At 68.5% G+C, this 227718-nt stretch carries 218 protein-coding genes, 2 tRNA genes and 1 riboswitch (2 of these 221 running past the window's edge); of the genes, 123 read left to right on the top strand and 97 right to left on the bottom strand.

Annotation, left to right across the window (positions count from 1 at the left end):
* Nucleotides 1-295: the end of an ATP-dependent helicase HrpB gene (hrpB, locus tag EV647_RS19745; protein ID WP_134004957.1), read on the top strand. It extends 2222 nt beyond the left edge of the window; 295 of the gene's 2517 nt are visible here — the last part of the coding sequence; its start codon lies beyond the left edge, outside the window; its stop codon occupies nt 293-295.
* A gap of 59 nt (nt 296-354) precedes the next feature.
* On the opposite strand, the gene EV647_RS19740 is transcribed toward hrpB, so the two are convergent.
* Nucleotides 355-1185, bottom strand: a complete 831-nt coding sequence (locus EV647_RS19740) for an AraC family transcriptional regulator (RefSeq protein ID WP_134004956.1) — start codon at nt 1183-1185, stop codon at nt 355-357.
* 65 nt (nt 1186-1250) lie between these two features.
* Here EV647_RS19740 and EV647_RS19735 point away from each other — a divergent pair, with 65 nt between their 5' ends.
* Together EV647_RS19735 and EV647_RS19730 are read left to right on the top strand one after the other, a co-directional pair.
* Nucleotides 1251-2033 carry a phytanoyl-CoA dioxygenase family protein gene (locus EV647_RS19735; protein WP_134004954.1) on the top strand — a complete coding sequence of 261 codons (783 nt, stop codon included), beginning with the start codon at nt 1251-1253 and terminating at the stop codon, nt 2031-2033.
* A gap of 927 nt (nt 2034-2960) precedes the next feature.
* Nucleotides 2961-4901, top strand: coding sequence for a sialidase family protein (locus EV647_RS19730; protein WP_134004952.1), 1941 nt, complete (start codon nt 2961-2963; stop codon nt 4899-4901).
* A gap of 488 nt (nt 4902-5389) precedes the next feature.
* Here EV647_RS19730 and EV647_RS19725 read toward each other — a convergent pair whose 3' ends face one another.
* Both EV647_RS19725 and EV647_RS19720 read right to left on the bottom strand, forming a co-directional pair.
* Nucleotides 5390-6340, bottom strand: coding sequence for a hypothetical protein (locus tag EV647_RS19725; RefSeq protein WP_134004950.1), 951 nt, complete (start codon nt 6338-6340; stop codon nt 5390-5392).
* A 370-nt stretch (nt 6341-6710) separates the two neighbouring features.
* Nucleotides 6711-7358: a hypothetical protein gene (locus EV647_RS19720; RefSeq protein WP_134004948.1), complete on the bottom strand. Its 648-nt coding sequence runs from the start codon at nt 7356-7358 to the stop codon at nt 6711-6713.
* Between the two features lie 830 nt (nt 7359-8188).
* On the opposite strand from EV647_RS19720, the gene EV647_RS19715 reads away from it, so the two are divergent.
* Nucleotides 8189-8899: a TIGR02391 family protein gene (locus EV647_RS19715; RefSeq protein ID WP_166680382.1), complete on the top strand. Its 711-nt coding sequence runs from the start codon at nt 8189-8191 to the stop codon at nt 8897-8899.
* Nucleotides 8900-9171: 272 nt separating this feature from the next.
* Here EV647_RS19715 and EV647_RS19710 read toward each other — a convergent pair whose 3' ends face one another.
* From EV647_RS19710 to EV647_RS19690, 5 genes are read right to left on the bottom strand one after another with little or no spacing between them, the layout of a single operon-like run.
* Nucleotides 9172-10308 (bottom strand): methyltransferase domain-containing protein, encoded by a 1137-nt coding sequence (locus tag EV647_RS19710; RefSeq protein WP_134004944.1) that lies wholly within the window; start codon nt 10306-10308, stop codon nt 9172-9174.
* 4 nt (nt 10309-10312) lie between these two features.
* The gene (gene tgmB / locus EV647_RS19705; protein ID WP_134004942.1) at nt 10313-11260 is read right to left on the bottom strand and encodes an ATP-grasp ribosomal peptide maturase; all 948 of its coding nucleotides are present in this window, start codon (nt 11258-11260) and stop codon (nt 10313-10315) included.
* Nucleotides 11261-11262: 2 nt separating this feature from the next.
* Nucleotides 11263-11493 carry a putative ATP-grasp-modified RiPP gene (gene tgmA, locus EV647_RS19700; RefSeq protein WP_134004940.1) on the bottom strand — a complete coding sequence of 77 codons (231 nt, stop codon included), beginning with the start codon at nt 11491-11493 and terminating at the stop codon, nt 11263-11265.
* Nucleotides 11490-11747 (bottom strand): hypothetical protein, encoded by a 258-nt coding sequence (locus EV647_RS19695; protein WP_134004938.1) that lies wholly within the window; start codon nt 11745-11747, stop codon nt 11490-11492. Before EV647_RS19695 ends, tgmA begins: the two co-directional genes overlap by 4 nt.
* A gap of 16 nt (nt 11748-11763) precedes the next feature.
* Complete coding sequence (locus tag EV647_RS19690; RefSeq protein ID WP_202870784.1) at nt 11764-12036, bottom strand: hypothetical protein; 273 nt, start codon at nt 12034-12036, stop codon at nt 11764-11766.
* 149 nt (nt 12037-12185) lie between these two features.
* On the opposite strand from EV647_RS19690, the gene EV647_RS19685 reads away from it, so the two are divergent.
* The 3 genes from EV647_RS19685 to EV647_RS19675 all read left to right on the top strand — a co-directional run bounded on the left by EV647_RS19685 (nt 12186) and on the right by EV647_RS19675 (nt 16050).
* Entirely contained in the window at nt 12186-13436 is a 1251-nt protein-coding gene (locus EV647_RS19685; protein WP_202870785.1) for a hypothetical protein, read from the top strand.
* Complete coding sequence (locus EV647_RS19680) at nt 13433-13990, top strand: N-acetyltransferase (protein WP_134004936.1); 558 nt, start codon at nt 13433-13435, stop codon at nt 13988-13990. The genes EV647_RS19685 and EV647_RS19680 overlap by 4 nt, the downstream gene beginning before the upstream one ends.
* Nucleotides 13991-14283: 293 nt before the next feature.
* The gene (locus EV647_RS19675; protein ID WP_134004934.1) at nt 14284-16050 is read left to right on the top strand and encodes a recombinase family protein; all 1767 of its coding nucleotides are present in this window, start codon (nt 14284-14286) and stop codon (nt 16048-16050) included.
* Here EV647_RS19675 and EV647_RS19670 read toward each other — a convergent pair.
* A tRNA-Leu gene (locus EV647_RS19670) sits at nt 16032-16117 on the bottom strand. The genes EV647_RS19675 and EV647_RS19670 overlap by 19 nt on opposite strands.
* A 115-nt stretch (nt 16118-16232) precedes the next feature.
* On the opposite strand from EV647_RS19670, the gene EV647_RS19665 reads away from it, so the two are divergent.
* On the top strand, nt 16233-16721 hold the full coding sequence (locus tag EV647_RS19665) for a VOC family protein (RefSeq protein ID WP_134004932.1): 489 nt from the start codon (nt 16233-16235) through the stop codon (nt 16719-16721).
* On the opposite strand, the gene EV647_RS19660 is transcribed toward EV647_RS19665, so the two are convergent.
* From EV647_RS19660 to EV647_RS19650, 3 genes are read right to left on the bottom strand one after another with little or no spacing between them, the layout of a single operon-like run.
* Nucleotides 16707-17384 (bottom strand): endonuclease V, encoded by a 678-nt coding sequence (locus EV647_RS19660; RefSeq protein ID WP_134004930.1) that lies wholly within the window; start codon nt 17382-17384, stop codon nt 16707-16709. The two genes, EV647_RS19665 and EV647_RS19660, sit on opposite strands and share 15 nt — an antisense overlap.
* Entirely contained in the window at nt 17381-18058 is a 678-nt protein-coding gene (locus EV647_RS19655; RefSeq protein WP_134004928.1) for a dienelactone hydrolase family protein, read from the bottom strand. The genes EV647_RS19660 and EV647_RS19655 overlap by 4 nt, the downstream gene beginning before the upstream one ends.
* Entirely contained in the window at nt 18048-18302 is a 255-nt protein-coding gene (locus EV647_RS19650) for a hypothetical protein (protein WP_134004926.1), read from the bottom strand. Before EV647_RS19650 ends, EV647_RS19655 begins: the two co-directional genes overlap by 11 nt.
* 78 nt (nt 18303-18380) lie before the next feature.
* Here EV647_RS19650 and EV647_RS19645 point away from each other — a divergent pair, with 78 nt between their 5' ends.
* The 5 genes from EV647_RS19645 to EV647_RS19625 all read left to right on the top strand — a co-directional run bounded on the left by EV647_RS19645 (nt 18381) and on the right by EV647_RS19625 (nt 22303).
* Nucleotides 18381-19058, top strand: coding sequence for a hypothetical protein (locus tag EV647_RS19645; protein WP_134004924.1), 678 nt, complete (start codon nt 18381-18383; stop codon nt 19056-19058).
* 9 nt (nt 19059-19067) lie between these two features.
* Nucleotides 19068-19598, top strand: coding sequence for a DUF6529 family protein (locus tag EV647_RS19640; RefSeq protein WP_134004922.1), 531 nt, complete (start codon nt 19068-19070; stop codon nt 19596-19598).
* Between the two features lie 11 nt (nt 19599-19609).
* Entirely contained in the window at nt 19610-20011 is a 402-nt protein-coding gene (locus tag EV647_RS19635; RefSeq protein WP_238177297.1) for a Rieske (2Fe-2S) protein, read from the top strand.
* Between the two features lie 37 nt (nt 20012-20048).
* Complete coding sequence (locus EV647_RS19630) at nt 20049-20909, top strand: hypothetical protein (RefSeq protein ID WP_134004918.1); 861 nt, start codon at nt 20049-20051, stop codon at nt 20907-20909.
* Between the two features lie 65 nt (nt 20910-20974).
* Complete coding sequence (locus tag EV647_RS19625; RefSeq protein WP_134004916.1) at nt 20975-22303, top strand: M20/M25/M40 family metallo-hydrolase; 1329 nt, start codon at nt 20975-20977, stop codon at nt 22301-22303.
* 15 nt (nt 22304-22318) lie between these two features.
* Here EV647_RS19625 and EV647_RS19620 read toward each other — a convergent pair whose 3' ends face one another.
* The 3 genes from EV647_RS19620 to EV647_RS19610 all read right to left on the bottom strand — a co-directional run bounded on the left by EV647_RS19620 (nt 22319) and on the right by EV647_RS19610 (nt 26072).
* Entirely contained in the window at nt 22319-22594 is a 276-nt protein-coding gene (locus tag EV647_RS19620; RefSeq protein ID WP_238175011.1) for a DUF1876 domain-containing protein, read from the bottom strand.
* Nucleotides 22595-22697: 103 nt separating this feature from the next.
* Nucleotides 22698-25139: a glycosyl hydrolase gene (locus EV647_RS19615; RefSeq protein ID WP_134004914.1), complete on the bottom strand. Its 2442-nt coding sequence runs from the start codon at nt 25137-25139 to the stop codon at nt 22698-22700.
* 72 nt (nt 25140-25211) lie between these two features.
* A complete protein-coding gene (locus EV647_RS19610) occupies nt 25212-26072 on the bottom strand; it encodes a LysR family transcriptional regulator (RefSeq protein ID WP_134004912.1) in 861 nt (286 codons plus the stop codon).
* A gap of 73 nt (nt 26073-26145) precedes the next feature.
* Between EV647_RS19610 and EV647_RS19605 the strand changes: the two genes are divergently transcribed.
* Together EV647_RS19605 and EV647_RS19600 are read left to right on the top strand one after the other, a co-directional pair.
* Nucleotides 26146-27345, top strand: a complete 1200-nt coding sequence (locus EV647_RS19605) for an MFS transporter (RefSeq protein ID WP_134004909.1) — start codon at nt 26146-26148, stop codon at nt 27343-27345.
* On the top strand, nt 27311-28045 hold the full coding sequence (locus EV647_RS19600) for an N-acetyltransferase (RefSeq protein ID WP_134004907.1): 735 nt from the start codon (nt 27311-27313) through the stop codon (nt 28043-28045). The genes EV647_RS19605 and EV647_RS19600 overlap by 35 nt, the downstream gene beginning before the upstream one ends.
* A 7-nt stretch (nt 28046-28052) precedes the next feature.
* Here the strand turns inward: EV647_RS19600 and EV647_RS19595 are convergent, their stop codons facing one another.
* From EV647_RS19595 to EV647_RS19575, 5 genes are all read right to left on the bottom strand, one after another.
* Nucleotides 28053-28871, bottom strand: a complete 819-nt coding sequence (locus EV647_RS19595; protein ID WP_134004905.1) for an ABC transporter permease — start codon at nt 28869-28871, stop codon at nt 28053-28055.
* Entirely contained in the window at nt 28831-29646 is an 816-nt protein-coding gene (locus EV647_RS19590) for an ABC transporter ATP-binding protein (protein WP_134004903.1), read from the bottom strand. The genes EV647_RS19595 and EV647_RS19590 overlap by 41 nt, the downstream gene beginning before the upstream one ends.
* Nucleotides 29643-30110, bottom strand: a complete 468-nt coding sequence (locus tag EV647_RS19585) for a MarR family winged helix-turn-helix transcriptional regulator (protein WP_134004901.1) — start codon at nt 30108-30110, stop codon at nt 29643-29645. The genes EV647_RS19590 and EV647_RS19585 overlap by 4 nt, the downstream gene beginning before the upstream one ends.
* A gap of 82 nt (nt 30111-30192) precedes the next feature.
* Entirely contained in the window at nt 30193-30378 is a 186-nt protein-coding gene (locus tag EV647_RS19580) for a DUF5703 family protein (protein WP_130385444.1), read from the bottom strand.
* Nucleotides 30379-30397: 19 nt separating this feature from the next.
* Nucleotides 30398-31339, bottom strand: a complete 942-nt coding sequence (locus EV647_RS19575) for an aldo/keto reductase (RefSeq protein ID WP_133791412.1) — start codon at nt 31337-31339, stop codon at nt 30398-30400.
* Nucleotides 31340-31390: 51 nt separating this feature from the next.
* Between EV647_RS19575 and EV647_RS19570 the strand changes: the two genes are divergently transcribed.
* Both EV647_RS19570 and EV647_RS19565 read left to right on the top strand, forming a co-directional pair.
* Complete coding sequence (locus EV647_RS19570) at nt 31391-32443, top strand: LLM class F420-dependent oxidoreductase (RefSeq protein ID WP_134004899.1); 1053 nt, start codon at nt 31391-31393, stop codon at nt 32441-32443.
* A complete protein-coding gene (locus EV647_RS19565; RefSeq protein WP_134004897.1) occupies nt 32443-33270 on the top strand; it encodes an undecaprenyl-diphosphate phosphatase in 828 nt (275 codons plus the stop codon). Before EV647_RS19570 ends, EV647_RS19565 begins: the two co-directional genes overlap by 1 nt.
* Nucleotides 33271-33431: 161 nt before the next feature.
* Here the strand turns inward: EV647_RS19565 and corA are convergent, their stop codons facing one another.
* A complete protein-coding gene (gene corA / locus EV647_RS19560; protein WP_238175012.1) occupies nt 33432-34403 on the bottom strand; it encodes a magnesium/cobalt transporter CorA in 972 nt (323 codons plus the stop codon).
* Nucleotides 34404-34452: 49 nt separating this feature from the next.
* On the opposite strand from corA, the gene EV647_RS19555 reads away from it, so the two are divergent.
* The 3 genes from EV647_RS19555 to EV647_RS19545 are packed head-to-tail and all read left to right on the top strand — an operon-like array spanning nt 34453 to nt 36528.
* Nucleotides 34453-35148, top strand: coding sequence for a histidine phosphatase family protein (locus EV647_RS19555; RefSeq protein ID WP_134004893.1), 696 nt, complete (start codon nt 34453-34455; stop codon nt 35146-35148).
* Nucleotides 35149-35161: 13 nt separating this feature from the next.
* Entirely contained in the window at nt 35162-35737 is a 576-nt protein-coding gene (locus EV647_RS19550) for a DUF3090 domain-containing protein (RefSeq protein ID WP_134004891.1), read from the top strand.
* The gene (locus tag EV647_RS19545) at nt 35734-36528 is read left to right on the top strand and encodes an SCO1664 family protein (protein ID WP_134004889.1); all 795 of its coding nucleotides are present in this window, start codon (nt 35734-35736) and stop codon (nt 36526-36528) included. Before EV647_RS19550 ends, EV647_RS19545 begins: the two co-directional genes overlap by 4 nt.
* Here the strand turns inward: EV647_RS19545 and EV647_RS19540 are convergent.
* The gene (locus EV647_RS19540) at nt 36525-37223 is read right to left on the bottom strand and encodes a DUF6882 domain-containing protein (protein WP_134004887.1); all 699 of its coding nucleotides are present in this window, start codon (nt 37221-37223) and stop codon (nt 36525-36527) included. The genes EV647_RS19545 and EV647_RS19540 overlap by 4 nt on opposite strands.
* A gap of 102 nt (nt 37224-37325) precedes the next feature.
* Between EV647_RS19540 and mshC the strand changes: the two genes are divergently transcribed.
* Nucleotides 37326-38546 (top strand): cysteine--1-D-myo-inosityl 2-amino-2-deoxy-alpha-D-glucopyranoside ligase, encoded by a 1221-nt coding sequence (gene mshC, locus EV647_RS19535; protein ID WP_134004885.1) that lies wholly within the window; start codon nt 37326-37328, stop codon nt 38544-38546.
* A 63-nt stretch (nt 38547-38609) separates the two neighbouring features.
* On the opposite strand, the gene EV647_RS19530 is transcribed toward mshC, so the two are convergent.
* The 3 genes from EV647_RS19530 to EV647_RS19520 all read right to left on the bottom strand — a co-directional run bounded on the left by EV647_RS19530 (nt 38610) and on the right by EV647_RS19520 (nt 41220).
* Complete coding sequence (locus EV647_RS19530; RefSeq protein ID WP_134004883.1) at nt 38610-39503, bottom strand: hypothetical protein; 894 nt, start codon at nt 39501-39503, stop codon at nt 38610-38612.
* Nucleotides 39504-39513: 10 nt separating this feature from the next.
* The gene (locus EV647_RS19525; protein ID WP_134004881.1) at nt 39514-40281 is read right to left on the bottom strand and encodes a L,D-transpeptidase; all 768 of its coding nucleotides are present in this window, start codon (nt 40279-40281) and stop codon (nt 39514-39516) included.
* A 99-nt stretch (nt 40282-40380) separates the two neighbouring features.
* Entirely contained in the window at nt 40381-41220 is an 840-nt protein-coding gene (locus tag EV647_RS19520; RefSeq protein WP_134004879.1) for a polysaccharide deacetylase family protein, read from the bottom strand.
* Between the two features lie 53 nt (nt 41221-41273).
* Here EV647_RS19520 and EV647_RS19515 point away from each other — a divergent pair, with 53 nt between their 5' ends.
* Entirely contained in the window at nt 41274-41636 is a 363-nt protein-coding gene (locus EV647_RS19515) for a MerR family transcriptional regulator (RefSeq protein ID WP_134004877.1), read from the top strand.
* Here EV647_RS19515 and EV647_RS19510 read toward each other — a convergent pair.
* Nucleotides 41633-42481, bottom strand: a complete 849-nt coding sequence (locus EV647_RS19510) for a PAC2 family protein (RefSeq protein WP_134004875.1) — start codon at nt 42479-42481, stop codon at nt 41633-41635. The two genes, EV647_RS19515 and EV647_RS19510, sit on opposite strands and share 4 nt — an antisense overlap.
* A 254-nt stretch (nt 42482-42735) precedes the next feature.
* Here EV647_RS19510 and EV647_RS19505 point away from each other — a divergent pair, with 254 nt between their 5' ends.
* From EV647_RS19505 to EV647_RS19475, 7 genes are all read left to right on the top strand, one after another.
* A complete protein-coding gene (locus EV647_RS19505) occupies nt 42736-43389 on the top strand; it encodes an HAD family phosphatase (RefSeq protein ID WP_238177296.1) in 654 nt (217 codons plus the stop codon).
* Nucleotides 43390-43462: 73 nt separating this feature from the next.
* Nucleotides 43463-45031 carry an ABC transporter substrate-binding protein gene (locus tag EV647_RS19500; protein WP_134004873.1) on the top strand — a complete coding sequence of 523 codons (1569 nt, stop codon included), beginning with the start codon at nt 43463-43465 and terminating at the stop codon, nt 45029-45031.
* A gap of 227 nt (nt 45032-45258) precedes the next feature.
* A complete protein-coding gene (locus EV647_RS19495; protein ID WP_134004871.1) occupies nt 45259-46251 on the top strand; it encodes an ABC transporter permease in 993 nt (330 codons plus the stop codon).
* A 57-nt stretch (nt 46252-46308) separates the two neighbouring features.
* Entirely contained in the window at nt 46309-48087 is a 1779-nt protein-coding gene (locus EV647_RS19490; RefSeq protein ID WP_133789166.1) for an ABC transporter substrate-binding protein, read from the top strand.
* Between the two features lie 104 nt (nt 48088-48191).
* The gene (locus tag EV647_RS19485; protein WP_134004870.1) at nt 48192-49205 is read left to right on the top strand and encodes an ABC transporter permease; all 1014 of its coding nucleotides are present in this window, start codon (nt 48192-48194) and stop codon (nt 49203-49205) included.
* A complete protein-coding gene (locus EV647_RS19480) occupies nt 49202-50275 on the top strand; it encodes an ABC transporter ATP-binding protein (RefSeq protein ID WP_134004868.1) in 1074 nt (357 codons plus the stop codon). Before EV647_RS19485 ends, EV647_RS19480 begins: the two co-directional genes overlap by 4 nt.
* A 17-nt stretch (nt 50276-50292) precedes the next feature.
* Complete coding sequence (locus tag EV647_RS19475) at nt 50293-51351, top strand: ABC transporter ATP-binding protein (RefSeq protein WP_134004866.1); 1059 nt, start codon at nt 50293-50295, stop codon at nt 51349-51351.
* Here the strand turns inward: EV647_RS19475 and EV647_RS19470 are convergent.
* The 5 genes from EV647_RS19470 to EV647_RS19450 form a co-directional block, all read right to left on the bottom strand.
* A complete protein-coding gene (locus tag EV647_RS19470) occupies nt 51345-52514 on the bottom strand; it encodes a hypothetical protein (protein WP_134004864.1) in 1170 nt (389 codons plus the stop codon). The two genes, EV647_RS19475 and EV647_RS19470, sit on opposite strands and share 7 nt — an antisense overlap.
* Nucleotides 52511-53017 (bottom strand): SigE family RNA polymerase sigma factor, encoded by a 507-nt coding sequence (locus EV647_RS19465; RefSeq protein WP_134004862.1) that lies wholly within the window; start codon nt 53015-53017, stop codon nt 52511-52513. The genes EV647_RS19470 and EV647_RS19465 overlap by 4 nt, the downstream gene beginning before the upstream one ends.
* A gap of 19 nt (nt 53018-53036) precedes the next feature.
* On the bottom strand, nt 53037-53840 hold the full coding sequence (locus EV647_RS42085) for an SGNH/GDSL hydrolase family protein (RefSeq protein ID WP_166680381.1): 804 nt from the start codon (nt 53838-53840) through the stop codon (nt 53037-53039).
* Nucleotides 53837-55123 carry an alpha/beta hydrolase family protein gene (locus EV647_RS19455; RefSeq protein ID WP_134004858.1) on the bottom strand — a complete coding sequence of 429 codons (1287 nt, stop codon included), beginning with the start codon at nt 55121-55123 and terminating at the stop codon, nt 53837-53839. Before EV647_RS19455 ends, EV647_RS42085 begins: the two co-directional genes overlap by 4 nt.
* 92 nt (nt 55124-55215) lie before the next feature.
* Nucleotides 55216-58671 (bottom strand): NACHT domain-containing NTPase, encoded by a 3456-nt coding sequence (locus tag EV647_RS19450; RefSeq protein WP_134004856.1) that lies wholly within the window; start codon nt 58669-58671, stop codon nt 55216-55218.
* Nucleotides 58672-58780: 109 nt separating this feature from the next.
* Between EV647_RS19450 and EV647_RS19445 the strand changes: the two genes are divergently transcribed.
* The 5 genes from EV647_RS19445 to EV647_RS19425 all read left to right on the top strand — a co-directional run bounded on the left by EV647_RS19445 (nt 58781) and on the right by EV647_RS19425 (nt 64437).
* Nucleotides 58781-59392 (top strand): VOC family protein, encoded by a 612-nt coding sequence (locus EV647_RS19445; RefSeq protein ID WP_134004854.1) that lies wholly within the window; start codon nt 58781-58783, stop codon nt 59390-59392.
* A 134-nt stretch (nt 59393-59526) separates the two neighbouring features.
* Entirely contained in the window at nt 59527-60363 is an 837-nt protein-coding gene (locus EV647_RS19440) for an MIP/aquaporin family protein (RefSeq protein ID WP_134004852.1), read from the top strand.
* Between the two features lie 48 nt (nt 60364-60411).
* Entirely contained in the window at nt 60412-61929 is a 1518-nt protein-coding gene (gene glpK, locus EV647_RS19435) for a glycerol kinase GlpK (protein ID WP_134004850.1), read from the top strand.
* Nucleotides 61930-61966: 37 nt separating this feature from the next.
* Nucleotides 61967-63679: a glycerol-3-phosphate dehydrogenase/oxidase gene (locus EV647_RS19430; protein ID WP_134004848.1), complete on the top strand. Its 1713-nt coding sequence runs from the start codon at nt 61967-61969 to the stop codon at nt 63677-63679.
* A gap of 80 nt (nt 63680-63759) precedes the next feature.
* Entirely contained in the window at nt 63760-64437 is a 678-nt protein-coding gene (locus EV647_RS19425; RefSeq protein WP_134004846.1) for a hypothetical protein, read from the top strand.
* Between the two features lie 7 nt (nt 64438-64444).
* On the opposite strand, the gene glpK (EV647_RS19420) is transcribed toward EV647_RS19425, so the two are convergent.
* The 5 genes from glpK (EV647_RS19420) to EV647_RS19400 all read right to left on the bottom strand — a co-directional run bounded on the left by glpK (EV647_RS19420) (nt 64445) and on the right by EV647_RS19400 (nt 71034).
* Nucleotides 64445-65962 carry a glycerol kinase GlpK gene (gene glpK, locus EV647_RS19420; RefSeq protein WP_134004844.1) on the bottom strand — a complete coding sequence of 506 codons (1518 nt, stop codon included), beginning with the start codon at nt 65960-65962 and terminating at the stop codon, nt 64445-64447.
* Nucleotides 65963-65971: 9 nt separating this feature from the next.
* The gene (locus EV647_RS19415) at nt 65972-66724 is read right to left on the bottom strand and encodes an IclR family transcriptional regulator (protein WP_134004842.1); all 753 of its coding nucleotides are present in this window, start codon (nt 66722-66724) and stop codon (nt 65972-65974) included.
* Nucleotides 66725-66809: 85 nt separating this feature from the next.
* Nucleotides 66810-69332 (bottom strand): ABC transporter permease, encoded by a 2523-nt coding sequence (locus EV647_RS19410; RefSeq protein ID WP_134004840.1) that lies wholly within the window; start codon nt 69330-69332, stop codon nt 66810-66812.
* The gene (locus EV647_RS19405; RefSeq protein WP_134004838.1) at nt 69332-70096 is read right to left on the bottom strand and encodes an ABC transporter ATP-binding protein; all 765 of its coding nucleotides are present in this window, start codon (nt 70094-70096) and stop codon (nt 69332-69334) included. Before EV647_RS19405 ends, EV647_RS19410 begins: the two co-directional genes overlap by 1 nt.
* A 50-nt stretch (nt 70097-70146) precedes the next feature.
* Nucleotides 70147-71034, bottom strand: a complete 888-nt coding sequence (locus tag EV647_RS19400) for a PD-(D/E)XK nuclease family protein (RefSeq protein WP_134004836.1) — start codon at nt 71032-71034, stop codon at nt 70147-70149.
* A 129-nt stretch (nt 71035-71163) separates the two neighbouring features.
* On the opposite strand from EV647_RS19400, the gene EV647_RS19395 reads away from it, so the two are divergent.
* From EV647_RS19395 to EV647_RS19375, 5 genes are all read left to right on the top strand, one after another.
* A complete protein-coding gene (locus tag EV647_RS19395; protein WP_134004834.1) occupies nt 71164-72009 on the top strand; it encodes an intradiol ring-cleavage dioxygenase in 846 nt (281 codons plus the stop codon).
* 35 nt (nt 72010-72044) lie between these two features.
* Nucleotides 72045-73199: a M50 family metallopeptidase gene (locus EV647_RS19390; RefSeq protein ID WP_238175015.1), complete on the top strand. Its 1155-nt coding sequence runs from the start codon at nt 72045-72047 to the stop codon at nt 73197-73199.
* Nucleotides 73200-73250: 51 nt separating this feature from the next.
* The gene (locus EV647_RS19385; RefSeq protein ID WP_134004832.1) at nt 73251-74213 is read left to right on the top strand and encodes a tRNA (adenine-N1)-methyltransferase; all 963 of its coding nucleotides are present in this window, start codon (nt 73251-73253) and stop codon (nt 74211-74213) included.
* Nucleotides 74214-74313: 100 nt separating this feature from the next.
* Entirely contained in the window at nt 74314-76059 is a 1746-nt protein-coding gene (arc, locus tag EV647_RS19380) for a proteasome ATPase (protein ID WP_131296988.1), read from the top strand.
* A gap of 145 nt (nt 76060-76204) precedes the next feature.
* A complete protein-coding gene (locus tag EV647_RS19375; protein WP_134004830.1) occupies nt 76205-76543 on the top strand; it encodes a hypothetical protein in 339 nt (112 codons plus the stop codon).
* On the opposite strand, the gene EV647_RS19370 is transcribed toward EV647_RS19375, so the two are convergent.
* The 4 genes from EV647_RS19370 to EV647_RS19355 form a co-directional block, all read right to left on the bottom strand.
* On the bottom strand, nt 76540-77415 hold the full coding sequence (locus EV647_RS19370; RefSeq protein ID WP_134004828.1) for a hypothetical protein: 876 nt from the start codon (nt 77413-77415) through the stop codon (nt 76540-76542). The genes EV647_RS19375 and EV647_RS19370 overlap by 4 nt on opposite strands.
* Nucleotides 77412-78032, bottom strand: a complete 621-nt coding sequence (locus EV647_RS19365) for an RNA polymerase sigma factor (protein WP_238177295.1) — start codon at nt 78030-78032, stop codon at nt 77412-77414. The genes EV647_RS19370 and EV647_RS19365 overlap by 4 nt, the downstream gene beginning before the upstream one ends.
* Before the next feature lie 72 nt (nt 78033-78104).
* A complete protein-coding gene (locus EV647_RS19360; protein ID WP_134004824.1) occupies nt 78105-78845 on the bottom strand; it encodes a phosphotransferase in 741 nt (246 codons plus the stop codon).
* Nucleotides 78842-79327 (bottom strand): NUDIX hydrolase, encoded by a 486-nt coding sequence (locus EV647_RS19355; RefSeq protein ID WP_238175308.1) that lies wholly within the window; start codon nt 79325-79327, stop codon nt 78842-78844. The genes EV647_RS19360 and EV647_RS19355 overlap by 4 nt, the downstream gene beginning before the upstream one ends.
* Nucleotides 79328-79409: 82 nt before the next feature.
* On the opposite strand from EV647_RS19355, the gene dop reads away from it, so the two are divergent.
* The 13 genes from dop to EV647_RS19290 all read left to right on the top strand — a co-directional run bounded on the left by dop (nt 79410) and on the right by EV647_RS19290 (nt 89438).
* Nucleotides 79410-80930: a depupylase/deamidase Dop gene (gene dop / locus EV647_RS19350; RefSeq protein ID WP_134004820.1), complete on the top strand. Its 1521-nt coding sequence runs from the start codon at nt 79410-79412 to the stop codon at nt 80928-80930.
* 55 nt (nt 80931-80985) lie between these two features.
* A complete protein-coding gene (locus EV647_RS19345; protein ID WP_130448384.1) occupies nt 80986-81195 on the top strand; it encodes a ubiquitin-like protein Pup in 210 nt (69 codons plus the stop codon).
* Between the two features lie 8 nt (nt 81196-81203).
* Nucleotides 81204-82046, top strand: coding sequence for a proteasome subunit beta (gene prcB, locus EV647_RS19340; RefSeq protein WP_130385486.1), 843 nt, complete (start codon nt 81204-81206; stop codon nt 82044-82046).
* A 49-nt stretch (nt 82047-82095) separates the two neighbouring features.
* A complete protein-coding gene (gene prcA, locus EV647_RS19335) occupies nt 82096-82944 on the top strand; it encodes a proteasome subunit alpha (protein ID WP_134004818.1) in 849 nt (282 codons plus the stop codon).
* On the top strand, nt 82941-83555 hold the full coding sequence (locus EV647_RS19330; RefSeq protein WP_134004816.1) for an NUDIX hydrolase: 615 nt from the start codon (nt 82941-82943) through the stop codon (nt 83553-83555). Before prcA ends, EV647_RS19330 begins: the two co-directional genes overlap by 4 nt.
* Before the next feature lie 27 nt (nt 83556-83582).
* Nucleotides 83583-84002: a nitroreductase family deazaflavin-dependent oxidoreductase gene (locus EV647_RS19325; protein WP_134004814.1), complete on the top strand. Its 420-nt coding sequence runs from the start codon at nt 83583-83585 to the stop codon at nt 84000-84002.
* Nucleotides 84003-84047: 45 nt separating this feature from the next.
* Nucleotides 84048-84132, top strand: a riboswitch (ZMP/ZTP riboswitch).
* Between the two features lie 20 nt (nt 84133-84152).
* On the top strand, nt 84153-85013 hold the full coding sequence (locus EV647_RS19320; RefSeq protein WP_134004812.1) for a bifunctional 5,10-methylenetetrahydrofolate dehydrogenase/5,10-methenyltetrahydrofolate cyclohydrolase: 861 nt from the start codon (nt 84153-84155) through the stop codon (nt 85011-85013).
* A 30-nt stretch (nt 85014-85043) separates the two neighbouring features.
* Nucleotides 85044-85412: a chorismate mutase gene (aroH, locus tag EV647_RS19315; RefSeq protein WP_130385491.1), complete on the top strand. Its 369-nt coding sequence runs from the start codon at nt 85044-85046 to the stop codon at nt 85410-85412.
* Between the two features lie 7 nt (nt 85413-85419).
* Nucleotides 85420-86484 (top strand): prephenate dehydrogenase, encoded by a 1065-nt coding sequence (locus EV647_RS19310; RefSeq protein WP_134004810.1) that lies wholly within the window; start codon nt 85420-85422, stop codon nt 86482-86484.
* A 31-nt stretch (nt 86485-86515) separates the two neighbouring features.
* Nucleotides 86516-87208 carry a (d)CMP kinase gene (gene cmk / locus EV647_RS19305; protein WP_134004808.1) on the top strand — a complete coding sequence of 231 codons (693 nt, stop codon included), beginning with the start codon at nt 86516-86518 and terminating at the stop codon, nt 87206-87208.
* The gene (locus EV647_RS19300; protein WP_238177294.1) at nt 87205-87927 is read left to right on the top strand and encodes a 1-acyl-sn-glycerol-3-phosphate acyltransferase; all 723 of its coding nucleotides are present in this window, start codon (nt 87205-87207) and stop codon (nt 87925-87927) included. The genes cmk and EV647_RS19300 overlap by 4 nt, the downstream gene beginning before the upstream one ends.
* On the top strand, nt 87927-89294 hold the full coding sequence (gene der, locus EV647_RS19295; RefSeq protein ID WP_133789133.1) for a ribosome biogenesis GTPase Der: 1368 nt from the start codon (nt 87927-87929) through the stop codon (nt 89292-89294). The genes EV647_RS19300 and der overlap by 1 nt, the downstream gene beginning before the upstream one ends.
* Nucleotides 89295-89364: 70 nt before the next feature.
* Nucleotides 89365-89438 (top strand) — tRNA-Pro (locus tag EV647_RS19290).
* A gap of 39 nt (nt 89439-89477) precedes the next feature.
* Here EV647_RS19290 and EV647_RS19285 read toward each other — a convergent pair.
* Complete coding sequence (locus tag EV647_RS19285) at nt 89478-91652, bottom strand: MMPL family transporter (protein WP_134004806.1); 2175 nt, start codon at nt 91650-91652, stop codon at nt 89478-89480.
* Between the two features lie 81 nt (nt 91653-91733).
* Nucleotides 91734-92282, bottom strand: a complete 549-nt coding sequence (locus EV647_RS19280; protein ID WP_134004804.1) for a TetR/AcrR family transcriptional regulator — start codon at nt 92280-92282, stop codon at nt 91734-91736.
* A gap of 111 nt (nt 92283-92393) precedes the next feature.
* Here EV647_RS19280 and EV647_RS19275 point away from each other — a divergent pair, with 111 nt between their 5' ends.
* On the top strand, nt 92394-93347 hold the full coding sequence (locus EV647_RS19275; RefSeq protein ID WP_134004802.1) for a S1C family serine protease: 954 nt from the start codon (nt 92394-92396) through the stop codon (nt 93345-93347).
* Here EV647_RS19275 and EV647_RS19270 read toward each other — a convergent pair.
* The gene (locus EV647_RS19270; RefSeq protein WP_134004800.1) at nt 93337-93870 is read right to left on the bottom strand and encodes a GNAT family N-acetyltransferase; all 534 of its coding nucleotides are present in this window, start codon (nt 93868-93870) and stop codon (nt 93337-93339) included. The two genes, EV647_RS19275 and EV647_RS19270, sit on opposite strands and share 11 nt — an antisense overlap.
* 23 nt (nt 93871-93893) lie before the next feature.
* Between EV647_RS19270 and EV647_RS19265 the strand changes: the two genes are divergently transcribed.
* A complete protein-coding gene (locus EV647_RS19265; RefSeq protein WP_238177293.1) occupies nt 93894-94592 on the top strand; it encodes a tetratricopeptide repeat protein in 699 nt (232 codons plus the stop codon).
* 133 nt (nt 94593-94725) lie between these two features.
* Here EV647_RS19265 and EV647_RS19260 read toward each other — a convergent pair whose 3' ends face one another.
* Nucleotides 94726-95385, bottom strand: coding sequence for an MBL fold metallo-hydrolase (locus EV647_RS19260; RefSeq protein ID WP_134004798.1), 660 nt, complete (start codon nt 95383-95385; stop codon nt 94726-94728).
* A gap of 215 nt (nt 95386-95600) precedes the next feature.
* Between EV647_RS19260 and uvrA the strand changes: the two genes are divergently transcribed.
* On the top strand, nt 95601-98645 hold the full coding sequence (uvrA, locus tag EV647_RS19255) for an excinuclease ABC subunit UvrA (RefSeq protein ID WP_134004796.1): 3045 nt from the start codon (nt 95601-95603) through the stop codon (nt 98643-98645).
* 8 nt (nt 98646-98653) lie between these two features.
* Here uvrA and EV647_RS19250 read toward each other — a convergent pair whose 3' ends face one another.
* On the bottom strand, nt 98654-99550 hold the full coding sequence (locus EV647_RS19250) for a hypothetical protein (RefSeq protein ID WP_134004794.1): 897 nt from the start codon (nt 99548-99550) through the stop codon (nt 98654-98656).
* 36 nt (nt 99551-99586) lie between these two features.
* On the opposite strand from EV647_RS19250, the gene EV647_RS19245 reads away from it, so the two are divergent.
* Both EV647_RS19245 and EV647_RS19240 read left to right on the top strand, forming a co-directional pair.
* Nucleotides 99587-100630, top strand: coding sequence for a hypothetical protein (locus EV647_RS19245; RefSeq protein WP_134004792.1), 1044 nt, complete (start codon nt 99587-99589; stop codon nt 100628-100630).
* Between the two features lie 126 nt (nt 100631-100756).
* A complete protein-coding gene (locus tag EV647_RS19240; RefSeq protein ID WP_134004790.1) occupies nt 100757-101338 on the top strand; it encodes a Rieske (2Fe-2S) protein in 582 nt (193 codons plus the stop codon).
* Between the two features lie 114 nt (nt 101339-101452).
* Here the strand turns inward: EV647_RS19240 and EV647_RS19235 are convergent, their stop codons facing one another.
* Nucleotides 101453-102634: a S8 family peptidase gene (locus EV647_RS19235; RefSeq protein ID WP_238177292.1), complete on the bottom strand. Its 1182-nt coding sequence runs from the start codon at nt 102632-102634 to the stop codon at nt 101453-101455.
* A gap of 194 nt (nt 102635-102828) precedes the next feature.
* Complete coding sequence (locus tag EV647_RS19230) at nt 102829-103284, bottom strand: DUF6194 family protein (RefSeq protein WP_134004786.1); 456 nt, start codon at nt 103282-103284, stop codon at nt 102829-102831.
* A gap of 82 nt (nt 103285-103366) precedes the next feature.
* Here EV647_RS19230 and uvrC point away from each other — a divergent pair, with 82 nt between their 5' ends.
* From uvrC to yvcK, 3 genes are read left to right on the top strand one after another with little or no spacing between them, the layout of a single operon-like run.
* Nucleotides 103367-105397 (top strand): excinuclease ABC subunit UvrC, encoded by a 2031-nt coding sequence (gene uvrC, locus EV647_RS19225; RefSeq protein WP_134004784.1) that lies wholly within the window; start codon nt 103367-103369, stop codon nt 105395-105397.
* Nucleotides 105397-106263, top strand: a complete 867-nt coding sequence (gene rapZ / locus EV647_RS19220; RefSeq protein ID WP_130385510.1) for an RNase adapter RapZ — start codon at nt 105397-105399, stop codon at nt 106261-106263. Before uvrC ends, rapZ begins: the two co-directional genes overlap by 1 nt.
* Complete coding sequence (gene yvcK / locus EV647_RS19215; protein ID WP_134004782.1) at nt 106260-107207, top strand: uridine diphosphate-N-acetylglucosamine-binding protein YvcK; 948 nt, start codon at nt 106260-106262, stop codon at nt 107205-107207. Before rapZ ends, yvcK begins: the two co-directional genes overlap by 4 nt.
* Here the strand turns inward: yvcK and EV647_RS19210 are convergent.
* Entirely contained in the window at nt 107204-108607 is a 1404-nt protein-coding gene (locus EV647_RS19210) for a hypothetical protein (protein ID WP_134004780.1), read from the bottom strand. The two genes, yvcK and EV647_RS19210, sit on opposite strands and share 4 nt — an antisense overlap.
* Nucleotides 108604-109110 (bottom strand): SigE family RNA polymerase sigma factor, encoded by a 507-nt coding sequence (locus EV647_RS19205; RefSeq protein ID WP_134004778.1) that lies wholly within the window; start codon nt 109108-109110, stop codon nt 108604-108606. The genes EV647_RS19210 and EV647_RS19205 overlap by 4 nt, the downstream gene beginning before the upstream one ends.
* Before the next feature lie 119 nt (nt 109111-109229).
* On the opposite strand from EV647_RS19205, the gene whiA reads away from it, so the two are divergent.
* The 8 genes from whiA (at nt 109230) to EV647_RS19165 (ending at nt 117034) form a co-directional block, all read left to right on the top strand.
* A complete protein-coding gene (gene whiA, locus EV647_RS19200; RefSeq protein WP_130448357.1) occupies nt 109230-110213 on the top strand; it encodes a DNA-binding protein WhiA in 984 nt (327 codons plus the stop codon).
* 311 nt (nt 110214-110524) lie between these two features.
* Nucleotides 110525-112051 carry a M4 family metallopeptidase gene (locus EV647_RS19195; protein WP_134004776.1) on the top strand — a complete coding sequence of 509 codons (1527 nt, stop codon included), beginning with the start codon at nt 110525-110527 and terminating at the stop codon, nt 112049-112051.
* 205 nt (nt 112052-112256) lie between these two features.
* Nucleotides 112257-113264 carry a type I glyceraldehyde-3-phosphate dehydrogenase gene (gene gap / locus EV647_RS19190; protein ID WP_134004774.1) on the top strand — a complete coding sequence of 336 codons (1008 nt, stop codon included), beginning with the start codon at nt 112257-112259 and terminating at the stop codon, nt 113262-113264.
* 80 nt (nt 113265-113344) lie between these two features.
* Nucleotides 113345-114538, top strand: a complete 1194-nt coding sequence (gene pgk / locus EV647_RS19185) for a phosphoglycerate kinase (RefSeq protein WP_134004772.1) — start codon at nt 113345-113347, stop codon at nt 114536-114538.
* Nucleotide 114539: 1 nt separating this feature from the next.
* Nucleotides 114540-115355, top strand: a complete 816-nt coding sequence (gene tpiA, locus EV647_RS19180) for a triose-phosphate isomerase (RefSeq protein ID WP_134004770.1) — start codon at nt 114540-114542, stop codon at nt 115353-115355.
* A complete protein-coding gene (gene secG / locus EV647_RS19175) occupies nt 115352-115585 on the top strand; it encodes a preprotein translocase subunit SecG (RefSeq protein ID WP_130385521.1) in 234 nt (77 codons plus the stop codon). The genes tpiA and secG overlap by 4 nt, the downstream gene beginning before the upstream one ends.
* 15 nt (nt 115586-115600) lie before the next feature.
* Nucleotides 115601-115960: an RNA polymerase-binding protein RbpA gene (locus tag EV647_RS19170; protein ID WP_130385522.1), complete on the top strand. Its 360-nt coding sequence runs from the start codon at nt 115601-115603 to the stop codon at nt 115958-115960.
* A gap of 93 nt (nt 115961-116053) precedes the next feature.
* Nucleotides 116054-117034: an SMP-30/gluconolactonase/LRE family protein gene (locus tag EV647_RS19165; protein ID WP_134004768.1), complete on the top strand. Its 981-nt coding sequence runs from the start codon at nt 116054-116056 to the stop codon at nt 117032-117034.
* On the opposite strand, the gene EV647_RS19160 is transcribed toward EV647_RS19165, so the two are convergent.
* Nucleotides 117031-118794 (bottom strand): BCCT family transporter, encoded by a 1764-nt coding sequence (locus EV647_RS19160; RefSeq protein ID WP_134004766.1) that lies wholly within the window; start codon nt 118792-118794, stop codon nt 117031-117033. The genes EV647_RS19165 and EV647_RS19160 overlap by 4 nt on opposite strands.
* Nucleotides 118795-118922: 128 nt before the next feature.
* On the opposite strand from EV647_RS19160, the gene EV647_RS19155 reads away from it, so the two are divergent.
* Nucleotides 118923-119777, top strand: coding sequence for an LLM class flavin-dependent oxidoreductase (locus tag EV647_RS19155; RefSeq protein ID WP_134004764.1), 855 nt, complete (start codon nt 118923-118925; stop codon nt 119775-119777).
* A 72-nt stretch (nt 119778-119849) separates the two neighbouring features.
* Here the strand turns inward: EV647_RS19155 and EV647_RS19150 are convergent, their stop codons facing one another.
* On the bottom strand, nt 119850-120059 hold the full coding sequence (locus EV647_RS19150; protein WP_130385526.1) for a cold-shock protein: 210 nt from the start codon (nt 120057-120059) through the stop codon (nt 119850-119852).
* A 347-nt stretch (nt 120060-120406) separates the two neighbouring features.
* On the opposite strand from EV647_RS19150, the gene EV647_RS19145 reads away from it, so the two are divergent.
* Nucleotides 120407-120760: a protealysin inhibitor emfourin gene (locus tag EV647_RS19145; RefSeq protein ID WP_238177291.1), complete on the top strand. Its 354-nt coding sequence runs from the start codon at nt 120407-120409 to the stop codon at nt 120758-120760.
* Here EV647_RS19145 and EV647_RS19140 read toward each other — a convergent pair.
* The 3 genes from EV647_RS19140 to EV647_RS19130 are packed head-to-tail and all read right to left on the bottom strand — an operon-like array spanning nt 120757 to nt 124189.
* Nucleotides 120757-122211: a beta-N-acetylhexosaminidase gene (locus tag EV647_RS19140; RefSeq protein ID WP_134004762.1), complete on the bottom strand. Its 1455-nt coding sequence runs from the start codon at nt 122209-122211 to the stop codon at nt 120757-120759. The two genes, EV647_RS19145 and EV647_RS19140, sit on opposite strands and share 4 nt — an antisense overlap.
* Before the next feature lie 42 nt (nt 122212-122253).
* Nucleotides 122254-123012, bottom strand: coding sequence for a fructosamine kinase family protein (locus tag EV647_RS19135; RefSeq protein ID WP_134004760.1), 759 nt, complete (start codon nt 123010-123012; stop codon nt 122254-122256).
* Entirely contained in the window at nt 122981-124189 is a 1209-nt protein-coding gene (locus EV647_RS19130; RefSeq protein ID WP_134004758.1) for an MFS transporter, read from the bottom strand. The genes EV647_RS19135 and EV647_RS19130 overlap by 32 nt, the downstream gene beginning before the upstream one ends.
* A 48-nt stretch (nt 124190-124237) precedes the next feature.
* Here EV647_RS19130 and EV647_RS19125 point away from each other — a divergent pair, with 48 nt between their 5' ends.
* Nucleotides 124238-124918: a CGNR zinc finger domain-containing protein gene (locus EV647_RS19125; protein ID WP_134004756.1), complete on the top strand. Its 681-nt coding sequence runs from the start codon at nt 124238-124240 to the stop codon at nt 124916-124918.
* Between the two features lie 174 nt (nt 124919-125092).
* A complete protein-coding gene (locus EV647_RS19120; RefSeq protein ID WP_133789105.1) occupies nt 125093-125509 on the top strand; it encodes a VOC family protein in 417 nt (138 codons plus the stop codon).
* Between the two features lie 46 nt (nt 125510-125555).
* Here EV647_RS19120 and EV647_RS19115 read toward each other — a convergent pair whose 3' ends face one another.
* On the bottom strand, nt 125556-126290 hold the full coding sequence (locus EV647_RS19115; protein WP_134004755.1) for a phytanoyl-CoA dioxygenase family protein: 735 nt from the start codon (nt 126288-126290) through the stop codon (nt 125556-125558).
* A 70-nt stretch (nt 126291-126360) separates the two neighbouring features.
* Between EV647_RS19115 and EV647_RS19110 the strand changes: the two genes are divergently transcribed.
* Genes EV647_RS19110 through EV647_RS19100 form a run of 3 tightly spaced genes read left to right on the top strand, consistent with a single transcriptional unit; the run spans nt 126361 to nt 128678 of the window.
* Nucleotides 126361-127179 (top strand): AraC family transcriptional regulator, encoded by an 819-nt coding sequence (locus EV647_RS19110; RefSeq protein ID WP_134004753.1) that lies wholly within the window; start codon nt 126361-126363, stop codon nt 127177-127179.
* Nucleotides 127180-127224: 45 nt separating this feature from the next.
* Entirely contained in the window at nt 127225-128067 is an 843-nt protein-coding gene (locus EV647_RS19105; protein ID WP_134004751.1) for an oxidoreductase, read from the top strand.
* On the top strand, nt 128067-128678 hold the full coding sequence (locus EV647_RS19100; RefSeq protein WP_133789101.1) for a TetR/AcrR family transcriptional regulator: 612 nt from the start codon (nt 128067-128069) through the stop codon (nt 128676-128678). The genes EV647_RS19105 and EV647_RS19100 overlap by 1 nt, the downstream gene beginning before the upstream one ends.
* On the opposite strand, the gene EV647_RS42080 is transcribed toward EV647_RS19100, so the two are convergent.
* Complete coding sequence (locus tag EV647_RS42080; RefSeq protein ID WP_166680380.1) at nt 128656-129486, bottom strand: DinB family protein; 831 nt, start codon at nt 129484-129486, stop codon at nt 128656-128658. The two genes, EV647_RS19100 and EV647_RS42080, sit on opposite strands and share 23 nt — an antisense overlap.
* 62 nt (nt 129487-129548) lie before the next feature.
* Here EV647_RS42080 and EV647_RS19090 point away from each other — a divergent pair, with 62 nt between their 5' ends.
* On the top strand, nt 129549-130490 hold the full coding sequence (locus tag EV647_RS19090; protein WP_134004749.1) for a YafY family protein: 942 nt from the start codon (nt 129549-129551) through the stop codon (nt 130488-130490).
* Here EV647_RS19090 and hrpA read toward each other — a convergent pair.
* Both hrpA and EV647_RS19080 read right to left on the bottom strand, forming a co-directional pair.
* Complete coding sequence (hrpA, locus tag EV647_RS19085) at nt 130487-134539, bottom strand: ATP-dependent RNA helicase HrpA (protein WP_134004747.1); 4053 nt, start codon at nt 134537-134539, stop codon at nt 130487-130489. The genes EV647_RS19090 and hrpA overlap by 4 nt on opposite strands.
* Before the next feature lie 45 nt (nt 134540-134584).
* Nucleotides 134585-134989: a universal stress protein gene (locus tag EV647_RS19080; protein WP_131338258.1), complete on the bottom strand. Its 405-nt coding sequence runs from the start codon at nt 134987-134989 to the stop codon at nt 134585-134587.
* Between the two features lie 155 nt (nt 134990-135144).
* Between EV647_RS19080 and EV647_RS19075 the strand changes: the two genes are divergently transcribed.
* Entirely contained in the window at nt 135145-135927 is a 783-nt protein-coding gene (locus tag EV647_RS19075; RefSeq protein ID WP_134004745.1) for an LLM class flavin-dependent oxidoreductase, read from the top strand.
* Here the strand turns inward: EV647_RS19075 and EV647_RS19070 are convergent.
* The 3 genes from EV647_RS19070 to EV647_RS19060 are packed head-to-tail and all read right to left on the bottom strand — an operon-like array spanning nt 135914 to nt 139350.
* A complete protein-coding gene (locus EV647_RS19070; RefSeq protein WP_238177290.1) occupies nt 135914-137578 on the bottom strand; it encodes an AMP-binding protein in 1665 nt (554 codons plus the stop codon). The two genes, EV647_RS19075 and EV647_RS19070, sit on opposite strands and share 14 nt — an antisense overlap.
* Nucleotides 137575-138453, bottom strand: a complete 879-nt coding sequence (locus tag EV647_RS19065) for an SDR family NAD(P)-dependent oxidoreductase (protein ID WP_134004743.1) — start codon at nt 138451-138453, stop codon at nt 137575-137577. Before EV647_RS19065 ends, EV647_RS19070 begins: the two co-directional genes overlap by 4 nt.
* 45 nt (nt 138454-138498) lie before the next feature.
* Nucleotides 138499-139350 carry a helix-turn-helix domain-containing protein gene (locus EV647_RS19060; RefSeq protein WP_134004741.1) on the bottom strand — a complete coding sequence of 284 codons (852 nt, stop codon included), beginning with the start codon at nt 139348-139350 and terminating at the stop codon, nt 138499-138501.
* A gap of 181 nt (nt 139351-139531) precedes the next feature.
* Between EV647_RS19060 and EV647_RS19055 the strand changes: the two genes are divergently transcribed.
* Complete coding sequence (locus EV647_RS19055) at nt 139532-140308, top strand: SDR family oxidoreductase (protein WP_134004739.1); 777 nt, start codon at nt 139532-139534, stop codon at nt 140306-140308.
* On the opposite strand, the gene EV647_RS19050 is transcribed toward EV647_RS19055, so the two are convergent.
* A complete protein-coding gene (locus EV647_RS19050; protein WP_134004737.1) occupies nt 140283-141086 on the bottom strand; it encodes an alpha/beta fold hydrolase in 804 nt (267 codons plus the stop codon). The two genes, EV647_RS19055 and EV647_RS19050, sit on opposite strands and share 26 nt — an antisense overlap.
* A gap of 44 nt (nt 141087-141130) precedes the next feature.
* On the opposite strand from EV647_RS19050, the gene EV647_RS19045 reads away from it, so the two are divergent.
* Nucleotides 141131-142261 (top strand): Xaa-Pro peptidase family protein, encoded by a 1131-nt coding sequence (locus EV647_RS19045; protein ID WP_134004735.1) that lies wholly within the window; start codon nt 141131-141133, stop codon nt 142259-142261.
* On the opposite strand, the gene EV647_RS19040 is transcribed toward EV647_RS19045, so the two are convergent.
* Nucleotides 142258-143238 (bottom strand): GlxA family transcriptional regulator, encoded by a 981-nt coding sequence (locus EV647_RS19040; protein ID WP_134004732.1) that lies wholly within the window; start codon nt 143236-143238, stop codon nt 142258-142260. The genes EV647_RS19045 and EV647_RS19040 overlap by 4 nt on opposite strands.
* Before the next feature lie 71 nt (nt 143239-143309).
* Between EV647_RS19040 and EV647_RS19035 the strand changes: the two genes are divergently transcribed.
* From EV647_RS19035 to EV647_RS19025, 3 genes are all read left to right on the top strand, one after another.
* The gene (locus tag EV647_RS19035; RefSeq protein ID WP_238177289.1) at nt 143310-144584 is read left to right on the top strand and encodes an MFS transporter; all 1275 of its coding nucleotides are present in this window, start codon (nt 143310-143312) and stop codon (nt 144582-144584) included.
* A gap of 46 nt (nt 144585-144630) precedes the next feature.
* Complete coding sequence (soxR, locus tag EV647_RS19030) at nt 144631-145110, top strand: redox-sensitive transcriptional activator SoxR (protein WP_134004730.1); 480 nt, start codon at nt 144631-144633, stop codon at nt 145108-145110.
* Nucleotides 145111-145248: 138 nt separating this feature from the next.
* Nucleotides 145249-147375: an ATP-dependent DNA helicase RecQ gene (locus tag EV647_RS19025; protein WP_134004728.1), complete on the top strand. Its 2127-nt coding sequence runs from the start codon at nt 145249-145251 to the stop codon at nt 147373-147375.
* Here EV647_RS19025 and EV647_RS19020 read toward each other — a convergent pair.
* Nucleotides 147372-148166 carry a metalloregulator ArsR/SmtB family transcription factor gene (locus EV647_RS19020; protein WP_134004726.1) on the bottom strand — a complete coding sequence of 265 codons (795 nt, stop codon included), beginning with the start codon at nt 148164-148166 and terminating at the stop codon, nt 147372-147374. The genes EV647_RS19025 and EV647_RS19020 overlap by 4 nt on opposite strands.
* A 120-nt stretch (nt 148167-148286) precedes the next feature.
* Here EV647_RS19020 and EV647_RS19015 point away from each other — a divergent pair, with 120 nt between their 5' ends.
* Genes EV647_RS19015 through EV647_RS19005 form a run of 3 tightly spaced genes read left to right on the top strand, consistent with a single transcriptional unit; the run spans nt 148287 to nt 150582 of the window.
* On the top strand, nt 148287-149078 hold the full coding sequence (locus EV647_RS19015; RefSeq protein ID WP_134004724.1) for a GNAT family N-acetyltransferase: 792 nt from the start codon (nt 148287-148289) through the stop codon (nt 149076-149078).
* 22 nt (nt 149079-149100) lie between these two features.
* Nucleotides 149101-149844: an SDR family oxidoreductase gene (locus EV647_RS19010; protein ID WP_134004722.1), complete on the top strand. Its 744-nt coding sequence runs from the start codon at nt 149101-149103 to the stop codon at nt 149842-149844.
* 3 nt (nt 149845-149847) lie between these two features.
* Nucleotides 149848-150582, top strand: coding sequence for a MerR family transcriptional regulator (locus tag EV647_RS19005; RefSeq protein WP_134004721.1), 735 nt, complete (start codon nt 149848-149850; stop codon nt 150580-150582).
* On the opposite strand, the gene EV647_RS19000 is transcribed toward EV647_RS19005, so the two are convergent.
* On the bottom strand, nt 150533-152101 hold the full coding sequence (locus EV647_RS19000; RefSeq protein WP_238175021.1) for an adenylate/guanylate cyclase domain-containing protein: 1569 nt from the start codon (nt 152099-152101) through the stop codon (nt 150533-150535). The genes EV647_RS19005 and EV647_RS19000 overlap by 50 nt on opposite strands.
* Nucleotides 152102-152229: 128 nt before the next feature.
* On the opposite strand from EV647_RS19000, the gene EV647_RS18995 reads away from it, so the two are divergent.
* Nucleotides 152230-153996, top strand: coding sequence for a M1 family metallopeptidase (locus EV647_RS18995; RefSeq protein WP_134004719.1), 1767 nt, complete (start codon nt 152230-152232; stop codon nt 153994-153996).
* Between the two features lie 54 nt (nt 153997-154050).
* Nucleotides 154051-154572, top strand: coding sequence for a TrmH family RNA methyltransferase (locus tag EV647_RS18990; protein WP_134004717.1), 522 nt, complete (start codon nt 154051-154053; stop codon nt 154570-154572).
* On the opposite strand, the gene EV647_RS18985 is transcribed toward EV647_RS18990, so the two are convergent.
* Entirely contained in the window at nt 154567-155427 is an 861-nt protein-coding gene (locus EV647_RS18985) for a GNAT family N-acetyltransferase (protein WP_134004715.1), read from the bottom strand. The genes EV647_RS18990 and EV647_RS18985 overlap by 6 nt on opposite strands.
* Nucleotides 155428-155526: 99 nt before the next feature.
* Here EV647_RS18985 and EV647_RS18980 point away from each other — a divergent pair, with 99 nt between their 5' ends.
* Nucleotides 155527-156213 carry a GntR family transcriptional regulator gene (locus EV647_RS18980; protein ID WP_166679748.1) on the top strand — a complete coding sequence of 229 codons (687 nt, stop codon included), beginning with the start codon at nt 155527-155529 and terminating at the stop codon, nt 156211-156213.
* 1 nt (nt 156214) lies between these two features.
* On the opposite strand, the gene EV647_RS18975 is transcribed toward EV647_RS18980, so the two are convergent.
* The 7 genes from EV647_RS18975 to EV647_RS18945 form a co-directional block, all read right to left on the bottom strand.
* Nucleotides 156215-157972, bottom strand: coding sequence for a gamma-glutamyltransferase family protein (locus EV647_RS18975; protein WP_134004711.1), 1758 nt, complete (start codon nt 157970-157972; stop codon nt 156215-156217).
* Nucleotides 157969-158952: an ABC transporter ATP-binding protein gene (locus EV647_RS18970; protein WP_134004709.1), complete on the bottom strand. Its 984-nt coding sequence runs from the start codon at nt 158950-158952 to the stop codon at nt 157969-157971. Before EV647_RS18970 ends, EV647_RS18975 begins: the two co-directional genes overlap by 4 nt.
* Nucleotides 158952-159929 carry an ABC transporter ATP-binding protein gene (locus EV647_RS18965; RefSeq protein WP_134004707.1) on the bottom strand — a complete coding sequence of 326 codons (978 nt, stop codon included), beginning with the start codon at nt 159927-159929 and terminating at the stop codon, nt 158952-158954. Before EV647_RS18965 ends, EV647_RS18970 begins: the two co-directional genes overlap by 1 nt.
* Nucleotides 159926-160813, bottom strand: coding sequence for an ABC transporter permease (locus tag EV647_RS18960; protein WP_133789073.1), 888 nt, complete (start codon nt 160811-160813; stop codon nt 159926-159928). The genes EV647_RS18965 and EV647_RS18960 overlap by 4 nt, the downstream gene beginning before the upstream one ends.
* On the bottom strand, nt 160813-161766 hold the full coding sequence (locus EV647_RS18955; protein WP_134004705.1) for an ABC transporter permease: 954 nt from the start codon (nt 161764-161766) through the stop codon (nt 160813-160815). The genes EV647_RS18960 and EV647_RS18955 overlap by 1 nt, the downstream gene beginning before the upstream one ends.
* Nucleotides 161763-163448: an ABC transporter substrate-binding protein gene (locus EV647_RS18950; RefSeq protein WP_134004703.1), complete on the bottom strand. Its 1686-nt coding sequence runs from the start codon at nt 163446-163448 to the stop codon at nt 161763-161765. Before EV647_RS18950 ends, EV647_RS18955 begins: the two co-directional genes overlap by 4 nt.
* A 176-nt stretch (nt 163449-163624) precedes the next feature.
* Entirely contained in the window at nt 163625-164125 is a 501-nt protein-coding gene (locus EV647_RS18945; protein ID WP_134004701.1) for a GNAT family N-acetyltransferase, read from the bottom strand.
* Nucleotides 164126-164307: 182 nt separating this feature from the next.
* Here EV647_RS18945 and EV647_RS18940 point away from each other — a divergent pair, with 182 nt between their 5' ends.
* A complete protein-coding gene (locus EV647_RS18940; RefSeq protein ID WP_134004699.1) occupies nt 164308-164973 on the top strand; it encodes a DUF4232 domain-containing protein in 666 nt (221 codons plus the stop codon).
* A gap of 3 nt (nt 164974-164976) precedes the next feature.
* Here the strand turns inward: EV647_RS18940 and EV647_RS18935 are convergent, their stop codons facing one another.
* From EV647_RS18935 to EV647_RS18925, 3 genes are all read right to left on the bottom strand, one after another.
* On the bottom strand, nt 164977-166137 hold the full coding sequence (locus EV647_RS18935; protein WP_134004697.1) for an SWIM zinc finger family protein: 1161 nt from the start codon (nt 166135-166137) through the stop codon (nt 164977-164979).
* Nucleotides 166134-168863: a DEAD/DEAH box helicase gene (locus EV647_RS18930; RefSeq protein ID WP_238177288.1), complete on the bottom strand. Its 2730-nt coding sequence runs from the start codon at nt 168861-168863 to the stop codon at nt 166134-166136. Before EV647_RS18930 ends, EV647_RS18935 begins: the two co-directional genes overlap by 4 nt.
* A 115-nt stretch (nt 168864-168978) precedes the next feature.
* Nucleotides 168979-170859: an ABC transporter ATP-binding protein gene (locus EV647_RS18925; protein WP_202870930.1), complete on the bottom strand. Its 1881-nt coding sequence runs from the start codon at nt 170857-170859 to the stop codon at nt 168979-168981.
* A gap of 155 nt (nt 170860-171014) precedes the next feature.
* Between EV647_RS18925 and EV647_RS18920 the strand changes: the two genes are divergently transcribed.
* The 6 genes from EV647_RS18920 to EV647_RS18895 all read left to right on the top strand — a co-directional run bounded on the left by EV647_RS18920 (nt 171015) and on the right by EV647_RS18895 (nt 178624).
* A complete protein-coding gene (locus EV647_RS18920) occupies nt 171015-171785 on the top strand; it encodes a TetR/AcrR family transcriptional regulator (RefSeq protein ID WP_134004692.1) in 771 nt (256 codons plus the stop codon).
* A 42-nt stretch (nt 171786-171827) separates the two neighbouring features.
* Nucleotides 171828-172499, top strand: coding sequence for a TetR/AcrR family transcriptional regulator (locus tag EV647_RS18915; RefSeq protein WP_238175023.1), 672 nt, complete (start codon nt 171828-171830; stop codon nt 172497-172499).
* Complete coding sequence (locus tag EV647_RS18910; protein WP_134004690.1) at nt 172499-174232, top strand: ABC transporter ATP-binding protein; 1734 nt, start codon at nt 172499-172501, stop codon at nt 174230-174232. The genes EV647_RS18915 and EV647_RS18910 overlap by 1 nt, the downstream gene beginning before the upstream one ends.
* Entirely contained in the window at nt 174229-176283 is a 2055-nt protein-coding gene (locus EV647_RS18905; protein ID WP_134004688.1) for an ABC transporter ATP-binding protein, read from the top strand. The genes EV647_RS18910 and EV647_RS18905 overlap by 4 nt, the downstream gene beginning before the upstream one ends.
* A gap of 93 nt (nt 176284-176376) precedes the next feature.
* The gene (locus tag EV647_RS18900) at nt 176377-177702 is read left to right on the top strand and encodes an ABC transporter permease (RefSeq protein WP_134004686.1); all 1326 of its coding nucleotides are present in this window, start codon (nt 176377-176379) and stop codon (nt 177700-177702) included.
* Nucleotides 177671-178624, top strand: a complete 954-nt coding sequence (locus EV647_RS18895) for a nucleoside hydrolase (RefSeq protein WP_166680379.1) — start codon at nt 177671-177673, stop codon at nt 178622-178624. Before EV647_RS18900 ends, EV647_RS18895 begins: the two co-directional genes overlap by 32 nt.
* A 48-nt stretch (nt 178625-178672) precedes the next feature.
* On the opposite strand, the gene EV647_RS18890 is transcribed toward EV647_RS18895, so the two are convergent.
* Nucleotides 178673-179299 (bottom strand): hypothetical protein, encoded by a 627-nt coding sequence (locus tag EV647_RS18890; RefSeq protein WP_134004682.1) that lies wholly within the window; start codon nt 179297-179299, stop codon nt 178673-178675.
* 151 nt (nt 179300-179450) lie between these two features.
* Between EV647_RS18890 and EV647_RS18885 the strand changes: the two genes are divergently transcribed.
* Together EV647_RS18885 and EV647_RS18880 are read left to right on the top strand one after the other, a co-directional pair.
* Nucleotides 179451-181505, top strand: coding sequence for a sensor histidine kinase (locus EV647_RS18885; RefSeq protein WP_134004680.1), 2055 nt, complete (start codon nt 179451-179453; stop codon nt 181503-181505).
* Nucleotides 181498-182148 carry a response regulator transcription factor gene (locus tag EV647_RS18880; RefSeq protein ID WP_134004679.1) on the top strand — a complete coding sequence of 217 codons (651 nt, stop codon included), beginning with the start codon at nt 181498-181500 and terminating at the stop codon, nt 182146-182148. The genes EV647_RS18885 and EV647_RS18880 overlap by 8 nt, the downstream gene beginning before the upstream one ends.
* Before the next feature lie 4 nt (nt 182149-182152).
* Here the strand turns inward: EV647_RS18880 and EV647_RS18875 are convergent, their stop codons facing one another.
* A complete protein-coding gene (locus tag EV647_RS18875) occupies nt 182153-182764 on the bottom strand; it encodes an ABATE domain-containing protein (protein ID WP_134004677.1) in 612 nt (203 codons plus the stop codon).
* Nucleotides 182765-182848: 84 nt separating this feature from the next.
* Between EV647_RS18875 and EV647_RS18870 the strand changes: the two genes are divergently transcribed.
* A complete protein-coding gene (locus tag EV647_RS18870; RefSeq protein ID WP_134004675.1) occupies nt 182849-183997 on the top strand; it encodes an MFS transporter in 1149 nt (382 codons plus the stop codon).
* On the opposite strand, the gene EV647_RS18865 is transcribed toward EV647_RS18870, so the two are convergent.
* Both EV647_RS18865 and EV647_RS18860 read right to left on the bottom strand, forming a co-directional pair.
* Complete coding sequence (locus tag EV647_RS18865; protein ID WP_134004674.1) at nt 183959-185149, bottom strand: M20 family metallopeptidase; 1191 nt, start codon at nt 185147-185149, stop codon at nt 183959-183961. The two genes, EV647_RS18870 and EV647_RS18865, sit on opposite strands and share 39 nt — an antisense overlap.
* A gap of 11 nt (nt 185150-185160) precedes the next feature.
* Nucleotides 185161-186081, bottom strand: a complete 921-nt coding sequence (locus EV647_RS18860; RefSeq protein WP_134005927.1) for a 5'-3' exonuclease — start codon at nt 186079-186081, stop codon at nt 185161-185163.
* Between the two features lie 103 nt (nt 186082-186184).
* Here EV647_RS18860 and EV647_RS18855 point away from each other — a divergent pair, with 103 nt between their 5' ends.
* Nucleotides 186185-186625 (top strand): Lrp/AsnC family transcriptional regulator, encoded by a 441-nt coding sequence (locus EV647_RS18855; RefSeq protein ID WP_134004672.1) that lies wholly within the window; start codon nt 186185-186187, stop codon nt 186623-186625.
* Nucleotides 186622-187284: an HAD family hydrolase gene (locus tag EV647_RS18850; RefSeq protein WP_134004670.1), complete on the top strand. Its 663-nt coding sequence runs from the start codon at nt 186622-186624 to the stop codon at nt 187282-187284. Before EV647_RS18855 ends, EV647_RS18850 begins: the two co-directional genes overlap by 4 nt.
* On the opposite strand, the gene EV647_RS18845 is transcribed toward EV647_RS18850, so the two are convergent.
* Both EV647_RS18845 and EV647_RS18840 read right to left on the bottom strand, forming a co-directional pair.
* Nucleotides 187278-188933, bottom strand: a complete 1656-nt coding sequence (locus tag EV647_RS18845; RefSeq protein WP_134004668.1) for a hypothetical protein — start codon at nt 188931-188933, stop codon at nt 187278-187280. The genes EV647_RS18850 and EV647_RS18845 overlap by 7 nt on opposite strands.
* Before the next feature lie 584 nt (nt 188934-189517).
* Entirely contained in the window at nt 189518-190981 is a 1464-nt protein-coding gene (locus EV647_RS18840; RefSeq protein ID WP_134004665.1) for a KamA family radical SAM protein, read from the bottom strand.
* 144 nt (nt 190982-191125) lie between these two features.
* Here EV647_RS18840 and EV647_RS18835 point away from each other — a divergent pair, with 144 nt between their 5' ends.
* The 7 genes from EV647_RS18835 to EV647_RS18805 all read left to right on the top strand — a co-directional run bounded on the left by EV647_RS18835 (nt 191126) and on the right by EV647_RS18805 (nt 199145).
* Entirely contained in the window at nt 191126-192169 is a 1044-nt protein-coding gene (locus tag EV647_RS18835) for an L-erythro-3,5-diaminohexanoate dehydrogenase (protein ID WP_134004663.1), read from the top strand.
* Between the two features lie 3 nt (nt 192170-192172).
* Nucleotides 192173-193759, top strand: coding sequence for an amidohydrolase (locus EV647_RS18830; protein ID WP_134004661.1), 1587 nt, complete (start codon nt 192173-192175; stop codon nt 193757-193759).
* On the top strand, nt 193756-195315 hold the full coding sequence (locus EV647_RS18825) for a lysine 5,6-aminomutase subunit alpha (protein ID WP_134004659.1): 1560 nt from the start codon (nt 193756-193758) through the stop codon (nt 195313-195315). Before EV647_RS18830 ends, EV647_RS18825 begins: the two co-directional genes overlap by 4 nt.
* On the top strand, nt 195312-196064 hold the full coding sequence (locus EV647_RS18820; protein WP_134004657.1) for an OAM dimerization domain-containing protein: 753 nt from the start codon (nt 195312-195314) through the stop codon (nt 196062-196064). Before EV647_RS18825 ends, EV647_RS18820 begins: the two co-directional genes overlap by 4 nt.
* A gap of 2 nt (nt 196065-196066) precedes the next feature.
* Nucleotides 196067-196456, top strand: coding sequence for a hotdog domain-containing protein (locus EV647_RS18815; RefSeq protein ID WP_134004655.1), 390 nt, complete (start codon nt 196067-196069; stop codon nt 196454-196456).
* Nucleotides 196457-196960: 504 nt separating this feature from the next.
* On the top strand, nt 196961-198592 hold the full coding sequence (gene lnt, locus EV647_RS18810; protein WP_238177287.1) for an apolipoprotein N-acyltransferase: 1632 nt from the start codon (nt 196961-196963) through the stop codon (nt 198590-198592).
* Between the two features lie 73 nt (nt 198593-198665).
* A complete protein-coding gene (locus EV647_RS18805; protein ID WP_134004653.1) occupies nt 198666-199145 on the top strand; it encodes an FxsA family protein in 480 nt (159 codons plus the stop codon).
* A 3-nt stretch (nt 199146-199148) separates the two neighbouring features.
* On the opposite strand, the gene EV647_RS18800 is transcribed toward EV647_RS18805, so the two are convergent.
* Nucleotides 199149-199997 (bottom strand): LysR family transcriptional regulator, encoded by an 849-nt coding sequence (locus EV647_RS18800; RefSeq protein ID WP_134004651.1) that lies wholly within the window; start codon nt 199995-199997, stop codon nt 199149-199151.
* Between the two features lie 82 nt (nt 199998-200079).
* On the opposite strand from EV647_RS18800, the gene EV647_RS18795 reads away from it, so the two are divergent.
* The 5 genes from EV647_RS18795 (at nt 200080) to EV647_RS18775 (ending at nt 203332) form a co-directional block, all read left to right on the top strand.
* Nucleotides 200080-200973, top strand: coding sequence for an MBL fold metallo-hydrolase (locus EV647_RS18795; protein WP_134004649.1), 894 nt, complete (start codon nt 200080-200082; stop codon nt 200971-200973).
* 77 nt (nt 200974-201050) lie between these two features.
* Nucleotides 201051-201464, top strand: a complete 414-nt coding sequence (locus EV647_RS18790; protein WP_134004647.1) for a hypothetical protein — start codon at nt 201051-201053, stop codon at nt 201462-201464.
* On the top strand, nt 201461-202690 hold the full coding sequence (locus EV647_RS18785; protein ID WP_134004645.1) for an NRAMP family divalent metal transporter: 1230 nt from the start codon (nt 201461-201463) through the stop codon (nt 202688-202690). The genes EV647_RS18790 and EV647_RS18785 overlap by 4 nt, the downstream gene beginning before the upstream one ends.
* 2 nt (nt 202691-202692) lie before the next feature.
* On the top strand, nt 202693-203004 hold the full coding sequence (locus EV647_RS18780) for a hypothetical protein (protein WP_134004643.1): 312 nt from the start codon (nt 202693-202695) through the stop codon (nt 203002-203004).
* The gene (locus tag EV647_RS18775; protein WP_134004641.1) at nt 202991-203332 is read left to right on the top strand and encodes a PRC-barrel domain containing protein; all 342 of its coding nucleotides are present in this window, start codon (nt 202991-202993) and stop codon (nt 203330-203332) included. Before EV647_RS18780 ends, EV647_RS18775 begins: the two co-directional genes overlap by 14 nt.
* A gap of 4 nt (nt 203333-203336) precedes the next feature.
* Here the strand turns inward: EV647_RS18775 and EV647_RS18770 are convergent, their stop codons facing one another.
* The 3 genes from EV647_RS18770 to EV647_RS18760 form a co-directional block, all read right to left on the bottom strand.
* On the bottom strand, nt 203337-204503 hold the full coding sequence (locus EV647_RS18770) for a GDSL-type esterase/lipase family protein (protein ID WP_134004639.1): 1167 nt from the start codon (nt 204501-204503) through the stop codon (nt 203337-203339).
* A 1-nt stretch (nt 204504) separates the two neighbouring features.
* Nucleotides 204505-205077 (bottom strand): TetR/AcrR family transcriptional regulator, encoded by a 573-nt coding sequence (locus EV647_RS18765; RefSeq protein WP_134004637.1) that lies wholly within the window; start codon nt 205075-205077, stop codon nt 204505-204507.
* 101 nt (nt 205078-205178) lie between these two features.
* Nucleotides 205179-205550: an RNA polymerase-binding protein RbpA gene (locus tag EV647_RS18760; protein ID WP_130385606.1), complete on the bottom strand. Its 372-nt coding sequence runs from the start codon at nt 205548-205550 to the stop codon at nt 205179-205181.
* A gap of 256 nt (nt 205551-205806) precedes the next feature.
* Here EV647_RS18760 and EV647_RS18755 point away from each other — a divergent pair, with 256 nt between their 5' ends.
* The 4 genes from EV647_RS18755 to EV647_RS18740 are packed head-to-tail and all read left to right on the top strand — an operon-like array spanning nt 205807 to nt 209653.
* Entirely contained in the window at nt 205807-207177 is a 1371-nt protein-coding gene (locus EV647_RS18755) for an efflux RND transporter periplasmic adaptor subunit (protein WP_134004635.1), read from the top strand.
* Nucleotides 207167-207859 carry an ABC transporter ATP-binding protein gene (locus EV647_RS18750; RefSeq protein ID WP_134004632.1) on the top strand — a complete coding sequence of 231 codons (693 nt, stop codon included), beginning with the start codon at nt 207167-207169 and terminating at the stop codon, nt 207857-207859. Before EV647_RS18755 ends, EV647_RS18750 begins: the two co-directional genes overlap by 11 nt.
* Complete coding sequence (locus EV647_RS18745) at nt 207859-209088, top strand: ABC transporter permease (protein ID WP_134004631.1); 1230 nt, start codon at nt 207859-207861, stop codon at nt 209086-209088. The genes EV647_RS18750 and EV647_RS18745 overlap by 1 nt, the downstream gene beginning before the upstream one ends.
* Before the next feature lie 13 nt (nt 209089-209101).
* Nucleotides 209102-209653, top strand: a complete 552-nt coding sequence (locus EV647_RS18740) for a hypothetical protein (RefSeq protein WP_134004629.1) — start codon at nt 209102-209104, stop codon at nt 209651-209653.
* A 98-nt stretch (nt 209654-209751) separates the two neighbouring features.
* On the opposite strand, the gene EV647_RS18735 is transcribed toward EV647_RS18740, so the two are convergent.
* Nucleotides 209752-210171 (bottom strand): VOC family protein, encoded by a 420-nt coding sequence (locus EV647_RS18735; RefSeq protein WP_134004627.1) that lies wholly within the window; start codon nt 210169-210171, stop codon nt 209752-209754.
* A gap of 12 nt (nt 210172-210183) precedes the next feature.
* Nucleotides 210184-211023, bottom strand: a complete 840-nt coding sequence (locus tag EV647_RS18730; protein WP_202876229.1) for a class I SAM-dependent methyltransferase — start codon at nt 211021-211023, stop codon at nt 210184-210186.
* A gap of 49 nt (nt 211024-211072) precedes the next feature.
* Here EV647_RS18730 and EV647_RS18725 point away from each other — a divergent pair, with 49 nt between their 5' ends.
* The 3 genes from EV647_RS18725 (at nt 211073) to EV647_RS18715 (ending at nt 214051) form a co-directional block, all read left to right on the top strand.
* Nucleotides 211073-211651: a TetR/AcrR family transcriptional regulator gene (locus EV647_RS18725; RefSeq protein ID WP_134004625.1), complete on the top strand. Its 579-nt coding sequence runs from the start codon at nt 211073-211075 to the stop codon at nt 211649-211651.
* Between the two features lie 119 nt (nt 211652-211770).
* Complete coding sequence (locus tag EV647_RS18720) at nt 211771-212622, top strand: AraC family transcriptional regulator (RefSeq protein ID WP_134004623.1); 852 nt, start codon at nt 211771-211773, stop codon at nt 212620-212622.
* A 10-nt stretch (nt 212623-212632) separates the two neighbouring features.
* Entirely contained in the window at nt 212633-214051 is a 1419-nt protein-coding gene (locus EV647_RS18715; RefSeq protein WP_134004621.1) for a polysaccharide lyase 6 family protein, read from the top strand.
* Here the strand turns inward: EV647_RS18715 and EV647_RS18710 are convergent.
* Nucleotides 214048-215421: an MFS transporter gene (locus EV647_RS18710; protein ID WP_134004618.1), complete on the bottom strand. Its 1374-nt coding sequence runs from the start codon at nt 215419-215421 to the stop codon at nt 214048-214050. The genes EV647_RS18715 and EV647_RS18710 overlap by 4 nt on opposite strands.
* A gap of 54 nt (nt 215422-215475) precedes the next feature.
* Complete coding sequence (locus EV647_RS18705) at nt 215476-216228, bottom strand: glycerophosphodiester phosphodiesterase (RefSeq protein WP_202876228.1); 753 nt, start codon at nt 216226-216228, stop codon at nt 215476-215478.
* 25 nt (nt 216229-216253) lie between these two features.
* Between EV647_RS18705 and EV647_RS18700 the strand changes: the two genes are divergently transcribed.
* Complete coding sequence (locus EV647_RS18700) at nt 216254-217387, top strand: aminotransferase class V-fold PLP-dependent enzyme (protein ID WP_238177286.1); 1134 nt, start codon at nt 216254-216256, stop codon at nt 217385-217387.
* Nucleotides 217384-218013: a class I SAM-dependent methyltransferase gene (locus tag EV647_RS18695; protein ID WP_134004613.1), complete on the top strand. Its 630-nt coding sequence runs from the start codon at nt 217384-217386 to the stop codon at nt 218011-218013. The genes EV647_RS18700 and EV647_RS18695 overlap by 4 nt, the downstream gene beginning before the upstream one ends.
* Here the strand turns inward: EV647_RS18695 and EV647_RS18690 are convergent.
* Genes EV647_RS18690 through EV647_RS18675 form a run of 4 tightly spaced genes read right to left on the bottom strand, consistent with a single transcriptional unit; the run spans nt 218003 to nt 223963 of the window.
* Nucleotides 218003-218854, bottom strand: a complete 852-nt coding sequence (locus tag EV647_RS18690; RefSeq protein ID WP_134004610.1) for a carbohydrate ABC transporter permease — start codon at nt 218852-218854, stop codon at nt 218003-218005. The genes EV647_RS18695 and EV647_RS18690 overlap by 11 nt on opposite strands.
* Complete coding sequence (locus EV647_RS18685; RefSeq protein WP_134004608.1) at nt 218851-219777, bottom strand: carbohydrate ABC transporter permease; 927 nt, start codon at nt 219775-219777, stop codon at nt 218851-218853. Before EV647_RS18685 ends, EV647_RS18690 begins: the two co-directional genes overlap by 4 nt.
* A gap of 4 nt (nt 219778-219781) precedes the next feature.
* Nucleotides 219782-221113 (bottom strand): ABC transporter substrate-binding protein, encoded by a 1332-nt coding sequence (locus tag EV647_RS18680; protein WP_134004606.1) that lies wholly within the window; start codon nt 221111-221113, stop codon nt 219782-219784.
* 60 nt (nt 221114-221173) lie between these two features.
* Entirely contained in the window at nt 221174-223963 is a 2790-nt protein-coding gene (locus EV647_RS18675; protein ID WP_134004602.1) for an alpha-L-rhamnosidase, read from the bottom strand.
* A gap of 198 nt (nt 223964-224161) precedes the next feature.
* Between EV647_RS18675 and EV647_RS18670 the strand changes: the two genes are divergently transcribed.
* Nucleotides 224162-225070, top strand: a complete 909-nt coding sequence (locus tag EV647_RS18670) for an AraC family transcriptional regulator (protein ID WP_134004599.1) — start codon at nt 224162-224164, stop codon at nt 225068-225070.
* On the opposite strand, the gene EV647_RS18665 is transcribed toward EV647_RS18670, so the two are convergent.
* Nucleotides 224996-225727, bottom strand: a complete 732-nt coding sequence (locus EV647_RS18665) for a TetR/AcrR family transcriptional regulator (protein WP_134004597.1) — start codon at nt 225725-225727, stop codon at nt 224996-224998. The two genes, EV647_RS18670 and EV647_RS18665, sit on opposite strands and share 75 nt — an antisense overlap.
* Nucleotides 225728-225801: 74 nt before the next feature.
* Between EV647_RS18665 and EV647_RS18660 the strand changes: the two genes are divergently transcribed.
* On the top strand, nt 225802-226995 hold the full coding sequence (locus EV647_RS18660) for an FAD-dependent monooxygenase (protein WP_238177285.1): 1194 nt from the start codon (nt 225802-225804) through the stop codon (nt 226993-226995).
* Here EV647_RS18660 and EV647_RS18655 read toward each other — a convergent pair.
* Entirely contained in the window at nt 226963-227421 is a 459-nt protein-coding gene (locus EV647_RS18655; protein ID WP_134004594.1) for a PGPGW domain-containing protein, read from the bottom strand. The two genes, EV647_RS18660 and EV647_RS18655, sit on opposite strands and share 33 nt — an antisense overlap.
* 20 nt (nt 227422-227441) lie before the next feature.
* On the bottom strand, nt 227442-227718 hold the 3' portion of the coding sequence (locus tag EV647_RS18650) for a peptidoglycan DD-metalloendopeptidase family protein (protein WP_134004591.1). It continues 1859 nt past the right edge of the window; the window shows 277 of its 2136 coding nt (coding positions 1860-2136); its start codon lies beyond the right edge, outside the window; the stop codon is at nt 227442-227444.

The raw sequence follows: 227718 nt of genomic DNA, 5'->3' as shown, positions 1-227718 counted from the left end.
GTCCGAGGTCCGACTCGCGTACGACGGTGCCGAGCCACCGGTGCTCGCGGTGAAGCTGCAGGAGGTATTCGGCTGGACTGCCACCCCGGTCGTCGCGGACGGTCGTGTCCCAGTCGTTCTGCACCTCTTGTCGCCCGCACGGCGGACGGTCGCGATCACGAGCGATCTCGCCTCTTTCTGGAAGCAGGGCTATCCCCAGGTCCGAGCCGACCTGCGAGCCCGCTACCCCCGCCATCCCTGGCCGGAAGACCCACTTACCGCCATCCCCACCAAGCGACCAAAACCCCGCCAATGAACCGAGCTGAGGCCGTCCCTTGGCAGTCAGCCGTAGGGACCCTGATGAGCACGAGGCGCCTACCCACGTCGGTACGCCGTTGGGGTGGTTCGGGTCAGCCGCTTGAACGCGGTAGCGAAGTACTGCGTGCTGGCGAAGCCGAGGGAGTGCGCGATCTCGGTGACCGGCAGATCGGTTTCGCCGAGCAAGGTGCGGGCGTGCTCGATCTTGCTGCGGAGTATGAACTCGCCCGGCGGCAAACCGAGCTCCTGGCGGAACTGTGCGTGCAGGCGGGCCGGTGACAGGCCGACGGCGCGGCTGAGCATCGGCACGGTGATCGTCTCGCCGAGATGTTGTGCAACGTACTGCTTACTCCGCTCTACCACCGCCGACACCGGCCGCGCCTGGTCGGCGGCGCTCGCCGTCACTGTCCGGACCAGGAACTGCGCGAGGGACATCGCCGCCTGGAGTCGGGCGAGCTCGCTCGCCTGGCCGCTGAGCTGCGCGATCGCGTCGTCCAACAGGAACCCCGCCTCGGGGTGTGCCCGGAACTGCCGGGTCGGGATGCCAAGTAGCGCCTGGGTCAGCTGTCGTCGGCGGGTGCTGTCCAAGTAGAGCAGCGGCGAGTCACGGACGCGGACGATCAGCCAGTACAGCACGCCCTTGTCCTCGGGCTCGCCGGCACTGTCGTGCTGCTCGTCCGGGAGCGTGACAAACTGGTCGCCGCCGTTGAGCTGATAGACCCGGTCGCCCAGCCGGTAGCGCTGCCGTCCCCGGGCGAGGAAGCAGACCTCGACGCAGCCGGGGTGGGAGTGCGCGCCGAGTACGTCGTGCGCATACGAGTACCGATAGCGGCCGAGGGTGACGACTCCGGGCAGGCGGGGATCCTGCAGCTCCAGTCGGTCGGCCATGTTCGATCTTGTCTCGCGTTCGATTCCGGACGCAAGCAGTCGGAGCCGGCCCTAGCGTCGTGGTCATGCTGACAACAGACGATGTGGTCCGGTACCACGACCAGGGTTTCCTCGCGCTCGAGTCTTTCATCTCCGCCGAGGAGGTCGAGCGGATGCGTACGATCTATGACCGTCTCTTCGCCGAGCGCGCCGGACGTTCGGCCGGCGATCAGTTCGACCTGGCCGGTGCGGACGACGAGGAGAGCGAGGCCAACCTCCCGCAGATCCTCAACCCGTCGCAGTACGCGCCGGAGCTCCTGCGCAGCGAGACTCTCGATCGCGCGAAGGAGGTGCTGGCCGAGCTGCTCGGTCCGGAGGCGACGTTCGGAGGCGACCATGCGATCAACAAGCCGCCCCGGAACGGGGTCGAGACGCCCTGGCACCAGGACGAGGCGTACTGGAACCCGGCGGTCAGCTACCACGCGCTGAGCATCTGGATTCCGTTGCAGGAGGCAACGGTTGACAACGGCTGCATGCATTTCGTCCCCGGCTCGCACCGCGGCGAGGTGGTCCCGCACCGGCCGATCGGCGGCGACCCACGGGTGCACGGCCTCGAAGTGGAGCCCGGATCGGTCGATGTCTCCACCGCCGTGGCGTGCCCGATCCCGGCCGGCGGGGCGACGATCCACGCCAGCCGCACCCTGCACTACACGTCACCGAACCGGTCGGCCGACCACCGGCGGGCGTACATCATCAGCGGCGGCACCCCGGAGGAGCAGGCCGCCACGCCACGCGACTTCCCCTGGCAGGCCGCCCGACACACCGCACGCGAAGAACGAGCCAACACCGCCCGCCCCACAGACACCTGACCGCCAGCGGCCCCGCACCGGGCATCATGTGCCTCGACGAGTGTGGTTCGCATCCGTGTCCGAGGCCGGACACGCAACTTAGCCACACGCCTTGAACTCGATGCCTCGAACGGCGGGCCGACCCCATGAGCGCACACTGAGCCGAGGTCGGCTGCTGAGTCAGCATGGCGACCTGCCAGTTTCAACGAGTCATCGTGACAACGGGGACATGATTTGAATCACGCGGTCCGCGGCCTGACACACTCCGACCCGTGCGGTTCTGGAAAAGGTGTTCTCAATCCAGCTCGATAGGCTGGCCGGGGGATGGCGAGCCCGGAGCGACCCTGGATGTGACCATCCCGCTGAGTGATTGGACGCGATCCGGGTAGCTCAGTAAGCGTGTGGCCCATTCGCCGTGTCAACGCGGGGCTCGTCCTCGTCCGACATGACCCAGTCAGCCCGAGCACCAGGTGGATTGCCTCCATGTCTCCATCTAGTCACGTTCTGCATGATGTGGTCGCCGAGGGCGTCGAGGGTCCGTCGCCGGGGCATGGACGGCTTGACCGCGGGGTGAATCCTTCGCGTTCGTACATCGACAGTGTGCCGACGTACCCGACACCGCCTGAAGTGGCGGCGGTATCCGTTCGCTACGACGAAGCAACTCCTCGCTGGGACCGTACTGGCACCATCCGACCGGCTCGATCCCGTCGTACACCAGCACGCCGTGCGTGTGACGTTGGTTGAGCAGTTCCTTCTTCCGCGCACGACTCCAGGACGCCAGCTCGGCCCGCTTCCTCGAACACAACGACTGAGCGCGAAGTGCCGCTAATTCACAGTGGGTGGGGTCTGGCTGTTGACGGACAGGTCGAGCGGGATGACGATCCGAAGTGGGACGCGCCCCCGTCGAGGTGAGCAGCGTCGCTTGCCCGGGTGCGTTGGGGAGGAACCATGCGGGCCAGATCCCTCGTGGCCGGTGTCGCCACACTGCTCGTCGTACCGATGATCGCCGTGCAGGCCGCCGAAGGACGCGACCGGCCGTTCTCGACCGCCAGGATGGTCGTTCGGCCTGTCGTCGACCCGGTGACCAGCGGGAGCACGACCGGAGGTGGCGGCCAGTTCAGCAAGGTCCAGATCGAGCGCTACCGCTGTGCGGTCGCCGCCGGTTCCGCTTACGGGACTCCGGCCGGGTCGATGGACATCTCCTGCAACGATGTCCAGCCGTACCGCCAGGACTTCAACCCGGACAACGAGCTTGCGATCGTGGTCAACCCGAAGGTGCCGACGCATCTGCTGGCCGGATCGAACGACTACTTCTATCGGTTCAACAACTCCACCGGCGCACGCCAGGCGTTGGTGCCGACCGGGTTCTTCACGTCGGTCAACGGCGGGGCGAGCTGGGTCGACGGCCAGATCCCGATGCGGACCGGCAACGGCGCCGGTGACCCGTCGCCGGCCTTCAACGCGCGGCTGTCCGGGAACACGGCGCAAACCGGCTGGGCGATGATGGCCCAGCTCGAGAACGTCGGTGGCCTCGGCGGCCCGTTCGTTGCCCAGGGCGATGTGTCGGTGAGCTACTCGCGCAACGGCGGTATCACCTGGAGCGAGCCGGTCACGGTAATGAAGGGCAAGGGCGCCTCGATCGGGCCGGCGAACCAGGCGACCTTCTTCGACAAGGAATGGCTGACCGTCGACAACAACCCGGCCTCGCCGTTCTACGGCCGCGCGTACGTCGTCGCGGCGCGCTTCCTGAACGCCTTGCAGGGCGCGTACGCCGAATCGCCGGTCTACTTCGCCTACTCCGACAACGGCGGGCAGACCTGGTCCACACCGAAGGAGATCTCAGGCTCCAACCCGCTGTGCACGTTCCAGAACGCCGGGCCGGCCGGCGAGTGCGACGAGAACGGGTTCCCGATTCCCGATGTGGCGCCGAACGGCGACCTGATCGTCCACTTCCAGAACGGCAACATCCAGGCGGGCTGGGAGACTCCCGGCGAGTACGAATCGACCCTGCTCGCGGTGAAGTCCACCAACGGCGGAGCCACCTTCGGGGTTCCGGTGGTGATCGCCAATCTGGAAGACGGTGCGGCCGACACGCCCTGGAGCGTCATCGGACGGCAGACCGTGACCGGGCACCAGATCCGGTGGCAATCGCCGGGCACGATCGTCGCCGACCCGAACAACCCGGCGCATTGGGTCGTGGTCTACAACGACAACTTCGCCGGTACGCACGACGCGGCGCCGGCCAGTTGCCTTGACGCGATCCCTGGTACGGCGCCGGACTACAATCCGTGCAACGCCGTGACCAACACCAATATCTACATGGCAGAAAGCTGGAACGGCGGTGCCTCGTGGACGCCACGGATCACCGTGGACGCCGCCGCCGGCGACCAGTGGTTCCCGTGGGCGGACTTCCGGTCGGACGGCTCACTGGCGATCGCGTACGACTCCAACGAGAACATCGCCGACCCGGCCGGTGATCGTGACGACACCTTCAACCACGTGCTGCTGACGATCGCGCCACGGACACCGGCGGGAGGTGCGGTATCCGCCCTCACGCGCGAAGCACTCGTCCCCAACGGCACCGGCCGCAGCCCTGCGGAGCAGATCGACATCTCCGTCACGCATTGGGCGGGTCAGTACGTCCCGCAAAGCCAATGGCCGCGCATTTGCGGACCCGACGGCTACACCGACCCACCGATCACCAACGCGGAAGGCAAGGACTGCAACGTCTTCCACGGTGACTACACCGGACTGGCGGTCGGATCCGACAACCGCATCAACGTCGTCTGGACCGGCCTGAACCGTCTGGTCGTATCCCCACAGGTCGACCCATACACGGGCGGTCTTCACAACGGCTACGCCCAGGACGCGATGTTCGCCCGCCGCTGACCCTCGATCCGCCGGCGCGTGACGAGTTTCCCGAACTCGTCACACGCCGGCGCCGGAGCCCGGCGTACCGCTCAATGCCGGGTCAGGGCGAAGAGCTCACCAACCAGAGCCTGTCTGACAGTGGCAACGGGATCAGTTGAGTGGCTTCCAGCCGGGCCATGGGCGCGGTCCACGCAGGCTATGAATACAGGCCACTCGTAGATCGGCTTCCGGGCGGCTCCTGATTCGCACGCTGAGCCGCTTGTGTACCCGATCGCCTCCGCCCAAGCCGATTCATGCGCACGGCAACTCACCGTTTTACCCACCGGATTGGCTGATTCGAGTCCCCTCACCGGCTTTGGAAGATTAGTGGTCGGGCGTCTTCCAGGGCCGTGGCCGGCGTCTTCCTGAAGGAGTGTGCCTCACCCGCCGCGGGTCCCTGGACCTTCATCAAGCCGTGCCCCCGCCTGGCAGTGCCGGGCGGGGGGCAGGGGTGTACTGCGGTTGGTTCAGTCGCCGAGGCGTTGTGGGCCGTAGGCGCCGGTGAGCAGGAAGTTGACGTTTGCGCCGAAGGTTGTCTTGAAGCTGCCGAAGCTTCGGATGGGGGTGGTGGGGCCGGTGGTGCGGCCGACGGCGTACACGGTGGCGAGGTTGGTGTCGTGGTCGAAGGCGGTCAGCAGGGTGCTGGTGGCGCCGCAGCGCTGCGCGATCAGCTCGTCGTAGCCGCCGAACCCGCCGGCGCGGACCTGGGTCACGATCGGCTTCATCGGCGCGGTCACCGGGATCCGTACCGTGTACATCTGGCCGCCCCGAGTGGTGACGAGCAGCGTGTCGTACGCCGCGGTCTCGGCGATCAGCGTCATCGCCCGGACCGAGCTGAAGCCCGGCGCCGAGCCGTACGCCTTGGGTGCGCTCGACACCTTGTAGCGGTAGATCGACCCGTTGGCGTGCAGGCCGTAGAGGAAGTAGTGCTGGTTGGCGCCGTACACGTAGTTGGAGTCGGTGATCTGACTGAAACCGCTCCAGCCGGTGCCCATCTTGGTCGCGTGGACGGTCGGCGTGGTCGCGGTGCCGGTGTAGATCGTGGTCGCGGCGTACAGGTTCGCGCCCTGCAGGATCATGCCGTAGTAGGCGTCGGTGGACCGGTCGGATTCTTCGTACCAGGTGGAGCTGGCCCGGACGCCGAACAGCTTGTACTGGCTCAGGTTGGCCACCGTGGGTGGCTTGGTGGCCGTGATGTGGTAGCCGCCGGCGGTGCCGGTGGCGTTGACGGCACCGACCGCGACGCCGCAGGCCGTGGTGGCGGCCTGGGCGGCGGTGGTCGGAAGGGTGGCGGCGGCCTTGCCGGCGGCGCGGAACGATTCCGGCCCCGGCGTGGTCGCATCCGCGGTCAGGGGGACCGCCGCTGCCGCGGCCAGGCTCAGACCGGCCATCGTCAGCGCAACACGTCGCTTACTCAACACAGAAGTTCCCTCTCGTTATGCACAACCCCCACGGACATGTCGCCCGTACGCAGGTTCAGATGTCCGAGCCGGGTGGTTTGGTTGAGTGCGAATTTCGATTTCTTTGAGCATTTCCTGAGAGAATTCTCAGGAATAGGGGATTGCTGAGAATTTTCTCAGTAACGCTTTTGTTGACAGCTGCCAAGGTCAGCGCTACCGCGAGCACGGCGCGGCTAGGCGCGTGCGGGCCGTGCCTCTCGTTCCGAGGGCAATGATTCAGTCGTCCAGTACTCACCATCGACCTGGAAGGCGTCGAGCTTGGTCGACGCAACCTCGACTGGTTGGCTGTGCAAGGAATCAGCCTCAAACCACGCTCCGCCGTTCTGCGCTATCTGGCTGTCGGCAGGCCCGCCGTGCGGATCTCTGGCGGGGCGCGTCGGATGATGGCGCCATAGACGACTGCGGCCGCGACGGCGAGGACGAGTCCGGCGTCGACCGACGCGGACCATGCCATACCGGTGCCCGCATCGGTTCCGGCCGCCTCGAAGTACAGGGTGCCGATGACGGCTACACCGGCGGCGCTGGCGAACTGTTGCGTTGTCGTCAACGCGCCGGCCGCGGCGCCGACGTGAGCAGCGGGTACGTCGAGCAGGGCGGCTCCGACGAGCGATGGGAGCACGAGGCCGTTGCCGAGGCTGATCAGCGCGCTGATGGTGACGATTGCCGCGATCGACGAGCCGTGACCTGCGACAGCCGCGAGGATCACGAGACCGGCTGCGGTGAGCAGGCTTCCGCCGACGAGCACGCCGGCCCCGTGCCTGGCGACGAGTCGGGGTGCGAGCAGAGCGCTCGCCGAGAACGCCAGGGATGGATCCCGGTGCACATCAGGTGTGATGTGGCGTTCGCTTCGGCAACCATCGCCCTGGTAGACGACAATGTCCGGAAGCTGTTTGCGGGACTGGGGCCGGGTTCGGACGACCCACATCGACACGAGTTCAGCCCCCAGCTGGATCTCCCGGCCACGCCAGCCGGACACCCTGTCACCAGGGGGCTGTGGGTCTTTCAATCGGAACCGATCGAGGGCGAAACGGTCCGGTTTGTCTGCTCTGTGACCGGCACGGCCGGCATGCCACCTTGGCAGTATGTGATCCCGTTTCAGTTCCCAATCACGCCCCACGTCTGGGGCACGCGGGCCGACTGACAGATTGCCACCCCTGACCGACGTCGGCCTGTTTGCCGCTGGTGGCCGGTGTGGAGGGTGTTCGGGAAACGGTCGTTCGCTGAACGCCAGCCTTGCCGCGATCGTGGTGCGGGCCGTGGCGCGAAGTGGCGTCGACTCCTGCGGGAGATGTTGTCATGGTGTGAAGCGAACGAAAGCAAAGTTGCTGGTAGAGGCCAGGTGCGGCGGTGTCGTTCCTCCTGGCAGTGAGAAGATCGCCGTCCCGCTCGTGGGGAGCCCCGACCCCTGGGCCGGGACTGTGAGAGAGAGTCATCCCCTGACTCGGAGGAAGAAGTACTCGATGGAACCAGTGGTCCTGGCGGCGCTGATATCCAGCCCTGTCGCTCTGACGGTGGCCGTCATCGGAGTCATCGCTGCCGGACTCGCTCAAACGAGGGCAACCAAGGCGGCGCATGCCAGGTCCCATCACGCAGCGCCTGGCCTCCCGACTCCTCTGCTTAGTGCGAAGCGAACTGTTCGACAGCCGTTATCAACGGAAGCCGGTCGGCGCTCGCCACCTGCGGGGTGGGCCGTCTAGGTCGAGAGGGATGGCCGCGGGGAACGGCCGGAGTTGGTCTTGCGAGTTGAGCTACTTACGGCGCCGGGCTGAACGAGGTGCGGTCGCGGGGTTGCCCTACGATCGGTCGATGGCCTTCCAAACCGTTGTGCCGATTGAGGACATCCGGAATCTTCCGTTGCCTGAGCTTGCTCTGCGCCTGTTGAAGGTGCTGGCGAACAGCAGCGCGCAGATCAATCCCAACAACACGCTGCGCGGGATGCAGCAAGCGGTCGGTGGGGGGCAAGACGGCGCTCAACTCATGGCGCGAATCGCCGACGCCTGGGCCTGGCTGCAAGCCCACGCCTTGGTTGGCCCGCACGCCATGAACACCCTGTCGGAATGGCAGCAGGTGACCGAGCTGGGCCGCGAGATCGCCGACGACCCGAGCGCCGTCACGAAGGTCTGGGCGGCCGATCGCCTTGCGGGGAACCTCGATCCCCTCCTCTCATCAGCCCGCGCCAACTTCGGTCTGGGTGACTACGAGACCGCCTCCTTCGCAGCGATGAAGGCCGTGGAGGTCGAAGTACGGCGAGTAGCTGGGCTGTCGAACGATCTCATCGGCGTCGCGCTGATGCGGAAGGCCTTCAGCCCAAAGGACGGTGTCTTGCGGGACCCGGGCGCGGAACCGGGCGAGCAACAGGCCACCGCCGATCTGTTCGCCGGCGCAATCGGCGCCTTTAAGAATCCCGCCAGCCACAGGACTGTCCAGTTCGATGATCCGGTTGAGGCGGCCGAGGCAGTTCAATTGGCCGATCTCCTTCTGCGGATGGTGCATCGCGCGGAACAGCGGCTCGCGTAGCCGGCCCGGCCTCGGCAAGGCCAACGTGTTCGCAGCGTCGAGCACAGAAGGGGCTGGGTCCGTCTGCACCGGACGGGCTGCGGGGCTAGTCGGTGATCTGACAATCAGCCATCGTCTTCGCGATGACCTGCGAGGTGACATCGGCGAGAGCGTCTCGGCCCAGGCCGGCTATTGCCTCCGCACCGCTGCAAGCCTTGCGCTCTTCACCTCGTCCCACTCGTTGTCAGCGGCGTCGTTCAAGGCGGCAAGGCACCGGTCGGCGGCGGAGATGGTCAGAGGTCGAGTGTCCAGTTGCTGTCGGGGCTGGTGAGGGTGTTCCGGTCGGTGTCGAGCTCGACGGTCATGGTGTGGAGAGGGAAGTGGCCGGCGGCCGCCCATTTGGCTTGGACGCGCTCTAGGTCGTCCCACAGGCGCCGTGGGCCGCTTTGGTGGACGGTTTTGTCTTCGCTGTCGGCGCGGGCCCAGGATCCGTCGGCTGCTAGGAGCCACAGGAGTTGGCTGCCGTCCTCGCGGGTTGCCGAGCGGTTCTCGATGTCGGGGCTGTCGAGCTCGTACAGGCAGCGCAGTTCCCAGTCGTCCCAGAGATCGGGCAGAGGGCCGCTCAGTTGGCGGGTCTCTGTGCCTGGCTGGTCGCGGGCGTCGTCGTACACATGGTCGAGGCGAGCTGGGTAGTCGGTGTCGCGGCGGGTGCGCATGAAGGTGGCCGGGTCTGGTTGGACGCGGCCGCGGACTACTCCGTCTGGGTGTTTCTTGGCGTTGATGAGGAGTGAGGTGCCGGTGATGGTGGTGACGATCTTTCCGCCAGGTCGGAGTGCGTCTAGCCATGCGGGCGGGATGGGACGGACGGAGACGGTTGCGATGATGCGGTCGTAGTTGGCGTCGGGCAGGGAGCCGGTGGCGTCGGCGATCTCGAGGTGCGGTGTTCGGCCGAAGGCGGCGAGGCGTTCGCGGGCGGCGTCGACGAGGTAGGGGTCTACGTCGATGCTGGTCACCTGCTTGTCGCCGAGGCGACGGGCGAGGAGGGCGGCGGAGTAGCCGGAGCCGGTGCCGACGTCGAGCACCCGGTCCTGTTCGCCGGGGCTGAGCAGGTGCAGCATGCGCACGATCAACCCGGGCAGTGTCGAGGACGACGTCGGGAGACCCGTTGGACGGTCGGATAGGTCTGCCCTGTCGGCGTGGAGTGCGCCCACACGGGTCACCAGCGTCTCGTCGGCGTAGATCTCTGCCCATGGTTGGTCCGGGTGCGGCGTGCGGAGTCCCCAGGCGAATGGGTAGCTGTCGGGGATCGGCTCCCACCACCTCGGCACCAGTTGGTGCCGAGGTGTGGAGCTGACCGAGTCGTGCCACTCCGGTGCCGCTGCTGTGATCTCGTCGGCGAGCTTGCGAGCGGCGTCGGTCCAGTCTGTCACGGAGTCAATCGTCCTTTCCTTGGAGGGCGTCGGCCATTGATTCGATCATCGGTACGCCGGCCTTGACCGCGAGCCAGTGCCATTGACCGTTCGGGTTCACTTCGAAGAACACCCATCGGCCGTCAGGGGTCACGGCGAAATCCAGCGCTCCGAAGTACAGACCCAGTTCGTCCATGAGCAGCCGGACACCCTTCTCCACTTGCACCGGAAGCTCGATCGGACCGTAGGTGAGGGACGAATAGTCCGTTCGCCAGTCCAGTCTGGCAGCCGCACTTCCGGCATGGATCGCGACCGGGAACATCCGCTGCCCAATCACAGTCAGCCGTACTTCGCACTGCTTAGGAACTCGTTCCTGAAACAGATGCGCAGTGCCGGTGAGGCTCGCGTCGATCTCATCGGCGCGCAGCACCGTGGTCGGCAGGTACCGATGACGACGTTCCGCCGTGAGCACACCGCCGCTGAGGCCCTTGTAGATGACCTCGTCGGCGCCGATGAAGTCACGAGCATGATCGGGATCCGATGTGATGACTGTCCGCGGTACGTCGAGTCCTGCGCGGGCTGCCACAGCAAGCTGAACCGGCTTGTAGTTCGCGGCCGAGTCCTTGGCCGGGTGATTGATCCATCTCACTGGCAGTGACCCCAGTACGCCGAGTACTCCGACGCGCGCCTCAGGCACCGCGAATGCCCGCGCTTCGTCCGGCCAGGCGCTCGGCACGCTGAACTCGGCTGGCCGTCGCCACCACACGGCACTAACCGCTCCGAGGTCGACTGACCGCTCACCTGTCAGGTGCCCCTCCCAGCCATTCACCCCGAGGGTCCCAGCTACGCGCGAAGACTGCGGGAAGTCGGAGGTGTCGTACCGGACGACTGATGCGTTCCGCCGGGTCAGCTCGTCGATGACGGCGTCTGCCGTCAGGTCATCGCGACCGGTCAGCACCAGGATGGTGCCCATGGTCAGTAGTTGTCGGTCGAAGTGTCCGATCCGGGGCGCTGGCCGTCGGGGATCGGTGTCTCGGTGTTCGTTTCCGGCAGGGCCGCGGCGATCGCGTGGTACGGGTTCCCGGTCGCAGACACATTCAACTGGAGGTTGGCGCTGTAGGTCATCGGCAGTTCCATCGGCGTCATGTCCGGCCCGGAAGCCAGGTGACGGACGCCGAAGGGAACCGCGGTCATCGCGTTGCTCATGGTCGTTCTCCAATGTCGGTGAGGCTTTGGAACGGCCGGCCCAGGACGGACTCGCTATCTCGTCCCGCGCCGGCCGGCTTCTGGCCTGCCGTGTCGGTGATTCGCTGACACCGCAGGTGTCGGCCCGGTAGGCCGTGGATCCGAAGGTTGATGACGTGCGCGTATTGCTCTGCGAGTGCAGTCGGGGCGATGTGCTCCTCGATCAAGTAGTCGCCCAGCCACAACTGCACGCGCCAGAGTTCCTGCTCGGCCATCGAAGTGAACGGTCGCTCAGACCGGGCGGTCGGAGTCGAGCCACCGGACGACAGTGGAACCGTTGTGGCCGTGTACCGCGAGGAGAGCGTCGAGGCCGTAGTCCCAGACGACTGTGGTGGCCCACTCTCCGCGCCACCGCAGCGCCACGGTGCCGTCTGACCACTCGACGCCCTCTGCAACATCGCCGGTGCCGCTGACGCCGGTCACGTCGACGGCCCGACGTAGTACGAACCGGCGTGGGCACGCGATGCTTCTGGCCGAGCGGTCGAGCTGTGCATCGACGTCCATTCGAATTCCCTTCGAGGTCCTTGGTGTCCATCGAAGGCCCATCGACTGCGGAACGTAAGGAAATCGTCGCTACCTGTTGATCGACCTGAACCGGAAATTTCCGGGCAGAACGCTGTCGGGCCGTGACTCGCCGTACATATCGTTGGGCTGTGGAGGGCAACCAGGTCCTGAAGGCGCGCATGGCCGAGATCGGCTTGACCCAGGTCGAGTTGGCCGAAGCGGTCAACGCCGATCTGCGGCGCGCCGGCTACGGAGGCACCGTCAGCGATCGAACGGTGCGGAACTGGCTGACCGGGAAGACTCGCTGGCCACATCACCGCCAGCGCGACGCGCTCTCCGCAGTCTTCAGCTGTCCCATCACCGATCTCGGATTCGTCACGCCCGCCGAGCCGGCGGATGTTCCGCGGCGTCGGTTCATCGGCACGTCCGCGGTGACCGTTATGGCTGCCGCCGGAGCATCGACGCAGCGCGGCACCCGGTCTCGGGTTGGTGCTGCTGACGTCGAGCGGCTGTTGTCCAAGTTCGCATTGATCGTCGCGAGCGATCATCAGTACGGCGGAAAGCTCACCATCGAGACGCAGGCGTCGGCGCTCGCCGGCGAGGCTCTCGCTCTGCAGGCGCGGGGGACCGCGAGTCAGCGCATTCGCAGCGCGCTCTACGGATGCGCCGCGTCGTTCACGTCGAGTGCCATGTGGGCCGCCATCGACGGTCGCCGGTTCGATACCGCGCAACGACATTTCGATCGCGCAGCTGGCCTGGCCACCATGTCAGGCGACCCGGCGATCCAGTTCAGGATCTGGTCCCACGCCGGCAGCCTGTACCGCCATATGGCCAGGCCGGTTGATGCGCTGGCTGCCAATGACGTGGCGCGTCGGCTGCCGATTGCGAGGCGAGATCCGATGTTCGCTTCCCTTGGCCATGCCAGGCATGCTGCGATCCTTGGCCAGACTGGAGATCACCGCGCCGTACGCCAAGCCGTTGCCCATGCCGAAGACGCCCTGGCCAGATCTGAACCCGGCGACGAACGGCCGCTCTGGCTGGACGCCTTCTATGACCAGGCAGAACTCGAGACTCTCGCGCTTGCCGGCTACCTGGCGCTCGGCGACTACGAGGTGGCTGAGGGCCATGCCCATCGAAGTCTCGCGCTTCTGCGGCCCGGCATGCGGCGTACCCGATCGATCACCACCGCGCGACTGGCCAAGGCACAGCTCGGGCAAGGCGATCTGGAGGAAGCGGTTGCCACCGCGATGTCGATCCCGATTGAACCGACCGGTCTGCATCCACGGATCAACTCGATGCTTCAGGATTTCGGCAGCGCACTGCGGATCGTTGCACCGTCCAGCCACCCGGCAACCGCCTGGGACCATTACGCACACGACTCATTGAGGAAGCTTCTGTGACCCCTGACGGTATTGCGCTGCGCCACTCCACCGTGATCGACGACGTGTGGAGCACGATGATCGAGGTGTATGCGGACGTGCGCGCAGATCAGCTTCATCTGCCGAACTACTCGGTCGAGCGATTCGGGGAACAGCTCGCGCGGCACGCGTCGGATCCTGGATGGGAGGTTGTCATCGGGTACGACGCGGAGGAGCCGGTCGGGTTTGCGTACGCGAACAGTCTCACACCCGACGATCGCTGGTGGCGCCGGATGACCACGCCGCTGCCCGACGGCTGCACAGAAACTCCGACCGCGGCGGTGAAAGAGATCATGCTGCGGAAGCCGTGGCGGGGTCGGGGGATCGCTCTGCTGATCCATGACGAGTTGCTCCTCAATCGTCCCGAGGCGCAGGTGTCGTTGCTGGTCAACGCCTTGAACGGCGATGGGAAAGTCAAGGCGCTGTACGAATCCTGGGGCTACGAGCAGATCAGCACACAGCAACCGTCCGTCGACGGCCCGATCCTGACCGCCATGCTCCGGCCAACGCGCCCAGGATCGCGGTCGGCCACTTGAGTCGAGACGTCCGGCGAAGCCGTAGGCGTTGGGCAGCGTCGCGAATCGTTGCTTAATCGATCGGCTGTGCGGCGTATTCGCTCGCGGAACTCTGCGTGGCTGATGCGTTGAGTAGGCATGGAGAAGCCAGATGCAGACCGCGTGAGCGAGGATCTGCAGATTCAGCTGAGGATGCCGGGCAGGCTGCCGGCGCTGTATCCGCAGGCCGCTCGGGTGCTGCGGCGGATTGTTGTACGACTGGCGCGGGCAAGGCGCGGCACCGACGATGTGTCTCGGCCGGGGGAGAGGGCGTCATGAGCGGCGACAGCGTAGATCCGTGGGCGACCCTGGATGATCTGCTGGGCACCGAGGCACTGCCCGACCACCCGACGGGCACCGGCATTGGGCGGCTGGCGTTCTACGGAAGGTGCTCGACCGAGGACAACCAGGATCCGAAGACGTCCAAGGCCTGGCAACTGGGGGAGGCGGCCCGGTTCGTCGAGCCGCTTGGTGGCGTGGTCGTGGAGGAGTTCTTCGACATCGGGCAGTCGCGTTCGTTGCCGTGGGAACGACGAGACGAGGCCAGTCGCGCGTTGCAGGCCTTGAAGAATCCCAATCGCGGGTGGGATGGACTGGTTGTCGGTGAAGCGACTCGGTGTTGGTTCGGCAACCAGTTCAGCCTGACGTGGCCGAAGTTCGACCGGTACGGCGTATCTCTCTGGATCCCGAGCCTCGGTGGACGGTTCGACGCCGAGAACACGGTGCACGACATGGCGATGACGATCACGGGCGGCCTGTCGAAGTCAGAACGTCAGCACGTGCAACGTCGCGTTCGAGCCGCGATGGCAGCTCAGGTGCTGATCGACGGCAAGCATCAGGGCGGGCGTGCGCCGTACGGCTATCAAGTTGTCGACGCAGGTCCGCACCCGAATCCGCGGAAGGCGCAGGAGGGCTACCGGCTACGAGTCCTCGCCGTCGACGAGGTCGCGGCTCCGGTCGTCGAACGGATCTTCGCGCTGTACCTCGAGGGAGTGGGGCACAAGGGCATCGCCCAGTTGCTGAATGCCGAGCACATCCCTTGCCCGGCAGCCCACACTCCTCATCAGAACCGGCATCGTGCAGGCGACGGCTGGCAGGGCTCGACGGTCAGAGCGATCCTGTGCAATCCGAGGTATACCGGCTATGCGATCTACGGCAGGTGGCAGAAGGTCGAGGAACTGCTCGACCCGGATGATGTCGCGGCGGGCCACGTTGTCAGGTACAGGCGTTCGCCGTCCTCGAAGATCGTTCGATCACGCGAGCCTGCCCATCCGGCGATCGTGTCGGTCGAGGCCTTCACGCGAGTGCAGTTCGAGATGTCCGCGCGGGCCGGGGCAAGCATGTCCGAGCGGGCGCAAGCAACAAGGACCCGCGTCGCGTCGTCGCACACCTACGTGCTGCGTAGACGGATCCAGTGCACGATCTGCGGGCGACGGATGGAGGGCTCGCACCGATCACACGCGACGTTCTACCGCTGCCGGGCCCGAAGCCTCGCTCCCGGGTCACCCGCGCTGCAGGATCATCCGCCGAACGTCTATCTGCGTGAGGACCATCTGACCGGCAAGATCAACGCGTGGATCGCGCGGTTGTTCGACCCGGCCCATGTCGACAGCACTGTCGAGGCGCTGGCCGACGCCGACGAACTGGCCGACAGGATTGAGACCCAAGCGAAATCATTCCGGCGCCGTATCGCGGCCGCGGAGTCGACGATGGAGCGCCTGCGGCGGGCGATCGAGGTGGGCTGGGATCCGGAGACACTCACCGAGCAATACAACGCGGCAGCGGCCGACAAGCGAGCTGCGGAATCTGGACTGAAGGCTGTCGATCCATTGCCCCAACTGACTGCAAACGACATCCGGGCCCTGGTGACGCAGCTCGGCGACATGGCCAAGGCGCTGGATCACGCGGACCACAAGGATCTGGCCGAGCTGTACGAAGCTTTGGGCCTGGCGATCGCCTACGACCACCGACTGCAGGTAGCGGAAGTGTCGATAACTCCCGCCCTGCGTGGGGTTAAGAAGTGTGTCCGAGGGGGGACTTGAACCCCCACGCCCCGCGAAGGGCACTAGCACCTCAAGCTAGCGCGTCTGCCTATTCCGCCACCCGGACGAGTGGTCTGACCGCCTCAGCGGTGCTGACCGGAGAACAGTAGCAAACTCCAGGGGTGGAATTCACATCGGGCGGACCGGGGTGTCTGATGGGGCTGGACGAAGGGTGGGTGGAGATGACGGAGATCGATCTCTCGGCCGTTGAAGCGGAGCGTGAGCGGCTGCGTACGGCGTACTTGAAGGGTGGAGTCGCGTCGTCGGCGCGTGGCCTTCATCACACTGCGTTACTGTGCGCGGACGTCGAACGGACGGTGGGGTTCTACCAGGAGGTGCTGGGATTCCCGCTGACCGAGATGGTCGGGAACCGGGACTACGAGGGGTCGACGCACTTCTTCTTCGACATCGGGAACGGGAACCTGCTGGCGTTCTTCGACTTCCCGGGGCTGGACCTCGGGCCGTACGCCGAGGTGCTCGGCGGACTGCACCACCTGGCGATCTCAGTGGAGCCCGGGCAGTGGGAGCGGCTGAAGGCGAGCCTGACCGAGCACGGTGTCGAGTTCCAGGAAGAGAGCGGTACGTCGATCTACTTCCGCGACCCTGACGGTGCCCGGATCGAACTGATCTCCGACCCGCTCGGCGAGATGTACGGCCTAAAGGTTCTCTGATTCCCGAGCGCGCCGGGCGAGTCGGCGAGCCTCCCGGAGAGGCTCGGGCGTCCGGTGTCCTGCGAGGGACGCGGACACGATCCGGATCGCCGTCGGCAGGTCGGTTCGCCAACCGGGATGTATCACGAGCGGCCGGGTGCCCTTCCGCGTCCGGAGCCAGGTCGCGACCTGGTCGGTGCCGATCGACAACGGCGAGGTCGCGCCACGCTCGTCGGCCGGCCAATCGCCGGAGGCGGTGAGCGGGCGGTGTGTCACGCCGACCGTTGGAAGGTCGAGGACGGCGCCGAGCTGTAGTGCCAGCCCGGCCTGCCGTGGGTGATCGCGGCCCGTCGCGTCGACGAGCAGGACGTCGGGCCTGGGGTGGAGCCGTCGTACGACGTTGTCCCACAGCGGACCCAGCCGAAGGGCCAGCAGTCCGGGGAGATAGGGACCCGACGCGTGATCGGTCACCAGCTCCATCGCGACGACCTGACGGCCGTCGAGGACGACGGCGCTGGTCCACGCCCGGTCGGTGGCCGAGCCTGGGCCGACCAGGCCGCGTGGGAAGCAGGTCCAGACTCCGCCGATCAGAAAGCGCTCCGGGGGAGCCCAGAGCTCGGGTTGCGTGCGGACGAGTTCCTGCTGCCGCGCGATCAGTTCGGCAGGTTCGGTCGGCCAGGTCATAGGTGTGCGCGGAACCACTCGCGGGCCAGCTCGGCGACGCGCTCGAGGGTGCCCGGTTCGGTGAAGAGATGGGTGGCTCCGGCAACGATCTCGAGCCGGTTGACACAACGCAATCGCTGCTGGGACTCACGGTTGAGCCTCAGTACGTCGGCGTCGAGCTCGCCGACAACCAGCAGTGTCGGCGCCGTGACGTCCGCGAGCTGCGGGCCGGCCAGGTCAACCCGCCCGCCCCGCGACACGACGGCGCGCACCTCACTCGCGCGGCCAGTCGCACTGTCACCCACGCCGTCACCCACACCGTCACCCACACCGCCGCCCGCGGACCACACCGCGGCGGCTCCGCCGGTGCTGGCACCGAAGTATCCGACCGGAAGATCGCCGAGGCCGGGGCGCCGTCGGGCCCATCCGTGAGCCGCCGTCAATCGTTCGGCCAGTAGCGGGATGTCGAAGACGTTCCGGCGATCCCGGGCCTCGTCCGGGCTCAGGAGGTCGAACAGAAGGGTTCCGAGTCCGGCCCGGTCGAGGACCTGAGCGACGTACTTGTTGCGAGGACTGTGCCGGCTGCTGTCGCTCCCATGCGCGAAGATGACCAGACCCGTGGCCGGCGACGGCACAGCCAGTTCCCCGGGCAGTTGTACGCCGCGGGCGTCGACGACGACCTGCTCAACCTTCATGGCCGGTGGGCCGGGATCCGTCGGCCGACGGCTCGCTCGCCGGGTGTTCGACGAGGGCGATCACGCGGGCGGAGAGGAAGCGGGCGGTGCGGATCGGCGTACCGGACCGAGTCACCTCGACGACCTCGGTGACGTTGCGGCTGGTGGAGATCTCGACGCGGCGGCCCGCCTTCGTGGCCATGATCTCGTACGACGAGACGCCGTTGCCCGTGTCGACGACGATCTCGACCCGATCGCCCTTCATGAATCCAACGTACCCGGATCCCGCCGGACCCGTTGACCGGACGCGCGCCGGACGGGATGCTCGACCCGGGGGGACGAGATGGGGCGGCGCAGTCCATTGGTGACGCTCGCGGCAACGGCCGTGGGCCTCGTCGTCCTGCTCGCGGTCAACAGCACGGTCACCGGCAACACCGACCTCACCCAGACCGGTGGCGCAACCCCGACACCGACCGCGACAACCACGACTCCTGCGGCCACGCCATCGACCACCCCATCGACCCCGTCGACGACCCCGCCGCAGACCGCGACACCGCCCACCCAACCGACAGCCGTCTACGTGGGCAGGACGACGGGGCGCGAGGCCACGGTCGCCATCGCCGTGAAGAACGGCCGGGCCGTCGCCTACGTGTGCGACGGCCGTCGCCTCGAGGCCTGGCTGACCGGACCGTTCCGTGACAACCAGGTCGTCCTGCGATCGCGCACAGGCGAGCGCCTCGTTGCCGCCATCGGCGCGAAGAGTGCCACCGGCTCTCTGACGCTCCACGGCCGCACGCTGCGGTTCGCGATCAGCGTGGCCGGTCCACCCGCCGGGCTGTACAGATCGGCGAGCAAGAGCAGGACGATCGGATGGATCGTGCTGCCGGACGGCAGTCAGGTGGGAGTCGACAACGATGGCACGCCGGCCCCGGCACCGCGGCTCGACCCGGAGCGCGGCGTCGCAAGTGTCGGCGGCGTACGCGTGACGGCACAGCCGATCACCGGCGACGAGACATTCTGAGGAGCGGATGTGACGACGACGCCGGTGCACCACTTCAGCAGGGTCGGGATCCCACTCGCGGCCGGTGCCGCCGCTGCGGTCGCACTCGGCGTCTACGGCCGCCTCCACGATCCCACCGGCGTCGCGATCAACATCGCGGGCTTCTCCAGTTTCCAGGCGGTGAAGACCTGGCTGGCAACTCTCGCTCTCGTACTCGGCGTGCTGCAGGTCGTCTCAGCAATCGCCCTGTACAGAGGCCGCGCCTGGCTGGCTCCGGTGCACCGTTGGTCAGGCCGCGCCGCCGTTGCGGTCACCCTCCCGGTCGTCGCGCATTGCCTGTACGCGTTGGGATTCCAGTACGGCGAACCACGCGTACTGATCCACTCGCTGCTCGGCTGCTTCTTCTACGGCGCCTTCGTCGTCAAGATGCTGACCCTCACCCGCAGGGACGCGCCGTCATGGCTGCTGCCCGTCGTCGGCGGGGCAGTATTCACCGGCCTGATCGGGCTGTGGCTCACCTCGGCGCTGTGGTTCTTCACCACGTTCGGCGTCATCCGTTGAAAGGACCCGATGTGGACGCACCCAGCCGCCGTACCCTCCTGACCGGAGCCGCCGCCGGGCTGGCGACTGTGGCCGGCTGCGCGAAGTACGGCGAGCCGAAGGCCACGCCGCCGCCCGCGCCTGCCGATACCGTGCTCGGCACGACCGAGGACATCCCGGTCGGCGGCGGGAAGATCTTCGCGCCGCAGCAGGTCGTGGTCACGCAGCCGGTCCAGGGCACGTTCAAGGCGTTCAGCTCGATCTGCACCCACCAGAGCTGCCCGGTCGCCAGCGTTGCCAGCGGCACGATCAACTGCGACTGCCACGGCAGCAAGTACTCGATCAAGGACGGTTCAGTCGTCAACGGACCGGCGCCGCGCCCGCTTCCGCCGAAGCAGATCAAGATCTCCGGTGACGCGATCACGCTGACCTGAAGGGCGGCGAGACGTGTAATAGGTACTGGGAGGCTTGATGGAGGACGGTCCCGGCGCCAAGCGACCGCGCAGGCGACCCGCGGCGGTCATCATCGCTGCCCTGGTCGTCACGCTGGTGTCCGCTGTGCTCGGCGCCATCGCGGTCGGCCGACTCGACGGCGGTCCCCGGTCCGGGCCCGGGCAGAACGCCGTACCCCTGGCACCTGCCACGAGGCTGCCTTCGACGACGGCGGGTACGCCGGACACCGTGAGCCCGTCTGCACCGGCGGCGACCCCGGCGCCGCCGCCGACGACCGAGTTCAGGTTTCAGCCTCTCTGGCCGTTCCGGTCGGTCGCGGAGGCCGCGGCCTGGCAACGGTCGTATCGCGGGAGTGGCGGACAGCCGTGGCATCTCGACGCCGAGGAGACGGCGCTCAACTTCACGCGAGGCTTCCTCGGGTTCACCGAGATCGACCGGGTGGTGTCGCGGTCTGCCCGTGGTGACGACGCCTACATCGGCGTCGGCTACCAGGCCGAGGGCCGCCCGAGCGTCGCAGCCGTCATCCATTTGGTGAAGATCGGACGCGGAACGGACGCACCGTGGGAGGTGGTCGGCACAGCGGATACTTCGCTCACAGTAGAGCGGCCGCGGTACGCCGCCCGCGTCACGTCACCGATCACTGTCGGTGGGCGGATCACCGGCGTGGACGAGTCGATCCGGATTCAGGTACGGCAGCCGTCGTCGGAGGAGCCGATCGGCACCTACTGCTGCCGGCCCGGCGGCGGTGAGAAGCAGTCGTGGTCCGCACAAGTGACCTTCCGCGGGGCGGTGGATCCGGCCCTGACCGTCGTGGCCTCGACAGGCGGGCATGTGAGGGAGATCGAGCAGTTCGCGATCACAGGTGTACGCCGGGGCTGACCGCCGGCCCGTGGTTCGCCGTACCGGGATCTGACTGTGGCCGGGCCGTGGGAGAGGATAGACCTATGAGTGCACCGGAGACCGCTGATCGTTCGTACACGCCCGATGCCGAAGTGGTGGAGCTCTGCAGTGAGCTGATCCGGATCGACACCACGAACTACGGGAACGGCAAGAGCAACGGGGAGCGGGTTGCGGCCGAGTACGTCGCGGCGAAGCTGGACGAGGTCGGGATCGAGTCGACGATCTACGAGTCGGAGCCGGGGCGGGCGACGCTGGTCGCGCACTGGGACGGCGAGGACCAGAGTGCGGACCCGCTGCTCGTGCACGGGCACCTGGACGTCGTGCCGGCCGATCCGAAGGACTGGAAGGTCGACCCGTTCGCAGGGGAGATCTTCGACGGGTGCGTGTGGGGTCGCGGCGCGGTCGACATGAAGGACTTCGACGCGATGGTGCTGTCGGTCGTGCGGGCGCGGCAGCGCGCCGGCGTGAAGCCGCGGCGTCCGGTCCGGCTGGTGTTCACCGCCGACGAGGAGGCCGGCGGCGTGTACGGCGCCCAGTGGCTGATCAACAACCACCCGGACACCGTTGCCGACTGCACCGAAGGCATCGGCGAGGTCGGCGGGTTCTCGATCACCGTCAAGGACGACCTGCGGCTGTACCTGATCGAGACGGCCGAGAAGGGCATGAACTGGATGCGGCTCAGGGCCCGCGGTACGGCGGGACACGGGTCGATGGTCAACACCGACAACGCCGTGACCAACCTGGTCGAGGCGGTGACGCGGATCGGTTCGCACGAGTGGCCGCTGCGCGTCACGCCGACCGTCCGCGAGTTCCTGAAGACGCTCGAGGACGTGCTCGAGGTCGAGCTCGACCCGGAGGACATGACGACGACGCTGGCGAAGCTGGGCAGCTTCAGCCGGATGTTCGGCGCCACGATCCGCAACACCGCGAACCCGACGATGCTGAACGCCGGCTACAAGGTGAACGTGATCCCCGGCGACGCCGAGGCGCACATCGACGGGCGGTTCCTGCCCGGGTACGAGGACGAGTTCTACGCGACCATCGACGAGCTGCTCGGCGACAAGGTGCAGCGCGAGACCGTCGTCACGGACATCGCGCTGGAGACCGAGTTCAGCGGTGGTCTGGTCGAAGCGATGAAGGCGTGCGTGCAGGCCGAGGACCCGCAGAGCCGGTTCGCGCCGCTGCTGATGTCGGGCGGCACCGACGCCAAGTCCTGGAGCCGGCTGGGCGTGCGGTGCTTCGGCTTCGTACCGCTGCAGCTGCCGCCGGACCTGGACTTCATGGGCATGTTCCACGGCATCGACGAGCGGGTGCCGACCTCGGCCCTCGAGTTCGGGTCGCGGGTCCTGGATCGTTTCCTCGATCAGGCCTGACGCCGGCCGGCCGATTCACCCCTCCAGATGAGTCGGCCGGTGGGTCACCTGTTCGATGTCCTCGGCCGCCTCCAGCACAAGCCGGTGCGAGAGTTCGGACAGCGCCCGCGCCGTAGCCAGCTCGTCGCCGATCTGCGGGACCTCACGGTCGTTCGGATGGCGGTACGCCGTACCTCGCGCCGAGAGCTGCTCGCCCGCATGGGTCCGCAGCCGGGCCTCCGCCCGGGTCGTCCGCTCGTCCTCCTCCTCGTCGATCACGATGTCGACCGTCCATTGCCGCATCGTTGACATCCCACTCACCTTCGTCCACTGAGTTCCTACTCCGAGCGTCGTACGCCGGCGCGCGAAGTGCTAGTGCCGGAATCGGATCGGTGAAAATCGACTGGCTGCTCGATCAGGGCTGGCGGATGATCCTCGGCACGGTAAGCAGGCCGGAGTTGAGGTAGTCGGCAGCGTGTTCGATGTGCTGGAGGTCGAACCGCCGCCCGTAGCGCGCGGTCACGTCTGCAGCCGCTTCGAGCAAGTGGTGATCGACGGAGAGCGCGTTCGCAGCGGTGTTGTGTACGACGATCCGCAGCTCGTTCACGCCCGGTCGCGCGGCGGCTGTGAGGTCGACCTGGTACGGCGGTGCCCAGAGCGAACCGCAGTGGGTGTCGTTGAGCCAGATATCGGCGGCGACACCAACGGGCGGGGTGATGAGCACGCGGTAGGAGTTGCTCGGGAGGTAGGGCTCGCTGTCGGGTGCGACCGGTTCCCCCGGGCCGAAGTCCAACAGCAAGCAGTCGGTGGTGTCGGGGAGTTCGATCTCGGTGCGGTACGTCGCGGAGCCGGAGTACGTCGTCAGCGCCGGGTCGTCCTCCCAGCGGTGCGGCAACGTGATCGGGCGACTGTCATTGCCAAAGGCAACCGACCAGCCGGTCTGAAGCGCGTGGACCTGTTGGGCCGGAGCGGGGGCATCAGCTGCGGGCGTGGTGGTCGGGATCAGGACCGCTGACTCGTAGGGGTGGAGGGTGATGGTCCGGGTGACTGCAATGTCGTCAGAGAGCGCCCTCCAGCGTTCCAGCGGCTGGTCGAAAGTGAGGGTGCGACTCTCCGGTCCGGTGTTGGCGACGAAGTAGAAGTCGCCGTCGTCGAGGCGCCGATGGACCACACCTACGTCCTGCTGGGGAGTGAGCGGCGGGCGCGGAAGGTGGTCGGCGAGGGTGCTGACGTCGGTGATCACCTTTCCACCGGCCGCGACGACAGCATCCAGCCAACGCTGGGTTTCCGGTGGCGTGGTCGTTCCTTCGGGTACGACGACCAGCTCTGCGTCAGCGGGATCGAGTACCTCGAGCGCGTCGTCGTCGATCAGGTCGAAGTCCAGTCCGGCTTCCCGGATCATGCGGGGAGCGCTCTCTGGGATCAGCCGTCGGGCGACGCGGTAGAGATTGAGCGGCTCGGCGTGCCCCGTGCGTACGGCGGCGTACGCGTCGGATGCCGGGATGTAGATCTTCACCTGCCGGACAGGCGTTCCCTGCTGGAGCAGCCAGGAGAGACGGTGGAGGGAACGGAAGAGAGCGGTTGCCGACGGCCACCAAGGGTTCCGGTCGTCGAGTGCTCCCGCGGCGTAGAAGATCCACCCGAGCCCGGGCCCATCGGTCGGAGAGTAGGGCCAGCCGTGGCCTATGAGCTGGTTGACGCCGGAGAGGAAGTGTTCGTGAGCCTCGCCCTGGAGATCCAGAGGCGTCGCGCGGAACGAGGGGGAGTGGACCCACGTCCACACCTCGGCGGACACGACCGAGCGGCCGTACAGGTTCGCGGCCGACGACGCCCAGCGGGTCTCGGGGATCCGCGTCCACCCCCAGCCTTCGCCTTCGAACAGGTCGGCGTGCCGATAGCTGCTCATCGTCGCCGGCGGCTCACCGTAGCTCTGGATCCGGAACGGTACGCCGTATCCGGCCGCCCACTGCTGGAACACCTTCAGGAAGTTGTCCTCGTACAGCTCCGACAGCGTCCGCCCGAAGTCGATCCGCAGTTGCCGCGAGCCCTCGGTGTCCACGAGCAGTTCGAAGAGCCGCGGCCGCAGCTCGTACCCGCGCCGTTTCACGAACTCGTCGAAGATCCCCGGCGTCCAGTCCCCGCCGTACACCTCGAGGCTGTCGCAGAACACGGACCCGAGGAGCTCCGGCGTGGCCGCGAGCAGCAAGGGTTCGGCGACCTGCCTGATGTGTACCTGAGCGGCGGCTGCCGAGTAATGGTCGAGCGTCAGTCCCTCGGCTCCCACGGCGGTCCGTTTCACCTGCTGCCCGGTCACGCGGGACGTCGCGATCAGTACCTCGCGCGGCTGACCGCCGGCCGGTACGTGGATGATCCCGTCGCTCGCCGGCACCTCGACGTACGACGACGGCGCCCCGGCCGGCCCGTCGCCGACGTACGCCGCGACGAACTCGTCACCGTGCCAGCCGGCCACGATCGGTACGTCGTACGCCGCGGCACCGATCTCGCGGCGGTCCCAGTGCAACTGCCGTGCCGCATACTCGGGCCCGACGGGCGCACCGCCGTACGACCACCCGCTTCCGAGTGTCACGTCGAACCGCAACCCGAGCCGTCGCGCCGTCCGCGCCGCGTGCCCGACCAGTTCGAGGAACTCGGGCGACCCGAACGGCGCCGTCACCGGTCCCATCGGATAGACGAACGCGACCTCGGCGCCGCCGAGCCCGGCGGCGGCCATGGCTTCCAGCTCGCGGTCGATTTCGTCTCGCTCGATGGATGGCCCGAACCACCACCAGCGCATCATCGGCCGGCCCTCGGGCGGCGGGTTCCGGAACTGTCGTCGTAGGTCGTCGACGGTCGCCATGCTCTTCACCCCACAGCGACCGGCGACCCGCGGTCAACGGCGATGACCAGTACCGGACAGATCGTCCTGAGATTACGAGAGGTTGAGGGTGGCGCGGAGGTGCGGGAGGTGGGTGATCAGAGGCTTGGGCGGGGTGGGGGTGGTGACCACGGAGAGGGTGAGGCGGTAGTGGAAGGGGGCGGGAGCGAGGTGTTCGCCGGGGCGGAGTTCGGTGGCCAGGGCGCTGCGGGGGACCAGGGCCAGGTGGGACCGGCGGCGGGCCATGGCGACGGTCGTGCTCAGGGTGACGCCGCGGCGCGGGACGGCGCCTTGGGCGGCCAGGCGGGAGTGGATCTCCTCCGAGCCGCGGTCGTACGTGGAAAACGCGATCTGGCGGTCTTTCAGCGGTCGGCGGCCGCGGCCGGGTGGGCGGGCGCCGGGTGGTACGAACAGGACGAGTTCGTCCCGGCCGACGCGCCGTGCTGCGGTGCCGCGGGGGAGCGTCATCTGGTCCGCGATGGCGATGAACGCGGCGTCCATGGTGCCCTCGGCGACGCGTTCCACCAGGAAGTGACCGTGGTCGACCTGCTGCTGGATCTCCAGGTCGGGAAGGTCGGCGTCGAGGACCGGGAACAGGATCGGCGCGAGGCTGGCGAACGTGCCGATCACGAGGCGCTGCGTGACGGCGGCCGCGCGCGTGGCGTCGTACACCTCCTCGAGGTGGCCGAGGATGTGGTCGGCGCGGCGGCTGAGTTCGGCGCCGGCCGCGGTGGGGCGGGCGCCTCGGGTGTCGCGCTCGAACAGTTGGGTGCCGCAGAGGCGTTCGAGCCGGGCGAGGCGTTGGGACGCCGAGGGCTGGGAGATGCGGAGCTCGCGGGCCGCGGTGCCGACGGCACCGGTCCGGGCGACGGCTTGGACCAGTCGCAGGTCCTCGACCGAGGGTAATGAGGCCATAGGCTGAGCCTATGGCAAGCGGGCAAGCCGTGCCGGCTACCTGCGGCCGCGGGAAACACCAAGAATTCAAGGTGTGAAGGCGAGATCCGAGGCGTTGGCGTTGCTGGCGGGAGGCGGTACGGCGGACTTCGCGTTCCGGATCTCCCAGGTCGCGCTGCCCCTGGTGATCCTCCGGGAAACGGGATCGGTGGCGGCGACCGGACTCGTTGCGGGTGCAGCAGGGGTGCCCGTGCTCTTGTCGCCGTGGTGGGCGCGCAGGGCTCGGCAGTGGGTGGACTCGGGGCCGCGGCTCGCCGTCGTCGCGCTGGTGTCCGCGATCGCGTTGGCGTCAGTGCCGGCGGCGGCCGGGTTGGGAATCTTGTCTCCGGAGCTCCTGATCATGAGCGGGTTGCTGCTCGGCTGCGGCGACGCGCTGTCGAACCCGGGACGATCGGCACTGCTCGCCGACACCGGCGACCGATGGGGTGCCGGTCGGGCGGTGCAGTTGCTGACCTGGCAAGACGGACTACGACGCGTGGGGATGCTCATCGGTCCGTCTGTCGGTGCTTTGGCGGTGTCGACCGGGTTGACGAGTGGGTTGCTGTGGGTCGAGGCCGCGACTGTTGCCGGCGCCGGGTTGCTTGCGTGCAGTGTGCGGGCCGAGCGTGCCCCCGAAGGAGTGGTGACGCCGTCGATCCGGGGGAGCCTGCGTGGACGGCCCGAGGTCGCGTACGGCTGGGTCGTCCGGGGAACGGGGTGCGTTACCTGGTTCGCGTTCACGTTGGGGTTGTCGGTGCTGGGGGAGGAGCGCGGGCAGCCGGGGATCTACCTGGCGGCGGGAATGACCGGGTACGGCGTCGGGTCGCTCGTCGGGACTGCCGTGTCGTTGGCAGTGGTACGGCGTACCCGGCCAGTGGTGACCGCCTCGATGGCGTGGGCCTGGAGCGGGTTGTGCTGGGTCGGAATGGGCGTCTGGACGACACCGCCCGTGGTCGCCGTGATGGGTGCGCTCTCGGGGGTGACCGTGGTCATCGGGATCGCCGCGATCTCCGTTCTCATCACCCGGTCGTCGGCGGGAGCCGAGCGACGCGCGTTGCTCTCCGGGCAGAGCGTCGTCGTGAACGCCGGGAGTGCGGCCGGGATGCTCGTCGGAGGACCGATCATCGGGGCGGTCGGAGCCGAGCTCGCGCTGATCGGGGCGGGACTCGTCACCGCGGCTGTCGCCATGCTGGTCCTGGTCCGGTGTCAGACTGCGACTCATGCCAGAGATCACGACCTTGGCCGAGCGGCCTGAGTACCTGGAGCGGATGTACGAGTTCGCCGACGCGTGGCCGGCGTTCATGCACAACGACCCGATCGGCAACGCGTTCATGAGTCAGGTCCCCGTGCACTTCCCTGACCAGTGCGTGGTCGCGACCGAGCACGGCGACCTGGTCGCGCACGGCCGGAGCATCCCGTTCGTGTTCCCGGACGAGAACCGCACCGAGCTTCCGGCCGGCGGCTGGGATCGCGTGCTGCACTGGGGTTTCCAGGACCTCCGCAACGACCGTACGCCGAACGTCTCGAGCGCCCTGGAGATCCTCATCCGGCCGTCGCATCTCGGCCGCGGCCTCTCCCACGCCATGCTCGCCGCAATGCGCCAGGCCGTGAAGGCGAAAGGCCACACCGCCCTCTACGCCCCGGTCCGTCCGAACGGCAAGACCGACGCACACCAGCCGATGACGGAGTACGTCGAGCAACTCCGGCCCGACGGTCTGCCGCAGGACCCGTGGCTGCGCGTCCACGTGAAGGCCGGCGCCACGATCGTCCAGGTCGCCCCACGCTCGATGGTGATCGCGGGCAGCCTCGAAGAGTGGCGCAGCTGGACCGGCCTCCCGTTCGACACCACCGGCGACGTCGTCGTACCCAAGGCTCTCGTCCCCGTCCACGTAGACGTCAAGCACAACCACGCGGTCTACGTAGAACCCAACGTCTGGGTCCGCCACGACCTCTGAACGCGCTCTACCGCGCGAGACGCCCCATGAGAGCGGCAGCCGCGCAGATGCCGGCGACGGCGGCGACGACGAGTACGGCGAAGTCGAGGAGGTAGTTGGTGGGTTGGCCGATCAGGAGACCGCGGAGTGCGCTCACCTCGTAGGTCAGGGGATTGGCATGGCTCAGCACCTTCAGCCAGCCCGGCATGATCGCGATCGGGTACAGCGCGCTCGACGCGAAGAACAGTGGCATCGTGATCGCCTGGCCGATGCCCATCAGGCGGTCGCGGCGCAGGACCAGGCCGGCGATCGTCATCGAGAGGCAGGAGAAGAACGCCGCGCCGAGGACCACGACCGCGAGAACGGCGAGCAACTTCAGCGGATTCCACGTGAGACTGACGCCGAGCAGAGCGGCGACGACGAGGACGACGATCACCTGGGTGATCGTGCGGACGCCGGCCGCGAACGCCTTCCCGGCGACGATGGCCGAACGCGGTGACGGAGTGACCAGGAGCTTCGTGAGAATGCCCGCGTCGCGTTCCCAGATGATCTGGATCCCGTAGAAGATCGCGACGAACAACGCCGACTGCGCGATGATCCCGGGCGCGAGATAGTCCAGGTAGGGGACGTCGCCGGTCGGGATCGCGTGGATCCGGCTGAACGTCTGACCGAAGATCACCAGCCACAGCACCGGCTGGATCGCTCGCGTGATCAGCTCGGTCCGGTCGTGCCGGAGCTTCTGCAGCTCGATGAGGCAGAACGTTCCGATCCGGGAGAACAGCCGGAGCACGGCTCGCGGCCGCGAATCAACCCATGCGCTGGGCGGTGCGGCGGGTGCCACGGACATCGCGCAGACCTCCCTTCGCCTGACCTTCGAGGCTCTCGCCGGTGTGGTGCCGGAACACGTCCTCGAGGCTGGCGTCCGGACCGAGCTCGGCCTTCAACTCGTTCGGCGTACCGACGGCGCGGAGCAGGCCCAGGTGCATCAAGGCAACCCGGTCGCAGAGGATGTCGGCCTCCTCCATGTAGTGCGTGGTCAGCAGCACGGTCATCCCGTACCGCTCCTGCATCTCCTGCACCCGCGCCCACACCGAGTCCCGCGCCACCGGGTCGAGCCCGACCGTCGGCTCGTCCAGCACGAGCAGCGCGGGCCGGTTGACCAGCGCCTGTGCGAGTTCGAGCCGCCGCACCATGCCGCCGGAGTACGTCGACGCGAGCCGGTCGGCCGCATCGGTGAGGTCGACGATCTCCAGGACCTCGGCCACCCGCGCGGCCCGTTCACGCCGCGGTACGTCGAACAGCCGTGCGAACCAGGAAACGTTCTCTCGTCCGGAGAGCGCTCCCTCGATGGACAGCTGTTGCGGGACGTACCCGAGCAGGCGCCGTACGGACATCGCCTTGGCGCGGACGTCGAGGCCGAAGACGCGGACCGTGCCGGTCTGGGGTGGATACAGCGTGTTCAGCACGCGCAATGTCGTCGTCTTGCCGGCGCCGTTGGGACCGAGGAGGCCGAAGCACTCGCCGGGGGAGACAGTCAGGTCAAGGTCATCGACTGCAACGTGGTCGCCGAACCGATGACTCAGCCCGGTGACCTCAACCGCGGGCGGGGATTCTGCACTCATGCGCGAACCTTTCGTTGCTGGTCTTCCAAGGGGTGCAGGCGTTCGGCCAGTACGGCGAGAACGGGCAGCGCCGATCGCAACGCCTCACGGTCGTCCGTCGTCAGATCGTCGAGCGTCCGGGTGACCAGCGCCGTACGCCGATCGCGCCAGGCCTCGACCTGTTCGCGGGCCGGCTCCGTGAGCGTCAACCGGGCGACCCTGCGATCGGACTCGTCGGGAGTGCGCTGCAGCAGCCCGCGCTCGGTGAGCTGGCCGACCAGGGTCGACACCGTGTTCGCGACCAGGCCGAGTTCAGCGGCGGCCTCGGCGACAGAGATGCCCGGATTGCGACGGACGGTCCGGACGAGCTCGGCCTGGGAGTCGGTGAGTGCGGACAGCGGGAACGGCCGCCCGACGGATCGGCGCAGGTGCCGCCGCACCAGTCCGATGGCCGCCAGCAGCTCCTCGGCAAGAACCTCGGTCACACGCTCGAGAATACCTCTGTTGCAGAGATATTGCGCCGGTAGAAAGGCCCAGAACTTCTGGGCCGCTGACGTCAGGCCAGGATCAGAGCGTCCGCATCACGCGGATGATGCGGCGGCGCAACCACACGCGGCGTGAGCCGTCGGGATAGCGACGCAGACGGGCCAGCTCCCACCCGCCGTACTCCGCGTGCTCGGTGAGCAGCTTGCGCACCGCACCGCGGGACTCCGTCCTGGACACCTCGAACTGCTGCAGCTCGTACTCGGCCATCCACACCTCCAACTACACCTCAGGAAACATCCTCCAGTGCCGCGGCGATGGCGGGCGGCAATGTGAGCTCCTCCACACCCAGCACAGACTTCAGTTGCAGTGCCGTCCGGGCCCCGACGATGGCCGCCGACACTCCCGGCCGGTCCCGCACCCAGGTCAGTGCGACCTCGAGCGGGGTCCAGCCGAGCCCGTCGGCGGCTCGTGCGACCGCTTCCACGATGCCCGAAGCCCGCGCGTCGAGGTAGGGGTCGACGAATCTCGACAGATGTTGAGACGCCGCCCGGGAGTCCGCGGGGATGCCCGTGCGGTACTTCCCGGTCAACACACCGCGGCCGAGCGGCGACCATGCGAGGACCCCGATGCCGAGGCCGGCGGCCGCGCGGATCGCGTCCAGTTCGGCGTCCCGGGCAAGCAGCGAGTACTCGACCTGGTTGGACACCGGGACCGCGCGGCCCGGCCAGGCCTGCTGCCAGGTGACGGCGCGAGCCGCCTTCCAGCCGGCATAGTTCGAGATGCCGACGTACCGCACCTTGCCGGAGCTGACGGCGTGGTCGAGCGCCGAGAGAGTCTCCTCCAGCGGCACGTCGTCGGACCAGGTGTGCAGCTGCCAGAGGTCGATGTGGTCGACGTTCATCCGGCGCAGCGAGCCCTCGAGATCGCGCAGCAGCGCGCCGCGGGAGGTGTCGGTGATCCGCTCGCCGCGGCGGACGCTGAACCCGGCCTTGGTCGCGATGACCAGGTCGTCGCGGTCCACCACGTCGCCGATCAGCGACCCGATCAGCTGCTCGCTGTCGCCGTCGCCGTACGCCGCGGCGGTGTCGATGAGCGTGCCGCCGGCGGACACGAACGCGGCGAGCTGCTCGCGGGCCTCGTGCTCGTCGGTGTCCCGGCCCCACGACATGGTGCCCAGCCCGAGTCGGCTCACCGCCAGTCCACTGTGACCGAGATAGCGCTGCTGCATGGACCGAGCCTATTGCGGGCCACCGACAACGGCTCGCTAGGCTCGCCAGTCATGCGACTCGGACTCAACATCGGCTTCGTCTACGGCGGCGACGACCATCTGGACCACCTGAGGCTGGTGAAGGAGGCCGAGGCGCTCGGTTTCTCGGTCACCTGGGCCGCGGAGGCGTACGGCTCCGACGCGGCGACGCTGCTCAGCTGGATCGCCGCCCAGACCACCACCATCGACGTCGGCGCGGCGGTCTTCCAGATCCCGGCCCGGACGCCGGCGATGACGGCGATGACGGCGGCCACCCTGGACCGGCTGTCGAACGGCCGGTTCCGGCTCGGTCTCGGCGTGTCCGGGCCACAGGTCTCGGAGGGGTGGCACGGCGTGCGGTTCTCTCAGCCTCTGCTCAGGACCCGTGAGTACGTTGACATCGTGAACGCGGCCCTGCGGCGCGAGACGGTGGCGTACGAGGGCAAGTACTTCACCCTGCCGCTGCCCGACGGGCCGGGCAAGGCGCTGAAACTGACCGTGCGGCCGATCCGCGACCACGTGCCGGTGTACCTGGCCGCGGTCGGCCCGAAGAACCTCGAGCTGGCCGGTGAGATCGCCGACGGCTGGCTCGGGATCCTCAACGACCCAGGCTTCCTTGGAGAGCAGTTGAACCACATCAAGACGGGCCGTGCCGTCCGTCAGCAGGACCTCGACGGTTTCGACGTCGTCGTCACCACCCCGCTGATGACCGGTGACGACATCCAGGCGGCGGCCGACCCGGTCCGTGGGTACGCCGCCTTGTACATCGGCGGCATGGGCAGCCGGGAGAAGAACTTCTACAACGCGCTCGCGGTCCGGATGGGCTACGCCGAGGAGGCGAAGGAGATCCAGGACCTGTACCTGGACAAGAAGCACCGCGAGGCGATGGCCGCCGTACCGTTCGGGTTCCTGGACTCGATCTCGCTGCTCGGTGACAAGGCGCGGATGGCGGACAAGCTGACGGCGTACGCCGAGGCCGGGGCGACGACGGTCGCGCTGACGCCGTTCGCGTCGACCGTCGAGCAGCGGATCGCCGACCTGCGGACCGCCGCCGAGGCTCTGGAGCTGTCCGGAGTCGGCAACTGATGACGATCTGGGACTCCATCATCCTCGGCATCGTCGAGGGCCTCACCGAATTCCTGCCGGTCTCCAGCACCGGGCACCTGACGATCGTGTCGAAGATGCTCGGGCTCAAGATCGACGACCCGTCGATCACCGGGTTCACCGCGGTGATCCAGATCGGGGCGATCGCGGCGGTGGTGCTGTACTTCTGGAAGGACATCCGGCGGATCGCGATCGCCTGGGTCCGCGGGCTCGCGAAACCGGAGTACCGCGGCGAGTTCGACCACCGGATGGGCTGGTACGTGATCGTCGGCTCGCTGCCGATCGTGATCGTCGGCTTCCTGGCGCGGGACCTGATCTCCGGGCCGCTGCGCAGCCTGTGGTGGGTGGCCGGTGCGCTGATCGGGTGGTCGTTCTTCATGGTCGCCGCCGAGCGGCTGGGCTCGAAGGCGCGCCCGCTCACCCGCATCACGCTCGTCGACGCGATCGTGATGGGCGTGGTGCAGTGCCTCGCGCTGATCCCCGGCGTGTCCCGGTCCGGTGCGACGATCTCGGCCGGCCTGTTCCGCGGGCTCGACCGGGTCGCCGCCACCCGGATCGCGTTCCTGCTGGGCATTCCGGCCCTGGTCGGGGCGGGCATCTACGAGTTGAAGGACGCGCTCAACGGCGACGTCGGCGTCGTACCGCTGCTCGTCGGCACGGTGGTCAGCTTCGTGGTCGCGTACGCGTCGGTCGCCTGGCTGCTGCGCTTCGTCGCCAAGCACTCCACCGAGGTCTTCGCCTTCTACCGCGTCCTGCTCGGCATCGTCCTCGTCATCCTGCTGGCAACGAGCACGATCACCGCGACCTAGGCCCTGTCTGGCAATCCAGCGCCTACTGCGGGGCACTCGGCACGGCACCTCGCCGCACGGGTGCAAAGGCCACGATGCTCCGCATCGAGACCTTCGCCCCCGCACGCCGATGCACCGCACCGAGCACCTCCTCGCTACGGCGCTGGATCACCAGACAGGACCTAGAGCCAGCCGACCTTGCGGAAGAACCGGTACATGGTGACGCAGACCAGTGCCATCAGCAGCAGAACGGCGTAGTACCCGAAGTGCCAGCGGAGCTCCGGCATGTTGTCGAAGTTCATGCCGTAGATGCCGGCCAGCATGGTCGGTACGGCGGCGATCGCGACCCAGGCGGAGATCTTGCGCATGTCGTCGTTCTGCTGGACCGAGACGCGGGCGAGGTGCGCGTTCAGGGCCGACGTGAGCAGGGTGTCGATCGCCTCGGCCTGGTCGGACACCCGGCTGAGGTGGTCGGCGACGTCGCGGAAGAACGGGCTCGCCTTCGGGCCGATCCCGGCCATCCCGTGCGCGAACTGCTCCATCGGCTCCCGCAGCGGATCGATCGCGCGGCGCATCTCCAGCACCTCGCGCTTCAGCCGGTAGATCCGCTCCGCGTCGCTGGTCCGCTCGGGGGAGAACACCGACGACTCGATCTCGTCGACGTCGATCTCGACCTGCTCCGCGACCCGCTCGTAGTCGTCCACGATCGCGTCCGAGATCGCCCAGAGCACGGCCGACGGGCCGTGCCCGAGCATCGAGGCGCGGGCCTCGAGTTCGTGCCGGGTGGTGGCGAGTCCGCCGCCTTCCCCGTGCCGCACGGTCACGACGTACCGCGGTCCGACGAAGGCCGTCACCTGACCCGTCTCGACGGCGTCGCCCTCGTCGACGTACCAGAGTGTCCGCAGTACGACGAGGAGCGTGTCGCCGAACCGTTCCACCTTGGGTCGCTGGTGGAGCTGCAGCGCGTCCTCGATAGCCAGATCATGCAGACCGAACAGGTCCTGCACCCGCTCCATCTCGGCATCCGACGGCTCGTGCAGACCGATCCAGCCGAAGCTGTCGGCGCGCTCGTCGATGGCCTGGGCAACCGTCTCGGGATCCTTGGGCAGGTCCTGCCGCTCCCCGGCGGCGTACACCCCGCAGTCCACGATCACCACCCCATCATGACACCGCGACTTGCGGGGACGAGATAACGTGCACTGCATGCCCACCGTGATTCTGGTTCGCCACGGTCGTAGTTCCGCGAACACGTCCGGCACGCTGGCGGGTCGTACGCCGGGCGTGAAGCTGGACGACACCGGCGTACAGCAGGCCGCGGCGGTCGCGGAGCGGCTCGCCGAGCTGCCGCTGGCCGCGATCGTCACCTCACCGCTCGAACGCTGCAAGCAGACCGCCGCCGCGATCGCCAAGCAGCACGACGGGTTGCGTCCGGCAACGGATCGCCGGCTGACGGAGTGCGGGTACGGCGACTGGACCGGGCAGAAGATCGCCACGCTGGCGAAGGACCCGCTGTGGTCCGTCGTACAGCAGCACCCGTCGGCCGTCACGTTCCCGAACGGCGAGTCGATGCGGGCGATGCAGCAGCGCGGTGTCGACGCCGTCCGGGCGCACGACGCGCTCCTCGCGAAGAGCCACGGGCCGGACGCGATCTGGGTCGCGGTCTCGCACGGCGACGTGATCAAGGCGATCGTCGCGGACGCGCTCGGTCAGCACCTGGACACGTTCCAGCGGATCGTCGTGGACACCGCGTCGACGACGATCATCACCTACACCGCGACCCGCCCGTTCCTGGTCCGGCTGAACGACTCCGGCAGCGAACTGGCGTCGCTGATCCCTAAGCCGTCAGCGAAAGGCAAGCCCAAGAAGCAGTCCTCGGACGCGGTCGTCGGCGGACGTTAGTAGGGTCATAGGTATGGCGCGAGTTGTGCATTCCTTCGACGACCCCGAGCGGTTCGTCGCCGGCACCGTGGGGGAACCCGGTGCGAGGACGTTCTTCCTCCAGGCCCGGGCCGGGCACCGGCTGACGTCGGTGGCGTGCGAGAAGGAACAGGTGATGGCGCTCGCGGAGCGGCTCGACGTGATGCTGGACGAGGTCGCGCGGCGCTTCGACCGCGAGCCGGTCACGCAGACCGCGAGTGACGACACCGCACCGCTGGAGCAGCCGATCGAGGAGGAGTTCCGGGCCGGCACCATGACGCTGGCGTGGGAGGCCGACGCCGAGCGGGTGGTGATCGAGGTGTTCGCGGTCGTCACCGGCGAGCAGGCCGACCTGGAGGAGACCGACCCGGTCACCGCCGCGATGGAGTCCGACGACGCCGAGGTGTTCATCGTCCGGATCACCGAGGAGCAGGCCCGTGCGTTCGCCCGGCGGGCAGTCGCGCTGGTCGCGTCCGGACGCCCGAGCTGCCCGTTCTGCGGCCGGCCGATCGACGCCGACGGCCACATCTGCCCGCGGGCGAACGGCTACCGCAGGCACCTGCCGGAATGACGGTCAACCCCGAGCTCCTCGCTCTAGGGGAGTTGTCGCTGCACGGTCGCCTGGTCGCCGCGTCGAACGGTACGTACCAGGGCTCGGTCAGCCTGGACGGCGAGACCGCCACCGTCGTCTACAAGCCGATCGAGGGGGAGCGGCCGCTGTGGGACTTCCCCGACGGCACGCTCGCCCAGCGCGAGTTCGCGGCGTACGTCGTGTCCGAGGCTCTCGGCTGGTCGGTCGTACCGCCGACGCTGCTGCGCGACGGGCCGCTCGGCGAAGGCATGGTCCAGTTGTGGATCGACGAGGCCGAACTCGGACCGGGGGAGACCGAGTTGGTCGACATCGTGCCGCAGGGCCGCGTGCCTGACGGGTGGGTCGGTGTCCTGGACGCGCTCGACGGCCGCCACAACCCGGTCACGCTCGTGCACGCCGACAACGACGCGTTGCGGCGGATGGCCGTGTTCGACGCCGTGGTCAACAACGCCGACCGCAAGGGCGGCCACGTGCTGAACCCGGGCGACGGCCGGGTGTACGGCGTGGACCACGGCGTCACGTTCAACGCCGACGACAAGCTCCGTACGGTCCTGTGGGGCTGGGCCGGTGAACCCATCCCGCCCGGCCTGCTGGACGACGTACGGCGGCTTGCGGATCAACTGGCTGGTGGCCTCGGGCAACAACTGTGCGAGCTCGTCACGGCCGTCGAGCTGACCGCGACCCGGGAACGCTGCTCGACCCTGCTGAAGACCGGCACCTTCCCGTACCCGAGCGACGACTGGCCCGCGATTCCCTGGCCGGCGTTCTAGGCTTTCGGCTGCACGCCGACGTTGCCGACCCGGCCGAGTTCGTCGAAGTCGACGACGATCGTGCTGCCGTTCGGCGCCGTACCGCGGATCGAGTCCTGGCCCTCGTCGTACTGCAGGCCGAAATAGTGGAAGTAGCCGCGGACGACCTGCCGGTGATCCGCGGGGAACACGCTGATCGCGGTCATCAGCAGGCGCGGCGTGGCGATCGCGTCGAACCCGGCCTGCGGCAGTTGCTCGTCGGCGACGTGCAGGTACACGTGCCCGCGGCCCTCGTTGATCGCGGTCGACCAGACGCCACGGCCGCCGAGGACGGAGCCGGCGGTGATCGCGAGCGTGATCGCCGCCTGGGCCGGCTGCTCGAAGCCGCTCAGATCCGGGCTCTCGGTGGTGAACTCGCCGATCCCGTGCCGCTCGCCGAACTCACGGATCGCGAGCGTCGGGGCGACCGCGGGCGCGTCCGGCCCGAAGCCCGGGTTCGCCCAGCCCCACAGCCAGGTCCGGTCGAGTTCGGAGAAGCTGCCGAGCAGCGAGATCCCGTGGAGTACGCCGCGCTCACCGCCGAGCGTCCGCGCGTCGAGGTCGGCCTGCAGCGAGTCCGGTCCGACAACCTCGTTGAACAGGTCCTGTTGCTGAATCGCGGCCGCCGCGATCCAGGCGCCGTACGACTGGAGCTCGGGGCTGAAGTCTGTACTCATCGCTCGCGAGGCTATCCGCCGGCGGGGTGCACGCCGAGCTCCGGACCAAAGAGTGGAACCGTGTCGCGTCATTGAAAATCGGACTGGCATAAGCTCCGACACATGCAGGCGTGGACTCAACCAGACATCCCGGTCGTACCCGGGCCCGCCCGGCGGCTACGCCTCTACGACACCGCCTCGCGCGGCCTGGTCGAGGTGCCGCCGACCGACGGCGGGACTGCCCGCATGTACGTCTGCGGCATCACGCCGTACGACGCCACCCACATGGGCCATGCCGCGACGTACGTCACGTTCGACCTCATCAACCGCCTCTGGCGCGACGCCGGGTACGACGTCTCGTACACCCAGAACATCACCGACGTCGACGACCCGCTGCTGGAGCGCGCGGCCGAGACAGGCGTCGAGTGGACCGACCTCGCGGCGCGGGAGATCCAGCTGTTCCGCGACGACATGACCGCCCTGCGGGTGATTCCGCCGCAGCACTACATCGGCGTGGTCGAGTCGATCGACCTGGTCGCGAGCGCGGTCGAGGACCTGCGCCGCGCCGGCGCGGTCTACTCCGTCGACGGTGACCTGTACTTCGCCGTGAAGGCCGACCCGGCGTTCGGCGGCGTGTCGAACTACGACCGCGACACGATGCGCGAGCTGTTCGCGGAGCGCGGTGGCGACCCGGACCGCGAGGGCAAACAGGACCCGCTGGACAGCCTCCTGTGGCGGCACGAGCGGCCGGGGGAGCCGGCCTGGGACTCGGCCCTCGGGCGCGGCCGGCCGGGGTGGCACGTCGAGTGCTCGGCGATCGCGCTGAAGTACCTCGGGATGTCGTTCGACGTCCAGGGCGGCGGGTCGGACCTGATCTTCCCGCACCACGAGATGTCCGCGAGCGGTGCGCAGGTCGCAACGGGTCAGCACCCGTTCGCGCGCGCCTACGTGCATCAGGCGATGGTCGGTCTCGACGGCGAGAAGATGTCGAAGTCCAAGGGCAACCTGGTGCTGGTCTCGAAGGAGCGGCTCGCGGGCGCTGACCCGATGGCGATCCGGCTCGCACTCCTCACGCACCACTACCGGACGGACTGGTTCTGGATGCCGTCCGACCTCACCGACGCGCAGGCGCGCCTCGACGTATGGCGGGGTGCGGTCGGACGCGGCTCCGGGCCGGACGGAGCGGCTGCGGTGGACGCCGTACGGGCGGCACTGACCAACGACCTGGACAGCGCGGGTGCACTGGCTGCCGTGGACGCGTGGGCCGAGGCCGAAGGTGACGACCACGCGGCCCCCGCGCTGATTGCCCAGGCCTGCGATGCACTGCTCGGCGTGAAGCTCTGACAAGACTTGGGGAGGGTTTTGTGCCCGATTCGGCACAAAAACCTCCCCAGCTTCGTGCTTCGATCAGCCGGTGACCGGGTGGTGGGTCTTGACCGGGGTCGGGACCGGCGCGGCCGGCGGGGTGTTGACCTGGGCGGGCGCCTCGTGCGGCGGCTGCGGTTGCGGCTTGGGCTTCGGCTTCGCGGCCGGCTTGGCACAGGTCGCCGACGCCAGGTTGATGACCTCGGCCCCGCCGCCCAGGTTGATGCTCAGGCCGGTGATGGTGAACGCACCGTCCGAGTGCTTGCCCTGACTGTTGACCGTGATGCTCGCCAGCGGGTTGGACGGCAAGGACGCGCTCTGCTTCGTGCTCGGCAGCTTGACGGTCTGGCCGAGGAGCGTCAGCGAGCCGATGTCGACGCCGCCGTTGTCCCCGGAGCACCAGACGTTCAGCGAGTCGATGCCGAGCAGCGACTTCGGCGGGTTCAGCAGCAGGTTGCACAGGTCCGGCAGGTTCTTCACCGGCAGGTCCTTGGTGCTCAGCTTCGGCAACGGCAGACCGAGGTCGGGCAGCGCGATGTCCGGGAGCGGCAGGTTGTCCGCGCCGGTCTTCGGCAGCGCGGAGCACTGCTGCTTCAGCTCCGGCGGGATCGTCACCTGGCTCAGGATGTCGGGACCGACCACGACGTCGAACAGCTCGACGGAGGCCGAGTCGTTGCCCGCGGTCGCCGTACCGGCCCGGACCGAGATCAGCGGGTTCTTCGGGAGCTCGAGCGCGGACGTCGTCTGCCGCTTGCCGTCCAGCGATTCGGCGTACGGCGTCTTCGGGATCGGCACCTGCCCTTCGGCGCTCACGGCGTACGCCGAGGACGGGCGGGCCGCCGCGTTACCGACGGGGGCGCTCGCGACCAGGCTGAACGTCACGACCCCCGCCACGGCCGCAGCCGTCAGCACGGTCGGAGTCAACTGTCGTCGCATCGGATTCTCCTTATTTGCTGTCGATCAGGACGAGCGTCCCGAGCGGAACCTTCTGCAGGTGGGCGAGGGCGGTCTTCGGCACCCGGACGCAGCCCGCGCTGATCGCGGCGCCGAACACGTGCGGATTCGGCCAGCCGTGGATCGCGACCGTACCAGGTCCGCCACCGAACGTGTCCAAGGTCGGACTGTGCGCACCCAACGGCAGCACGATCGGCGACGCCGAGCGCTTGTGGTCGATGATCGAGCCGAGCAGGAACGTCCGCCCCGGCGGCGTCGGCGTCTTCGTCGCGCCGACCCCGGCCTTCCAGGTGCCGAGACTCTTGTTGTTCTCGAAGAGCTCGAGCGTCCGCGAACTGGTGTGCACGCGGATCAGGTACGACGAGGTGGCCCGGTCGAGCCCTTCGTCCTGGAGCCAGCCGGTGGACCGGTTGGGCTTGGAGGGGAGCAGGACCCGGACCCAGCCGTCGGTCTGCTCCACGACCGGCAGCCAGGTCGGCCCGAACTGGGTCGGGCCGATCTTGCCGAACGCGTCCGCGTCCGGGGAGCTGTAGAGCGCGGCCTCCGCGCGCGGGTGGACGACGAGCCCGGTGGTCCCGGCGAACGGCTCGGCGTCGAGCGGCGCGGTGGTGATCGTCGTCGCGGTCGTCGAGGCGGTCAGCGTGGTGAGGTCGACGGTCTCGTGCTTCTTGTTGCCGAGGATCCCGACCGCGGCGACCACGCCGAGCAGCACGAGCACGGCCAGCGCAGGAACCGAGCTACCGCCTCGCTCGTCGCGCATCCGATTGCTCCCCGTGGTCCCGGTGACGGCACGCCGTCACCCCCCAGTAGTCCGGACGAATATAAACCCACTGGTAACAACGCGCCACACCTCGCGGGGTTACGACGCCGCGTAGTGCTCCGCGATGGCGTCGCTGGTGGTCATCCAGACGTCCGGTTGCGCGCTGATGTACTCGAGGGCCAGGTCCAGGTACTTCGCGCGGAACGCCTGCCCGATGACGAACGGGTGCAGCGCGAGCGCCATCACCCGTCCGGTGTGGGCCGACTCGTCACGCAGTACGTCGTACTGGTCCTTCACCATCTGCAGGAAGTCCGGGCCGGTGAGGCCGCGGAGGAAGATGCCCAGGTCGTTGAGCTCGACGGTGTACGGGACGCTCAGCATGCCTGGGACGTCGAGGCGGTACGGCTGGTCGTCGTTGGTCCAGTCGAGGACGTAGCGGTAGCCGAGCTCCGACAGCAGCTGCGGTGTGTTGTGGGTCTCGGTGAGGGCGGGACCCATCCAGCCCTTCGGACGCTTGCCGGTGGCGGTCTCGATGGTGTCGGTGATCTCGGTGAGGATGCGTCGTTCGTCGTCGGGCTCGTAGCCGGTGTGCAGGGTGGAGTTGGTCGAGCCGTGCGCGAGCCAGGACCAGTCCCGTTCGACGCCGGCCTTGATGATCTGCGGGTTGTGCTCGGCAACGTCCGAGTTGAGCAGCACGCTCGCGCGGACGTCGTACCGGTCGAGGATGTCGATGGTGCGCCAGATGCCGACGCGGGCGCCGTACTCGCGCCAGCCGTGGTTCAACGGGTCGGGCTTGAGGTCGAGCGGCCAGATGCTGGTGGACGGCTGGTCGGGCAGGAAGTGCTCGATGTTGAGGCCGACGTAGAAGGCGACGCGCTTGCCGTCGGGCCAGGTCAGGCGCGGTCGTTCGGGAAGCGGGCTGTAGTCGTAGAGCGTCATGATTGGACGGTAAAGTCTGACATCAGTGTCAGGTTCAAGTCCGGAGGTCTGTCGTGCGGATCGGGGAGTTGGCACGTCGCACCGGCGTGAGCGAGCGGTCGTTGCGGTACTACGAGGCGCAGGGGCTGCTCGTGTCCGAGCGGACCGCGGGTGGGCAGCGTGAGTACGCCGAGCGTGCCGTCGACCGGGTGATCCTGATCCAGGAGTTGTTCGCGGCCGGGCTGCACAGCAAGAAGATCGCGCAGCTGCTGCCGTGCATGCGGGACCCGGACGGCGGCCCGAACGAGCGGGCCACGCCGGAGCTGGTCGTCGAACTGACCGCCGAGCGGGACCGCATCGACCAGATGATCGCCGACCTGGCCACGTCCCGGGCCGTCCTCGACGAGGTCATCGCCGCCGCGGCCCGCGAGCTCTAGTCGCCAGGGTGGTTCTTGTTGCGGCGTTTGAGGTAGCGCTCGAACTCGGCGGCGATCGCCTCGCCGGTGGCCTCCGGGAGGTCGGCGGTGTCGCGCTGCTCCTCCAGCGATTGCACATACTCCGCGACCTCGGGGTCCTCCTCGCTGAGCTCGTCCGCGCCGCGCTGCCAGGCGCGTGCGAGCTCCGGGAGGTCGCCTTCGGGGATCGCGAGGTCGAGGAGCGCCTCGATCTTGCTGAGCAAGGCCAGTGACGCCTTCGGGCACGGCGTACCCGCGATGTAGTGCGGGATCGCGGACCAGATCGACACGGCCGGTACACCGAGGGTGGTGCACAGGTCGGCGAAGACGCCGGTGATGCCGGTGGGACCTTCGTACGTCGACGGCTCCAGGCTCCACGCCGCGGTGAGTTCCTCGTCGGACGAGGTCGCGGAGACCGGGATCGGACGGGTGTGCGGGGAGTCCGCGAGCAGGGCGCCGAGGACGACGACGAGCTGTGCGTTCGACTCGTCGACGATCTCCAGCAGCTCCCGGGAGAACGCCCGCCAGCGCATGTTCGGCTCGACGCCGCGGATCAGCAGCACGTCGCGGCCGGTGTCGTCCGGGCGGGCCAGGTAGATCCGGGTGGTCGGCCAGGTCAGGTGCCGTCCGCCGTCCTCGTCGAGGCCGACCCGGGGACGGTTCACCTGGTAGTCGTAGTAGTCCTCGGGGTCGATCGCCGTGACGAGCTCGGCCTCCCACTCGTCGATCAGGTGGTCGACCGCTCCGGTGGCCGCCTCGGCCGCGTCGTTCCAGCCCTCGAACGCGGCGATCACGACCGGGTCCCTCAGGTTCGCGAGGTCTACCACTCGCAGGCCCCCTGTCGTCTCTGTAGCCAATCCGGTGCGGTCACCGGAAACCGGACTGCCCAGCCTACGTGCTCCGCCGTGTGCGCGTGCCTGGTTTCACCCCAGGCGGAACGTGTCGCCGCACCCGCCGCACCCTGTCCCAACCCCACCGGGGAGAATGAGCACCGAGACTTTGAGAACCCACCAACCATTTTCCGAGCGCGCAAGTGGTTGGTGGGTTCTCAAAGTGAGGTGATGAGGTAGAGGAGCTGTAGTTGCCGGCCCTGCAAGCGGTGCTGTGGGACATGGACGGGACGTTGGTCGACTCCGAGAAGGTCTGGGCGGAGGTGCAGCTCGAGCTGCTGGCCGAACTCGGCGCGACCTGGACGGTCGAGGACTGCATGACCTTGATCGGGAGCGACCTGCGTGACGCCGTACAGGTCTGGATGGCGCGGATCCCGGAAGGCGTGATCACCGCCGAGGAGCTGGCCGACCGGATGTTCTCGGCGGTGGTGGAGGCGCTCCGCAAGGAGGTGACCTTCCAGCCGGGTGCGCTCGAGCTGCTCCAGGCGCTGCGCAAGGAAGACATCCCGTGCGCGCTGGTGTCGGCGTCGTACCGGGTGATGATCGACGCGGTGCTCGAACACCTGCCGCCGGACCCGTTCGCAGTGGTCGTGGCCGGTGACGAGGTGACGCTGGGCAAGCCGAACCCGGAGCCGTACCTGACCGGTGCGGCCAGGCTCGGGGTAGACCCGGCGAACTGCGTCGTGATCGAGGACTCGATGACCGGCACCCAGGCCGGGTCGGCGGCCGGCATGTACGTCGTCGCCGTGCCGCAGTGGGTGTCGATCCCGGACGCGCCGCGACGGCTCGTGGTGAAGTCGCTGGAGCCGCTCACCCCGGAGTCCCTGCGCTCGCTGCTCCGTTGAGGAAGTACCGTCACTTGGTGCCCTCGGGGGCGTTGTCTTGTGGTGGGGTCGCGGGCTGGGGAAAGGTGAGACGGTGAGTGAGTGGGTGCGCCGGGTGTCGGCGGCCGTGGCGGTAGGCGCGCTGGGCGTGTCCCTGGCGGCCTGCGGTGAGCCGGACGACAACGCCCCGCACCCGGGGGACCCGACGCCGAAGCTGATGCTGCTGCGGCTCGCGACCACGGACACGATCTCGACGCTCGACCCGGCCGGGCCCTCCGACGTCGGCTCGCGGACCGTCCAGGCGAACCTCTACCAAACGCTGCTGACGATCCTGCCGGACAAGCCGACCCCGGTGCCGGACGCCGCGGACTGCCAGTTCGACTCGCCGACGACGTACACGTGCAGCCTGAAGGAGCACCTGACGTTCCCGAACGGTCACGAGCTGACCTCTTCGGACGTGAAGTTCAGCTTCGACCGGCTGGTCCGGCTCAGGACGCCCGGGGGAGCGGCGGCGCTGTTCTCCTCGGTGAAGTCGGTGAGTACGCCGGACGAGCTGACCGCGGTGTTCAACCTGACCAACCCGGACGCGCGCCTGCCGTACCTGCTGACCACGACCGCCGCCTCGATCGTCGACGAGGAGTCGTACCCGGCGAACAAGCTGCTCGACACGAAGGCGATCGGCAGCGGGCCGTACCAGCTGGCGGGATACAAACCGGGGACCGAGGTCACGCTGACGAAGTTCCCCGGGTACCACGGTCCGCGGGCGGCGCAGAACGACGGCGTGACGATCAGCCTGATGAAGGACTCGAACGCGCTCTACCAGGCGGTCACGACCGGCAAGGCGGACCTCGCGTTCCACGGGTTCGGCCCGAGTCTGCTGGACAAGCTGCGCAAGTCCGATCAGGTCCAGGTCGTCGAGACGGGCTCCGCGGAGATCCGGCTGTTCACGTTCCAAATGAAGTCGTTGCTGGCCCGCAATCCGGCCGTACGGCGTGCGGTGGCACAGCTGATCGACCGCCCGGCGATCGCGAAGAAGGCGTACGGCGACCACGTGTCGCCGCTGTACTCGGTGGTGCCGCCCGGCTACGGCGGACAGGCTGACGCGTTCAAGACGGAGTACAAGCAGCCGAGCAAGACGGCGGCCGCGGCGATCCTCAAGGAGGCGAACATCGCCGTACCCGTGCCGCTGACGGTCGGGTGGACGCCCTCGCAGTACGGCGTCGGCGCGAAGGCCGAGGTGCTGGAGCTGAAGCGGCAGTTGGAGGCGTCCGGCTTGTTCCGGGTGACGCTGCGGGGTGCGGAGTGGCCGCAGTACCAGGAGCTGACGAAGACTGCGACGTACGACCTGTACCAGGCCGGCTGGACTCCGTCGTACCCGGATGCGGACGACTACCTGACCCCGTTCGTGGCGATCGACGGCGAGTTCGTGAACGGCTACCGGTCGGCGGCGGCGACGAAGTTGCTGCAGCAGGAACGGACCGAGCAGAACGGTCTGAAACGCGACGACCTGATCGGACAGCTACAGGGAGTGATCGCGCGGGAGGCGCCGGTGATCCCGAGCTGGCAGGGACGCGTCGCGGTGGTCGCCGGCAAGGATCTGGAGAACCTCAAGACGGCTCTCGATCCGCTCTCGTTCCTGTATCTGTCCGGCCTTCGAAAGTGACACAAAGATGCCATGGCAGTAACGGTTCGCAAGGTGCTGACGACCGTGGGTGCGACGCCGTGGTTTACTGCGGAAAGTCCACGATACGGGACGATTTCCTGACGATCACGATCGGGCAACGCAGCACTTTCCGCGTTTGACTCCGGGCTGTAATGGCGGCAGGTTAAGGCGGCAGCCATTCCGGATTTCGTTCCGGTTCATCCGAACCAGGCAGGGGAACTCATCGCGTGAGCACGCCACTCGAGGTCGAGCCGGGATCATCCTCAGCGCAGCCCGAGGCGATCCTCGAAGGCGTCGGCAAGATCGAGGGCCGGTCGCTGTGGCAGATCTCGTGGATTCGGCTGAAGCGCGACAAGGTCGCGATCGCCGGCGGCGCCTTCGTCCTGCTGCTGATCCTGGTCGGCATCTTCGCGCCGGTGGTCTGCAAACTGGTCGGTGTCACCCCGAACGATTTCCACCAGGATCTGGTGGACCCGTCGCTGCAGACCCCGATCGGCAAGCTCGGCGGCGTCAGCTGGGACCACCCGTTCGGTATCGAGCCGGTGAACGGCCGGGACATCTTCGCCCGGATCGTGTACGGCGCCCGCATCTCACTGCTGATCGCGTTCCTGGCGACGCTGCTGTCGGTCGTGATCGGTGTCGCGATGGGGATCGTCGCCGGGTACTTCGGCGGCTGGGTGGACACGCTGATCAGCCGCTTGATGGACATCTTCCTGGCGTTCCCGCTGGTGCTGTTCGCGCTGGCGATGGTCGGTGCGATCCCGGACCAGATCTTCGGGCTGAAAGGCAACACCCTGCGGGTCGCGCTGATCGTGTTCATCATCGGCTTCTTCAGCTGGCCGTACATCGGCCGGATCATCCGCGGCCAGACACTGTCGCTGCGGGAGCGGGAGTTCGTCGACGCGGCCCGGAGTCTCGGTGCGCGCCGCCCGTACATCCTGTTCACCGAACTGCTGCCGAACCTGATCGCGCCGATCCTGGTGTACGCGACCTTGCTGATCCCGACCAACGTCCTGTTCGAGGCCGGCCTGTCCTACCTGGGCTTCGGTGTCCGCCCGCCCACGTCGAGCTGGGGCGACATGCTGTCCGGCGCGGCGAACTGGTACCAGGTCGACCCGATGTACATGATTCCGCCCGGTTTGGCGATCTTCGTCACCGTGCTTGCGTTCAACCTGTTCGGTGACGGATTGCGCGACGCGCTCGACCCGCGATCCCGGTAGGCGTTTCGCATCAACCAGGGAGCCTGGCTCTCAACGATTAAAGGGGTGCAACAAGAGATGAGATGGAATCGCATCACGACGGTAACAGCCGTCAGTGCGGCCGTCGCCTTGAGCCTGGTGGCCTGCGGGGGACCGAAGGCTTCCTCCGGAGGGTCGGGTGGCGGCAGCAGCGCGGCGACGCCCGAGTTCGACGCGGCCAACAACAAGATCTTCAATCCGAGCGACAAAAAGGGCGGCACGCTCCGGATGGCGATCACGGAGAAGTGGGACTCCACCGACCCCGGTGACACCTACTACGGCCTGTCCTGGAACCTCGTGCGGAACTACGTCCGGCCGCTGATGACCTTCAAGTCGGCACCGGGCAAGGAAGGCGCAAAGGTCGTGCCGGACCTCGCCGAGAAGCCGGGCGAGCCGAGCGACGACGCCAAGACCTGGACGTATCACCTCCGCAAGGGCGTCAAGTACGAGGACGGCACCGAGGTCAAGGCCAAGGACGTCATGTACGGCGTCGCCCGGTCCCTGGACAAGACCACACTGCCGAACGGGCCGACGTACTTCAACGACTTCCTGCTGGACGTCCCGAAGGACTACAGCGTCGCCAAGGACCCGCAGATGAAGCAGTTGTCCAAGGCGATGACGACGCCGGACGACTACACCATCGTCTTCCACCTGAACAAGACGTTCGCCGGCTTCGACTACTTCGCGCAGCTGCCGTCGACGGCGGGGGTCCCGCAGGCGAAGGACACCGGCACGAAGTACCAGCTGCACCCGATCTCGAGCGGCCCGTACAAGTTCGAGAGCAACGACGCGAACAAGGGCTTCACGCTGGTCCGCAACGACCAGTACGACCCGGCGACCGACCCGGACTCGGGCCGCAAGGCGCTGCCGGACAAGATCACCGTCGCCTACAACGTGAACGGCGCCGACATCGACAACCGGCTGCAGGCCGGTGACCTCGACGTCGACATCGCCGGAACCGGCGTGCTGGCCGAGACCCAGGCCAAGGTCCTCGCCGACCCGAAGCTGAAGGCGCACACCGACAACGTGCTGTCCACGCGCCTGAACTTCACTGTGTTCAACAGCCAGGTCAAGCCGCTGGACAACGTCGACTGCCGCAAGGCGATCCTGTACGCCGCCGACCACGAGGGCTACCAGCGTGCGTACGGCGGTCCGATCGGTGGCGACATCGCGACGAACCTGATGCCGCCGACGGTCGTGGGCGCGCAGAAGTTCGACGACTACGGCTTCGAGCAGGACAAGAACGGCAATCCGGCGAAGGCCAAGGAAGCGCTGACGAAGTGCGGTATGCCGAACGGCTTCAGCACCAACATCGCCTACCGTGCGGACCGGCCGAAGGAGAAGGCCGTCGCCGAGTCGCTGCAGCAGTCGCTGGCCAAGGTCGGCATCAAGCTGACGCCGAAGGGCTTCCCGACCGGTGACTACACCAAGCTGTACGCCGGCAAGCCGGACTACGCGAAGGCCAACGGCCTGGGCATGATCGTCTACAGCTGGGGTGCGGACTGGCCGGACGGTTTCGGCTTCCTCAGCCAGATCGTCGACAGCCGGGTCATCCGGGCCGCGGGTGGTAACACCAACCTGGGGATCCGGATCCCGGAGGTCGACCAGCTGATCGACAAGGCGCTGGCGACCACCGACGACGCCGCCCGCAACCAGATCTGGGTGGACGTCGACAAGAAGGTCATGGAGCAGGCCGGCGTGCTGCCGGGTATCTGGGCCAAGGGTCTGCTGTACCGCCCGGACACGCTCGCGAACGTGTTCAGCAACGACGGTCAGAACATGTACGACTACGCGAGCATCGGACTCGCACAGAAGTAGTAGTCGGCAGTCAGTTGCCCTGACCAACAATCACCAGTAGAGGTAGGTGAAGGCTGAGGGTGGCCGGTGATCAGCGATGATCACCGGCCACCACGCCGAGCACGGTGTTCGCATATCTAGTTCGCCGGGTGATCGGAGCAGTACTCCTGCTCCTCATCGTCACGGCCGTCACGTTCGCGATCTTCTTCCTCGTCCCGAGACTCGGTGGTGCCACCGCCGACGACCTGGCCGGGCGCTACGTCGGCAAGAGCGCGGGGCAGGAGCAGATCCACAACACGGCGGTCCGGCTCGGCTTCACCGACCCTCTCTACGTGCAGTACGGCCGATTCGTGAAAGGCCTCGTGGTCGGCCAGGACTACAACTACGGCACCGGCATCGAACGCTGCCCGGCACCGTGTTTCGGCTACTCGTTCCTGACCCAGCAGCCGGTCTGGCCGGACCTGGTGGCGCGAATACCGGTGACCGCGTCGCTCGCCGGCGGTGCGGCCTTCATCTGGCTCATCACCGGCGTCGGCACCGGCATCGTCTCGGCACTGAGACGTGGGTCGGTGCTGGACCGATCACTCATGTCGGTGGCGCTGGCGGGTGTGTCGCTGCCGATCTTCTTCACCGGTCTGCTGTCACTGTCGATCTTCAGTTACGGCCTCGGCTGGACCCAGCAGGGCGGCATCAACCCGCTCGACGAGACGAACCCGTTGTGGTGGGCGTACGACCTGATCCTCCCGTGGGTCACGCTGGCCTTCCTGTACGCCGCGGCGTACGCGCGACTCACCCGCGCCGGCATGCTCGAGACGATGAACGAGGACTACGTCCGGACCGCCCGCGCCAAGGGCCTCACCGAGCGGACCGTGATCCTGCGGCACGGGCTGCGGTCGGCGCTGACGCCGATCCTGACGATCTTCGGCCTCGACCTCGGTCTGCTGATGGGCGGCGCGATCCTCACCGAGACCACGTTCTCGCTGCCCGGCATCGGTCAGTACGCCGTGATCGCGCTGCGGGCCAACGACCTGCCGAAGGTGCTCGGAGTGACCCTGGTCGCCGCGTTCTTCATCGTGCTGGCGAACCTTGTCGTTGACCTCCTGTACGCCGTCGTCGACCCGAGGGTGCGAATCTCGTGAGTGAGCCGATCGAAGAAGTCCAGGACGCCCCGGTGCAGCGGGTGGAGCGCGGCGAGGCGTTCCTCGATGTTCGCAACCTGCAGGTGCACTTCCCGACCGACGACGGTGTGGTGAAGTCCGTCGACGGCGTGTCGTTCAAACTCGAGCGTGGCAAGACCCTCGGAATCGTGGGCGAGTCGGGCTCGGGCAAGAGCGTGACGAGTCTGTCGATCATGGGTCTGCACCCACCGGGGGTGGCCAAGGTCAGCGGCCAGATCTTCCTCGACGGCCAGGATCTGGTGTCGTCGAGCCGTGAAGAGGTGCGGCTGCTCCGCGGCAAGCGGATGGCGATGATCTTCCAGGACCCGCTGTCCGCGATGCACCCGTTCTACACCGTCGGGCGGCAGATCATCGAGGCCTACCAGGTGCACAACGAGGTGAGCAAGCAGGTCGCGCGCAAGCATGCGATCGAGATGCTCGACCGGGTCGGCATCCCGCAGCCCGACCGGCGCGTGGACGCGTACCCGCACCAGTTCTCCGGCGGCATGCGGCAGCGCGCGATGATCGCGATGGCGCTGTCCTGCGACCCGGACCTGCTGATCGCCGACGAGCCGACCACGGCCCTCGACGTCACCGTGCAGGCGCAGATCCTGGACCTGATCCGGGACCTCCAGCGCGAGTTCAACTCCGCGGTCATCATCATCACCCACGACCTCGGTGTGGTTGCCGAGCTGGCCGACGACATCCAGGTGATGTACGCCGGCCGCGCAGCCGAGTACGGCACCGCGGAGGACATCTTCGACCGCCCGCAGCACCCGTACACCTGGGGTCTGCTCGGCTCGATGCCGAGGATCGACCGGGAGCGCTCCGAGCGGCTGATCCCGATCAAGGGCACACCGCCGAGCCTGATCAACGTACCGAGCGGCTGCGCGTTCAACCCGCGCTGCAACTACGCGCACCTGAACGACGGGCTCAGCCAGACCGAGCGGCCCGAGCTGCTCGACACCGGTAACGGCCACCTGGTCGCCTGCCATCTCTCCCCGCAGAACCGCCGGCAGGCGTGGGAGACCGACATCAAGCCGAAGCTGTGAACGGGACCGGAAATGGGATGCGGACTGTGACTACTGCTGACACCGAATCGACTCCCGTCGTTCCCAAGATCGGCGAGGAGATCCTGTCGGTCGACGGCCTCGTCAAGCACTTCCCGATTCGCAAGGGCGTCCTGCAGCGCCAGGTCGGCGCGGTGCAGGCGGTCGACGGCCTGACGTTCAACGTGACCCGCGGCGAGACCCTGTCGCTGGTGGGGGAGTCCGGCTGCGGCAAGACCACGACCGGGCGGTTGCTGACCCGGCTGCTCGCGCCCACCTCGGGCAAGATCGTGTTCGAGGGGCGGGACATCAGTCACCTCGGCGAGGGGCGGATGCGTCCGCTGCGTCGCGACGTACAGATGATCTTCCAGGACCCGTACGGTTCGCTGAACCCGCGGCACACGGTCGGCAAGATCGTCGGCGCGCCGTTCCGGCTGCAGCACGTGAAGACCGAGCACGGCGTGAAGCGGGCCGTGCAGGAGCTGCTCGAGCTGGTCGGTCTGAGCCCGGAGCACTACAACAGGTATCCGCACGAGTTCTCCGGCGGTCAGCGGCAGCGCATCGGGATCGCGCGCACGCTGGCGCTGCGGCCGAAGCTGATCGTCGCCGACGAGCCGGTGTCGGCGCTGGACGTGTCGATCCAGGCCCAGGTCGTGAACCTGCTGGAGGACCTGCAGGAAGAGTTCGACCTGACGTACGTGATGATCGCGCACGACCTGTCCGTCGTACGGCACGTGTCGGACCGGGTCGCGGTCATGTACCTCGGCAAGATCGTCGAGCTGGCAGACCGCGTCGACCTGTACGAGAAGCCGATGCACCCGTACACGGTGGCGCTGCTGTCCGCCGTCCCGGTGCCGGACACCAAGCGGAAGGGCAAGCAGGAGCGGATCCGGCTGCAGGGCGACGTCCCCAGCCCGATCAACCCGCCGCCTGCCTGCCGTTTCCACACCCGCTGCTGGAAGGCGCAGGAGATCTGCAAGACCCAGGAGCCCCCGCTGATCGAACTGAAGCCCGGCCACCAGACCGCCTGCCACTTCCCGGAGAACGTGGAGGCACCCGCCGCCAAGGCCGATCAGTAGAGGTCGATGATCGGATTGCCGGTCGGCAACGCGAACGGCGCGATCCGGGGCGGCGTCGTACTGAAGGTCAGCCTGGAGAAGTTCGGTACGGCGACCTTCACGGCGCCGGTCGCGGCGGTGACGACGAGCAGATCCGTCTCCGCCGCCTTCGAGAACCGGCGCTTGCCCGCGGCAACGAACCTCTCGTCGTCGAGCCACTGGCCGAAGAACAGGCTGTCGTAGGCGTACGGCAGGCCGACCTGCCGCGCGGTTGCCACGTCGTACAGCGCGGGGCTCGCCCAGCCCGGCTCGATGCCCAGCAGCGCGTCTTCGGGCTCGGTCATCAGGTACTTTGCGGTCGGCGAGAGGAACGCCCTCTGGCCGGAGAACCTTGCCGGGGCGGTCGCCGACACGGTCTCCGCGATCGCCAGGCTCACGGCGGGTGGACGCTGCTCGAGCGGTTGCTGGAACACGATCTGCCCAGCCGTCACCGCGCGGACCGCGTTCGTCGAGACCTTGGCGATCCGTCTGCCCTGGTTCGTCCGGATGTCCCAGCGGTACGGGCCGTCGACCGTCCCGAAGTACGCCGTGTCGCCGTCGATCGCGACGACCTCTGAGCGGTACACGAGGCTCACGTTGGGCGGGATCGTGTTCCCGATCGCGGTCCGCACGAGTTCGCGATTCGCGGCGACGTCGTACACCACGGACTCGTAGCGGTCGTTGAAGCCCTCGACCCAGGCGACCAGGTTCCCGCGATGGTCCGCTGTCAGGCTCCAAGCGCTCTTGCCGGTCGAGCGGACGCCTGAGCGGTCAGCCACGTGGATGACATTGTCGGCGTTCAGGAACACGAAGCCTGCGTCGGTCTGGACGAACGCGGTCACCCGGTGCGGCGCCACCGAGATGACCTCAGAGCCGTAGTGGATCTCGCTGCCCAGTGCAAAGGTCGCGCGGCGTTGCGTGAACGGCCCGGGCCGGGCCGGCTGGGGTTGTTCGTTGCCGGGCCTCAGCACACTCGCTCCGCCCACGGCCACGGCCGCGGTCGCGACGGCACCGCCGAGGATGCCGAGCGTGCGCCGGCGGGCGGCCCGGTGGTTGCCGGCCGCAATGACGCCGTCGAGGTCGAGCGGCGGCGGCTCGGTGCCGGCGGCACGTTCGGCCAGCGTGTCTCTGAGGAGGTCGTTCATTCGGTGATCCCTGCCTTCAGCACGACGTCGGAGCCCAGGCGGGCCCGGAGCTTCTTCAGTGCGTCGGAGACCTGGCTCTTCACGGTCCCGACGCTGCAGCCGAGGATCTCGGCGGTTTGCGGTTCGGTGAGGTCTTCGTAGTACCGCAGCACCAGTGCGGCGCGTTGCCGCGGCGGGAGCTTCTGCAGTTCGCGCCACAGCCAGACCCGGGCGGTCGCGTCGTCGGCGCTGACAGGCTGATCGGGTACGTCGTCGTACGGCCGCTCCGCCCGCCAGGACTTCCGGCGCCACCAGCCGATCGCGGTGGTGGTGATCGCGCGGCGCGTGTATGCCTCGGCGTTGTTCGGATCGCGCAGACGGTGCCAGCCGACGTACGTCTTGACCAGCGCCTCCTGGACGAGGTCCTCGGCGAGGCCGCGGTCGCTCGTCAGCAGGTACGCGTACCGGAAGAGCGCGCCGTGTCTACTGGTCGCGAACTCGGCGAACCCGGTCGCCTCAGCCATCTGTCCCCCTTGGGTCCGTCTACCCTCCCTGACGTGGGGACGTAGGCAAAGGGTTGGGCGTTGCAGCTAGAAGCAACCGGGCGATGAGCGCGTGACCGGCCGAGTCCGGGTGGTCACCGTCCGAGGCGAGCAGCGCGGTGATGTCGGTGCTGTTCTCGAACGGCGTGTAGATGTCGACGTACGTGGCGTCATCAGCCCGTGCCGCGGCGGCGATAGCGTTGTTCGTGCGGATCGTGAGCTGGTCGCTGGCGATCCGGCCGCTGGGGGTGTACTGCTGCTTGGCCACGTCGCCGTCCTTGAAGACGTTCCAGTAGCCGGTCATCAGGATCGTGGTCGGCAGGTTGCCGCGGAGCGCGTGCACGCGGCTCAGGATCCGGCCGAGATTGGCCGTCAGCTGCTCATACTCGTCGGACACGCAGTCGCCGGTGCACTGCCCGCTGGTGACGTCGTCGTGGTGGTCGCCGAAGTCGTTCGCGCCGATGGTGAGCAGTACGACGTTCGCGGCTTTCGTGGCCTGCTCGACGGGGGAGTTGCGCTGGTCGAGCTCCTGCAGCAGACCGGTCGAGTCGAGGCCCGCGACGCCTTGGTTGTCGACCGTGACCGGTACGGCGGAGCGGTTGTGGAGCAGGTCGCCGTACAGCTGAGGGAAGGCGGCGCAGTCGCAGTTGGAACCGGAGGTGACCGAGTCGCCGAGGGCCACCACCCGGACCTGGCCTGCGGCAGGCGGTGGAAGGAGCTCGCTGACCGTGTCGGCGCCGGTGACCGCGCTGACGAACCCGAGCACGAGCAGGCCGGCGGCGAGCCGTCGGAGTGTGTGGATCACGCCGGTTTGGTGTGGCTCCCGTCGTGCTGAGGAAGGGCGAGCTGGTTGACGAGCCAAGGATAGGCCGACGCGAACGCGGGCGCGGCGAACTGCCACACGTGCGTGCCGGGGGAGATCTCGACCCGGGACCAGATGCCCACCTTGGCCCCGGCCGTGGACAGTTCCTCGGCCTCGTGCTGGTGGCGCAGCTCCGCGGTGCTGGTGAGGAACAGTCCGTTCACGCCCGTGTACTTGCCGTGGGCACGCATCACGAGGAGCGGTTCGTTGGCCTTCTCGAGCGCCACGTTGCCGCCGTACAGATCGTGCAGGCTGGCGGCCGGCGTCGTCGTGTACGGCGCGAGGTCGCCGGAGATGTCGATGAAGTGGTCGAACACGTCCGGGTGCTCGACGACCAGGTCGAGGGCGCAGGTGCCGCCCATCGAGAACCCGGCGACGGCCCACTGCCTCGGGTTGGTGGAGGCGCCGAACGTCTTCTCGACGTACTTCGGGATGTCCTCGTCGAGATGGTCGGCGGAGTTGCCCCGCGGCCCGTTCACGCACTCGGTGTCGTTGTCGAACTTCGCGATCGGGTCGGTGAAGACCAGGATCGGCGCGTACCCGTGGTGCCGGTGCGCGTACGCGTCGGACACCTGTACGGCGTTGCCGAGTCGCACCCAGTCACCCGGGCCGCCGCGCTCGCCACCGATCAACTCGACCACCGGGAGCGCCTGCCGGTGAGCGCCGCGGACGAACCAGATCGGCGGCAGGTACACGAGCTCCTGCCGGTGGTCGAAATGGCTGTACGTCGCGGGAATGTTCACCGCGACCAGCCGCCCGGCCGTCGGCATCTTCGTCGTACGGGCGTCGTGCGCGAGCCCCGACATCGACACCTGACCCGGCAGCGGAGCGTTACGCCAGTCGTTCACCGCGGAGTCGATCGTGGGGTAGTACCCGACGAACTGGTTGACGCCGTTGGCACCCACCAACGCCGCCAGCGCCGCCGCAAGCACAGCCGCCCCCCGCCGCCACCACCGAGCACTTCGCCACCCGACCCCCAGCACGATCAGCGCCCCCACAGCCACCCCGAACCACAACCACACGACAAACGGCAACGGATCCGTCAGCCCGACCACCTTGGCCCCCGGGTACGCCGCCACCAGCGTCACCAACGCGGCCCCACCAGCCACCCAAGGCACCCGCCGCCGCCACACCCGATCCCGCCACCCCACCGCCACAACCAACACCCCGGCAGCCAACACCTCCAGCACCACCGGAAACCATCCCCCGAGCAACGACACACTCATCCAACCCTCCGAACCCTGAGCAAACCCAAACCGCAGACGCCCCACCACACCAAACGGTTGGCACGCCCACCCCAGGCTCTCTCAGCGGCTACTCAGTTTCCTGCGAGATCACGCAGTGCGGCGACGAGATCGGCGCCCGGCTGCACGACCACCGCCCGGCTGAGCAGGTACTTATGAACGAAGTCGGCGCTGCTGTCAGGCCATGTCTCCGCAACGTAGAGCGCATCCTCCGGCGCGATCCTCTCCAGATAGTCGCCTTGCAGGTCGCCGAACATCTGCGGAACGTCGTGCTGGCTGAGCCAATGTGTCGGCTCCTCGACCCGCAGGTAGGTGAGGAACTCTGGAGTGAAGTAGTGGTCGCAGGTGATCGGCATCGATTGCACGACGTAGCGGTCGATCTCCAGCCGAAGTACCTCCAGCTCGCTCCGGTCGTCTCCGGTCGCGTGCGCTTCGGCACGCCAGAGAACCGCGACAACGGTGGTCGAGCGGGCCGGGTCGGCGGCGTACAGGTAGTCGCGCAGTTTGGGCATCGCGGTCAGCAGCGCTGGATGGCATCCGGCCACTGCTGCGAGCTCGACCTCGTATCCGGCGGACGGCGCAGGCAGGACGACGGTGAGCAAATCCCGGACGTACTCGAACGGCAGGCTTGGAGCGATCCGGGACAGCAGGTACAGGATCGCTCGCTTGACGTTCGCGTTGATCGCCGACACCGACGAGACCGTCGCCAGCAGCTCGTCGAACCACACGTCGTCGATCGGCAAGAGCCGATCGAACTGGGGGATGACCGCACCCAGGAAGTTGATCATCGCGATCTGGTGCATGGCAGCCACGTCGGTCTGCCGCCACAGGTCGTCACCCACCCGGGTATCGACGGATCCGATCACGAGTTCGGCCTTGTGCCTGAGGTCGCCCAGCAGCTCGGCCTCGTTGAGTGCCGGGTCAAGCGTGGCGTCGATCTGTGACGTGAGACGCGCGGCCGACAGGACGATCAGGTCGTCAGTGGCCTCGATGGCCAGCACACTCACGACCGTTGTCCACGACGGTACGTCGAGTCCTGCGCGCCAGAGGCGGACCATCCGGGTCCAGCGGTCCACGTGATCCGAACCCAGTATCTCCTCGAGCGGCACCGGTTCGTCGGAGAGCAGAATCCGCAGCATCGTGAGGTTGGCGGTGTAGCAGGCGCGGCGGCGTACCGGATCGTAGGGCAGCGGATGGTAGAGCGGGTCGCCCGTGTCCGGCCGGGTGAGTTCGCGGCGCAGCAGTTCGTTGATGGTGGCCTGGAGTGAGGGATGTTGTTCGTCGGGGAGTCGCTCCGCCAGTTCGGCGATGAAGACTCGGACGGGGCCGCGGGTGCTGAGGGGCTGGTGGCTGAGGAGGCGGCGGAGGAGGGTGTCGTCGAGGCCGGTTGGTTGTGGGCTGAGTGAGGTGGCTTCGAGGTCGCGGTGGCGCATTAGTTGGACGAGGAGTTCGAGGACGAGCTCGGCGACGAGGAATTCGCCGAACGTTGCGTGCAGGAACTCGTAGGCGCTGCGTTGTTCGCGGTCGGCTCGGGGGTTGTGGACGAACATGAACTCGCCCAGGACACGGTCCGCCGCGGTCAAGGGCTGGATTCCCACCGAAGCGCCGGCTGGTGGTTCGAGGGCGGCCAGGTCCGCGTTCAGCTCGATGTCGGTGATGTGTTGACGGCCGCGGTTGAACATGCCGACGGCGGCGTACTGGAGCTGCCGACGTTGCTGACGCTGCAGCAACTTCTGCTCGGGCTCAGAGGCATCCGGTGCGGTCTTCTCGGTGATCTGGCGGGCGATGAAGCGGTCCATGATCCGCTGGTAGAGCTCGCTCTGCGTCAGGTCGGCGCCGCCCAGCTGGTTGGTGCCGAGCTCGGCCAGATAGACGGCGAGCATGAGCAGCAGCAACGGCTGGCTGGTCAGATCGGTGATCTCGTCGGAGACCGTCATCTCCTCGATCTTCAGCGGGACGAAGGTCGCGATCCCTGAGTGCGCCGCGTTCCAGGCGGTGAGCCAATGCTCGATCCTCGGCCTGTCGAACTCCCGCAGCTTGATCATCGGGGTGTCCGCGGCGATCTCGGCGCGATCGGCCACGACAGTCCGGGACGTGACCATGACCGAGGTCGGCGTACCCAGGGTTCTGGCCCGTTTCTGGAATTCCTCGACCTTCGACAGGTACGCCGACTGGGTCACGCCAGTGGCCTGGACGAGTTCGTCGAAGCCGTCGAGCAGTACGACGAGATGGCACCGGTGCGGGCACACACTCGCGTCACTGCAGAACTCGCATGCGCCGCACTCCTGGCGCAGCTCGTCGAGGTCGGCGCTCGGCCGTTGGAGCGTCCGCTGCAGCTCCTTGTTGATCTGCAGCGTCAGGTCGTCGTCGGGATTGACTGATCGGAGCGGTACGCGGACGACTGCGAACGCGTCTTCCGGCAGCTGTGCCGCCAGCACCTCCGTGAGCAACGACTTACCGGCACCAGGGTGGCCGAGCAGGAGCAACGGCCGTCGGGCGCCCGCGGGACTCGCCAGGTAGCTCGCGAGGTAGTCGACCAGCGACGAGTGCTCCGGCTGCTCCGACCACCAGGTCTCGTCGGAGGGCCGCGATCGATCGTCCGCAACTGCGTAGTGGAAGGACGGCTCGACGAACCCGTCCCGCACCGGAGGTGACGCGACGGACTGCGTACGGGAGCGCAGCAGCGGCTCGTCGAGGACCTCACGAGCAGCCAGTGCCAGCTTCACGCGGTAGCTGTTCCGCGGCGCGGGTCGGCCCGGCATCACCATCGCGAGCATCGTCCGAAGCTCACCGAGCGCCGCTGCCTGTACGTCGCCCTGCGCGCGGATCAGCTCGCGAGTGCCGGAGAATTCGTTCAGCGTCACCCACAGACTGAACGGTGCGGATGCGCCGAGCTCGAGCATCCGGCTCCGGTACAGCGACGCCGCCCGTTCGACGATTGCGTCCAGCAGTCCGGAGGACGGTACCGGCTCGAGCCGGCTCCAGGCCTCGAGTCCGGTGAAGAATTCGAGGCACCGTCGCCCGAGCCGCTGGTAGTACGGCCTGAGATTGCGGTCGAGGTTCTCCTCGAACCCGAGCTCCGGTGACGACAGGGGGACCACGGCATCGAACAGGTCGTCGGGGCCTGTTCCAGGTACCGCGAGCAGTTGGCGCCGCTCCTGGTCGGTCAGGCCGAGTTCGCGGTACTTCGGGCCGATGATCTGGGGCAGCGCGTCGAAGAACGCCGAGACGGCCGTGATCGTGTGGGCGGCCACGACGAGGTCAAGCTGGTTCTTGTCCTTGATACCGCGGAGGCGCTTGGTCACGCTCGTCACGAGGGCGTCGAGCAGGCTCGCGGCCTCGTTCTTCGGGTCGATCAGCGACAACCAGGCCGCAGCGGTGAGCCCGGCAACAGGTCCGCCCGCGAGGGTCGCGGCCCCTGCCCCGGCGAAGATCGCCGTACCGAAGAATCTCTCCAGGGCGGATCGGTTCCGGGTGTCGATGTCGAGGACGGACAGCGCACCCCGGAAGGTGTACGGCGACAGAGCCACAGGCGGAAGCTCCTCGGAGCGGATCGGACGCGGAAGAACAACCTACCGTCGCCAACCACGGTGCCATGGCCTGCGGTTCTCCGTTCCTCGGGAGTCGTAGGGTCGGGGCATGCTCGATCATCTGGTGTTGGCTACTGACGATCTTCGGGGGAGCGTGGCTGCGTTTGCTGCGGCTACTGGGGTTGAGCCTGTTGAGGGTGGGCGGCATGTGGGGCGGGGGACTCGTAACTATCTGGTCGGGCTCGGGGATGCGTCGTACCTGGAGATCATCGGGCCTGATGTCGAGCGGCCGGTCGAGGGGGCGATGCCGTTCGGGATCGATGGGCTTCAGGGGTCGCGGCTGGTGACGTGGGCGGTTCGGCCGGCGGACATCGAGGCCGCGGTGGTTGCGGCGCGGGAGGCCGGGGCTGACCTCGGCCCGATCGAGTCGATGAGCCGGAGGACGCCGGCGGGGGAGTTGCTCAGTTGGCGGCTGACCGCGGCGTACCCGGCGCCGTACGACGGGATCGTGCCGTTCCTGATCGACTGGGGGACGAGCCGGCATCCGGCCGGGTCCGGTTTGCCGTCGGTGGAGCTGGTCGACTTCGGGGCGACGCATCCACGGCCGGACGTGGTGAACGCCGTACTGGACGCGCTGGAAATCGGTCTGCGAGCGGTGCCGGGTGAGCCGGGATTGCGGGCGACGGTCGCCGGACCGGGAGGTACGTACTCGCTGCGGTGAGTTCACCGGGTGTCGCAGCCGGAAGCCAGGTGGGCGCCGTTCGACAATGTCGAACGATGGGCGTTGTGCCGCCTCGCGATCGCTCCTACATTCCAGCCAGCCGTGGTCGTCACGGCGGGGAAGGGAGGTTCGGTATGGCTACGACCGAAGCGGTCAAAGCGAAGACCCTTCTGGGGGAGTGTTCGGCCGAACTGGCGGGCACGTTCATCCTGATCCTGTTCGGCGTCGGCGTGGTGGCGCAGGTGGTGGCGGGTGGGATCGGGAACCACGACTCGATCGCGTGGGCGTGGGGTCTCGGCGTGACCCTGGGCATCTACACCGCCGGCCGGATGACCGGCGCGCATCTGAATCCGGCGGTGACGATCGCGCTGGCGGCGTTCCGCGGGTTCAGCTGGAAGAAGGTGCTGCCGTACTCGGTGGCGCAGTTCCTCGGGGCGTTCCTGGCGGCGCTCGTGGTTCGCTGGAACTACACCGAGGCGATCGGCAAGGTGGACCCGGGGCACACGATCAAGACCCAGGGCATCTTCTCCACCCTGCCCGGCAACGGCAGCCTGGATCTCGGCGTGCACATGTGGGGCGGCTTCCGGGACCAGATCATCGGTACGGCGATCCTGATGTTCGTGATCCTCGCGATCACCGACCTGCGCAACACCTCCCCGGCGGCGAACCTGGCGCCGTTGATCGTCGGCCTGCTGGTGGTCGGGATCGGGATGGCGTGGGGCACCAACGCCGGGTACGCGATCAACCCGGCCCGTGACTTCGGTCCCCGGGTCGCCTCGTTGATCACCGGGTATGGAGGAGCACTCAAGGATCAGTTCGGGGACGTCTATTTCTGGGTGCCGATCGTGGCACCGATCATCGGCGCGCTGGTGGGTGCGTTCCTGTACGACCTGTTGGTCGGCCGGAACCTTCCGATCGCCGAAGAGGACGAGGAGCCGGGCCGGATCCCGGAGGAGAACACCACAGCATGAGCAGGCAGCGTGAGCAGTGTCGTGAGCAGTGTGAGGAGAGGACTTTCCATGGCTGACTTCGTCGGCGCCGTCGACCAGGGCACCACGAGCACCCGTTTCATGATCTTCGACCACTCCGGCAACGAGGTGGGCATCCACCAGCTGGAGCACGAGCAGATCCTGCCGCAGGCGGGCTGGGTCGAGCACAACCCGGTCGAGATCTGGGAGCGGACCAGCTCGGTGATCCAGACCGCGCTGGGTTCGAAGGGTCTGCAGGCGAGTGACCTGGCGGCGCTCGGGATCACCAACCAGCGCGAGACGGCGGTGGTCTGGAACCGCAAGACCGGCCGGCCCTACTACAACGCGATCGTCTGGCAGGACACCCGGACCGACCGGATCGCCTCCGCGCTCGAACGCGAAGGCAAGGGCGACGTCATCCGGCAGAAGGCCGGCCTGCCGCCGGCGACGTACTTCTCGGCCGGCAAGGTGCAGTGGATCCTGGAGAACGTCGACGGCGTCCGGGCGGCGGCCGAGGCCGGTGACGCCGTGTTCGGCAACACCGACACCTGGCTGCTGTGGAACCTGACCGGCGGCGTGAACGGCGGCGTGCACATCACCGATGTGACGAACGCCAGCCGCACGATGCTGATGAACCTCGAGACCCTCGACTGGGACGACGAGCTGATCAGCTTCTTCAACATCCCGCGGCAGATGCTGCCGGAGATCCGGCCGTCGTCGGACCCGAACAAGTACGGCGAAACACTCGCCCACGGTCCGCTCGGCGGCGTCGTACCGCTCACCGGCGACCTCGGCGACCAGCAGGCCGCGACCGTCGGTCAGGTCTGCTTCAACCCGGGCGAGGCCAAGAACACCTACGGCACGGGTAACTTCATGCTGCTCAACACCGGCACGGAGCTGGTCCGTTCGAAGGCCGGCCTGCTCAGCACGATGTGCTACAAGTTCGGCGACGAGGCCCCGGTGTACGCGCTGGAGGGCTCGATCGCGGTCACCGGCTCCGCGGTGCAGTGGCTGCGGGACCAGCTCGGCATCATCTCCGGTGCGAGCGAGACCGAGACGCTCGCCCGCCAGGTCGAGGACAACGGCGGCGTGTACTTCGTGCCCGCGTTCTCCGGCCTGTTCGCGCCGTACTGGCGGTCCGATGCCCGCGGCGCGATCGTGGGTCTGTCCCGGTTCAACACCAACGCCCACCTGGCGCGCGCAACACTGGAAGCGATCTGCTACCAGAGCAAGGACGTCGCGGACGCGATGGAGAAGGACTCGGGCGTGAAGCTCGACGTGCTCAAGGTCGACGGCGGTGTGACGGCGAACGAGCTCTGCATGCAGATGCAGGCCGACATCCTCGGCGTACCGGTGAGCAAGCCGGTCGTCGCGGAGACCACCGCGCTCGGAGCGGCGTACGCGGCCGGCCTGGCCGTCGGGTTCTGGAAGAACAAGGAAGAGCTCGTCCAGAACTGGAACGAGGACAAGCGGTGGACGCCGCAGTGGGACGACGACCAGCGTGCGACGGGGTACGCCGGATGGCAGAAGGCCGTCCAGCGCACGCTTGACTGGGTCGACGTCGACTGATCCAGCACGACCTACGGATTCGGAAGGACGAAACACAGTGGCTGTAGTGGCTCTGTCACCGCAAGCAAGGGCCGACGCGATCGACGCGCTGGCCGACGGGCGCGAACTGGACGTCCTGGTGATCGGTGGCGGGGTGGTCGGCACCGGCGCGGCGCTCGACGCTGCGACCCGCGGCCTGACCACCGGACTGCTGGAGGCGCGCGACTTCGCGAGCGGCACCTCCAGCAGGTCCAGCAAGCTGATCCACGGTGGCCTGCGCTACCTGGAGATGCTCGACTTCCGGCTCGTGCACGAGGCGCTGCAGGAGCGCGGTCTGCTCCTGCAACGCCTCGCGCCGCACCTGGTGAAGCCGGTGCCGTTCCTGTACCCGCTGCAGCACCGCTGGTGGGAGCGGTTCTACGCCGGCGCCGGTGTCGCGCTGTACGACGGTATGGCGGTCAGCTCCGGCCTCGGCGCCGGACTGCCCATCCACCGGCACCTGACCCGGCGCGGCGCGATGCGGCTCGTTCCGTCGCTGAAGAAGTCCGCACTGGTCGGCGCGTTGCAGTACTACGACGCGCAGGTCGACGACGCGCGGCACACGATGGAGCTCGCCCGGACCGCGGCGTCGTACGGCGCCTTCGTCGCGAACCGGGTGAAGGTGACCGGGTTCCTGCGGCAGGGCGAGCGGGTCACCGGCGTCCAGGCGAAGGACCTGGAGAGCGGGCGCGAGTTCGAGGTCCGCGCCAAGCAGGTCGTGAACGCGACCGGTGTCTGGACCGACGACACACAGGCGATGGTGGGGGAGCGCGGGCAGTACCACGTCCGCGCGTCGAAGGGCATCCACCTCGTCGTGCCGAAGGACCGGATCCAGTCCAGCACCGGGATGATCCTGCGGACCGAGAAGTCCGTGCTGTTCATCATCCCGTGGGGCCGGCACTGGCTGATCGGCACCACGGACACGGACTGGCAACTGGACAAGGCGCACCCGGCCGCGACCAGCAAGGACATCGAGTACCTGCTCGACCACGTCAACGCGGTCCTCACCACACCGCTCACCCGCGAGGACGTCGAGGGCGTGTACGCCGGTCTGCGGCCGCTGCTCGCCGGCGAGTCGGAGAGTACGTCGAAGCTGTCCCGCGAACACGTCGTCGCGCACGCGGCGCCGGGTCTCGTGGTGGTTGCCGGTGGCAAATACACGACATACCGGGTGATGGCCAAGGACGCGATCGACGCGGCCGCGGACGCGCTCGACGGCCGGGTGCCGCGCAGCGTCACGAAGAACATCCCGCTGGTCGGCGCGGACGGCTACCAGGCGCTGTGGAACCAGCGGCACCTGATCGCGCGACGCTCCGGCCTGCACGTCGCCCGGATCGAGCACCTGCTGAACCGGTACGGCGCGTTGATCGACGAGGTCCTCGAGCTCGTCGCCGAGGACCCGTCGCTGGGCGAGCAATTGCCCGGCACGCAGGACTACCTGAAGGCCGAGATCGTGTACGGCGCCAAGGCCGAGGGGGCCCGTCACCTCGACGACATCCTGGCCCGGCGTACCCGCATCTCGATCGAGGCCTGGGACCGCGGCGTCGGCGCCGCCGAGGCGGCCGCCCGGCTGGTCGCCCCGATCCTCGGCTGGGACGAGGCCACGATCGAGCGGGAGGTCTCGTTCTACACCCGGCGGGTCCAGTCCGAACGCGACTCGCAGGACCAGCCCGACGACGAGTCGGCCGACAAGGTCCGCCTCGAAGCACCGGACATCGTCTCCCCGGCCTAGGTTTCCGCCTGACCCGGCCTGACAACTGGACGTCCTCGTCCCTCTCGTGTCTTACTCGATGCGGGAGGGACGAGGTCGTGGTGGGGGAGACAGCACAGTTGGATGGACAGTGGCGAACGCTGTCCATCACGGGTGGGTCGGCCGGCGTGGCAGGGCTGCTGCTGGTCGCCGGGAGTCAGGCGCTGGTGCAGGTCGGCGGCGGCGAGCCGGCGTTCGACGCGTCCGGGGACGAGATCCTGCGGTTCCTGGAGGCGCGGCACGACACCCTGTACGCGATCGGGACGTTCCTGGGCCTGCTCGCCGTACTGGCGCTGGCGTGTTTCGTCTCCGTGGTAGCGGTGATCCTCCGCGAGGCGGAGGGCCGGCCGGCGTGGCGATCGGCGTTCGCGTTCACATCGGGCATCGCGTTCGTCGTACTGCTGATGAGTCCGGGCTGGGAGCTGGCCGCGTACCGGACGGACGACGGCGTCGACCCGCAGATCGCCCGGTACGCCTTCGACATGGGGAACCTGGGCTTCGCCAACGCCTGGGTGGCGCTGGCCGGATTCCTCGCCGCGGCCGGGTGGATCATGGTCGGTACGCCGTCATTTCCGAGCTGGCTCGGCTGGGTCGCGATCGTGGCCGCGTTCGGTTTCCTGCTCGGCCGGGCGTTCTGGACCACGTCCGTCTGGCTGATCCCGTACGCGGTCTTCTGGATCTGGGTCGTCGCGCTCAGCATCTACCTGTTCCGCGGCCGCGTGCCGGGGAGGACCGGCTGAAGGGTTGCTACAGCTCTTGGTCCTCGGGGCGGATCCAGTTGAAGGTGCGTTGGACGGCGGCCTGCCAGTTCGCGTACTCGGTGGCGCGGCGCGCCGGATCCATGTGCGGCATCCACTGGCCGGCGCGGTGCCAGTTGCTGCGCAGGCCTTCCAGGTCGGGCCAGTAGCCGACGGCCAGTCCGGCGGCGTACGCCGCTCCGAGCGAGACCGTCTCGGTCACCATCGGGCGGACCACCGGAACGTCGAGCAGGTCGGCGAGGAACTGCATCAGCAGGTTGTTGGCCGTCATCCCGCCGTCCACCTTCAACGCGGTCAGCGCGATCCCGGAGTCGGCGTTCATCGCGTCGACGACCTCGAGGGTCTGGAACCCGGTCGCCTCGAGGACGGCGCGGGCCAGGTGTCCCTTGGTGATGTAGCCGGTCAGCCCGGCGATCACGCCCCGCGCCTCGCTGCGCCAGTGCGGCGCGAACAGCCCGGAGAACGCGGGCACGATGTACGCGCCGCCGTTGTCCTCGACCGTCCGCGCCAGCGTCTCGATCTCGGCCGCGGTGTGGATCATCCCGAGCCCGTCGCGGAACCACTGCACGAGCGACCCGGTGACCGCCATCGAGCCTTCGAGCGCGTACGACGCCGGCTGGTCGCCGATCTGGTACGCGACCGTCGTGAGCATCCCGTGCTTGGACCGGACGATCTCCTGCCCGGTGTGCAGCAGCAGGAACGATCCCGTGCCGTACGTGCACTTCGCCTCGCCCGCACTGAAGCACGTCTGCCCGAACAGCGCCGCCTGCTGATCGCCGAGCGCCGCACCGATCCGGACGCCCGGAAGTACTTCGGTCGCGGTCGCGAACACCCCGGACGACGGGCGGATCTCGGGGAGGATCGCGCGCGGTACGTCGAACGCCTCGAGCAGTCTCTCGTCCCATTCGAGCGTCTCGATGTTCATCAGCATCGTCCGGCTCGCGTTCGTCACGTCGGTGGCGTGCAGTCCGCCGTTCGCACCACCGGTGAAGTTCCAGATCAGCCAGCTCTCCATCGTGCCGAACAGGATCTCGCCGCGGTCGGCGCGTTGTCGCAGACCTGGCGTGTGATCGAGCAACCACCGGATCCGCGGCGCGGAGAAGTAGGTCGTCAGCGGGAGACCGCACAGCTGCGCGAACCGGTCCGGGCCCTCGCTGCCGGCCAGTTCGGTGACCAGCCGGTCGGTCCGGGTGTCCTGCCAGGTCACCGCGCGCCCGATCGGCCGGCCGGTGACGCGATCCCACAGCAGACTGGTCTCGCGCTGGTTCGCGATGCCGATGGCAACGATCTGGGACGGCGTGGCGCCGATCTGCTTGATGGCGGCCGGCACCACGCGGGTGACGTTGTTCCAGATCTCCCCGGCGTCGTGCTCGACCCAGCCCGGCCGGGGGAACAACTGGTGGTGCTCCCGTTGTGCCACCGACACCAACCGCCCGCGCCGATCGAACAGGATGCATCGGGTCGAGTTCGTCCCCTGATCCACTGCTGCCACATATTGCTCAGCCATCGATCCACCTCACGGGTCCTCCCGGAGGTCGCGGGCGATGGCGTCGGCGGTGGCGCGGACCATGCTGACCAGGTCACCGCGGTGCCGGAGCCGGCTGTCGCAGATGCGCTCGATCCGGCCGGCCAGCCCGACCGCGCCGACGACCAGGCCGCCGAGGCCCCGGATCGGTGCCGCGATGCTCGCCAGTTCGACCGTGTGCTCCTCGAACTCGGTCGCCCACCCGCGCGACCGGACCGTCGCGAGCTCTTCGCTCAGCTGTACCGGATCGGTGATCGTCCGTGTCGTGTACGCCTCCAGGCTCCTCGGCCGGGCGCTGGTGTCGTACGCGAGCACGGCCTTGCCGAGTGCGGTCGCGTGCGGAGGCAGCGTCGTACCGACGTCGAGGTCCTGGTCGCTGTCGTCGGGCCGGAAGACGTGGTGCACGACCTCGACCTTGCCCTCGACGAGGCGGCCGACGCGCACCACCTCGCCGCTGCGCGAGGCGAGCGAGTCGGCCCAGTTGATCGCGCGGCTGCGTAGTTCGTTGGGGTCGAGGTAGCTCTCGCCGAGCCGGCCGAACGCGTCGCTCAGGTGGTAGTGCGCGCCGCTGTGGTCCTGTTCGACGAATCCGACCTGGTGCAGCGTCCGGACGATCCCGTGCACGGTCGTCTTCGCCAGGCCGAGCGCGTTGCCGAGGTCGGCCACCCCCAAACCGTCAGGCGCGGCGGCGAGCAGTCGCAGCACCGCCGCGGCCCGCTCGATCGACTGCACGGTCCCCGGCACACCGGCAGGCTACCTGTGAATCACTGGTCTGGCTCCACCTCACACGTCACGCCGAGCCATCACCTGAACCGATCACCTGAACCGATCACTCTGAAGCGATCGCTTGCAGGACGTCGAGCCGGGCTGCGCGACGGGACGGCCAGACCGCGGCCAGTACGCCGAACACGATCGCGAGCGCAACCGCGATCAGCAGTTGCAGCACCGGGATGTCGCGGACCGCCAGGCCGTCGTCCACCATCGCCGACTGCACCGCGACGGCGAAGGCGACGCCGATCGCCAGGCCGAGCAACGCGCCGAGCAGGGTGATCGCGATCGACTCGACACGGAGCATCCGGCTGAGCTGCGGCCGGTCCATCCCGATCGCTCGCAGCAGTCCGATCTCCCGGGTCCGTTCGACCACACCCAGCGCGAGTGTGTTCACGATGCCGAGCAGCGCGATCAGGATCGCCATCGCGAGCAGGAACCCGACCGCGACCAGGACACCGTTCACGGGCTCCCGCGCGACCGCGGCGTACGCCTCCTGGTCGCGGACCTCGATCGTCGGGTAGTCCTTGCGCAGCTGGTCGAGGATCCCGGTCCGGACCTGCGCCACCTGATTGCCCTTGGCAACTTCGACGTACAGCAGGTTGTCGCTCGGCGACCCGCCGACCGTCGCGTACGTCGGCAGCGACACGACGATCGCGTTCAGCTGCCGGTTCGGGGCGAGCACCCCGCCGACGATCAGGCGATGGGTGCCGTTCGCGGTCTTCAGCTCGAACGGCTTGCCGACGGTGAGCTTCAGGGTCTTGGCGAGGTTGCGGGGGAGGATCGCTTGACCGGCGGCGAGCGCCGCGGGCGAGCCGGCGTCGAACGCGGTCGTGACCGGCCCGGCGAGCGTGCCGTCGCTGACTCCGGTGACCTGGACGTTCGTCGTACCGACCTCACCGGATTGCTGACGGACCCGCTGCACCGCCTGGACGCCCGGGATCTTGGCGGTCCGGTCGCCGACCTCGGTGCTGAAACTGGGGGTGCCGTCGTTGGTGATGAGGATCTCGGCGGTGCCCAGCGCGTCGACCAGGCTCTTGTCGATCGACGCCTTCACCGAGGCGCCGATCACCAGCAGGCCGCTGATCAGGCCCACGGAGATCATCAGCGCGGACGCGGTGGCCGACGTACGGCGTGGGTTCCGCTCGGCGTTGCGGCGGCCGAGGGTGACCGGCGCCTTGCGGCCGAACGGGTACATCAGCGCGCGGACGACGTACCGGCTGATCAGCGGGTTGAGCATCACGACCGCGAGGACGGCGGTGCCGGTGCCGAGTGTGATCAGGACGGCGCCGGGGAGTCCGCCGGCGCCGACGCCGATACCGAAGAACAGGACGGCCATCAGCAGCATGAAGGCGCCGATCACGAGCCGGACGAGCAGCGAGCGTTCCGGGACGTGGACGTCGTCGCGCATCGCGGCGACCGGTGGGAGCTTCCCGGCCCGGCGGGCAGCGGGGGCCGCGGCGGCCACCGTCACGCCGATGCCGATCAGGTAGCAGGCGATGATCGTGGTCGGTGTGACCTGCAGCGACGCGGTCGGGATGCGCAGGTCGAGCAGTTCGTAGCCGAACCGGATGCCGGAGGCCACGCCGACGCCCACCAGCAGGCCGAGCGTTGCTCCGACGAAGCCGATGATGACGCTCTCGGCGAGCACCGTACCGGTGATCTGGCCGCGGGACGCGCCGATCGCGCGGAGCATCGCGAGCTCCCGGGACCGTTGCGCGACGACCATGGCGAACGTGTTGACGATCAGGAACCCGCCGACGAAGAGGGCGAGGCCGGCGAAGAGGAGCAGCACGGTGCCGAACCCGCCGAAGGTGTTGTCGAGGTCGTTCTCGCCGTCGGTCGCGACCTGCTTCGCGGTCCTGACCTTGACCGAGTCGCCGATGGTGTCCGCGATCGCCTTGCTGACGGCGTTCGGGTCGGAACCCGGTTCGAGCGAGACGGTGATCGACGTCCAGCCGGGCCTGCCGAGCAGCAGGAGCTGAGCGGTCGCGCCGTCGAAGCTGACCAGCGGTGCGCCGGCTGCCGCCCCGGCCTGCGCGGGGGTCGTGGTCGCGGTGAGCGTCGCGGTGACGGCTCGGGTCGGTGTGACGATCCGGACCTGGTCACCGACGTGGTAGCCCGCGCGGCTCGCGGTCGACTCGTCGAGTGCGAGCTGGTCGCTGCTCCAGGGCGCTGTACCGTCGACGAGCTTGAACGGCGCCGCACCGGGATCCCGCGGCCAGGCGGCACCGAAGGACGTCAAGCCGTAGTTCTCCAGCGGTTTGCCGTCCGGGCCGAGGATCTGCACGTTGCCGACCAGGAGCTGCGGGACCGCGGCAGCGACACCGGGTACGGCGGCGATGCGGTCGACGAGCTCGATCTGGAAAGTAGCGGGGCGGTCCGTGCCGGTCTCGATCGGGGACGCCGGCGTGACCGTGACGTCCGCCGTACTTACCGCGAAGTTCTTCTTCAGCGCCGAGGACAACGTGTCGGTGAAAACCATCGCGCCGCCGGCGAACGCGACGCCGAGGGTGACGGCGAGCGTGCACAGCACGAAGCGGAGCCGGTGCGCCAGCACCGAACGGAGGCCGAGCTTGAACATCAGCCGGCCAGCTCGTCGGCGGTGTCGTGCCGGCTCTCCAGTTGCTTCATCGCGTCGAGGACGGACTCCGCCGTCGGGTCGACCAGTTCGGACCGCAGCTGTCCGTCGGCCAGGAACAGGACGCGGTCGGCGTACGACGCGGCCGTCGGGTCGTGGGTGACCATCACGACCGTCTGGTTGAACTCCCGGACGGAGCGATGCAGGAAGTCGAGGACGTCCCCGGAGGACCGCGAGTCGAGGTTGCCGGTCGGCTCGTCCGCGAACACCACGTCCGGGCGGGAGACCAGCGCGCGGGCGCAGGCGACGCGCTGCTGCTGGCCGCCGGACAGCTCGGACGGCTTGTGGGCGAGGCGGTCCATCAGGCCGACCGTGTCGACGACCGTGGTCAGCCAGTCCTGGTCGGGTTTGCGGCCGGCCAGGTCGAGGGGGAGTGTGATGTTCTCCAGCGCGGACAGCGTCGGGACCAGGTTGAACGCCTGGAACACGAAGCCGATCCGGTCCCGGCGCAGATGCGTGAGCTGCTTCTCCGGCAGCGTGGTCAGGTCGACGTCACCGAGGAAGACCTTGCCGTCGGACGGCTTGTCCAGGCCCGCGAGACAGTGCAGGAGCGTCGACTTGCCGGAGCCCGACGGCCCCATGATCGCGGTGAACCGGCCCTTCCCGAAGTCCGCGCTCACGCCGGCCAGCGCATCCACCTGCGAGAGGCCAACGCCGTACCGCTTCCAGACGCCGGTCGCTCGCACCGCCACATCGCCCACACTCATGCGACGAACCGTATCCACCCAGGGTTCCTCTCCCCGGGGCGAGGTCAGCTCTAGCCGTCGACTGTGATCAGGTCTATGCCCGCCGACTCCGCGGCGACTTCCTCCACCGAGCGGGTGGGGAGCGGCGGGGGCGTGCCGCCCCAGGCCGGGCAGATGGGCTTGTGGTCGCACCAGTCGCACAGCGGCCCCGGGCTGGGGCGCCAGTCGCCGGAGTCGAGGGCTCTGGTGATCGCGACCCACAGCGCGGAGACCTTGCGTTCGCAGGCGCGCAGGTCGGCCTCGTCGGGGACGTAGCGGACGATCTCGCCGTTGCCCAGATAGACCAGTTGCAGCATCGCCGGCACCACGCCGCGCAGCTTCCACAGCACCAGCGCGTAGAACTTCATCTGGAACAGCGCCTTCGCCTCGAAGAACTCCGACGGCGAGCGACCGGTCTTGTAGTCGACCACCCGGATCTCTCCGGTCGGCGCCACGTCCAGGCGGTCGACGTACCCCCGCAGTACCAGACCGGAGTCCAGCGCGGTCTCGACGTACAGCTCCCGCTCGGCGGGCTCCAGCGCGTTGGGGTCTTCGAGTGCGAAGTACTTGCCGAGGAGTTGGTGCGCCTCGGCCAGCCACTTCGCCAGCTCCTCGCCGTCCGCGTCCTCCGCGAACAGCTCCGCGACCTCCGGCTCCTCCTCCAGCAGTCGTTGCCACTGCGGCTCGAGCATCTGCGCCGCCTGCTCCAGCGTCCGCTCGCCGCGGGGCAGGTCGAACAACCGCTCCAGCACCGCATGCACGACAGTCCCGCGGACAGCGGCCGCCGACGGTTTCTCCGGCAGACGGTCGACCACCCGGAACCGGTACTTCAGCGGGCAGCTCATGAAGTCCGCGGCCCGGGACGGCGACAACGCCCCGCGCGGATGCACATGCGGATCGACTACAGCTGCAGCGCTCATGCCCCAAACCCTAGGCACAACCACCGACAGTTCGCCCGCACCCCACCCCGAGCCTGTGGAAAACCGCTTCACAGGAATCTCCCAGCCAACTCACGGCCGACCACCGGGAGGCGTTGTCATGCTCGAACCATGACGCCACCGACGCAGCCTCCGCCGAACCACGCCCGCGGTCTCGAGTACGACGTCGCGACACTCCACCGCCGTCGCTTCCTCGGCCTGTCCACGGCCGCCGGCCTCGCCGCCGTCGCCGGCTGCACGACGGACGACAGTACGACGACCAGCAAGACGACCAGCACGCCGACCAGCACGACGACCAGCACGCCGAGCGCGACGACCGATGCCTCCACGGACGTGGACGGGATCCCGCAGGAGACCGGCGGACCGTACCCGGGCGACGGCTCGAACGGGCCCAACGTCCTCACCCAGTCCGGCATCGTCCGCAGCGACATCACCAAGTCGTTCGGATCCGCATCCGGCGTCGCCGCCGGCGTACCGCTGACCGTCGAGCTCACCGTCGTCGACGCCGACCAGGACAAGGCCCTCGAAGGCGCCGCCGTCTACCTCTGGCACTGCGACGCCCAGGGCCGCTACTCGCTGTACTCCGACGGCGTGACGAACGAGAACTACCTCCGTGGCGTCCAGGCCGCTGACGGCTCCGGCAAGGTCACCTTCAAGACGATCTTCCCGGCCGCGTACATGGGTCGCTGGCCGCACATCCACTTCGAGGTCTACGCCAGCGCCGCCGAGGCGACCAAGGCCGGCCAGATCACCCGTACGTCGCAGCTCGCCCTCCCCAAGGACGTCTGCAGCACCGTCTACGCCACCGACGGGTACGACGGCAGCGCGCAGAACCTCAGCCAGACGTCGCTGGAGAACGACAACGTGTTCGGCGACGACGACGCCGTACACCAGCTCGCGACCGTCACCGGGGACGTCTCCAGCGGGTACGTCGCCACGCTGACGGTGGGTGTGTAGCAGCGAGTTAACACCGGCCAAGTAGCGTTGCCTTGATGCCAGACTCGCCTGACCCTCAGAACCCCGCCCGGCCGGCCGGTCCGCCACCGCCCGGAACGTGGGTGCTGGGGCGCGTCCGCGGCATCCGGCTGACCATGCGTTTCACGTGGTTGCCGGTGGCGATGCTGCTCGCGATCGGCTTCGCCGCGATCATCGGGCAGCAGTTCCCCGAGCTCGGCGGCTGGCGGTACGTCGCGGCGTTCGCGTTCGTCGTCGCGTTCACGGTGTCGATCCTGATCCACGAGCTCGCGCACGCGCTGATGGCGATGCGGTTCGGCATCGGCGTCTCGGAGATCAACCTCGGTTTCTTCGCGGCCGGCACGCACATCGAAGGTGAGCGGAAGTCACCGCTCGAGGAGTTCGCCGTCTCGGTCGTCGGCCCGATCGCGTCCCTGATCGTCGGCGGCCTCGCGTACCTCGGTTCCCGCGCCTTCGACGAGGGCGTCGCGTACGTCGCGCTGTGGGAGCTCGGCGTCGCGAACCTGATCGTCGGCGTCACGAACCTGCTGCCCGGCCTGCCGCTGGACGGCGGCTGGGTGCTGCGGGCGATCGTGTGGAAGTTCACCGGCAACATGCACACCGGCACGATCGCAGCCGCGTGGGCCGGACGCATCCTCGCGATGGCGGTGCTCGCACTGCCGGTGCTGCTCGAGGAGATCTGGGGCCGGCACCCCTCGATGATCGACTTCCTGATCGCCCTGCTGGTCGGCTTCTTCCTCTGGTCCGGCTCGACCGCGTCCCTGATGCAGGCCCGGCTGCGGCGCAAGCTGCCCGCACTCCAGGTCCGGACGATGGCCCGCCGCGCCATCGCCGTACATTCCGGTACGCCGCTCGCGGAAGCCGTCCGGCTCGCCGGAGAGGCGCACGCCGGGGCGGTCGTAGTGATCGACGGCGACGGCAAGCCGCACGCCCTGGTGTCCGAGTCCGCGGTCGCCGCGGTCGCCCCGAACCAGCGCCCGTGGACCACGGTCAGCGAGGTCTCCACCCGGATCGGCGCGGGCCACATCATCGGCGTCAACGACACCGGCGAGGAGATCCTCAGCACACTGCGCGAGCACCCCGCCTCGGAGTACCTGGTCCTGGGCGCCGACGGCGGCGTGTACGGCGTACTCGCGACCGCCGACGTTGAACGCGCTTTCCGAGGTCGTTGAACAGCCGCTGATTCTTCGGTTCCGGTGACCGAAAGTTAAGGTGAGCGCCTTATGGCTGACTTGCGCGACTTTCCCGACCAGGCGTACTCCGGCGTCCATCACGGACCGCTGCAGGAGGGCGAGTGGATCACCCTGCAGGACTCCAAGGGCCGCCGGCACTCGGTCAAGCTGGAGCGCGGGAAGACCTTCCACACCACCAAGGGCGGGATCGAGCACGACCAGCTGATCGACGGCCCGGACGCCGTGGTGATCAGGTCCAAGGGCAACGTCGAGTACCTCGCGCTGCGGCCGCTGATGGCCGACTACTCGGTCTCGATGCCGCGCGGCGCCGCCGTGATCTACCCGAAGGACACCGCGCAGATCGTCACGATGGCCGACATCTTCCCCGGCGCGAAGGTGGTCGAGGCGGGCGCCGGTTCCGGTGCGCTGACCACCGCGCTGCTGCGGGCGGTCGGGATCCATGGCCAGGTGATCTCGTTCGAGCGCCGCGAGGACTTCGCCGAGGTCGCGCGGAAGAACGTGACCGGTTTCTTCGGCGGCGAGCACCCCGCCTGGCGGCTCGAGGTCGGCGACCTGGTCGAGAAGCTGAACGAGCAGGACGTCGACCGCGTCGTCCTCGACATGCTCGCGCCGTGGGAGTGCGTTGACGTGGTCGCTGAGGCACTTTCACCCGGCGGGGTGTTCTGTGCCTATGTGGCCACCACAACGCAGCTGAGCCGCGTTGTGGAGACGCTGAGGGCACACGGCGAGTTCACCGAGCCGCGCGCGTGGGAGTCACTCGTGCGAGACTGGCATGTAGAGGGTCTCGCCGTCCGTCCGGGCCACCGGATGCAAGGACACACGGCCTTCCTGGTCACCGCCCGGAGGATGGCGCACGGGGTGCAGGCACCCCGTAAGAAGCGCCGTCCGGCACCGGGCGCGTACGGCGACGACTACGCCGGACCGCGCCGCCCTGAGGCAGCCGGTGCGCCGTCGTCCGAAGCATCCGCGGAAACTTCCGGCGACATGCCGTAGGCAACGGACTCCATCCGCAACCGACACGTGATGGGATTCAGCTTGCCCGGCGAGGTTTTCTGGGTAAGGTCCATAGGGTCGAGCCCCACATGGTGAGGTGATGATCGTGGCTGGAGACGAGAGTCCTACCGCGGCAGAACTGCGTAACCAGGTCCGGTACCTGGAAGCCGAGGTCGCGGCGTTGCGACGTCGGCTGCTCGAGCACCCGGCGGACAGCCGGTCGCTCGAGAGCAGACTGTCCGAAACCCAGGCCTCCTTGGCGAGTGTCACCGCTCAGAACGAGCGGCTGGCGGACACGCTGCGGGAGGCGCGAGAGAAGATCATCGCCCTGAAGGAGGAGGTCGACCGGCTGGCGCAACCGCCGTCCGGTTTCGGCACCTTCCTCGGACGGAACGAAGACGACACGCTCGACGTGTTCACCGGGGGCCGGAAACTCCGGGTCGCGGCGAGCCCGTCGGTGGACCTGGACGCGCTCAAGCTCGGCCAGGAACTGATGCTGAACGAAGCACTCAACGTGGTCGAGGCCTGTGACTTCGAGGTCGTCGGCGACGTGGTGATGCTCAAGGAGCTGCTCGCCGACGGCGAGCGGGCACTGGTGATCGCACAGGCCGACGAGGAGCGCGTGGTGCGACTGGCGTCGCCGCTGCTCGACGTACCCCTGCGTGCCGGTGACTCGCTGTTGCTCGAGGCCCGCTCCGGATACGTGTACGAGAAGATCCCGAAGTCCGAGGTCGAGGAGCTGATCCTCGAAGAGGTCCCGGACATCGACTACACCCAGATCGGCGGCCTGTCCGGCCAGATCGAGCAGATCCGGGACGCGGTCGAGCTGCCGTACCTGCACAAGGACCTGTTCCTGGAGCACGAGCTCAAGCCGCCGAAGGGCGTGCTGCTCTACGGCCCGCCGGGGTGTGGCAAGACGCTGATCGCGAAGGCGGTCGCGAACTCGCTGGCCAAGAAGGTCGCCGAGCGGACCGGGACCGAGGGCCAGAAGTCGTTCTTCCTGAACATCAAGGGCCCCGAGCTGCTGAACAAGTACGTCGGCGAGACCGAGCGTCACATCCGCCTGGTCTTCCAGCGGGCCCGGGAGAAGGCTTCCGAGGGCATGCCGGTGATCGTGTTCTTCGACGAGATGGACTCGCTGTTCCGCACCCGCGGATCCGGTGTGTCGTCGGATGTCGAGAACACCATCGTCCCGCAGTTGCTGAGCGAGATCGACGGTGTCGAGGGGCTGGAGAACGTCCTCGTCATCGGTGCCTCCAACCGCGAGGACATGATCGACCCGGCAATCCTGCGGCCCGGCCGGCTGGACGTGAAGATCAAGATCGAGCGCCCCGACGCGGAGGCGGCGCGGGACATCTTCTCGAAGTACCTGACCGCGAACCTGCCGCTGCACGTCGACGATCTGGGCGAGTTCGGCGGCGACCGGCAGGGCTGCGTGGACGGGATGATCCAGCGCACGGTCGAGCGGATGTACACCGAGGCCGACGAGAACCGCTTCCTCGAGGTCACCTACGCCAACGGTGACAAGGAGGTCCTGTACTTCAAGGACTTCAACTCGGGCGCGATGATCCAGAACATCGTCGACCGGGCGAAGAAGATGGCGATCAAGGCGTTCCTGGACGAGAACCAGAAGGGTCTGCGGGTGCAGCACCTGCTGCAGGCCTGCGTGGACGAGTTCAAGGAGAACGAGGACCTGCCGAACACCACGAACCCGGACGACTGGGCCCGGATCTCCGGCAAGAAGGGCGAGCGGATCGTCTACATCCGGACGCTCATCTCCGGCAAGCAGGGCACCGAGCCCGGCCGGTCGATCGACACCGCGACCAACACCGGTCAGTACCTGTAACACGCCGTACCGCGAATCGCCCCCGGACCGAGCGTCCGGGGGCGGTTCCGCTTCTCCTGGGTCTCCTGGGGGTAGGTCTAACACCCGGTGAGATCGGGGGGTTTCCCCGATTGGTACGGCGGTTCTGCGGGCCTAGCGTGCTGCTATGGCGACGGACGAGGTGCGGAAGGACCTGCGTGCTGCGGTGGCGGCACGCCAGGAGCTGGGACCGGAGTACGAGGCCGAGATCATCGACGGCTTCCTGGAGAAGCTCGACGCGCGTGACCGGCACCGTAGCGCCGGGCTGCTGCCGGAGCCTGCGCCTCGGCGGCACCCGAGCCGCGAGACCGACCCGGGCGGGCTGGCGCTGGCGATCGTCTCGATCGTCGCCGCGATCCCGATCACCGCGATCGCAGCCGGCATGATCGGCCCCTTCGGCGTCGTCATCTGCTGGGCGGGCCTGGTCGCGATCAACTTCGCCCGGACGATGGCCCGCCGCCGCTAGCCGACAGGTACCAGCCGGCCCTGGGCGTCGAAGGCGCGGACCTCGGTCTCGAGTCGCTGGCCGAGCGTGAACTTTCCGTTCGCCTGGACCTCGAGGTAGGCGAAGCCGCCGTCGACGACGCCGCTCGTCCACGGGCCGGTCTTCCCGTCGAGCACGTACCGGGCCTCGACCTTGGCGACATCCGGATGGGCCCGGTAGAGCCGCCACGCCTGCAGCGTGGTCAGGTCGTTCGTGATGTCGCCGTCGGTGCTGCCGAGCGTCACCAGACCGCGCTGCGCCGTCGGCTCGGTCCGCCAGGCCTTGTCCTCGACCCGTGCGACGGATGCGACCGCGCCGAGCTTGGCGCTCGGTGGCATGCGCGTCATGCAGAACCGGTACCCGAGCTTGGCGGTGGATGGTGCTCCTCCGGGCCCGGGCTTGCGACCGCCGCGGGTCACCGTGGGCTGCGCAGTGGCGCGTTTCGTGTTCAGTGCCAGTGCCACCAGCGCGCTGCTGTCCTTGGTGATGCCGCGGACGTGACGGCTCCAGACAAGCTGAGCGGGACCCGCTTCATCCGGGAACTGGCAATCGGCGACGATCTTGGCCACGTCGCCCCGCGGCACCGCGCCGAGGTCGACTCCGACCCGGGCCTCGGGCGACGCGAGCGGTGCCGATGTACCGGCCGCGCCGGGTTCGTCGGGCGACTTCTGGGTAACGACCAACGTGCCGGCGACCACGGCCGCGACGGCTCCGACGCCGACCATCGGGGCGATCCAGCGCCGGGCCGGGCGACCGGTGGCGGGCCGGGTACGCTCCATCAGCTGGTTACGCATCCGGGAGCGCTCGGCGGCGCTCAGCGGTGGAACGCGCGGCGGTTCGAGTTCGGTGTTCATGACAGCTCCTCGGTGAGGTCGACCCGGGTCAGCAGGTCGGGGAAACGGCGACGTGTGCGGTGCAGCCGGGCCTTGACGGTTCCGACCGGTACGCCGAGCGCGTCCGCGGCCTCGGCGGTGGTGAGTCCGGACCAGACGACGAGCTCGAGGGTCTCGCGCTCGTGCCGGGGGAGCTTGGCCACGGCGCGACGGATCGCCGACATCCGGAGCTCGTCGTCCAGCCGGCGGGCGACATCGGGGGCATGGTCGTCGTCAGGTGACGGCTCGGGCAGGCGATCGACAAGGTTCCGCAAGCGGGCCGCCGTCCGGGCCAGCGTCCGGCACTCGTTGCCGGCCACGACGAGCAGCCAGCCGCGAGCGCTCGATCCGGTCAGCGGCCCCGGCGGATTGCGCTCGAACCGCCGCCAGGTGCTCAGGAACGTTGCCTGGACCACGTCGTCGGCGGTGCTCCAGGATGCGGTCCGCCGGAACGCGAACGCCCGTACGTCGTCGGCGTACCGGTCGAAGAGCTCGCCGAGCGCGAAATGGTCCCCAGCGCGCAACCGCTCCCACAGCTCCTGGTCGGAGCCGTCGACGGGCGGCGGGTCGCTCGCTGAACCGGCGGCTGCGGATCCCATCGACGGGTCCCTGTCGTCAGTCAGGATGATCTTCACATGAGCTAGTGACCGCTCGCCTGCCAAGGGGTTGCATCACAGCGTGGCGGCGATCTCTGCCAGTCCGGTCGCGACGTCGTCGGGGAGGTCCAGTAGCAGGCCGCGGTGGGTGCCGTACCAGGGGGAGAGGCGGGCCCAGTCGTGGGCGCGTTCGACCTGGTCAGGAGTGGGTCGGTAGATCTCGATGAGGCCGGCGGCGACCGGGTCCGGTGCGCCGTTGAGGGGCCAGCAGAGGTCGAGGGCAGGATCGCCGATGACGGCGTCGGTCCAGTCGATGATTCCGGTGATCTGTCCGTCGGTCATCAGGATGTGGTCCGGACCGAAGTCGCAGTGCACCAAGGCGGTTCTGACGTTCGCGACGCGGTCCAGCAGCTCGACCGCTGTGGTCCGGACCTCTGCCGGGAGCAACGGCACGATCTGGTCGCGGCACTCGCCCAGAAAGGCGGTCTTCTCGGCTGTAGCGGTCGCTGCGTCCAATGCGCCGTACGCCACGGCTTCTGTGGTGTCGACCGCATGCAACGCCTTCAGGAAGCCGCCCAGTGCCCGGCCGGTCTCGACGCTGCCGTCGGTGAACGGTTCGCCGGGGAGCAGCAGGTGGCGCACGCCGTCAGTTGTCAGCTCAGGTACTGGGACCGGCAGCGAGAGCTGTGGCGCGAGCCAGGGGAGGAGGGTGGCCTCGGCGAGCAGCCGCGGGCGCACCTCCGGGCGACGCGGTGCCCGGTGGATCCACGGCCCGTCGATCCAGGCGTGGCTGTCCCACCCCTCGATGATTGTCATACCAAGCTCCGGACGTACGGCCCGAGCAACGCCAGCGTGTCCGGCATGAACGACCACTCGTCGAACTTGGCCACGAGCTCGGCCGGCGACATCCACGCGCCCCAGGCGACCTCTTCCGGCTGATGCCGCACCGGGCCGTCCCAGACACACGTGTACAGGTACGCGTGGTACCGCGTGTTCTCATCGGCGTAGTCGTCCTCCGGCAACCGCGTCAGCTCCACGCCGGAGATCCCGAGCTCCTCGTCCAGTTCCCGTACGACGGCATGGAACGGGTCCTCACCGGCCGCGACGACCCCACCCGCAGCGAAGTCGTACCGTCCCGGATAGACGTCCTTCGTCGGCGTCCGCCGATGCACGTAGATCTCACCGGCGGAATTCAGGACGACGACACCCGTCGCGGAGTGACGCAGGTTGTCGCGCCGCATCACAGACCGTGGCACCGCCCCGGTGACCTGGTTGGCCTCGTCCAGAATCGCCACCATCTCGTCCACCCGCGCAGTCTCACAGATAACCCTGTGGATACAGCAACCCCTTTAGTCGCTGGTACCGCGTAGGCTCGGCTGCATGAGTGTTCGGCGGATCATGGGTACCGAGACCGAGTTCGGGATCTCGGTGCCGGGGCAGCCCGGGGCGAACCCGATGCTGACCTCGAGCCAGGTGGTGAACGGGTACGCGCAGACGCAGCCGCTCGCGCGCAAGACCCGGTGGGACTTCGACGAGGAGCACCCGCTGCGGGACGCGCGAGGATTCGACCTCAGCCGGGAGGTGGCGGACTCCAGCCAGCTCACCGACGAGGAGACCGGCCTGGCGAACGTGATCCTCACCAACGGCGCCCGGCTGTACGTCGACCACGCCCACCCGGAGTACTCCGCGCCCGAGACGACGAACCCGCGGGACGCGGTGGTGTGGGACAAGGCCGGCGAGCTGGTGATCATGGAGGGGGCGCGGCAGGCCCGGCTGATTCCCGGGGCGCCGCAGCTGAACCTCTACAAGAACAACACCGACAACAAGGGCGCGTCGTACGGTTCGCACGAGAACTACCTGATGCGGCGGTCGACGCCGTTCGCGTCGATCGTGCGGCACCTGACGCCGTTCTTCGTGAGCCGTCAGGTGGTGACCGGCGCCGGCCGGGTCGGGATCGGCCAGGACGGCGCGGCGCACGGCTTCCAGATCAGCCAGCGGGCCGACTACTTCGAGGTCGAGGTCGGCCTGGAGACGACGCTGAAGCGGCCGATCATCAACACCCGCGACGAACCGCACGCGAACCCGGACCGCTACCGCCGGCTGCACGTGATCATCGGCGACGCGAACCTGTCCGAGATCTCGACGTACCTGAAGGTCGGGACGACGTCGCTGGTGCTGGCGATGATCGAGGACGGCTGGCTGACCGACGACCTCAGCGTCGACCGGCCGGTGACCGCGCTGCACGAGGTCAGCCACGACCCGTCCTGCACGCACCTGCTGACGCTCAAGGACGGCCGCAAGATCACCGCTGTCCAGCTGCAGACGGAGTACCTGGAGCAGGCCCGCAAGTACGTCGAGGACAAGTACGGCGACGACGCGGACCGGCAGACCAAGGACGTGCTGCACCGCTGGGAGCAGGTGCTCGACCAGCTCGCCACCGACCCGATGAAGCTGTCCGACCAGCTCGACTGGGTCGCGAAGTACAAACTGCTCCAGTCGTACCGCGACCGCGACGCCCTCGAGTGGGACGACTCGAAGCTGCACCTGATCGACCTGCAGTACGCCGACCTGCGCCCGGACAAGGGCCTGTATTACAAGTTGGTGAAATCCGGCCGGATGCAGCGGATCGTCTCCGACGAGGAGATCCGGATGGCCGTCGCGCACCCGCCGACCGACACCCGGGCGTATTTCCGCGGCCGCTGCATGCAGCAGTACGCGCCGCAGGTCGCGGCCGCCTCCTGGGACTCGGTGATCTTCGATCTGCCCGGCAAGGAGTCGCTCCAGCGGATCCCGACCCTGGACCCGCTGCGGGGCACGAAAGCGCATGTCGGGGCACTTCTTGACCAATGCGACACCGCAAGTGACCTGGTTCGCACCATTACTGGGGGTGCCGCCGGGTAGGGTCGCTAGTGAGGGTCGGTTGGGCGGCCCTCCCAGCGGTTCTAGGAGGTGTGCCATGGCGAAGGACGGCGGTCAGCAGCACAAGCAGCCGAAGCGTTCGTCGACCGAGGAAGAGGTCGAGCAGGTCGAGGCGTCGGAGGACGTCCAGGAGCGGAAAGAGCGGCTCGACGAGGACGTCGACTCGATCCTGGACGAGATCGACGAGGTCCTCGAGGAGAACGCCGAGGAGTTCGTCCGCGGATTCGTGCAAAAGGGTGGGGAGTGAACCGCTCGATGACATCTGATGCCTCCGGCCGGCTGCCGGAAGCCTTCCTGACCCCAGGCGGCTCGTCGTTCATGGACTTCCTGGCCGGGCACGCGCCCGACCTGCTGCCCGGACGACGGTCCCTGGGGCAGGGTGACCTGTCCAGCGAAGTCCCGCACGGTACGACGATCGTGGCCGCCACCTTCCCGGGTGGCGTGATCATGGCCGGCGACCGGCGGGCCACGATGGGCAACATCATCGCCCAGCGTGACATCGAGAAGGTGTTCCCCGCCGACGAGTACTCGGCGGTCGCGTTCGCCGGCTCGGCCGGCTTCGGGATCGAGATGGTCCGGTTGTTCCAGGTCGAGCTGGAGCACTACGAGAAGCTCGAGGGCGCCACCCTCAGCCTCGACGGCAAGGCCAACCGGCTCAGCGCGCTGATCCGCGGCAACCTGCCGATGGCCATGCAGGGTCTCACCGTGGTGCCGCTGTTCGCGGGCTACGACCCCGATATCAAGGGCGGCCGGATCTTCTCCTACGACCCGACCGGCGGGCGGTACGAGGAGACCCACTTCTACAGCGTCGGTTCGGGCTCGCTGTTCGCCCGCGGCGCGCTGAAGAAGCTGTACCGCGAGGACCTGTCCGAGACCGACTGCGCGACGGTGGCGATCCAGTCGCTGATCGACGCGGCCGACGACGACTCGGCGACCGGTGGCCCGGACATGCTGCGCCGGATCTTCCCGGTGATCGGCGTGGTCACCGTCGACGGCTACCGGCGGCTGCCGGAGGACGAGGTGGCGGCGCTGGTCGACGCCGCCTGGGCCCAGCGCCACGAGCGTCCCGACGGCCCGGCCGCGGCGTCCCTGACCTGACCATCTCGATGATCATGCCCGATCGACTGATTAGAGGACGACACCTTCGATGAGCGTTCCGTTCTACGTCTCGCCCGAGCAGCTGATGCGGGACCGGGCCGACTTCGCCCGGAAGGGCATCGCCAAGGGCCGCAGCGCGATCGCGCTGCAGTACGCCGACGGCATCCTGTTCGTGGCGGAGAACCGCTCGCCCGCCCTGCACAAGGTGGCCGAGATCTACGACCGGATGGCGTTCGCCGCCGTCGGCCGGTACAACGAGTTCGAGAACCTGCGGATCGCCGGAGTCCGGCTCGCCGACATGCGCGGGTACTCCTACGACCGGCGCGACGTCACCGGCCGGGCGCTGGCCAACGCGTATGCGCAGACCCTCGGCGCGATCTTCTCCTCCGGCGGCGAGAAGCCGCTCGAGGTGGAGATCCTGGTCGCCGAGATCGGCGCCGGCCCGGCCGACGACCAGATCTACCGGCTCACCTACGACGGCTCGATCGCGGACGTCCGCGGGTACGCCGTGATGGGCGGCGCCGCGGAGACGGTCGCGGAATACATCGGCGAGCACTACTCCGACGGCATCTCGCTGGCCGGCGCGGTCCGGCTGGCAGTGGACGCGCTCGGCCACGACAGCACCGAGGTCCGGGAGCTCACCCCGGACCAGCTCGAGGTCGCCGTCCTGGACCGGACCCGGACCCAGATGCGCAAGTTCAAGCGCATCTCCGAGGAGTCTTTGGCCGGCATCCTGAGCGAGTCCAGCCCGGCGGTGGACGCGAAATCGGAGTCGGACCCGGGTTCGGACGCGAGTGACTCCAGTGAGTCGTCTACGGGTGACACTCCAGTCGCACCGCCGGCGGACGACGCACCGGTAGCGCCGCCGGAAGACTCGGACGACGACCGTCCGCTGTGACGGACCAGATCGAGAACTCAGCCGCTACCGACAAGGTGGCGGCTGAGCTGTCTCGTCCGGCCGACCCGGCACCTTGGGAGCTGCTGGGGGAGGAGACGGGGTTCCACCGGTTCCTGAGCGTGAACCTGCGCCGGTACCGGATGCCCGACGGGCGCGAGGTCGACTGGGACGTGCTCGGCCCGAAGTCCGACGCCGGGATCACGTCCGGCGTGACCGTGCTGCCGTTGACGCCTGAGGGCCGGATCGTCACGGTGCGGATGTTCCGGGCCGGACCGGACCGCGTCGTCACGAATCTGCCAGGTGGGTACGTCGAGCCCGGCGAAGACCCCGCGGTGGCAGGTGTCCGGGAGCTCGAGGAGGAGACCGGCTACGTCTGCGAGTCGCTCGAAGTCGTCGGCTGGCAGTGGTCGGCGGCCTCGTCGACGTACCGCAAGTACGTCGCGATTGCCCGCGGCTGCCGCCCCGACGGGAAACAGCAACTGGACGAGACCGAGGACTGTGTCCCGGTCGAGCTGTCCCTGGACGCGTTCCGTGCGGAGTTGCGCACACCCGGTGCGATGACGGGAATCGACGCCGCCTATCTCGCGTTGGACCACGCAGGTTTGCTCTAGCAACCAGCAATCTGTGGAGGAATCGATATGAGCGACTGGAACGCCAACATCATCACCGAGTTCCGGGACAACGAGGGCAAAGTCGGTGGGCAGTTCGAGGGCGCACCGATGGTCCTGCTGCACCACTACGGCCGTCGGAGCGGGCAGGAGTACGTCGCTCCGACGATGTACCTCGCCGACGACAGCCACCCGGACCTGATCTACGTCTTCGCGAGCAAAGGCGGCGCCCCCACCAACCCCGATTGGTACCGCAACCTCACCGCAGCCGGCAAGGCCACGATCGAGCGTGGGACCGAGACGTACGAGGTGATCGTCAAGGAAGTGACCGGCGCCGAGCGCGACCGGATCTACGCCGAGCAGGCCCGGCGGTATCCCGGCTTCGCCGACTACGAGCGCAGTACGGCCGGCATTCGCACCATCCCCGTGCTCGAGCTCAAGCGCGCGTAGGAATCCAGGCGAGCTGATCGGCGCGGCGAGCGGGCCGGTATCCTGACAGCGGACCGCGACTGGCGCTGAGGTGGACGACCACCGGGGAACGGTCTGCCATCCGGCTTCGCCGCGCGCCTGGGCACACTTCTGACGCAGAGGAGTGCGCCGATGAGCGCAGAACTGATGATCGGGACCGACCTCGCCGCCGACATGGTCGCCAAGGCGGCCGAACGAGCACGGGTCCTGCAGGAGAGGTACGGCGTGCAGCCGTGTCTGGCGACCGTGCTGGTCGGTGACGACCCGGCGTCGGCGACGTACGTGCGGATGAAGCAGAACCGCTCGAAGAAGGCCGGGATCGCGTCGCTGAGCGTCGTACTGCCGGCCGAGACTTCCACCGCGGAGCTGGTCGCGGAGATCACCAAGCTCTCCGAGGACCCGGCCGTGCACGGGATCCTGCTGCAGCACCCCGTGCCGGCGCAGATCGACGAGCGGTCCGCGTTCGAGGCGATCGACCCGGCGAAGGACGTCGACGGCGTGACGATGCGGTCGTTCGCGGCGATGGCGTTCGGGGATCCGGGTTTCCGCTCGGCCACCCCCGGCGGGATCATGCGGCTGCTGGCGGCGTACGACGTACCGCTCGAAGGGGCGCACGCCGTGGTGATCGGCCGCAGCCCGATCCTCGGTAAGCCGGCCGGCATGTTGCTGCTGGCATCGAACGCCACCGTCACGTACGCGCACTCCCGGACCCGGGACCTGCCCGAGCTGGTCCGGACCGCGGATGTGGTGATCGCCGCGGTCGGCAAGGCGAACTTCGTCCGCGGCGACTGGCTGAAGCCGGGCGCGGTCGTGGTCGACGCCGGGTACAAGGAGGGCAACGTCGGCGACGTGCACTTCGCGGAGGCGACCGAGGTGGCCCGGCTGATCACGCCGGTACCGGGCGGGGTCGGGCCGATGACGATCGCGCTGCTGCTGGAGCAGACGGTCGACGCCGCTGAGACGGCTGTCCACTCTTTGACTACTCTGGCCTAGGGTTGGGGGACAAGATCTAAGGAGGCGGACGTGGCGGTACGGGCGATCCGGGGTGCCACCCAGCTGGACGTGGACGAGCGCGAGCACCTGCTCGAGCGGTCCGCGGAGCTGGTGAAGGCGGTCCTGGAGGCGAACGATCTGGAGAACGAGGACCTGATCAGCATCCTGTTCACCGTCACGTCGGACCTGCGTTCGGAGTTTCCCGCCGTCGCGGGCCGGCAGATCGGGCTGACCGACGTACCGCTGATGTGCATGCAGGAGATCCCGGTGCCGCATGCGCTGCCGCGGGTGGTGCGGCTGATGGTGCACACCGAGACGCCGCGGTCCCGGGACAAGATCCAGCACGTCTACCTGCACGGAGCAGTCGCGCTCCGCCCGGACCTGACCGGCGCCCAGTGAGGGCACAGTGAGTGAGTTGCGCGGGCCGGTTCGCATTGTCGGCACCGGATTGATCGGTACGTCGATCGGTCTCGCGCTGGCACGGCTCGGTGTGGTCGTGGAGCTCGTCGACGGGAACCCGGACAACGCGCTGATGGCCGAGCGGATCGGCGCCGGCTCGCGGCTGGTCGAGATCGAGCCGCAGCTGGTCGTGGTCGCCGTACCGCCGGACCACGTCGGCGCCGTCGTCGCCGAGCAACTGGAGGCGACTCAGGCCATCGTCACGGACGCGGCCAGTGTGAAGTCCAAGCCGCTGACCGATGCGCGCCGGCTGACCGGTGACGTCAGCCGGTACGTCGGTAGTCACCCGATGGCAGGCTCCGAGCGCAACGGCCCGCTGGCCGCACGCGCCGACCTGTTCGACGGAGCCACCTGGGCGATCACCCCGCACGCGACGAGCGCTCCGGAAGCGATCGATCTCGTACGCCGGCTCGCCGAGGCCTGTGGTGCCCGGACGGTGGAGCTGTCGGTCGAGGACCACGACCTCGGCGTCGCCCGGGTCTCGCACCTCCCGCACCTGATGTCGGCGCTCGCCGCGGGCACGCTGGCGGACGCGCCGTCCTCCCATCTCGAACTGTCCGGCCAGGGTGTCCGCGACGTGACCCGGATCGCGGCCGGCGACCCGCGGTTGTGGACCCAGATCGTGTCCGCGAACTCGACCGCGCTCACCGGCCTCCTGGAGCAGATCCGCGGCGAGCTCGACCGGCTGCTCGTTGCCCTCGGCAAGGAAGAGGCGGCCGACGAACTGACCGCGATCCTCGGCCAGGGCGTGTCCGGCGCGGTCCGCGTTCCGGGCAAGCACGGTACGCCGCACATCGACCTGGTCACGGTCCTCGTCACGATCCCCGACCGCCCCGGCCAACTGGCCCGGCTGTTCGCCGACGCGGCCGAATCCGGCGCGAACGTCGAGGACCTGCGCATCGACCACAGCCCGGGTCGCCCCGTCGGTGAGGTCGAGCTCGCCGTCAAACCGGGATCGGTCGACCAGTTGGTCGAGGTCCTGACCGACCGCGGGTGGGTAGTCCACCGGTAGGTTGTCCCCGGCCGAAGGTAATCTTCGGGGCATGATCATCGCTGTTGACGGGCCGAGCGGCTCCGGTAAGTCGAGCACCGCGCGTGGAGTGGCCACCCGCCTCGGTCTGCGGTACCTGGACACCGGTGCGACGTACCGTGCGGTGACCTGGTCGGCCGTCGATCGCGGACTGGACCTGGACGACACGGCGGCGGTCGCGCAGCGTGCGCGGGAGCTCGAGCTGGAGGTCAGCACCGACCCCGGCCACCAGTTCGTGATCGCCGACGGGACCGACGTCACGGCCGCGATCCGGGAGCCGCGGATCAGCGCGGTGGTGTCGAAGATCGCCACCAACCTCGACGTCCGCAAGGAGCTGATCCGGCGCCAGCGGGAGATCATCGACGACGCCCAGAATTCTCCGCAGTCGGGCGGCGGGATCGTGGTCGAGGGCCGCGACATCGCCACCGTGGTCGCCACCGACGCCGAGCTGAAGGTCCACCTGACCGCCGACCAGGACGCGCGGATGTCCCGCCGCGGCGCCGAGCTCGAGTCCGGTTCGGTGACCGCCGAGCAACTGCGGGACCAGATCGTCCGCCGCGACGCCGACGACGCCACCGTTTCGCAATTCCTGGTCGCCTCCGACGGTGCGGTGACCGTCGACTCCACCCATCTGAGCCTCGAGGAGGTCATCGACGTGATCAGCAGACTCGCCAAGGAGACCGTCCCTCAAGGCCGGGAGCGATGAGGGCTGAAGTCACCGGGCACAAGGACCTGCCCCGGACCGACGATCTGCCTGCACTGCCGTACCGGATGGCGCTCCCGTTGCGGAGGATCGCCAGGCCGTACTTCCGCCGCAAGTACAAGCTGACCGTGCATCACGAGGACCGGTTCCCGCTGACCGGTCCGCTGCTGATGGCGCCGAACCACCTGAGCCTGCTCGACGGGCCGCTGCTCGGTGCGATCGCCCCGCGGATGCTGCACCAGCTCGGCAAGATCGAGGCTTTCGGCGGCCTCCAGGGGGCGATCCTGCGCCGGATCGGCCAGATCCCGGTCGACCGGTCGACGTACGACATGCTCGCGGTCCGGCAGTCGATCCAGGTACTGCGGAGCGGCCGGGTGCTGAACATCTACCCGGAGGGCACCCGCGGCCCGGGCGACTTCAGCCGGATCCGGACCGGGGTGGCGTACCTGGCGATGGTGACCGGGGCCCCGATCCTGCCCGTCGCGCTGATCGGGACGCGGCTCCCAGGGGGCGACGTGGAGGGCTTTCCGCCGGCCGGGAGCCGCATCGACGTGGTGTATGGCGAGCCGTTCGCGATCGAGCGCGTACCCTTTCCGAGGAGGCAATCCGACGTACAGGCGGTTGCCGACCAGATCGGTGACGTGCTGCGCGCCCATGTGCAGGCGGCCGTCGAAGCTACCGGCCACCCGCTTCCGGGCTGGCAAGACCCAGAAGGACCCTGATGACTGACCTGCCCACCGAAGCACCGACGCACGACCGCGAAGACACCGGGCCACTGCCCGTCCTCGCGATCGTCGGGCGGCCGAACGTCGGCAAGTCCACGCTGGTCAACCGCATCATCGGCCGCCGCGAGGCGGTCGTCGAGGACACCCCGGGCGTCACCCGGGACCGCGTCTCGTACGACGCCAACTGGGCCGGCCGCGAGTTCACGGTCGTCGACACCGGTGGTTGGGACCCGGACGCGGTCGGCATGGCCGCCCTGGTCGCCGCCCAGGCGGAGGTCGCGATCAACGCCGCCGACGCGGTGCTGTTCGTGGTCGACGCCGTGGTGGGTATCACCGATGCGGACGAGGCAGTCGTCCGGGTGCTGCGGAAGTCCGGCAAACCCGTCGTACTGGCCGCGAACAAGGTCGACGACCAGCGCATCGAGTCCGAGGCGATGAACCTGTGGAGCCTCGGGATCGGTGAGCCGTACCCGGTGTCCGGGATGCACGGCCGCGGCACGGGCGACCTGCTGGACGCCGTTCTCGCGGCGCTTCCGGAGGCACCGGCCGAGCGCGACGGTGAGGTCGGCGGACCGCGCCGGGTCGCGATCGTCGGCAAGCCGAACGTGGGCAAGTCGTCGCTGCTCAACAAGGTCGCCAAGGAGGACCGGGTCGTCGTGAGCGACGTCGCCGGTACGACGGTGGACCCGGTCGACGAGCTGATCACGCTCGGCGGTCAGGAGTGGCGGTTCATCGACACCGCGGGCATCCGGCGCAAGGTGAAGAACGTCCAGGGGCACGAGTACTACGCCTCGCTCCGGACAAATGCGGCGATCGAGCGGGCCGAGGTCGTGGTGGTTGTGATCGACGCCTCGGAGTCGCTCACCGAGCAGGACCTGCGGATCATGAACGCGGTCGAGGAAGCCGGCAAGGCGCTGGTGATCGCGTACAACAAGTGGGACCTGATGGACGAGGAGCGGCGTTACTACCTGGAGCGCGAGATCGACCGCGACCTGGTGCAGTTCCGCTGGGCGCCGCGGGTGAACATCAGCGCGCTCACCGGCTGGCACATGGACAGGCTGGTGCCCGCCATCGAGGCCGCGCTGGAAGGCTGGCAGACGCGCGTCCCGACCGGGCAGCTCAACGCCTTCCTCGGCCGCCTGGTCGCCGCCCATCCGCACCCGGTCCGCTCCGGCAAGCAGCCGAAGATCCTCTTCGGCACCCAGGCCACCACGATGCCCCCGACCTTCGCCATCTTCACCTCCGGCCAGATCGAGGCGTCGTACCAGCGCTTCATCGAACGCCGCCTCCGCGAGGACTTCGGCTTCGTCGGCAGCCCGATCCACGTCCAGATCCGAGCCCGCCAGAAGAACAAGAAACGCTGACCGAACCCGGTCCGAACCACCCGGTCGGATGAGGTAAGGTTTACCCCGGCTCGCTCTTCGGAGCGTCCATCGGGCTGTGGCGTAGTTTGGTAACGCGTCTGGCTGGGGGCCAGAAGACCGCAGGTTCAAATCCTGTCAGCCCGACATTCGAGGGGCACCGAACAGGTGCCCCTCTTCTGCATTTCAGTGGACGTCGGCCAGTTGCCTGGGCTCGGGCTCGTCGGCGATCTTGAGGGACTCGCCCTCGATGTCGACGCGCGGGGTGATCCGGTCCAGCCACTTCGGGAACCACCAGGCCCGGTCGCCGAGGAGGCTGAGGATGGCGGGAACCAGGGTCATGCGGACGACGAAGGCGTCGATCAGGACACCGATGGTGAGGCCGAAGCCGATCGCCTTGATGATCGGGTCCTCGACGAGGATGAAGCCCGCGAAGACCGACGCCATGATCAGCGCCGCGGCGGTGACGACGCGCGCACCGTGACCGAGGCCCTGGACGGTCGCGTCGTTCGCGTGCCGCCCGTGCACGAACTCCTCCCGGACCCGGGACACGATGAACACCTCGTAGTCCATCGCCAGCCCGAACAGGATGCCCATCATGATGATCGGCAGGAAGCTCACCAGCGGGCCGGGGGAGTCGATCCCGACCAGGCTCGCCAGATGCCCTTCCTGGAACACCGCGATCGTGATCCCGAACGTCGCCCCGATCGTCAGCACGAACCCGAGCGTCGCCTTCAACGGCACCAGCACCGACCGGAACGCCAGCAGCAACAGCAGGAACGAGAGCCCGATCACGACGAACAGGTACGTCGGCAACGCGTCGGACAACTTGTTCGACACATCGACGCCGACCGCCGTGTTCCCGGTCACCGAGATACTCGCGTCGCCCGTGGCGAGCGGCTGCACCGCCGACCGCAGGTTCTTCACGAGATCAGCGGTTTCCTCGCTGGCCGGCCCGCTCTTCGGGATCACCTGCAGCAATCGCGTCGTACCGTCCTGACTCGCCGCGGCCGGCTGCGCCGCGACCACATCCGGCAGGCCCTGCGCCTTGCCCAGCGCCTGCTGTACCAGCGCGTTGGACGTCGCCGCGCTGTTGCTCTTCACAACAACCACGAGCGGCCCGTTGGCGCCGGGGCCGAACGCCGCGGCGGTCAGGTCGTACGCGACCCGCTGGTTGCTCCCGGCCGCTGCCGAAGCGCCGTCCGGCAGCGCGAGCTGCATGTCCTTCGCCGGGATCGCGAGCAGGCCCAAGCCGATGATGCCGACAGCAACGATCGGCACCCGCAATCGGGTCACCAGCCGGCCCCACCGGAAACCGAAGCCTTCCTTGTGAGTCGCCGCAGCCGGTGACTTGCGCAGCTTCCGCGGCAGCACCCGGTTCCCCACGAACCCGAGCAGTGCCGGCAGCAACGTCAGCGCCACGAGGACGGCGGTCAGCACGGTTGCCGCTGCGGCCAGGCCCATCGCGGTCAGGAACGGTACGCCGACCACGGACAACCCGGCGAGCGCGATCACCACGGTCGCGCCGGCGAACAACACCGCTGACCCGGCCGTCGCAGTCGCTCGCGCGACGGACTCCTCCGGATCCATGCCTTCGCCGAGCTGCGACCGGTGCCGCGAGCTGATGAACAGCGAGTAGTCGATCCCAACGGCGAGCCCGAGCATCAGCGCCAGGATCGGCGCCGTCGACGACACGTCGGTGAACGCGGTCACGATGAACAACCCGGCCATCCCGGCCAGCACGCCGAGCAGCGCCGTCACCAGCGTCATCCCGGCCGCCACGAGGGACCCGAACGTGACGACCAGTACCACAGCCGCGAACGCCACACCGAGCACCTCGGTCGCGCCGATCTCCGGTACGCCGGCCTTGATCTGTCCGCCCGGCACTACCTGGAGATCACCCGAGCTGAGTCCGCTCAGTCCGTCGTACCCGTCGCGGCTCTCGTGCGACAGCTCATCGGCCGGCTTGTCGAACTGGACGCTGATCAATCCCGTCGTACCGTCCGGGCTGATCGCCTTGCTGGTGAAGGGGTCGATCGCCACGATCACCTCAGGCACCTTCGCGACCTTGGCGACGGTGGCGCCGACGGCGGCCTTCACGGTCGGGTCGGCGAGTGTTTTGCCGTCGGGCGCCTTCACCACGACCGTGGCGGACGCACCGCTGGCGGCCGGTAGCTCGTGCTTGAGCGCGTCGAGCGCGCGTTGCGACTCGGTGCCCGGGATCGAGAACGTGTTCGCGGTCTTGCCGCCCAGCGTCAGCGCACCGACGCCGAGGACGACGAGGAACAGCGCCCACAGGGCGGCGACCAGGCGCCTGCGCTGATAGGAGAACCGGCCGAGCCGGTACAGCAGATTGGCCATCGTGAAGAGCGTCCGTTCAGATCGGTACGGCGTACGGGCAGAAGTGATCGCCCCGTGGCGGCGGGGGAGTCGGGTCGGGGCTCAGGCGCGGCGGAGGATTCTCCGCAGGGCGATGTCGCAGAGTCTTCGGAGGTCGTCGTCGGTGCGTTCCTGCGCGTGCCGGCACTCGCCGAGGAGGCCGTTGATGGCGAACTTCGCCAGGTCCTGCTCGAGTGGGTCGTCGGACCCGGCCAGGTAGTCCGAGAGTTGCATGCCGTCGGCGACGAGTTGCGCGACCTCGGGCATCTGCTCGATCACCGGGAGGATGTCCTGGAGCACGTCGACCACGCCGCGATGGACGACGGCGAGATCGATGAAGCTCCGGATGGCGAGCTCCTGTGCGTCGGCCCGGGACAGCCCGGCGGCCGCCTTGACGAGCGCGGCCACGTCGGCGGCGGCGGGCTCGAGGACGGCGGCGAGGACGGCGGGCTTGCCGCTGAAGTGGTACAGCACTGTCGCCTTGGAGCAACCGGCTGCGGTCGCGATGTCCTGCAGTGACGTCGCGTTGTAGCCGGCGGCCTGGAACAGGTCCATCGCCTGACGCACGATCTCGCGCCTGGTCCGCTCCCGCGCCGGGGTGGTAACTGCCATGTCATGCATCATGACTGACCGATCGGCCAGTTTTCAACCGATCGGTCAGTTTTGTGGTCCGGGCCACGTGGTTGTCTTCGGTGTAATGATGTAATTCAGGAGGCGAGAGCGATGGCTGACGAGATTGCCGACGGGGTGGCCGGGGACGACGTACTGGACGCCTACTCCCGGGTGGTCTCGGGCGTGGCGGCACACCTGATCCCGCGGGTCGCGAGCCTGCGGATCCACAGCCGGCGCGGCGACTCGTCCGGCTCCGCCGTCGTCCTGACCGGCGACGGGCATCTGCTCACGAACGCGCACGTGGTCGGCGACGGCGTCGAGGCGTCGGCCGAGTTCGCGGACGGTACGACGGCGCAGGCCCGGGTGGTCGGGGTGGACCGGCTGTCCGACCTCGCCGTACTGCGGGCCGACCGGGAGATCCCAGATCCGCCGGAGTACGGCGACGCGGACGTGCTGAAGGTCGGGAACCTGGTGGTTGCCGTCGGGAATCCGCTCGGCCTGGCCGGGAGCGTGACGGCCGGCGTGGTGAGTGCGCTGGGCCGGTCGTTGCCGGTGCGCAGTGGCTCCGCTCAGCGCATCATCGAGGACGTGATCCAGACCGACGCAGCGCTGAACCCGGGCAACTCAGGCGGGGCGCTTGCCGACGGCAACGGGCGGGTGATCGGGATCAACACCGCCGTGGCCGGGATCGGGCTGGGTCTCGCGGTGCCGGTCAACCAGACCACGCGCCGGATCATCTACTCGCTGCTGCACGACGGTCGCGTGCGTCGCGCGTACCTCGGGCTCGTGACCAAGCCCGCGCCGCTGCAGCCGGCGCTCGCGGAACGGTTCGATCAGCGCTCGGCTCTGCGCGTCGTCGAGGTCATTCCGGCCAGTCCGGCGGCGGCCGCGGGTCTACGGCAGGGCGATCTCGTCCTGGCCGTGAACGGCGTACAGCTTCGGGATGCTCAGTCTCTGCAGCGTCAGTTGTTCGAGGACGCGATCGCGCGCCGTACCGAGATCACCGCGATCCGGAACAACGCGCTCGTGGACGTGATCGCCTACCCGGCCGAGCTCAGTGATTGAGTTCGGCACGCAGGAGCACACAGGTGCCGGGTTTTAGGGGCGCGTTCGGGAAGGTGAAGTCGCGGGTGACCTCGCTGAACCCGAAGCGGCGGGTGAGATCGAGAATGGCGCCGTTGGAGAGATTGACGAAGGTGTAGATCTCGTCGGCGCGCTCGGTGGTCCAGCGGATGCGGTCCTGGGTGAGCAGGTCGCCGATGCCGTGGCGGCGCCACTCGTTCGAGACGATCAGCCCGATCAGGTAGTACCCGTCCGGAGCCGTTGTGGGCGGGTCGGCGGGGGAGATCTGGTGCCGGATCACGGCGCCGTACCCGACGACTTGACCATCGATCTCGGCGACGGCGGTGTACCGGTCGGGGTTCTGGAGGTCGGCTTGGAGCTTGCTCCGGCGCTCGTCGACCGACCCGCCGGTTCGCGTGACGATCAGCTCGGCGCAGGTCGTGAGATCCGCGTCCACGGCCGGGCGCACGAGGACGTCGGCCGTCTTGCGAGCGGCCCCGGGCTCATATTCCGCGAAGCCGGTCATGCAGGCATCCTAGGATCGGCCGGGTGGACGAACTCATGCGGCAGGTCGACGAACTGTACGAGCGGGCGATCTTCAACGGCGAGTACGACGGCCTGCCCGCCGCCGACCGCGCACTGGACACGGTCGAGGCCCGGCTGCTCCTGCAACGCGGCCGAATCCTCCACTGCCGCTTCCTGCAACCGCACGCCGACCCGCCGGAAGACGTCGACCGGTCGCAGTCGCGCGCCGAGCAGCCGGGAGAGTCGCACGTCGACCCGGTGGAGGAGCTCGCGTACTTCGAGCGTGCGGCGGACCTGTTCCGTGGCGCCGGCGACGAGCGCGGCGAGGCCGAGGCGTTGTTCTGGATCGGCTGCTTCCATCAGGTCGTCCGCGACGACAACCCGACCGCCATCCCCTTCCTCAGCCAGGCCGCGGACCTGTCCCGCAAGACCGGCGACCAACTAACCCTCTCGTACGCCCTCCGCCACCTAGGCATCGCCGCCCACATGGCCGACGACTACCCCAAAGCCCGCGACCTGCTGGAGGAGTCCACCGCACTCCGCCGCACCCTCAATTTCACCGCCGGCGTCGCCGCCAACCTGGTGGGCCTCATCTACCTGGCAATAGCCCAGAACCGCCCCGACGACGCCCGAGCCCTAGCCGCCGAAGCCACAACCCTCGCCACCACATCTGGCGCCACAAAGATCACCGAACAAATCGAAGCCGCCCGCTCACGCATCTGATGGCGGGGTGAGCAGTTGGACAGGAGGTATCGGTTGGCTGGGTAGTGCACCTCAGCGTGATTGTGGTTGTGCGTACAGCGTCTCGCTGGTGCTCTACCTGTCGAGCTGCACACGACCAGCTGACCGCGAGTGGTTACCAGCCCCGGTTGCGCCATTCGGGGAGGTTGGGGCGTTCAGTGCCGAGGGTGGTGTCGGAGCCGTGGCCGGGGTAGACCCAGGTTTCGTCGGGGAGGTCGGCGAAGAGTTTGGTCTCGACGTCGTTCAGGAGTGAGGTGAAGCGCTCGGCATCGCCCTGGGTGTTGCCGACGCCGCCGGGGAAGAGCGAGTCGCCGGTGAAGAGGTGGGGTGCGCCGTCGGGGTCGTCGTACAGGAGTGCGATCGAGCCCGGGGTGTGACCGACGAGGTGGATGACGCGGAGGCTGCACCGGCCGACGGCGATGTGGTCGCCGTCGTCGACGGGCTGGTCGGTGGGGACCGGGATGCCCTCGGCGTCGTACCGGCCGGCGACCGTGGTGGCGCCGGTGCGGGCGACGACCTCGGCGAGCGCCTCCCAGTGGTCCTGGTGGCGGTGTGTGGTGATCACCCGCGCGAGGCCGCCGTCACCGATCAGCCGCAGCAGGGTGTCCGCTTCGTTCGCGGCGTCGATCAGCACCTGCTCGTCGGTATGCCGGCAGCGCAACAGGTACGCGTTGTTGTCCATCGGCCCGACCGCGACCTTGGTGATCATCAAGTGGGCCAGCTCGTGCGTCTGCGCTGCCCCGCCGACCTTCACGTTCCCGTGGTACTCCGGCATCTCGCCTCTCCCTGATCTCGGTGACACGCCGATCCTCGCACCTCCCGACCACCGGTGCAGCCACCACCTGCGCCGATCGAATATACTTTCGAAGAGGCTTCCGGATTCGGCAGGCGGAAGTTTTTGTCGGTGGGCCTCGTTAGCATGACCGGGCATGCCAGAGATGCACCCCCAGCACCACCCGGAACCCCTCGAGAACGGCTGAGAGTGAGCTTGTGTCTGACCGTCTGATCGTGCGCGGAGCGCGTGAGCACAACCTGAAAGACGTCTCGGTCGACCTGCCGCGGGACGCCATGATCGTCTTCACCGGCCTGTCCGGGTCCGGGAAGTCCAGCCTGGCCTTCGACACGATCTTCGCTGAGGGTCAGCGGAGGTACGTCGAGTCGCTCTCGGCGTACGCGCGGCAGTTCCTCGGCCAGATGGACAAGCCGGACGTCGACTTCATCGAGGGCTTGTCGCCGGCCGTCTCGATCGACCAGAAGTCCACCTCGCGGAACCCGCGGTCCACCGTCGGCACGATCACCGAGGTGTACGACTACCTCCGGCTGCTGTTCGCCCGCGCCGGGCGGCCGCACTGCCCGGAGTGCGGCGAGCCGATCGCGCGGCAGACGCCGCAGCAGATCGTCGACCGGGTGCTCGAGCTGGAGGAGGGCACCCGGTTCCAGGTGCTCGCGCCGGTCGTCCGCGGCCGCAAGGGGGAGTACCTGGATCTCTTCCGCCAGCTGACCGGTCAGGGTCTGTCCCGGGCCCGGGTCGACGGCGAGACGATCCAGCTCACCGACCCGCCGAAACTCGACAAGCAGAAGAAGCACGACATCGACGTCGTCGTCGACCGGCTGGCGGTGAAGAGCTCCGCCAAGCAGCGGCTCACCGACTCGGTCGAGACCGCGCTCGGTCTGGCCAGCGGGCTTCTCGTGCTGGACTTCGTCGACCTGCCGGAGGACGACCCGCACCGCGAGCGCAGGTTCTCCGAGAAGCTCGCCTGCCCGAACGATCACCCGCTCGCGATCGACGAGCTCGAGCCGCGGTCGTTCTCGTTCAACTCGCCGTACGGCGCCTGCCCGGTGTGCACCGGTCTCGGGACCCGGATGGAGGTCGACCCGGAGCTGCTGGTTCCGGACCCGTCCAAGTCGCTCGACGAGGGCGCGATCCAGCCGTGGGCGGGGCAGAACGTCTCGCAGTACTTCGAGCGGCTGCTGGAGGCGCTGGCGAAGGACCTGAAGTTCAAGACCAGCACGCCGTTCGGGGAGCTGCCGGCGAAGGCGAAGAAGGCGCTGCTCACCGGCCACGACAAACAGGTCCACGTCTCGTACCAGAACCGCTACGGCCGCGAGCGGTCGTACTACACGAGCTTCGAAGGCGTCATCCCGTACGTCGAGCGGCGGCACGCGGAGGCGTCGAGCGACACCGGGCGGGAGCGCTTCGAGGAGTACATGCGCGAGGTGCCGTGCCTGGCCTGCAACGGCGCGCGGCTGAAGCCGATCTCGCTGGCGGTCACGCTCGGCGGGAAGAACATCGCGGAGATCAGCGCGATGTCGATCGACGAGGTGCACGGATTCCTGTCGCAGATGGAGTTGAGCCCGCGTGAGAAGCAGATCGCCGAGCGCGTGGTCAAGGAGATCGGCGAGCGGCTGCGGTTCCTGCTCGACGTCGGTCTGGACTACCTGGCGCTGAGCCGGCCGGCGGGTTCGCTGTCCGGAGGTGAGGCGCAGCGGATCCGGCTGGCGACGCAGATCGGTTCGGGTCTGGTCGGCGTACTTTATGTGCTCGACGAGCCGTCGATCGGCCTGCACCAGCGGGACAACCGGCGGCTGATCGACACGCTGGTCCGGCTCAAGGAGCTCGGCAACACGCTGATCGTCGTCGAGCACGACGAGGACACCATCGACCACGCGGACTGGGTCGTCGACATCGGCCCGGGCGCCGGTGAGCACGGCGGCCAGGTCGTCGTGTCCGGCACGGTCGAGGACCTGCGCAACCACCCGGACTCGATCACCGGCGCCTACGTGTCGGGCCGACGGGAGATCCCGATCCCGGCGGTACGGCGGCCGCTCACCGAGGGCCGCGAGCTGACCGTGTACGGCGCGCGCCAGAACAACCTGAAGGATCTCGACGTCACCATCCCGCTCGGGGTGTTCGTCGCGGTCACCGGGGTGTCCGGCTCGGGCAAGTCGACGCTGGTGAACGACATCCTCTACACGTCGCTGGCGCGGCAGATCTACGGCGCCCGCGCGGTGCCCGGACGGCACACGAAGATCTCCGGGATGGAGCTCGTCGACAAGGTCATCCACGTCGACCAGTCGCCGATCGGCCGCACGCCGCGGTCCAACCCGGCGACGTACACCGGCGTGTGGGACCACATCCGCAAGCTGTTCGCGGACACGCCCGAGGCGAAGGTCCGCGGGTACCAGCAGGGTCGCTTCTCGTTCAACGTGAAGGGCGGCCGCTGCGAGGCCTGCTCGGGTGACGGCACGCTGAAGATCGAGATGAACTTCCTGCCGGACGTGTATGTCCCGTGCGAGGTGTGCCACGGCGCCCGGTACAACCGCGAGACGCTCGAAGTGCACTACAAGAGCAAGACGGTCGCGGACGTGCTGGACATGCCGATCGAGGAGGCGGCCGAGTTCTTCGCGGCGATCCCGGCGATCTCGCGGCACCTGAAGACGCTCGTCGAGGTCGGCCTCGGGTACGTGCGGCTCGGGCAGCCGGCGCCGACGCTGTCCGGCGGTGAGGCGCAGCGCGTCAAGCTGGCGTCCGAGCTGCAGCGGCGGTCGACAGGCCGCACGGTGTACGTGCTGGACGAGCCGACGACGGGCCTGCACTTCGAGGACATCCGCAAGCTGCTCGGCGTTCTCAACGGTCTGGTCGACAAGGGCAACTCGGTGCTGGTGATCGAGCACAACCTCGACGTCATCAAGACCGCCGACTGGATCATCGACCTCGGCCCCGACGGCGGACGTCGCGGCGGCACCCTGGTTGCGGAAGGTACGCCGGAGCAGGTCGCGGCCAACCCCGCGTCGTACACCGGGCAGTTCCTCGCCGAGATCCTCAGGGGTCGCGCGGCCAAGCCGAGCGCCAAGCAGGCCGCGGCGAAGTCGGTGCCGGCGAAGAAGGCGGTTGCGAAGAAGACCACCGCAACAAAGAAGACGGCCGTCGCAAAGACCACCGCCGCGAAGAACGGCGGTGCCAAGAAGAGCACGGCGGCCAAGAAGGCTGCGCCGGCGAAGAAGACGGCTGCCAGGAAGCGCGTCGCAGGCTGACCAGAGAGTCAGCGACGGAAGAGCTGCTGCCAGAGGTGCCGGACCCAGGTGCGGCGCGGTGACGGCAGCAACGCCGCCGGCAGCATGACTGCCGGCGGCTTCGCGAGCGTGACCGGCACCTGAACCATGCGGTCACCCTGCAACCAGTACAGGTCGGGGCTGCACTGGTCCGGCGCATCGCGGTAGGTGTCGGCGACGTACTGCGCCAACCGGTCGGCGGTCTGCTGTCCCGCATCGGCTGCGCAGAACGCGACGCTGCTCAACCTCGGTACGCCGACCAGCACGCCGAGTCCGATGGAGGCCTGGGGCAACAACTTCTCGCGGTCGACGATCGCCATCGACACGAGTGGGTCGTCGTCGCGGGAGAGCACCGAGAAGCCGTCGTGCTCCACCGGCCGCAGGTCCGAGATGTGCTCGAGCGTCAACTGCACCGGCGACGGTACGTCGGGATCGCCGAGCCCGAGCATGGAGCGCCGTACGACGGTCAGCCGGCGGTAGTCCGCACCGGTGCCGATGAAAACCACGACCTCGAAATGGTCGCCGAACGGGATCAACGCGTCCGCCACCGGACCAGAGGTTCGCGCCGACCAGCCGCGCTGCAGCAGCATCGCACGCTGACGTACGGCGACGTCGCCGAACCGGTGTTCCTCCGTGGCCAGCTCGCCTTCCGCGACGACCGCGCGCAGCCAGGCCTCGATCTGCTCGGCCCAGAGCTGCTGGGGGAGCTGACGGCACCGGTCGATGATCTCGCCGAGGCCGACGACGGCCGACATCTGCAACGCGCCGCGGCCCCAGCCGACCTCGACCGTGCGTTCGGCGGTATCGACGACGCATCCCGGCATCCACATCGGCGCCAGGTCCGCGATCGCCTTCAGAACCGTCGAGTCGTTCGTCGTACCAGTCATCTCCAGGCCTCTCCCACCACTAAAGTGTGCCGGGCGATGACTGAGTCTGACTGGCAGGGGGACATGCTGCGCCGAATGTCGGGGCAGTCGGCACCACCTGAACAGACCCAAGAACCCGAGCAACCCGCGCCTCAGCCCTCACTCCCGCCTGCAGATCAGACTCCGATCCAACCCCAGGCGGACCAGCAACAGCACCCCCACCAGCAGCATCAGTACGAGCAGCTCCCGGCGCAGGCGGCGTACCAGCGGGACCAGCCGCCCGCGGATTGGAGGCGCTCGGCGGGGGACAGCGAGGAGTCGGTGTTCGACAAGTTTCGGCGGGTTGCGGCCGAGGCAGTGTACCTGGTCGGTGGATCCGGCCGCCTGCAGCATGAGGTTGACCTGATCGCCACCTGTCGCCGCCCGATCGCGATCACCTGCTGGGTCGGGGTGACGAGCCCGGTGCTGAACGGCGGTACGTCGACGGTGACGGCGCTGCTGTCCACGACGCTGGCGGCCCAGCGGGCGGACCGGGTGGTTGCGGTCGACGTCGATCCGGGCGGTGCCGAGCTGTCGCGACGGCTCGAGCTGACCCGTGGCTCGGGCGCGATCGAGGGTGCGAGTCTGGTCCGCAGCGACCCCACCGTTCCGGCGCTGCGGTCGACGCTCGCCGCCGCGCAGAGTCAGGGTGCGCGCGACGTCGGTCTCGCCGTCGTGGACTGCCCGGGCAGCATGTTCGACGAGATCGCCACCGAGATGGCGAACACCGGACACTGCACGGTCCTCGTCGTACCGTCGGCGCCGGACATCGCGGCGTACTGCCTGCAGCAGCTCGATCAGCTGGCGCCTGCCGGACAGGACGTGCTGCTCAACCGCGGCGTCGTCGTGATCACGGTGGTCGACAGTTCCACTCTCGACACAGCCCGTTGGCTGGTCGACGCGTTCCGGCAGCGCGGACTGGATCCCGTTGTGGTGCCGTACGACCCGCACATCGCCGGCGCCTGGCCGCTGCACTCGAGCGAACTGGAGACCGAGACGCGGCGCGCCGTCCTGGAACTCGCGGCCCGTGTCGTCGGGATCGTGACGCGGACTGCCAGCTGATTCACAGCAAACCTTCAAACTGCGGTTCAATCCCAGCGGCGTTGAACCGTTCGCCCGATCCGCCCGTTTGACTCGGTATATAGCGTTCAACTACTTCGATCAGCAGGCTCCTGGAGGTCCGGATTCATGAGCGATGACACGATGGCACCAGCCACCACACCGCCGCAGGCCGATGGACTGGCCAAGGCGGCCGACGGTCTGCGCGACCGGAGGACGGTGCTCCGTTGCGCGGCGATGGTCGCGCTCGCGGGTGCCAGCGCGCCGATCCTCGCGGCCTGCGGTGGCAGTGACGACGCCTCGGGCGGCGGTACGACACCGTCCGCGAGCGGCTCGAACTCGGCGCCGAGCGCCAGCGGCAGCGCCTCGTCGAGCGCCCCTTCGTCGAGTGCCCCGTCATCGAGTGCGCCGGCCGGTGGCGGTGCGGTGCTCGGCCCGGTGTCCGACGTACCGGTCGGCGGCGGGAAGGTGTTCACCGACGCGAAGGTCGTGGTGACGCAGCCGACCGCGGGGCAGTACAAGGGTTTCTCCGCGGTGTGCACGCACCAGGGCAACCCGATCGGCTCGGTGGAGGGCGGCCAGATCGTCTGCCCGTTCCACAACAGCCACTTCAGCATCACCGACGGCAGCCCGGTCAGCGGACCGGCGCAGACGGCCCTGCCGGCCGTGAACGTGAAGGTCGAGGGCGGCAACATCGTCGAGTCCGCCTGACCGATTTGCTGGGCTGACCAGTCAAATTGGTGGGTCCACCAGGCAAATGGGGGGTTCCCCACCCGGAATCAGGGTGGGGAACCCCCTATCTCATGGGTCAACCCATGAAATGGGTCAGGACTGGTCGGCTGCTCCGACGAACAGGAGCTTGTTCGGCGAGCCTGTGCCCGGGTCGCCGACCTTGTCGGCGGTCGAGGTGTCGACCAGTGCCTTGGCGACGTCGGCCGGTGTGGCGTCCGGGTGGTCGGCCAGGTACAGCGCGACCCCGCCGGCGACGTGCGGCGTGGCCATCGACGTACCGCTCATCTTCGCGGTGGCGTCCGGGCCGGTGATGCCGACCGAGGTGATGTCGACGCCCGGTGCGAACAGGTCCACGCACTTGCCGAAGTTCGAGAACTCCGCGCGCTTGTCCTGGTCGTCGGTAGCGCCGACGGTGATCGCCGAAGGCTCCCGCGCCGGCGAGCCCTGGCAGGCGTCCGCGCTTTCATTGCCGGCAGCAACGGCGTACGTGACACCGGAGTCGACCGAGGCCTTGACCGCCGCGTCGAGGGCGTCGTCGGCGCCGCCGCCGAGGCTCATGTTCGCGACCGCCGGCTTCTTGGCGTTCTTGGTCACCCAGTCGATCCCGGCCACAACAGACTCGGTCGAGCCGGAGCCCTTGCAGTCGAGAACCCGGACGCCGACGACCTTCGCACCCTTGGCCAGGCCGTACGTCGTGCCCGCGATGGTGCCGGCCACGTGGCTGCCGTGGCCCATGCAGTCGACGCCGTTCTGGCCGTCGCCGACCGTGTCGGTGCCGACCGACGCCCGGTCGCCGAAGTCCTTGTGGGCGGCATAGATCCCGGTGTCGATCACGTAGACGTTCACGTTCTCGGCGGTGGTCGACGCCTCGTACTTCTTGTCCAGCGGCAGGTCGCGCTGGTCGGCGCGGTCCAGGCCCCACGGCGGGTCGTCCTGGCTGACCGTGATCTTCTGGTTCTGCTGGACGAACGCGACCCGCTTGTCACCGGCCAGCTTCTTCGCCTGGTCCTCGGTCATGCCGGCGGAGAAGCCCTTGATCGACGAGTCGAACTGCTTGTTGATCTTGACGTCGTAGCCCGAGGCCAGGCTCTGCGTCGCGGCCCGGGTCTGTGCCCGCGAGTTCTGGCCGGCCAGTACGACGATGTAGCTGCCGGGGATCGCGTTCGAGCTGCCGGCGCCGCGGATCGTCGCGGGAGCGGTTTGCGACGCGTCACTACCGGCCGCGGTGGCGGCGATCCCGGTGACGGCGAGCGCGGATGCAGCTGCAGCACCCAAAAGACGGCGCTGCAGGGCGCGTGATATCCGAAGGGGTGGGAACATGGGCGGAACTCCCTCGAGTCAGCGCAAGGCCTTGTTGCCTCACGCAAAGGACCTGCGCATCTACCCTGGTCCACACGCTAGGGAGCGCGCCCATCCCAGCCGGGGGTCAACTCAGCCTTATGACTCAACCCGCAATACGACCGCAATCTTCAGCTGGTTTGCCGCATCTGGTGATTGGAATACTTGCGCGCCGCGAACTCGTACGCCTCCACGATCAACGGGAGCAGTTGGTCCAGACCGGTCGGGTCGACGATCGCGACCCAGTGCTGAGCGGCATAGAACGGATGGGGCATCAACACGTCACGGGCGGCGTAGTCGTGGCCCGAGTCGAGCACCCAGTCGGCGTCGCGCTCGGTCGGTACCGGTCCGAACAGCGACGTGTACGTCGTCTTGGTGAGGCCGAGGTTGAGACGCCAGGAGCCGGGCTCGTCGAGCCGGGACACCTTCTCGTAGTGGTCACCGGTGACGATGGTGGCGAACGGTTGCTGCCGCTCCGCGGGCAGGTCGGCGGCCGGGTCGTACAGGTAGAACAGGTCGTCCTGGGCCTCGAGCACCCGGACGCCGTCGTACGCGCGAATCAGTCGGTCCAGTTCTTCAGCTCTCATACCTTCAAGTCTGTCATTGAACCTGCGTTAAAAACTTTCCCGCGATCCCGGATTTGTCGGCAGGCCGAACTAGGGTGGTTGGGTGGCTGATCCGTCCTCGTACCGTCCCGCTCCGGGATCGATCCCCGACTCGCCCGGTGTCTACCGTTTCAGCGACTCCGGCGGCCGGGTGATCTACGTCGGCAAGGCGAAGAACCTGCGCGCGCGGCTGTCGTCGTACTTCCAGGACGTGGTGAACCTGCACCCGCGCACGCAGGCGATGGTGACGACGGCCGCGAAGGTCGAGTGGACGGTGGTCTCGACGGAGGTCGAGTCGCTGCAGCTGGAGTACTCCTGGATCAAGGAGTACGACCCGCGCTTCAACGTGAAGTACCGCGACGACAAGTCGTACCCGTGGCTCGCGATCACCCTCAACGAGGAGTATCCGCGGGTGATGGTCGGTCGCGGCCAGAAGAAGAAGGGCGTGCGGTACTTCGGTCCGTACAGCCACGCGTGGGCGATCCGGGAGACCGTCGACCTGCTGCTCCGGGTGTTCCCGATGCGCTCGTGCAGCAAGGGCGTGTTCAACCGGCACCGCCAGATCGGCCGGCCCTGTCTGCTCGGGTACATCGGCAAGTGCGCCGCGCCCTGCACGGGGCAGGTGACCCAGGAGGAGCACCGGCAGATCGTCGACGATTTCGCCGCGTTCCTCTCCGGCCAGACCGCGACGTACGTGCGCCGGCTGCAGAAGGAGATGCAGGCCGCGGCCGCCGAGCTCGAGTACGAGCGAGCCGCGAAGATCCGCGACGACCTGGCCGCCCTGGAGAAGGCGCTGGCCAAGAACGCGGTGGTCCTCGGCGACGGCACCGACACGGACGTGATCGCGCTCAGCGAGGACCCGCTGGAGGTCGCGGTCCAGATCTTCTACGTCCGCGGCGGCCGGATCCGCGGTGAGCGTGGCTTCATCGCCGACAAGGCCGACGGTACGGCGTCCACCGCCGACCTGGTGTCCCGGTTCATCCAGCAGACGTACGCCGGGGACTCGGCCGACGCGATCCCGCGGGAGATCCTGGTCCCGACGATGCCCGAGGACGCGGCCGCGCTGACCGAGTGGCTCGAGGCGACGCGTGGCGCGCGGGTGGACATCCGGGTCCCGCAGCGCGGCGACAAGAAGGCGCTGATGGAGACCGTCGAGCGGAACGCGCTGCAGACGCTGACGATGCACAAGACCAAGCGGGCCAGCGACCTGACCACGCGCAACCAGGCGCTCGAGGAGATCCAGGCCGCGCTCGACCTGCCCGAGGCGCCGCTGCGGCTGGAGTGCTACGACGTCTCGAACCTGCAGGGCACCGAGGTGGTCGCCTCGATGGTCGTGTTCGAGGACGGCCTGCCGCGCAAGAGCGAGTACCGGCGGTTCGTGATCAAGGGCGTCGACGGGCAGAACGACGTCGCCTCGATCGCCGAGGTGCTGACCCGGCGGTTCAAGCGGCTGCTCGACGAGCGCGCGACGATGACCGGTGACGAGGATCCGAGCGGCACGCTGATCGACCCGGAGACCGGGCGGGCGAAGAAGTTCTCGTACGCACCCGGCCTCGTGGTCGTCGACGGTGGTCCTCCGCAGGTCGCGGCGGCCCGGCAGGCGATGGACGAGCTCGGCCTCGGCGACATCCCGGTCTGCGGCCTGGCGAAGCGCCTGGAGGAGGTGTGGCTGCCGGACGAGGAAGACCCGGTGATCTTCTCGCGGACGTCGGAAGGTCTCTACCTGCTGCAGCGGCTCCGGGACGAGGCGCACCGGTTCGCGATCACGCACCACCGCAACCGGCGGTCGAAGTCGATGGTCGAGAGCGTCCTCGACGAGGTGCCGGGGCTTGGTGAGGTCCGGCGGAAGACGCTCCTGCGGCACTTCGGGTCGCTGAAGAAGTTGCGGCTGGCCACGATCGACGAGGTGGCGGATCTGCCCGGTTTCGGGCGCCGTACGGCGGAGTCCGTCGTACTCGCGGTTAACGCTGCCGCAACGAAGGCGGAAACCGGCCGGGCTCCGTCGGTGAACACGGCCACAGGCGAGATACTGGGGGACGACGTCCCGGCGCCGGCCGAGACGCCTGACGGGGATCCAGGGAGAACTGAGAACTGATGGACGACACAGGCGGCAACCTCATCATCGTGTCCGGTATGTCGGGCGCGGGACGGAGCTCCGTCGCCGACGTACTGGAGGACCTCGGCTGGTTCGTGGTGGACAACCTGCCGCCGATGTTCCTGACCACGCTCGTCGAGCAGGTCGTCGGGACCGGCGCGGCACCGCGGCTCGCGGTCGTCGTCGACGTCCGGACCGGCCTGTTCTTCGAGGAACTGAGCTCTGCGATCCACGACCTGCGGCTGAAGGGGTACCGGCCGCTGACGTTGTTCCTGGAGGCGTCCGACGACGTCATCGTGCGCCGGCAGGAGAGCGTCCGCCGGCCGCACCCGCTGCAGGGCGAGGGCCGGTTGCTCGACGGCATCCAGCGTGAGCGCGAACTGCTCGGCGACATCCGGGCCGGCGCCGATCTGGTGATCGACACCTCGAGCTTGAACATCCACCAGCTCGCCGCGAAGATCGTGAACGCGTTCGGCGACGAGGAGAACGCGGAGCTGCGAGCGACCGTGGTGTCGTTCGGGTTCAAGTACGGCATCCCGGTGGACGCCGACGTGGTCGCCGACATGCGCTTCATCCCGAACCCGTACTGGCAGCCCGACCTGCGCCCGATGACCGGGCAGGACAAGCCTGTGTCAGACTTCGTGCTCGGCCATCCGCTGGCCCAGCAGTTCCTGCAGAACTACGTGGACGTGCTGGACACCCTGCGGACCGGCTACCTGAACGAGGGCAAGCGCTTCGTCACTGTCGCGATCGGCTGCACCGGGGGTAAGCACCGCAGCGTTGCGATGGCGGAGGAGATCGCCCGCAGGCTGCGCGAGAAGGGGTCACCGACGTTAGTGGTACACCGGGATCTGGGGCGGGAGTGAGCCGGGCGCCCAGGGTCGTCGCACTGGGTGGGGGACATGGCCTGGCCGCATCCCTTTCCGCGCTTCGTCATGTCACCGATCAACTGACCGCCGTCGTCACGGTCGCCGACAACGGAGGCTCGTCCGGGCGGCTGCGTCGAGAGCTCGGCGTACTGCCACCAGGTGATCTGCGGATGGCGCTGGCCGCGCTCTGCCGTGACGACGAGTGGGGCCGGACGTGGGCCGACGTACTGCAGCATCGCTTCCGCAGCAACGGTGAGCTGCACGACCACGCCGTCGGCAATCTGCTGATCGTCGCGTTGTGGGAGCTGCTCGGCGAGGCGGTCGACGGACTCGACTGGGTCGGCCGGCTGCTCGGCGCGGAGGGCCGGGTGCTGCCGATGTCCGCCGTACCGCTGGACATCACTGCGCGGGTGCTCGGGCTGGATCCCGAGCATCCGGAGCTGATCACGGAGATCCGCGGTCAGGCCGAGGTGGCGTCGACCGAGGGCCACGTCGTCGACGTCGCGCTGGATCCGGCCGACCCGCCGGCTTGTCCCGAGGCCCTGGTGGCGATCGCGGAAGCGGACTGGGTCGTGGTCGGGCCGGGATCCTGGTTCACCTCCGTCATCCCGAACCTGCTGGTGCCCGCATTGTGCCGCGGTCTCGAGCAGACGAGCGCCCGCCGGCTCCTGACATTGAACCTGGGGGAGCAGAAGGGGGAGACCGACGGGTTCTCGCCCGAGACGCATCTAGAGGTGCTGGCCGGCCACGCGCCGGATCTCCGGATCGACGTCGTACTCGCCGACGCCGGTCACGTGCCCGACCCCGAGTCGCTCCGCCGTACGGCGGAATCCCTCGGGGCCGAGCTGGTGATCGCCGACATCGCCGACGAGGACCGCGAGCTCCACCACGCACCGGACAAACTCGCCAAGGTCTACCGGGAGATCTTCTTAAGGCCCTAGTCGAAGTCGGCGTCCACGTCCTTCTTGGCGGTGTACACCTGCTTGCCCTGGGCGTCGTACCCGCGAACTCGGACGTTCTTGATGTCCGAGTTCCCGCCGGTGAGACCCCAGATGTAGTAGCCGTTGGAGATCAGCGCGCGGGTCGGGCCCTGCTTCGGCAGGTCGACGACGAGCTGTGCGACGCCGTCCGGCACCATCCCGAAGCTGAAGTTGTCGGCGAACTTCCCGTTCGCCTGCACGGCGCTCCGCGTGTAGTCGTACGCGCCCTTGGCCGTCGGCGCCAGCATGTGGCACCACGCGTACACCTTCTTGTCCGGCGAGATCAGTACGGTGGTGAGCTTCTTGCCGGTGCCCGTCTTGAGCGCGACCTGCCACTCCTTCGTGACCGGGCCGGCGGCCTTGATCCGCGGATCCTGAGCTCCACTGCTGCCACTGAAGTAGATGTCGTCCACTTCACGGCACCGCGTGGTGACCTGCTCGTCGGTCAGCGGACTGACCGGCGGCGCGGGAGCGAGAGCCTTCCCGGTCAACGGGTCTTTTGTCAGTACGACGTTCGGTGTGATCGGCTCGGCGGTCTTGACCGTGACGCTGTCCGGGACAGAGGGCCTCGTGGTCGGGAGCGGCGGTCGTGTGTACTCGAAGACCTTGCGGCCTTGCTCGTCGTACCCGCGGACCTGCCGCACCCGCCCGCTGGTCGAGGCGTCGAATCCCAGCGAGTAGAAACCATTCTCGCCGAGAAGTGCCTGCCGCGGCTCGGTCTCGCCGTCAAGGTTGACCAGGACCTCGCGGACACCGTCCGGAACCCGGTTCGCCACCCCGCCCGGAGACTTGATCGACGCGTCCGCCTTTGTGCTCACCCGGCCGTATGACTGCGCCTGCCCGACGCTGATCAGCGTGCAGGTGCTGACGATGGACCGGTCCGGCGACAGGAAAATCGCCTGTACTCGGTTGCCGGTGCCGGCCTTCGCGACGACCTTCCAGCGGGCGTCGAGCGGCTGAAGTTTGTCGAGGGGGTTGGCACCGTGCTCGCGCAAGAAGTCGACGTACTCCTTGTCGGCCTGCTTGCACTGGTCGCGCAGGTTGGCATCGCTGAGCTGGCTGACCGGCGGAGGCGCCTGGACCTGCGCGCCGGTCTCGTCCTTGATGACCCGACCGGTCGTCGGATCCAGCGTGAGCCTCGGGCCGTCCGCTGGACCGGTGGTCTCGCTGCGGTTCGCGGACCACGTGGCGACACCGGCGATGATGACGCCCGTGGTGAGGACCGCCGTCGAGACCGTTGCGATCCGGGTCTTCCGCACGGAGCGCCGGGCCCGGACGAGCAGATCGTCGACGTCGGTGGTCAGTGGCTGGTCGGAGTCGTCGGCGGCAGCGGCCAGCAAGCGTTCGATGTCCGTGGTCATGAGGCGCTCCTTTCGGTCTGGTCGAGAAGTTCGCGGAGGCGGGTGAGGCCGCGGGACGTCTGGCTCTTCACGCCGCCGACGCCGATACCGAGGATGTCGGCGGTCTGTTCGAGGCTGAGGTCGGTGTAGTGCCGCAGTACGACGCACGCACGTTGGCTCGGCGGCAGCGCGCCGAGCGCCTGTACGACGAGCATCCGGTCGTCGACGGCGCCGACCGGATCGGGCTGCGGCCCGGTGTTCTCGTCGGCGTCGACGAGCCGCTCCCGCCGCCACGGTTTCCTGGACTGGTCGAACACGGCCGTGACCAGGCATTGATGCGCATACCCGTTCAGCCCTTGGGTGCGGTCGATCCGGTGCCAGCGGCGGTACACCTTCACCAGCGCGTCCTGCGCAGCGTCCTCCGCCCGGTGCCAGTCGCCACACATCAGGTACGCCGTTCTGCGCAGCCGCCGGATCGTGGTCGCGGCGAACTCGGTGAACTCGGCGTCGTCCGGTCCCTTCATGCCCCTCCTCTCAGAACTTCGCCGGAGTAACGCACTCAGCGCGCGGAAAGGTTGCAATGCGCGTAACCGGGGCAGCTTCCGCCCGTTGGGTCTTTGACACGGGTGGGAGGATGGCCTTCATGGCGATGACAGCACAGGTGAAGTCCGAGTTGACCAGTATTCAGGTGACGAAGCCGTGTTGCCGCAAGGCTGAGGTCTCGTCGATCCTGCGGTTCGCCGGCGGGCTGCACCTGGTGTCCGGACGCATCGTCGTCGAGGCCGAACTGGACAGCGGCGCCGCTGCCCGGCGGCTGCGCAAGGACATCGCGGAAATCTTCGGTCACCCGTCGGACGTGGTCGTGATCTCGCCCTCGGGCATCCGGAAGCAGACCAAGTACGTCGTTCGCGTCGTCCGGGACGGTGACGCGCTCGCGCGGCAGACCGGCCTGGTGGACAACCGTGGGCGTCCGGTCCGCGGGCTCCCGCCCGCGGTCGTTTCCGGTGCGTCCTGTGACGCTGTGGCGGCCTGGCGCGGTGCGTTCCTCGCGCACGGTTCGCTGACCGAGCCGGGCCGGTCGTCCTCACTCGAGGTGACCTGCCCCGGGCCGGAGGCGGCGCTCGCACTGGTCGGTGCGGCGCGGCGGCTCGGGATCGGTTCGAAGGCGCGCGAGGTGCGGAACGTGGACCGCGTGGTGATCCGCGACGGTGACGCGATCGGCGCTCTGCTCACGCGCCTCGGTGCACATGAGTCCGTGCTGGCGTGGGAAGAGCGGCGGATGCGTCGCGAGGTCCGCGCGACCGCGAACCGGCTGGCCAACTTCGACGACGCGAACCTGCGTCGCTCCGCACGAGCCGCGGTGGCCGCGGGCGCGCGCGTCGAGCGGGCGCTGGAGATTCTCGGCGACGACGTACCGGATCACCTGCAGGTCGCGGGCAAGCTGCGGCTGGAGCACAAGCAGGCCAGCCTCGAAGAGCTCGGCCAGCTGCACGAGCCGGCCCTCACCAAGGACGCCGTCGCCGGCCGGATCCGCCGGCTGCTCGCGATGGCCGACAAGCGCGCCAGCGACCTCGGCGTCCCGAACACCGAAGCAAACCTCACCCCGGAGATGCTCGACCCGGCCTGACCGGATCGTTAGCGGCAGCAGATGGATGAACGGCCAAGCCGGACAGACCGCCGACGGCGCGAAGGAGAGGGCGGCCGGATCACGGGCCGCGAAACCCGCGCTCGGTCTCGGCTGATCGAGCGCTGATCTCCGTTCGTCCCACCCCCGGATGACTGCGGGGGCGGGGCGGCGCGGCCGAAGGTTTTCCCGGGATTTCCGGGGTTTTCGAACCTGACCGGTTCCTTTTGGCGGTTGGCTCGCCGAGGGTGTGCGTGCCCATTCGCGCACATCCTGTCCCGGATCGTGCGCGTCTCCCGCCCAAGGAGTAACGCATGAAGCGCATTCATCGCGCCGGTCTGGCCGCGACCGCGATCGCCGGTCTGGCCGTCGTCACCATCACCGTGAACGTGCAGGCCGCCCAACCCGGTGGCTCCGCCGTGTCCCCGGTGGCCGCTGCCCGCGCCAACGCCGCACAGCTCGGCATCGGCGACGGCAGTGACCTGGTCGTCCGTGACGTCATCGTGGACAGCGACGGCAGCAGCCACGTCCGGTTCGACCGCACGTACCAAGGTCTGCCGGTCGTCGGCGGCGACGTCGTCGTACACCAGGACAAAGCCGGCAAGAGCCGGTCGGCGACTGGTGGGGTCGGCAAGCTCGCGCTGTCCGTGAAGCCTGCTGTCTCTGCCGCGTCCGCAGCCGCTGCCACCAAGCAGAAGTCCGCCAAGCAGCAGCTCGTCGTCTTCGTCACGAACACCGGCCAGTCCAAGCTCGCGTACAAGGTCGTCAGCGAGGGCCGCAAGGCCAACGGCGAGCCGACCGGTACCGAGACGTACGTCGACGCCCAGAACGGCAAGGTCCTGGACAGCTGGACAACGGTGAACGACGACCTCGGCAGCGGCACCGGCCTGTACGTCGGCACCGTCGGCCTGGACACCACGAAGTCCGGCACCAGCTGGACGATGGTCGACCCGGTCCGCGGCGGCAACGCGACGTACAACGCCGGCACGCTGTTCTCCGACGCCGACAACGTCTGGGGGACCGGCAGCAACTCGAACGCGCAGACGGCCGGCGTGGACGCTCACTACGGCATCGCCAAGACGTGGGACTACTACAAGAACGTGCACGGCCGCAACGGCATCGCGAACGACGGCAAGGGCGCGAAGTCCTACGTCCACGACGGCGCGTACGTGAACGCCTCCTGGAGTGACTCCTGCTTCTGCATGAAGTACGGGGACGGCGACCCGAGCCAGGGGATCGGCCCGCTCGTCGAGCTGGACATCGCCGGGCACGAGATGAGCCACGGCGTCACCAGCCGCACGGCCGGCCTGCGCTACAGCGGTGAGTCCGGCGGCCTGAACGAGTCCACGTCGGACATCTTCGGCACGGCCGTCGAGTGGTACGCCGCCAACAGCCAGGACACCCCGGACTACGTGCTCGGTGAGGAGATCTTCACCGACTACAACCCGGCGACGAACTACATCCGGCGGCTCGACAAGCCGTCGCTGGACGGCGCCTCCGCCGACTCGTGGTCGAAGAGCGTCGGCCGGCTCAACGTGCACTACTCGTCCGGTGTCGGCAACCACTTCTTCTACCTGCTGTCCGAGGGCAGCGGCGCGAAGACGATCAACGGCATCGCGTACAACAGCCCGGCCGCCAACGGTGTCACGGTCACCGGGATCGGCCTCAGCAAGGCCGAGAAGATCTGGTACCGCGCGCTGACGACGTACATGACGTCCCGGACCGACTACCACGGCGCCCGGACCGCGACGCTGAACGCCGCCACGGACCTGTACGGCGCGAGCAGCGCCGAGCGGGCCGCGGTGGCCAAGGCGTGGGCGGGGGTGAACGTTCTGCCGTAGTTGAGTGAACAGCAGTGCGAACGGCGGTTTCCGGAGAGACATTCCGGAAATCGCCGCTCGTCGTACCAGCCAGTGGTCTGGTCTGAAGCCGTGAAAAATAACCGGTGGTCTCATCTGGACGCTACCAGTTGATCGAGTGGGCTGTTGGGCTAGTGTTCGGGCTGTAGCGGCAGTGCCAAAGCTAGTTCTGAGGAGACGCAGACCCGTGACCGTACGCGTAGGTATCAACGGCTTCGGCCGCATCGGCCGTAACTTCTTCCGCGCCGTGCAGGCGTCCGGTGCCGACATCGAGGTCGTCGCCGTCAACGACCTGACCGACAACCAGACCCTCGCCCACCTGCTGAAGTACGACTCGATCCTGGGCCGGTTCCCGGGTGAGGTCTCCGCCACCGAGGACGACATCACCGTCGGCGGCAAGAGCTTCAAGGCGTTCGCCGAGCGCGACCCGGCCAACCTGAAGTGGTCGGACGTCGGCGCCGACGTGGTGATCGAGTCCACCGGCTTCTTCACCGACGCCACCAAGGCCAAGACGCACGCCGACAACGGCGCCAAGAAGGTCATCATCTCCGCCCCGGCGAAGAACGAGGACCTGACCGTGGTGATGGGCGTGAACCACGACCTGTACGACGCCGAGAAGCACACCGTGATCTCGAACGCGTCCTGCACCACGAACTGCATCGCCCCGCTGGCCAAGGTTCTGAACGACGCGTTCACGATCGAGAAGGGTCTGATGACCACGATCCACGCGTACACCCAGGACCAGAACCTGCAGGACGGCCCGCACAAGGACCTGCGCCGCGCCCGCGCCGCCGCGCTGAACATCGTCCCGACCTCCACCGGCGCCGCGAAGGCGATCGGCCTGGTGCTGCCGGAGCTCAAGGGCAAGCTGGACGGCTACGCGCTGCGCGTCCCGGTCCCGACCGGCTCGGCGACCGACCTCACCGTCACCGTCGGCCGCGAGGTCACCGTGGACGAGGTCAAGGAGGCCTACAAGGTCGCCGCGGCGGAGGGTTCGCTGAAGGGCTACCTGACCTACACCGAGGACGAGATCGTCTCGACCGACATCGTCACCGACCCGGCGTCCTGCATCTTCGACGCGGGCCTGACCAAGGTGATCGGCAACCAGGTGAAGGTCGTCGGCTGGTACGACAACGAGTGGGGTTACTCGAACCGCCTCGTCGACCTGGTGAACCACGTCGGCGCGTCGCTCTGACATTCCCACAAGCTTTGCGTCCGAAGGCAGCCCTGGTGCTTCTTCGGGCGCAAAGCTCGTTCTCACGAGGAAGCTGAACTGTGAAGACCATCGAAGACCTCGGCGACCTGGCCGGGCAGCGGGTGCTGGTCCGGTCCGACCTGAACGTGCCGATCAAGGACGAGGTGATCGGCGACGACGGCCGGATCCGCGCGTCGCTGCCGACTCTGGTGAAGCTGGCGAAGGCGGGCGCGAAGGTGATCGTGACCGCGCACCTCGGCCGTCCCAAGGGCGAGCCGAACCCGAAGTACACGCTGGCCCCGGTGGCCAAGCGGCTCGGTGAGCTGCTGCAGCCCGAGGGCATCACGGTGCGCTTCGCCTCCGACGTCACCGGCGACGCGGCGCAGACCGCCGTACAGGATCTCGACGAGGGCGAGGTCCTGCTGCTGGAGAACGTGCGCTACGACCCGCGCGAGGAGAGCAAGGACGAGGCCGAGCGGGGCGCGCTGGCCGATGAGCTCGCGGCGCTGGCCGACGTGTTCGTCAGCGACGGCTTCGGTGTCGTGCACCGCAAGCAGGCCAGTGTGTACGACGTCGCGCGCAAGCTCCCGCACGCCGCGGGTGGCCTGGTGCTCGCCGAGGTCGGCGTACTGAAGAAGCTCACCGAGGACCCGGCCCGGCCGTACGTCGTCGTGCTCGGCGGCGCCAAGGTGTCGGACAAGCTCGCGGTGATCGACAACCTGATCGCCAAGGCCGACAAGCTGCTGATCGGCGGCGGCATGGTCTTCACGTTCCTCAAGGCGCAGGGCCACGAGGTCGGCAAGAGCCTGCTCGAGGACGACCAGCTGGACGTCGTCCGCGGCTACCTGAAGGATGCCGGCGACAAGATCGTGCTGCCGACCGACATCGTGGTCGCGCCCGAGTTCAAGGCCGACTCGCCGGCCACCGTGGTGGCCGCGGACGCGATCCCGGCCGACCAGCTCGGTCTGGACATCGGCCCGGAGTCCGGCAAGGCCTTCGCCGCCGAGGTCGCCGCGGCGAAGACGGTCTTCTGGAACGGCCCGATGGGCGTGTTCGAGATGGCGGCGTTCGCCGGCGGAACCAAGGCCGTCGCGCAGGCGTTGACCGAGGTGGACGGGCTGAGTGTCGTAGGCGGCGGTGACTCCGCGGCCGCCGTACGGCAGCTAGGCTTCGCCGACGACGCGTTCGGCCACATCTCCACCGGTGGCGGCGCGTCGCTCGAATACCTGGAGGGCAAGGAGCTCCCGGGTCTCGCGGTACTGGAAGAGGACTGAGATGGCAGGCGACAACTCAGCTGCCCGTACGCCGTTGATGGCGGGCAACTGGAAGATGAACCTGAACCACGTCGAGGCCGTGCACCTGCTGCAGAAGCTGAGCTGGACGCTGCAGGACAAGAAGCACGACTTCGAGCGGGTCGAGGTGGCGGTGCTGCCGCCGTTCACCGACATCCGCAGCGTGCAGACGCTGGTCGACGGTGACCGGATGAAGATCAAGTACGGGGCGCAGGACGTGTCCACGCGCGACGCCGGCGCGTACACCGGCGAGATCTCGGCGGCGATGCTCACCAAGCTCGGCTGCACCTACGTGCTGACCGGGCACTCCGAGCGCCGGCAGTACCACAACGAGACCGACGAGGTCGTCAACGCCAAGACCGCGAAGGCGCTCGAGGCCGGGCTGGTCCCGATCATGTGCGTCGGCGAGGGCCTGGAGATCCGGAAGGCCGACGGTCACGTCGAGCACTGCCTGGGTCAGATCGACGCCGGGCTGGCCGGACTGAAGCAGGACGACGTCCGCAAGGTCGTCATCGCCTACGAGCCGGTCTGGGCGATCGGCACCGGAGAGGTCGCGACGCCGGAGGACGCGCAGGAGGTGATCGCCGCGATCCGGGGCCGGATCGAGGAGACGATCTCACCCTCGGTCGCCGACTCGGTACGGATTCTTTACGGTGGGTCGGTGAAGATGGCCAGTGCAAGTGGCATCATGGCCCAACCGGATGTCGACGGCTGCCTGGTCGGAGGTGCGAGCCTTCAGGTGGACGAGTTCGCCGGCATCTGCCGTTACCTGGACCTTCAGTTAGGCTACTCCTCGTGATTCTCGCTTTCTCGATCGTCGTGATCGTCTGCAGCCTGTTCCTGACGCTGCTGGTGCTGCTGCACAAAGGCCGCGGTGGCGGCCTCTCGGACCTGTTCGGTGGCGGTGTGTCGTCCAGCCTCGGCGGCTCGTCGGTCGCCGAGCGGAACCTGGACCGGATCACGATCGGCGTCGGTCTGATCTGGTTCGCCGCCATCGTCGCGCTCGGCCTGCTCTACAAGCTCGGCTGAGGGGAGTAGGTTCGCGTGGCTGGTGGTGGCAGTGCGATTCGTGGCAGCCGGGTCGGTGCCGGGCCGATGGGCGAGGCGGAGCGCGGCGACACCGCGCCCCGGCAGCGCATCGTGTTCTTCTGTGCGAACGGGCACGAGACCGCAACCTGGTTCGCGGTCGAGGCCTCCATCCCGGAGGAGTGGGACTGTCCACGGTGCGGTCTGCCGACCAGCACCGATGTGAACAACCCGCCCCCGCCGCCGAAGATCGAGCCCTACAAGACCCACCTGGCCTATGTGAAGGAGCGCCGCTCCGAGCAGGAGGCGCAGGAGATCCTCGACGAAGCCCTCGAGAAGCTCCGCGCCCGCCGCGCCCGCGGCGAGGTCATCTTCTAGCAAGTACGTCTGAGCCCGGACCGACCTGGTCCGGGCTCAGACGTACTTGTACCCCCTGTGGTCGGGTGGGCGCAGCGCGCTAGGGTCGGCGGCATGAAGACGTCGATCGCGCCCGTTCGCTGGACCCCGCCGCCCGCACCGCCGGTGCGGCATCCCAAGGGCATCGACGTCGAGGTCGTCGCGTTGCCCGGCGCCGGCCCCGAGGACACGCTGATCGACGACGACGGCAGCGTCCTCACCGGTCTGTACGACGGCCGCATCCTGCGCGTCAGCGCCGACGGCAAGACGATCAGCACCCTCGCCGACACCGGCGGCCGGCCGCTCGGCCTGGAATGGCTGCCGGACGGCAAGGTGCTGATCTGCGACGCGAACCGCGGCCTGCTGACCCTCGACAAGAACAATCGGATCACCACCCTGCTGTCCGAGATCGACGGCCGCCCGATGCGGTTCTGCAACAACGCGGACGTCACCGAGGACGGCACGATCTACTTCACCGACTCGTCGACCCGGTTCGGCATCGACGAGTGGATGGCCGATCTCCTCGAACACTCCACGACCGGCAGCGTGTACCGCCGTACCCCCGACGGCGAGGTGACCCGGCTGGCGACCGGTCGCGGCTTCCCGAACGGCGTGGCGCTCAGCAGCGATCGCCGTACCCTCTTCTGGGCCGAGACCGCGATGTACGGGCTCTACAAACTCGACCTCACCACCGAGGGCGCGGCGCCGGTGCAGATCGCGTCGATCCCGGGGCTGCCGGACAACATCGCGCGTGGCTCTGACGGCCTGATCTGGGTCGCGGTCGGGTCGCCGCGCAACGCCGTACTCGACCTGCTGCTGCCCAAGCCCCCGGTGCTCCGCAAGGTCGTCTGGTCGCTGCCGGACGCGCTGAAGCCGAAGGCCGCGGACATCATCGAGATCCAGGCGTACGACGAGACCGGCGAACTGATCCACGACCTGCGCGCCAAGCACCCGAACTTCCACATGCCCACCGGCGTCCGCGAACGCGACGGGAAAGTGTGGCTAGGAAGCATCGGCACGAGCTCCCTAGCCACGTTCCCGACGCCGGCCCGTTAGGGCTTAGGCGGCGGGACCTCGCCCCGCGGCTGCGGTGACTCCGGGACCTCGGTGCCGGCGTCGTGGCCGTTGCCGGCGACGACGAGCGAGAAGGCGTCGCCGTGGTTGCTGACTCCTTCGATGACCGCAGCCTCGACCGCCTCCGAGCCGATCTCGCTGCGCAACATCAAGGGGTCGGTGCGCAGGTCCTTGGCGAGCGCGACCGCGAGTCCGACCATCACGACCGCGAACGGCAACGCCGCGACGATCGTGAGGTTCTGCAGGCCTTGCAAGGCGTCCGCGCCACCTCCGCCGGCGAGCAGCATGACCGCCGCCACCGCACCGGTCAGCACGCCCCAGAAGATCACCAACGGTTTCTTCGGCTCGATCGCACCACGCTCGGACAGCGTGCCCATGACGATCGACGCGGCGTCCGCACCGGACACGAAGAAGATCGCGACCAGCAGGACGACGATGACCGTCGTGACCGCGCCCAGCGGGATGTGGTCGAGCATGCCGAACAGCTGACCCTCGGTCGTCGACGCGCCGGCGATGTCGGTACCGCCACGCTGGATGTCGATCGCCGTACCGCCGAAGATGCAGAACCACAGCACACTGACCAGCGACGGCACCAGCAGGACGCCGGTGACGAACTGCCGGATCGTGCGGCCGCGGCTGATCCGCGCGATGAACATGCCGACGAACGGCGTCCACGAGATCCACCAGGCCCAGTAGAAGACGGTCCAGCCGGACAGCCAGGTGGCCATCGCGTCGCCGCCGCTGGCCTCGGTCCGCGCGGCCATGTCGGCCAGGTCGCGGAAGTAGTCGCCGATCGCGGTCGGCACCAGGTTCAGGATCAGCACGGTCGGGCCGACCACGAACACGAAGACCGCGAGAACGACGGCCAGCACCATGTTGATGTTCGAGAGCCACTGGATGCCCTTCGCGACGCCGGAGACCGCCGAGGCGACGAAGGCCGCGGTGAGTACGGCGATCACGCCGACCATGACGGCGTTCCCGGTGTTGTCCAGCCAGCCGAGGATCCGGACACCGGAACCGATCTGCAGCGCGCCGAGCCCGAGTGACGCGGCCGACCCGAACAGGGTCGCGAAGATCGCCAGCCCGTCGATCACCTTGCCGATCGGTCCTTCGGTACGGCGTCCCAGCAGCGGAGCGAACGCCGCGCTGATCAGCTGCGACCGCCCGCGCCGGAACGTGCCGTACGCGATCGCGATGCCGACGACGGCGTAGATCGCCCACGGGTGCAGGGTCCAGTGGAACAGCGTGGTCGCCATCGCGGTCTCGAGGGCCTCCGGCGACCCGCCCTGGACGGTGCCGGGCGGGGGACTGGTGAAGTGCGAGAGCGGCTCGCTGACGCCGAAGAACATCAGCCCGATGCCCATGCCGGCGCTGAACATCATCGCCACCCAGGACACGGTCCTGAACTCGGGTTCCTCGTCGTCCCGGCCGAGCGGGATCCGCCCGTACCGTCCGGCGGCGAGCCAGATCACGTAGACGACGAAACCGGAGGCCAGCAGCACGAACAGCCAGCCGGTGTTCTCCTCGACCCATCCGAGGGCCGAGGTGGACGCCGTACCGAGACCGGCGGCGTCGGCGATGCCCCAGGCGACGAAGGCCAGGGCGATGACCGCGGTGACACCGAAGGTGACGCGGTCGAGTCCGGAGCCGCGACTTCGGCTGCCGGGTGCTGGGGGTGTTGCGATGGCGGGATGGGGTGCGGGGTCTCGGGTGTCTGCCTGGTTGTCGATATCGATCGCCACAGGTAAGTCACGCCTCGCTTAGGCGCGCCTCCGTTCTGTTGTGTCGGGAAAAGTGCCTTACGACCGTGTCGAAGATCGTGGCAAAACGCAACAATCGTGCTTTCGGCCACACTCGGTAGGGTGCGGTCATGCGTTTCGGGATCGCGATTCTGCCGGAGTACCGCTGGCACGACGCCGCGCCGCGGTGGCAGCGAGCCGACGAGTACGGCTTCGACCATGCGTGGACGTACGACCACCTGACCTGGAGCGGCCTCCAGGACTCACCGTGGTACGGGACGACGCCGACACTGACGGCGGCCGCACTCGCCACGTCGAGGATCAAGCTCGGCACGTTCGTCACCTCGCCGAACTTCCGGCACCCGCTGGCGCTGACCCGCGACATCCTCGCGATCGACGACGTGTCGGACGGCCGGTTCCTGTGCGGGATCGGGGCCGGCGGCAGCCTGGACGCGACGATCCAGGGCGGGCCCGACCTGACGCCACGGCAGAAGCAGGACCGCTATCAGGAGTTCGTGCAGCTCCTCGACACCCTGCTCACCACGGACGGCGTCGACTTCAAGGGCGAGTACTTCGAGACGCGCAACGGCCGGACGCTGCCTGGTTGCGTCCAGCAACCACGTGTCCCGTTCATCCTGGCCGGCAACGGGCCGCGCTCGCTCAAGTTCGCCGCCCGGCACGGCGACGGCTGGATGACGACCGGGGGAGCGGCGGACGACCTGGACAGCTGGTGGGCGTCGGTCGCCGACCTCAGCCACCGCCTCGACGACCTCCTCGAAGGTCGCCACCTGGACCGGTACCTGTCCCTCGACTCCAAGGTCTACGCGCTCTCCAGCCCGTCCGCCTTCGAGGACGCCGTCGGCCGCGCCGCCGCTCTCGGCTTCACCGACGTCATCACCCACTGGCCCCGCACCGAGGGCGTGTACGCCGGCTCCGAAACCGTCCTCGAGCAGATCGTGAGCGACGTCGTACCGCGATTGCGCTGAGCGCGGTAATGCGGCGAAAGGGCCGCACACCTGATGGTGTGCGACCCTCTCGTCAGTGTGCTGGAAGGGCGATCAGGAACCGATCGCGCGGATGTTCTCCGCCTGCAGACCCTTCTGGCCCTGGGTGATCTCGAACTCCACGCGCTGGTTCTCGTCCAGCGAACGGAAGCCCGACATCTGGATGGCGGAGTAGTGCGCGAACACGTCCGCGCCACCGTCATCCGGGGTGATGAAGCCGAAGCCCTTGTCAGCATTGAACCACTTGACAGTACCGACAGCCATTTGTCTATCTCCTCGATGGCTATTAACAATCCGCGACCCACACCTCATGAGCCGCGCGTCGCCGAAAGGCCCCAGACGACAGACCGGCCATGCAGCACAGCAAAAGTCAGGGAGTCCAAAACTGCAACGCCATAACTGTAGCCGTTCTGCGGCCTGATGGTAGAGGTGACCACAAACACGTGTCGCTGATTGTCGCGACTCGCTACCCTCCGTGCACGCCCGAATCTGGGCAGCACAGGGCCGGTCCAGAACCGGAAATCCCGCGCGACCTGCTGTTTCGCAGCCGCAGGTCGGGACGGGACGTTGGCAACGAAGGACAATGGCCCGGTACGCCGGGTGATGGGCGCATGATTCTGATCGGAGTCACCGGCGTGTCGCGCGGCTGTGGACAGTTGCGCGACAGGCAACGCGGCAGGAACAGCGAGGAGGCAACGATGATCGTCAGCGTGACCCGGAGCGGTGGTTTCGCCGGCCTGACCAAGCAGGCCGAACTCGACACCAGCGACCAGCCGGACGCCGACCGGCTGGAGGCCGCAGTCCGGGAGTTGGGTGCAAAGGACCTGGGCACCGGCCGGCCGCAGCCGGACCGGTACGTGTACCGGCTGGAGGTACGTGACGCCGCCGACGTCACGCACCACACGGTCGCAGAGCAGGACATGGACGCGACCACAGCCTGGCTATTGGACCGCATCCTGAGCTAGCGCCAGTCGATCTCAGGTGACCGGTAGAAGTTGACGTCGAGCACCTCCCAGCGGGGCCCCTGCTCGGCCAGCCGGTCGCGGTACGTCGTCCAGTCGAGCGCGGACTCCTGCGACCATCCGAGCTCGGCGATGCCCGGCAGCCGCGGGAACGTCATGAACTCGACCTTCTCCAGATCGTCGAGCGTCTCTGTCCACAGCGGCGCCTCGACGCCGTCGATCGCACTCGCAGGCACGTTCGGGACCAGCGTGGCCGGGTTCCAGCTGTAGGACTGCTCGACGCTGACCAATCCGGCCCACTGCAGACCGAGCGGCGTCTCCTCGTGGTACTTCATGTCCAGGTACGCCCGGTTGGCGGGGGACAGCACCAGAGTCGCCCCCTGCTCCACTGCCTTCTGCGCCAGCACCTGAGCCTTGGGGTCCTCGGTGCCCCAGTACTGCACGACAGTGCCGGCAGGCAGCGACCCGTCGGCGATCTCGTGCCATCCCATCACCCGCTTGCCGTGCTTGACGACCAGCTCGGCGGCCTGGGGTACGAAGGCGAGGTACTCCGAGTGCGGGGTCGAGTGGGCCTCGTCGCCACCGAGGTGCAGGAGCTCACCGGGCGTCTGCTCGGCCACCTCCCGGAACACGTCGTCGAGGAACGCGTAGGTCACGTCCTTGTCGATGGCGAACGAGCTGAACCCGACCTCGGTCTCCGTATAGAGCTCCGGCGCCTGGTCACCCTTGTTCAGCTCGGGGTACGACGCCAGAGCCGCATTGGTGTGTCCTGGCGTGTCGATCTCCGGTACGACGGTGATGTAGTGCTCCGCGGCGTACTGGACGAGCTCGGCGTACTCCGCCTTCGTGTAGTAGCCGCCTGTGCCGCCGCCGACCTGCAGACTGCCGCCGTACTCCGTGAGGCGCGGCCAGGAGTCCACCTGGATCCGCCAGCCCTGGTCGTCCGAGAGGTGCAGGTGCAGCCGGTTGATCTTGTAGAGCGACACCAGGTCGATGAACTGCTTCACCTGGTCGAGGGTGAAGAAGTGCCGCGACACGTCGAGCATCACGCCGCGGTACCCGTACCGCGGGAAGTCGGAGATCGTCGTACCGGCGATCTCCCACGGACCCTCTTGCTCGCTGTTGGCCTCGGCCTTGGCGGGGAGAAGCTGCCGGAGTGTGGTGACGCCGCGGAACAGGCCCTCGGTGGTCGCCGCAGTGACGGTCACCCCGGACGCGTCTGCGCGGAGCTCGTAGCCCTCAGCACCCAGCGACTCTGCGCCGTCGGTGGACAGCGTGATCGTGCCGGTGCCTTCCTGGACAGGCAGCTCGAAACCGGTCGACCGGCGGAGCTGAGCGGCGAACCGGTCCGCGATCGGTTGGGCGGAGGAGTCGGCGATGCCGATGGTGGCGTCGGGCTGCAGCGTGAAGGTCTCGTCGGGGAGTGCCTGCTGCGCCGTGGGCTGCGGAATCATGATCGAAAGTGTTCGCGGCTCCCGGCATTACGTCAAGAGGCTTCAATACCGCTTGGCCGACTCGATCGCCTGCGCCACATAGCTGCCGCCGAACAGCACGACATGCACCAGCAACGGGTGCAGCTGGTGCAGCTGGTGCAGCTCGATCCGCTCTCGCCACCCGTCTCGCAGCGGGTGCGCCTCGTCGTACGCGCGCAGCACGTGGTCCAGCCGCGGTAGCCCGAAGAGCGCGAGCATGGCGAGGTCCGTCTCTCGGTGACCGCCGTGAGCAGCCGGATCGATCAGGTGTACGCCGTCCGGCGTCCAGAGCACGTTGCCGGACCACAGGTCGCCGTGGATCCGGCACGGCTCGTCGGACGGGTCGTCGTACGCACCTGCCTCCAGGCGAGTGCAGACGCGCTCGATGAGGTCCAGGTGGATGCCGTGGTCGTGGGCGGCCCGCAGGTACGGCCGTAGCCGCAGGTTCGCGTAGAACTCGCCCCACGACCGCACGGGCTCCACTGCGTGCGGCAACGGGACGGTGCCGATGTAGCCGTCGCCACTCCACCCGTCGGGCGGTACGCCGAAGTAGCGGGCGCCGGCGTCATGCGTGACAGCCAACCGCTGCCCGAATTCCTCGGCCGCGGACTCGGTCGGCGCAGACGTGTCCAACCTGCTCGTCGCCAGCTGAGTGGGGGAGACCTGGAGCGGCTCAGCGACCGGCACTCCGCCAGGAACCGCCAGCCAGCGCAGACCGGCCGCCTCGACCTCGAAGAAGCCCGCGGGTGCGTCAGACCGGCTCTTCACAAACGGCGTGGTCATCCCGGCACTCTGGCACGGTCCGTCGCTGTCGAACCAGCAGGGGCTCGCTGAGCATGACGAGAGTTGCGGCCGCGGTCAGCAAGCCGCCGACGAGTGCTACCGCTCGTACAGTAGTGGTGTCGATCAGTGCGCCGCCCACGAACGCTCCGGCGGCGATGCCGACGTTGAACGCCGAACTGGTCCCGGCAGACGCGATGTCGGTGCTGCCCGGGGCGATCTGCAGCGTCCGGCTCTGTACGGCGACTGCGAGCCCGCTGAACGCCAGACCGATCACTGCGATCAGCGCGACCGTCACGACCTGCACCTGTCCCAGCGCGTACAGCCCCAGCAGGCCGATCGTGATGAGGCCGAGCGGCAGGACGGTCGCGCCCCACGGGTACCGATCCAGGACGCGTCCGACGATCACCGTGCCGGCCAGTCCGCCCGCACCGCTGGCCAGCAGCATCGGACCGAGCACCTCGGACGAGAACCCGGAGATGTCCAGCAAGAACGGCGTGATGTACGTGTTGAACGTCAGGAATCCGGTCACGCCGACAGCGGACGCGACCAGCAGGACGACGTACCGCCGCAGGTCGGGGGAGCTGCCCCGGCGGGACGGACTGTCCTGCACCTCGGTGCGCGGCAGCAGGACGGCGATCCCGACGCCGGCGGCAGCTCCGAGCACCGTCATCACCACGAACGGCACCCGCCAGCCGGCCTGCTCTCCGAGCCAGGTGCCGACCGGGATGCCGAGAATCGGCGCCAGCGCGGTACCGATCGCGAGCCGCGCGACCACCCGGCCGCGAAACTCCGGCGGGAACAGACTGGTCGCGATCGGCGGGGCGATCGACCAGAACAGCGCCTGTGAGAGTGCGATCAGCAGCCGCGCGGCGAACAGCGTCTCGTACGACGGAGCGGCCGCCGAGAGCGCCGTGGCGGCGGTCAGGACCCCGAGGGTGCCGGTCAGCACGACGCGACGGGGCAGGTGGTGGGTGAGTCGGGCCAGGGGGATGGACGCGAGTACGACGACCGCGGCGTACCCGGTGACGAGGAGGCCGACCTGGGAGCGCGATCGCTCGAGGTCGTCGGCGATCACGGTCAGCAGACCGATCGGAAGCACCTCGACCGTCACGAACGAGAAGGTCGAAACGCCGAGGAACACCAGTGCGGCGGTTGCTCGGCGGGACGAGAGAGGCATGAGTCACCTGATTCCAGTAAAGATTCGGACAGTGGTAGCATCTCATCCATGACCGACAGTTCTCACGCGGAATACCGCATCGTGGGCGGACATCCCGTTCTCGACCTGGTGAACACGGTCACCCCACGGTTGCGGGGCGGCGACCCGGAGCGGGACTACCTCACCTCGCCGTCCGAGCTGATCGCCTGGGCGCATCGGATCGGACTGATCGATCTGCGGGACCACAGCGCCGTCGAAGGCACCTGGCGCTCGGCGCCGGAGCTGGCCACGAAGGCCCTCAATGCGACGCTGGAGATCCGCGAGGCGGCGTACGACGTGTTCGCGCCGCGAGCGACCGGTGCTGTGGTCGCGGGCGACGGCGTCAAGCACAGCGAGGGTTCCGCGTTCGAGCGGTTGATGCTGCGCTGGTCGGCGGCCGCCGCGCGGTCGATGCTGATCCCGGATCCGGGCCGGGACCGCGGGATCGCGGAGCTGGTGGTCGGGACGTCGCCGGCGCAGTTGATCCCGGATCGGCTGGTGGTGGCCGCGGTCGAGCTGGTGCGCGGCGTCGAGCTGCGTCAGTTGCGGGCCTGCCCGGTCGCGGACGGAGGCTGCGGCTGGCTGTTCCTCGACCGCAGCCGGAACGGTTCGCGGCGGTGGTGCGCGATGGAGGACTGCGGGACGCGGGCGAAGATCCGCAAACTCGGTGAGCGCCGACGTGCTACCGGCGTACAGCGGTTTGAGGGGTAGCGCGCTCGAACCTTCACTGTCAGCGACCGGCTCAGTGGCCGAGAACGCGTGTCGAAAGGTGCGAATTGTCCCCGCGACCTGTCATCGTAGGCGGCCGGGCCTTCCGACAAGAGGGCCCTGGCCGGACCTGCCCCTCATGAGGGACAGGCTGACGAAATTGATTGTGGAGGACAGATGACGCAGGTGGCAGAGCAGCCGGGCAGTACTGCCGGGCGGCTCGGCTCGGTGGTTCTGGATTGCCCGGACCCACTCGAGCTCGCCCAGTTCTACTCGGCGCTGCTGGGGCTGGAGATCGACGAGAACGGTGACGAGGACTGGCGGAGCCTGACCGGCCCGGGGTCGTCGCTGGGGTTCTCGACGCTGGCCTTCCGGCGCTCGGAGGAGTACGTGCCGGGCACGTGGCCCGGCACCGACGCGCAGGATCTCCACCTCGACCTGATCGTCGAGGACCTCTCCAGCGGGCATGCGACGGTGGTTGCCCTCGGCGCCGAGCCGCTCGATCCGCTGGACCCGCCGCCCGCCGAGAACGCGCGCGGCTGGCGGATCTACGCGGATCCCGCAGGGCATCCGTTCCGGATCTGCCTCGAGTGAGTCACCGAAGAGCCCGCCCCTTTCCCGGGGCGGGCTCTTCACTTGTTCAGGCGCCGGCGAACGGGAAGTGCCGGCCCTCGACGTACCGCGGCCGCGGCTGGTAGCTGTTCACCCCCGGCTCACCGCGCAGATGGAACGCGCTCGGGTACGGCGACTCCGGATCGGTGATCCGCGTCGACGTCGGGATGTAGCGGATGGTCAGCCCGCAGCGCCGATCCGGCGACGTGTTCGCGTTGCTGCCGTGCACGATGTTCGGATGGTGCACCTCGACGTCGCCCGGCGCGAGCACCATGTCGACGGCCTGCGACTCGTCGACCTCGACCGCGATCTCCTTGCCGAGCACGCTCTCCACGTCGGTGTTGTCACGCATCCCGGCGACCCCGGAGCGGTGACTTCCCGGGATCACCCGGACGCACCCGTTCTCCGGCGTCGAGTGGTCGACGGCCAGCCAGAGCGTCACCACCTCCATCGGATCGAGCGGCCAGAACGCGGCGTCCTGATGCCAGAGCACCGGCTGCCCGGAGTACGGCGGCTTGGAGATGTAGTGGGACGCGAACAGCGCGATGTCCGGCCCGACGAACTTCTCGGCGATGTCGACGAGCCGGTCGTCGCTCACCAGCCGGACCCAGAACGGGTCGTCCTTCAGGTAGATGTGGCCGAGCTGCTCGGGCCGTACGTCGGGATGCCGGGCCTGCAGCCACTCGACATGATCGTTCACTTCCTTGATCAGGTCTTGGTCGATGACGTCGCGGAAGATGACATATCCATCGGTTTCGAACATGCCTCCAGCGTCCGGGGGTGACGCATCCGAGGGCTAGCAGCCGTACGACGAGAATTTGTACTGTCTTGATGTGGATCAGATCCTGCGCTTCGAGGCGCACGCGTTCGGCCGGCCGTACCACGCGGCGCGGGTGCGGATCCCGGCCCGAGCCCGCGACACCGAACTGCACACGCACGCCGACTTCCACGAGTTCATGGGAGTCGTGTCCGGCAGTGGCGAGCACCTGCTGACCACCGGCGCCGTGCCGCTGCGTGCCGGCGACGTCGTCCTGGTCCGGCCGAGCGACCGCCATGCGGTCCGCGGGGCGGCGCCCGACGGTCTGGAGTTCGTCAACGTGGCGTTCCCGAGCTCGATCTGGCAAGGGTTCCTGGACCTGACCCGCACCCCGACCTGGACCTCCCGGGGCCCGGTCAGTTTCCATCAGCCGGCCGCCGTACCGCTCTTCGAGCACGCCCTCGACCGCTTCCAGAACGCCCCGACCGCCTACCACCTCCTGCGCTTCTGGACCGACCTTCTCGACCTGCTGGCACCAGGAGACCCCGGCGGCTCAGGGATCCCGGACTGGCTGGCCAAGGCATGTACGTCGATGCGCGCCGAGGAGAACCTCCGCGGCGGCGTACCGCGCCTCCTCGAACTCGCCGGCGTCAGCGCCGCACACCTGTCCCGCTCGATGCGCGCGGCGTACGGCGTCACCCCGACCGCCTTCGTCACCGACCTCCGAATGGAACACGCCGCATCCTTGCTAGCAGCCACCAACGCCACGATCGCCGCCATCGCATCCCGCTGCGGCTTCACCAGCCAGTCCTACTTCACCCGCTGCTTCACCACCGCCCACGACCTCTCACCACGAGATTTCCGCCGCCGATCCCAACGCGCCTTCGTCCCGTAATCTACGTCACGTTGAGAAAAATCGACACCGTGTAGAATTTGGGGCATGGAGAAGCAGAACTGGCTCATCACCGGCGTCAGCACGGGGCTCGGGCGTGCGTTCGCCCAGGCCGCCCTGACCGCCGGTCACACCGTCGTGGGGACGGTCCGCTCCGAGGAGGACCTGCGTGCCTTCGAGCAACTGGAGCGCGCGCACGCCCGCATCCTTGACGTGACCGACTACGACGCGGTCACTCGCGTGGTGGCGGACTTGGAGCAGAGCGTCGGCCCGTTGGATGTTGTCGTCGCCAACGCCGGCTACGGCCTGGAGGGCACCTTCGAGGAAACCCCGTTGGCAGACGTACGTCGGCAGTTCGAGGTCAACGTCTTCGGGGCAGCGGCCACTCTGCAGGCTGCGCTCCCGTTCATGCGTCGCCGCCGCCGCGGACACCTGATGGCGGTCACGTCGATGGGCGGCTTGATGGCCGTGCCCGGTATGTCGGCGTACTGCGGGAGCAAGTTCGCAATGGAAGGCATTCTCGAGGCGCTCGGCAAGGAGGTCGCACAGTTCGGCATCCACGTGACCGCGATCGAGCCCGGGTCGTTCCGCACCGACTGGGCCGGGCGCTCTATGACACGCGCCGGGCACTCCATCGACGACTACGACGAACTGTTCGTTCCGATCCGCGCGGCGCGGCAGAAGGCGAGTGGGAACCAATTGGGCAACCCGGCGAAGGCCGGCGAAGCAGTCGTCCACATCGCGTCGGTCGATCAACCTCCGGCGCACCTCGTCCTGGGCTCGGACGCGCTGCGCCTGGTCACGGCCGCACGTTCCGCCACCGATGCGGACATCCGCGCTTGGGATGCCCTCTCCCGGACGACCGACTTCGCGGAAGGTGCGCAGCTCTGATGACCGGCCGGCGCGCTGTCGAACGCAAAGGCGATGTCCGTGAGCGAGCCATCCTGGACACCTGCGAGGCGTTGCTGGCGGACAAGGGGTACGACGCGATGTCGGTCGGCGACATCGCCCAAGGCGCCGGGATCACGCGCGGCGCTCTGTACTTCTACTTCGGCTCCAAACAGGAAGTCGTCACGGCACTGGTGGCTCGGACCGTCGAACACCTGTGGGAGAGGTCCCGCGTCGCCGCCGAGTCCGACGAGCCGCGCGAGGCCATCGCGGCTGCCATGCAGCGCACGGTCGAGCTGTGGAACGAGCACGGCCTGGTGATGCGCACGGCGATCGACCTGTCGTTGACCGTCCCCGAGATCGGCACGCTGTGGAGCCGGACCGCCGACCTGTTCATCACGGCCATCACCGCAGTCCTCGAACGCGCCGGCGTACCGGCCGGCACCGCACCGGATCAGGCGTCGGCGATGGCCCGTGTCCTGTGCTGGATGATCGAGCGAACCTTCTACCACGCCTCGCAGGAGTCGCCCGTACAGTTGCAGCAGGCGTCCTCGACCTGCGAACACATCTGGCTGCTCAGCGCGGGGCTGATCACAGCGTCTCGAGGTACTTGATCGCCTCGGTCTGCTGGAACCACTTCGCCCAGCCGAGTACGTCGGCCTGGAACTGGCCGTCGGTGATCGACAGATCGGCCCCGCGTTCGACCAGGAACCGCAGGATCTCCAGGTTCCCGGTTCCCGCGGCCAGGTGGGCCGCCGTACGGCCGCTGGTGGTCTTCGCGTTCAGGTCGAAGCCTTGGTCCGCGAGCTCGGGGATGAGTTCCCAGTGGCGTGCGACCGCGGCCTCGGCCAGCAGGGCCGGGCGCTCGCCGGGTGTCAGTTTGCCGGTGAAGCGGTTGTCGGGGTGGGTGCCGTGGTAGAAGTCGCGGACCGTTCCGACCTCCGCGCCGTGGTGGATGAGCTCGTCGAGGATGTGCAGGGCGAAGTCGGCTCCGTTGTCCTCGGCGTACGGTCCGGCGATGGCGCCCATCGGGCGGTCGAGATCGTCCTGGGTGAGCGCGGCCAGTCGCCGGCGCCAGACAGCGTAGGCGTGGTCGAGGGAGTCGATGGCGTCGGCGACCGAGCCCGGGACCGGCGGCGTACCGTCGTCGGCGGCAGGCTCCTGGCCGAACCAGGTCGCCGTGCGCTCCGCCTGCAGGACATCGACGATGTGCGCGACCCGCCATGCCAGCGTCGTGAACGGCGGCGGCTCCGGCGGAATCCGGTCCCAGTCGGCCACGAACCCGTCATCCGTCGCCCGGACGGTCCAGCAACCGTCGAACGGCTCCCAGAAGTACTCCTCGTCGGTCAGCCCGCCGAGCCGGTCACGGAGGCGCTGCCAGGCGAAGTCGGACAGATCCAGCAAGCTCTGCGTCGTGGTCATGAATCCACCGTAGAGCGACCTGCGGACAGGATCGGTCCGCAGGTCGAGGCAGAATAGCCACGATGGATACCGCGGCCCGGCTGCTCCGATTGCTGTCCTTGCTTCACTCGCGCCCCCAGTGGGACGGTGCCGAGCTGGCAGCAAGGCTCGAGATCACGCCTCGCACCGTACGGCGGGACATCACCAGGCTGCGGTCGCTCGGCTACCCGATCGACGCCGAGGCCGGGATCGGCGGTGGCTATCGCCTCGGACCCGGTGGACGCCTGCCGCCGCTGCTGCTCGAGGACTCCGAGGCCGTCGCGATCGCGGTCGGTCTGCGGGTCGCGACGACCACGACGGTGTCCGGCGTCGAGGAGGCGGCGATCTCGGCGCTCGCCAAACTCCATCAGGTGCTGCCCGTCCGGCTCCGGGAGCAGGTCGACGCGATCGGGGCACACACGACTCAGTTGCCGCAGGGCGAACTGCCGCCGGTTGACGGCGGCGTGCTGGTCACGCTGGCGGCGGGTTGCCGGCACGTCGAAGGCATCCGGTTCCGCTATCGCACCCATGACGGCTGCGAGTCGGAGCGCAGCGTCGAACCGCTGCAGATCGTGCACACCGGCCGGCGCTGGTACCTCGTCGCCCGCGACCGCGACCGGCAGGCCTGGCGAACCTTCCGGGTCGACCGCATCGAGCAGCCGATGCTCACCGGCTCCCGGTACCGCTTCGACGACCCGCCGGACCCGGTCGCACTCGTTGCCGAGGGCACCGGAGTGTCGCCGTGGGACATCGTCGCCCGGATCCGCGTCCAGGCCCCCGCCGCCACCGTCACGAAGATGATCCCGCCGAGTCAGGGCGTGGTCGAAGAGCTCGACGCCGCGACCTGTGAGGTCCGCTTCGCCGCCAACGAACTCGGCCCTCTGGTTGCCCAGGTCTGCCGGATCTATTGGCCGTTCGAGATCCTCGAGCCACCCGAACTACGCACCGCCGTCCACGAGCACGCCCGTCGGCTACTGGACTCCTAGCTGTCGGCCAGGGCCTTGCGGATGCGTTTTTCGGAGACTGGGTACGGCGTGCCGAGGGTTTGGGCGAACAGGCTGATGCGGAGTTCTTCGAGCATCCAGCGGACCTCGAGCAGTTCGGGGCTCGGGTACTTGCCTGTCGGCACCGCGCGGAGTCTCTTGCGGTACTCGTCGGTGAGCATGTCGACGACGGCCATCCCGGAGCGGTCGCGCGCCGCGTTTGCGCCGAGCTTGTCCAGGCGCAGCTCCATGCCGCGCAGGTACCGCACCAGATCGGGCAGTCGCTTCGCCCCGGTCTCGGTGATGAAGCCCGGATGCACGAGGCCTTCGAGCTGACCGCGGACATCCGACAGGGCAGCGAGCAACGCGGGGCTGGCCGCGCGGGAGATCTGCTTGTCCACGGTCCGCGCATGCCCGAGCACCTGCTCGACCTGCTGCAGAATCGTCAGCACGGTGTCCGCGAGTTCCGACCGTACGGCGTCCCGCAGGATCGAGAACGCGGTCAAGTTCCACGCCGGCCCGCCTGCCGCTGCCATCAGCTGATCGACAGCCGCCGCGATCGCATCGTCGAGCAGCTCACCGACGTTGCGATGCGGACCCGCCATCAGAGTCAGCTTCTGCGCACTGCTGAGTTGGCGTTGTACGACGTCGATCACCGACGGCATGGTCAGCAGCAGAAGCCGCCGCGTGCCCGCCCACATCGCCGCGGCCTGGTCGCGCTCGGTCTCCTGCAGGCGTATCGCGACGCTCTTGCCCTCGTCGACGAGCGCCGGGTAGCCCGCGACCGTCAGCCCGTTGCGGTGCTCGGAGAAGCTGCGGGGGAGATCGCCGAACGTCCAGTCGGTCAGACCGGCCTTCTCCAGTCCGCTGACTGCCTTCGACGCGACCTGTGAGATCGCGGCCTTCGTCTTCGGCTTCAGCTTCTCCTTCAGCTTGGCGAGATCCTTGCCCTCGGCCACTGTCTTGCGTTTGTCGTCCTCGACCCGGAACGTCATCCGCAGGTGCTCGGGCACCCTGGTCCAGTCCCAGTCCTCGGGCTCGATCACCACGCCGCGCAGGTCCCGCAAGGCGCGTGCCATCGCGTCGGTGAGCGGCCCGGACGCCGGGTCGAGCTCGGGGAGAATCTGCCGCGCATGGTCCGGCGCGGGCACGATGTTCCGCCGTACAGCCTTGGGCAGCGACTTGATCAGCGTCGTGACCAGTTCCTCGCGGAATCCGGGAACGCTCCACTCGAAGCCGTCCGCGGTCACCTGGTTCAGGACGAGCAGCGGGATGTGCACGGTCACGCCGTCGGCATCCGTGCCGGGCTCGAACGCATAGGTCAGGTCGAACGTCATCCCGTTCTGCGTCCAGTGGAGCGGGAACTCGTCCTCCTTGACGTCCGCGCCCTCGCGGACGATCAGCGAACGCTCGAAGTCGAGCAGGTCGGGGTCGCGCTGCCGTGCCGTCTTCCACCACGTGTCGAAGTGCCGGCCGGTGACGACCTCGGGGCCGAGACGCTCGTCGTAGAACGCGAACAGCGTCTCGTCGTCGACCAGCAGGTCGCGTCGCCGGGTCCGCTCCTCGAGTTCCTCGACCTCTTCGATCAGTTTGCGGTTCTCGTGGAAGAACTTGTGGTGGGTGTCCCAGTCGCCCTCGACCAGCGCGTGCCGGATGAACAGCTCGCGCGACACCTCCGGGTCGACCTTCCCGTAGTTCACCTTGCGCCGGGCAACGATCGGTACGCCGTACAGCGTGACCTTCTCGTACGCCATCACGGCGCCGGCCTTGCGTTCCCAGTGCGGCTCGGAGTACGAGCGCTTGATCAAGTGCGGCGCGAGATCCTCGGCCCACTCCGGCTCGATCTTCGCGTTCACCCGCGCCCACAGCTTCGACGTCTCGACCAGCTCGGCGGCCATCACGAACTGCGGCGGCTTCTTGAACAGCCCGGAGCCGGGGAAGATCGCGAACTTCGTCCCGCGCGCGCCGAGGTACTGGTGCTGGTTCGCGGGATCCTTCATCCCGAGGTGGCTGAGCAGGCCGGACATCAGCGCGATGTGCACGCTCTGCGGGTCGGCCGGCTCGCCGCTGTTGAGTTTCACGCCGATCTGTGTGGCGACCTGGCGGAGCTGCGCGAAGATGTCCTGCCACTCGCGGACCCGGAGATAGTTCAGGTACTCGCTGCGGCACATCCGGCGGAACTGGTTACCGGACAGCTCCTTCTGCTGCTTCTTCAGGTAGCCCCAGAGGTTCAGGTACCCGAGGAAGTCGCTGTTCGGGTCGCGGAACCGGGCATGCGCCTGCTGGGCCTGCGCCTCGGCATCGGTCGGGCGCTCGCGCGGGTCCTGGATCGAGAGCGCGGCCGCGATCACCATGACCTCGCGGACACAGGCATGCTTGTCGGCCTCGACGATCATCCGGGCCAGCCGCGGGTCGAGCGGGATCTGCGCGAGCTGCCGGCCGATCGGAGTCAGCCGGCCGCCCTTCGGCGTATCGATCGCTCCCAGCTCGGTGAGCAGCTGCAGGCCGTCGGTGATGCTGCGCTTGTCGGGTTCGTCGATGAACGGGAACGCGGCGATGTCGCCGAGCCCGATCGCGGTCATCTGCAGGATGACGGAGGCGAGGTTGGTGCGCAGGATCTCCGGGTCGGTGAACTCGGGCCGGTTGGTGAAGTCCTCCTCGGAGTACAGCCGGATGCAGATGCCGTCGCTGGTCCGGCCGCTGCGGCCCTTGCGCTGGTTCGCGCTGGCCTGCGACACCGGTTCGATCGGGAGGTGCTGGACCTTGGTGCGGTGGCTGTAGCGCGAGATCCGCGCCGTACCGGGGTCGATCACGTACTTGATGCCCGGGACAGTCAGCGAGGTCTCGGCGACGTTCGTCGCGAGCACGATCCGGCGGTTCGAGTGCGGCTGGAAGACCCGGTGCTGCTCCGCGTTGGAGAGCCTGGCGTAGAGGGGAAGGATCTCGGTCGTACGGCGTTCGCCGCGGAACTTGTCGTTCAACGCGTCGGCGGTGTCGCGGATCTCGCGCTCACCGGACAGGAAGACCAGTACGTCGCCGTCCGCCTCGTACTCGAGCTCGTCGACGGCGTCCAGGATCGCCTGGGTCTGGTCGCGGTCGATCGTGCTCGGGTCCTCGGGGTCGTTGACCGGGCGGTACCGCACCTCGACCGGATAGGTGCGGCCGGACACCTCGACGATCGGCGCCGGGGTGCCGTCCGCGGCCGCGAAGTGCGCGGCGAACCGCTCCGGGTCGATGGTCGCCGAGGTGATGATCACCTTGAGGTCCGGGCGGCGGGGGAGCAGGCGCTTGAGGTAGCCGAGGATGAAGTCGATGTTCAGGCTGCGCTCGTGCGCCTCGTCGATGATGAGCGTGTCGTACCGCGTGAGGTCGCGGTCGCGCTGCAGCTCGTTCAGCAGGATGCCGTCGGTCATCAGCTTGACCAGCGACCGCTCGCTGACCTTGTCGGTGAACCGTACGGCGAAACCGATCGTCTCACCGAGCTCGGTGCCGAGCTCCTCCGCGATCCGCTCCGCGACCGTGCGCGCCGCGAGCCGGCGGGGCTGGGTGTGGCCGATCATGCCGTGCACGCCACGGCCGAGCTCGAGGCAGATCTTCGGGATCTGGGTGGTCTTCCCGGACCCGGTCTCACCGGCGACGACCACGACCTGGTGGTCCCGGATCGCGGCGGCGATCTCGTCCTTCAGCTGGCTGACCGGCAGTTCTTCCGGGTAGGTGATCTCGGGTACGGCGTTGCGCCGTACGTCGACCCGCCGCTCGGCCTGCTCGACCGCCCCGGCCACACTCTGCAGCTCGGCGGCCCGCTTGCGAGCGTCCGTCGTACGCCGAACCCGCTCGAGCCGCCGCCCGAGATGCTCCCGGTCGTACGCCGTCAGATCGTCGAGCCGAGCCACCACGTCCGCAAGATTCAGCTCCCCCTCGGCAGCACCGGTTGCGGTTGCCGGGGCGGCGGGTTGGCGTCCCTTTCCGCCGCGCCGACGGCGCCGGCGATTGGCCGGGTCCTGCGAGGGGGCTGGGGGTGGACTCGTGGACTCGGTCCGGGCATCAGGCATAACCAGTCCAGTTTAGAGGCCCGGCCCCAGCACCTCACCCGGATTTCAGTCGTGGGGGGACGGGACCTTGACGGCGAGGACCGGGACGGGGGACTCGAGGAGGACTCGTTGGGCGGTGCTGCCGAGGATGAGTTTGCCGACCGGGCTGCGGCGGCGGAGGCCGAGGACGATCAGGCCGACGTCCTCGGCGGCAGCCGCCTTCAGGAGGGCGCCGGCCACGTCGCCCTCGGAGACCGCCTGCTGGATCGTCACCTCGACGCCGTGCTCGCGCAGCTTGGCCTCGGCGGCCGCCAACTCGTCGGCGTTGGCGTAGCGGGCGTCGATGTAGGCGTCGCCCCGGCTCGTGTTCAGCAGCAGGATCGAGGCCCCGCGCAGCTCGGCCTCGGTCGCTGCGGCGGTCAGCGCCGCCTCACCCTCGGGCGTTGGTACGTATCCGACGAGAATCTTCACGGTTCTTACTCTCCCATGCCGGACCTGCGCCACTCACCAAGCAGCCCGAAGCCGAGCAACCCACGCTCAGCCACAGCCGCGAACGAGCCCGCTGCGGGGGTTGGTGAGTGGCGCAGGTCCATCAACCGTCCTCGCCGCCGGTTAGGGTCGAGCACATGGTCGAACTTCAGGTGGTCCTCCCGGACGAGTCGGCGACGATGCCGCCCGAGCGACTGGTCGAGCTGGCGATCGCCGCGGAGGACCTGGGCTACGGTACGGCGTGGTTGCCCGATCACCTCCTCCCGCCGGGTGAGTTCGGCCCGACGTACGGCGGCGTGTACGAACCTCTCGTCACGATCGGGTACCTGGCGGCGCGCACGAGCCGGATCCGGTTCGGGACCTCGGTGCTCGTGCTGCCGATGCGGAGTCCGTACGTGGTCGCCAAGCAGGCGGCGACACTGCACCGGTTGTCCGGCGAGCGCGTCGTACTGGGGATCGGCGCGGGGTGGGCGAAGGACGAGTTCGCGGCAGTCGGTGCCGTGTTCGAGGAGCGCGGCCTCCGGACGGACGAGTCACTCGGGATCATCCGTGATCTCTTCGAGGGCCGGGACCGCGGCGGGGTGTTCGAGCCCAAGCCCCGGGCGCCGCTCCCGCTCATGATCGGCGGTACGACGGTGCCCGCGTTGCGCCGCGCCGCGCGCTACGGCGACGAGTGGCAGGGGCTCAACCTGGACGGTGCCGGATTCGCGGCGGCGGTATCGCGGCTCAGGTCGTTCGGTGACCGGCCGATCAAGGTCGGGACGCGGCTCGACTGGTCCGACGGCGATCCCGACCCGGTCGTCGCCATGGCTCACGAGCTCGTCGACGCCGGCGCGGAGACCGTGGCGGTGTCCTTCGGGGACGAGGCCAGCGCGCTGGACCGGATGACGAGGTTCCGGAAGCTCTTCACGGCGGGGTGAGTTTGCCGCGCAGGACCTTGCCGGTCGCGTTGCGCGGGAATTCGTCGAGGACCACGATCCGGCGCGGGGTCTTGTAGCGTGCGAGGTTGGCCTTCACGTGCGTCAGCAACTCGTCCTCGGTGGCCGGCGAGTCGAGTACGACGTACGCGATCAGCCGCTGGCCGAACTCGTCGTCGGGGACTCCGGCAACGACCGCTTCGGCGACCGCGGGATGTGCGGCGAGGCACTGCTCGACCTCGACCGGATACACGTTCTCGCCGCCGGACACGATCATGTCGTCCTCGCGGCCGTCGACGAACAAGCGCCCGGCCGCATCGACGTGACCGAGGTCGCCGGTGCTCATCCGCCCGTCGACGACGGTCTTGCTCGAACCGTCCGAGTACCCGCCGAACACCAGCCCGCCGCCCGCGAAGATCCGCCCGGTCGTGCCGGTCGGCACCGTGCGGTCCTGGTCGTCGAGGATCCGGATCGTGCTGCCGAGACAGGGCCGCCCGACGGTCCCGGGCGCGGCGAGCAGGTCGGCGGACGTCGCGATCGTGGCGATGCCGACCTCGCTCGACCCGTACGCGTCGCACAGCACCGGCCCGAACCGTTCGATGAACCGCTCCGCCAGCGGCGCGCCGAGCTGGGACGCGCCCGAGATGACGGCCCGCAGCGAGCGCAGGTCGTGCTGGGCGGTGGCGTCCGGACCGAGATCGAGGATTCGGCGCAGCATCACCGGTACGGCGACGATCGCGCCGGCGCGGGTCGCCTCGACGTCGGCGAGCAGGGTGGCGGCGTCGAACCGCGGTCGCAGGACGAGTGGCGAGCCGAGGAACAACGCGAGCATCGAGGTGAGGAGACCGAGCCCGTGGAACAGCGGCGGGCAAACGACCATCGGCTCGCCCGCCCGGAGCCCGAACCGGCTGAGCGCGCTCCCGGTCAACCCCGCCAACCCCACCGCGGTCGGCACCCGGGGCGCCGCCTTGGGCGTACCAGTGGTTCCCGAAGTGAGAATCGTGATGTGCCCGGCCGTGTCAGGCGCAGGCGCAGCCGGGCCGCCGCTCCGAGCGAGGTCATGCAGGCTCCGAGGTCCGCGGCTGTCCTCGTCCGTCCCCGCCCCGGCCGGCCTCAGGCCGGCTGACGCCGACAGAACAGCAGGGAGGTCGGCCGGCGGAGTGAACTCTTCGTCATGGACCAGGAGATCCGGCCGATGCCGTTCGAGGACCGCTTGGAGTTGCGGCGGTGCGAACTCGGTGTTCACGAACAGGACGTCCGCGCCGATCCGCGACGCCGCCAGCGTCGCCTCGAGGAATCCGCGGTGGTTGCGGCACAGCACCGCCACCTTGCTCCCGGCAACGATCCCGTACTGCGCCTGCATCCCGGCCGCGATCCGTTCGCACCGCCGATCCAGCTCGGCGTACGTCATCACGTCGTCCCCGGAGATCACCGCAGGCCGCTCCGGATACCGGATCGCCGCGATCACCCCGAGCGCCGCCATCGACTGACCCCAGGTCCGCAGCGCCCGTTCGATCCGCACGAGCTGCGCCGGCCCCGCCGACCTCCACACCCCGGACTTGATCAGTGCGACCGACAAGCCGCCGACCTCGGCCGCGCTCTGCACCAGCCATGCCGGCGGCCGCAGCGGTGGGATCGGGCGGATCGTCCTCATCGCTTCTTCCCGCCTCCGGTACGCCGGAAGTACTGCTCGAGCAACCGATCCGTCGGCACCCGCAACAGGTTGCCGATGGCATCGGCCGGCCGGACGAACGGCGGCGTGATGTTGTGCGGGCGCTCGGCCACCGCCGTACACACCTGATCGGCCGCCTGCTCCGGCGTCAGCCCCGGCAACTTGTTCAGCAGCGGCGTCGGCTCACTCATCCGCGTGTGCACCAGCCCCATGTAGACCGTCGAGGTCGTCACCCCGTCGCCGCGGACCTCCTGCGCCACGCACCGCAGCCACACGTCGAACGCGCTCTTCGACGCCAGGTACGCCGACCAGCGCGCCATCGGCGGCGTACGGACGCCGGCCGTCGACACGTTCACGATGTGGCCGGACCCGCGCTCGCGCATCGACGGCAGCAGTTCGAGCACGAGCTTCGCCGGCCCGAGGTAGTTGACCGCGTTCGTCCGCTCGATGTCGTGGAACCGCTGGTACGTGTCCGCGATCGATCGCCGGATCGACTTGCCGGCGTTGTTCACGAGTACGTCGACCCGCTCGTGCTCGGCCAGCACGGTCCGCACGAGTTCCTCGACCGCTGCCGGGTCGGCGAGGTTCGCCGGATACGCGTAGGCGGTCCCGCCCGCGGCGCGAATCTCGTCGGCCACTGCCTGCAGTTGGTCCGCCGTTCGCGCGACGAGCAACACCGTCGCGCCTGCAGCAGCCAGTCGCCGTGCAGTTGCCTCACCGATCCCGTACGACGAACCGGTGACCAGCACCACCTTGCCCCGGACAGCCGCGTCCAGCCGCTCGTCGGAAATCCTGGTGCGACCGTTGGTGAGCGCGACAAGCAACGGCCACCCCGGAGCACGCTTCCCAGTCACCATGCGCCCGACATTACCCGCTGGTAGCCGTCAGTGGCAGGGGGTGATTCAGTCGGCTGCCGGCTGCGGAGCGCTCCAACTCGCCAACAGCCGGAGACGATCCGCGGTGGGCGAGCCGGGCTCGACCTGGTAGACGCACAGCGTCTGCTCGGCGTCGCCAGGCACCTGGAACGACTCGTACGCGAACTCCAGATCGCCCGCCACTGGGTGGTGATAGACCTTCGCGCCGTGCGTCCGGCGCAGGACCCGGTGGTCGTTCCACCAGCCCGTGAACTCGGGGCATTGCAGCGTGAGCTCCCCGACGAGGTCGGCGAGCTGACGGTCGTTCGGGTGACGGCCGGCTTCGAGCCGCAGCATCGCGACGGTCTCGGCCGCGATCCGTTCCCAGTCGCCGACCTGCCCGCGGGCCGCGGGATCGAGCAGGTAGTAGCGCGCGAGGTTACGGCGGGTCGCAGGCATCGCGTCGAAGTCCGTCAGGACCTCGCGGGCGAGCCGGTTGGTCGCGAGTACGTCGGTGCGCCGGCCGAGGATGAACGCCGGGATGTGATCGAGCGTCTGCAGCATCAAGTACAGACCTGACCGGACCCGCTGAGGGCTTGCGGGAGTACGCCGGACCGGTGCCCGCCGCGTCAGAAGGTCGCTGAGGTGTTCGCGCTCGACCGCGTCGAGTTGGAGGGCGCGAGCAAGCGCGTCGAGCACCTCGGCCGACGGGTTGCCCGCCCGACCTTGCTCGAGCCGGGTGTAGTACTCCGTGCTGACGCCGGCCAACCGCGCGACCTCGTCACGACGCAGACCGGGGACGCGCCGCTTGCGCCCGTCCGCGGGCAGGCCGGCCTGGTCGGGTGCGATCGCGGCCCGCCGCGAGCGGAGGAAGTCGGCGATCTCGGTACTGCGCTCCATGGCTCCAGTGTCTCGAACGCCGCGGCCGATCCGTGCTGCCAAGGTGGCCCTGCGGGTACCAGCTTCGCCGATACCTGCCCGGACAGGGGCTGCTCAGGCGCCCAAAACACCTTCTGTGACTGGTGTTCTGGAGTCACGGCCGGCAAGTCGCCGACCGAATCACCCTGGAAGGCAGCCAGAAATGTCTGTGCAAGAAGAAGGCAAACCGCTCGCAGGCCGGGTCGCCGTCATCACCGGCGCGTCGAGCGGCATCGGCGAGGCCGCGGCCGAGCATCTGGCCGGTCTGGGCGCGACCGTCGCGGTGTTTGCCCGGCGAGCGGATCGCCTTGGCGAGCTCGTCGCCCGGATCGAGAAGGACGGCGGCAGCGCCCTCGCCGTGACCGTCGACGTCACCGACGCTGCTGCGGTGCAGGCCGCAGCCGAGCGGGTCCAGGCCGAGCTGGGCGGCGCCGACCTGCTCTTCAACAACGCCGGTATCATGCTCCCCGCGCCCGTCGAGGAGCGCGCGACAGAGCAGTGGCAGCATCAGATCGACCTGAACATCACCGGCCTGATGAACGCCATCGGCGCCTTCACCCCGCAGCTGGTTGCGGCCGGAGCCGAGCGCGGTGTCGCTGACCTGATCAACACATCGTCGATCGCGGCGCAGAACATCTTTCCGAACTTCGCCGTCTATTCGGGCACCAAGGCGTACGTCAGCCACCTGTCCCGGCACCTTCGCGCCGAACTCGGCCCGAAGAACGTCCGGGTCTCGGCGATCGAACCGGGCATCGTGGGCACCGAGCTGCAGAGCCACGTCACCGACGAGGGCGCACTGGAGTGGCTGGACGGGTCCAAGCAGACCATGGAGTGGCTGACGCCCGACGATGTCGCGCAGGCGGTCGGCTTCATCGCCACGCAGCCGCCCCGGGTCAACTTTCAGCAGGTCACGATCATGCCGACGGCTCAGACCAGCTGAGGCGTTGCAGCCATTCGCGGATCAAGGCGCCGAACAGCGCGGGTTGTTCCAGTTGGAGGTTGTGGCCGGCGACGTCCAGTACGGCGTACGTCGCGCGCGGGTAGTGGGGGAGCAGACCGAACTGGTCCTCGTACCCGGTCACGGCGTCCTGCCGGCCACACACGATGAGAGACGGTCCGTCGTACGGCGGACCGCTCTCCGGTGCCGTCGACAGTGCCCAGTTCTTCTGGATGCGTTCGAGCGCCGCGGTGTCGGCCACCTCGAGACCCGGCGCCACGTCCGCGCGGTACGCCGCCAGCGCGTCGGCGGTCTGTACGACGGCCAGCTCGGTGAAGTCCTCGCCCTCGGTCAGCGACTCGAGAACGCCCGGCTCGGACCGCAGAACGACGTGTTCGGGCAGCTTCCGGTCCTTGTGCCAGAGCGTGCCGATCGGGCAGATCAGTCCGATGCCCAGGATCTGCTCGGGCCGCTCCACGACCAGGCCGCGGGCAAGATATCCGCCGTACGACTCGCCGATGAGCACGAACGGCTCGTCGCCGATCTGCTCGTCGATGAACGCGCGCACGGCCGCCATGATGCCGTCGGAGCTGTCGATGTCGCCGGCCGGACTCCGACCCATCCCGGGCAGATCGGGGTAGAGGCGGCGGTAGCCGGGCAGCGCCGATGGTCCAGTGAAGATCGGCTCCAGGCAGCCGGTCATCAACCGGTGGTCCGGTGTCCAGCCGTGCAACGCGAGAACCGGTACGCCGTCGCCGAAGGACACATGGTGCAGGGTCATGGGGCAAGTTGTAGCAACCCCTCCCGACAGTTTTAGAGTCAGGCATGGCCCGTCGCTCAGCACTTCCTCCCGTCCATGATGTCGCCGTCCTCCGCGCCCGCCTCGACCGTGCCCGCGAGGCCGCGGCCGGCACCGGTCTGGTGATCACGCCAGGCTCCGATCTGCGCTACCTGATCGGTCAGCCCGGCGGCTCGCTCGAGCGCCTCACCACGCTGGTGATCCCGGCCGACGGCGCCCCGGCACTCGTCGTACCGAAGCTCGAAGCGCCCGGGTACGAGGATCTGCCCCTGGCGGAGCTGGGCGTCGACGTCATCACCTGGGTGGACGGCGTCGACCCGTACAACCTCGTGGCCGAGCGGTTGAGTGGCGCCGAGCGGGTCGCGGTGAGCGACTTCACGCCGGCGCTGCACGTCTTCGGGTTCCGGGACGCGTTGCCGAAGGCCGAGCAGGTGCTGGCCGGGCCGATCGTCCGTGAGTTGCGGATGCGGAAGGACGCGGCGGAGATCGAGGCGCTGCGGAAGGCGGGCGCGGCGATCGACCGGGTGCACGCCCGCGTCGGGGAGTGGCTGCGTCCCGGCCGGACCGAGGCCGAGGTCGGTGCCGACATCGAGGCCGCGATCGTCGAGGAAGGCCACACCGGGGCGGACTTCATGATCGTCGGCAGCGGCCCGAACGGCGCGAGCCCGCACCACGCCCTGTCCGGCCGCGTGATCGAGACCGGCGACGTCGTGGTCGTCGACATCGGCGGTCCGGTTGCCGAGGGCTACAACTCCGACTCCACGCGGACGTACGCCGTCGGTACGCCGCGGGACGCCGACGTCGCCGCGACGTACGCCGTACTGCAGGAGGCGCAGCAGGCCGCGGTGGAGGCTGTTCGGCCCGGTGCGACCGCGGAGTCGATCGACGCCGCCGCCCGGGACGTCATCGCGGCGGCGGGCTTCGGCGACTACTTCATCCACCGGACCGGCCACGGGATCGGGCTGGACGTCCACGAGGAGCCGTACATCGTCGCGGGCAACGACCTGCCGCTGGAGCCCGGTATGGCGTTCAGCGTCGAGCCGGGCATCTACCAGGCCGGTCGCTGGGGTGCGCGGATCGAGGACATCGTCGTGGTGACGGCGGACGGCGTCGAATCGATGAACAACCAGCCGCACGACCTGGTCGTTCTGACCTAACCCGCCCGGAACGTCTTGCGGTAGGCGAGTGGAGAGACGCCCAGCTCGGACCGTAGGTGGTGTCGGAGGGAGGCCGCCGTACCCAGGCCGGCCTCCTCGGCGACGCGGTCGACCGAGAGGTCGGTGGTCTCGAGCAGTTGACACGCGTGCCGCACGCGCTGCTGCAGCAGCCAGGTGCCGGGCGACTGTCCGGTCTCCGACTTGAAGCGCCGGCTGAACGTACGCACACTCATCCGCGCATGCTCCGCCATCGCCGCGAGACTGATGTCCTCACCGAGCCGTTCGAGGGCCCAGGCCCGCGTCGGCGACGTACCCTCACTGCCTTCCTCGGGTACGGCGCGCTCGATGTACTGCGACTGCCCGCCGTCGCGCCACGGCGGTACGACGCAGTGCCGGGCGGCCCGGTTGGCGACCTCGCTGCCGAAGTCGCGGCGGATCAGGTGCAGGCAGAGATCGACGCCCGCGGCCAGGCCGGCCGACGTGAGTACGTCGCCGTCGTCGATGAACAGCTTGTCCTCGTCGAGCTTCACCTGCGGGTACACGCTGCGGAACAACTCGGCCCGTCGCCAGTGTGTCGTCGCGGGCCGCCCGTCCAGGTAGCCGGCCGCGCCGAGGACGAACGCCCCCGTGCAGATCGAGGCGATCCGCGTACCCGGGCGGATGGTGGCGAGAGCGGCGGCCAGGTCGTCGGGCAGCGTGCCTTCGTACCGCGGCTGGGGGATGTAGGTTCCTGGGACGATCACCGTGTCCGCCTCGGCGAGCGCCTCGGGGCCGTGGTCCGGGACGAGGCTGAACCCGGCACCGGCCCGCACCGGTCCGCCGAGTCCGCAGATGCGGACGTCGTACAACTTGGTGCCGTCGGCCTTGGTGGCGGCACCCAGGACCGTCGGCGGGATCGTCAGGTCGAACCCGACGACCGGCTCGAGCGCGAGGACGGCGACCACGTGCGGACCGACGGCGGCCAGATGACGACTCATGGCCACATCTTGACACATGTTGGCTATCTGGCCACTAGTTCGATGACGATCGAACCCTCATCCTTGATCGGGTGACGCAGATTCTAGAGACGAAGAAGGCCCCCAGGGTGCACCTGGCCTGGGCGGTCGCTGTGGTCGGGTTCGTGACGCTGATCGGCGCGGCCGGGTTCCGGTCGGTGCCGAGTGTGCTGCTCGATCCGCTGCACGAGGAGTTCGGGTGGTCGCACGCGACGATCTCGGCGGCGGTGTCGATCAACCTGCTGCTGTTCGGTGGGATCTCGCCGTTCGCCGCCGCGCTGATGGACCGGCTCGGGCTGCGGAAGGTGGTCAGCGGTGCACTGGTCCTGATCGCGCTGGGCAGCGGCCTGACCGTGTTCATGACCGCGTCCTGGCAACTGCTGCTCTGCTGGGGCCTTCTGGTCGGCGTCGGCACCGGGTCGATGTCGATGACCTTCGTAGCGACGATCACCGGGCGCTGGTTCGTGCACCGTCGCGGCCTGGTGACCGGGATCCTCACAGCGGCCGGTGCGACCGGTCAGCTGATCTTCCTGCCACTGATCGCCTCGCTGGCGTCGAACTACGGCTGGCGGGTGCCTGCGCTCGTAGCGGCCGGTGCGGCGTTGGCCGTCGTACCGCTGGTGCTGTTGTTCCTGCGGGACTACCCGAGTGACGTCGGGCTGCGTGCGTACGGCGCCCCGGAGGGCAGTACGGCGGGGCAGCGGGCGGAGACGACCGGTAGTAGTGCCATGCGAGCGCTCAACGCCCTGCGCATGGCGGCCCGGCGTCCCGCGTTCTGGATGCTGGCGGGCGGGTTCGCGATCTGTGGCGCCTCGACGAACGGTCTGGTCGGCACGCACTTCGTGACGGCAGCGCACGACCACGGCATGCCCGCTACGACTGCTGCGTCGCTCCTGGCGCTAGTAGGCGTGTTCGACGTGGGCGGGACGATCTTCTCCGGGTACCTGACCGACCGGTGGGACCCGCGGTACCTGCTCATCGCCTACTACTCGCTGCGCGGCCTCTCGCTGCTGGTGCTGCCGTCGCTCCTCGGACCGACCGCTGCGCCGAGCACCTGGGTGTTCATCATCTTCTACGGCCTCGACTGGGTAGCGACCGTGCCGCCGACCGTGGCGCTGTGCCGCGAGTGGTTCGGCGAGGACGGGCCGATCGTGTTCGGCTGGGTGTTCGCGTCGCACCAGGTCGGTGCGGCGCTGGCCGCGACCGGCGCCGGGGCGATCCGGGACGCGCAAGGCAGCTACAACCTCGCGTGGTACCTGGCCGGCGGGCTCTGCGCGGCGGCCGCGTTGATGTCCGCGAGCATCGGTCGCCGCCTCGTAACCGCCTGACTCTTTCCGCTAGCCTCGATCTAAGTTGAGGTTGAAGGGATGAGCGATGGACATCGAGCCGGGTGAGTTGACGGTCGGGCAGCTGTCGCAACGCAGCGGCGTGGCGATCTCGGCTCTGCATTTCTACGAGCGGCAGGGGCTGATCCTCAGTCGCCGTACGTCGGGGAACCAGCGTCGCTACAAGCGGGACACGTTGCGCCGGGTGGCGTTGGTCAGGATCGCCCAGCGGGTCGGCGTACCACTCGCGGAGGTGGCCGCGATCCTCAAGCTGCTGCCGGAGAACCGTACGCCGACGCGTGCCGACTGGGAGCGCATCTCGGAGTGCTGGCAGGCCGAGCTCGACCGCCGCATCGTGCACCTCGAACAACTCCGCGACGACTTCAAGGACTGCGTCGGCTGCGGCTGCCTCTCCATCGACCGCTGCGCCTTGGCCAACCCCCACGACACCCTCGCCACCACAGGCCCCGGCCCCCGCCGCCTGGTCGCCACCACCGGTGAACCCTGCCACCCCGGCAAATGCGCCTAGTCCCACCGCACCGCCTCGCGCTACCGACGCGGGTCGGGAGGGGTTGGAGGCCGGCGCGCGGGGAGTTGGATCGGGTTGTCCACAGGGTGGGCGGCAGGCGCGCGCGGAATGGGGGTGGGGGCGTCTAGTGTCGTCGGCATGGGCGAGACTGCGGCGATGCTGACTCTGACCGACGACCGGGCGAAGGTTGCGGGTGACCTGATCCGGGCGATCGCGGGCGACGAGGCGCGGCTGCGGACGGATCAGGAGACCGCTGTTGCCGCGTTGTGCGAGGCGGCCGCGCGGGTGCTCGTGGTCCAGGCGACCGGCTGGGGGAAGTCCGCGGTCTACTGGGCCGCGACGGCGATCCGGCGGGCTGAGGGGTTCGGCCCGACGCTCGTGGTCTCACCGCTGCTCTCGTTGATGCGTGACCAGGTCGCCGCGGCCGGCCGTGCAGGACTCCGCGCCGCCACGCTCAACTCGAACAACATCGACGAGTGGTCGAGCATCGAGCACGATCTGCGCTCCGGTGCGGTCGACGTACTGCTGGTCTCCCCGGAGCGCCTGGCGAACCCGGGCTTCGGACGGCGCGTGCTGGACGGCCTGGCCGGGCAGATCGGTCTGCTGGTCATCGACGAAGCGCACGCGGTGTCGGACTGGGGTCACGACTTCCGCCCGGACTACCGCCGGGTGTCCGAGGTGCTGCAGCAGCTGAACCCGAAGACACCGGTGCTGGCGACGACAGCGACGGCCAACTCGCGCGTGACGGAGGACGTCGCGAAGCAGCTCGGCGAGTCCACCTTGGTGCTGCGTGGTCCGCTGGCGCGATCGAGTCTGCAGCTCGCGGTGGTGGATGCGCTGTCGCCGCTGGATCGGTTCGCGTGGGTCGTCGACGTACTGCCGACGCTTCCCGGGTCAGGGATCGTGTACGCGTTGACGGTGGCCGACGCGCAGCGGCTGGCTGCGGTGATCCAGGAGGTCCACGGGCCAGATGTCCCGGTCGCGGCGTACACAGGTCAGCTGGAGGCGGGGGAGCGGGAGCGGCTCGAGGACGCGCTGCGCGCCAACCAGCTGAAGGCGCTGATCGCGACCTCGGCGTTGGGAATGGGGTACGACAAGCCGGACCTCGGTTTCGTGGTGCATGTCGGGTCGCCGCCCTCACCGGTCTCGTACTACCAGCAGGTCGGCCGTGCAGGGCGCGGCATCGACCATGCGGTGGTGGCGTTGCTGCCGTCCGACGCGGATGCGGGCGTCTGGGACTACTTCGCGACCGCGACGATCCCGGTGCCCGAGAACGTGCAGCGCTTGCTGCGGGCGCTGGAGAGCTACGGACCGGATCAACCCGCGACCGTGCCGGCGTTGGAGGCCGAGACCGGACTGCGCCGGACCCGGGTCGAGCTGATGCTGAAACAGCTCGCCGTGGACGGAGCCGTCGACAGGGTCGAGCGCGGATGGGTCCGGACCGGTGCCGAGTGGACGTTCGACGCGGCGCACTACGACGGCATCGTGTCCGTACGGCGGCGCGAGGCCGACATCATGCGCGCGTACACCCGCGGCGATCGTTGTCTGATGCAACTTCTCCAGGAGTCGCTGGACGATCCGTCGGCGGAGCCCTGCGGCCGGTGCTCGGTGTGCCTGGGCGCGTTGCCCGAGCCGTTGGTGGAGCGGCCCGATCCGGAGACCGTCGCGACGATCACGCGGTCGCTGCGCGGCGAGGTCCACGTGCTGGAGACGCGGAAGATGTGGCCGGGCGGTGCGTTCGGCGCCCGCGGGAAGATCCCACCCGCCCTCTCCGCCGAGCCGGGCCGCATCATCGTGTACGCCGACGCGCCCGAGTGGCGCGAGGTTTTGCAGGGTGCATTCAACGGATCGCCCGCCCCTGAGGCAGTCGAGGCGTTGCAGGCCGGTGCGGTCGCGGCGCTGTCCCGATGGCGTGGTTCGTGGTCGGCTCGGCCCGATGTCGTCGTACCGCTTGCTGCCGGGGGTTATCGGGACCTCACGTCCGCGGTTGCGGATCACGTTGCCGAGGTCGGCCGGTTGGAGCGAGCGGAGTTGACCATCGACCGGACCGGCTACACCGACGACCTGTCGTCGGCCGAGGAGGCGAAGGTCTGGCGGGACGGTCTCCAGGTGGACGGCGTCACCGCCCAGGCCGTCACAGCACGCACTGTGCTCCTCCTCGTCGACTCCACGTCGTCACAGTGGCCGGTCACGGTAGCCGCGGCGAAACTGCGTGAAGCAGGCGCCGCGGCTGTTCTCCCGCTGGTGATCCACAAGCGTCCTTAGGACTCCTGATGCACGGTGGCGACTGATGTCTCCAGCAAGGATTTCAGGTCCGCCAGCAGGCGCGGCCAGCCGTCCTGGATCATGGTCCGGATCGTGCTGTCCGGCTCGAAGCCGCTGTGGATCACGGTGAGCTTCACCTGGTCGTCGATCGGCTCGAGCTCGAACGTTGCCGTCGACAACGGCTCACGGCTGGTCCGCTCGTAGGTCGCCTCGTCGAACCCGACCGCCTTCGCGAATTCGGGCGTGATGTGGTGCCAGGCGTAGGACAGCCGGATGTACGGCGTGTGCTCGACCACCACCTGCCCCGGTCCGGAGATCACCACGTCGCCCTGGTGCCACACCATCGGGGAGCCGGGCGTCCAGTCCGTCTCGTGGTGGAGCTGCCAGTACTGCTCCGTGAACGCCGGGTCGGTCAGCGCCTGCCACAGCCGCTCGGGCGTGGTCCGGATGTACGTGGTGTAGACGAAATCGTTGTTCGTCACTTCAGCCTCCAGTGCCGTCTTGAGGTCGGCGAAGAGCTGAACCCGCCGACGGTCGTACTGATGGATCCAGCGATCGGCGATGGCGTTGATCGGCTCCGCGTTCAGGTGGTGCAGCTTCTCCCGGCCGCGCCACACGGTGCTGATGAGGTTCGCGCTCTCGAGGACGGCGAGATGCTTGCTGACGGACTGCCGCGCCATGTCGAGCTCGGCGCACAGCTCGCGCAGTGTCTGCCCGTTGCGCAGGTTCAGCAGGTCGAGCAGCCGTCGCCGGCTGGGATCCGCGAGCGCCCGGAACACCTCGTCGTCCATCACCCTCCGATCGCTTCATGCAGCCTTTTGGCTGCCTTTCCAACATAGGCAGCCGATTGGCTGCATGTCAACCACTGCATCGTCAAAGAAGGCGATTGACGACTGGGTGAGGATGTGGAGGTGGAGATCAAGAGCCTGGGGTACCGGACCGATCTGTTGCTCCTGGAGCTGGGCGGAAGCACGCTGCGCGACACGGGGGAGTACGTCGTGGTGCGCACGCCAGGCAACCCGGGCTTCTGGTGGGGCAACTTCCTGCTCTACCGCACGCCGTTCGCGCCCGGCGACACGAAGATCCGCCTCGACGACTTCCGGCGGGAGTTCCCGGACGCGAAGCATGTCGCCCTCGGCATCGATACCGTCGACGGCGTGATCGGGGCCGAGGACGAGCTGACCGCCGCCGGGTTCACTGTCGACAGCAGTGTCGTGATGACGGCCGATCGGGTCCTGCAACCGCAACGGCCCAATACGGACTCGACGTACCGCTTCCTGAACAGCGACAACGACTGGGAGCAGCTGTACCGCCAGAGCCTCGCCACCGCGTCCATGAAGGTCGACGCGGCGTACGAGGAATTCACCCGGCGCAGGTTGGCGGCGAAGCGCGAGCTGGTCGACGACGGTCACGGGAAGTGGTTCGGCGCGTTCGACGGGGATCGGCTGCAGAGCGCGCTCGGGTTGATGTTCGACGGCAGCGGGCTGGCCCGGTTCCAGGATGTGCAGACGTCCCCGGAGGACCGTGGTCGCGGGCTGGCGACCACACTCGTCCACCACGCGTCGACCTACGGGCTGACCGAAGGCGGTGCGCGGACCCTGGTGATGGTCGCGGATCCGGAATACCTCGCGATCCGGATCTATCGCTCGCTGGGATTCACCGACTCGGAGACCCAGCTCGGGTTCGCGAAGCCGCCCGCGTGACCCCACATGAAACAGTAGGACCATGACTGACGGACGTGGAGTTGTACTGGTCACCGGTGGAAGTCGCGGGATCGGCGCGGCCGCGTCGCTCGCGCTCGCGGCGGACGGCTGGGACGTCGGGGTCAACTACCGGACGCAGGCCGACGAAGCCGCGCAGGTCGTGAAGGCCTGCGAAGAGCGCGGCGGTCGCGCGATCGCCGTCCAGGCGGACGTCACGGAGGCCGAGCAGATCGAGCGGCTCTTCGACACGGTCAGCGCGGAGCTGGGCCCGATCACCGCGGTGATCAACAACGCGGGCGTCGTCTCGCCGGGCGGGCGGGTCGCGGAGTACGACGCCGAACGGCTCGACCGGGTGTTCCGGATCAACGCGATCAGCGCGTTTCTCGTGGCCGGTGCCGCGGTCCGCCGGATGTCGACGGCGTACGGTGGCGACGGTGGCGTCATCGTGAACGTGTCCTCGCGCGCGGCGGTGCTCGGATCGGCGGGAGAGTACGTCGACTACGCGGCGAGCAAGGCCGCCGTCGACGCGCTCACGACCGGCCTGGCGAACGAGGTCGCGAAGGAAGGCGTCCGCGTCCTTGGGATCCGGCCCGGCCTGATCCAGACCGACATCCACGAGCCAGGCCGCCTGGACCGCCTCGGCGCGACCCCGCCGCTGGCCCGCCCCGGCAAGCCGGAGGAGGTCGCCGAGGTGATCGCCTTCCTCGCCTCGAACCGCTCCTCCTACATGACCGGCACGACGGTCGACGTCTCGGGCGGCCGGTAACGGATGGGACTGCGGCCGGTAGACCTCGCGCGCCGGGCCGGGGTATCGACTCAGCTCGTCCGCAACTACGAGGCGGCCGGAATTCTGCCGCCGGCGCCGCGGTCGGACACCGGGTATCGGCAGTACGGTCCCGAGCATGTCGCGGCGTTGCTGACGTACCGCGCGCTCGCTCCCGGCTTCGGCGCCGAGACCGCCACCGAGATCATGCGCGCCGTCCACAACGGCGACGAGGCGCTCGCCTACAGGCTGGTGGACGCGGCCCACGCCGCCCTGCACGAGCAGCGACTCGCGACCGATGCCGCCAGTGAGGCGCTCGGCGCGCTGGCCGCTGAGTACGTCGACGAACAGCCGGTCACTGGCCCGTCCCTACTCGTCGGCGAACTCGCACACCGCCTTGGCGTCCGTACCTCGGCCCTCCGCGTCTGGGAGGCTGCGGGCCTGCTCGCGCCGACCCGGGAACCAGGCACCAAGTACCGCCGCTACGGGCCCGAACAGGTGCGGGACGCGCGGATCATTCACATGCTCCGTCAGGGCCGGTACTACTTCGAGCAGATCAAGCCGGTACTCGACGGTCTCCGACGTACGGGCAGCACCGACGCGTTGCGCACCGCGATCGCCGAGCGTCGCGCCGCCCACGACCGTCAGACGAAGGCGATGCTGTACGGCGCCGCGCTGCTTCACGAGCTGATCACTGCGGGACAGCAAGACGGGTCGGCACCGACCGCCCTCGCACAGTGACCAGGTCGCTCTGCCGCCACTGATCGGACTCGGCCGGCGCAGCCTTCTCGACGGCTGTCATCGACGCGATGAGCCGCCCGGGTGCTGTCTTGGCCAGTTCGCTCAGCCGCGCCGCCTCGTTCACCGGGTCCCCGATCACGGTGTACTCGTGCCGCCGTACGTCGCCCACCGTGCCGGCCACCACGATCCCCGCCGTGACACCGATCCCCGCGGTTGCCTCCGGCAACTCGTCGGCGAGCCGCCGGGACAGCTCCCGCCCCGCGGTCAGAGCGCTGCCCGCCGGGTCCGCCAGCTCGGCCGGCGCCCCGAAGACCGCCAGCACCGCGTCACCGGCGAACTTGTTCACAAACCCGCCCTGCCGGTCCACCTCCGCGACCACGATCGCGAAGAACCGGTTGAGCAACTGCACCACCTCGGCCGGCGGCCGCTGGGCAGCGAGCTCGGTCGATCCGACCAGGTCGACGAACAGCACCGCGGCGTACCGCTCCTCGCCGCCGAGGCTGTCGCTGGTCAGCGCCTCCTGGACGACATCCGTCCCGACGTACCGCCCGAACAGGTCCCGAATCCGCTCCCGCTCGCGCAGACCGTCCGCCATCCGGTTGAACCCGGCCTGCAGCGACCCCAGCTCGGTGCCGTCGAAGACCGGGATACGTACGTCGAGGCGTCCCTCGCCGATCAGGTTCAACGCGTCCCGCACCGACCGCACCGGCGCCACCACGGACCTCGCCGACAACCAGGTGAGCAGGCAACCGTTGCCGAGCGCCACGATGCCCAGGGCAAGAATCACGACCGAGAGCCGGGTCGAGGTGACGTCGCCCTCGATCAGCGCGAGTACGGCGGCCAGCATCAGGCCGGCCACGGGTACGCCGGACCCGACCGCCCAGAAGAACACCGTGCGGGCCTTCAACCCGGCCGCGAGCAGCCGCCTCGGCGGCGGGGAGTCGACGAGCGCCCGTGCGGCGATGGGCCTGAGGGCGAACTCGGTCAGGAGGTACGAGACCGCGGAGGTGATGATCATCCCGTCGATGACCGTGAGGGCCACCCGGAGTGCGTTCTCCGGCTGCAGGACCAGCGTCATCACCGTGAACAGCACGGCGGCCCCGAACCAGAGCAGCACCTCGATCAGTGTGAGCCGCAGCGGCAGTTGCAGCGTGGCGATCTGCTCCCGCCGGGTGGCGGGCCGCTCGAGGTCGATCCAGCGGGTGACCCGCTTCGTCAGGCGGCTGCTCCAGACGTAACAGATCCCCATCGCGAAGAGGAAGTACGCCGGGATGACGATCGCGTCGAGGAGCTGGAGCTGGTCGACCAGCGACGGACCCGGCAGTACGAAGACGGCGAGGACGAAGGTGACGAAGGCACCGATCAGGTTGGTGCCGATCGAGAACACGGTCAGCAGCAGGTGGAGGCGGATCCGCAGCCGTTTCGTGCTCTGGTCGGCCGGGCCGAGCAGCCAGGACCCGAAGGGGCGCCTTTTCAGCACCAGCTCGGGGCTCCGCTGGGACATCCGCTGGGACATCATCGTCCTAGTCTGCCGTGTCAGGACCGAACCAGGGTTTTGGCACGGTGGTGCGGCTGGCCCAGATTGGTCGTCCGATCCGCCCGCGACGTGGGTAGTGTTCCCCGGACGCCTCACCTGGGGAGCATCCCTTGACGCACGATCGCCACTCCTACGCCGAGCCGCATGTGGTTCGGACCACCCACCTCGAACTCGACCTCGCGCTCGACTTCGACGAGAAGGTGCTGGCCGGCAGTGCCACGCACACCCTCGCCTGGACCGGTGCGACCAGCCGGCTCGTCCTGGACACCCGCGACCTCACGGTGCTGGGCGTCGAGGGACTGACGGCCGACGGCTGGGAGCCGCTGGAGTACAGCCTCGCGGTTGCGGACCCGGAGCTCGGCTCCGCGCTGACCATCCGGACGGCGGGCCAGCCGCGGGTCAAGGTGAGTTACCGGACCGCGCCGACCGCGACCGGTCTGCAGTGGCTGGATCCGGCGATGACGGCGGGCGGCGTGATGCCGTTCATGTTCAGCCAGTCGCAGGCGATCCACGCGCGTAGCTGGGTCCCGGTGCAGGACACGCCGAGCGTGCGGTTCAGCTACGCCGCGCACGTGACGGCGCCGCCCGAGCTGATGGTGCTGATGAGCGCCGACAACGGCACGATGTCGCGCCGTACCGGCTCGTACGACGTGGTGATGCCGGAGCCGATCCCGTCGTACCTGCTGGCGATCGCCGCGGGCGACCTGGTGTTCGAGCCGCTCGGCGAGCGGTCTGGCGTGTGGGCCGAGCCCGCGACCGTGCGGAGGGCGGCGACCGAGTTCTCCGACACCGAGGAGATGATGCGGGTCACCGAGGAGCTCTTCGGCCCGTACCGCTGGGGCCGCTACGACCTGCTCGTGCTGCCGCCGTCGTTCCCGTACGGCGGCATGGAGAACCCGCGGATGACGTTCGCGACCCCGACCGTGGTGATCGGCGACAAGTCGCTGGTCAGCGTGATCGCCCACGAGCTGGCGCACAGCTGGTCCGGCAACCTCGTCACGCAGGACAGCTGGGACGACATCTGGCTCAACGAGGGCTTCACGTCGTACGTCGAGAACCGGATCGTCGAGGCCGTCTACGGGACCGAGTTCGCGGTGATGGAGACCGCGATCAAGCAGCACGCGACCGTGGTGAAGCTGGACCCGCTGACGCCGGCCGAGCTCGCGGTCGAGCTGCCGGGCCTGCACCACCGGTCCGAGTACCACGGCACGACGTCGACCGGCCCGCTGAAGGGTTCGTGGTTCCTGTCCTGGCTGGAGGAGCGGTTCACGCGGGAGGTGTTCGATCCGTTCCTGCGCGGGTACTTCGACACGTTCGCGTTCCGCAGCATCAACACCGACAACTTCGTGCAGCATCTGCGGGAGCACCTGACGACGCCGCATCCGGGCGTGGTGACCGAGGACGAGCTGGCCGCCTGGCTGTACGAGCCGGGGATTCCGGCGTTCGCGCGCCGCGCGGTGTCGGCACGGTTCGAGGTCGTGGACGAGGCACGCGGACTGTGGCTGACGACGGGCGAGCTGCCGCACGGCGCGGAGCGGTGGACGACGCAGGAGTGGCTGCGGTTCCTCGACGCGGCTCCCGACGTACTGAGCCCGGTCCTGTTGCAGCAGCTCGACCGTGCGTTCGGCCTGACCGGTACGGCGAACGGTGAGATCGCGCGGCGCTGGTACCAGATCGTTGCCGCGAGCAGCTATGAGGCGGCGTACGCCGAGATGGCCGAGTTCCTGACCACGGTCGGCCGGATGAAGCTGGTCCTGCCGGTGTACCAGGCACTGGCCGGTACCGACCGCGCGTTCGCCGCGGAGGTCTTCGCCAAGGCCCGCCCCGGCTACCACCCGATCACGACCGCGGCGGTGCTGAAGATCCTCGGCCAGTAGACTGGGTCGCATGATGACGCGAATTCCTGACGGGAGGATCGATCCCGCTACTCGATGAGCGGGATCCGGGTGCGGAGCCGCAAGGACCTCAAGCACCAACGCCGCCGCAAGTCCCACTCGTGCTGGGACCATCTGCTCATCGCGCCGCTCTGGCCGATGTACGACGTGAACCTCGGGACGCTGCTCCGGACCTGTGACGCGGTCGGCGCGTGTCTCGCCGTACCGAAGCTGCCGTGGGTGCCGGATGCGCTTGCCAAGGGCAACACACTGCGCAGACGGACCTGCGTGCACTGGACCGGGCACGACCCGGTGCGCTGGCTGATCGATCAACGGAGCCGACCGGACACGACGGTGATCGGGGTCGAGTTGGCCGACGAGGCGATCCGGCTGGCTGATCTGCCGCCGGCGCGGAACCGGACGATCGCCGTTCTCGGGCACGAACGCAGCGGGATCCCGCCCGAGGCGGTCGACGAGTTGGACGTCGTCGTCGAGATCCCGATGATCGGGACCGGTGCCAGCCTCAACGTCGCGGTCGCCGGTTCGCTCGTGCTCTACCGGCTGGCCGGGTTGCTATAGGTCGAGGGTGCGGCGGTGGACCTCGTGCTGCGGCCGATAGCCGAGGCGCTCGTTGGTGCGCCGCATGGCTGTGTTGGTGTCGACCGTATCCGTGAGGAGGCCGTCGAGGTCGGGGAACCGGCGACGGGTCTCGTGGATCTGGGCGGCCTTCATCCACAGCGCGAGCCCACGGCCGCGATGCTCGGGAAGGACGGCGGTGCCGTAGTTCTGACCGTCGCCCTTCCCGTCTCCCGCGACGACGACCTCTGTGAAGCCGGCGATGCGGCCCGTGCTGTCGACCGCCACGACGACCAAGAGACGCTCGCCGCGCTGCTCGATCAGCTGCGCAGCAGACCTCGTCCGCTCGACGTCCCACACGTCCACGCCGGCGTCGATCGTGCCTGACGGCGCGTCGTTCATCCCGGCGCGCGCATCGGTGAAGGTCTGCACCAGTTCTTCCGGCGGCGCCCCTTCCCAGGACATCAGCCGGTAACCAGGGACTTCTGGTACGTCGGGAGTGCTCGTCGACAGATCCAGCCGCGCGTAGATCAGCGTCAGGCCGATCGTGAACCCGCGCCGCTGGAGGAAACTGTCGCCGATCGAGTTGACGTCGACATCCGTGACCAGCGTCCGTACGCCGTGCTCGCGCGCGGCGCTGACGACGGCGCCGAGGAGCAGCGTGCCGGTCCCGCGGCCGCGCTCGGCCGGGTGCACGTTGATCTCCACGTCGCCGAGGTCCGCGTGGGCCTTGCGGCTGTTGAGCCGCAGGAACGCGGAACCGACCGGCGTACCGTCGGCCTGTGCGGCAAGCCAGGCGATCCGCCGGCTGAACGGCTTGTGGTCGGGATCTGTCAGGGGAATCAGTCGGATGCTCAAGCCGTCAACATAACGCTGCCCCGGGATCACGTGCCGCGTGGCGATCGATCGGCTACCGTGGCGCGCAGGCCGAACGGGGAGCGGGGAGAGGAGCCAGGGGTGGAGCAGCTCGACGAGGACGCCCGCCGGGACCGGACGGTCCGCACGATCGGTGCCGATCACATCGCGCTCCGCGAGCAGGTGCTCGCGGAACTGCGCCGGCGGATCGTCGACGGTGAGTACCACGAGGGCGAGCGGCTGACCGAGACGCGGCTCGCGGAGGACTTCGGGGTGTCGAGGAATCCGGTCCGGGAAGCACTGCGCGTGGTCGAGGCCGAAGGCTTCGTGCACATCCTTCCGCGCCGGGGCGCGGTGGTCGCGACCCTCGACGAGACCGCGGTCCGGGACCTGTTCGCCGTACGGCAGCAACTCGAGACGCTCGCGGCCGGACTCGCGGCGGAGCGGGCGACTCCTGCGGGGATCGCGACGCTGCGCGGGCTGGTCGAGGACGCGAACGCGGCCGCGAAGGCCGAGGACTTCGACCGGGTCGCCGAGCTGAACAGCGCGTTCCACCGGGCCGTGATCGAGGTCAGCGGGAATCGCTGGCTGCACTCGATCTCGGCCGCGATGTACCACCACGTGCACTGGGTGTTCCGGGTCGGTGCGGCCCAGCGGGCGCCGCACTCGACGGAGGAGCACCTGCGGCTCGTCGAGGCGATCGAGGCAGGCGATGCGGCGGCCGCGAGTACGGCCGCCCGCCTGCACGTCGAGGCTGCCGCGAAGGCAGCACTAGGCTCCAAGGCCTGACTCAGCGCCCGACCGCGTAGCCTTGCATACCGCGAGGGTTGGCTGCGGCAGCCAGGACGCCGTCGGCCTCCTTCCGTACGGCGCAGAGCCGGCCGAGGCTCCACGGATCGGACTCGGTCACGACGTGCCCACGCCGCACCAGCTCGTCGCGGATGCCCTTGCCGACCCGGCTCTCGATCACGAGCCCGCCTGGTTCCGTGGTGCGCGGGTAGAACGACGACGGGAAGCCGGTCGTGTGCCAGGCAGGCGCGTCGATCGCCTCCTGCAGGTCCTGGCCCGCGACGAGGTGCCGAAGCAGGAAGAGCAGCTGCCACTGGTCCTGCTGGTCGCCGCCCGGTGATCCGCAGGCCATGATCGGCTCGCCGTCCCGGAGTACGAGCGTCGGCGTCAACGTGGTGCGCGGCCGCTTGCCAGGCGCGAGCGAGGCCGGGAGCCCTTCCTCGAGCCAGAACATCTGCGCGCGACTGCCCAGGCAGAACCCGAGCTCGGGAATCGCCGGCGATGACTGCAGCCAGCCGCCGCTGGGCGTCGCCGAGATCATGTTGCCCCAGCGGTCGACCACGTCGACGTGGCAGGTGTCGCCGCGTGTCTCACCGACCGGGGAGACGGTCGGCTCACCGGTCGTCGCGTCGCCCGTCTCGTTGCCTGCAGCAAATGAAGGCAGCTTCGGTGTGCGCCCGTCCGGGGCGCCCGGGCGGAGGTCCAGCGCGGCGTCCGATCCGATCAGCTTCGCTCGCTCGGCGGCGTAGGCGGGGGAGAGGAGCGTGTCGAGCGGTACGTCGGCGCCGTCGCCGTACCAGGCCTCGCGATCGGCGTACGACAGCTTCATGACCTCGACCGTCGTGTGTACGCCCTCGGCGGAGTCGAGGTCGACGTCGCCGAGCTCCGCCAGTACGGCGAGGGACTGCAGCAGGGCGGGGCCCTGGCCCCAGGGACCGGTCTTGGCGACCGTGTACCCGTTCCAGTTGTACGTCGCCGCATCCTCCCAGGTCGCCTCGAACCCGGCCAGGTCGTCGCCCGTGATCAGGCCGGCGTGGTCCTCGCCGCTGGAGTCGCGATGCGGCAGCCGCGAGAACTTGTCGATCGCCTCCGCGACGAACCCTTCCCGCCAGGTCTTCCGTGCCCGCTCGATCTGCGCCTGCCGGTCCGCTCCGGCGGCCTCAGCCTCTTCGACGAGCTTCTCGAGCGTCGCGGCGTACGCCTCATTGCTGAACCGGCCGGTCACGGGGCTGCCGTTCTTGAGCCAGAGCGCGGCGGACGTCGGCCAGTGCTCCTCGAAGAGCTGCTGCACGGTACTGATGGTGTCGGCGATCCGCGGCACGAGCGGATGCCCGTTGCGGGCGTAATCGATCGCTGGCTCGAGTACGACGCTCAACGGCAACGTGCCGTGGTCGCGCAGCAGGAGCAGCCAGGCGTCGACCGCGCCGGGAACCGTGGCCGCGAGCGGACCGGAGCCGGGCACCAACGTGAGGCCGAGTGACCGGTAGTGCTCTATGGTCGCACCGGCCGGCGCGACGCCCTGACCGCACAGGACCCGCGGCGTCGGGTCGTCGGCGGTCGCGATGATCGCCGGCACTTCACCGCCCGGCCCGTTGAGGTGCGGCTCGACCACGTGCAGCACGAAACCGGCCGCGGCACCCGCGTCGAACGCGTTGCCGCCCAGCTCGAGGATCCGCATGGCCGACTGCGACGCCAGCCAATGCGTGGACGAGACCATCCCGAACGTGCCACGCAGCGTGGGCCGGGTGGTGAACGTCATTGGGCAACTCCTTCAATTGGTCGTACGTCGGGGCCGGTGCCGTCGTCCTTGACGAGGTGACAGGCGACCTGGTGTCCACCTTCGCCGATCGTCCGTCGTTCCGGGACGACTGTCCGGCATGTGTCCACCGCGACCGGGCAACGGGTGTGGAAGCGGCAACCGGGCGGTGGATCGATCGCCGACGGAAGGTCGTCACCGAGCAGGACGGGCCGGCGGGCACGCTGCTCGGCGGGATCGGGGACGGGCGCCGCGGACAGCAGCGCCTGCGTGTACGGGTGCGCCGGGTGCCCGAAGATCCTGGCGCGCGGCCCCTGCTCCACCAGTTGACCGAGGTACATCACCGCGACCTCGTCGGCGAGGTACTCGACCGCCGACAGGTCGTGGGTGATGAACAAGCACGCGAACCCGAGATCACGCTGGAGGTCGGCGAGCAGATTGAGTACGGCGGCCTGCACCGAGACGTCCAGCGCACTGGTCGGCTCGTCCGCGACCAGCAGCGCTGGTTCGGAAATCAGCGCGCGGGCAATGCTGACCCGCTGGCGCTGACCGCCGGACAGTTCGTGCGGTGCGCGCTGAGCGACCTCGGGGCGGAGGCCGACCCGGCGCAGCGATTCGGAGACCTTGGTCGAGATGTCCTTACGACGCATCAGGCGGAGCGGTTCGCCGACGATGTCGCCGACGGACAGCCGCGGATCGAGCGAGCCGGCCGGGTCCTGGAACACGATGGACACGTCGCGGCGGTGCGGTCGGAGCCGACGGCGGCTCAGGTGCGTGATGTCGGCTCCAGCGAGACGGACGGTGCCGCCCGTCGGTTCGAGCAGCCTGACGATGCAGCGGCCGACAGTCGACTTCCCAGAGCCGCTCTCACCGACGAGCGCAACGACCGTTCCTTGCCGGATCCGGAGCGTCACGCCGTCGACGGCCCGCACAGGGCCGAAGTGCATGACGAGATCCTCTACTTCCAGAGCATTGTCGACCATCAGACCTCCACTCGGTCGCGGACCGGGTTCCAGCACGCAACGCGGTGCGGACCGTCGGTGAGCTGCGGTTGGGACGACGTACAGGTGTCGACGGCTCGTGTGCAGCGGTCGGCGAACGTGCAGGCGTCGGGTTGCTCGCTGAGGACCGGTACGAGACCGGGAATCTCGTTCAGGCGCTGGGATTCCGCGTGCCGGCCGGCAGCAGGGGAGGCGCCGAGCAGTCCCACCGTGTACGGGTGCTCGGGGTGTGCGAACAAATCGTGGACTTCGGCGGTTTCCACGACGCGTCCGGCGTACATCACCGCGACCCGGTCGGCGAGATCGGCGACCACCCCGAGGTCGTGCGTGATCAGCACGATGCTCGTGCCGAGGCGCTCGCGCAAACCACGCAGTACGTCGAGAATGCCGGCCTGGATCGTGACGTCGAGGGCCGTGGTCGGCTCGTCGGCGATCAGCACCTTCGGGTCGCAGGCGACGGCCATCGCGATCATCACGCGTTGCCGCATCCCGCCGGACAGCTGGTGCGGATAGTCGCCCACGCGGCGCTCGGCGGACGGGATGCCGACCAGCTTGAGGAGTTCGACCGCGCGGGCGTGCGCCGCCTGGCGGTTGAGGCCGATGTGCGTCCGCAGTACCTCGATGATCTGGTGGCCCACGGTGAAGACCGGGTTCAGCGAGGTCATCGGCTCCTGGAAGATGTACGCGACCTCGCGGCCGCGGATCGAGCGGAGCGTGCGCTTGTCGGCGCCGATCAGTTCGGTGCCGTCGAGCTCGACGGAACCGTTGACGGTCGCCGTACGGGGGAGCAGGCCGGCGACGCTCATCGCTGTGACGCTCTTGCCGCAGCCGGACTCACCGACCACGGCGAGCACTTCGCCGTCACCGACCTCGAAGCTGACCCGGTCGACCGCCGACAGCGGCCCGTCCTCGGTGCGGAACGTGACGGACAGATCCTTCACTGCGAGTACAGGCTTCATCGGCGGCTCGCCTTCGGGTCGAGGGCGTCGCGGAGGCTGTCGCCGACGATGTTGAACGCCAGCGTGAGCAGCATGATCGCGACACCGGGCATCACCGCGGCCCACGGCGCCCGGGACGCGAACTGCTGCGCGTCGGCGAGCATCGTGCCGAGGCTCGGCGCGGGGGGCTGGATACCGAGGCCGAGGAACGACAGCACGGCCTCGCCGAGGATCGCGGCCGGGATGCCGACGGTGGCCTGGACGATGATCGCCGAGCCGGCGTTCGGGAAGATGTGCCGGCCCAGCACCCAGGCGTCACTCGCCCCCTCGACGATCGCCGCGGCGACGAAGTCGAGCGACTTGATCCGCAGTGTCTCCGACCGGACGATCCGGATCATGCCAGGGATCTGCGCGATGCCGATCGCGATCGCCGCGTTGCCGAGACTCGCGCCGCGGATCGCGGCCAGCCCGACCGCCAGGATCAGGAACGGGAACGCCAGCACCAGGTCGGTGAGCCGGGAGATGAGCGCATCGACGGTCCGGAAGTAGCCGGCGATCAGCCCGAGCGGTACGCCGACCACGAGCGAGAACGCGACCGCGAGGACACCGACGTGGAGGGACGCGCGGAGCCCGAACATGATCCGTGAGAGCACGTCGCGCCCGAGGTCGTCGGTGCCGAGCAGGTAGCCAGCAGTGCCAGGTGGGGCGAACGCGCGGTCGAGGTGAGTCTGGGTGGGTTCGTGCGGTGCCAGCCAGTTGGCGAACACCGCGAGGATCACCGCGATCGCTAGCACTGCTAGCCCGGTGAGCGCGAGCGGGTTGTGCAGGATCCGGCGTACCACTCGACGGCGGTTGCTACGGAGCGGGGCCGTCGGCACGGCCTCGGTGACTTCGGCGACTGCCATCAGGCCTCACCTCGCACGCGGATGCGCGGATCGATGACGGAGTACAAGAGATCGACCAGCAGATTGATGACGATGTACGCCGTCGCGGTGACCAGGACGACCGCCTGGATGACGGGGTAGTCGCGCTGGAAGACGGCGTCGACAGTGAGCTTGCCGAAGCCGGGGAGAGCGAAGATCCGTTCGGTGACGACCGCGCCGGAGATCAGCGCGCCCAACTGGAGGCCGACGATCGTGACGACCACGATCAGGCTGTTGCGCAGGGCGTGCTTTCCGACGACGGCCTTGGGCGAGAGGCCCTTGGCTTCCGCCGTACGGATGTAGTCGGCGGACAGCGCGTCGAGCATCGAGGACCTGGTCTGGCGCATGATCACGGCGGACAGGCCGGTGCCGAGGATCAGCGCCGGGAGGATGAGGTGGTGGAGATTGGCCACCGGGTTGGTGAAGAACGGGACGAAGCCCGAGGCGGGGAAGAGGCCAAGGGCAACGGACAGGTACAGGATCGCCATCAGGCCGAGCCAGAAGTGCGGCACCGACAGACCTAGCAGTGCTAGCGCGTTCGCGGCCCATTCCGCCGGCCGCCCACGCCGTACGGCGGCGATCACACCGGTCCCGACCCCGATCACGCTCGCGATCAGAATCGCCAGCACTGACAGCTCGATCGTCACCGGCAGCGCGCTGACGATCATCGACCGCACCGGCGTTCCGGTCCGGATCGACTGCCCGAGATCACCGCGCGCCGCATGGCTCACGAACTGCCAGAACTGCACGAGCCACGACTGGTCCAGTCCGTACTGCTCCCGGATCGCCCGCAGCGACTCCGGATCCCGATCCTCACCCGCCAGCGCCAGCGCCGGATCGCCCGGCAACGCCCGCACCCCGGCGAACACCACGATCGTCGCGAGCACGAGCGTCACCGCGGACTGCCACAACCGATTGAGCAGGTACCGCCTCACTTCGCGAAACCTGCGAACGCGGTGCGGATCACGCCGTCGGGGTAGACCTGGATGCCGAGCAGCTTCTTGGAGACGCCGGTCAGGTTGCGCTGGCGGTACATGTAGATGATCGGGTCGTCCTGCTGCAGCTTGGCGACGACCTCGCCGTACAGCTTCACGCGCTCGGCCTTGTCGGTGGCCTGGCGCGCGTCGGTGAGGAGCTTGTCGACGTCGGGGTTGCTGTAGCCGGAGACGTTCTGGCTGCCGGTGGTGCCGACGAAGTTGAAGATGTTCGCGTCCGGGTCGACCCGTCCCGACCAGCCGAGCTGCAGCAGCTCGAAGTCACCACGGTCCTGCTGGTCCAGCAGAGCGGCGTACTCGACCGGCTTGATGACCAGGTCGAACCCGCCCTCCTTCACCATGCCCTGCAACGCCTGCGCGAGCCGCAGACTGTCCGGGTTGTTCGACGTGATCATCTCGACCTTGTACGGCGTACTCACGCCGGCGTCGGCCAGCAACTGCTTGGCCTTCGCGGGATCGTGCGCCGGGCACACCTGCGCCGCGTCCGACGTGAACTCGCTCTTCGGCGAGATCGGCGAACAGGCGACCGTGTTGAGCCCGTTGAAGATCGACTTCACGAGCGCTTCCCGGTCGATCGCCAGCGCCAGCGCCTGCCGTACCTTCGGGTCCTTCGCGATCGGGGTGTCGAGCTGCTTGGGCGGATTGCCGATCCCGTTGGCGTTACCGATGTTGATCGTCAGGCCCTGGTACCCGAGCGACTGCGACTGCAGCACGCTGACGCTGTCGTCCTTCTGCAGCGTCGGCGCGTCCTGCGACGACAGCGAGTCCGCGACCTGCGCGTCCCCGGACTTCAGGTTCGCCGAGCGGATGCTGGAGTCGGTGATGATCCGGTACTCGATCGCGTCCAGGTGCACCTTGGCGGCGTCGTAGTACTGCGGATCCTTGACGACCTTGATCGAGTTCTGCGCGACCCGGCTGGCGAACTTGAACGGGCCGACGCAGACCGGCGCGTTGGAGAAATTCGCGCCGAGCTTCGCGACGGCGGCCGGGCTCAGCACCATCCCGGCCCGGTCGGCCAGCGCGGCGGTCAGCGGGGCGAACGGCTTCGAGAGCTTGATGACGACGGTCTTCGGGTCCGGCGTCTCGATCGAGGTGATCGGGCCGAGCTCGCTCTTGCGCGCCGAGCCGGCCAGCGTGAGATCGCGGTTCAGCGAGATCTTGACCGCGTTCGAGTCGAACGTGCCCCCGTCGGCGAACTTCACGCCCTCCTTCAGCGGGATCGTCAGGCTGAGCCCGTCGGAGGAGATCGTCGGCAGTGCGGTCGCGAGCTGCGGGACCAGCTTGGCGTCCGGGCCGAGGTCGTACAGCTTCTCGCACATGGTGTGGAAGACGTACCGCGAGTACAGGCTGCGCGACAGCGTCGGGTCGAGCTTGTCCGGGTCGGCGGAGAGCGCGACGGTCAGCGTGCCGCCCTGCTTCACCTTCGCCGCGTCGGCGGCCTCGCCGAACACGTCCTGCCCGCCTGCCGACTGACCGGTCGACGGATTGTCGCCGCCGCTCGGCTCCACCGGCGAGCAGGCCGTCCCGACGAGGGCCACCGCAACGACGGCCGCGCCGATCCCAGCCGCGGTACGACGGCGGGTGCCGGAGATGAAACGGTTCAGTGCGAGTCGACGAGTCATCGCGGTAGCTCCTGAGTAGGCGGGTTCCTGTCGACTGTTTCATGTATACAAGGCGGGTGCGCAAGTGATTCGGCGAGTTTGAGTGAACCTTTTACGACCGCCCGACGTACCTCGTTAAGGACCGCTCCGTGCCCGGGCCGACCCTCCCGTGGGGTCGGCCCGGGGCCGTGGCGTCGTCAGCCGGTGACGGGGAAGGTGAGGTTTCCGGCGGGTACTGCGTGGTTGCCGAGGGCGAGTGCCATCAGGTGCGGGCCGTCGTGCTGCGGGTGGTGGATGCCGAACTCGGTCGCCTGCCGGAAACCGAACCGCGGGTAGTAGTCCGCGTGGCCGAGGACTACGACCGCGGGCTCGACGCGGTCACGCACCGCCGCCAAGGCGGCCCGCACAGCCGCCCCACCGGCCCCCTGTCGCTGGTACGCGGGCATCACGGCGACCGGGCTGAGCGACAGGACCGGTACGTCGTCGACGTGACAACGGCTGAGGATCGCGTAGGCGATCGGCTCGTCGTCGGACGTGGTGGCGACGAACGAGAGCCCGGGAATCCAGGCGACCGGGTCCGCGCGAAGCGCGTCCAGGAAGTCGACCTCGAACTGCCGGCCGAAGGCCTCGCGGGTCAGGGCGCGGAGAGGTTCGATGTCGGACGGAGTCTCGACACGGGTGATCCAGGTGATGGACAACGGAGGTCCCTTTCGGAGGTTCAGCGGATGAGTTGGATGACCGATGGCGCCGCGGGACGTGCCGCAGCGCAGGCCGGCGCGGTCATCAACTCACCTCCTCCTGCTCCGAAGTCGTGACCAACTTTAACCGAGCGTGAGGCGTCTATCACCTCGAATTCGTCAAGCTGAACAAGGGGTCTTCAGTGAACGTGAATCGCAAGCATGCAGGCAGTTGGAGAAGGTATGCCCTGGGGGCAGGCGCGGTCGCCGCACTCCTCACAACCGCCGCGTGCGGGTCCGCCAGCGCGTCGGACGGCAGCAAGCCCTCGGACCAGCAGAGTACGACGACCTCGGCGAGCGCAACGACCTCGTCGAGCCCGGTGAAGCCGGTGACGGCGCCTCCGTCGAAGAAGCCCACCGGCGACTCCAGCGTCGACCTGTGCACCATGGCGGACCTGACCTTCACGGTCACGAACTACGACGCGCGGGGCGAAGAGGTCCGGCACCTCATGCTCGTGGCCACCAACAAGAGTGCCAAGAAGTGCGACGTACAGAACTATCCCGAGGTCACGCTCGGCAACGCCAAGAGCTACGCCCCGGTCAAGGAGGGGACCAACCCCGATGCGGCGGTCACCCTCGCTCCCGGAGAGAAGGCCTACGCAGGCGTGCTCGCCACCGGCGGCCAGATGGACACCTATCCCGTGAAGTTCATGACCGTCGGCCTCGGCAGCCCAGGCGGCGAGGCCGAGGCGGAGAAGCCGGTCAGGGTGAAGATGCCTGTCACCTCGTTCGAGGCCGACGACGGCCAGCGCGTCACGTACTGGGCGGGCACCGAGGGCCTCGCCATGCGTCCCGTCACCGAGCCCTGACTCTTACCACTCGACGACCAGCGGATCCCTGGAAGGCGTACCGGCCGGGATCCAGACCTCGTCGACGAGCCGGTACGGATGCCAGCGGCCGTCCCGGTCGAGGCGGAGCTGCGTGTCGGTGCCCAGCGTCAACCGGTTCGCCGACGTGCTGATGGTCAGGTCGTCGCCCGCGGCGAGCAGCTCCGTCCGCGCTCGGTTGAGCTCGGCAGGGTCGGGCGTCCAGGTGTGCTCGAGTACGTCGAGACCGGCCGCGCCGCCGTACTGCCAGGCTTGGATGCCGGGGGCAAGGTTCCGTCCGGTCGACTCGGTCAGCGCCGGGACGAGTTGCGGGAAGTCCGTCGCGAGGCGGACGGCGTCCTGCCATTCGTCGAGGGGCCGCGGTTCGGCGGTGCCGTGGAGGAGCGCGTTGAGGATCGATCGGGCGCGGCGGGCGGCATCGAGCACGAGCAACTGGAGCACCTGCGGCCCGAGGTCGCCGGGTGGCTCGATCCCCGCCACCGCGAGCTCGTCGAGACCAACGCGCGCGGGGAGCTCCGGTGGCTCGGGCAGATCGCCGGGAGTGCCGGCCAGTACGTCGGTGACGGCAACGCCCGCCTCGACGGGCTGGGCCGACGAGGCCTGCAGTTCGTCGAGCAGCGCCTCGCGGGTGCGGCCGCGGAGGAGCAGCAGCACGAACGGATCGGCGTCGAGGAGCCAGGCGACCTGGTAGCACAGGGCGGCTGCGTGCAGGCAGGGGAGTTCCCAGGCGTCGCACGTACAGCTCGGATCGAGATCGCCGATGCCCGGCAGCAGGGTGACACCGGCGTCGGACGCTGCTTCGACCAGCTTGTGCGGCATCTCGCCGTCGAGCAACGCCGCGATGTGACCGGCGCGCGCCGCGACCTGCTCGTGGAACCTGTGCCAGTCGTCATCGCTCAACTGGTCGACGTGGACCACGGCCTCGTACGTGTCCTCGGGCGAGTAGACCGTAGCTGCGATCCGTCCGGGGCTGACAGTGATCGTGCCGACCTGGCCGGAGTTCGCGTACCGGCGGCCCTTCTTGAGCTGACCGTTGTCCAGCGACGTGTCCTCCATCGCCTGCACCCAGGCCCTGGCCCACCACGACCGGCCCCGGGTACTGCGGTGTTGGGCCGCGAAGGCCGGGAAGCCTTGTGCCTCGGTCATCGCGCACCTCCCCGCAGCTCGACCAGATCGGCCAGTTCGGCGTCGGAGAGCTCAGTCAGCGCGGCTTCGCCTCCGGACAGCACGGCCTCGGCCAGCTCGCGTTTGGCGGCGAGCATGCCGGCGATCCGGTCCTCGATGGTGCCTTCGGCAATCAACCGGTGAACCTGCACCGGCCGGGTCTGCCCGATCCGGTACGCCCGGTCGGTCGCCTGGTCCTCGACCGCGGGGTTCCACCAGCGGTCGAAGTGCACGACGTGATCCGCGCGGGTCAGGTTCAGCCCGGTCCCGGCCGCCTTCAACGACAGCAGGAACACGCGCACCTCGCCGGCCTGGAACCGGTCGACCATCTCCTCACGCCGGGCGACCGGCGTACCGCCGTGCAGCAGCTGGGTCGGTATGCCGCGGTCGGCGAGATGCCGTTCCAGCAGTCGCGCCATCGCGACGTACTGCGTGAAGACGAGCACGGCGCCGTCCTCGGCGACGATCGTCTCGAGCAGCTCGTCGAGCAGTTCGAGCTTGCCCGAGCGACCGGTCAGCCGCGCGTCGCCGGGCTCCTTCAGGTACTGCGCGGGGTGGTTGCAGATCTGCTTCAACCCGGTCAGGAGCTTCACGATCAGCCCGCGCCGCGCCATCCGGTCGCTCGCCTGGACCTCCGCCATCAGCTCGCGGACCGTTGCCTCGTACAACACAACCTGCTCGCGGGTCAGCGACACCGCCTGGTCCGTCTCGGTCTTCGGCGGCAGCTCGGGCGCGATCCCCGGATCGGACTTCTTCCGGCGGAGCAGGAACGGTTTGACGAGCTTCGCGAGCCGCGCCGCGACCTCCTCGTCCTTGTCCGCCTCGATCGGCTGCGCCCACTGGTTCCGGAACGACCCGAGCCGGCCGAGCAGCCCGGGCGTCGTCCAGTCGAGGATCGCCCACAGCTCGGACAGATTGTTCTCCACCGGCGTACCGGTCAGCGCGACCCGCGCCTTGGCCGGAACGGTCCGCAGCGCCTTCGCCGTACCCGACGACGGGTTCTTCACATGCTGCGCCTCATCCGCAACCACGAGCGCCCACGGATGCTCGGCCAGCCGTACGGCGTCACGCCGCAGCGTCCCGTACGTCGTCAGCACAAAACCTTCCCGTGCCTCGTCGAGCGAACGGGACGTGCCGTGGAAGCGGCGTACTGGCGTGCCCGGAGCGAAGCGCTGCACCTCCCGCTCCCAGTTGCCGAGCAGCGACGCGGGGCAGACAACCAGCGTCGGACCGGCGGTGTCGGCGGACTGCTGGCGGTGCAGGTGCAGCGAGATGAGCGTGATCGTCTTGCCGAGGCCCATGTCGTCGGCGAGGCAGCCGCCGAGACCGAGCGACGTCATCCGGGACAGCCACCGCAGGCCGCGCAGCTGGTAGTCGCGGAGGGTCGCCTGCAGTCCGGCGGGCGCTTCGATCGGCTCGTCGGCGCGGTCCGGGTCGGCAATCTTGGCGCGCACGTCGTCGAGCCACTTGGTCGGGGTGACGGCGATCTGGCGTCCGTCGATCTCGGTGGTCCCGGTGAGGGCTGCGCCGAGGGCGTCGATCGCGGTGACGGGTTTGAGGATGCGTTCGCGGGCCTTGCGGGCGAGCTCGGGATCGATCAGCATCCACTGGTCCCGGAGCCGCACGACCGGGCGGGTCGCCTCCGCGAGCCGGTCGAGCTCGGCCTCGGTCAGCGGGTCGTCGCCGAGTGCAACCTGCCAGCTGAAATCGAGGGTGCGGTCACCGCCGAAGAAGCCCGGGAGATCGCTGGGCGGCCCGTCGGCCGAGGTGATCGCCGCGCGTGCCGTGAGTTCCCGGCCGAGGCTGCGTGGCCAGTGCAGGTCCACGCCTGCTGCGGCGAGCCGCTGTGCGGAACCGGCCAGCAGTTCGGCGACCTCTTCGTCCGCGAGGTCCATGCGATCCGGTACGGCGGAGTCGAGCAGGCGGCCGAGTGGTTGCCAGACGCGTGCCGCGCGGCGGATCGCCAGTGTGGCGTCGATCCGTGCTCGCGGTCCGAAACCGGGAACGTCGTCGGACCAGACATCGTCGGCGTCTCTGACGAGGGTTGGGTCCTTGAGGCTGTGCAGTTGGACCGCGGCGCTGAAGGCGAGTGAGTCGGCCAGTTCGATGCGGAGCGAGATCCGTACGCCGGTGTCCAGTCCGGCCGAGACTTCGTCGGCCCAGGTCCGCAGACGCTCGGCGCGCTGGGGCGCGGTCGCGGTGAAGAGGTTGGTCTGATGTGCCTTCGCTGCGGCGGGGGAGCGAGGCATGCCGTCGGCCACGGCATCCAGAAACTCCCGCAACAGCTCCTCAGCAACAGGAACCCGCACCTCACCTTGAGAAGAGTTGGTGAGTGGGAGTGCTCGGGCTGAGGCGGGCATTGCTTCGGCGAGGGTGAGGAGGCGGGTGACGTCGTCGGGATCGAGCGGGCCGACCCGCCAGGCGTCGTGACCGTCGGGGGTGACGCCGGGCAGGAGTTTGCCGCGGGCAACCAGTTGGAGGGCGACCAGGGAGGCGCCACCCCAGAAGGCCGCCGACGGGTGCGCCCCAGGCGCCCGCCGCATCCGCCCGAGGATCGGAACGGCCTCCGCTACCGGCAACTCGACGGCGCGGACGCCACCGCCTCCCGCCGCCGGTCCAGCGGGGGAGTCCGCGGCGACCAGGTCCAGCTCCACCTGGTCGCCGACCCCGAGGGGGAGTGGGCCGCCGTCCGGATCCCAGAACGCCACGCGACTTGCCCGTGGTGGATCAGCCGGCCGGAAAACCACCGCACACCCAGCCAGCTCCTGTCCCGTGCCCACCAACCCGACGACCTTCCACTCGCTACGGACAACAACAAGAAAATCAGACCGGAAGCACTTCGGCGCCTTCCGTCCCGGGCTGCTCGAACTGGGTCCGGTGCAGTTCCTCGTACCGTCCGGCCGCCGCGAGGAGATCCGCGTGCGTGCCGCGTTCGACGATCCGCCCGTCCTCGACCACGAGGATCTGGTCGGCGGCCCGGATGGTCGACAAGCGGTGCGCGATGACCACCGCCGTACGTCCGGAAAGGGCCTCAGTCAGCGCCGCCTGCACGGCGGCCTCGTTCGTCGAGTCCAGCGCCGCGGTCGCCTCGTCGAGGATGACCACCCGCGGCTGCGCGAGCAGCAACCGTGCGATCGTCAACCGCTGCCGCTCACCACCCGACAGCCGGTACCCACGCTCACCCACGACCGTGTCCAGCTGATCAGGCAGCGACCGGATCAACTCACCCAGCCGGGCACGCTCCAGCGCGTCCCACAGATCGTCCTCGGTGGCCTCGGGACGCGCGAGCAGCAGGTTCTCCCGGATCGAGTCGTGGAACAGGTGCCCGTCCTGCGTGACCATGCCGAGCGTCTCCCGCAACGACTCCGCGGACACATCCCGTACGTCGACCCCGGCGAGCTTCACGGAGCCCGAGTCCACGTCGTACAACCGCGGAATCAGCTGCGCGATCGTCGACTTCCCGGCACCCGACGAGCCGACGAGCGCGACCATCTGCCCGGGCTCGGCGCGGAACGAGACGTCGTGCAGCACCTCGACGCCACCGCGGGTGTCCAGCTTCGCGACCTCCTCGAGCGACGCCAGCGACACCTTGTCCGCCGACGGGTACGCGAAGCTGACGCCGGAGAACTCCACCGCCACCGGACCCTCGGGCACTCGTCCCGCGTCCGGCTTGTCCTTGATCAGCGGCTCCAGGTCCAGCACCTCGAAGACCCGCTCGAAGCTCACCAGAGCGGTCATCACCTCGAGCCGCGCACTCGCGAGCGCGGTCAGCGGCGAGTACAGCCGGGTGAGCAGCAATGCCATCGAGACGACCGCGCCCGCGTCGAGCTGGTCACGCAACGCGTAGAACCCGCCCAGCCCGTAAACGACTGCCAGCGCGAGCGCGGACACCAGCGTGAGCGAGGTGACGAAGATCCATTGCACCATCGCGGTCCGGACACCGATGTCGCGCACGCGGCGCGCCCGGATCGCGAACTCGAGGGACTCGCGAGCCGGCCGTCCGAAGAGCTTCACCAGCGTCGCACCGGGCGCCGAGAACCGCTCGGTCATCTGGGTGCTCATGGTCGCGTTGTAGTCCGCCGCTTCACGTTGCAGCCCGGCCAGCTTCCTCCCGATCCGGCGCGCGGGCACGACGAAGACCGGGAGGATGACGAGCGCGAGCAGGGTGATCTGCCACGACACGCCGAGCATCACGACCAGCGTCAGCACGAGCATCACCAGGTTGCTGACGACACCGGACAGGGTGTCGCTGAACGCCCGCTGCGCACCGATCACGTCGTTGTTCAGCCGGGAGACCAGCGCGCCGGTCCGCGTCCTGGTGAAGAACGCGATCGGCATCCGCTGGATGTGGTCGAACACGGCGGTCCGCAGATCGAGGATCAGCCCCTCGCCGATGCTCGCGGACAGCCAACGGGTGAGCATGCTCAGCCCGGCCTCTGCGACCGCGATGGCCGCGATCAGCAGGGACAGTTGCAGCACGACGCTGAAGGCCTTGCCGCCGACGATCGCGTCGACCACTCGCCCGGCCAGCACCGGCGTGGCGACGGCGAGCACGGCACCGCCGATGCTCAGCACCAGGAACGAGACCAGATACCGCCGGTGGGGCCGGGCGAAGGCAAGGATCCGTCGCAAGGTGGCTCGGGAGAAGGGTCTCTTCTCGTCCTGGGCGTGCATCGCGTGGTAGAGCGAGTTCCACGCGGTCATTTCCATACTCACGGCTGTGCTCCGCTGCATCGATCGGCTGGGACGGTCGATGATTCCGCACACCACCGACAAAACCTCACGCTAGAACCTCGACGGAACTTGAGGTCAACTGCGTACACTGTACGAAGAATAGCCGCTGACAAGGAATCACGCACATGAACCAGGAGCACAGCGGCAGCGGAGACCCCGCGAAGAGTCTCGAACTGCTGTGGCGCCGGCGTCCCGCGCCCACCCGCGGGCCGAAGCCGGCGCAGACCGTCGACGGGATCGTCGCGGTCGCTCTGCAGGTCGCGGACGCCGAAGGACTGGCCGCGATGTCGATGCGCCGGGTCGCCGACGAGCTCGGCGTCGGTGCGATGACGCTGTACCGCTATTTCCCAGGCAAAGGTGAACTGCTCGACGTCATGCTCGACACCGTGTACGGCGAGCTCCCGCGCCGCGTCGTACCGGGGGACTGGCGAGCAGCCCTCGACGAGGTCGCTCGGGAGAACCGGGAGCTGTACCTGCGGCACCCCTGGCTGCTCCAGGTCGCGATCAACCGCCCGCCGCTCGGGCCGAACGTGATGGCCAAGTACGAGTGGGAGCTGACCGCGGTCGAGGGGATCGGACTCACCGATCTGGAGATGGATGCGACCGTCGCACTCGTCAACGGCTACGTGCACGGGGCCGTCCGTACGGCGGTCGAAGCGCGCCAGGTGATCCAGCGGTCCGGGATGACCGACAAGGAGTGGTGGCTGGCGCACGTACCGCACCTGGATCAGATCGGGGACCTGGACAAGTTCCCCCTCTCGTCCCGCGTCGGGACGGCGGTCGGGAATGAGTTCGATGCTCCTTATGATGCCGAACATGCGTTCGAGTACGGTCTGGAAAGGGTCCTCGACGGCGTGTCCGTGCTGGTCGGGAACCGGACTGCGCCAGAAGGGTGAATGTAGTTGTGAGTGAGTACTCACTCAGTTACCTTTGAGGGCGTGAGCCCACGAGCGACCCCACTGCCTCCCGAGGAACGGCGCGCTGCCATCCTCGCGGCCGCGATGCCGTTGCTGGAGGAGTTCGGCACCGAGGTCAGCACCAAGCAGATCGCCGAGGCGGCGGGGATCGCCGAAGGGACGATCTTCCGTGCGTTCGGCAGCAAGGACGCGCTGATCGAGGCCGCGATGGCGACCGTGTTCGACCCCTCGGACCTGATCCGGGCGCTCGAGCAGGTCGATCGCACCTTGCCGCTGCGGGAGCGGACCGTCGTCGCGGTCGAGATCAGCCAGAAGCGGTTACGCCGGGTGTTCAAACTGCTGTTCGCGCTGCGGGTCCGCCGACCGCCTGAGTTCAAGCACTCGACACCGATGGACGAGGCCCGGCGCAAACATCAGAACGACCTGGCCAATGCCGCGTTCGCCGATCTGCTGCGGCCGGACGCCGACCAGCTCCGGGTTCCTCCGGAGGATGTCGTCCGGATGATCGGCATGCTCACCTTCTCGGCCACCCACCCAATGATTTCCGGCGGCCACGTGCTGACCGCCGAAGAGATCGTCGACTTCGCCTTCGACGGTCTCCGCAAGCACCACACCGGTCAGCCACCGGCCTCCGAGGACATCGTCGGGTTCGCGCTCGACGGTGCCCGCCATCACGACTCTGGGGATGATTGATGTTACTTCGCGTCTTGCGTACGCACCTGCGTCCGTACGCGGGAAACCTGCTCCTGGTGGTCGTCCTGCAACTGGTCGGGACGATTGCCTCCCTCTACCTACCCAGCCTGAACGCCGACATCATCGACAACGGTGTGGCCAAGGGTGACACCGGCTACATCATGGACACCGGCGGCTGGATGCTCGCGGTCAGCCTGGTGCAGATCGCCTGCACGATCACCGCGGTGTACTTCGGGGCGAAGACGGCCGCCCTGTTCGGACGCGACGTACGCGCCGCCGTGTTCCACCGGGTCGGCGAGTTCTCCGCCCGGGAGGTGAACCAGTTCGGTGCGCCGACGCTGATCTCCCGCAGCACGAACGACGTGACCCAGATCCAGATGCTGGTCGTCACCACCTGCACGATGCTGGTCGCCGCGCCGATCACGATGGTCGGCGGCGTCATCATGGCGGTCCGCGAGGACGTCGGCCTGTCCTGGCTGGTCGCGGTCGCCGTACCGCTGCTGGCCGGCTGTGTCGGCTTCATCGCCAGCCGGATGGTGCCGCAGTTCCGGAAGATGCAGAAGAACATCGACGGCGTGAACCGGGTGCTGCGCGAGCAGATCGCCGGGATCCGGGTGGTCCGGGCGTTCGTCCGCGAACCGCACGAGGTCGAGCGGTTCGGCGAGGCCAACGCGAACCTGACCGACACCGCGATCCGGGCCGGCCGGCTGATGGCGCTGGTGTTCCCGACGGTGATGCTGATCCTGAACGTGTCGAGTGTCGCGGTGCTGTGGTTCGGCGCCTCCCGGATCGAGAACGGGACGATGGAGGTCGGCGCGCTGACCGCGTTCCTGAGCTACCTGATCCAGATCTTGTTCTCGGTGATGATGGGCGTGTTCGTGATGATCATGGTGCCCCGGGCCTCGGTCTGCGCGGACCGGATCGCCGAGGTGCTGGACACCGACTCGTCGGTGCGGCCGCCGGTCACGCCGATCCGTAGCTTCACCGGTCGCGGCCAACTCGTGTTCGAACACGCCTCCTTCAAGTACCCGGGTGCCGCCGAGCCGGTGCTGCAGGACATCAGCTTCGTCGCGTCGCCGGGCCAGACGACCGCGATCATCGGCAGTACCGGTGCGGGCAAGACCACCCTGTTGTCGCTCGTGCCGCGATTGATCGACGCGACCGAGGGGCGGGTGCTCGTCGACGGTATCGACGTACGGGAGATCGCGCCCGAGGCGCTGTGGGAGCGGATCGGTCTGGTGCCGCAGCGTCCGTACCTGTTCTCCGGGACGGTCGCCAGCAACCTGCGGTACGGGAACCCGGACGCGACCGACGAGGAGCTCTGGGAGGCGCTGGAGATTGCCCAGGGCAAGGACTTCGTCGAGGCCATGCCGGAAGGCCTGAACGCGCCGATCGCGCAGGGCGGCACGAACGTGTCCGGCGGTCAGCGGCAAAGGCTCGCGATCGCGCGGGCGCTGGTCCGGAAGCCGGAGATCTTCCTGTTCGACGACTCGTTCTCGGCCCTCGACCTGGCGACGGACGCCCGGCTGCGGGCGGCGCTGCGCCCGGTCACCCGGGAGGCGTGCGTGGTCGTCGTCGCCCAGCGGGTCTCGACGATCATCGACGCCGACCAGATCGTGGTGATCGAGGACGGCGCGATCGTCGGCAAGGGCACCCATCAGGAGTTGCTCGACACGTGTCCGACGTACGTCGAGATCGTCGAGTCCCAGCGTTCCGCGGAGGAGGCGGCATGAGCGAGTCCCAAGAGCCTGCTGCGGACGGCACGGCAGAAAACAAGACTGTCAAGGCGACTGAGCGACCCACCACCGGGCGCGCGTTCGGGCCTCCGGGAGGTATTCCGGGGGACAAGTCGATGAACTTCCTGCCCTCGGCGAAGCGGCTGCTCAGGCGGCTGCGTCCGCACCGGGTGCAGGTTTCGGGTGTGATCCTGCTCGCGATCTTCAGCGTCGGCCTGTCGGTGCTCGGCCCGAAGGTCCTCGGTCGCGCGACCGACATCATCTTCTCCGGCGCGATCGGCAAGAGGTTCCCGCGCGGCGTGACCAAGGAGCAGATCATCGAGCAGACCCGCGCGTCCGGCAACGGCCGGCTGGCGGACCTGCTGCAGGGGATCGACCTGATCCCCGGTGTCGGCATCGACACCGATGCCCTGCGCAACGTCCTGCTGCTGGCACTGGCGTTGTACGCCGGCGCGTTCTTCCTGTCCTGGGCGCAGGGTTACATCCTGAACGGCGTCGTACAGCGGACCATTCTCGACCTGCGGTCCGAGGTCGAGGAGAAGCTGAACAAGCTGCCGTTGAGCTACTTCGACGGCGCGCCGCGCGGTGAGCTGCTCAGCCGGGTGACCAACGACATCGACAACATCTCGACCAGCCTGCAGCAGACGCTGAGCCAGTTGCTCACCTCGCTGCTGACGGTGATCGGGGTGGTCACGATGATGTTCGTGATCTCGCCGCTGCTGGCGCTGATCGCGCTCGTCACGATCCCGATCTCGATGGTGCTGACCGCGGCGATCGCCAAGCGGTCGCAGGTACGGTTCGTCGCGCAATGGCGGCATACCGGCGCCTTGAACGGTCAGATCGAGGAGGCGTTCACCGGGCACGAGTTGGTGAAGGTCTTCGGCCGGCAGAAGGAGATCGAGGCGAGCTTCGCGGAGAAGAACGAGGAGCTGTACAAGGCCGCGTTCGGGGCGCAGTTCATCTCCGGTCTGATCATGCCGTTGATGATGTTCATCGGGAACGTGAACTACGTGGTGATCGCGGTCGTCGGCGGTCTGCGGGTCGCCTCCGGCACGATGTCGCTGGGTGACGTCCAGGCGTTCATCCAGTACTCGCGGCAGTTCACCCAGCCGCTGACCCAGGTGGCCTCGATGGCGAACCTGCTGCAGTCCGGTGTGGCGTCGGCGGAACGTGTGTTCGAGGTGCTGGACGCGAAGGAGCAGGTGCCGGACGACGCGACGCCGCAGAAGGTCACGGACTCGCGGGGCCGGGTCGAGTTCGAGCACGTGTCGTTCTCGTACAAGCCGGACGAGCCGCTGATCACCGACCTGAGCCTGGTCGCCGAACCCGGCCAGACGGTCGCGATCGTCGGACCGACCGGTGCCGGGAAGACCACGCTGGTCAACCTGATCATGCGGTTCTACGAGCTCAACAGCGGCCGGATCACCCTCGACGGCGTCGACATCACCGAGCTGACCCGGCACGACCTGCGCTCGCGGATCGGCATGGTGCTGCAGGACACGTGGCTGTTCGGCGGCACGATCCGGGACAACCTCCTCTACGGCAACCTGAAGGCCACCGAGGAGGACATGCTGGCGGCAGCGAAGGCGACGTACGTCGATCGCTTCGTGCACAGCCTGCCGGACGGGTACGACACGGTCATCGACGAGGAAGGCAGCAACGTCAGCGCCGGTGAGAAGCAGCTGCTCACCATCGCCCGCGCGTTCCTCGCCGACCCGCAGTTGCTGATCCTCGACGAGGCGACCAGTTCGGTCGACACCCGCACGGAGGTCCTGGTGCAGCGCGCCATGGCCGCCCTGCGCTCCGACCGCACCAGCTTCGTCATCGCCCACCGCCTGTCCACCATCCGCGACGCCGACCTGATCCTGGTCATGGAGAACGGCGCCATCGTCGAACAGGGCAACCACATCGAACTCCTGGCCGAGAACGGCGCCTACGCCCGCCTCTACAACGCCCAGTTCAGCGGCGCAGTAGTAGACATCGACGAAGAAGCGGCCGCCATCGCCGCACCGGTAGCCACCCCGGCCGGCCGCCCAATGGCCCGCTGACCGAAAGGACGGGGACGCACCGCAGCGTCCCCGTCCTGCACGCCCTGTGGATAACTTCCGCGGGGTTTGCGCCGACTGTGGCGTACTTGAAGCATGGCGAGTGACGCAGACTCGGTGCGGCGACGTGGCAACCATTGGGCGCAGGTGACCGCATCGAGGCTGGGCCTCACCGATCCGGCCCACCTGGCCACCTTGCGGGACGCATACCTTGTCGCATACCAGTTCCCGGCGCCGTTGATGGTGCGGGTGGCCGACAACATGCTGGCCGATCTTCGGGCGGATGTGGGGTCTCGTCGTACCGACCGGATCCTCGCCCTGGGCCGTGACGGGCACCACCTGGCGTTCGCGATGAGAATGCTCGACGGCGACTTCTTCCAGCAGAACTGCTCCAACCTGGTGGTGTCGCGGGCGCTGGTCGAGAACGCACTGCAGGATCTCGAGAACCACCAAGGGATGCGGTTCCCGCAGCTCGACGGATTCCGGCGGGTCGCGTCACGCGTGGATCCGGCGGACACAGTCGGTGGTCTCCTGGTGTTGACGGAGTACCTGCAGATGCGTCAGGTGCCGGTCGGTCGGCCGGGGAGCAGGGTGAGCGTGTTCGACACGAGCTTCAAGGGCACGGTGCAAGAGCTCCTGTCTGCTGTGTATCCGGAGACAACCTTCACCGGGCGGTACGCGTTCCACGGCGAGTCGCCGTACGATCCGCATCCGGGGAGCAAGAAGGGGTATGAAGTACACCTGTCGGCTTCGGAAGGACGGGGCGGCCTGCCGCTCTACGAGCTGCCGCCGGATGTGTCCAAGACGTTCGCGCATCAGCTCGCGCTCAACAGTATCGAGGAGCTCCTGGACGGACCGATGTCCAGTCCGGTCCGAATCGGCTCCGCCGGTCCCGAACAGACCGGTCAGCGCCATCACCCGGAGCTTCTGGACGGACTGAGCCGCGGCCGGATCTCCCCGCGGTTGCAGCACCTTTCGGTGCGTGAAGGTGTCAAGGTGATGAACCTCCAAGCGGTTGCCGACCTCGCCGGAGATGTGGCGAGGGTGCGCGATGCCGGAGGCAACTACCGTCGCTGGCTGGACGACTGGGCACACAGGTACCGGATGGAGATTCGCGCCTGGATCAGCGGCGGATCGACCGATCCACGACTGGCGGAGCTTCTCGACTCGTTCGTGCACCGTGCCGACAAGACGCAGGCCGAGTTGCTGCAGAAGACTCTCGACCGGGCGCAAGTTCCTGAGGCCGCGCGTCAGTCGATCTGGACGGCGTACGAGCGATGTGGCAGCGACGGGGACAAGAAGGTCTTCGTAGAGAATGTTCTGAACTCGACTCGGGCAAGCGGAGGTTGTGATGGGCGGCGGGAAGGAAAGAGACCCGGAGGCCGACTGGATGGCCCTCGCAGGGACGACCGCGAGCTTTGAGGGGTTCGAGGAGATGGCGGACGCGATGATTCGGGACGGGCCTCCGCCACGGGTAGGCGTGCCGGCGATTGCCACAGCGCCGATGATCATCGACACCGATCTGGGTGGGGATCCGGACGACGCGGTGGCGTTGATGGTGGCGGCCCGGCGGGTGCCCGAGTTGCGGTTGGTGGTGACCAGCGACGAATACGGTGGTGAGCGGGCTCGGCTCGTGCGGTATCTGCTGGATCTCGTCGGACGGCCTGATGTACGCGTCGTGGCTGGGTCCGATCTGGGGAACAGCCGGATGTGGATCATGGATGGAGTCTGCCCGCCGGAGGTACCTCGGCAGGACGACGACGTGGTGGCGGTGGTCGACGAGATCTGCGCCGGGATCGAGGGGCGGATCCGATGGGTCGGCATGGGCCCGCTGTCGAATCTCGCTCGGCTGCGACGCGAGGAGCCGTTGCTGCTGCCGCGGTTTGCCGTCACCCAGATGGGCGGGGCCATCACCTATCGCGACCCGTCGCGGGCCGAGCACAACTTCAGGGTGGATCCCGCGGCGGCGATCCGGATGCTGCCCGAGCTCGGCCTCTGGAACCCGAGGTTCGTGGTTTCGGACGTGACGTTCAACCCCGCGATGGAGATCACCCGAGAGTCCGCGCTCTACCAACGCTGGGGCCGCCCGGACGCGCGACCGTGGGAGCGGGTACTGCGCGAGCACTTCGACCGGTGGATGGTGAAGTACCCGGGGTCGATGCAGCACGACGCGCTGGCGCTGGCGGCGGCGATGCTCTGGCCGGGGGTGCGGTTCATCCGGGAACACGTTGCGCTCGACGAGATTGCGCGCATGAGTCTGCACGCTGACGGCACCGAGATCGCGATGTCCGTGTCCGCCGACTACTCCGCGTTCATGTCCTGGCTGGCCGGCGCCCTGAGTTGATGCCGGAGGAGGGCCGCCATCCCGGACTGGATGGCGGCCCTCAGTTCGTCAGTCCTGGGGCTGCACGAGGTGGGGGCGGAGGGCCAGTAGGGCGCCCAGCGTGGCGTAGCCGATCAGGAGGTGGAAGCCGCCGACCCAGCGGGCGACGCTGTCGCCGATGAGCACGGCGCACGGGACGGTGATGATCGCCCAGCTCTCGGCGACCAGCGGCCACCAGCGGAGTGCGCCGCGCCAGCGCCCGGCGACGGCGATCTTGATCGCGATCACCATCATGCCGAGCATGGACAGCGGCCAGCAGATGTCCATCGGGATCAGCCACGCGGCGTCCTGCAGATTCGACGGCAGTACGCCGTGCAGGAGCGACCAGACACTGGCGATGCCGAGGATCACCGCCTCCACCTTCAGCAGGACCGTGGACGGTCCGGTTGCGCGGGTCCTGAACTGCACAGCCAGCAGGCAGAACACCCCGAGCTGGAACGCGAGGCCGGTCAGGTCCCCGATCCGCTCGGGCACCCCCTCGTTGACCGTGCTGAACGCGAAGATGCTCGCCGCCCAGGCCAGCGTGCCGACGGTCAGTCCGAGTCCCAGTCGCCGGATCGTGCCCTCCGCCAGGCCGGTCGCGGCCCTGAGCGTCGGTGGTACGTCGGTGCGGGCTCTGGCAGGTGTGGTTGTCATTTCGGTTCCTCCCCCTGAGGTTTGTCTTGGCACCGAGTCTTCGCGGCACACCGACCCGGGCGGCAGGGTCTGGCGTCCCGGGCGATGTCCCGACTCGAGAAGGGACAACTGACCCGCGACGGCGGGACACACTCTGGGTGACAATGCATCGGTGGGGGAGGAGACACGGAGGGGATGGGGGCCGGCTGCACTCGGTGCGGCCGCGCTCCTGCTGACTGCTGCCACGATCGTTCTCGACCTCCGCAACGGCACGAACGCACCGGCCGACGCACAGCTGGACGAAGGATGGACGTCGGCTCTGTCCGGCCTCGCACAGGTCGTGCCGGGTGTACTTCTCCTGCATCGCCTTCCGCGGCACCCGATCGCGTGGATCCTGACCGGATCCGGTCTGTTGTGGGTGGTCGACGGGCTCGCCTCGAGCTGGGCGACGTACTCGATCTACACGTCTCCGGGACTGCCTGGCGGGTCGGCGGCGTACTGGTTCTACTCCCGCTTCGGCGCGTTCCTGCTGCTCGGGCTGCCACTGCTCATCTTGCTCTTCCCGGACGGGAAGCTGGTTACGGCGAGAGTATGGCGCTGGCTCTCGATCGTCAGCCTTGCGCTGACTCTGCTCCTCCCAGTTCTCCTGCTCGTCGCGCCCATGGACGTGATGCAGCGCTACCACAGCGCCGAGCTGCCGCCGGAGATCACCAGGCTGGCGCTCGACCCGTTCAGCATCGATGCCCCGTACGACGTCTGGGCGGGACTGCTCCGGGTTGCGTACGCGGGCGTGATCGTCAGCCTGGTCGTGCCGTTCGCCGTCGCCGTTCACCGCTACCGCGCGGCCACGCGGGAGAGCAGAGCGCAGCTCCGGTGGCTGATGTGGGCCGCTCTGGTGGACATGATCGTCCTGATCGTTCCGTTCGAGAATCCGCCCGCGGTCCCGGCGATCATGTTCGGCCTGGCGATCGCGGTCACGTCGGCGGCCATCGTCGTCGCGGTCGCCAAACACCGCCTGTACGACATCGATCGGTTGCTCTCGGCCACCTTCCTGTACGGCGTACTCGCGGTGCTCGTGGTCGGCATCGACCTCGCCGTGTTCGCGATCGCCGGCGGGATGCTCGGCGAGCGGGACGCCGCACTGGTCGCGATCGCCGTCGTCGCCGTGGTCTACGCGCCGCTGCGGAGCCGGCTCTGGCGGTGGGTACGGCGCCTGGTCCGCGGCTCCCGGGATGATCCGTACGCGACCATGTCGACCTTGGCCGAGCGGCTCGAGTCGGCCGCGGACCCGGATCAGCAACTCCACGCGGTCGCGCGCACGGTTGCCGACGCGTTCCGGCTGCCCTATGTGCGGGTGGAGATCGAGCGTTCCGGCGGCGGGCTGGCGATCGTCGAGCACGGACGCGCATCGGGTCCGACGCATGCGCTGCCGGTCGGCTACCGCGGTGAGCCGGTCGGCCGGCTGGTGTTCTGTCCGGGCGACGGGACGGCGTTGTCGGAACGCGACCAGCGACTGCTGGGTGATCTCGTCCGGCAGGCGGCCGCGGCCGCCCGCGCGACCGAGCTGAGCACCGAACTGCAGCGGAGCCGCAGCCGGCTGGTCGCCGCTCGTGAGGAGGAACGGCGGCGGATCCGCCGGGACCTGCACGACGGTCTCGGCCCGAGCCTGGGCGCCGTGACGTTGCGCATCGAGACCGCCCGGAACCTCGCGAAGTCCGCCCCCGACGAGGCGGACCGGATCCTGGTCCAGGCGACGACCGAGATGGCCGCCGCGGTGGCCGACGTACGGCGGCTCGTCCACGACCTGCGACCGCCGGCCTTGGACGAGTTGGGTCTGGTGCGGGCGATCCAGCAACAAGCCGAGCCGTTCCGGCTCGCGGGACTCGCGGTGTCCGTGGACGCGGACCCGCTCGGAACGTTGCCGGCCGGCGTGGAGGTGGCGGCGTACCGGATCGCGTCGGAGGCGCTGACGAACGTCGCCCGGCACGCCGCGGCATCCCGGTGTGATATCGCCCTCCGGCTGGACGAGGCGGCGCTGGAGTTGTCGGTGCAGGACGACGGGATCGGGATCGGCGAAGACGTCGCGGCGGGGGTGGGGATGTTGTCGGTGCGGGAACGAGTTGCCGAACTCGGCGGAGTCTGTAGTGTCACGTGTCCACCGAGCGGCGGCACCGCCGTCCACGTGAGGTTGCCGCTGGACGCCGTACCGGAGGTTGCTCATGGATGAGTCAGTGCGTGTGCTGCTGGCCGACGATCATCCCGTCTACCGCGACGGGCTGGCCGCATTGCTCGGGTCGCTGGACGGTGTCGAGGTCGTCGGTACGGCGGCCGACGGGGTGGAGGCCGTGGACGGAGCGCGGGAGTTGCAGCCGGATGTCGTGGTGATGGACGTGCAGATGCCGCGGCTCGACGGGATCGAGGCGACGCGTGCGATCACCGCCGACAGTCCGCACATCGGCGTCGTCGTACTCACGATGGCCGAGGAGGACCAGACGCTGTTCGCCGCGATGCGGGCGGGCGCTCGTGGCTACCTGTTGAAAGGCGCGAGCCAGGGTGAGATCGTGCGTGCGATCACCGCGGTCGCCCAGGGCGAGGCGATCTTCGGTCCGGCAATCGCGCGCAGGGTGGCCGAATTCTTCGCGGCCGCGCCGGCGGCCACGCCCGGCAGCGCTTTCCCGCAGCTCACCTCGCGCGAGCACGAGATTCTCGCCCTGGTTGCTGCGGGCCGCTCGAACGCCCAGATCGCGAGCGAGCTCTACCTGTCTCCGAAGACGGTCCGGAACAATGTCTCGAACATCTTCACCAAGCTTCATGTCGCCGACCGGGCCGAAGCCATCATCCGGGCTCGCGACGCTGGCCTCGGTCGCTGAGTCGTCAGTCTGATCTGGACCGAGTACGGCGGGCGTAGGCGCGGGCGGCTCGGGTTCGGTCGCCGCAGCGGGTGGAGCACCAGTGGCGGCGGCCGTGGCGGATCAGGTAGCGGTTGCAGGGCGTGGACTCGCAAGCCGTGAGGGTTTCCGCTTCCTCGCTGGTGAGGAGGTCGGCTGCGCTGGCGGCGATGGTTGCCAGGGCGTGCTCGAGGATCTCGTTGGTGGGGCAGGGAGTGGCTCGGTAGGGGCCGGTCTTGTCGTCCCAGCGGAGGAGTGCGGCGGTCGGGACACGGGTGAGGGCGTCGTTGACGGCGTCGAGCGCCGCGGGGAGCGCGGGCGCGCCGGTGACTCGGGCGGCGAAGAGGGAGCGGACGTGCTCGCGGAGGGCGCGGAGCTGGGTCGCGCACATCTCCTGTACGTCGGCGTTCTCGGGCGCGAGGCCGCGCTCGGTGAGCCAGTCGTTGACGGCCGCGGGACTGCCGAGCAGGTCGACGTACTGACCGCCGGGGAGCGCGATCGCAGTGTTGGCGAAGTCCAGCGCGAGCCACGTGTCGGAGCCGGGAGCAGGCGGCAACGGCGCGACGGCGTCAGGCTGGGCGGGGATCGGGTCCGGCATGTTTCTCATGGTACAGGTTGCGAATATCCGTGAGAACGATCTACCGTTCTCACGGATAATTCATTGCCTATCCGTGAGGAACTCATGAAGCTGACGGCGTTGCTGGTGTGCGTGTTCGGAGTGACCACGGGAGAGTTCGTGGTGGCCGGGATCCTGCCGGCGGTGGCGGGGGATCTGGGGGTGTCGATCCCGGCGGCCGGGTTGCTGGTCACGGCGTACGCGCTGGGCATGATCGTCGGCGGCCCGTTGCTGACGGCAATCACCGCGGGACGGCCGCGCAAACCGCTCGTCCTCGGGCTGCTCGCGGTCGCTGTCACAGGCAACCTGCTGTCCACGATCGCTCCCGATTACGGCGTGCTGTTCGCCGCGCGGATCGTGACGGCACTCGTCACGTCCACGTTCTTCGCGAACGCGATCGTGATCGCGACCACCTCAGCGCCTCCGGACAAGAAGGCGTCCACGGTCGCGAAGCTTGCCCTCGGCATGAACCTGGCGATGATCCTCGGCGCACCGCTCGGCACCTGGATCGGCGACGAGCTCGGCTGGCGGACGACGTTCGCCGCGATCACAGCCTGCTGCGCGGCCGGCCTGATCCTGGTCGCCCGGTTCGTCCCGAATGATCAGCCCGGCGTACGCACCCGCGCGCTGCGCGAGTTCGCCGTTTTCCGCAACCGCGACCTGCTCCTCGCGATCGCCATCACTGCCGTCGCGAACATCGGCGCACTGATGGTGTTCACCTACCTCGCACCGCTGCTGACCGGCCCGGCGTCGTTCCCCGCGGGGGCCGTCGCCCCGATGCTGCTGGTGTACGGCGTCGGCGCGACGATCGGCAACCTGGTGGGCGGCCGCCTGGCTGACCGCGCCCTGCTGCCTTCGCAACTCGGCGCGCTAGCGCTGCTAGTTCTACTGCTCATCGCCCTCCGGATGAGCCCAGCCGCGATCCTGACCGGTGTGCTGGTCTTCGCCCTCGGCGCCGTCGGATTCTCCGTGATCCCCGGTATGCAGGCCCGCGTCCTCGCCACAGCCGCCGCGGCCCCGACGTTGGCTATCGCCGTCAACGCCTCGTCGTACCAGGTCGCGGCCGCTTTCGCAGGCTGGCTGGGCGGCCGGGTCATCGCCGGACCCGGCCTGCCCACGATCTACTTGGTCGCCGCGGCGACGACGGTCCTCGGGCTCGCGCTCACCGGGCTGGCGTTAGCGCGCGAGGCGACGTACAGCGAGCTCCGCCAGTAGGGCGGCGGCGTCGGGGAGGACCGAGTCGTCGAAGTTGGCCAGTGGGGAATGGTTGTCGGCGGCTGCGTCGGGGTCGGGGGAGGCGCAGGCGCTGAGGTTGAGGTAGACGCCCGGGACCTCCTGCAGGATGTAGGAGAAGTCCTCGGCGCCGCAGCGTGGATTCGGCCGTTCGCGGAAGCGGTCCGGGCCGAAGACGTCGACGATGGTGTCGCGGGCGAAGTTGAACTCCGCTTCGTCGTTGACCGTCACCGGATACCCGACCCGGTACTCCGCCTCTACCTGCAGCCCGTGCGCGGCCGCGAGCCCTTCGACGAGCTCGATCGACGCCTCCTGCACCTTCGCGCGGGCCACCTCGGAGAACGTCCGCACGGTCGCGTCGAAGAACGCGTCGTCCGGGATGATGTTCTCCTTGGTGCCGCCCGCGATCCGGCCGACGGTGAGCACCACCGGGTCGAACACGTCGAACTGCCGCGTGACCATCGTCTGCAACGCGGTCACGATCTCGCAGAGCACCGGAATCGGGTCCTTGCCCCGGTACGGCGTGGAGCCGTGCGTCCCCGCGCCGACAACGCGGACGGACAACTGGTCGGCCGCCGCCATGAACGATCCGGGCCTGCTGCTCCACATCCCCAACGGCTGCGAGGACGCCCCGACATGCAGCCCGTACGCCGCATCCGCCCGGCGGCCGGCCGCGTCGAGAACCCCTTCGCGGATCATGATCGGCGCGCCACCGGTCGTCTCCTCGCCCGGCTGGAACATGAACACCACGTCACCCGGCAGCTCGTCCCGCAGCGCGCACAGCACCTTCGCGGCGCCGACGAGCCCCGCGACGTGCAGGTCGTGACCGCAGGCGTGCATCATCCCCGGATGCAAGGACGCGAACGGTACGTCGGTCCGCTCAGTGACCGGCAGTGCGTCCATGTCGCCGCGCAACAGTACGACGGGACCTGGCCCGCCACCGCCGCGCAGTACGGCGGTCACCGACGACAGCTCCTTGCCTAGCGTGATCTCCAGGGGCAACCCTTCGAGCGCGTCCAGGACCAGCTGCTGCGTCTTCGGCAGGTCGAGGTCGTACTCCGGGACCTGGTGCAGCGCCCGGCGCAACGTGACGATCTCCTCGCGGAACAGCTCCGCCAGCTCGCGCGTCCGCACGCTTCCGGCGCTCACGCTTTCGGCCCGAGGTCGAGCGCCGCCATGACCCGTTGGGCGCTGCTGCCGAGCTCGAGAAGTTCGACGAGATCCAGCCAGCGCTCCGGGTCCTTGATCGTGCGCGGGAGCGTCGCGTCGTACGTCCCGACCGGCGCGTCCTTCGCCACCGCGACCACCTTGGGGGCGACGTCGAGGTAGTCGCTGTCAGCCAGGATCTTCTTCTTCACCCCGGGCGCCATCGGCGTGGTCGGGTCGGCGGCCGCGGCGCGGATCGCGTCCAGATCGCCGTACGCCGTGACCAGCGAGGCGGCCGTCTTCTCGCCGATGCCCTTCACGCCGGGCAGCCCGTCGGACGCGTCACCACGCAGCGTCGCGAAGTCGGCGTACCGCTGAGCGGGGACCTCGTACTTCGCCAGCAGCGCCTTCTCGTCGTACACCTCGGCCCGGCCGACGCCGCGGGCGGCCGTATAGACGACCCGGATGCCGCGGCTGTCGTCGATCAGCTGGAACAGGTCACGGTCCCCGGTGACGACGTCGACCGGCATCGTCGCCTGATGCGACAGCGTGCCGATCACGTCGTCCGCCTCGTGGTCGGGCGCCCCGACGACGGTGATCCCGATCGCCTCCAGGCAGGCCCGGATGTACGGCACCTGCACCTCCAGGCGGTCGGGCACGTCCTCGATCTGCTCGCCCTTCGGCGTCACGAACTCGACCCGCTGCGCCTTGTACGACGGGATCAGCGCGACCCGCCACGACGGCCGCCAGTTGTCGTCCCAGCAGGCGACCAGATGGGTCGGCTTGTGGTTCTCGGCCAGCCGGGCGATGAAGTCGAGCAGCCCCCGGATCGCGTTGGTCGGCGTACCGTCGGCAGCCTTCATCGTGTCCGGTACGCCGAAGAACGCACGAAAGTAGAGCGACGCGGTGTCGAGCAGCATCAAACGCTCGGGTCTGTCAGCCATGCCCAGATGCTTTCACAGCCCACCGACAGCCCGCGAGATCGCATGCGGCCGGGCCGGTCGCTCCAGTACTGTCTTGAGGATGGAGGACCTGGACCGCAAGATCGTCGGGCTGCTCGCTTCCGACGGCAGGATGAGCTTCACCGACCTGGGCAAGGCGACCGGCCTGTCCACGTCGGCCGTACACCAGCGGGTGAAGCGGCTCGAGCAGCGCGGGATCATCCAGGGGTACGCCGCCACCGTCGACCACACCGCGCTGGATCTGCCGCTGACCGCGCTGATCTCGATCCGGCCGATCGACCCGTCGCAACCGGACGACTCCCCGGAGCGGCTCCGGGAGGTCCGCGAGATCGAGTCCTGCTACTCGGTCGCCGGCGACTCGAGCTACATCCTCGTGGTCAGGGTCGCCTCGCCAGGCGCGCTCGAGCACCTGCTGGCAGTGATCCGGGCACGCGCGAACGTCTCCACCACCACGACGATCGTCCTGAGCACGCCGTACGAACGTCGTCCACCGGCCCTGTGAAGGTCCTGCTCAGCGATCTGTTCAGCACGCTGGTCTCAGGCGGCGACGCCGAGCGGGACGTGGTCAACGCGCGGATGGGCGCGGTGCTCGGGGTCGATGCCGTGGCGTTCCAGCGGGCGTTCGACGCGTCGTCGTACGAGCGGTTCATCGGTGCGTACGGCGACCTGCCGAGCACACTGCGCGTGATCGTCGAACGGTGCGGCGGTACCCCGACCGACGAACAGGTGCAGGAGGCAACCGACCTGCGCCGGGCGCTCGCCCAACGGCTGCTCGGCCGGGCCCCTGTGGCGACGCTGGAGACGTTGGCCGCGTTCAAGGCGGCCGGCTGGCGGATCGGGCTCGTCAGCAACATCACCGCCGAAACCCAGGTCCAGTGGGCGGCCAGCCCGCTCGCGCAGTACTTCGACGCGACCGCCTTCTCCGCCGAGGTCGGCGCCGCCAAGCCCGAGCCCAGGATCTACGAGACCGCCTGTGCAGCCCTCGGCGCCGACCCCAGCGACTGCATCTACGTTGGCGACGGCAACGACAACGAACTGCCTGCCGCCGCCTCCCTCGGCATGCACGCGATCCGTACGACAGAACACGCGGACAGCGACCCGACCTGGCCCGGACCGACCATCAAAACCTTCGCCGACCTGAAGGCCCACCTGGTTCAGTAGCCACCGGCCTCGACGAGTTCGTCGGCGGTGGAGAGGATCCGGATCTTCGCCCCTTTGGGCGGAACGACAAGGGCGGCCTGATAGAGGGTCGTGCTGGTGATGGCGCTGTCGTACTTCGTGGTGGGTGGACTGAACGCGGAACCAGGGCTGCCCTGAGCCCAGTAGATCGAGAGGTTCGGGCCGACCTGAAGCTGGAACTCCTCAGTGAGTGAGAGGAACACCAACGCCTCGCCGGAGCTCGTCATGAAGGCGGTCGGTGTACCGCTGAGCCTGAACGTGTCGATGACCGCGCGATATGACTTCGGGTCCTTCAGCAACGATTTGGCGTCCGCGACGGTCCTGAGGATGCTGGTGACGTCAGCGGACGGCGCGAAGAGAGCGGCGTGCGACGACTTGGTGCCGGCGTTGAAGTATCCGGCCAGTGCCTTGCCCGCGGCTTCCGGTGAGGCTGCGAGCTTCTCGTTGTCCGCGGCGGTGACCGGACGCAAGCCCTTGAGGGGCGGGAGCTTGACCTTCTTCTCAGGCGTGACCTGATGGCTCACGAGCCAGGGCTCACCCGCCGACCTGCGCTCCCAGAGGTCGAGCACCTGGTAGTCCTTGTACGCCGACATGCCGGCCGAGGCCACGAACCGCATCGGGTACCCGCCGTACGACGGCACGCCGATGCTCGGCTTCACGTGAGTGGTCGGGTCGGCAATGCCCTTGCCGGCCTTGTCCAGCACCCTGTCTATGCGGTAGCCGGCCTGAGACAGGCGGAGCACGTCCCCCGTCTCGACAGTCGCGATCAGCTTCTCGTCGCGGCGCTTGGCGGCGGCGTTGCTGACCTCGTCGTAGTGCTTGATCGCCGCTGCCGCGACCTGCTCGCTGATCGCGGGACGGGTCAGCACCGTCACCGTGTCTGCCGGCGGAACGGCCGAACACCCCGTCGTCAACCCGAACGCGATCCCCACGACGACAACTCGCTGAGCGGCCGCGATCCTGGAAGCCGGCTGCTGGACCGGCTGCGGTGGGGAAGTCGCGTTCTGCGCCGGGTGTGGCTTGCGGGGACCGCGGCGGAAAAGGACGAGGAGGATGCCTACGGCAAGGAGAATGATGCCGGCGGCGAAGACGCCCAGTGCGCTCGTGAACGCCTTCGGGATCTCGATGCCCAGGTCGACCTGTACGTCGGGAGCCGTCTTCCCGTCGGCGTTCATGATGACGACGTCGTACGGGCCGTCCTCGATGGGCCAGGCGATCGACTGTGTGCCGGTGCCGTTCGCCTTGGTGACCCACCAGTCGAGCGTGGCGGGTGCCGCGAGTGGACCCGCCGTGCCCTTCTCGTCCTCGGTCGACAGCGCGATCGGGAATTGCACCTGCACGAGCTTCGTGTGCGCGATGCCCTTCAGATAACTGCTGACGTCGAAGTCCCGAGCCACCCCGACGAACACCGGCTGGTTCTTGCTCGACCGTACGTCGACGTGCAGCACCGGACCGTGCCGGTTCAGCAGCTCCGGCGTCGAAGCGATCGCCAGTCCCTTGCTGCTCAGCGACTGCTCACCCGAATGCACCGTGTCGTCCGGCCCGATCAGCCAGAACGCGGCGACACCGCCGACCACAACAACAATCAGTCCGACCAGAGCCAGCAGTACGCCGACAATCCTGCGGATCACACGCAAGAGTTCTCCCGAGATCGCGGCGTACCCCAGACAAGCCGCCCGACAACGCTCCGCGATGGTAGCGGTTGCCCAGCGCATCGAAGCCCTCACGCTCGGACAGTTGCATCAAGTTGCAATCCCGTCGGTGGCCACACCGGCCAACCCCAACCACGCCTCAAACCCGGAGGTTGCCCCTCAACTGCAGCGTTGCCCACCGAGAAGCCGAGGGGGCAACCCACCACATCAGGGGGCAACCCGACGGATGCAGGAATCAGATGCCCGCTGCCGACGGAGCCCATCACAGCCTGAACTCCGGACCGAGGAGGATGACCCGCCGGATCCGGTACGCGCGCCTGCCCACTATGAGCCGGTGCGGCAACTCCGACCGTCGTCGACTCCTGAGGCGGAGTGCGTGACGGCCTGTTGGGAAACAAATGTGCACATGCCGACGATTTGTTTCCCATCAACGGGACTGACGGCCGGCCAACGCCCGTACCTGAACGGCATTGCGTTGATCCCCGCGCGTGCCAACTGACGTCCACGGAGGCAGGCTGAGTCTTCGGTGCCGCCCCCTGCGGTGGCACCGAAGACGGATCGGGTCAGTTGATGTCGAGGAGTTTTTGGGCCTCGGCGGTGGTGCGGGAGGCGGCGGCGCGGGCCTCGGCTTCGGCCAGGTGGTTGCCGGCGTGCTGGGACCACCAGTCCTGGCCCTCGACAGGCAGCGTGTCGATCGGGTCGTAGTACTCGTAGGTCCGGTTCAGCGCGTCAGGATCCTGCTGCTCGATGCCCGTGCGGTAGTTCTTCTTCCAGTACGAGATTCCGCGGACCTCGTCGTACTCGGACAGCTGGTGCACCCAGCGCTTCCCGACGTACGGGACGTCGCACACGATGCGCGGTGTCGCGAAGCCGGGGAGGTAGCCGAGGATCCCGTGCTGCAGGTGCTGCGCGTCGCGGACCGACACCCGCCAGTGCTCCGAGAACGGGATCATGTCGCACATGTAGAAGTAGTACGGCGTGATGTTCGCGCCGTCGAGCAACGCGAAGCACAGGTCGAGCAGCTGCGGGATCGAGTCGTTGACGCCGCGCATCAGGACGCCCTGGTTCCGCACGTCCCGCAGACCGGCCTCGAGCATCGCCTTCGACGCCTCGGCGACCAGTGGGGTCACGGACTGCGCCGCGTTGACGTGCGTGTGCATCGCGAGCATCACGCCACGGTCCCGGGCGACACCGGCGACGCGCGCCACACCGGACCGGACGTCGTCGGACAGCCAGTGCTGCGGCATGCCCATCAGCGCCTTGGTGGCGAGCCGGATGTCGCGGATGTTCTCGATCTCGAGCAGGTTCATCAGGAACGCCTCGAGCCGCGGCCACGGCATGTTCGCCACATCGCCACCGGAGACGACGACGTCCCGGACTCCCGGCGTACGGCGCAGGTAGTCGAGCATGTCGTCGAGCCGGGTCTGCGGCTTGGCGACGAACTTGAGCTTGTCGATCACCGGCGTCGAGTTCCCGACCAGGTCCATCCGCGTGCAGTGACCGCAGTACTGCGGGCACGTCGGCAGGACCTCCGCGAGGACCTTGGTCGGGTAGCGGTGGGTCAACCCCTCCGTGGCCCACATCTCGTGCTCGTGCAGCGAGTCCCGGGCCGCGTGCGGGTGCGACGGCCAGTCGGTACGGCGGTCGCTGAACACGGGCAGCATGTACCGGCGGACCGGGTCGGCGTAGAACGCCTCCGTGTAGTCAGCCGCACCGGAAGGAACGATGGTGTTCAGCATCTGCGGCGGCAGCAGCATCGACATGGTCGCGCGCTCGGCCTGGTCCCGGGTGAGGTCGTCGTACAGCCGGTCCTCGAGCAGGTCGCCCATCACCTCGCGCAGCTGCTTCACGTTCTTCACGCAGTGCGACCGCTGCCATTGCGCCGAGCGCCACTCCTCGGCCGTGACGTCCTTCCAGCCGGGCAGCCGGGTCCAGTCCGGTTCGACCAGCTCGGCGCGCCGATAGAGGTACGGCTGGCCGTCGCCAGGCTCCGAACGAGCCAGCTCCGGGGTGATCAGGTCGGTCACAGGTCCTCCGCGGGGCTTCAGGGGTATTGCTGTCTCATGTGAGGATAGCGACAGAACGTCCTTCAGATCCAACAGTACGCCGCAAGAATTCCCGTCAGGACATGCTGTGAGTAGTATTTTGCCCGACCGCACAGAGGAGGATCCGTGTCATCCAGCCCGGTAGGACTGCACCGTGTACTCGCGCCGTCCGGCGTGTTGCCGCAGGCGGCGGAGAAACTCGACGCACGTCCCGGGATCTGGCCCGACGAGGTCCGCATCGCGGTCGAGCGGCTGAACCTGGACGCCGCGTCGTACCGCCAGCTCGCCGAAGCGCACGGCGGTGACGGTACGGCGATCCGCCGCGCGGTCCTGGACATCGTCGAGACCCGCGGCAAGATGCAGAACCCGGTCACCGGGTCCGGCGGCATGCTGGTCGGCGTGGTCGACGAGGTCGGTCCCGACTCGCCCCTCGGTCTCGCGCCTGGCGACCGGGTGGCCACGCTGGTCTCGCTCACGCTGACCCCGCTGCAGATCACCGACGAACTGCGGGACTGGGACGGCAAGAGCGAGCAGGTACCGGCGCAGGGGCACGCGATCCTGTTCGCGCGGTCGATCGTCGCGAGGCTCCCCGACGACCTGAAGCCGGAGCTGTCGCTGGCCGTGATGGACGTCTGCGGTGCCCCGGCCCTGACCGCTCGCGTGGTGCGATCGTATGTCGACAAAGGCATAAAGCCTGTCGTGTCAGTAATTGGTGGCGCAGGTAAGTCCGGTTCGTTGTCTTTGGCTGCCGCACGCGTCGCCGGGGCTGCTCGCACGATCGGTGTTGTGCCGGTGCAGCCCGAGCAGGATCGCCTGATCGAAGCCGGTCTGGCCGATGTCGTGACGCTGGCCGACGCCCGCGATCCGGTGGCGCTGGCGAAGGCGGTCGAGGACGCCGGGGGACCCGCGGACATCACGGTGGTGTGCGTCGACGTACCGGGGTGTGAGCACGGAGCCGTCCTGTCGACGGCGGCCGGCGGCACTGTGATCTTCTTCTCGATGGCGACCTCGTTCTCCGCGGCGGCGCTCGGCGCAGAAGGTCTCGCCGCGGACGTCACGATGCTCGTCGGCAACGGGTACGTGCCCGGGCATGCGGACTATGCGATGGAGCTGTTGCGGACCGAGCCGGGTGTCCGTGGTCTGTTCGAGAGCAGGCTGGCGGAGGATTAGGGCGTGCGCACACTTCTGACGAACGGTTCCGTCTACTCGCCTGCCGACCCCCACGCGACCGCTATCGCGTTCGACGACGGGGTGGTGACCTGGCTCGGTGACGACACGGGCGCGAGTTCGTACGCCGACGGCGCGGACGAGGTGATCGACCTCGACGGAAAGCTGGTGACACCTGCCTTCGTCGACGCCCACGTCCACACGGCTGGTGCGGGCGCGATGCTGACCGGTCTCGACCTCGCCGGTTCAACCTCGCTGACAGACGCTCTCGATCGCCTCGCGGCGTTCGCGGCGAACCTCCCCGAAGACGCGGTCATCGACAGCGCCGGCTGGGACGAGACCGCCTGGCCGGAGGGCCGCCCGCCAACAACGGAGGAGCTCGACCGCGCAGCCGGCGGCCGCCGCGTGTACCTGTCCCGCATCGACGGCCACTCCGGCGTCATCTCGTCGGCCCTTGTTCCGGTTGCGAAGAACCAAGAGGGGTACGACGAGACCGGCCGCGTGGAGCGCTCCGCGAATCACGCCGTACGGGATGCCATCGGTGACCTGATCGGACCGGACCAGCGACGGCAGGACATCGAGGCCGCGCTCAAGGCCATGGCCGCCAAGGGAATCGGTGCGTTCCACGAGATGGCTGCGCCGCACATCGGGCCGCTGTGGGAGTTGCCGATCGTGCGTGCGACGGCCGAGCAGCTCGGCCTGGCCGCGACGCTGTACTGGGGTGAGCCGGGCGCCTTCGAGCACCTCGGCACCTACGGTCTCGCCGGTCTCGCCGGTGACCTGAACGCGGACGGCGCACTCGGTTCACGTACGGCGGCTTTGCGGGAGCCGTACACCGATCGCGCCGACCACCGCGGCCACGCGTACCTGACGGCGGAGCAGATCGCCGAGCACGTGATCGCCTGCACCGAGCGGAATGTGCAGGCCGGATTCCACTGCATCGGCGACCAGGCCCTCGACAACATCGCGCGCGGGTTCGAGCTCGCTGCCGAGAAGGTCGGCGTACAGGCGCTCGTCGCGGCGCGGCACCGGCTCGAGCACGTCGAAATGGTCGACGAGGCAACGATCGCGACGCTGGCGCGCTGCGGCGTGGTGGCGAGTGTGCAGCCGATGTTCGACGGCCTGTGGGGCGGTCCGGACGGCATGTACGCCGAGCGCGTCGGCGACCGCTGGCAGGGCATGAACCCGTTCGGTTCGCTGGCCCGTGCCGGCGTCGTCCTCGCGTTCGGCTCGGATGCGCCCGTGACGGAGCTAGGTGGTTGGGAGGCCGTTCGGGCGGCCGCGTTCCACCACGAGCAGTCGGAGCGGATCACTGTCCGGGCGGCGTTCCAGGCGCATACGCGCGGCGGTTGGCGGGCAGCCGGGATCGATGACGCCGGAGTGCTTGCGCCCAGCACGGCCGCGACGTACGCGATCTGGCACAGCGATGCCGACCTCGTCGTACAGACGCCGGACACGCGTGTCGCCGCGTGGTCGACGGACCCGCGGGCCGGCGTACCGGTGCTGCCGGATCTGAGCCAGGGAACACCTACCTGCCTGCGAACCGTCGTCGGTGGTCGTGTGGTCTATGAAGCCGAGGGATGGTCGCAATGAACAAGAAGCTGGACCTCGATCCAGTCACCGTCCGGAAGGCGCGCAGCCTCGCGCGCAAGGCCGGGAAGCCGATCGTCAACCTCGCTCGGCAGCACACCACGGTGTCGGTCGAGCGAGCTGTACTGCGGCTCGCCGGGCTGACCGGTGCCGACACCGAAGGCATCCCGTGGGTGAACCGGCTCGCCGACACCGTGCGTGCGGACGTCGGCCTCGAGCACGGTCTCGCGCTGCCGGTGTGGGACGCGCTGCTGCGTGGTGAGGCCGAGGACCTGGCAGTGCTGGCGCAGAAGGCCGCGTCCGGTTCCGTCACATTCCGGATGCCCGAGGGCCGCGACGCCGTACGGGCTCGGTCCGCCGCACGCAAGGCCGCGACCGCCGGGATGAAGCGTATCGACGGGCGGCGGCGGGAGCGGGACCGGCTGATCAAGCGGCACGGCGACCCCGAGCAGCGGCCGTGGATCTACCTGATCGTTGCCACCGGCGACATCTACGAGGACATCCCGCAGGCGCAGGCGGCCGCGCGGGAAGGCGCCGACATCATCGCGGTGATCCGGTCGACGGGTCAGTCGCTGCTCGACTACGTGCCGGAGGGCCCGACTCGCGAGGGATTCGCCGGCACGTACGCGACGCAGGAGAACTTCCGGCTGATGCGTGCCGCCTTGGACGAGTCGTCCAAGGAGCTCGGCCGCTACGTGCGCCTCACGAACTACGCGTCCGGGCTGTGCATGCCGGAGATCGCGACGCTGGCCGGGCTCGAGCGGCTCGACATGATGCTGAACGACTCGATGTACGGGATCCTCTTCCGCGACATCAACCCGATCCGGACGTTCGTCGACCAGCGGTTCAGCCGCCAGATCCACGCCCGCGCCGGGATCATCATCAACACCGGCGAGGACAACTACCTGACCACCGCGGACGCGGTCGAGGCCGCGCACACCGTGACGGTCTCGCAGCTGCTGAACGAGTACTTCGCCAAGGAGGCCGGGCTCGAGGACTGGCAGCTGGGCCTCGGGCACGCGTTCGAGATCAACCCGGACATCCCGGACTCGTTCCGGCTCGAGCTCGCGCACGCGATGCTGGCGCGGCAGCTGTTCCCGAACGCGCCGCTGAAGTGGATGCCGCCGACCCGGCACATGACCGGTGACGTGTTCCGCGGGTACCTGCTGGACGGGTTCTTCAACCTGGCCGGCGCGATGACCGGACAGGGCATCCTGCTGGTCGGCATGATGACCGAGGCCGTCGTGACGCCGTGGATCTCGGACCGCGACCTGGCACTGCAGAACGTCCGCTACGTCTTGGGTGCCGCGGGCAACCTTCACGAGGACTTCCGGCCGGAGCCGAACGGGTTCATCGCGTCCCGGGCCCGCCAGGTGCTCGGCGAGTCGGTCGAGCTGCTGGACCGGATCGTCGACGACGGCCTGCTGAACGCGATCGGCGACGGCACCTTCGGCCTGATGAAACGTCCGCAGGACGCCGGTCGCGGGCTGGACGGGGTCGCGCGCAAGTCGCCGGCGTACTACAACCCGGCGATCGAGCTGTTGGAGGAGGGCCAGTGAGCATCATCCGGCCGTACGGCGACACCACGGGCGACGGGATGGTGCAGCTGTCGTTCACGTTGCCCGTCCCGCACGACAAACGCGCCGAGGGTGCGGCGGTCCAGCTGGCCAACAAGATGGGCATGGACCCGGCCCTGGTCGTGCACTCGAAGCCGATCGGCCCGGACTTCACGTTCTTCGTGGTCTACGGTCCTGTGAACCACCTGGTGGACACGTCGAAGGTCGAGGTCATCGAGCGCGACTACCCGCTGCTGTCGCCGAAGGAGGTCAACCTCGCGATCCGCAAGGGGCTGCGCCGCCGGCTGACCGTGGTCGGCGCGTGCATCGGCACCGACGCGCACACGGTCGGCATCGACGCGATCCTCAACATCAAGGGATTCGCGGGGGAGAAGGGCCTGGAGTACTACCGCGAGGTGAAGGTCGTGAACCTCGGCGCGCAGGTCGCCGTACCCGAACTGGTCCGGCGCGCCAAGGCCGACAAGGCCGACGCGATCCTGGTGTCGCAGGTGGTGACGCAGCGCGAGGCGCACGTACTCAACACCAAGGAGATGTCCGCGGCGTTCCGGGAGGCGTACGCCGAGGACACGCGCCCCGTACTTGTTGCCGGCGGCCCCCGTTTCACCGAGCAGATGGCCGGCGAGCTCGGCGTCGACCGGGTGTTCGGCCGGGGGACCACGCCGGGTGAAGTGGCCAGCTATCTCGTCGACGCGCTCGTGACTCGGCGTCATGCCTACAGGAAGACTGCATAAAGGTGTCAAAGGCAACCGTTGGACTGACCGTCACGCACCGGCGCTACGTCCCGTACAGCCACGCGCACTACGCCGGCAACCTGGTCGACGGCGCGTACGTGCTCGCGCTGTTCGGTGACGTCGCGACCGAGGTCTGCATCCAGGCGGACGGTGACGAAGGCCTGTTCGCGTCGTACTCCGACGTGCAGTTCCTGCAGCCGCTGCGCGCGGGTGACGTGGTCGAGGTACAGGCAACGATCAGCCGGGTCGGGAACCGCAGCCGTGACATCGACTTCAGCGCGTACGTCGTGTGCCGCGGACGTCCCGACCGATCCGCGTCGGCGGCCGAGGTGCTCGCCGAGCCGCTGGAGATCACCCGCGCCAAGGGAACCGTCGTCGTACCGGTTGGGTGACGTTTGGTTGCCGTGGGTAACGATCACGTGGAGTGCTGATATCGCTCTGTAACGTGACTCGGCTGAAGGATACTCGTTTTCCCTTGTAGGGCAGGCGATCGTGTTACAACGGGCTCAAAGAGCCGGGGGAGAGGTTGACACCGTCGCCGCCAGCGAGCATCGTTTTGGGAGTCGTCACAACCCGTTCGTTCAACGGTCACACGAAGTTCGGCCACCGGATGATCCCGCGACGCTGACCAGGTCAGAGCCAGGCTTGAGTCGACGGGGGCTGAGATCACCGGCGGTGAGCCCCCCGCGGGGCAGAGGTGGAAGAGGCTCGGCGGCCAGTAGACAACAGCCCGACAGTGCGCAGCCAGCGCATCGACGGTTGGTCCGAAGGCACGCCGAGCCTCTTTCCTCTTTTCCCGGCCCCTTCACTCCGATGCCGGCAGCCGGAATCCCAGGCGTGTAGTTCCCCGCCGTCCGGTCCGGACACCGTTCTGGCTACTGACCGGATACATTCGCGTGCCCCGGACGTTGTACGGTCGTGCGACCGGCGTCCGCCGGTGCGGTGAGGACAAGGGGTACGGCGTGGACCGGTTGAAGGCGCTGGGGCGGCTGCTGCCGCGGGTGGCGGTGGCCGTGGTCGCCGGCGTGCTGCTCGGCTTCGCGTTCGAACCGCACGACCATCCCTGGCTCACCGTCATCGCCGTACCGCTGCTCCTGGCCGCGCTGAACGGGATCTCGATGAAGGCCGGCTTCCTGGTCGGCGCCGGGTTCGGGATCGCGTACTACGCCGTCCTCGTGCCGTGGCTGAGCATCATCGGCGGCGACGCGGCGATCGCGCTGGCGATCCTCGAGGGACTGTTCTACGCAGTCTTCGGACTGTTCGCGACACAGGTCCTGAAGCTTCGGCTGTGGGCGCTGTGGATCCCGTGTCTGTGGGTGGCGACCGAGTTCGCGACCGCGTCGGTGCCGTTCGGCGGGTTCCCGTGGGGCCGGCTCGCCTGGGCGTTCTCCGACGACTCGCTGGGCAAGCTGGCCGCGTACGTCGGCATCCCCGGCCTGAGCTTCGTCGTCGCGTTCGTCGGCGTCCTGCTGTACGCCGTACTGCGCCGGGAGACCGCACTGCGTCTGCGGGCCGTGGCGCTCGTTGCGGGGCTGGCCATCGTGTTCGGGAGCGCCTTGATCCACCTGTCGATCGCGGGCGACGGGCAGACTGTGCGGGCCGCGATGGTGCAGGGCAACGTGCCGGGCAAGGGGCTGGAGTTCCTGGGCCGGGCGCGGACCGTGACGCGCAACCATCTGCAGGCGACTCTCGACCTGCAGAAACGCGTCGAGGCCGGCACCGAGATGAAGCCCGACGTCGTGATCTGGCCGGAGAACTCGACCGACATCGACCCGTACAAGGACGCGGAGACCCGCGCCGATATCGAGACCGCGGTGAAGGCGGTCGGCGTGCCGATCCTGGTCGGGGCCGTCACCGAGGGGCCCGGCGAGAACGAGCGGCAGACCACCGGAATCGTCTGGGATCCCGCCACCGGGCCGGGGCAGCGGTACGCGAAGCGGCACCCGGTGCCGTTCGGTGAGTACATCCCGTTCCGCGACCAGTTGCTGCCCTACATCAAGCGGCTGGAGATGATCGGCGCGCAGACCGTGCCGGGCGTGGGGCCGGGCGTGATGCCGATCCGCGGGGTCACCTACGGCGACGTCATCTGCTTCGAGCTTGCGTACGACAACGTCATCCACGACGTGGTCAAGGGCGGTGCCCAGGTGCTGATCGTGCAGACCAACAACGCGACGTACGGCGGAACAGGTCAGCCCGAGCAGCAGTTCGCGATCACCCGGATGCGCGCGATCGAGACCGGGCGCACCGTACTGATCGCGTCGACGAGCGGGATCTCCGGCGTGATCCGTCCGGACGGCAGCGTCGAGCACAAGTCCGCGCAGTTCGTGCCGGACGTGTACGTCGCGACCGTTCCGGTGCAGGACGGGCAGACGCTGGCCATGACTCTCGGCGGCTGGCCGGAGTGGGTCCTCACCGGGCTCGGCCTGCTCGGTCTCGTCCTGGCGCTGATCGACCGCCGCCGGGGTCGCACGGACAAGACCCCGCCGCCGGCGGCCGAGACGCCGAGCCGCGAGAAGGTCCCGGTCTGAGTCAGGGTTCACTCAGGGTTGGTCGTGCCCACTCGTTCCGTACGCTGGTGTCTCAGGCAGGAAGGGGTAGGACATGCCGTGGTTCGTGGCGCTCGCGTTGCTGGTGGTTCCGATCGCGGAGATCTTCGTGATCATCCAGGTCGGTCAGGTGATCGGCGGGTGGCCGACGGTCGCGCTGCTGCTGGTCGAGAGCGCGTTCGGCGCGTGGCTGATCAAGCGCGAGGGCCGGCGGGCCTGGCGGGCGCTGCAGAGCTCGTTCGAGACCGGGAAGATGCCCGGCCGCGAGCTGGCTGACGCCGCGTTGGTCCTGGTCGGCGGGACGCTGCTCCTCACCCCGGGCTTCATCACCGACATCTTCGGCTTCTTCTTCGTCCTCCCCTTCACCCGCCCCCTGGCCCGCCGCGCCATGACCGCCTTCTTCAGCCGCCGCGTCACCACCCAACTAGGCACCCCCGGCCTCGGCACCTTCATCCCCGGCCCCGGCACCCCCGGCCCCCAACGCCCAACAAACGACGTAATCCAAGGCGAAGTCATCGACCCAGAAAAGAAGTAGCCGTCAGGTGCGGTAGCTGGCTTTCGCGGTCTGGACGAAGGACCGGGTCAGCGGGGTTGTCTCGGTCCAGGCGATGACGAGGGGGCTGGGCGGGAGGTCTTGGATCGGGATGGTGACCAGTTCGTCGCCGGGGTTGTGGTTGGTGAGCGGGGCGAGGCCGATGGTGCCGTTCCAGAGGACTGCCTGGAGGCATTCTTGGACGGCTCGGACCACTGGTCCTTCGCGGTGTCGGCCGCCGTTCCAGTAGGACTGCCAGATCGGATCGGTGCCGGGCGGGAACTGGAACCAGCGGCGGCCGTCCAGGTCGGCGAGCCGCAACTGGGAACGGCCGGCCAGTGGGTCGTCGGCCCGGAGTACGGCGCCTACCGGATCGGAGCGCAACTCATGGACGCGCAGACCGGTCTCGTCGAACGGGCCGCGGGTCAGGGCGATGTCGACGTGCCCGGCGCGCAGGCCGCAGGTGGGGTCGGTGAGGTCCGTCTCGCGGATGTGGATCTCGACGTTCGGGTGTTGCGAGCGGTACGCGGCGGCGAGTCTCGAGATGTCTGGATCCGTGCTGTCGCTGAGGATGCCGACGGTCAGGGTTGCAGCGCCGGCGGCCGCGGCGACCCGGGCGCGCACCTGCTCTGATTGGACGAGCAGCTTGCGGGCTTCCTTCACCAGTGCGGCTCCGGCGGGCGTCAGGCTGACACCGGCCGAGGATCGTCGGAACAGAGGCGTGCCGAGATCGGCTTCCAGTTGCTGGATCGCCCGGCTGAGGGGCGGTTGGCTCATGTGCAGGCGCGCCGCGGCCCGCCCGAAGTGGAGCTCCTCGGCGACCGCCACGAAGTACCGCAAGGTCCGCAGTTCCATCACCTGCGACGATACCCGCTGGGTATCGACAATGCGGGACTGGTCTTGGACGCGCCTCCACCTCCGGTGCTGAGGTGGAGGCATGTCCGACTACCCGTACGCCGATCCGATTGTCGACCTCGCCGACGTCCAGGAACTCGCCCGCGACCTCATCGTGATCCCGAACCGCAACGTCGACCTAGTACCCAACATCGGCCTCATCGGCGGCACCCATTCGGTGCTCGTCGTCGACACCGGCCTCGGCCCGCGGAACGCGGAGCAGGTGGTGCGGTTCGCCTCGTCGTACGCGAACGGCCGGCGGCTCTACCTGACGACGACGCACTTCCACCCCGAGCACGCGTTCGGAGCGCAGGTCTTCGCCGACGAGGCGACGTACCTGCTGAACACCGCGCAGGCCGACGACCTGACGACCAAGGGCGAGGGCTACCTGGGCATGTTCCGGCAGCTCGGCGAGCCGGTCGCCCGTGAACTGGAAGGCGCGCGGATCCCCGTCCCCGACCAGACGTACGACGGTACGTACGAGCTCGACCTCGGCGGCCGGTCCGTGCAGCTGCGCCCGACCGGACGTGCGCACAGCAAGGGCGATCAGGTCATCACGGTCCCCGACGCCGGCGTCCTGTTCACGGGTGATCTGGCCGAGGCGGACCAGTTCGCGATCTTCCCGTGGTTCCCGCCGTACGACGTCGACGTGTCCGGCGTCCGCTGGATCGAGGTCATGGACCGCCTCGCCGCGGAGCGGCCGCAGATCGTTGTCCCCGGCCACGGTGAGGTCAGCGACGCGCAACTGCTGACCCAGGTACGCGACTACCTGGTCGAACTCCGCGACGAGACCTGGCGCCGGCGGGACTCGGGCCTGTCGGAGGAGACGACCGCCGCCGAGATCCGGGCCCTCATGATCGAGCGCCACCCGGACTGGCGGCTGCCGGAGTGGATCGAGCGCGGCGTCGGCTGCCTCTGTGCGGAGCATCGTCACTGACTCTGCATGAAGCCTGGGTACCGGTCCGTCGTACGACTATCGGATTCGGGACGGTGACAATGCGTCGAGCAGTAGCTGTGGCAGTGCTGATGGTGATGGTTCTGAGCAGCTGTGCCGACCCGGACCAGAAGCTGCGGTCAGCAGCCGCCCAGTCGGCCCGCGATGCAGCGTCCGAGGTGCGCACCACGCAGCTTGCCCTCGAGCAGCTACGGGCCCACCAGCTGTGGTCGCAGTCCGCGGGGCAGATCGTCGGAGATGCCGAGAAGGGCGTCGAGAAGGCCACGAGTTCGTTCTCCGCCCAGCAACCGTCGACGGAAACCTCGACACGGCTCTACGAGCAGGTCACGAAGACTCTGGACGACGCGCAGACCGCGGTGACGGCGGTCCGGATCGCACTCGGCAACGGCGATCTCGCGGCGGCTGAGCAGCAGCTCACGGCGCTTCGGCAATCCGGTGCCGATCTGGGCCGGATCGGAGAGCTCGCCAAATGAAGAAGGTGCTCGGCGTCACGCTCGGGATCCTGACCGCGATCGGTGGCTTCGTGGACATCGGTGACCTGGTCACCAACGCGCTGGTCGGCGCCCGGTTCGGAATGCACATGGCGTGGGTGGTGGTCGTCGGCGTGATCGGGATCTGCCTGTACGCCGAGATGTGCGGACGGGTCGTGGCGATGTCCGGACGCCCGGTGTTCGACCTGGTCCGCGAGCGGCTCGGCCCCCGGACGGGACTGCTCACGTTGGTGGCGTCGTTCTTGGTGACGCTGCTGACGTTGATCGCCGAGATCGGCGGTGTGGCACTCGCACTCGAGCTGGCGAGTGGCGTGCACTACCTGCTCTGGATGCCGCTGGCCGCGTTCGCGGTGTGGCTGGTGATCTGGAGGGTGAAGTTCTCCCGGCTCGAGCAGGTCTTCGGGCTGCTCGGCCTGCTGCTGGTGGTGTTCGCGGTCGCGTTGTTCAAGCTTGGACCTGACTGGGGCCAGTTGCTGCACCAAGCGACGCGGCCGCATCCGATCGGTCACGAGGACTGGGCGACTTACGCGTACTACGGGATCGCACTGTTCGGTGCGGCGATGACGCCGTACGAGGTGTTCTTCTTCTCGTCCGGAGGGGTCGAGGAGAAGTGGACGCGGAAAGATCTGGTGACGGCGCGGTCCAACGTGTTCGTCGGTTTCCCGCTCGGCGGGTTGCTGTCGCTGGCGATCATGGGCTGTGCCGCGGTCCTGTTCCTGCCGGCGGGCATCAAGGTCGAGACCTTGGGCCAGGTGGCGCTTCCGGTGGCGGTTGCCCTCGGCAAGCTCGGGTTGGCGATCGTCCTGATCGGGGTGTTCGCGGCGACCTTCGGCGCGGCCCTGGAGACGGCGCTGTCGTGCGGTTACACGATCGCGCAGTACCGCGGCTGGCAGTGGGGAAAGTTCGTCCGGCCGCGGGAGGCGTCGCGGTTCCACGTGGTGATCATCGTGTGCCTCGTACTGGCGATGCTGACGCTGCTGACGGCCGTCGATCCGGTGCAGGTGACGGAGTACTCCGTGGTGTTCGCGGCGGTGGCCCTGCCACTCACCTACCTGCCGATCCTGATCGTTGCCAACGACCCCGACTATGTCGGCCAGGAGAAGAACGGCCCGGTGCGCAACGCGGTCGGCCTGGTCTACCTGGCTCTGCTCACCGTCGCCTCGCTGGCCGCGATACCGCTGATGATCATCACGAAAGGAGGGCAGTGACCATGCCAGGGACACCCGGCGAGTCGGGGCGAGTGCTGCACGCACAGCTGCATCTCCTGGACCGGCAGTTGATCGACCAGGCCGACGGTCACCTGGCCGGGAAGGTCGACGACGTCGAACTCGACCTGGACGCCGATCCGCCGGTGGTGGCCGCACTGATCACCGGCCGGGAGCGGATCACGGCCCGCCGGATCGTCGGTATCGACACGGCGGTGACGGTCTCGGTCGAGGACCTCGATCTCGACTACTACGACGACTGGGTCGAGAACCACGTCATCGCGAAGATCCCGGGAGCCCGCCATGCGGCTGAATGACCTGCTCGGTCGCCGCGTCCTGGACGCCGAGGGCGACGTCATCGGCAACGTCGCGGACGTTCGCCTGGTCCAGGACGGCCCGATGCTGGTCTCGATGCAGCGCGCGTTGCGGGTCGACGGTCTGATCGTGGTGGAGAACCGACACACGCGGCTCTTCGGGTACGAGCGCCACGTCGGCCCCGAGCTGCTCCGCCGGCTGATCCACGCACGACTCGGCGAGGTCTGGTACCTGCCCTGGGACGATATCGAGGAGATCACCGACGACGGTGTCACGATCGCTCCCAGGCGCGCCGACCTACGTCCTCTGGAAGACCTCGCGCGCTACTGAGCCATCAGCCCCGGGCGTCACCTGTGAAAGGGCCTTTGGGCCCGAACGCGTGATCGGTGAAGCGGGTGGCGAGGAGGTCGTGCGTGGCGGCGTCGGGGTGGAGGTCGTCGGGGAGGGGATGGGCGACGTTGTCTGCTTCGCCGTACAGGTCGCGGCCGTCCAGGTAGTGGAGGTTGGGGTCGGTCAGGGCGCGTTGTGTGACGATGCGGGCCAGCTCGGTGCGGATGACCGACAGGGTGAGTTTGCCGGCCGGGATCTCGTCGGGGTTGCCCGTGGCGGTGAAGCGGAGTTCGCCGGCGGCCAGGGCGGACAGGTCCCAGTTGGTCGGTCCGGGGGTGTCCTCGTGGATCGGGCAGAGGATGGGGGAGACGACCAGGAGCGGCGTGTCGGGATGGCCGTCGCGGATGGTGTCGATGAAGCCGTGGACGGCCGGGGTGAAGCTGCGGAGACGGAGCCCGTCGCTGTTGACGATGTTGATGCCGAGTTTGAGGCTGATCAGATCTGCGGGCGTGTCGCGGATGGTGCGGGCGATGAACGGCTGCAGGTACGCACTCCCGCCGAAGCCCAGGTTGACGAGTTCGACACCGGCCTGAGCGGCGGCCAGGGCCGGCCAGGTGCCCTTGGGGTGGGTGGCGTTGGATCCGTGGCTGATGGAGCTGCCGTGGTGCAGCCAGACCCGGCCCGCGACCGGAACCGGCTCGATCGGAGCATCGGTGCGCAGGGCAACGAGTTCAGTGGTCTCGTCGTGCGGCAGCCAGATCTCGACGGTCTTCGGTACGGCGGCCAGCCCGGCGACTCGTAGCGTTTCGGGCTGTCCAGGACGCTGCGAGGTGGCACCTGTCATCAGGTCGATGGTGACGACGTCGCCGCCGGTCGCGGTGAGCTGCGTCACCAGTTGGCCGTCGACGAGTACGTCGTACACGCCGTCCGGACGTGGGGGAGCGCCGATGTAGTCCCGTTTCGTCGGCAGCGTCTCCAGTTCGACGACGGTGGCCGACGTACGGAAGACGAGGCGTACGCCGGAGGGTTGTGACTCGACCATCGACATCTGGCCGTCGTCGTACTGGGCTCGTGCCCAAGCCGGCAGGCGGTGCGGGAGCACGCCGCGATCGGTCTGCTCCAGGTCGAGCGCACCGCGGAGCAGGTCGCCGGTAACAGGGGTAGTGATCATGTCAGCTCCAGCTGCGGAGGAGGGTGTCGAGCGCGTCGATGATGCGTGGCCAGCTTTCGCCGGCACTGGGCTCGCTGTGCGAGAAGGAACCAGCGAGCTCGAGGGTGATGTAGCCGTGGATCGTGCTGCCAAGGAGGCGTACGGCGTCGGTCTGGGCGGGCTCGCCGAGGTCGTACCCGCGAAGGACTGCGCGGACGAGCTCCGAGTGCCGACGCCCCGCAGCGACGTACTGCTCGCCCAGAACTGAGGCAGCGGCAGTGTGGCGTGTGGCGGCGTAGCGGCCCGGGTGGGCACGGGCGTAGTCGCGGTAGACGTCGGCGAGGGTGTGCAGGGCGTCGCGGCCGGCGCGACCAGCCAGGGCAGCGGCCGCCTGGTCGGCCAGTTCGGTGAGAGCGACCGTGGCGATGCGGGCCTTCAGGTCGTCGGAGTTGCGGACGTGCGAGTACAGGCTCGCGACCTGGACGCCGAAGTGGCGAGCCAGCGCCGACACAGTGACCTGTTCGAACCCGACCTCATCGGCCAGCTCGGCACCGGCCAGAGCCAGCCGCGCACCGCTCAACCCCACTCGTGCCATAACTCATTATGTGATTGCCTAAAGGCTTTAGGCAAATCAGGGCGAAAAGAAGCCCTCACCGCGCCGTTGCGGTGAGGGTTCCCAGTGAATCAGCGCCTGGATCAGGCGGTGCGCTTGGTCCGGTGCAGGTGCGCCGGGCCGATCTCGCCCTTGCGGAGCAGGTCGACCCGCTCGGCGAGCAGCTCCTCCAGCTCCGAGATGCTCCGGCGCTCGCGCAGCATGTCCCAGTGCGTACGGGCCGGCTTCTCCTGCTTCGGCTCCGGCTTCTCGCCGGTGGACCGGGCGGCCTCGCTGCCGCAGTGCGGGCATTCCCAGATCGCGGGCACCTCGGCGTCGTGCGCCATGGTCACCTCGACCACGTGGCCGCGGGGGCAGTCGTACGTGATCATCTGGCGCGGCGCGAACTCGACACCGCGGTCATCCTCGAAGCTGACCCCACCCAGCCCCGAACCACGCAGTACGCGATTAGACATGTCAAACCTCCGAGATCGTCATCCGAGCCAACGGTCGGCCGGCCCGGATCATTCCCATTTTGGCATGTCCGAGCCATATGTACGCACCTGACACTGTCGTCGTGACCTGCTGTCATCGACTGTTCACAGATCTCGCTGTGTCACCGCGTGCCGCAAGCCGCCCGACGTACGACGCATCAAATCGATACCTGGTTCACAGCCTGTTGCCAGGAATCGAGGATCTACTCCTCAGCAACCGACCCTAGCCTCAGCGTCCATGGTGCTACCCCGCCACAAGCTCCGTGGCCTCAGTTTCGTGAACGTGGCCCTGGTGGCCATCGTCCTCGCCATCGCCGTCACCGCCTACTTCCTGTTCTTCAAGAAGGATCCCCCGGCCGCCAGCGCGACCCGGCCGTCGGTGGCCGTACAGCGCGGCGAGGTGACCGCGAGCGTCAGCTCGAGCGGCACGCTGCAGAGCTCGCAGACCGCATCCCCGCAGTTCGAGACGTCCGGCACGGTGACGCAGGTGCTCGTCAAGGTCGGCCAGGTGGTGGCGAAGGGCGCCGCGATCGCGAAGATCGACCCAGCCGCCGCCGAGCGGCAGTTGCGGATCGCACAGCAGAACCAGATCGCGTCCGCAAACTCGGTCACCGCGGCCGAGGAGACCCTCAGCGACGCACAGGACGCCCTCGAGGCGGCAGAGGAAGCGTCCGCCTCACCGTCGCCGACCCCCACCCCGAGCAACGGCCAGCAACAGCAGACCCAGCAGTCTCAGCAGTCTCAAGGTCAAGGGCAGAGTCAGAGTCCTGAGGTAGCCGTCAGCAACGCCGAGGCGAGCCTGGCGAAGGCGAAGGCGGACAAGGAACAGTCCGACCAGAACGTCGAGGCGGCCGAGGCCGCGGTCGACGCGACCACACTGAAGGCGCCGATCGCCGGCACCATCACCGCGGTCAACGGCACGGTCGGCGCGGTGACCGGCGGGTCCAACTCGAGTTCGAGCTCCAGTTCAGGCAGCGGCGGGCAAGGCTCGACCTCAGGTCAAGGTTCAGCCTCGGGCTCCGGTACGTCGACGACGTCCGGCACCGGCTTCGTGGACATCGCCGACCTGAAGGCGCTCCAGGTCGTGGCCGCGTTCGCCGAGGCCGACGCGATCAAGATCAAGGCCGGCCAAGCGGCGACGGTGACGCTGAACGCCGAGCCTGGTACGACGCTCACCGCGTCGCTGGCGACCGTGTCGCCGACCCCGACCACCACCAACGGCGTGGTCTCGTACTCGGCCACCTTCAGCCTCGCCAAGCTCCCGGCCAACGCGCGGATGGGCCAGACCGCGAACGTCACGGTCCAGACCGCGAAGGCGGCCAACGCCCTGTACGTCCCGAGCACGGCGATCGCGACCAGCGGTACGACGTACACGGTCACGATGGCCGACGGCAGCGGGACGCGTGAGGTTCAGGTCGGCGTCCGGGGCGACAGCTACACCCAGATCACGTCGGGCCTGAACGAAGGCGACCAGATCGAGCTGCTGCAGGGCGCGATCGGCGGTACCGGGACCCAGAACGGCCAGGGCCGGCAGGGACAGCTCCCAGGCGGCGGCCAGTTCCCAGGCGCAGGCGTCGGCCAGGGTGCGGGGGGCTTCCGTGGCCGCTGAGTCCCTGATCGAGATCCGGGAGGTCACCAAGACGTACGGCCAGGGCGAGACCGCGGTGCACGCTCTCCGGGGTGTGTCGCTGCGGGTCGAGGCCGGCGAGTACGTCGCGGTGATGGGCTCGTCCGGATCCGGCAAGTCGACGTTGATGAACATCCTCGGCTGCCTCGACGTACCGTCCCGAGGGGAGTACTGGCTGGACGGCAGCGACGTGGCCCGGCTGAGGGAGGACCAGCAGGCGCTCGTCCGGGGCCGGAAGATCGGGTTCATCTTCCAGTCGTTCAACCTGATCCCGCGCACCACGGCGCTCGCGAACGTCGAACTGCCTCTCACCTACGCCCACCTGCGCCGCGGCGAACGCCGCAAGCGCGCGAACCGGGCGCTCGAACTCGTCGGTCTCGCCGACCGCACGGGCCACCGGCCGAACGAGCTGTCCGGCGGTCAGCAGCAGCGGGTCGCGATCGCCCGGGCGCTGGCGACGGGTCCGCGGATCCTGCTGGCCGACGAGCCGACCGGCAACCTCGACGCCCACTCGACCGCCGAGGTGCTCGGCATGTTCGACGACCTGCACGCCGACGGTCGCACGATCATCGTGATCACCCACGAGCACGACGTCGCGGCCCGCGCCCGGCGGCTCGTGCAGGTCTCCGACGGCCGGATCGTCTCCGACGAGGTGACCCGCTGATGTCCCCACGCGACCTGATGGGCGCCGCACTCCGCGGCCTCACCGCCAACAAGCTGAGATCGCTCCTCACCGTCCTCGGCGTCTCGATCGGGGTCGGCGCCGTGATCGTGCTGGTTGCGGTCGGCAACGGCTCCGGGAAGGCGGTACAGGACCGCCTGGAGGCGATGGGCACCAACCTGCTCACGGTCTCCACCACGGGCGGTGGCGGCGGCTTCGTCCGCGGCCAGGCCGGCCCGGCCAACCAGCAGTACAGCCTCACGCTCGACGACGCCGCCGCGCTCGCCGACAAGAACCTGGCTCCCGACATCTCGTCGGTCGCGCCGGTGATGACCAGCTCCGGTACGGCGACCAACGGCGACACCAGCTACACGGTCAACCAGGTGATCGGCACCACGCCGGCGTACCTGCCCGCGACCAACACTCCGGTGCAGATCGGGCGCTCGTTCACGCAGGCCGACGTGGACACCTCGCAGCGGGTCATCCTGCTCGGGCAGACGGCCGCGACCGAACTGTTCACGCGGCCCGCGAGCGCGGTCGGTCAGACGATCAAGCTCGGCGCCGTCGACTTCACCGTCCTCGGCGTACTCGCGAGCAAGGACAGCACCGGGTTCAACGACCCGAACGCGACCGCGATCGTCCCGATCACCACGCTTCGAGCGACCCAGGCCGGGTACGGCGCCCTGAACCAGATCGTCGTCCAGGCGACAGGCCAGGACCGGGTCGACACCGCGCAGGCCGAGGTCACCCAGTTGCTGACCGCCCGTCACCAGGTGCCCGCCGACGAGACCTCGCCGTTCCGGATCACGAACTCGGCACAGATCCTGCAGACCAGCCAGGACACCGCGGCGACGTTCACCGCCCTGCTCGCGACGGTCGCCGCGATCAGCCTGGTCGTGGGCGGGATCGGGGTCACCAACATCATGCTGGTCACGGTCACCGAGCGGACCCGGGAGATTGGGATCCGCAAGGCGCTCGGCGCCAGGCGGCGGACGATCCTCGGCCAGTTCCTGATCGAGGCGACGCTGCTCAGCCTGATCGGCGGCGCGGTCGGGGTCGGGGCCGCGCTGATCGTCACCCGCTTCCAGTTGGCCGGCGTGCACCCGGTGCTGGTGCCGTCGTCGATCGGGCTCGCACTCGGCGTGTCCGCGGCGGTCGGCCTGTTCTTCGGCAGCATGCCGGCGCACCGAGCCGCCGGCCTCCGTCCCATCGATGCACTACGTCACGAGTGAGAGGTCTCTTCTGATGAGTAACCAGACGCCCGACGAGTTCGCCCAGATCGGGTCCGACGAGGAGGTCGAGGCGGCGCTGAAGCCGAAGAAGACCCTCAACCTGCCGCTGGCCACGGCGATCCTGACCGGGATCGTGGTCCTTGCCATCGGTCTCGGCGGCGGCGCCGGGCTGCATGCGGCGTTCGCCTCGGACAGCTCGTCGAACCAGCCGCAGGCCGGTGGTCGCGGTGCGGGCGGGTACGGCGGGTTCCGCGGCCAGAACGGATACGGCGCACCCGGTCAGGGGCCTGGCGGTGCGCAGGGCGGTGGCGGGACGGTCGGCACGGTGGTCTCGGCGAACAGTTCCGAGCTGGTCGTGAAGACCCAGTCCGGCAACGTCACCGTGAAGCTGACCGGAGACACGACGTACGAGATCACGTCGAAGGGCACCGCGGCGGACCTGAAGGCGGGGCAGCAGGTCGTCGTCAGCGGCCAGAACACCAACGGCACGATCACCGCGAACACAGTCCGCCAGGGCACCTTCGCCCCCTTCCGCAACCCAACCGCGTCTCCGTCCACCCGCTGAGGATCCCCAGGCCATCACAATCGCACCCACACCCCACCGCCAAGCGTGCCGCGGACATCCGGCGGTGAATTGTGATGGCCTGGCGATCCGCCTCAACATCAGTTGGCTGGGCGGTGGCCGAGGGAGGACTGGAACCGGATCAGGTAGCCGTCGGGGTCCGTGACGAGGAACTGCTCGACACCTGCCTCGCCGTCGCCGGTTCGGTACCACTTCGTTTCCGGCTGCATGAACAACGACCATCCGGCCGTGCGCAGCGACTCGACGATCGGCGTGATCGATGGAACGGCGATCTGGAAGTTGACACCGCGGCCCAGCGGCGGGCGCAGCCGTCCGGTGATCCAGTTCCGGCCGACGCCGATCTGCTCGAGCATGACATGTGCGTCCCCGGACGTGAGGTACGCGAAGCCCTCCTCTGGCCGGTCGTACAGCACCTCGAATCCGCACAGCTCACACCAGAAATGCGTGCTGGCGGCAACCGACTTCACGAGGAGCTCGGGTACCAGTGTGGGCGGACTCACCGTGTCATCGTGTCAGGTCCGGGTGGCGGTGAGGGTTACGGCGATGGAGTCGAGGGTGAAGGTGCCGCCGGCGGCGTCGATTGCTGCGCCGGTGCCTTCGAGTACGGCGTCGAGTTTGCCGGCGTCGGCGAGGGGTTTGGCGATGCCGCTGGTGCGGAGTTGGTCGAGCCACTCGTCGCGGGTGTACGTGCGGGACCAAGGAAACGTTGCGCGGGAGATGTCGGTGAAGGCGTCGGTGAGGTTGTCGGCGGTGCGGTCCAGGAAATGTTCGTACGCACCGAGGGGCGAAGCGGCGGCGCGCGCGGCGGCTGGGTTCTCGGGCAGTACGTCGCGCTGGACGGCGGCGAACGCCGCTCCGAGGTCGGATGGTGGTTGCAGGACGTACCAGAAGACGGCGAACGTCCCGCCGGGGCGGAGTACGTCGGCGGCCTTTGCGGCGCCGACCGCGGGGTCGATCCAGTGCCACGTCATCCCGGCGACGAGCGCGTCGAAGGTACGACCCGCCGCGTCCCAGGTCTCGAAGGGGGAGACCACGGCGTCGACTCCGGTCGAGCGTGCGTACGCCGCCATTCGCTCGTCCACGTCGACGCCGAGCACGCGGCATCCCGCCGCCTGGAGCTGGCGGGACAGGATGCCGGTCCCGCAGCCGACGTCAAGGAAGTGGCGCCCAGGTGCCGCGGCGACGAGTGCGTCGATGAGGGCGGTCGGATAGGACGGCCGGGCCCGGTCGTAGAGCGCCGCGTCGGCGCCGAAGGACTCGGCCATCTCACGATGCCGATGCGGATCGGCGTCGGTGGGCCGCAGCGGGTCGGTGGGCTGCTTCGGGTCGGGGTCCGGCGCTAGAGTGGGCATGTGCCCACGATAGTGGGCGGTTGCCCATTTGCGTCAAGGGAAGGTGTGCATGCCGACCGGTGTGGCGATGCGGGACGCCCGGGAGCAGCTGTTCGACGCGGCCGAGCGGGTGCTGCTGCGGGACGGGCCCGAGGCGCTGACCAGCCGGGCCGTGACCGCCGAGGCGGGGTGCGCGAAGGGCGTGCTGCACAAGCACTTCACGGACTTCGACGGATTCCTCGCCGAACTCGTCCTCGACCGGATCCGCCGCCTCGACGACCAGGCCGAAGCGCTGCTGAAGGCCGCGGGGCAGGGGAGCGTCGTCGACAACCTGACCGCGATGCTGACCGACCTGTTCGGCTCGGTCGCCGTCGCGATCGTCAGCCTGACGATCTCCCGCGACGGCCTGCGCGCCCGCCTGCGGGAGGCCGTGCCCACCGGCGTACCGATCCTCAGCGAGGCCGGCCGGGCCATCCGGGACTACCTCGCCGCGGAGCAGACCTACGGCCGCATCCGCTCGGACGCCAACATCGATGTCCTCGGCCTGACGCTGATCGGCTCGAGCCACATGATGTTCGCCGACCGCACCGGCACCCGCCCGACGGCCGCCCAGGTGCGTGAGTTCGTCGCTTCCGTCGTACCGATGTAACCGAACCCTGCCGGCGAGAGATCCGATGAGTCATTGACTCCCTCGCTTGGAAAGCGCTATCTTGCGACGAAATAAGGCTCAAAAAGTACAAAACGGCCTCAGAAGTGGCGGACTGTGCGATGAGGACGACCCAGAAGAACGCAGTAGGAGAGCAGGAGATCATCCGGACGTATCTCGACCGGCTGCGGCTGGATCTGGTCGTCGCGGCCCGAATCACGAAGGTGCACCGTGAGTGGTCCCGGGCTCTGATGCCGGATCCGTTCTCGCGCCTCTATCTGATCCTGGAGGGGGAGGGGCGTCTCGTCGTACGGGACCAGGAGCTCTACCCGCGGCCCGGTGAGCTCGTCTACCTGCCGGCCGACGTGCCGGTGTCGTACGAGGCGATCAGCGACAACGTTTTCCGCAAGCACTGGCTGCATTTCTCGGCGCTGATCGGCGACCGCGACATCGGCGAGATGCTGACGCTGCCGTACGTCGTCCCGAGCAAGGCGCCCGAGGAGGCGGCGGCTCTGTTCGAGCAGGTCGGTGCGGCCGACCGGGACCCGCCCGGTCTCGCGACGCCGCTGCGGCTGCGTTCGGCGCTGACCGCGTTGTTCGCGCACTATCTGGACAGTGCACCGCCAGGTTCGGTGCGCCTGTCGGAGCGGCAGACGAGCGAGTCCGGGATCGTGCAGTACATCCAGGACAATCTTGCGACGCTGCCGAGCGTCGAGGAGCTCGCGGCCGTGTTCGGCTACGACCTGTCGAGTTTCCTGCGGCATTTCCGCACCGAGTTCGGATTGTCGCCGAAGCAGTACATCAAACGGGCCCGGATCGAATGGGCCCAGCGCGAGCTGACGACGACCGAGCGCCCGATGGAGGAGATCGCGGCCGAGGTCGGCATGGACCAGTCCTACTTCTCGAAGGTGTTCCGCCAGGTGAGTTCGGTGACCCCGAGCGAGTACCGGAAGTTGTACCGCCCACACAACTAGGAGCCTCGTCATGGACCGTCGTACCTTCCTGGCCGGCAGTGGCGCCGTCGCAGTTTCCTTGGTGGGCGCGCGAGCAGCGCTCGCCCAGGAGACGGCAACCGTGACCTCGCTGGCCGAGTTGCAACAGGCAATCAACAGGGCCACCGCCGGCACCACGATCACGATGGCGAACGGTTCGTACGCCGTACCGTCGGGGTCGCCGATCACCATCACCAACCGGCACGGCAGCAGCCGCGCGCCGATCACGATCGTGGCCCAGAGCCGCGGCGGTGTGACGCTCACCGGCGCGCAGAGCTTCGTGTTCTCGGGATCGTCGGACATCACGATCAGCGGGTTCGCGTTCCGGCAGAGTTCGACGCTGGAGATCCCGGCGGACTGCCCGCGGATCCGGCTGACCCGCAACGACCTCGCCCTCGCGGCGTCGACCGGCCACTGGGTCGTCGTCCGCGGCGACGACGCGAAGATCGACCGCAACGTCTTCCACGACAAGTCCACCCTCGGCGTGTACCTGGTGATCGACGGCCCCGGCTCGGAGGCGATGGCACAGCGCACGCACATCCTTCGGAACTACTTCCGCGACCACACGTACGGCGGGGCGAACGGCGGGGAGCCGATCCGGCTCGGAGTGAGCGGCCGGGCGCTCAGCACCGCCGACGCGACGGTCGAGTACAACCTGTTCGAGCGGTGCAACGGCGACCCCGAGGCGATCTCGGTGAAGTCGTCGGGCAACACGATCCGGTACAACACGATCCGCTCGTCCCTCGGCGGGCTCGTCCTGCGGCACGGCAACGACAACCGGGTCGAGAGCAACTATCTGCTCTCCGGGCAGAACGGGATCCGGATCTACGGCAACGACCATCTGATCGTGAACAACTACGTCAGCGGGATCGCGGGTGCCGGCGTGGTGCTCGGCAGCGGCACGGAGCGGGACCACTACGAGGGCGAGCCGTCCAGTTCCCGGACCGGCAACGACGCGCCCGACCGCGTGACGATCGCGCTGAACACCCTCCGGAACAACGGCCAGGCCCTCGTCGGTGAGAGTCAGCGCACGGTGCCTCCGCTGGATTGTGTGGTCGTTGACAATCTGATGGTCGGCGACAGCGGCGAGCTGGTCGACATGCCGTACCTCGACGGCCTGACGTGGGCGGGGAACATCGTCTGGGGTCAGGCGACCAACGGCAACATCCCGTCGTCGGGCGTCACGCGCGCCGATCCGAAGCTGACCGCGGGCACCGACGGCGTCTACCGGCTCGGTCCGGGGAGTGCCGCCGTGAACGCCGCTGCCGTCGACCACACGGGTCAGATCAGCGACGACGTCGACGGGCAGGCCCGGACGGTGCCGTACGACGTGGGCGCCGACGAGTACTCGACCGCGGCACGGGTCCGACGCCCACTCACCTCCGCGGATGTCGGCCCCGGCGCTGCTTAGACCACGGTGGGCTGGCTGTTGCCGGCTTCGTCGATACCGCGGCGCATGTCGACGCGGACCAGCAGGGCGAGGCCGACGACGAAGAAGAGGCCGAGGGCGACGATCGCGGGACGGTACGAGCCGGTGAGCTGGTGGACGAGACCGAACACCAGCGTGCCGAGCCACGACGTCCCCCGTTCGCCCGCCTGGTAGAGCGAGAAGTACTCCGCCTCGCGGCCCTTCGGGATCAGTTGGCTGAACGCCGACCGGGACAACGCCTGCGTCCCGCCGAGCACGATCCCGATCGCCAGCCCCATCGCCAGGAACGGGACGATCTGGCGCTCGGGCAGCAGGAATCCGGCGATAACGATCAGGATCCAGACGACCAGGCCGCCCGCGATCGTGCGATGCGCGCCGTACCGCTGGGCGAACCGGCCGAACGCGAGCGCCCCGAAGAAGGCCACGAACTGGACGAGCAGAATGGTTGCGATCAGCACCTGTGTCTCGAACCCGAGCTGCTTCTCGCCGTACGTCGACGACACCGAGATGACCGTCTGGATCCCGTCGTTGAAGAACAGGTACGCGATCAGGAACAGCATCGTCATCTTGTAGCTGCGCAGGTGCTTGAGTGTGGCGGCCAGCTGACCGAAGCTCTGACGCACGAGGCTGCCGCTGCGCACCTGCACGACGTTCGTCGGCGGCCGGTTCCGTAGCCGGAGGAACGGGAAGAACGTGAAGATTCCCCACCAGAGCCCCGCACTGAGCAGGCTGAGGCGGACGGCCGTGCTCTGGCTCAGCCCGAGCGCGTCGTGGGCGGTGACGACTGCCAGGTTGACCAGGAGCAGTAGAAAGCCACCGGCGTACCCGAACGCCCAGGCGCGGGACGAGACGGCGTCGCGCTGATCCGGTGGAGCGATGTCGATGAGGATCGAGTCGTACACGACCAGGGACGAGCCGAGGCACAGGTTCCCCACGAACAGCAGCAGCGCGCCGAGCTGCCAGCGTCCGTCGTCGACGAATACCATGCAGGAAGCCGCGAGCGCTCCGGCCCAGGCGAAGCCGCACATGAGCAGCTTCTTGTGCGACATCCGGTCCGCGATGGCGCCGACCACCGGCAGGAACAGCGCGGACACCAGGGTCGCGACCGTGACGACGTAGAACGCGAGCGAGCCGGGGGAGATGCCGAGCCCGAGCACGTCGAGGTTCGTGTGGCACGGGTTGTCGGTGGTCCCGACGAACCCGCAGGCGGCCTTCTCCGCGACCGATGTCAGGTACGGCGCGAACAGGACGGTGCCGGTGGTGGTGACGTAGCCCGAGTTGGCCCAGTCGTAGAGACTGAATCCCCAGTACTCGCGCTTGTCGACCGCCGGCGGGGCGGAGAGGAATCCCATGCGCGGAAGTGTGTCAGGTCCGGGGGACGATGCGGCGTACCCGCGGATAACACTTCAACTCCACTGCCCCCGCTCTTTCAGGACGTCGCGGAGCAGGTCCGTGCGGTCGGTGATGATGCCGTCGACGCCGGCGTCGAGCAGCCGGTTCATCGCGTCCGGGTCGTCGATCGTCCAGACGTGCACCTGCTTGCCACGAGAGTGCGCGCGCTTGACCAGGCCGGGCGTGAGCACGTGGAGCGCGCCGTACCGCTCGGGGATCTGCAGGCAGGCGCCGGCCGCGTTCAGGGCGAACGGCAGGAAGCGGATCAGGGCGATCTCCCACTCGCCGTACCCCGTGCACAGCCGCGGCCCGAGCAGCTTGCGGATCCGGCGGACCCGCGACTGGGAGAACGAGGACACGCAGATCCGGTCGATCGCGTTGGCGGCCCGCAGGACCTTCGCGGCCGGTTCGAGGCCGCCCTCGGCCTTGATGTCGAGGTTGAACCGGGTCTCCGGGAAGTGCTCGAGCAGCTCGTCCAGGCGGGGGATCGGCTCGTGGCCGTTGATCTTCGCCTTGCTGACCTCCGACCACGGCAGCTCCGCGATCACGCCGGTCCGGTCGGTGACCCGGTCGAGCCGGTCGTCGTGGAACGCGATCACGACGCCGTCGCTGGTCGCGTGCAGGTCGGTCTCCAGGTACCGGTACCCGAGGTCGACGGCGTTCTGGAACGCGTGCAGCGAGTTCTCGTAGCCGATGTTGTCCGGGTGCTTGGCGCCGCCTCGATGGGCCATCGCGATCGGTCCGTCATGGTCGAGGTAGGGGTGCACGTGTGCAGTATGTACCGTTTGGGTGGTGACAGTACTCCGCTCCCGCCCCGATCTGTGGACTCTCGATCCCGGCGTTCTGCACCTCAACCACGGTTCGTACGGCGCTGTGCCGCGCCGCACGCAGGAGGTGATGGCCGGCCTCCGCGCCGAGATGGACGCCAACCCGATGGTCTGGTTCCGGACCGTCGCCGACCGGCTGACCGCGAGCCGCCTGGCGCTGGCGGCGTACCTGGAGACCGACCCTGACGGGTTCGCGCTCGTCCCGAACGCGAGCGCGGGCGTCACCGTCGCGCTGCAGACCCTGCCGATCCCGGCCGGCAGCCGGATCGTGCTGACCGACCACGCGTACGGCGCGGTGCGGTTCGCGGCCGAGCGGTTCGCGAAAGCGCACGGCGCCGAGGTGGTGATCGTCGAGATCCCGATCGAGGCCGACGACGAGACCGTGGTCGCGCTGATCGCGGACCGCCTGGACGGCGCATCCGTCCTGATCGTGGACCAGATCACCTCCGGTACGGCGAAGGTCTTCCCGATCGATGCGCTGGTGGCGGCCTCCCATGAGCGCGGCGTACCGATCGTGGTCGACGGCGCGCACGCCCCGGCGCTGATCGACGCACCGGCCGCCGCGGGCGCCGACTTCTGGACCGGCAACTTCCACAAGTGGCCGGCCGCGCCGCGGGCAACGGCCGGGCTGGTCGTCGCCGAGCGGTGGCGTACGGCGTCGATGCCGCTGATCGTGTCGTGGTCGGAGTACGACGAGCGGATGCCGGAGCGGTTCGACATGCTCGGCACGTACGACTACGTGCCGTGGATCGCGGCCCCGGAGTCGTTGCGGGTCCTGGCGGACCTGGACTGGCCGACCCGTCGCCCGCAGCTGACCACGTTGGTCGAGGAGGGCGCGAAGGTCCTGGCGAAGGCGCTCGGGACCGGCGTGGCCGAGGTGGCGCACCCACCGGCGACGATGCGCCTGGTCGAGCTGCCGTCCTCGGTCGATCTCAGCGGCGGCGACGCGCTGAAGCTGCGGGTGTCCCGCGAACTGAAGGCCGAGATCACGCTCACCGGCTTCGACGACCATGGGTTCATCCGGCTCTCGGCGCACGCGTACAACTCGATCGCGGACTACGAGAAACTGTCGGAGGGCCTTCCTAAGGTTCTGGCGTGAACGATATCCAGGGTTCGTACAACGCCGCTGCCACCGACTACCACGCGATTCTGCGCGACTATCACCGCGCGGATCCGTTCGAGAAAGGGGCCCTCGACTACTTCTGCCAGCTGGTCACCGACGGACCGGTGGGGGATCTCGGGTGCGGCACCGGGCGGATCACGACGTACCTGGCCGGCCGCGGGATGGACGTGTTCGGGGTCGATCTGACGCCGGGGATGATCGAGGTGGCCCGGCGGGAGTACCCGGAGCTGCGGTTCGAGGTCGGGACGCTGTACGACCTGGGTCTGAAGGACGGTGAGCTGGCCGGTGCCCTCGCGTGGTATTCGCTCGTTCACACTCCACGCGAGGACCTGCCGGCGGTGTTCGCGGAGCTGTTCCGCGTGCTGCGGCCCGGCGGCCACCTCGTGCACGGCTTCAAGGTCGGTGCCGGCAGCCGGCACCTGAGCACCGGCTACGGTCACGACATCGACCTCGAGGTCTACATGTACGACGTCGCGGACGTCGCCGGGCTGCTCGCGAGCGCCGGGTTCGCCGAGGTGGCGACCCTGACGCGCGCGGCGCTGCCCGGTGAGAAGGACGCGGGCCAGGCGGCCCTGATCGTCCGCAAACCGGCTACCCCTTGACCGCTCCGGACGTCATACCCGCCACGATCTGCCGGTTGAAGAACAGGAACATGATCAGCGGCGGGATCGTGATCAGCAGGATGTCCATGAACAGCAGGTTGTACTGGGTGCTGAACTGGCCGGAGAAGTTGTAGAGGGTCAGCTGGACGGTGGCGTTCTTGTCGCCGGGCAGGAAGTACAGCGGGTTCACGAAGTCGTTGAACACGTTGACCGACTGGACCACGACGACCGTGATGATGACGGATCTGAGCAGCGGGAAGATGACCCGGAAGAACAACCGCAAGGGCCCGGCTCCGTCGATGATCGCGGCCTCGTCCAGTTCGCGGGGAATGGTCGCGACGAAGGCCCGGAACAACAGGATGCAGAACGACAGCCCGAACGCGATCTCGATCAGGATCAGCCCTGGCATGGTCTTGAACAGCCCGAGCTTCTGCAGCACCCAGATCGTCGGTACGACGGCCGGCGGGATGATCAGCCCGGACAGCACCAGGAAGTTGATGAAGCCGTTCCACTTGCTCTTCCGCCGCTGCAGCACGAACCCGGCCATGGCCGCCAGCACCACCATCCCGGCGACGCTGGCCACGGTCAGGATCGTGCTGTTGATGAACGCGATCACCAGCATGTAGTCGCGGGCCTTGACCACGTCGACGAAGTTCTGCACGAACTGGAACTGGTGCGGCCAGGAGAAGTCCAGGTCCGCGGACTGCTGCCGGTCCTTCACCGCGGTCAGCACGATGAAGGCGAACGGGATGATGAAGACCACGATCGAGGACACGATCGCGACCGCGCTGAGCACGTAGCTCCGGCCGGGCCGGTGGTTGACGAGTTCGGCGGTACTCACATGTCCACCTCCTTACGGTTCAGGAACCACGACAGCGGCAGGATGATCGCGGTGACGACCACGAACAGGATCACGTTGCCGGCCGTCGACAGGCCGTAGAACCCGGCCTGGTACTGCTTGTAGATCACCGACGAGATCACGTCCGAGGTGAACCCGGGCCCGCCGCGCGTCATCGCCCAGATCAGCTCGAACGACCGCAGGCCGCCGATCAGGGACAGGATGATCACGGTGACGGTGGCCGGCTTGCACAGCGGCAGCACGATCCGTCGGAACGACTCCCACGACCCGGCGCCGTCCACCCGGGCGGCCTCCATGTACTCCCGCGGGATCGACACGATGCCGGCGATGTAGATCAGGGTCGCCAGCCCGACGCCCTTCCAGACATCGACCGCGGCGATCGACATCAGCGCCCACTTCGGGTCGGTCAGCCACCCAGGGCCCTGGATGCCGAGCACACCCAGGGCGCCGTTGATGATGCCGCGCTCGGGGTTCATCAGCACCTGGAACAGCAGGCCGACGCCGACGGTGCTGACCAGCACCGGGAAGAACACGACCGACCGCAGATACCCGCGGCCGACGATCCGCGAGGTCAGCAGGACGGCGAGCAACAGACCGAGCACGACCTTCGAACCCGACGTCACCACGGCGTAGATCAAGGTGTTGGTGAAGCCCTTGACCAGCGCCGGCTCCTGGAAGAACGTGACGAAGTTGTCGAACCCGATGAACTTCGACTCGAACAGGCTCCACCGGGTCAGGCTGTAGTAGAACGACGCGAACGTCGGGACCAGGAACAGCACGGAGTAGAGCACCGCGGTCGGCAGGTAGAACCAGAACGAGTACGGCGTGTAGACCTTCCCCCCGCCCGCAGGCGCGGCCGGGGTCGAGTCAACGCGGTCCTGAGGACGGGCCGAGGTAACGGTCATAACCTCACCAGCCCGCCAGCCCGAGTTGCTGGGCCTGCTTCTTGACGTCCTCGTCGTACCGGGCGGCGCCGTCCTTCGCCTTCCGGATGCCGGACCCGACCTCGACGGTGATCTGCTCCAGCGACGGGCCCTTGACCGGCGAGAGGAACTCCAGCGCCAGGCTGGACGCGCCCGGCTTGTCGAGGTACGGCTGCATGTCCTTGATGGCCCGCGGTACGTCGTTGCCGAGCGTGCAGCCCTTGACCGCGTACGGACCGGTCGGTGCGCCGGCCTTGGTCTGCGACGCGCAGCCGTCCGGACTGGCGACGAAGGCGAGGAACTTCTTGGCCGCGTCGAGCTTGTCGCCCTCGGTGGTCTTCGGGATGTACAGGCCGCCCGGCGTCCACAGCGTCAGGCCGTTCTTGCTCGCGTCGTCACCAGGGAGCGCGAACAGTCCGACGGTCTTGGCCGCGTCCGGGTAGGTGGCGATCATGTTGGCGACCACGCCGGACAGGATCGGGTAGTGCGCGCCCTTGCCAGTGGCAAGCATCTTGAGACCGTCCGGCAGCTTGGCCGAGGCGAAGTCCTTGTTCTCGTAGCCGGCGTCGTGGACGGCCTGGGTGTGCTCGAATCCCTTGAGCGCGGCCGGTGACGTCGCGTACTTCGCCTGGTTCTTGGTGTACTTGTCGGCGAAGTCCGGCTCGGCCGCGGAGACGTTGTGGAAGTCGCCGAGGACGAACAGTTGCGACGTCCAGGTTTCGCCGTACGTCTGGATGACGGGGGCTACGCCGCCACCGCCGGCCTTGATCTTGGCGTTGTTGGCCATGAACTCGGCCCACGTCGTCGGCACCTTGAGGCCGAGTTTCTCGTAGACCGGGATGCTGTAGAGGACCGCGCCACCCATGAACCCGCCGACGGGTGCGCCGTACACCTGCCCGTCGGCGGTCACGGTCTTCTTGAAGTTGTCGTCCAGGTTGGCGACCCACGGCTCGTCGTTGACCGAGAGCAGGTTCTTCTGCGGCGCGATCGCGTTGAACAGCGACCCGGTGTTGTAGTTGAACACGTCGACCATGTCGCCGGTCGACAGCCGGGTCTTGATGATGTTGTCGCCCTCGGTGCCACCCGGCCGGGTCTCGACCTTCACGGTGATGTTCGAGTTCTTCGCGTGGAAGTCCTTGGCGAGTTGCTCGGCCTCCTTCACGTCCTGGTCCTGGTTCGTGGTCAGGTACGTGATCTCGACCGCGCCGCTGCCACCGGCGTCGTCGCTGGATCCGAGACTGCCCGCGCTGCACGCGGCAAGGGTTAGGGAACAGACAGCCAGCAGTGCGAGACCGCTGGCTCCTGGGCGGAACCTCATCATGACCTCCAAGGGATGTACATCGCGGCAGCGGGGCGGTCGGTGAGTTGGGTTAGTGGGTCAGTGGCTGAGCCGTGCGTCGAGCTCGGCCTGCAGGGCCCGGGCGTCGGGGTTCTTGCGGAAGCGGCCGAGCACAGGGATCAGATCCGCGGCCGGCTGGTCGAGGTAGCGCTCCAGGCGGGTGGTGAGGTCGGTGTCGGCGGTGACCACCTCGTCTTCGACGGCGGCCGCGACGATCGCGGTCCAGGCCGGTGCGTTGTCGATGAGCTGGCGGATCGTGGCGTCGGCAGGCACGCCCGGCGTCTCGGCGTACGGGTCGTCGGCGGTCCACTCGTGCGTTCCGTGACCGACCTCGACCGGCTCGTCCTGTCCAGGAACGGCGACCTTGGCCTTGGATCCGACCGGCACCGTCACGGAGAGGGTGACCTGACCGTTGTCACGCACCCACGCCACGGAAGCCTCGCCGTACGGCGTGAGGTGTTTGGCGGATGCCTTCGTCAGGTGGTCGGTGAGGAGCGGGCGCACCTCGAAGGTTCGGTAACCGGGATCGACCGGGGCCAGCCCGGCCACCCGGCGGTGCATCCAGTCGGCGACGGCGCCGAGGGCGTAGTGGTTGAACGACGTCATCTCGCCGGGGTTGATGCTGCCGTCGGGCAGCATGCTGTCGTAGCGTTCCCAGACCGTCGTGGCTCCCATCGTCACTGCGTACAGCCAAGACGGGCACCCTGTCTGTAGCAAGAGGCGGTATGCCAGGTCAGGATGTCCGGAATCGGCCAGCGCGTCGGAGATCAGCGGCGTTCCGACGAATCCGGTACTGATCCGGAAACTCGACGTCCGGACGAGATCGGCGAGGCGCTCGCCGGCGCCGCGCCGCTGGGTGTCGGTCGGTAGCAGGGCCCACTGCAGGGCGAGGGCGTAAGTCGTTGCCGCATCGCTCAGTACCCGGCCCCCGGCGGTGACATACTCGGCGGCGAACGCCTTCCGGACACCGTCGGCCAGAGTGGCGTACTGACGGGCGACGTCGGGCTGGCCGACGATCTCGGCGGCCTGCGCGACGACCTCGGCCGACCGGGCCAGGTGCGCGGTCGCAACCACGTCGGCGTCGGCTTTCGCCTTGAACGCGTTCTCCGGGGGAGCCGTCGGGTCGAGCCAGTCACCGAACTGGAAGCCGCCGGACCACAGCAGGTTGCTGCCGGCCAGATCGGCCATCTTGTCGACCCACGCGCGCATGCTCGGCAGTTGCCGGGCGAGCAGGCCGGCGTCGCCCGTGCGCTGGTAGATCACCCAGGGCACGATCGTTGCCGCGTCACCCCAAGCCGCGGTCGCCGGGTGCTCGTCCTTCAGCACGTCCGGGATGACGTACGGCACGGAGCCGTCCTTCTGCTGCTCGGCCGCCAGATCGGCGAGCCAGTTGGTGAGGAATCCGGCGGTGTCGAACAGGAACGCCGCGGTCGGCGAGAAGACCTGGATGTCGCCGGTCCAGCCGAGGCGCTCGTCGCGCTGCGGGCAGTCGGTCGGTACGTCGACGAAGTTGCCGCGCATGCCCCAGACCACGTTCTCGTGGAACTTGTTGAGCAGCTCGTCGGACGATTCGAACCAGCCGGTACGGCGCAGGTCGGTGCCGACGACGACCGCCACGATGTCGTCCTTCGAGAGCGCGCTCACTCCCGATACTTCGGCGTACCGGAAGCCGTGGAAGGTGAGTGGCGAGTCGAGGGTCACCTCGTCGGGGCCGGCGAGGATGTAGGTGTCAGTGGCCTTCGCGGTGCGGAGCGGCCGGACGCCGAGCTCGCCGTTCTCCAGGACTTCCGCGTGGCGCAGGACGATCTCGTCGCCCTCGGCCTGGCCGCGGACAGTGAGGCGGACGCGGCCGACGAGGTTCTGGCCGAAGTCGACGAGGGTCTTACCGGAGGGGGACGTGGTGATCTCGACCGCGGGCAGGACGTCGGTGATCCGGACCGGCGGGCCGTCGGGAGCGACGAGCAGGTTCAGGTCGGCGTCGAGAACGTCCACCAGAGAGCGCTGTCCGGGTTCTCTGCGCAGGTCCGTGGTCTGGCCGTCGTACAGGTCGTCGGCGAGGACGTTGCTCTCCCGGGAGGTCCAGGTGCCGTCGCTCGCGAACGTGTGGATCTGGCCGTCCTCGGTGGTGACCTCGAGTTGGGCGAGGACGGCGAGGCGTTCGCCGTACAACTGCTTCTGGTGCTGGAAGCCGATCCGGCCGCGGTACCAGGCGTTGCCGAGGAGGAACTCGAGCGTGTTCTCACCAGGTCGAACAAGCTCGGTGACGTCGTACGTCTGGTAGCGGAGCCGGAACTGGTACGACGTCCAGCCGGGCGCCAGCTCCTCGTTCCCGACCCGTTGCCCGTTGAGCTCGGGGATGTAGATGCCGTGCGACGTCGCGTACAGGCGGGCCTTCACGACGCCGTCCGGGAGGTTCGCGGTACCGGCGATCAGTGGAGCGGGGGAGCCGTGCGGGTTGTTCTTCGGGCTGACGAACCGGGCCGTCCAGTCGTCCGGCGTGAGCAGCCCGGTCTCGACCGACGCGGGCTCGCTCCATTCGCTCCAGTCGTCGTTCCCCCGGACGCGGACCCGCACCTGAGCGGACTCACGCGAGGCGAGCGCCGCGCCCGGCCACGGCACCAGGACCTGGTCGGGGGACTGGACGGTGAAGACCTCGGTGGTTCCGGTGGTGATCTCGACCTCGTACGCCGTCTGCGTGTAGCCGGCGTCCGCGGCGGGGACCTGCCAGGAGATCCGCGGGCTCGCGGTGCCGAGGCCCAGAACGGTGCCGGATTCTGGCGCCTGCTGATGCTCGAAGCGGAGGGCGGTGGGTGCGGCGAGTTGCGACATGTGACTCCAACCAGGGCGCTGATCAGGACGGTCTGTGAAACGATTCATTGGGTGCTCTGACAAAACGCTCGATCTTTGGCTGATGGACCGGCGAGGACGTTTCGCCTGTTCCCTGATCCTGCGACCGGCAGTCGCCGGCCACTAGCCCGATGTGCACTCGATCTAGCACGATCTGCACCTTGGCTCGTATCGTGAGGCATGGCCGACGAGCCGGTGAGGACCCGCGGGACCGTGCTGCACTTCGTCGAAGGGACGGTGGTGCACGCGGGTACACACCTGCACCAAAAGGCGCACCCGCTGCACACACACAGCTTCTTCGAGTTGCTGCTCGTCACGGCCGGTGAAGGCGTCCATCACAGCCTTGCCGGACGTCAGCGACTGCGGGCCGGCGACGCGATCCTGCTGCGTCCGGGGGTCTGGCACGAGTACGTCGATTGCGACGGGCTCGAGGTCTACAACTGCTGTTTCTCCGCCGACCTGATCCGGCGCGAGCTCGCCTGGGCGCGTGAGGATCCCTTGCTGGGCTACCTGTTGTGGACCGGTCCGTTCTCGGCCCAGCGCCGCGGCATGATCGCCACCCACCTCGATCCGGCGACCGTGAACGAGGCGGTCGGCCACCTCGACGGACTGCGCCGGCTACGGAACCAGCCGCCGAACCGGCACCGCGGCGAGATCATCGGCTGGCTGTCGTTGTATCTCAGTTGCGTCGCGCGAACCGTCGCGGAAACCGACCAACGCGGCGAGTACACCCATCCGGCCGTCGTCGACGCGATGCGGATGATGGAGGCCGACCCGGCCCGGCACTGGACGCTGACCGATCTCGCGGGGGAGCTGCACCTCGCACCCGGGTACCTGGTCCGCCTCTTCAAGTCGGTGACCGGACTGCCGCCGATGGCGTACCTGTCGCGGCACCGCGTCGAGCTCGCGGCCGATCGCCTGCTGCACACGGACCTGCCGATCAACCGGATCGGGGAGTCCGTCGGCTGGCCCGACCAGAACTACTTCGCCCGCCGCTTCAAGTCCCACTACGGGCTACCCGCGTCGCTCTATCGGCAACGTTTCAATGCGATCCGGCACAGCTATCCGGCCGCGGACGAGAAGGTCTAGTCCGTCCAGGATCCGCTGCAGACCGAACTCGAGTCCCTGGTTCTCGCTGCCCGCCGACGTACGCATCGCGGCGGTCAGGTGCGGGAACCGATCGGCCTGGGTGGTGAGGATCTCGGCGAGCGACTGCTGCATGTCTTCCTCGCTCAGCCCGTTGGTGTGCCCGGGGAAGGTCGTGGATTGCTGGGCGATGTTCCGGACGTGACTGGTGAGGACCAGGATCGAGTCGAACTGCTCGCCGCCGGTCAGGCCCGTGCCGGCGAGTGCGGCGAGTCCGCGCTCCATCCAGGTGAGCTCGTTCGGTCCGAGGAGCCGGCGTCCGATCGTCGACTGCAGCAGCCACGGGTGCCGCGTGAATCCGTCGTACAGGTCGATCGCCCACGTCCGGAGCGCCTCGCGCCACGGTAGGTCGGGACGTTCCGGTGGGCTGCCCATCGCCAGGTCGCTCATCACCGCGACCAGCTCGCTCTTGCCGGGGACGTACCGGTAGAGCGCCATCTTCGTGACCGGGAGCTCACCCGCGACGCGTTGCATCGAGACGGCGTCGAGGCCTTCGGCGTCCGCGATCGCGATCGCGACCTCGGCGATGGCGGTCAGCGTGATCGCCGGCTTCGGGCCGCGGGTCCGCGCCGGTTCCTTGCCCCAGAGCAGTTCGGTCATCGCCTTCCTTTCTGCAATTCGCTTGAACTGTGTCTACCATACACATTACTGTGTCCGGCAGACACAGTTACTCGATGGAGGCGATGATGAAGGTTCTGGTTTCGGGTGCGAGCGTGGCGGGCCCGTCGGTGGCGCTCTGGCTGGGCCGTGCGGGACACGACGTGACGGTGGTCGAGATCGCGCCCGCGCTGCGGCAGGGCGGGTACGCGGTGGACTTCCGTGGTGAGGTGTTCACGACCGTCCTGGAGCGCATGGGCGTGCTCGAGGACCTGCGGTCGCTACAGACCGGTGGGAACGCGATGCGGTTCGTCGACGAGTCGGGCCGCAAGCTGATGCGGCTGCCGGCCGAGTTCGCGGGCGGAGAGCTGGAGGTACTGCGGGCAGACCTGTCGCGGGTGTTGTACGAGCACAGCCGCGAGCAGGCGACGTACCGCTTCGGCGACTCGATAGCCAACCTGGCGGAGCACGCGGACGGCGTGGACGTGCGGTTCGAGAGCGGTATTGAGGAGACGTACGACCTGGTGATCGGCGCGGACGGGATGCATTCCGTCGTACGGCGGCTGGCGTGGCCGGCGGACCAGGTCGTCGAACGGCACCTCGACTACTACGTGGCCGGCTGGGAGGTGCCGAACACGCTGGGGATCTCCGGCGACACGCTGATGTACAACGTCCCTGGGAAGCTCGCGAGTGTCGGCGCGGACCGTCGCGATCCGGCATTGGCGCAGACGCTGTTCGTGTTCAAGTCTCCGGAGCTGGAGTACAACCGGCGCGACCTGGACCAGCAGAAGGCCATCCTGCTGGCGCAGTTCAGCGGTCTCGGCTGGCACGTCCCGGAGCTGCTCGAAGCGTTGCCGGCGGCAACGGAGCTGTACTTCGACTCGATCAGCCGGGTGCGCGTGGACCGGTGGTCGACCGACCGGATCGTGCTGCTCGGCGACGCGGGGTACGGAGCGACGTTCGGTGCGCTCGGCACCGGTACGGCGGTGGTCGGCGCCTACGTCCTGGCGGGGGAGTTGGCCCAGGGAGACTTGCGGACCGCGTTCGACCGGTACGAGGAGCGGCTGCGGAAGGCTGTGTCGAAGACTCAGGACGGCAGCCGCTCGGGTCAGTTCATGGCGCCGGCGACCCGGTTCGGGATCGCGGCGCGGAACAAGATCCTCGACCGGCCGTTCTTCCTCAACCAGATGCTCAAGATGGCGCAGAACATGAGCGAACTGGTCGAGTTGCCGACGTACTCAGCCCAGCAGGGGGAGTTTGTGCAGGAATGACTCCCACGAGTCGGGCAGCCAGCCCGGCACGCCGAGCACGGCCAGGTAGAGCCAGATCACGACGAGCACGCAGACGAACAGCGCGAGTGTCCCGAGCGCCTTCAGCCAGGCGGGTTGCTTGCCGGTCCAGGCAGTGAGCGCCTTCACCCAGTCCTTGACCCGGTACAGCAGCCGCTGGGCCCACTCGAACTCGCTCGCGAGCACGGCGAGACCCGCGATGAACAACGGGATCCCGCCCGGCCCCGGCAACCATCCGGTCAACGGCGCGGCAATGATCAGCAGTCCGCCGAGAACGCCCACACCGATCCGGTACAACAGCAACTTCCGCGGATTCTCGCGAATCCGTCTCCGCCATTCCCACCGGTCGTCCGCCGCATCGAGCGTGAAGTTGTGATCGGTGCGGTCGGGACTCCGTTTCTCGGCCACGCCCCCAGCCTACCGGGCGGTCAGGAGGTGGCCGGGTTGCCGAACTCCCAATGCCACGGCTCTTCCCGGTTACCGCCCTGGTCGGCCCAGGCCGGGTGCAGCCAGCCGTACGCCGACGCGTGCGACTTCATCCACTGGTATTGGGTGGTGTTGTACTTGTCGACGCCTCCGCAGAGGTCGACCGCCACACCCCAGCCGTGGTTGGACGTGCCCGGGAGCGCGGCCAGGGAAGGCTTGCGCTGATAGAGGCTGACCTGGGACGCGTACGAACGGTAGGAGTCGGTGATGCAGAGCGAC

The organism is Kribbella sp. VKM Ac-2566, assembly GCF_004366005.1.
GTDB classification, from domain to species: Bacteria; Actinomycetota; Actinomycetes; order Propionibacteriales; family Kribbellaceae; genus Kribbella; species Kribbella pratensis.
Note: the sequence above shows the minus strand (reverse complement) of the source record. Positions and strands in the feature narration are given on the sequence as shown.

Bases quoted from the DNA above. Each gene is read 5' to 3' on its own strand.
- mshC (WP_134004885.1), top strand. From the start codon at position 37,326: ATGCAGGCGTGGACTCAACCAGACATCCCGGTCGTACCCGGGCCCGCC.
- tgmB (WP_134004942.1), bottom strand. From the start codon at position 11,260: ATGGGCACCATCCTGGTGCTGACCGGTCGCGATGACCTGACGGCAGAC.
- EV647_RS19065 (WP_134004743.1), bottom strand. From the start codon at position 138,453: ATGGTGACTGGGAAGCGTGCTCCGGGGTGGCCGTTGCTTGTCGCGCTC.
- EV647_RS18910 (WP_134004690.1), top strand. From the start codon at position 172,499: ATGTTACTTCGCGTCTTGCGTACGCACCTGCGTCCGTACGCGGGAAAC.
- EV647_RS18925 (WP_202870930.1), bottom strand. From the start codon at position 170,859: ATGACCGCGTGGAACTCGCTCTACCACGCGATGCACGCCCAGGACGAG.
- EV647_RS18785 (WP_134004645.1), top strand. From the start codon at position 201,461: ATGAAGAAGGTGCTCGGCGTCACGCTCGGGATCCTGACCGCGATCGGT.
- EV647_RS18765 (WP_134004637.1), bottom strand. From the start codon at position 205,077: ATGGCACGAGTGGGGTTGAGCGGTGCGCGGCTGGCTCTGGCCGGTGCC.
- rapZ (WP_130385510.1), top strand. From the start codon at position 105,397: ATGGACGACACAGGCGGCAACCTCATCATCGTGTCCGGTATGTCGGGC.
- arc (WP_131296988.1), top strand. From the start codon at position 74,314: ATGATCGTGGCTGGAGACGAGAGTCCTACCGCGGCAGAACTGCGTAAC.
- EV647_RS18875 (WP_134004677.1), bottom strand. From the start codon at position 182,764: ATGCCGGACCCGATCCCCGCCCAGCCTGACGCCGTCGCGCCGTTGCCG.
- EV647_RS18710 (WP_134004618.1), bottom strand. From the start codon at position 215,421: ATGGGATTCCTCTCCGCCCCGCCGGCGGTCGACAAGCGCGAGTACTGG.
- tgmA (WP_134004940.1), bottom strand. From the start codon at position 11,493: ATGAGCAACGCGATGACCGCGGTTCCCTTCGGCGTCCGTCACCTGGCT.
- EV647_RS19050 (WP_134004737.1), bottom strand. From the start codon at position 141,086: ATGACCCTGCACCATGTGTCCTTCGGCGACGGCGTACCGGTTCTCGCG.
- EV647_RS18775 (WP_134004641.1), top strand. From the start codon at position 202,991: ATGCGGCTGAATGACCTGCTCGGTCGCCGCGTCCTGGACGCCGAGGGC.
- prcA (WP_134004818.1), top strand. From the start codon at position 82,096: ATGAGCGTTCCGTTCTACGTCTCGCCCGAGCAGCTGATGCGGGACCGG.
- EV647_RS19655 (WP_134004928.1), bottom strand. From the start codon at position 18,058: ATGAAGGTTGAGCAGGTCGTCGTCGACGCCCGCGGCGTACAACTGCCC.
- EV647_RS18675 (WP_134004602.1), bottom strand. From the start codon at position 223,963: ATGTCGCAACTCGCCGCACCCACCGCCCTCCGCTTCGAGCATCAGCAG.
- EV647_RS19445 (WP_134004854.1), top strand. From the start codon at position 58,781: ATGCTCGATCATCTGGTGTTGGCTACTGACGATCTTCGGGGGAGCGTG.
- EV647_RS19625 (WP_134004916.1), top strand. From the start codon at position 20,975: ATGAGTGCACCGGAGACCGCTGATCGTTCGTACACGCCCGATGCCGAA.
- EV647_RS19250 (WP_134004794.1), bottom strand. From the start codon at position 99,550: ATGACTGGTACGACGAACGACTCGACGGTTCTGAAGGCGATCGCGGAC.
- EV647_RS42080 (WP_166680380.1), bottom strand. From the start codon at position 129,486: ATGACCACGACGCAGAGCTTGCTGGATCTGTCCGACTTCGCCTGGCAG.
- EV647_RS18720 (WP_134004623.1), top strand. From the start codon at position 211,771: ATGAGGACGACCCAGAAGAACGCAGTAGGAGAGCAGGAGATCATCCGG.
- EV647_RS19040 (WP_134004732.1), bottom strand. From the start codon at position 143,238: ATGAGTCGTCATCTGGCCGCCGTCGGTCCGCACGTGGTCGCCGTCCTC.
- EV647_RS19090 (WP_134004749.1), top strand. From the start codon at position 129,549: ATGGATACCGCGGCCCGGCTGCTCCGATTGCTGTCCTTGCTTCACTCG.
- EV647_RS19490 (WP_133789166.1), top strand. From the start codon at position 46,309: ATGAGATGGAATCGCATCACGACGGTAACAGCCGTCAGTGCGGCCGTC.
- EV647_RS19595 (WP_134004905.1), bottom strand. From the start codon at position 28,871: ATGTCCGTGGCACCCGCCGCACCGCCCAGCGCATGGGTTGATTCGCGG.
- EV647_RS18870 (WP_134004675.1), top strand. From the start codon at position 182,849: ATGAAGCTGACGGCGTTGCTGGTGTGCGTGTTCGGAGTGACCACGGGA.
- EV647_RS19060 (WP_134004741.1), bottom strand. From the start codon at position 139,350: ATGGAGCGCAGTACCGAGATCGCCGACTTCCTCCGCTCGCGGCGGGCC.
- EV647_RS19345 (WP_130448384.1), top strand. From the start codon at position 80,986: ATGGCGAAGGACGGCGGTCAGCAGCACAAGCAGCCGAAGCGTTCGTCG.
- EV647_RS19675 (WP_134004934.1), top strand. From the start codon at position 14,284: ATGAGCGGCGACAGCGTAGATCCGTGGGCGACCCTGGATGATCTGCTG.
- EV647_RS19530 (WP_134004883.1), bottom strand. From the start codon at position 39,503: ATGCGACGACAGTTGACTCCGACCGTGCTGACGGCTGCGGCCGTGGCG.
- EV647_RS18805 (WP_134004653.1), top strand. From the start codon at position 198,666: ATGCCGTGGTTCGTGGCGCTCGCGTTGCTGGTGGTTCCGATCGCGGAG.
- EV647_RS18730 (WP_202876229.1), bottom strand. From the start codon at position 211,023: ATGCCCACTCTAGCGCCGGACCCCGACCCGAAGCAGCCCACCGACCCG.
- EV647_RS18920 (WP_134004692.1), top strand. From the start codon at position 171,015: ATGAACCAGGAGCACAGCGGCAGCGGAGACCCCGCGAAGAGTCTCGAA.
- EV647_RS19165 (WP_134004768.1), top strand. From the start codon at position 116,054: ATGAAGACGTCGATCGCGCCCGTTCGCTGGACCCCGCCGCCCGCACCG.
- EV647_RS19385 (WP_134004832.1), top strand. From the start codon at position 73,251: ATGGCTGACTTGCGCGACTTTCCCGACCAGGCGTACTCCGGCGTCCAT.
- EV647_RS19455 (WP_134004858.1), bottom strand. From the start codon at position 55,123: ATGAGTGTGTCGTTGCTCGGGGGATGGTTTCCGGTGGTGCTGGAGGTG.
- EV647_RS19405 (WP_134004838.1), bottom strand. From the start codon at position 70,096: ATGAGTGTGGGCGATGTGGCGGTGCGAGCGACCGGCGTCTGGAAGCGG.
- EV647_RS19245 (WP_134004792.1), top strand. From the start codon at position 99,587: ATGACTGAGTCTGACTGGCAGGGGGACATGCTGCGCCGAATGTCGGGG.
- EV647_RS19270 (WP_134004800.1), bottom strand. From the start codon at position 93,870: ATGACCGGCTTCGCGGAATATGAGCCCGGGGCCGCTCGCAAGACGGCC.
- EV647_RS19115 (WP_134004755.1), bottom strand. From the start codon at position 126,290: ATGTTCGAAACCGATGGATATGTCATCTTCCGCGACGTCATCGACCAA.
- EV647_RS18725 (WP_134004625.1), top strand. From the start codon at position 211,073: ATGCCGACCGGTGTGGCGATGCGGGACGCCCGGGAGCAGCTGTTCGAC.
- EV647_RS18715 (WP_134004621.1), top strand. From the start codon at position 212,633: ATGGACCGTCGTACCTTCCTGGCCGGCAGTGGCGCCGTCGCAGTTTCC.
- EV647_RS19070 (WP_238177290.1), bottom strand. From the start codon at position 137,578: ATGAGGACGATCCGCCCGATCCCACCGCTGCGGCCGCCGGCATGGCTG.
- EV647_RS19395 (WP_134004834.1), top strand. From the start codon at position 71,164: ATGACGCCACCGACGCAGCCTCCGCCGAACCACGCCCGCGGTCTCGAG.
- EV647_RS18935 (WP_134004697.1), bottom strand. From the start codon at position 166,137: ATGACCGAGGCACAAGGCTTCCCGGCCTTCGCGGCCCAACACCGCAGT.
- EV647_RS18855 (WP_134004672.1), top strand. From the start codon at position 186,185: ATGGAGGACCTGGACCGCAAGATCGTCGGGCTGCTCGCTTCCGACGGC.
- EV647_RS18660 (WP_238177285.1), top strand. From the start codon at position 225,802: ATGGAGGCGATGATGAAGGTTCTGGTTTCGGGTGCGAGCGTGGCGGGC.
- EV647_RS19715 (WP_166680382.1), top strand. From the start codon at position 8,189: ATGGCCTTCCAAACCGTTGTGCCGATTGAGGACATCCGGAATCTTCCG.
- EV647_RS19100 (WP_133789101.1), top strand. From the start codon at position 128,067: ATGACCGGCCGGCGCGCTGTCGAACGCAAAGGCGATGTCCGTGAGCGA.
- EV647_RS19610 (WP_134004912.1), bottom strand. From the start codon at position 26,072: ATGGCCTCATTACCCTCGGTCGAGGACCTGCGACTGGTCCAAGCCGTC.
- EV647_RS19130 (WP_134004758.1), bottom strand. From the start codon at position 124,189: ATGCCTCTCTCGTCCCGCCGAGCAACCGCCGCACTGGTGTTCCTCGGC.
- EV647_RS18770 (WP_134004639.1), bottom strand. From the start codon at position 204,503: ATGATCACTACCCCTGTTACCGGCGACCTGCTCCGCGGTGCGCTCGAC.
- EV647_RS18795 (WP_134004649.1), top strand. From the start codon at position 200,080: ATGTCCGACTACCCGTACGCCGATCCGATTGTCGACCTCGCCGACGTC.
- EV647_RS19105 (WP_134004751.1), top strand. From the start codon at position 127,225: ATGGAGAAGCAGAACTGGCTCATCACCGGCGTCAGCACGGGGCTCGGG.
- EV647_RS19470 (WP_134004864.1), bottom strand. From the start codon at position 52,514: ATGAACGACCTCCTCAGAGACACGCTGGCCGAACGTGCCGCCGGCACC.
- EV647_RS19400 (WP_134004836.1), bottom strand. From the start codon at position 71,034: ATGAGCGCTGCAGCTGTAGTCGATCCGCATGTGCATCCGCGCGGGGCG.
- whiA (WP_130448357.1), top strand. From the start codon at position 109,230: ATGGCGATGACAGCACAGGTGAAGTCCGAGTTGACCAGTATTCAGGTG.
- EV647_RS18900 (WP_134004686.1), top strand. From the start codon at position 176,377: ATGGCGAGTGACGCAGACTCGGTGCGGCGACGTGGCAACCATTGGGCG.
- EV647_RS18755 (WP_134004635.1), top strand. From the start codon at position 205,807: ATGGTGCTACCCCGCCACAAGCTCCGTGGCCTCAGTTTCGTGAACGTG.
- EV647_RS19565 (WP_134004897.1), top strand. From the start codon at position 32,443: ATGACGATCTGGGACTCCATCATCCTCGGCATCGTCGAGGGCCTCACC.
- EV647_RS19125 (WP_134004756.1), top strand. From the start codon at position 124,238: ATGACCGACAGTTCTCACGCGGAATACCGCATCGTGGGCGGACATCCC.
- EV647_RS19520 (WP_134004879.1), bottom strand. From the start codon at position 41,220: ATGACGCTCTACGACTACAGCCCGCTTCCCGAACGACCGCGCCTGACC.
- EV647_RS19620 (WP_238175011.1), bottom strand. From the start codon at position 22,594: ATGTCAACGATGCGGCAATGGACGGTCGACATCGTGATCGACGAGGAG.
- EV647_RS18670 (WP_134004599.1), top strand. From the start codon at position 224,162: ATGGCCGACGAGCCGGTGAGGACCCGCGGGACCGTGCTGCACTTCGTC.
- EV647_RS18760 (WP_130385606.1), bottom strand. From the start codon at position 205,550: ATGTCTAATCGCGTACTGCGTGGTTCGGGGCTGGGTGGGGTCAGCTTC.
- EV647_RS19240 (WP_134004790.1), top strand. From the start codon at position 100,757: ATGAGCGATGACACGATGGCACCAGCCACCACACCGCCGCAGGCCGAT.
- glpK (WP_134004844.1), bottom strand. From the start codon at position 65,962: ATGGCTGAGCAATATGTGGCAGCAGTGGATCAGGGGACGAACTCGACC.
- EV647_RS19145 (WP_238177291.1), top strand. From the start codon at position 120,407: ATGATTCTGATCGGAGTCACCGGCGTGTCGCGCGGCTGTGGACAGTTG.
- EV647_RS19375 (WP_134004830.1), top strand. From the start codon at position 76,205: ATGGCGACGGACGAGGTGCGGAAGGACCTGCGTGCTGCGGTGGCGGCA.
- EV647_RS19205 (WP_134004778.1), bottom strand. From the start codon at position 109,110: ATGAAGGGACCGGACGACGCCGAGTTCACCGAGTTCGCCGCGACCACG.
- EV647_RS19045 (WP_134004735.1), top strand. From the start codon at position 141,131: ATGGCCCGTCGCTCAGCACTTCCTCCCGTCCATGATGTCGCCGTCCTC.
- EV647_RS18665 (WP_134004597.1), bottom strand. From the start codon at position 225,727: ATGACCGAACTGCTCTGGGGCAAGGAACCGGCGCGGACCCGCGGCCCG.
- EV647_RS19275 (WP_134004802.1), top strand. From the start codon at position 92,394: ATGGCTGACGAGATTGCCGACGGGGTGGCCGGGGACGACGTACTGGAC.
- EV647_RS19260 (WP_134004798.1), bottom strand. From the start codon at position 95,385: ATGCCGGAGTACCACGGGAACGTGAAGGTCGGCGGGGCAGCGCAGACG.
- EV647_RS18990 (WP_134004717.1), top strand. From the start codon at position 154,051: ATGAGCGGGATCCGGGTGCGGAGCCGCAAGGACCTCAAGCACCAACGC.
- EV647_RS19210 (WP_134004780.1), bottom strand. From the start codon at position 108,607: ATGACCACGGACATCGAACGCTTGCTGGCCGCTGCCGCCGACGACTCC.
- EV647_RS19740 (WP_134004956.1), bottom strand. From the start codon at position 1,185: ATGGCCGACCGACTGGAGCTGCAGGATCCCCGCCTGCCCGGAGTCGTC.
- der (WP_133789133.1), top strand. From the start codon at position 87,927: ATGACTGACCTGCCCACCGAAGCACCGACGCACGACCGCGAAGACACC.
- EV647_RS19285 (WP_134004806.1), bottom strand. From the start codon at position 91,652: ATGGCCAATCTGCTGTACCGGCTCGGCCGGTTCTCCTATCAGCGCAGG.
- EV647_RS19325 (WP_134004814.1), top strand. From the start codon at position 83,583: ATGAGCGACTGGAACGCCAACATCATCACCGAGTTCCGGGACAACGAG.
- EV647_RS19630 (WP_134004918.1), top strand. From the start codon at position 20,049: ATGGAGGACGGTCCCGGCGCCAAGCGACCGCGCAGGCGACCCGCGGCG.
- EV647_RS18825 (WP_134004659.1), top strand. From the start codon at position 193,756: ATGAACAAGAAGCTGGACCTCGATCCAGTCACCGTCCGGAAGGCGCGC.
- EV647_RS19360 (WP_134004824.1), bottom strand. From the start codon at position 78,845: ATGACAATCATCGAGGGGTGGGACAGCCACGCCTGGATCGACGGGCCG.
- EV647_RS19695 (WP_134004938.1), bottom strand. From the start codon at position 11,747: ATGGCCGAGCAGGAACTCTGGCGCGTGCAGTTGTGGCTGGGCGACTAC.
- EV647_RS19440 (WP_134004852.1), top strand. From the start codon at position 59,527: ATGGCTACGACCGAAGCGGTCAAAGCGAAGACCCTTCTGGGGGAGTGT.
- EV647_RS19120 (WP_133789105.1), top strand. From the start codon at position 125,093: ATGACGCAGGTGGCAGAGCAGCCGGGCAGTACTGCCGGGCGGCTCGGC.
- EV647_RS19355 (WP_238175308.1), bottom strand. From the start codon at position 79,327: ATGGTGGCGATTCTGGACGAGGCCAACCAGGTCACCGGGGCGGTGCCA.
- EV647_RS19540 (WP_134004887.1), bottom strand. From the start codon at position 37,223: ATGAGTACAGACTTCAGCCCCGAGCTCCAGTCGTACGGCGCCTGGATC.
- cmk (WP_134004808.1), top strand. From the start codon at position 86,516: ATGATCATCGCTGTTGACGGGCCGAGCGGCTCCGGTAAGTCGAGCACC.
- prcB (WP_130385486.1), top strand. From the start codon at position 81,204: ATGACATCTGATGCCTCCGGCCGGCTGCCGGAAGCCTTCCTGACCCCA.
- EV647_RS19150 (WP_130385526.1), bottom strand. From the start codon at position 120,059: ATGGCTGTCGGTACTGTCAAGTGGTTCAATGCTGACAAGGGCTTCGGC.
- EV647_RS19650 (WP_134004926.1), bottom strand. From the start codon at position 18,302: ATGAAGGGCGATCGGGTCGAGATCGTCGTCGACACGGGCAACGGCGTC.
- EV647_RS18780 (WP_134004643.1), top strand. From the start codon at position 202,693: ATGCCAGGGACACCCGGCGAGTCGGGGCGAGTGCTGCACGCACAGCTG.
- EV647_RS19465 (WP_134004862.1), bottom strand. From the start codon at position 53,017: ATGGCTGAGGCGACCGGGTTCGCCGAGTTCGCGACCAGTAGACACGGC.
- EV647_RS19055 (WP_134004739.1), top strand. From the start codon at position 139,532: ATGTCTGTGCAAGAAGAAGGCAAACCGCTCGCAGGCCGGGTCGCCGTC.
- EV647_RS19230 (WP_134004786.1), bottom strand. From the start codon at position 103,284: ATGAGAGCTGAAGAACTGGACCGACTGATTCGCGCGTACGACGGCGTC.
- EV647_RS19135 (WP_134004760.1), bottom strand. From the start codon at position 123,012: ATGACCACGCCGTTTGTGAAGAGCCGGTCTGACGCACCCGCGGGCTTC.
- EV647_RS19140 (WP_134004762.1), bottom strand. From the start codon at position 122,211: ATGATTCCGCAGCCCACGGCGCAGCAGGCACTCCCCGACGAGACCTTC.
- EV647_RS19370 (WP_134004828.1), bottom strand. From the start codon at position 77,415: ATGAACACCGAACTCGAACCGCCGCGCGTTCCACCGCTGAGCGCCGCC.
- EV647_RS18740 (WP_134004629.1), top strand. From the start codon at position 209,102: ATGAGTAACCAGACGCCCGACGAGTTCGCCCAGATCGGGTCCGACGAG.
- EV647_RS19300 (WP_238177294.1), top strand. From the start codon at position 87,205: ATGAGGGCTGAAGTCACCGGGCACAAGGACCTGCCCCGGACCGACGAT.
- EV647_RS19590 (WP_134004903.1), bottom strand. From the start codon at position 29,646: ATGAGTGCAGAATCCCCGCCCGCGGTTGAGGTCACCGGGCTGAGTCAT.
- EV647_RS18905 (WP_134004688.1), top strand. From the start codon at position 174,229: ATGAGCGAGTCCCAAGAGCCTGCTGCGGACGGCACGGCAGAAAACAAG.
- EV647_RS19280 (WP_134004804.1), bottom strand. From the start codon at position 92,282: ATGGCAGTTACCACCCCGGCGCGGGAGCGGACCAGGCGCGAGATCGTG.
- EV647_RS19660 (WP_134004930.1), bottom strand. From the start codon at position 17,384: ATGACCTGGCCGACCGAACCTGCCGAACTGATCGCGCGGCAGCAGGAA.
- EV647_RS19000 (WP_238175021.1), bottom strand. From the start codon at position 152,101: ATGATGTCCCAGCGGATGTCCCAGCGGAGCCCCGAGCTGGTGCTGAAA.
- EV647_RS19580 (WP_130385444.1), bottom strand. From the start codon at position 30,378: ATGGCCGAGTACGAGCTGCAGCAGTTCGAGGTGTCCAGGACGGAGTCC.
- EV647_RS19025 (WP_134004728.1), top strand. From the start codon at position 145,249: ATGGGCGAGACTGCGGCGATGCTGACTCTGACCGACGACCGGGCGAAG.
- EV647_RS19525 (WP_134004881.1), bottom strand. From the start codon at position 40,281: ATGCGCGACGAGCGAGGCGGTAGCTCGGTTCCTGCGCTGGCCGTGCTC.
- EV647_RS18965 (WP_134004707.1), bottom strand. From the start codon at position 159,929: ATGAAGCCTGTACTCGCAGTGAAGGATCTGTCCGTCACGTTCCGCACC.
- EV647_RS19320 (WP_134004812.1), top strand. From the start codon at position 84,153: ATGAGCGCAGAACTGATGATCGGGACCGACCTCGCCGCCGACATGGTC.
- EV647_RS19075 (WP_134004745.1), top strand. From the start codon at position 135,145: ATGGTCGAACTTCAGGTGGTCCTCCCGGACGAGTCGGCGACGATGCCG.
- EV647_RS19550 (WP_134004891.1), top strand. From the start codon at position 35,162: ATGGCGCGAGTTGTGCATTCCTTCGACGACCCCGAGCGGTTCGTCGCC.
- EV647_RS19410 (WP_134004840.1), bottom strand. From the start codon at position 69,332: ATGTTCAAGCTCGGCCTCCGTTCGGTGCTGGCGCACCGGCTCCGCTTC.
- EV647_RS19155 (WP_134004764.1), top strand. From the start codon at position 118,923: ATGCGTTTCGGGATCGCGATTCTGCCGGAGTACCGCTGGCACGACGCC.
- soxR (WP_134004730.1), top strand. From the start codon at position 144,631: ATGGACATCGAGCCGGGTGAGTTGACGGTCGGGCAGCTGTCGCAACGC.
- hrpA (WP_134004747.1), bottom strand. From the start codon at position 134,539: ATGCCTGATGCCCGGACCGAGTCCACGAGTCCACCCCCAGCCCCCTCG.
- EV647_RS19615 (WP_134004914.1), bottom strand. From the start codon at position 25,139: ATGGCGACCGTCGACGACCTACGACGACAGTTCCGGAACCCGCCGCCC.
- EV647_RS18745 (WP_134004631.1), top strand. From the start codon at position 207,859: ATGTCCCCACGCGACCTGATGGGCGCCGCACTCCGCGGCCTCACCGCC.
- EV647_RS18895 (WP_166680379.1), top strand. From the start codon at position 177,671: ATGGCCCTCGCAGGGACGACCGCGAGCTTTGAGGGGTTCGAGGAGATG.
- EV647_RS19645 (WP_134004924.1), top strand. From the start codon at position 18,381: ATGGGGCGGCGCAGTCCATTGGTGACGCTCGCGGCAACGGCCGTGGGC.
- EV647_RS18880 (WP_134004679.1), top strand. From the start codon at position 181,498: ATGGATGAGTCAGTGCGTGTGCTGCTGGCCGACGATCATCCCGTCTAC.
- EV647_RS19570 (WP_134004899.1), top strand. From the start codon at position 31,391: ATGCGACTCGGACTCAACATCGGCTTCGTCTACGGCGGCGACGACCAT.
- EV647_RS18890 (WP_134004682.1), bottom strand. From the start codon at position 179,299: ATGACAACCACACCTGCCAGAGCCCGCACCGACGTACCACCGACGCTC.
- EV647_RS19365 (WP_238177295.1), bottom strand. From the start codon at position 78,032: ATGGGATCCGCAGCCGCCGGTTCAGCGAGCGACCCGCCGCCCGTCGAC.
- tpiA (WP_134004770.1), top strand. From the start codon at position 114,540: ATGGCAGGCGACAACTCAGCTGCCCGTACGCCGTTGATGGCGGGCAAC.
- EV647_RS19545 (WP_134004889.1), top strand. From the start codon at position 35,734: ATGACGGTCAACCCCGAGCTCCTCGCTCTAGGGGAGTTGTCGCTGCAC.
- EV647_RS18975 (WP_134004711.1), bottom strand. From the start codon at position 157,972: ATGACGTTCACCACCCGGCCCACGCTGCGTGGCACGTTCGGGATGGTC.
- EV647_RS19195 (WP_134004776.1), top strand. From the start codon at position 110,525: ATGAAGCGCATTCATCGCGCCGGTCTGGCCGCGACCGCGATCGCCGGT.
- EV647_RS19690 (WP_202870784.1), bottom strand. From the start codon at position 12,036: ATGGACGTCGATGCACAGCTCGACCGCTCGGCCAGAAGCATCGCGTGC.
- dop (WP_134004820.1), top strand. From the start codon at position 79,410: ATGAGTGTTCGGCGGATCATGGGTACCGAGACCGAGTTCGGGATCTCG.
- EV647_RS18970 (WP_134004709.1), bottom strand. From the start codon at position 158,952: ATGGTCGACAATGCTCTGGAAGTAGAGGATCTCGTCATGCACTTCGGC.
- EV647_RS19010 (WP_134004722.1), top strand. From the start codon at position 149,101: ATGACTGACGGACGTGGAGTTGTACTGGTCACCGGTGGAAGTCGCGGG.
- glpK (WP_134004850.1), top strand. From the start codon at position 60,412: ATGGCTGACTTCGTCGGCGCCGTCGACCAGGGCACCACGAGCACCCGT.
- EV647_RS19575 (WP_133791412.1), bottom strand. From the start codon at position 31,339: ATGCAGCAGCGCTATCTCGGTCACAGTGGACTGGCGGTGAGCCGACTC.
- EV647_RS18685 (WP_134004608.1), bottom strand. From the start codon at position 219,777: ATGACCGTTACCTCGGCCCGTCCTCAGGACCGCGTTGACTCGACCCCG.
- EV647_RS19555 (WP_134004893.1), top strand. From the start codon at position 34,453: ATGCCCACCGTGATTCTGGTTCGCCACGGTCGTAGTTCCGCGAACACG.
- EV647_RS19735 (WP_134004954.1), top strand. From the start codon at position 1,251: ATGCTGACAACAGACGATGTGGTCCGGTACCACGACCAGGGTTTCCTC.
- EV647_RS19390 (WP_238175015.1), top strand. From the start codon at position 72,045: ATGCCAGACTCGCCTGACCCTCAGAACCCCGCCCGGCCGGCCGGTCCG.
- EV647_RS19600 (WP_134004907.1), top strand. From the start codon at position 27,311: ATGCCAGAGATCACGACCTTGGCCGAGCGGCCTGAGTACCTGGAGCGG.
- EV647_RS18680 (WP_134004606.1), bottom strand. From the start codon at position 221,113: ATGAGGTTCCGCCCAGGAGCCAGCGGTCTCGCACTGCTGGCTGTCTGT.
- EV647_RS19020 (WP_134004726.1), bottom strand. From the start codon at position 148,166: ATGGACGACGAGGTGTTCCGGGCGCTCGCGGATCCCAGCCGGCGACGG.
- EV647_RS19730 (WP_134004952.1), top strand. From the start codon at position 2,961: ATGCGGGCCAGATCCCTCGTGGCCGGTGTCGCCACACTGCTCGTCGTA.
- EV647_RS18950 (WP_134004703.1), bottom strand. From the start codon at position 163,448: ATGACTCGTCGACTCGCACTGAACCGTTTCATCTCCGGCACCCGCCGT.
- EV647_RS18800 (WP_134004651.1), bottom strand. From the start codon at position 199,997: ATGGAACTGCGGACCTTGCGGTACTTCGTGGCGGTCGCCGAGGAGCTC.
- EV647_RS18860 (WP_134005927.1), bottom strand. From the start codon at position 186,081: ATGCTGCTCGACACCGCGTCGCTCTACTTTCGTGCGTTCTTCGGCGTA.
- EV647_RS19475 (WP_134004866.1), top strand. From the start codon at position 50,293: ATGCGGACTGTGACTACTGCTGACACCGAATCGACTCCCGTCGTTCCC.
- EV647_RS19665 (WP_134004932.1), top strand. From the start codon at position 16,233: ATGACGGAGATCGATCTCTCGGCCGTTGAAGCGGAGCGTGAGCGGCTG.
- EV647_RS19005 (WP_134004721.1), top strand. From the start codon at position 149,848: ATGGGACTGCGGCCGGTAGACCTCGCGCGCCGGGCCGGGGTATCGACT.
- EV647_RS18960 (WP_133789073.1), bottom strand. From the start codon at position 160,813: ATGGCAGTCGCCGAAGTCACCGAGGCCGTGCCGACGGCCCCGCTCCGT.